226 protein-coding genes, 4 tRNA genes and 3 pseudogenes (2 of these 233 cut by a window edge) are annotated in these 225,942 nt (G+C 71.5%); 114 read left to right on the top strand and 119 right to left on the bottom strand.

The features are described from left to right. Positions 1 to 2,062 carry the 3' portion of a DEAD/DEAH box helicase gene (gene sftH, locus I4I81_RS22340; protein ID WP_226363509.1) on the top strand. Its footprint begins 383 nt before the window's first position, so only the last 2,062 of its 2,445 coding nucleotides appear in the window; its start codon lies beyond the left edge, outside the window; the stop codon is at positions 2,060 to 2,062. A 456-nt stretch (positions 2,063 to 2,518) separates the two neighbouring features. Here sftH and I4I81_RS22335 read toward each other — a convergent pair. The 4 genes and pseudogenes from I4I81_RS22335 to I4I81_RS22320 form a co-directional block, all read right to left on the bottom strand. Beyond that, positions 2,519 to 2,863: pseudogene (locus I4I81_RS22335) on the bottom strand (Rv3654c family TadE-like protein); the annotation flags it as partial. After that, positions 2,860 to 3,174, bottom strand: coding sequence for a TadE family type IV pilus minor pilin (locus I4I81_RS22330; RefSeq protein ID WP_218606251.1), 315 nt, complete (start codon positions 3,172 to 3,174; stop codon positions 2,860 to 2,862). The pseudogene I4I81_RS22335 and the gene I4I81_RS22330, both read right to left, overlap by 4 nt. Before the next feature lie 17 nt (positions 3,175 to 3,191). Beyond that, complete coding sequence (locus I4I81_RS22325; RefSeq protein ID WP_308187695.1) at positions 3,192 to 3,353, bottom strand: DUF4244 domain-containing protein; 162 nt, start codon at positions 3,351 to 3,353, stop codon at positions 3,192 to 3,194. A gap of 291 nt (positions 3,354 to 3,644) precedes the next feature. Continuing rightward, a complete protein-coding gene (locus I4I81_RS22320; RefSeq protein ID WP_218606250.1) occupies positions 3,645 to 3,833 on the bottom strand; it encodes a hypothetical protein in 189 nt (62 codons plus the stop codon). A gap of 1,013 nt (positions 3,834 to 4,846) precedes the next feature. Between I4I81_RS22320 and I4I81_RS22315 the strand changes: the two genes are divergently transcribed. Both I4I81_RS22315 and I4I81_RS31650 read left to right on the top strand, forming a co-directional pair. Continuing rightward, positions 4,847 to 6,127, top strand: a complete 1,281-nt coding sequence (locus I4I81_RS22315; RefSeq protein ID WP_218606453.1) for an IS256 family transposase — start codon at positions 4,847 to 4,849, stop codon at positions 6,125 to 6,127. A 670-nt stretch (positions 6,128 to 6,797) separates the two neighbouring features. Next, positions 6,798 to 7,577: a S1 family peptidase gene (locus I4I81_RS31650; RefSeq protein WP_218601898.1), complete on the top strand. Its 780-nt coding sequence runs from the start codon at positions 6,798 to 6,800 to the stop codon at positions 7,575 to 7,577. 124 nt (positions 7,578 to 7,701) lie between these two features. On the opposite strand, the gene I4I81_RS22305 is transcribed toward I4I81_RS31650, so the two are convergent. From I4I81_RS22305 to I4I81_RS22270, 8 genes are all read right to left on the bottom strand, one after another. After that, positions 7,702 to 8,820, bottom strand: a complete 1,119-nt coding sequence (locus tag I4I81_RS22305) for a hypothetical protein (protein ID WP_218601899.1) — start codon at positions 8,818 to 8,820, stop codon at positions 7,702 to 7,704. A gap of 304 nt (positions 8,821 to 9,124) precedes the next feature. Further along, positions 9,125 to 9,946: a hypothetical protein gene (locus tag I4I81_RS22300; protein WP_218601900.1), complete on the bottom strand. Its 822-nt coding sequence runs from the start codon at positions 9,944 to 9,946 to the stop codon at positions 9,125 to 9,127. Between the two features lie 1,555 nt (positions 9,947 to 11,501). Continuing rightward, entirely contained in the window at positions 11,502 to 12,188 is a 687-nt protein-coding gene (locus tag I4I81_RS22295; protein ID WP_218601901.1) for a hypothetical protein, read from the bottom strand. Positions 12,189 to 12,982: 794 nt separating this feature from the next. Next, positions 12,983 to 14,023, bottom strand: coding sequence for a protein rep (locus I4I81_RS22290; RefSeq protein ID WP_225924658.1), 1,041 nt, complete (start codon positions 14,021 to 14,023; stop codon positions 12,983 to 12,985). Positions 14,024 to 14,172: 149 nt separating this feature from the next. Beyond that, positions 14,173 to 15,243 (bottom strand): hypothetical protein, encoded by a 1,071-nt coding sequence (locus I4I81_RS22285; protein WP_218601904.1) that lies wholly within the window; start codon positions 15,241 to 15,243, stop codon positions 14,173 to 14,175. Between the two features lie 132 nt (positions 15,244 to 15,375). Beyond that, positions 15,376 to 15,753 carry a hypothetical protein gene (locus I4I81_RS22280; RefSeq protein ID WP_218601905.1) on the bottom strand — a complete coding sequence of 126 codons (378 nt, stop codon included), beginning with the start codon at positions 15,751 to 15,753 and terminating at the stop codon, positions 15,376 to 15,378. 60 nt (positions 15,754 to 15,813) lie between these two features. Next, positions 15,814 to 16,098, bottom strand: coding sequence for a hypothetical protein (locus tag I4I81_RS22275; RefSeq protein WP_218601906.1), 285 nt, complete (start codon positions 16,096 to 16,098; stop codon positions 15,814 to 15,816). After that, on the bottom strand, positions 16,098 to 16,430 hold the full coding sequence (locus tag I4I81_RS22270) for a hypothetical protein (protein ID WP_218601907.1): 333 nt from the start codon (positions 16,428 to 16,430) through the stop codon (positions 16,098 to 16,100). Before I4I81_RS22270 ends, I4I81_RS22275 begins: the two co-directional genes overlap by 1 nt. Before the next feature lie 116 nt (positions 16,431 to 16,546). Here I4I81_RS22270 and I4I81_RS31645 point away from each other — a divergent pair, with 116 nt between their 5' ends. After that, a complete protein-coding gene (locus I4I81_RS31645) occupies positions 16,547 to 16,744 on the top strand; it encodes a helix-turn-helix domain-containing protein (RefSeq protein ID WP_218601908.1) in 198 nt (65 codons plus the stop codon). Positions 16,745 to 17,121: 377 nt separating this feature from the next. On the opposite strand, the gene I4I81_RS22260 is transcribed toward I4I81_RS31645, so the two are convergent. The 5 genes from I4I81_RS22260 to ssd form a co-directional block, all read right to left on the bottom strand. After that, complete coding sequence (locus tag I4I81_RS22260) at positions 17,122 to 18,792, bottom strand: recombinase family protein (protein WP_218601909.1); 1,671 nt, start codon at positions 18,790 to 18,792, stop codon at positions 17,122 to 17,124. A gap of 187 nt (positions 18,793 to 18,979) precedes the next feature. Further along, complete coding sequence (locus I4I81_RS22255) at positions 18,980 to 19,684, bottom strand: type II secretion system F family protein (RefSeq protein WP_218601910.1); 705 nt, start codon at positions 19,682 to 19,684, stop codon at positions 18,980 to 18,982. Then, on the bottom strand, positions 19,681 to 20,484 hold the full coding sequence (locus I4I81_RS22250) for a type II secretion system F family protein (protein WP_218601911.1): 804 nt from the start codon (positions 20,482 to 20,484) through the stop codon (positions 19,681 to 19,683). The genes I4I81_RS22255 and I4I81_RS22250 overlap by 4 nt, the downstream gene beginning before the upstream one ends. Next, positions 20,478 to 21,635, bottom strand: coding sequence for a TadA family conjugal transfer-associated ATPase (locus I4I81_RS22245; protein ID WP_372453541.1), 1,158 nt, complete (start codon positions 21,633 to 21,635; stop codon positions 20,478 to 20,480). Before I4I81_RS22245 ends, I4I81_RS22250 begins: the two co-directional genes overlap by 7 nt. Before the next feature lie 8 nt (positions 21,636 to 21,643). Next, the gene (gene ssd, locus I4I81_RS22240; RefSeq protein ID WP_275957360.1) at positions 21,644 to 22,732 is read right to left on the bottom strand and encodes a septum site-determining protein Ssd; all 1,089 of its coding nucleotides are present in this window, start codon (positions 22,730 to 22,732) and stop codon (positions 21,644 to 21,646) included. 408 nt (positions 22,733 to 23,140) lie between these two features. Between ssd and I4I81_RS22235 the strand changes: the two genes are divergently transcribed. Then, a complete protein-coding gene (locus I4I81_RS22235; protein ID WP_218601912.1) occupies positions 23,141 to 23,956 on the top strand; it encodes an HAD family hydrolase in 816 nt (271 codons plus the stop codon). A 352-nt stretch (positions 23,957 to 24,308) separates the two neighbouring features. Here I4I81_RS22235 and I4I81_RS22230 read toward each other — a convergent pair whose 3' ends face one another. Further along, a complete protein-coding gene (locus I4I81_RS22230; RefSeq protein WP_372453539.1) occupies positions 24,309 to 25,049 on the bottom strand; it encodes an oxidoreductase in 741 nt (246 codons plus the stop codon). A 134-nt stretch (positions 25,050 to 25,183) separates the two neighbouring features. On the opposite strand from I4I81_RS22230, the gene acs reads away from it, so the two are divergent. The 5 genes from acs (at position 25,184) to I4I81_RS22205 (ending at position 30,379) form a co-directional block, all read left to right on the top strand. Beyond that, complete coding sequence (acs, locus tag I4I81_RS22225) at positions 25,184 to 27,154, top strand: acetate--CoA ligase (protein ID WP_218601914.1); 1,971 nt, start codon at positions 25,184 to 25,186, stop codon at positions 27,152 to 27,154. 2 nt (positions 27,155 to 27,156) lie between these two features. After that, entirely contained in the window at positions 27,157 to 27,588 is a 432-nt protein-coding gene (arfB, locus tag I4I81_RS22220; protein WP_218601920.1) for an alternative ribosome rescue aminoacyl-tRNA hydrolase ArfB, read from the top strand. 74 nt (positions 27,589 to 27,662) lie between these two features. After that, entirely contained in the window at positions 27,663 to 28,862 is a 1,200-nt protein-coding gene (gene nhaA, locus I4I81_RS22215; protein WP_218601915.1) for a Na+/H+ antiporter NhaA, read from the top strand. Positions 28,863 to 28,951: 89 nt separating this feature from the next. After that, the gene (locus I4I81_RS22210) at positions 28,952 to 29,452 is read left to right on the top strand and encodes a phage holin family protein (protein ID WP_226363508.1); all 501 of its coding nucleotides are present in this window, start codon (positions 28,952 to 28,954) and stop codon (positions 29,450 to 29,452) included. A 3-nt stretch (positions 29,453 to 29,455) separates the two neighbouring features. Beyond that, entirely contained in the window at positions 29,456 to 30,379 is a 924-nt protein-coding gene (locus tag I4I81_RS22205; RefSeq protein WP_218601917.1) for an alpha/beta fold hydrolase, read from the top strand. Positions 30,380 to 30,467: 88 nt separating this feature from the next. Here the strand turns inward: I4I81_RS22205 and I4I81_RS22200 are convergent, their stop codons facing one another. Next, complete coding sequence (locus I4I81_RS22200; RefSeq protein WP_218616305.1) at positions 30,468 to 32,042, bottom strand: Na+/H+ antiporter; 1,575 nt, start codon at positions 32,040 to 32,042, stop codon at positions 30,468 to 30,470. 18 nt (positions 32,043 to 32,060) lie between these two features. Here I4I81_RS22200 and I4I81_RS22195 point away from each other — a divergent pair, with 18 nt between their 5' ends. Continuing rightward, positions 32,061 to 32,333 (top strand): UBP-type zinc finger domain-containing protein, encoded by a 273-nt coding sequence (locus I4I81_RS22195; protein WP_218605627.1) that lies wholly within the window; start codon positions 32,061 to 32,063, stop codon positions 32,331 to 32,333. Between the two features lie 4 nt (positions 32,334 to 32,337). Here I4I81_RS22195 and I4I81_RS22190 read toward each other — a convergent pair whose 3' ends face one another. Continuing rightward, positions 32,338 to 33,450, bottom strand: coding sequence for a glycerophosphodiester phosphodiesterase (locus I4I81_RS22190; RefSeq protein ID WP_218605626.1), 1,113 nt, complete (start codon positions 33,448 to 33,450; stop codon positions 32,338 to 32,340). A 123-nt stretch (positions 33,451 to 33,573) separates the two neighbouring features. Between I4I81_RS22190 and purD the strand changes: the two genes are divergently transcribed. The 4 genes from purD to I4I81_RS22170 all read left to right on the top strand — a co-directional run bounded on the left by purD (position 33,574) and on the right by I4I81_RS22170 (position 38,209). Then, positions 33,574 to 34,839 (top strand): phosphoribosylamine--glycine ligase, encoded by a 1,266-nt coding sequence (gene purD / locus I4I81_RS22185; RefSeq protein ID WP_218605625.1) that lies wholly within the window; start codon positions 33,574 to 33,576, stop codon positions 34,837 to 34,839. 259 nt (positions 34,840 to 35,098) lie between these two features. After that, positions 35,099 to 35,776: a hypothetical protein gene (locus I4I81_RS22180; protein WP_218616304.1), complete on the top strand. Its 678-nt coding sequence runs from the start codon at positions 35,099 to 35,101 to the stop codon at positions 35,774 to 35,776. 177 nt (positions 35,777 to 35,953) lie between these two features. Continuing rightward, positions 35,954 to 37,084 carry a pyridoxal phosphate-dependent aminotransferase gene (locus I4I81_RS22175; RefSeq protein WP_218605637.1) on the top strand — a complete coding sequence of 377 codons (1,131 nt, stop codon included), beginning with the start codon at positions 35,954 to 35,956 and terminating at the stop codon, positions 37,082 to 37,084. Positions 37,085 to 37,303: 219 nt separating this feature from the next. Beyond that, positions 37,304 to 38,209, top strand: a complete 906-nt coding sequence (locus I4I81_RS22170) for a potassium channel family protein (protein WP_226363506.1) — start codon at positions 37,304 to 37,306, stop codon at positions 38,207 to 38,209. On the opposite strand, the gene I4I81_RS22165 is transcribed toward I4I81_RS22170, so the two are convergent. Then, positions 38,163 to 39,230: a threonine aldolase family protein gene (locus I4I81_RS22165; protein WP_372453685.1), complete on the bottom strand. Its 1,068-nt coding sequence runs from the start codon at positions 39,228 to 39,230 to the stop codon at positions 38,163 to 38,165. The two genes, I4I81_RS22170 and I4I81_RS22165, sit on opposite strands and share 47 nt — an antisense overlap. A gap of 241 nt (positions 39,231 to 39,471) precedes the next feature. Between I4I81_RS22165 and I4I81_RS22160 the strand changes: the two genes are divergently transcribed. From I4I81_RS22160 to I4I81_RS22130, 7 genes are all read left to right on the top strand, one after another. After that, positions 39,472 to 39,984: a SigE family RNA polymerase sigma factor gene (locus I4I81_RS22160; protein ID WP_218605636.1), complete on the top strand. Its 513-nt coding sequence runs from the start codon at positions 39,472 to 39,474 to the stop codon at positions 39,982 to 39,984. A gap of 11 nt (positions 39,985 to 39,995) precedes the next feature. Continuing rightward, positions 39,996 to 40,682, top strand: coding sequence for a hypothetical protein (locus I4I81_RS22155; RefSeq protein ID WP_218616303.1), 687 nt, complete (start codon positions 39,996 to 39,998; stop codon positions 40,680 to 40,682). A 99-nt stretch (positions 40,683 to 40,781) separates the two neighbouring features. Further along, a complete protein-coding gene (locus tag I4I81_RS22150; RefSeq protein WP_218604640.1) occupies positions 40,782 to 41,354 on the top strand; it encodes a TetR/AcrR family transcriptional regulator in 573 nt (190 codons plus the stop codon). A gap of 75 nt (positions 41,355 to 41,429) precedes the next feature. Next, complete coding sequence (locus tag I4I81_RS22145; protein WP_218604639.1) at positions 41,430 to 41,765, top strand: hypothetical protein; 336 nt, start codon at positions 41,430 to 41,432, stop codon at positions 41,763 to 41,765. Between the two features lie 58 nt (positions 41,766 to 41,823). Then, a complete protein-coding gene (purB, locus tag I4I81_RS22140) occupies positions 41,824 to 43,230 on the top strand; it encodes an adenylosuccinate lyase (protein WP_218604638.1) in 1,407 nt (468 codons plus the stop codon). Then, positions 43,227 to 44,069, top strand: coding sequence for a phosphoribosylaminoimidazolesuccinocarboxamide synthase (locus I4I81_RS22135; protein ID WP_218604637.1), 843 nt, complete (start codon positions 43,227 to 43,229; stop codon positions 44,067 to 44,069). Before purB ends, I4I81_RS22135 begins: the two co-directional genes overlap by 4 nt. Further along, a complete protein-coding gene (locus I4I81_RS22130) occupies positions 44,051 to 44,827 on the top strand; it encodes a DUF2334 domain-containing protein (protein ID WP_218604636.1) in 777 nt (258 codons plus the stop codon). The genes I4I81_RS22135 and I4I81_RS22130 overlap by 19 nt, the downstream gene beginning before the upstream one ends. A gap of 45 nt (positions 44,828 to 44,872) precedes the next feature. Here the strand turns inward: I4I81_RS22130 and I4I81_RS31460 are convergent, their stop codons facing one another. Further along, complete coding sequence (locus I4I81_RS31460) at positions 44,873 to 45,310, bottom strand: MBL fold metallo-hydrolase (protein WP_308187694.1); 438 nt, start codon at positions 45,308 to 45,310, stop codon at positions 44,873 to 44,875. On the opposite strand from I4I81_RS31460, the gene I4I81_RS22120 reads away from it, so the two are divergent. The 11 genes from I4I81_RS22120 to purM all read left to right on the top strand — a co-directional run bounded on the left by I4I81_RS22120 (position 45,309) and on the right by purM (position 57,989). Further along, on the top strand, positions 45,309 to 46,064 hold the full coding sequence (locus I4I81_RS22120; RefSeq protein WP_218604635.1) for an alpha/beta fold hydrolase: 756 nt from the start codon (positions 45,309 to 45,311) through the stop codon (positions 46,062 to 46,064). The genes I4I81_RS31460 and I4I81_RS22120 overlap by 2 nt on opposite strands. A gap of 22 nt (positions 46,065 to 46,086) precedes the next feature. Continuing rightward, positions 46,087 to 46,320, top strand: a complete 234-nt coding sequence (purS, locus tag I4I81_RS22115; RefSeq protein ID WP_185720372.1) for a phosphoribosylformylglycinamidine synthase subunit PurS — start codon at positions 46,087 to 46,089, stop codon at positions 46,318 to 46,320. Next, a complete protein-coding gene (gene purQ / locus I4I81_RS22110) occupies positions 46,317 to 46,988 on the top strand; it encodes a phosphoribosylformylglycinamidine synthase subunit PurQ (protein ID WP_218604634.1) in 672 nt (223 codons plus the stop codon). The genes purS and purQ overlap by 4 nt, the downstream gene beginning before the upstream one ends. Then, entirely contained in the window at positions 46,989 to 48,140 is a 1,152-nt protein-coding gene (locus I4I81_RS22105) for a PP2C family protein-serine/threonine phosphatase (RefSeq protein WP_218604633.1), read from the top strand. After that, a complete protein-coding gene (locus I4I81_RS22100; RefSeq protein ID WP_218616302.1) occupies positions 48,137 to 49,726 on the top strand; it encodes a sensor histidine kinase in 1,590 nt (529 codons plus the stop codon). Before I4I81_RS22105 ends, I4I81_RS22100 begins: the two co-directional genes overlap by 4 nt. Then, on the top strand, positions 49,723 to 50,175 hold the full coding sequence (locus I4I81_RS22095; RefSeq protein ID WP_218616301.1) for a response regulator: 453 nt from the start codon (positions 49,723 to 49,725) through the stop codon (positions 50,173 to 50,175). The genes I4I81_RS22100 and I4I81_RS22095 overlap by 4 nt, the downstream gene beginning before the upstream one ends. Positions 50,176 to 50,239: 64 nt before the next feature. Next, positions 50,240 to 52,531, top strand: a complete 2,292-nt coding sequence (purL, locus tag I4I81_RS22090) for a phosphoribosylformylglycinamidine synthase subunit PurL (protein ID WP_218606046.1) — start codon at positions 50,240 to 50,242, stop codon at positions 52,529 to 52,531. A gap of 52 nt (positions 52,532 to 52,583) precedes the next feature. Then, a complete protein-coding gene (locus I4I81_RS22085) occupies positions 52,584 to 52,931 on the top strand; it encodes a sterol carrier family protein (RefSeq protein ID WP_218606045.1) in 348 nt (115 codons plus the stop codon). A gap of 132 nt (positions 52,932 to 53,063) precedes the next feature. Next, a complete protein-coding gene (locus I4I81_RS22080) occupies positions 53,064 to 55,253 on the top strand; it encodes a putative bifunctional diguanylate cyclase/phosphodiesterase (protein WP_218616300.1) in 2,190 nt (729 codons plus the stop codon). A gap of 27 nt (positions 55,254 to 55,280) precedes the next feature. Next, positions 55,281 to 56,855 (top strand): amidophosphoribosyltransferase, encoded by a 1,575-nt coding sequence (gene purF / locus I4I81_RS22075; protein WP_218604930.1) that lies wholly within the window; start codon positions 55,281 to 55,283, stop codon positions 56,853 to 56,855. A 60-nt stretch (positions 56,856 to 56,915) separates the two neighbouring features. After that, the gene (gene purM, locus I4I81_RS22070; RefSeq protein ID WP_218604932.1) at positions 56,916 to 57,989 is read left to right on the top strand and encodes a phosphoribosylformylglycinamidine cyclo-ligase; all 1,074 of its coding nucleotides are present in this window, start codon (positions 56,916 to 56,918) and stop codon (positions 57,987 to 57,989) included. Here the strand turns inward: purM and I4I81_RS22065 are convergent. The 6 genes from I4I81_RS22065 to I4I81_RS22040 all read right to left on the bottom strand — a co-directional run bounded on the left by I4I81_RS22065 (position 57,958) and on the right by I4I81_RS22040 (position 62,549). Continuing rightward, the gene (locus tag I4I81_RS22065; protein WP_218604929.1) at positions 57,958 to 58,332 is read right to left on the bottom strand and encodes a GntR family transcriptional regulator; all 375 of its coding nucleotides are present in this window, start codon (positions 58,330 to 58,332) and stop codon (positions 57,958 to 57,960) included. The two genes, purM and I4I81_RS22065, sit on opposite strands and share 32 nt — an antisense overlap. Then, positions 58,326 to 59,291: a hypothetical protein gene (locus tag I4I81_RS22060; RefSeq protein ID WP_218604928.1), complete on the bottom strand. Its 966-nt coding sequence runs from the start codon at positions 59,289 to 59,291 to the stop codon at positions 58,326 to 58,328. Before I4I81_RS22060 ends, I4I81_RS22065 begins: the two co-directional genes overlap by 7 nt. 164 nt (positions 59,292 to 59,455) lie before the next feature. Further along, positions 59,456 to 59,653, bottom strand: a complete 198-nt coding sequence (locus I4I81_RS22055) for a DUF3073 domain-containing protein (protein ID WP_218604927.1) — start codon at positions 59,651 to 59,653, stop codon at positions 59,456 to 59,458. 62 nt (positions 59,654 to 59,715) lie between these two features. Then, positions 59,716 to 60,963, bottom strand: coding sequence for an MFS transporter (locus tag I4I81_RS22050; protein ID WP_218604926.1), 1,248 nt, complete (start codon positions 60,961 to 60,963; stop codon positions 59,716 to 59,718). 126 nt (positions 60,964 to 61,089) lie between these two features. Then, a complete protein-coding gene (gene ygfZ / locus I4I81_RS22045) occupies positions 61,090 to 62,172 on the bottom strand; it encodes a CAF17-like 4Fe-4S cluster assembly/insertion protein YgfZ (RefSeq protein ID WP_218616299.1) in 1,083 nt (360 codons plus the stop codon). Then, positions 62,169 to 62,549: a Fur family transcriptional regulator gene (locus tag I4I81_RS22040; RefSeq protein ID WP_218606329.1), complete on the bottom strand. Its 381-nt coding sequence runs from the start codon at positions 62,547 to 62,549 to the stop codon at positions 62,169 to 62,171. Before I4I81_RS22040 ends, ygfZ begins: the two co-directional genes overlap by 4 nt. Positions 62,550 to 62,801: 252 nt before the next feature. Here I4I81_RS22040 and I4I81_RS22035 point away from each other — a divergent pair, with 252 nt between their 5' ends. Together I4I81_RS22035 and I4I81_RS22030 are read left to right on the top strand one after the other, a co-directional pair. Then, complete coding sequence (locus I4I81_RS22035; protein ID WP_218616298.1) at positions 62,802 to 64,709, top strand: DivIVA domain-containing protein; 1,908 nt, start codon at positions 62,802 to 62,804, stop codon at positions 64,707 to 64,709. Between the two features lie 45 nt (positions 64,710 to 64,754). Then, complete coding sequence (locus I4I81_RS22030) at positions 64,755 to 65,597, top strand: hypothetical protein (RefSeq protein WP_218616297.1); 843 nt, start codon at positions 64,755 to 64,757, stop codon at positions 65,595 to 65,597. A gap of 10 nt (positions 65,598 to 65,607) precedes the next feature. Here I4I81_RS22030 and I4I81_RS22025 read toward each other — a convergent pair whose 3' ends face one another. From I4I81_RS22025 to I4I81_RS22000, 7 genes are all read right to left on the bottom strand, one after another. After that, positions 65,608 to 66,213 carry a heme-binding beta-barrel domain-containing protein gene (locus tag I4I81_RS22025; RefSeq protein ID WP_218606123.1) on the bottom strand — a complete coding sequence of 202 codons (606 nt, stop codon included), beginning with the start codon at positions 66,211 to 66,213 and terminating at the stop codon, positions 65,608 to 65,610. 17 nt (positions 66,214 to 66,230) lie between these two features. Next, positions 66,231 to 66,359: a hypothetical protein gene (locus tag I4I81_RS31245; protein WP_267460898.1), complete on the bottom strand. Its 129-nt coding sequence runs from the start codon at positions 66,357 to 66,359 to the stop codon at positions 66,231 to 66,233. A gap of 106 nt (positions 66,360 to 66,465) precedes the next feature. Continuing rightward, positions 66,466 to 66,765: a DUF1416 domain-containing protein gene (locus tag I4I81_RS22020; RefSeq protein WP_218606121.1), complete on the bottom strand. Its 300-nt coding sequence runs from the start codon at positions 66,763 to 66,765 to the stop codon at positions 66,466 to 66,468. Then, entirely contained in the window at positions 66,765 to 67,610 is an 846-nt protein-coding gene (locus I4I81_RS22015; protein WP_218606120.1) for a sulfurtransferase, read from the bottom strand. The genes I4I81_RS22020 and I4I81_RS22015 overlap by 1 nt, the downstream gene beginning before the upstream one ends. After that, a complete protein-coding gene (locus I4I81_RS22010; RefSeq protein WP_218606119.1) occupies positions 67,607 to 68,059 on the bottom strand; it encodes a DUF4395 domain-containing protein in 453 nt (150 codons plus the stop codon). Before I4I81_RS22010 ends, I4I81_RS22015 begins: the two co-directional genes overlap by 4 nt. 186 nt (positions 68,060 to 68,245) lie before the next feature. Continuing rightward, entirely contained in the window at positions 68,246 to 68,683 is a 438-nt protein-coding gene (locus tag I4I81_RS22005; protein WP_218616296.1) for a thioredoxin family protein, read from the bottom strand. A gap of 37 nt (positions 68,684 to 68,720) precedes the next feature. Then, positions 68,721 to 69,509: an LmeA family phospholipid-binding protein gene (locus tag I4I81_RS22000; protein ID WP_218604279.1), complete on the bottom strand. Its 789-nt coding sequence runs from the start codon at positions 69,507 to 69,509 to the stop codon at positions 68,721 to 68,723. Positions 69,510 to 69,744: 235 nt separating this feature from the next. Between I4I81_RS22000 and I4I81_RS21995 the strand changes: the two genes are divergently transcribed. From I4I81_RS21995 to pstB, 6 genes are all read left to right on the top strand, one after another. Next, positions 69,745 to 70,488, top strand: coding sequence for a winged helix-turn-helix transcriptional regulator (locus I4I81_RS21995; RefSeq protein WP_218604278.1), 744 nt, complete (start codon positions 69,745 to 69,747; stop codon positions 70,486 to 70,488). Between the two features lie 10 nt (positions 70,489 to 70,498). Next, on the top strand, positions 70,499 to 71,386 hold the full coding sequence (mshD, locus tag I4I81_RS21990) for a mycothiol synthase (RefSeq protein ID WP_218604277.1): 888 nt from the start codon (positions 70,499 to 70,501) through the stop codon (positions 71,384 to 71,386). 232 nt (positions 71,387 to 71,618) lie between these two features. Then, entirely contained in the window at positions 71,619 to 72,740 is a 1,122-nt protein-coding gene (pstS, locus tag I4I81_RS21985) for a phosphate ABC transporter substrate-binding protein PstS (protein WP_226363505.1), read from the top strand. 102 nt (positions 72,741 to 72,842) lie between these two features. Then, positions 72,843 to 73,808 (top strand): phosphate ABC transporter permease subunit PstC, encoded by a 966-nt coding sequence (gene pstC / locus I4I81_RS21980; RefSeq protein ID WP_267461530.1) that lies wholly within the window; start codon positions 72,843 to 72,845, stop codon positions 73,806 to 73,808. Further along, positions 73,808 to 74,884, top strand: a complete 1,077-nt coding sequence (gene pstA / locus I4I81_RS21975; protein ID WP_218604276.1) for a phosphate ABC transporter permease PstA — start codon at positions 73,808 to 73,810, stop codon at positions 74,882 to 74,884. Before pstC ends, pstA begins: the two co-directional genes overlap by 1 nt. An 11-nt stretch (positions 74,885 to 74,895) precedes the next feature. Further along, complete coding sequence (pstB, locus tag I4I81_RS21970) at positions 74,896 to 75,675, top strand: phosphate ABC transporter ATP-binding protein PstB (protein WP_218604275.1); 780 nt, start codon at positions 74,896 to 74,898, stop codon at positions 75,673 to 75,675. Positions 75,676 to 75,699: 24 nt separating this feature from the next. On the opposite strand, the gene phoU (I4I81_RS21965) is transcribed toward pstB, so the two are convergent. The 4 genes from phoU (I4I81_RS21965) to I4I81_RS21950 form a co-directional block, all read right to left on the bottom strand. Beyond that, complete coding sequence (gene phoU / locus I4I81_RS21965; protein WP_226363504.1) at positions 75,700 to 76,359, bottom strand: phosphate signaling complex protein PhoU; 660 nt, start codon at positions 76,357 to 76,359, stop codon at positions 75,700 to 75,702. Between the two features lie 6 nt (positions 76,360 to 76,365). Beyond that, on the bottom strand, positions 76,366 to 77,022 hold the full coding sequence (phoU, locus tag I4I81_RS21960; protein ID WP_218604274.1) for a phosphate signaling complex protein PhoU: 657 nt from the start codon (positions 77,020 to 77,022) through the stop codon (positions 76,366 to 76,368). 77 nt (positions 77,023 to 77,099) lie between these two features. Beyond that, on the bottom strand, positions 77,100 to 79,436 hold the full coding sequence (locus I4I81_RS21955) for an LCP family protein (RefSeq protein ID WP_218616295.1): 2,337 nt from the start codon (positions 79,434 to 79,436) through the stop codon (positions 77,100 to 77,102). An 86-nt stretch (positions 79,437 to 79,522) separates the two neighbouring features. Continuing rightward, entirely contained in the window at positions 79,523 to 80,293 is a 771-nt protein-coding gene (locus I4I81_RS21950) for a GGDEF domain-containing protein (protein WP_218605735.1), read from the bottom strand. 541 nt (positions 80,294 to 80,834) lie between these two features. Here I4I81_RS21950 and I4I81_RS21945 point away from each other — a divergent pair. After that, positions 80,835 to 81,086 (top strand): dihydrofolate reductase family protein, encoded by a 252-nt coding sequence (locus I4I81_RS21945; protein WP_225924656.1) that lies wholly within the window; start codon positions 80,835 to 80,837, stop codon positions 81,084 to 81,086. Here I4I81_RS21945 and dusB read toward each other — a convergent pair. Next, positions 81,083 to 82,231, bottom strand: a complete 1,149-nt coding sequence (dusB, locus tag I4I81_RS21940) for a tRNA dihydrouridine synthase DusB (RefSeq protein WP_372453697.1) — start codon at positions 82,229 to 82,231, stop codon at positions 81,083 to 81,085. The genes I4I81_RS21945 and dusB overlap by 4 nt on opposite strands. A gap of 20 nt (positions 82,232 to 82,251) precedes the next feature. Beyond that, positions 82,252 to 82,830 carry a superoxide dismutase family protein gene (locus I4I81_RS31240; protein WP_267460884.1) on the bottom strand — a complete coding sequence of 193 codons (579 nt, stop codon included), beginning with the start codon at positions 82,828 to 82,830 and terminating at the stop codon, positions 82,252 to 82,254. Between the two features lie 85 nt (positions 82,831 to 82,915). Here I4I81_RS31240 and I4I81_RS21930 point away from each other — a divergent pair, with 85 nt between their 5' ends. Together I4I81_RS21930 and I4I81_RS21925 are read left to right on the top strand one after the other, a co-directional pair. Then, on the top strand, positions 82,916 to 83,671 hold the full coding sequence (locus I4I81_RS21930) for a maleylpyruvate isomerase family mycothiol-dependent enzyme (RefSeq protein WP_218616294.1): 756 nt from the start codon (positions 82,916 to 82,918) through the stop codon (positions 83,669 to 83,671). A gap of 24 nt (positions 83,672 to 83,695) precedes the next feature. Continuing rightward, positions 83,696 to 83,768 (top strand) — tRNA-Lys (locus I4I81_RS21925). Between the two features lie 68 nt (positions 83,769 to 83,836). Here the strand turns inward: I4I81_RS21925 and I4I81_RS21920 are convergent. The 10 genes from I4I81_RS21920 to I4I81_RS21875 form a co-directional block, all read right to left on the bottom strand. Beyond that, positions 83,837 to 84,037, bottom strand: coding sequence for a hypothetical protein (locus I4I81_RS21920; RefSeq protein ID WP_218603962.1), 201 nt, complete (start codon positions 84,035 to 84,037; stop codon positions 83,837 to 83,839). Between the two features lie 295 nt (positions 84,038 to 84,332). Continuing rightward, on the bottom strand, positions 84,333 to 86,186 hold the full coding sequence (locus I4I81_RS21915; RefSeq protein WP_218603961.1) for a hypothetical protein: 1,854 nt from the start codon (positions 86,184 to 86,186) through the stop codon (positions 84,333 to 84,335). A 305-nt stretch (positions 86,187 to 86,491) separates the two neighbouring features. Beyond that, complete coding sequence (locus tag I4I81_RS21910) at positions 86,492 to 86,779, bottom strand: hypothetical protein (protein ID WP_218603960.1); 288 nt, start codon at positions 86,777 to 86,779, stop codon at positions 86,492 to 86,494. Between the two features lie 191 nt (positions 86,780 to 86,970). Next, positions 86,971 to 88,245 carry a phage tail tape measure protein gene (locus tag I4I81_RS21905; protein ID WP_218603959.1) on the bottom strand — a complete coding sequence of 425 codons (1,275 nt, stop codon included), beginning with the start codon at positions 88,243 to 88,245 and terminating at the stop codon, positions 86,971 to 86,973. An 891-nt stretch (positions 88,246 to 89,136) separates the two neighbouring features. Then, entirely contained in the window at positions 89,137 to 89,541 is a 405-nt protein-coding gene (locus tag I4I81_RS21900) for a hypothetical protein (protein ID WP_218603958.1), read from the bottom strand. A 5-nt stretch (positions 89,542 to 89,546) separates the two neighbouring features. Beyond that, a complete protein-coding gene (locus I4I81_RS21895; RefSeq protein ID WP_218603957.1) occupies positions 89,547 to 89,951 on the bottom strand; it encodes a hypothetical protein in 405 nt (134 codons plus the stop codon). 2 nt (positions 89,952 to 89,953) lie between these two features. After that, positions 89,954 to 90,514 carry a hypothetical protein gene (locus tag I4I81_RS21890; protein ID WP_218603956.1) on the bottom strand — a complete coding sequence of 187 codons (561 nt, stop codon included), beginning with the start codon at positions 90,512 to 90,514 and terminating at the stop codon, positions 89,954 to 89,956. Positions 90,515 to 90,529: 15 nt separating this feature from the next. Beyond that, on the bottom strand, positions 90,530 to 91,732 hold the full coding sequence (locus I4I81_RS21885) for a phage major capsid protein (protein ID WP_218603955.1): 1,203 nt from the start codon (positions 91,730 to 91,732) through the stop codon (positions 90,530 to 90,532). Continuing rightward, the gene (locus I4I81_RS31640; RefSeq protein ID WP_218603954.1) at positions 91,729 to 92,295 is read right to left on the bottom strand and encodes an HK97 family phage prohead protease; all 567 of its coding nucleotides are present in this window, start codon (positions 92,293 to 92,295) and stop codon (positions 91,729 to 91,731) included. The genes I4I81_RS21885 and I4I81_RS31640 overlap by 4 nt, the downstream gene beginning before the upstream one ends. Then, entirely contained in the window at positions 92,295 to 93,500 is a 1,206-nt protein-coding gene (locus I4I81_RS21875) for a phage portal protein (RefSeq protein WP_218603953.1), read from the bottom strand. Before I4I81_RS21875 ends, I4I81_RS31640 begins: the two co-directional genes overlap by 1 nt. Before the next feature lie 38 nt (positions 93,501 to 93,538). On the opposite strand from I4I81_RS21875, the gene I4I81_RS21870 reads away from it, so the two are divergent. From I4I81_RS21870 to I4I81_RS21855, 4 genes are all read left to right on the top strand, one after another. After that, a complete protein-coding gene (locus I4I81_RS21870) occupies positions 93,539 to 93,832 on the top strand; it encodes a terminase small subunit (RefSeq protein ID WP_218603952.1) in 294 nt (97 codons plus the stop codon). Continuing rightward, positions 93,795 to 94,673 carry a terminase large subunit domain-containing protein gene (locus tag I4I81_RS21865; RefSeq protein ID WP_218616293.1) on the top strand — a complete coding sequence of 293 codons (879 nt, stop codon included), beginning with the start codon at positions 93,795 to 93,797 and terminating at the stop codon, positions 94,671 to 94,673. The genes I4I81_RS21870 and I4I81_RS21865 overlap by 38 nt, the downstream gene beginning before the upstream one ends. Next, positions 94,636 to 95,922, top strand: a complete 1,287-nt coding sequence (locus I4I81_RS21860; protein WP_218606451.1) for an IS256 family transposase — start codon at positions 94,636 to 94,638, stop codon at positions 95,920 to 95,922. The genes I4I81_RS21865 and I4I81_RS21860 overlap by 38 nt, the downstream gene beginning before the upstream one ends. A gap of 162 nt (positions 95,923 to 96,084) precedes the next feature. Next, positions 96,085 to 96,687 carry a terminase large subunit domain-containing protein gene (locus I4I81_RS21855; RefSeq protein WP_218616292.1) on the top strand — a complete coding sequence of 201 codons (603 nt, stop codon included), beginning with the start codon at positions 96,085 to 96,087 and terminating at the stop codon, positions 96,685 to 96,687. Positions 96,688 to 97,858: 1,171 nt separating this feature from the next. Here I4I81_RS21855 and I4I81_RS21850 read toward each other — a convergent pair. The 5 genes from I4I81_RS21850 to I4I81_RS21830 all read right to left on the bottom strand — a co-directional run bounded on the left by I4I81_RS21850 (position 97,859) and on the right by I4I81_RS21830 (position 102,953). After that, positions 97,859 to 98,020: a hypothetical protein gene (locus I4I81_RS21850; RefSeq protein ID WP_218602368.1), complete on the bottom strand. Its 162-nt coding sequence runs from the start codon at positions 98,018 to 98,020 to the stop codon at positions 97,859 to 97,861. Positions 98,021 to 98,312: 292 nt separating this feature from the next. After that, positions 98,313 to 99,443 (bottom strand): AAA family ATPase, encoded by a 1,131-nt coding sequence (locus I4I81_RS21845; protein ID WP_218602369.1) that lies wholly within the window; start codon positions 99,441 to 99,443, stop codon positions 98,313 to 98,315. Positions 99,444 to 99,534: 91 nt separating this feature from the next. Beyond that, entirely contained in the window at positions 99,535 to 100,506 is a 972-nt protein-coding gene (locus I4I81_RS21840; RefSeq protein ID WP_218602370.1) for a bifunctional DNA primase/polymerase, read from the bottom strand. Positions 100,507 to 101,007: 501 nt separating this feature from the next. Next, positions 101,008 to 101,883 carry a tyrosine-type recombinase/integrase gene (locus I4I81_RS21835; RefSeq protein ID WP_218602371.1) on the bottom strand — a complete coding sequence of 292 codons (876 nt, stop codon included), beginning with the start codon at positions 101,881 to 101,883 and terminating at the stop codon, positions 101,008 to 101,010. A 626-nt stretch (positions 101,884 to 102,509) separates the two neighbouring features. Continuing rightward, a complete protein-coding gene (locus I4I81_RS21830) occupies positions 102,510 to 102,953 on the bottom strand; it encodes a MarR family winged helix-turn-helix transcriptional regulator (protein ID WP_226363503.1) in 444 nt (147 codons plus the stop codon). A 28-nt stretch (positions 102,954 to 102,981) separates the two neighbouring features. Here I4I81_RS21830 and I4I81_RS21825 point away from each other — a divergent pair, with 28 nt between their 5' ends. From I4I81_RS21825 to I4I81_RS21815, 3 genes are all read left to right on the top strand, one after another. Further along, positions 102,982 to 103,386: a DUF5313 family protein gene (locus tag I4I81_RS21825; protein ID WP_218602373.1), complete on the top strand. Its 405-nt coding sequence runs from the start codon at positions 102,982 to 102,984 to the stop codon at positions 103,384 to 103,386. 473 nt (positions 103,387 to 103,859) lie between these two features. Beyond that, positions 103,860 to 104,267 carry a YciI family protein gene (locus I4I81_RS21820; protein ID WP_218602374.1) on the top strand — a complete coding sequence of 136 codons (408 nt, stop codon included), beginning with the start codon at positions 103,860 to 103,862 and terminating at the stop codon, positions 104,265 to 104,267. Between the two features lie 5 nt (positions 104,268 to 104,272). Continuing rightward, positions 104,273 to 105,418, top strand: coding sequence for an RNA polymerase sigma factor (locus I4I81_RS21815; RefSeq protein WP_218602383.1), 1,146 nt, complete (start codon positions 104,273 to 104,275; stop codon positions 105,416 to 105,418). Between the two features lie 38 nt (positions 105,419 to 105,456). Here the strand turns inward: I4I81_RS21815 and I4I81_RS21810 are convergent, their stop codons facing one another. Further along, positions 105,457 to 105,996 (bottom strand): DUF6194 family protein, encoded by a 540-nt coding sequence (locus I4I81_RS21810; protein ID WP_218602375.1) that lies wholly within the window; start codon positions 105,994 to 105,996, stop codon positions 105,457 to 105,459. 104 nt (positions 105,997 to 106,100) lie between these two features. Between I4I81_RS21810 and I4I81_RS21805 the strand changes: the two genes are divergently transcribed. Further along, a complete protein-coding gene (locus I4I81_RS21805; RefSeq protein WP_218602376.1) occupies positions 106,101 to 106,982 on the top strand; it encodes an SMP-30/gluconolactonase/LRE family protein in 882 nt (293 codons plus the stop codon). 327 nt (positions 106,983 to 107,309) lie between these two features. Here I4I81_RS21805 and I4I81_RS21800 read toward each other — a convergent pair whose 3' ends face one another. The 3 genes and pseudogenes from I4I81_RS21800 to I4I81_RS21790 form a co-directional block, all read right to left on the bottom strand. After that, a complete protein-coding gene (locus I4I81_RS21800) occupies positions 107,310 to 109,160 on the bottom strand; it encodes a GAF domain-containing SpoIIE family protein phosphatase (protein ID WP_218602377.1) in 1,851 nt (616 codons plus the stop codon). Positions 109,161 to 109,431: 271 nt separating this feature from the next. After that, positions 109,432 to 109,785: pseudogene (locus I4I81_RS21795) on the bottom strand (mycothiol transferase); the annotation flags it as partial. Between the two features lie 89 nt (positions 109,786 to 109,874). Beyond that, on the bottom strand, positions 109,875 to 110,837 hold the full coding sequence (locus tag I4I81_RS21790; RefSeq protein ID WP_218602384.1) for a helix-turn-helix transcriptional regulator: 963 nt from the start codon (positions 110,835 to 110,837) through the stop codon (positions 109,875 to 109,877). Between the two features lie 60 nt (positions 110,838 to 110,897). Between I4I81_RS21790 and I4I81_RS21785 the strand changes: the two genes are divergently transcribed. Further along, positions 110,898 to 112,016: an epoxide hydrolase family protein gene (locus I4I81_RS21785; RefSeq protein WP_218602378.1), complete on the top strand. Its 1,119-nt coding sequence runs from the start codon at positions 110,898 to 110,900 to the stop codon at positions 112,014 to 112,016. Positions 112,017 to 112,060: 44 nt separating this feature from the next. Further along, positions 112,061 to 113,041, top strand: coding sequence for a zinc-dependent alcohol dehydrogenase family protein (locus I4I81_RS21780; RefSeq protein WP_218602379.1), 981 nt, complete (start codon positions 112,061 to 112,063; stop codon positions 113,039 to 113,041). Here I4I81_RS21780 and I4I81_RS21775 read toward each other — a convergent pair. Next, positions 113,031 to 113,993, bottom strand: a complete 963-nt coding sequence (locus tag I4I81_RS21775) for a threo-3-hydroxy-L-aspartate ammonia-lyase (RefSeq protein ID WP_218602380.1) — start codon at positions 113,991 to 113,993, stop codon at positions 113,031 to 113,033. The two genes, I4I81_RS21780 and I4I81_RS21775, sit on opposite strands and share 11 nt — an antisense overlap. 291 nt (positions 113,994 to 114,284) lie before the next feature. Here I4I81_RS21775 and ldt-CoaP point away from each other — a divergent pair, with 291 nt between their 5' ends. The 4 genes from ldt-CoaP (at position 114,285) to I4I81_RS21755 (ending at position 117,627) form a co-directional block, all read left to right on the top strand. Next, positions 114,285 to 115,049, top strand: a complete 765-nt coding sequence (ldt-CoaP, locus tag I4I81_RS21770) for a L,D-transpeptidase (protein ID WP_218602381.1) — start codon at positions 114,285 to 114,287, stop codon at positions 115,047 to 115,049. A gap of 14 nt (positions 115,050 to 115,063) precedes the next feature. Next, positions 115,064 to 115,984, top strand: coding sequence for a choice-of-anchor P family protein (locus tag I4I81_RS21765; RefSeq protein WP_218602382.1), 921 nt, complete (start codon positions 115,064 to 115,066; stop codon positions 115,982 to 115,984). Positions 115,985 to 116,046: 62 nt separating this feature from the next. Continuing rightward, positions 116,047 to 116,970, top strand: coding sequence for a DMT family transporter (locus I4I81_RS21760; protein WP_225925984.1), 924 nt, complete (start codon positions 116,047 to 116,049; stop codon positions 116,968 to 116,970). 60 nt (positions 116,971 to 117,030) lie between these two features. Then, positions 117,031 to 117,627, top strand: coding sequence for a hypothetical protein (locus tag I4I81_RS21755; RefSeq protein WP_218605571.1), 597 nt, complete (start codon positions 117,031 to 117,033; stop codon positions 117,625 to 117,627). A gap of 26 nt (positions 117,628 to 117,653) precedes the next feature. On the opposite strand, the gene I4I81_RS21750 is transcribed toward I4I81_RS21755, so the two are convergent. The 3 genes from I4I81_RS21750 to I4I81_RS21740 all read right to left on the bottom strand — a co-directional run bounded on the left by I4I81_RS21750 (position 117,654) and on the right by I4I81_RS21740 (position 120,897). Next, positions 117,654 to 118,019, bottom strand: coding sequence for an RNA-binding S4 domain-containing protein (locus tag I4I81_RS21750; protein WP_218605570.1), 366 nt, complete (start codon positions 118,017 to 118,019; stop codon positions 117,654 to 117,656). Positions 118,020 to 118,247: 228 nt separating this feature from the next. Next, on the bottom strand, positions 118,248 to 118,997 hold the full coding sequence (locus tag I4I81_RS21745; RefSeq protein WP_226363501.1) for a 2-keto-4-pentenoate hydratase: 750 nt from the start codon (positions 118,995 to 118,997) through the stop codon (positions 118,248 to 118,250). After that, complete coding sequence (locus tag I4I81_RS21740; RefSeq protein ID WP_218605569.1) at positions 118,990 to 120,897, bottom strand: 4-alpha-glucanotransferase; 1,908 nt, start codon at positions 120,895 to 120,897, stop codon at positions 118,990 to 118,992. The genes I4I81_RS21745 and I4I81_RS21740 overlap by 8 nt, the downstream gene beginning before the upstream one ends. Positions 120,898 to 121,015: 118 nt before the next feature. On the opposite strand from I4I81_RS21740, the gene I4I81_RS21735 reads away from it, so the two are divergent. Together I4I81_RS21735 and I4I81_RS21730 are read left to right on the top strand one after the other, a co-directional pair. After that, the gene (locus tag I4I81_RS21735) at positions 121,016 to 123,361 is read left to right on the top strand and encodes a carboxypeptidase regulatory-like domain-containing protein (protein ID WP_218616290.1); all 2,346 of its coding nucleotides are present in this window, start codon (positions 121,016 to 121,018) and stop codon (positions 123,359 to 123,361) included. A 9-nt stretch (positions 123,362 to 123,370) separates the two neighbouring features. After that, positions 123,371 to 124,213, top strand: a complete 843-nt coding sequence (locus tag I4I81_RS21730; protein WP_226363500.1) for an alpha/beta hydrolase — start codon at positions 123,371 to 123,373, stop codon at positions 124,211 to 124,213. Between the two features lie 146 nt (positions 124,214 to 124,359). On the opposite strand, the gene I4I81_RS21725 is transcribed toward I4I81_RS21730, so the two are convergent. Then, positions 124,360 to 125,061, bottom strand: a complete 702-nt coding sequence (locus tag I4I81_RS21725; protein WP_218616288.1) for an acetoacetate decarboxylase family protein — start codon at positions 125,059 to 125,061, stop codon at positions 124,360 to 124,362. Between the two features lie 238 nt (positions 125,062 to 125,299). On the opposite strand from I4I81_RS21725, the gene I4I81_RS21720 reads away from it, so the two are divergent. Next, positions 125,300 to 125,815, top strand: coding sequence for a cysteine dioxygenase (locus tag I4I81_RS21720; RefSeq protein WP_226363499.1), 516 nt, complete (start codon positions 125,300 to 125,302; stop codon positions 125,813 to 125,815). Beyond that, positions 125,812 to 126,183 carry a rhodanese-like domain-containing protein gene (locus I4I81_RS21715; protein ID WP_218602797.1) on the top strand — a complete coding sequence of 124 codons (372 nt, stop codon included), beginning with the start codon at positions 125,812 to 125,814 and terminating at the stop codon, positions 126,181 to 126,183. The genes I4I81_RS21720 and I4I81_RS21715 overlap by 4 nt, the downstream gene beginning before the upstream one ends. Here I4I81_RS21715 and I4I81_RS21710 read toward each other — a convergent pair. Genes I4I81_RS21710 through I4I81_RS21700 form a run of 3 tightly spaced genes read right to left on the bottom strand, consistent with a single transcriptional unit; the run spans position 126,180 to position 128,190 of the window. Then, the gene (locus I4I81_RS21710) at positions 126,180 to 127,370 is read right to left on the bottom strand and encodes an acyl-CoA dehydrogenase family protein (RefSeq protein ID WP_218602798.1); all 1,191 of its coding nucleotides are present in this window, start codon (positions 127,368 to 127,370) and stop codon (positions 126,180 to 126,182) included. The genes I4I81_RS21715 and I4I81_RS21710 overlap by 4 nt on opposite strands. 36 nt (positions 127,371 to 127,406) lie before the next feature. After that, the gene (locus I4I81_RS21705) at positions 127,407 to 127,601 is read right to left on the bottom strand and encodes a glycosyltransferase (protein ID WP_218602799.1); all 195 of its coding nucleotides are present in this window, start codon (positions 127,599 to 127,601) and stop codon (positions 127,407 to 127,409) included. A gap of 10 nt (positions 127,602 to 127,611) precedes the next feature. After that, positions 127,612 to 128,190, bottom strand: a complete 579-nt coding sequence (locus I4I81_RS21700; protein WP_218602800.1) for a TetR/AcrR family transcriptional regulator — start codon at positions 128,188 to 128,190, stop codon at positions 127,612 to 127,614. Between the two features lie 62 nt (positions 128,191 to 128,252). Here I4I81_RS21700 and I4I81_RS21695 point away from each other — a divergent pair, with 62 nt between their 5' ends. Further along, entirely contained in the window at positions 128,253 to 129,155 is a 903-nt protein-coding gene (locus tag I4I81_RS21695; RefSeq protein ID WP_218602801.1) for a TIGR03560 family F420-dependent LLM class oxidoreductase, read from the top strand. A 100-nt stretch (positions 129,156 to 129,255) separates the two neighbouring features. Here I4I81_RS21695 and I4I81_RS21690 read toward each other — a convergent pair whose 3' ends face one another. Next, the gene (locus I4I81_RS21690) at positions 129,256 to 130,038 is read right to left on the bottom strand and encodes a phosphotransferase enzyme family protein (RefSeq protein ID WP_218602802.1); all 783 of its coding nucleotides are present in this window, start codon (positions 130,036 to 130,038) and stop codon (positions 129,256 to 129,258) included. Further along, complete coding sequence (locus I4I81_RS21685; RefSeq protein WP_218602803.1) at positions 130,028 to 130,993, bottom strand: sugar-binding transcriptional regulator; 966 nt, start codon at positions 130,991 to 130,993, stop codon at positions 130,028 to 130,030. The genes I4I81_RS21690 and I4I81_RS21685 overlap by 11 nt, the downstream gene beginning before the upstream one ends. Before the next feature lie 132 nt (positions 130,994 to 131,125). On the opposite strand from I4I81_RS21685, the gene I4I81_RS21680 reads away from it, so the two are divergent. From I4I81_RS21680 to I4I81_RS21665, 4 genes are all read left to right on the top strand, one after another. Then, positions 131,126 to 132,481, top strand: a complete 1,356-nt coding sequence (locus I4I81_RS21680) for an ABC transporter substrate-binding protein (protein WP_218602804.1) — start codon at positions 131,126 to 131,128, stop codon at positions 132,479 to 132,481. Next, positions 132,478 to 133,398, top strand: a complete 921-nt coding sequence (locus I4I81_RS21675) for a carbohydrate ABC transporter permease (protein ID WP_218602805.1) — start codon at positions 132,478 to 132,480, stop codon at positions 133,396 to 133,398. Before I4I81_RS21680 ends, I4I81_RS21675 begins: the two co-directional genes overlap by 4 nt. After that, positions 133,395 to 134,279 (top strand): carbohydrate ABC transporter permease, encoded by an 885-nt coding sequence (locus I4I81_RS21670; RefSeq protein WP_218602806.1) that lies wholly within the window; start codon positions 133,395 to 133,397, stop codon positions 134,277 to 134,279. The genes I4I81_RS21675 and I4I81_RS21670 overlap by 4 nt, the downstream gene beginning before the upstream one ends. A 61-nt stretch (positions 134,280 to 134,340) precedes the next feature. Continuing rightward, entirely contained in the window at positions 134,341 to 135,327 is a 987-nt protein-coding gene (locus I4I81_RS21665; protein ID WP_218602807.1) for a zinc-dependent alcohol dehydrogenase family protein, read from the top strand. A 4-nt stretch (positions 135,328 to 135,331) separates the two neighbouring features. Here I4I81_RS21665 and I4I81_RS21660 read toward each other — a convergent pair whose 3' ends face one another. From I4I81_RS21660 to I4I81_RS21635, 6 genes are all read right to left on the bottom strand, one after another. Next, the gene (locus I4I81_RS21660) at positions 135,332 to 136,639 is read right to left on the bottom strand and encodes a M20 family metallopeptidase (RefSeq protein ID WP_218602808.1); all 1,308 of its coding nucleotides are present in this window, start codon (positions 136,637 to 136,639) and stop codon (positions 135,332 to 135,334) included. An 89-nt stretch (positions 136,640 to 136,728) separates the two neighbouring features. Next, positions 136,729 to 141,090, bottom strand: a complete 4,362-nt coding sequence (gene hrpA, locus I4I81_RS21655) for an ATP-dependent RNA helicase HrpA (protein WP_218602809.1) — start codon at positions 141,088 to 141,090, stop codon at positions 136,729 to 136,731. Between the two features lie 29 nt (positions 141,091 to 141,119). Further along, a complete protein-coding gene (locus I4I81_RS21650) occupies positions 141,120 to 141,380 on the bottom strand; it encodes a DUF8836 family protein (protein WP_218616287.1) in 261 nt (86 codons plus the stop codon). A gap of 515 nt (positions 141,381 to 141,895) precedes the next feature. Beyond that, positions 141,896 to 142,381 carry a GNAT family N-acetyltransferase gene (locus I4I81_RS21645; RefSeq protein ID WP_218603663.1) on the bottom strand — a complete coding sequence of 162 codons (486 nt, stop codon included), beginning with the start codon at positions 142,379 to 142,381 and terminating at the stop codon, positions 141,896 to 141,898. Beyond that, complete coding sequence (locus tag I4I81_RS21640) at positions 142,378 to 143,193, bottom strand: serine hydrolase domain-containing protein (RefSeq protein WP_218603662.1); 816 nt, start codon at positions 143,191 to 143,193, stop codon at positions 142,378 to 142,380. The genes I4I81_RS21645 and I4I81_RS21640 overlap by 4 nt, the downstream gene beginning before the upstream one ends. Continuing rightward, complete coding sequence (locus tag I4I81_RS21635) at positions 143,186 to 143,851, bottom strand: SDR family NAD(P)-dependent oxidoreductase (RefSeq protein WP_226363498.1); 666 nt, start codon at positions 143,849 to 143,851, stop codon at positions 143,186 to 143,188. Before I4I81_RS21635 ends, I4I81_RS21640 begins: the two co-directional genes overlap by 8 nt. Between I4I81_RS21635 and I4I81_RS31810 the strand changes: the two are divergent. Next, positions 143,838 to 144,378: pseudogene (locus tag I4I81_RS31810) on the top strand (DUF72 domain-containing protein). The gene I4I81_RS21635 and the pseudogene I4I81_RS31810 overlap by 14 nt on opposite strands. Positions 144,379 to 144,393: 15 nt before the next feature. Here I4I81_RS31810 and I4I81_RS21625 read toward each other — a convergent pair. The 6 genes from I4I81_RS21625 to I4I81_RS21600 all read right to left on the bottom strand — a co-directional run bounded on the left by I4I81_RS21625 (position 144,394) and on the right by I4I81_RS21600 (position 150,512). Then, on the bottom strand, positions 144,394 to 145,560 hold the full coding sequence (locus I4I81_RS21625; RefSeq protein WP_218603660.1) for an MFS transporter: 1,167 nt from the start codon (positions 145,558 to 145,560) through the stop codon (positions 144,394 to 144,396). Positions 145,561 to 145,634: 74 nt separating this feature from the next. After that, positions 145,635 to 147,242: an acyl--CoA ligase family protein gene (locus tag I4I81_RS21620; RefSeq protein ID WP_218603659.1), complete on the bottom strand. Its 1,608-nt coding sequence runs from the start codon at positions 147,240 to 147,242 to the stop codon at positions 145,635 to 145,637. 75 nt (positions 147,243 to 147,317) lie between these two features. After that, the gene (locus I4I81_RS21615; RefSeq protein WP_218603658.1) at positions 147,318 to 147,509 is read right to left on the bottom strand and encodes a ferredoxin; all 192 of its coding nucleotides are present in this window, start codon (positions 147,507 to 147,509) and stop codon (positions 147,318 to 147,320) included. A gap of 48 nt (positions 147,510 to 147,557) precedes the next feature. Continuing rightward, entirely contained in the window at positions 147,558 to 148,223 is a 666-nt protein-coding gene (locus tag I4I81_RS21610) for a sortase domain-containing protein (RefSeq protein ID WP_218603657.1), read from the bottom strand. Further along, on the bottom strand, positions 148,220 to 148,417 hold the full coding sequence (locus I4I81_RS21605; protein WP_218603656.1) for a hypothetical protein: 198 nt from the start codon (positions 148,415 to 148,417) through the stop codon (positions 148,220 to 148,222). The genes I4I81_RS21610 and I4I81_RS21605 overlap by 4 nt, the downstream gene beginning before the upstream one ends. A gap of 217 nt (positions 148,418 to 148,634) precedes the next feature. Beyond that, a complete protein-coding gene (locus tag I4I81_RS21600; protein WP_218603655.1) occupies positions 148,635 to 150,512 on the bottom strand; it encodes a propionyl-CoA synthetase in 1,878 nt (625 codons plus the stop codon). 134 nt (positions 150,513 to 150,646) lie between these two features. On the opposite strand from I4I81_RS21600, the gene I4I81_RS21595 reads away from it, so the two are divergent. After that, the gene (locus I4I81_RS21595) at positions 150,647 to 151,042 is read left to right on the top strand and encodes a BLUF domain-containing protein (RefSeq protein ID WP_218603654.1); all 396 of its coding nucleotides are present in this window, start codon (positions 150,647 to 150,649) and stop codon (positions 151,040 to 151,042) included. 92 nt (positions 151,043 to 151,134) lie between these two features. Here I4I81_RS21595 and I4I81_RS21590 read toward each other — a convergent pair whose 3' ends face one another. Continuing rightward, complete coding sequence (locus tag I4I81_RS21590; RefSeq protein ID WP_218603653.1) at positions 151,135 to 152,046, bottom strand: LysR family transcriptional regulator; 912 nt, start codon at positions 152,044 to 152,046, stop codon at positions 151,135 to 151,137. A gap of 229 nt (positions 152,047 to 152,275) precedes the next feature. Between I4I81_RS21590 and I4I81_RS21585 the strand changes: the two genes are divergently transcribed. Then, complete coding sequence (locus I4I81_RS21585; RefSeq protein ID WP_225925972.1) at positions 152,276 to 153,439, top strand: Glu/Leu/Phe/Val dehydrogenase dimerization domain-containing protein; 1,164 nt, start codon at positions 152,276 to 152,278, stop codon at positions 153,437 to 153,439. A gap of 272 nt (positions 153,440 to 153,711) precedes the next feature. Next, entirely contained in the window at positions 153,712 to 154,983 is a 1,272-nt protein-coding gene (locus I4I81_RS21580) for a GDSL-type esterase/lipase family protein (RefSeq protein ID WP_218616286.1), read from the top strand. A 14-nt stretch (positions 154,984 to 154,997) separates the two neighbouring features. Here I4I81_RS21580 and I4I81_RS21575 read toward each other — a convergent pair whose 3' ends face one another. Continuing rightward, entirely contained in the window at positions 154,998 to 155,138 is a 141-nt protein-coding gene (locus I4I81_RS21575) for a hypothetical protein (protein WP_218606257.1), read from the bottom strand. A gap of 189 nt (positions 155,139 to 155,327) precedes the next feature. On the opposite strand from I4I81_RS21575, the gene I4I81_RS21570 reads away from it, so the two are divergent. Continuing rightward, positions 155,328 to 155,504 (top strand): hypothetical protein, encoded by a 177-nt coding sequence (locus I4I81_RS21570; protein ID WP_218606258.1) that lies wholly within the window; start codon positions 155,328 to 155,330, stop codon positions 155,502 to 155,504. Between the two features lie 28 nt (positions 155,505 to 155,532). Here I4I81_RS21570 and I4I81_RS21565 read toward each other — a convergent pair whose 3' ends face one another. Both I4I81_RS21565 and I4I81_RS21560 read right to left on the bottom strand, forming a co-directional pair. After that, positions 155,533 to 155,892 (bottom strand): hypothetical protein, encoded by a 360-nt coding sequence (locus I4I81_RS21565; RefSeq protein ID WP_218606259.1) that lies wholly within the window; start codon positions 155,890 to 155,892, stop codon positions 155,533 to 155,535. Positions 155,893 to 155,920: 28 nt separating this feature from the next. Continuing rightward, a complete protein-coding gene (locus tag I4I81_RS21560; protein WP_218606260.1) occupies positions 155,921 to 156,142 on the bottom strand; it encodes a heavy-metal-associated domain-containing protein in 222 nt (73 codons plus the stop codon). A gap of 191 nt (positions 156,143 to 156,333) precedes the next feature. Between I4I81_RS21560 and I4I81_RS21555 the strand changes: the two genes are divergently transcribed. The 4 genes from I4I81_RS21555 (at position 156,334) to I4I81_RS21540 (ending at position 156,949) form a co-directional block, all read left to right on the top strand. Then, complete coding sequence (locus tag I4I81_RS21555; RefSeq protein ID WP_218616285.1) at positions 156,334 to 156,567, top strand: hypothetical protein; 234 nt, start codon at positions 156,334 to 156,336, stop codon at positions 156,565 to 156,567. A gap of 97 nt (positions 156,568 to 156,664) precedes the next feature. Continuing rightward, positions 156,665 to 156,737, top strand: a tRNA-Glu gene (locus tag I4I81_RS21550). Positions 156,738 to 156,767: 30 nt separating this feature from the next. Beyond that, positions 156,768 to 156,841 (top strand) — tRNA-Asp (locus I4I81_RS21545). Between the two features lie 34 nt (positions 156,842 to 156,875). Further along, a tRNA-Phe gene (locus I4I81_RS21540) sits at positions 156,876 to 156,949 on the top strand. Between the two features lie 281 nt (positions 156,950 to 157,230). On the opposite strand, the gene I4I81_RS31455 is transcribed toward I4I81_RS21540, so the two are convergent. Both I4I81_RS31455 and I4I81_RS21535 read right to left on the bottom strand, forming a co-directional pair. Then, entirely contained in the window at positions 157,231 to 157,464 is a 234-nt protein-coding gene (locus tag I4I81_RS31455) for an alpha/beta fold hydrolase (protein WP_308187693.1), read from the bottom strand. Between the two features lie 45 nt (positions 157,465 to 157,509). Next, a complete protein-coding gene (locus tag I4I81_RS21535) occupies positions 157,510 to 158,052 on the bottom strand; it encodes an alpha/beta fold hydrolase (RefSeq protein ID WP_308187692.1) in 543 nt (180 codons plus the stop codon). A 78-nt stretch (positions 158,053 to 158,130) separates the two neighbouring features. Between I4I81_RS21535 and I4I81_RS21530 the strand changes: the two genes are divergently transcribed. The 3 genes from I4I81_RS21530 to mftR all read left to right on the top strand — a co-directional run bounded on the left by I4I81_RS21530 (position 158,131) and on the right by mftR (position 160,784). Continuing rightward, on the top strand, positions 158,131 to 158,673 hold the full coding sequence (locus I4I81_RS21530) for a DUF7282 domain-containing protein (protein ID WP_218616284.1): 543 nt from the start codon (positions 158,131 to 158,133) through the stop codon (positions 158,671 to 158,673). Between the two features lie 67 nt (positions 158,674 to 158,740). Continuing rightward, a complete protein-coding gene (locus I4I81_RS21525; protein WP_218606238.1) occupies positions 158,741 to 160,093 on the top strand; it encodes a sensor domain-containing diguanylate cyclase in 1,353 nt (450 codons plus the stop codon). 61 nt (positions 160,094 to 160,154) lie between these two features. After that, positions 160,155 to 160,784, top strand: coding sequence for a mycofactocin system transcriptional regulator MftR (gene mftR / locus I4I81_RS21520; RefSeq protein ID WP_218606239.1), 630 nt, complete (start codon positions 160,155 to 160,157; stop codon positions 160,782 to 160,784). Between the two features lie 76 nt (positions 160,785 to 160,860). On the opposite strand, the gene I4I81_RS21515 is transcribed toward mftR, so the two are convergent. Then, a complete protein-coding gene (locus tag I4I81_RS21515; protein WP_218616283.1) occupies positions 160,861 to 161,685 on the bottom strand; it encodes a hypothetical protein in 825 nt (274 codons plus the stop codon). Between the two features lie 582 nt (positions 161,686 to 162,267). Between I4I81_RS21515 and I4I81_RS21510 the strand changes: the two genes are divergently transcribed. Continuing rightward, complete coding sequence (locus I4I81_RS21510; RefSeq protein ID WP_141279928.1) at positions 162,268 to 162,471, top strand: cold-shock protein; 204 nt, start codon at positions 162,268 to 162,270, stop codon at positions 162,469 to 162,471. An 80-nt stretch (positions 162,472 to 162,551) separates the two neighbouring features. On the opposite strand, the gene I4I81_RS21505 is transcribed toward I4I81_RS21510, so the two are convergent. After that, on the bottom strand, positions 162,552 to 163,460 hold the full coding sequence (locus tag I4I81_RS21505; protein ID WP_218602176.1) for an NAD-dependent epimerase/dehydratase family protein: 909 nt from the start codon (positions 163,458 to 163,460) through the stop codon (positions 162,552 to 162,554). A gap of 275 nt (positions 163,461 to 163,735) precedes the next feature. On the opposite strand from I4I81_RS21505, the gene I4I81_RS21500 reads away from it, so the two are divergent. After that, complete coding sequence (locus I4I81_RS21500; RefSeq protein ID WP_218602175.1) at positions 163,736 to 164,254, top strand: hypothetical protein; 519 nt, start codon at positions 163,736 to 163,738, stop codon at positions 164,252 to 164,254. Positions 164,255 to 164,624: 370 nt separating this feature from the next. Beyond that, entirely contained in the window at positions 164,625 to 165,872 is a 1,248-nt protein-coding gene (locus tag I4I81_RS21495; protein WP_218602181.1) for a DUF445 domain-containing protein, read from the top strand. Here I4I81_RS21495 and crcB (I4I81_RS21490) read toward each other — a convergent pair. Then, complete coding sequence (gene crcB, locus I4I81_RS21490) at positions 165,869 to 166,225, bottom strand: fluoride efflux transporter CrcB (RefSeq protein ID WP_218602174.1); 357 nt, start codon at positions 166,223 to 166,225, stop codon at positions 165,869 to 165,871. The two genes, I4I81_RS21495 and crcB (I4I81_RS21490), sit on opposite strands and share 4 nt — an antisense overlap. Continuing rightward, positions 166,222 to 166,635, bottom strand: coding sequence for a fluoride efflux transporter CrcB (gene crcB / locus I4I81_RS21485; RefSeq protein WP_218602173.1), 414 nt, complete (start codon positions 166,633 to 166,635; stop codon positions 166,222 to 166,224). The genes crcB (I4I81_RS21490) and crcB (I4I81_RS21485) overlap by 4 nt, the downstream gene beginning before the upstream one ends. Positions 166,636 to 166,748: 113 nt before the next feature. Here crcB (I4I81_RS21485) and I4I81_RS21480 point away from each other — a divergent pair, with 113 nt between their 5' ends. From I4I81_RS21480 to I4I81_RS21445, 8 genes are all read left to right on the top strand, one after another. Further along, complete coding sequence (locus tag I4I81_RS21480; RefSeq protein ID WP_218602172.1) at positions 166,749 to 167,210, top strand: helix-turn-helix domain-containing protein; 462 nt, start codon at positions 166,749 to 166,751, stop codon at positions 167,208 to 167,210. A 2-nt stretch (positions 167,211 to 167,212) separates the two neighbouring features. Continuing rightward, the gene (locus I4I81_RS21475; protein WP_218602171.1) at positions 167,213 to 167,920 is read left to right on the top strand and encodes a hypothetical protein; all 708 of its coding nucleotides are present in this window, start codon (positions 167,213 to 167,215) and stop codon (positions 167,918 to 167,920) included. Between the two features lie 97 nt (positions 167,921 to 168,017). Then, positions 168,018 to 168,332, top strand: a complete 315-nt coding sequence (locus I4I81_RS21470) for a DUF2516 family protein (RefSeq protein WP_372453552.1) — start codon at positions 168,018 to 168,020, stop codon at positions 168,330 to 168,332. 1 nt (position 168,333) lies between these two features. Next, a complete protein-coding gene (locus tag I4I81_RS21465) occupies positions 168,334 to 168,894 on the top strand; it encodes a YbaK/EbsC family protein (RefSeq protein ID WP_372453551.1) in 561 nt (186 codons plus the stop codon). Next, complete coding sequence (locus tag I4I81_RS21460) at positions 168,891 to 169,511, top strand: class I SAM-dependent methyltransferase (RefSeq protein WP_218602170.1); 621 nt, start codon at positions 168,891 to 168,893, stop codon at positions 169,509 to 169,511. Before I4I81_RS21465 ends, I4I81_RS21460 begins: the two co-directional genes overlap by 4 nt. A gap of 99 nt (positions 169,512 to 169,610) precedes the next feature. Further along, positions 169,611 to 171,920: an endopeptidase La gene (gene lon, locus I4I81_RS21455; RefSeq protein WP_218602169.1), complete on the top strand. Its 2,310-nt coding sequence runs from the start codon at positions 169,611 to 169,613 to the stop codon at positions 171,918 to 171,920. An 83-nt stretch (positions 171,921 to 172,003) separates the two neighbouring features. Next, on the top strand, positions 172,004 to 172,387 hold the full coding sequence (locus I4I81_RS21450) for an ArsR/SmtB family transcription factor (RefSeq protein WP_218602168.1): 384 nt from the start codon (positions 172,004 to 172,006) through the stop codon (positions 172,385 to 172,387). Beyond that, positions 172,371 to 172,817, top strand: coding sequence for an SRPBCC domain-containing protein (locus I4I81_RS21445; RefSeq protein ID WP_218602167.1), 447 nt, complete (start codon positions 172,371 to 172,373; stop codon positions 172,815 to 172,817). The genes I4I81_RS21450 and I4I81_RS21445 overlap by 17 nt, the downstream gene beginning before the upstream one ends. 1 nt (position 172,818) lies before the next feature. Here the strand turns inward: I4I81_RS21445 and purU are convergent, their stop codons facing one another. Then, positions 172,819 to 173,703: a formyltetrahydrofolate deformylase gene (purU, locus tag I4I81_RS21440; protein ID WP_218602166.1), complete on the bottom strand. Its 885-nt coding sequence runs from the start codon at positions 173,701 to 173,703 to the stop codon at positions 172,819 to 172,821. After that, positions 173,703 to 174,209 (bottom strand): DUF2505 domain-containing protein, encoded by a 507-nt coding sequence (locus tag I4I81_RS21435; RefSeq protein WP_218602165.1) that lies wholly within the window; start codon positions 174,207 to 174,209, stop codon positions 173,703 to 173,705. The genes purU and I4I81_RS21435 overlap by 1 nt, the downstream gene beginning before the upstream one ends. 24 nt (positions 174,210 to 174,233) lie before the next feature. Here I4I81_RS21435 and I4I81_RS21430 point away from each other — a divergent pair, with 24 nt between their 5' ends. The 3 genes from I4I81_RS21430 to I4I81_RS21420 all read left to right on the top strand — a co-directional run bounded on the left by I4I81_RS21430 (position 174,234) and on the right by I4I81_RS21420 (position 176,766). After that, positions 174,234 to 175,256, top strand: a complete 1,023-nt coding sequence (locus I4I81_RS21430; RefSeq protein WP_226363497.1) for a UDP-N-acetylmuramate dehydrogenase — start codon at positions 174,234 to 174,236, stop codon at positions 175,254 to 175,256. 88 nt (positions 175,257 to 175,344) lie between these two features. Continuing rightward, positions 175,345 to 176,526: a L,D-transpeptidase gene (locus tag I4I81_RS21425; protein WP_218602178.1), complete on the top strand. Its 1,182-nt coding sequence runs from the start codon at positions 175,345 to 175,347 to the stop codon at positions 176,524 to 176,526. 36 nt (positions 176,527 to 176,562) lie between these two features. Beyond that, complete coding sequence (locus I4I81_RS21420) at positions 176,563 to 176,766, top strand: hypothetical protein (RefSeq protein WP_218602163.1); 204 nt, start codon at positions 176,563 to 176,565, stop codon at positions 176,764 to 176,766. A gap of 75 nt (positions 176,767 to 176,841) precedes the next feature. On the opposite strand, the gene I4I81_RS21415 is transcribed toward I4I81_RS21420, so the two are convergent. Both I4I81_RS21415 and I4I81_RS21410 read right to left on the bottom strand, forming a co-directional pair. Continuing rightward, positions 176,842 to 177,579 carry an SDR family NAD(P)-dependent oxidoreductase gene (locus I4I81_RS21415; protein ID WP_218602162.1) on the bottom strand — a complete coding sequence of 246 codons (738 nt, stop codon included), beginning with the start codon at positions 177,577 to 177,579 and terminating at the stop codon, positions 176,842 to 176,844. A gap of 14 nt (positions 177,580 to 177,593) precedes the next feature. Continuing rightward, complete coding sequence (locus I4I81_RS21410) at positions 177,594 to 177,836, bottom strand: DUF2530 domain-containing protein (protein ID WP_218602161.1); 243 nt, start codon at positions 177,834 to 177,836, stop codon at positions 177,594 to 177,596. A gap of 40 nt (positions 177,837 to 177,876) precedes the next feature. Between I4I81_RS21410 and I4I81_RS21405 the strand changes: the two genes are divergently transcribed. Together I4I81_RS21405 and I4I81_RS21400 are read left to right on the top strand one after the other, a co-directional pair. Further along, entirely contained in the window at positions 177,877 to 179,313 is a 1,437-nt protein-coding gene (locus tag I4I81_RS21405; protein ID WP_218602160.1) for an NCS2 family permease, read from the top strand. 19 nt (positions 179,314 to 179,332) lie between these two features. Continuing rightward, the gene (locus I4I81_RS21400) at positions 179,333 to 180,601 is read left to right on the top strand and encodes an MFS transporter (protein WP_218602159.1); all 1,269 of its coding nucleotides are present in this window, start codon (positions 179,333 to 179,335) and stop codon (positions 180,599 to 180,601) included. A 90-nt stretch (positions 180,602 to 180,691) separates the two neighbouring features. On the opposite strand, the gene I4I81_RS21395 is transcribed toward I4I81_RS21400, so the two are convergent. From I4I81_RS21395 to I4I81_RS21370, 6 genes are all read right to left on the bottom strand, one after another. Beyond that, on the bottom strand, positions 180,692 to 181,918 hold the full coding sequence (locus tag I4I81_RS21395) for a glycoside hydrolase family 16 protein (RefSeq protein ID WP_218616282.1): 1,227 nt from the start codon (positions 181,916 to 181,918) through the stop codon (positions 180,692 to 180,694). 11 nt (positions 181,919 to 181,929) lie between these two features. After that, entirely contained in the window at positions 181,930 to 182,520 is a 591-nt protein-coding gene (locus I4I81_RS21390) for a hypothetical protein (RefSeq protein WP_218602157.1), read from the bottom strand. A gap of 5 nt (positions 182,521 to 182,525) precedes the next feature. Next, positions 182,526 to 183,650 (bottom strand): VldE C-terminal domain-containing protein, encoded by a 1,125-nt coding sequence (locus I4I81_RS21385; protein ID WP_218602156.1) that lies wholly within the window; start codon positions 183,648 to 183,650, stop codon positions 182,526 to 182,528. Positions 183,651 to 183,671: 21 nt separating this feature from the next. Continuing rightward, positions 183,672 to 184,394, bottom strand: a complete 723-nt coding sequence (locus I4I81_RS21380; protein ID WP_218616281.1) for a hypothetical protein — start codon at positions 184,392 to 184,394, stop codon at positions 183,672 to 183,674. Next, positions 184,391 to 185,032: a hypothetical protein gene (locus I4I81_RS21375; protein ID WP_218616280.1), complete on the bottom strand. Its 642-nt coding sequence runs from the start codon at positions 185,030 to 185,032 to the stop codon at positions 184,391 to 184,393. Before I4I81_RS21375 ends, I4I81_RS21380 begins: the two co-directional genes overlap by 4 nt. 374 nt (positions 185,033 to 185,406) lie before the next feature. After that, positions 185,407 to 186,915: a glutamate-cysteine ligase family protein gene (locus I4I81_RS21370; protein WP_218606097.1), complete on the bottom strand. Its 1,509-nt coding sequence runs from the start codon at positions 186,913 to 186,915 to the stop codon at positions 185,407 to 185,409. 153 nt (positions 186,916 to 187,068) lie between these two features. On the opposite strand from I4I81_RS21370, the gene I4I81_RS21365 reads away from it, so the two are divergent. Then, positions 187,069 to 187,881: a TrmH family RNA methyltransferase gene (locus tag I4I81_RS21365; RefSeq protein ID WP_218606096.1), complete on the top strand. Its 813-nt coding sequence runs from the start codon at positions 187,069 to 187,071 to the stop codon at positions 187,879 to 187,881. Between the two features lie 4 nt (positions 187,882 to 187,885). Beyond that, positions 187,886 to 188,461, top strand: coding sequence for a DUF2537 domain-containing protein (locus tag I4I81_RS21360; RefSeq protein ID WP_218606095.1), 576 nt, complete (start codon positions 187,886 to 187,888; stop codon positions 188,459 to 188,461). Positions 188,462 to 188,467: 6 nt separating this feature from the next. Here the strand turns inward: I4I81_RS21360 and sepH are convergent, their stop codons facing one another. Together sepH and serC are read right to left on the bottom strand one after the other, a co-directional pair. Next, positions 188,468 to 189,859 (bottom strand): septation protein SepH, encoded by a 1,392-nt coding sequence (gene sepH / locus I4I81_RS31235; RefSeq protein ID WP_267461529.1) that lies wholly within the window; start codon positions 189,857 to 189,859, stop codon positions 188,468 to 188,470. Positions 189,860 to 190,176: 317 nt separating this feature from the next. Continuing rightward, entirely contained in the window at positions 190,177 to 191,310 is a 1,134-nt protein-coding gene (serC, locus tag I4I81_RS21350) for a phosphoserine transaminase (RefSeq protein ID WP_218603768.1), read from the bottom strand. Positions 191,311 to 191,398: 88 nt separating this feature from the next. On the opposite strand from serC, the gene I4I81_RS21345 reads away from it, so the two are divergent. After that, positions 191,399 to 192,670: an MFS transporter gene (locus tag I4I81_RS21345; protein WP_372453607.1), complete on the top strand. Its 1,272-nt coding sequence runs from the start codon at positions 191,399 to 191,401 to the stop codon at positions 192,668 to 192,670. 48 nt (positions 192,671 to 192,718) lie between these two features. Here I4I81_RS21345 and I4I81_RS21340 read toward each other — a convergent pair whose 3' ends face one another. Continuing rightward, positions 192,719 to 193,792 (bottom strand): citrate synthase 2, encoded by a 1,074-nt coding sequence (locus I4I81_RS21340; RefSeq protein ID WP_225925959.1) that lies wholly within the window; start codon positions 193,790 to 193,792, stop codon positions 192,719 to 192,721. A 364-nt stretch (positions 193,793 to 194,156) separates the two neighbouring features. On the opposite strand from I4I81_RS21340, the gene pdxH reads away from it, so the two are divergent. From pdxH to I4I81_RS21325, 3 genes are all read left to right on the top strand, one after another. Further along, complete coding sequence (pdxH, locus tag I4I81_RS21335; RefSeq protein WP_218603766.1) at positions 194,157 to 194,801, top strand: pyridoxamine 5'-phosphate oxidase; 645 nt, start codon at positions 194,157 to 194,159, stop codon at positions 194,799 to 194,801. A gap of 78 nt (positions 194,802 to 194,879) precedes the next feature. Continuing rightward, complete coding sequence (locus I4I81_RS21330; RefSeq protein WP_218603765.1) at positions 194,880 to 196,223, top strand: MFS transporter; 1,344 nt, start codon at positions 194,880 to 194,882, stop codon at positions 196,221 to 196,223. Positions 196,224 to 196,369: 146 nt separating this feature from the next. Further along, complete coding sequence (locus I4I81_RS21325) at positions 196,370 to 196,669, top strand: hypothetical protein (protein WP_218603764.1); 300 nt, start codon at positions 196,370 to 196,372, stop codon at positions 196,667 to 196,669. Here the strand turns inward: I4I81_RS21325 and speB are convergent. Beyond that, positions 196,642 to 197,706: an agmatinase gene (speB, locus tag I4I81_RS21320; protein ID WP_218603763.1), complete on the bottom strand. Its 1,065-nt coding sequence runs from the start codon at positions 197,704 to 197,706 to the stop codon at positions 196,642 to 196,644. The two genes, I4I81_RS21325 and speB, sit on opposite strands and share 28 nt — an antisense overlap. A 111-nt stretch (positions 197,707 to 197,817) precedes the next feature. Between speB and I4I81_RS21315 the strand changes: the two genes are divergently transcribed. From I4I81_RS21315 to I4I81_RS21300, 4 genes are all read left to right on the top strand, one after another. Next, entirely contained in the window at positions 197,818 to 199,119 is a 1,302-nt protein-coding gene (locus tag I4I81_RS21315; RefSeq protein ID WP_218603762.1) for a citrate synthase, read from the top strand. Positions 199,120 to 199,239: 120 nt separating this feature from the next. Continuing rightward, entirely contained in the window at positions 199,240 to 200,607 is a 1,368-nt protein-coding gene (locus I4I81_RS21310) for a cryptochrome/photolyase family protein (RefSeq protein WP_218603761.1), read from the top strand. 115 nt (positions 200,608 to 200,722) lie between these two features. Continuing rightward, positions 200,723 to 201,553 carry a sunset domain-containing protein gene (locus I4I81_RS31805; protein ID WP_504958180.1) on the top strand — a complete coding sequence of 277 codons (831 nt, stop codon included), beginning with the start codon at positions 200,723 to 200,725 and terminating at the stop codon, positions 201,551 to 201,553. Between the two features lie 200 nt (positions 201,554 to 201,753). Continuing rightward, entirely contained in the window at positions 201,754 to 202,929 is a 1,176-nt protein-coding gene (locus I4I81_RS21300; protein ID WP_218602939.1) for a glycoside hydrolase family 6 protein, read from the top strand. Here the strand turns inward: I4I81_RS21300 and I4I81_RS21295 are convergent. The 3 genes from I4I81_RS21295 to I4I81_RS21285 all read right to left on the bottom strand — a co-directional run bounded on the left by I4I81_RS21295 (position 202,902) and on the right by I4I81_RS21285 (position 206,871). Further along, complete coding sequence (locus I4I81_RS21295) at positions 202,902 to 204,119, bottom strand: ABC transporter permease (RefSeq protein WP_218602940.1); 1,218 nt, start codon at positions 204,117 to 204,119, stop codon at positions 202,902 to 202,904. The genes I4I81_RS21300 and I4I81_RS21295 overlap by 28 nt on opposite strands. After that, positions 204,116 to 205,012 carry an ABC transporter ATP-binding protein gene (locus I4I81_RS21290; protein ID WP_218602941.1) on the bottom strand — a complete coding sequence of 299 codons (897 nt, stop codon included), beginning with the start codon at positions 205,010 to 205,012 and terminating at the stop codon, positions 204,116 to 204,118. The genes I4I81_RS21295 and I4I81_RS21290 overlap by 4 nt, the downstream gene beginning before the upstream one ends. 68 nt (positions 205,013 to 205,080) lie before the next feature. After that, on the bottom strand, positions 205,081 to 206,871 hold the full coding sequence (locus I4I81_RS21285) for a sigma-54-dependent Fis family transcriptional regulator (protein ID WP_218602942.1): 1,791 nt from the start codon (positions 206,869 to 206,871) through the stop codon (positions 205,081 to 205,083). Positions 206,872 to 207,261: 390 nt separating this feature from the next. On the opposite strand from I4I81_RS21285, the gene I4I81_RS21280 reads away from it, so the two are divergent. The 7 genes from I4I81_RS21280 to I4I81_RS21250 all read left to right on the top strand — a co-directional run bounded on the left by I4I81_RS21280 (position 207,262) and on the right by I4I81_RS21250 (position 215,986). Beyond that, on the top strand, positions 207,262 to 208,899 hold the full coding sequence (locus tag I4I81_RS21280) for a ferritin family protein (RefSeq protein ID WP_218602949.1): 1,638 nt from the start codon (positions 207,262 to 207,264) through the stop codon (positions 208,897 to 208,899). Positions 208,900 to 209,010: 111 nt separating this feature from the next. Further along, a complete protein-coding gene (locus I4I81_RS21275; RefSeq protein WP_218602943.1) occupies positions 209,011 to 210,072 on the top strand; it encodes an FAD-binding oxidoreductase in 1,062 nt (353 codons plus the stop codon). Next, the gene (locus tag I4I81_RS21270) at positions 210,069 to 211,256 is read left to right on the top strand and encodes an aromatic/alkene monooxygenase hydroxylase subunit beta (RefSeq protein ID WP_218602944.1); all 1,188 of its coding nucleotides are present in this window, start codon (positions 210,069 to 210,071) and stop codon (positions 211,254 to 211,256) included. Before I4I81_RS21275 ends, I4I81_RS21270 begins: the two co-directional genes overlap by 4 nt. Then, on the top strand, positions 211,253 to 211,627 hold the full coding sequence (mimD, locus tag I4I81_RS21265) for a propane 2-monooxygenase effector subunit MimD (protein ID WP_218602945.1): 375 nt from the start codon (positions 211,253 to 211,255) through the stop codon (positions 211,625 to 211,627). The genes I4I81_RS21270 and mimD overlap by 4 nt, the downstream gene beginning before the upstream one ends. Positions 211,628 to 211,753: 126 nt before the next feature. Then, positions 211,754 to 213,439, top strand: coding sequence for a chaperonin GroEL (groL, locus tag I4I81_RS21260; protein WP_218602946.1), 1,686 nt, complete (start codon positions 211,754 to 211,756; stop codon positions 213,437 to 213,439). After that, positions 213,440 to 214,558, top strand: a complete 1,119-nt coding sequence (locus I4I81_RS21255; RefSeq protein ID WP_218602947.1) for an amidohydrolase family protein — start codon at positions 213,440 to 213,442, stop codon at positions 214,556 to 214,558. A gap of 135 nt (positions 214,559 to 214,693) precedes the next feature. Continuing rightward, positions 214,694 to 215,986: an MFS transporter gene (locus tag I4I81_RS21250; RefSeq protein ID WP_226363496.1), complete on the top strand. Its 1,293-nt coding sequence runs from the start codon at positions 214,694 to 214,696 to the stop codon at positions 215,984 to 215,986. A gap of 69 nt (positions 215,987 to 216,055) precedes the next feature. Here I4I81_RS21250 and I4I81_RS21245 read toward each other — a convergent pair whose 3' ends face one another. The 6 genes from I4I81_RS21245 to I4I81_RS21220 are packed head-to-tail and all read right to left on the bottom strand — an operon-like array spanning position 216,056 to position 221,512. Then, positions 216,056 to 217,081, bottom strand: a complete 1,026-nt coding sequence (locus I4I81_RS21245; protein WP_218616278.1) for a gamma-glutamylcyclotransferase family protein — start codon at positions 217,079 to 217,081, stop codon at positions 216,056 to 216,058. Between the two features lie 9 nt (positions 217,082 to 217,090). After that, the gene (locus I4I81_RS21240; RefSeq protein WP_226363495.1) at positions 217,091 to 217,981 is read right to left on the bottom strand and encodes a metal ABC transporter permease; all 891 of its coding nucleotides are present in this window, start codon (positions 217,979 to 217,981) and stop codon (positions 217,091 to 217,093) included. Next, complete coding sequence (locus tag I4I81_RS21235) at positions 217,974 to 219,140, bottom strand: metal ABC transporter permease (RefSeq protein ID WP_218605518.1); 1,167 nt, start codon at positions 219,138 to 219,140, stop codon at positions 217,974 to 217,976. Before I4I81_RS21235 ends, I4I81_RS21240 begins: the two co-directional genes overlap by 8 nt. Next, positions 219,140 to 219,886, bottom strand: coding sequence for a metal ABC transporter ATP-binding protein (locus I4I81_RS21230; RefSeq protein WP_225924654.1), 747 nt, complete (start codon positions 219,884 to 219,886; stop codon positions 219,140 to 219,142). Before I4I81_RS21230 ends, I4I81_RS21235 begins: the two co-directional genes overlap by 1 nt. Before the next feature lie 7 nt (positions 219,887 to 219,893). Further along, positions 219,894 to 220,823 carry a metal ABC transporter solute-binding protein, Zn/Mn family gene (locus I4I81_RS21225; protein ID WP_218605516.1) on the bottom strand — a complete coding sequence of 310 codons (930 nt, stop codon included), beginning with the start codon at positions 220,821 to 220,823 and terminating at the stop codon, positions 219,894 to 219,896. After that, positions 220,820 to 221,512, bottom strand: coding sequence for a metal-dependent transcriptional regulator (locus tag I4I81_RS21220; protein WP_218605515.1), 693 nt, complete (start codon positions 221,510 to 221,512; stop codon positions 220,820 to 220,822). Before I4I81_RS21220 ends, I4I81_RS21225 begins: the two co-directional genes overlap by 4 nt. 100 nt (positions 221,513 to 221,612) lie before the next feature. Between I4I81_RS21220 and mtnA the strand changes: the two genes are divergently transcribed. Then, entirely contained in the window at positions 221,613 to 222,551 is a 939-nt protein-coding gene (gene mtnA, locus I4I81_RS21215; RefSeq protein ID WP_218616609.1) for an S-methyl-5-thioribose-1-phosphate isomerase, read from the top strand. Next, complete coding sequence (locus I4I81_RS21210) at positions 222,548 to 223,816, top strand: MFS transporter (protein WP_226363494.1); 1,269 nt, start codon at positions 222,548 to 222,550, stop codon at positions 223,814 to 223,816. The genes mtnA and I4I81_RS21210 overlap by 4 nt, the downstream gene beginning before the upstream one ends. Here I4I81_RS21210 and I4I81_RS21205 read toward each other — a convergent pair. The 4 genes in view from I4I81_RS21205 to I4I81_RS21190 are tightly spaced (at most 28 nt apart) and all read right to left on the bottom strand, a layout consistent with a single transcriptional unit that may run on beyond the window. Then, complete coding sequence (locus I4I81_RS21205; RefSeq protein ID WP_218602438.1) at positions 223,782 to 224,135, bottom strand: type II toxin-antitoxin system VapC family toxin; 354 nt, start codon at positions 224,133 to 224,135, stop codon at positions 223,782 to 223,784. The genes I4I81_RS21210 and I4I81_RS21205 overlap by 35 nt on opposite strands. Further along, the gene (locus tag I4I81_RS21200) at positions 224,132 to 224,434 is read right to left on the bottom strand and encodes a type II toxin-antitoxin system Phd/YefM family antitoxin (protein WP_218602439.1); all 303 of its coding nucleotides are present in this window, start codon (positions 224,432 to 224,434) and stop codon (positions 224,132 to 224,134) included. The genes I4I81_RS21205 and I4I81_RS21200 overlap by 4 nt, the downstream gene beginning before the upstream one ends. Before the next feature lie 28 nt (positions 224,435 to 224,462). Then, entirely contained in the window at positions 224,463 to 225,092 is a 630-nt protein-coding gene (locus I4I81_RS21195; protein WP_218602440.1) for an MBL fold metallo-hydrolase, read from the bottom strand. Beyond that, positions 225,092 to 225,942, bottom strand: the 3' portion of a protein-coding gene (locus I4I81_RS21190; protein WP_218602443.1) for an S-(hydroxymethyl)mycothiol dehydrogenase. Its footprint extends 235 nt past the window's final position; 851 of the gene's 1,086 nt are visible here — the last part of the coding sequence; its start codon lies off the right edge, out of view; it ends in the stop codon at positions 225,092 to 225,094. Before I4I81_RS21190 ends, I4I81_RS21195 begins: the two co-directional genes overlap by 1 nt.

The raw sequence follows: 225,942 nt of genomic DNA, 5'->3' as shown, positions 1-225,942 counted from the left end.
CACGGTCGACCCGCGGGCCACCGCGCTGTACCTCTCGCCGACGAAGGCACTCGCCGCCGACCAGCTCCGCGCCCTCGCCGAGCTCGATCTCCCCGGCGTCCGCGCGGCCACCCTCGACGGCGACACCGCGATGGAGGAGCGCGACTGGGCCCGTGCCCACTCCCGGTGGATCTTCAGCAACCCCGACATGCTGCACCGCGCGGTGCTGCCCCGGCACGCCCGCTGGGCCACGTTCCTGCGGCGCCTGCACGTGGTCGTGGTGGACGAGTGCCACACCTACCGCGGCGTCTTCGGCTCCCACGTCGCGCTGCTGCTGCGCCGCCTGCTCCGGGTGGCCGCCCGCTACGGGTCGCACCCGACCGTCGTGCTCGCGTCGGCCACCGTCGCCGAGCCCGCGGCGTTCGCGAGTCGGCTCACCGGCCGCGACGTCACGGCCGTGACGGTCGACGGCTCCCCGCACGCCGGGCGCACCGTCGCGCTGTGGGAACCTCCGCTGCTGCCCGAGCTGACCGGGGAGAACGGGGCCCCGGTCCGGCGTCCGGCCGGCACGGAGGCCGCACGGATGCTCGCCGACCTCGTGATCGAGGGTGCCCGCACGCTCGCCTTCGTGCGGTCGCGACGAGGCGCCGAGCTCACCGCGCTCGGTGCCCAGCGGCTGCTCGCCGAGGTCGATCCAGTCCTGGTCCCGCGGGTGGCGGCCTACCGCGGCGGTTATCTGCCGGAGGAGCGCCGCGCGCTGGAGGCCGCGCTCGTGAGCGGTGCACTGCTCGGGGTGGCCACCACCAATGCCCTGGAGCTGGGCGTCGACATCGCGGGGCTCGACGCCGTCGTCGTCGCCGGGTTCCCGGGCACCCGGGCGTCGTTCTGGCAGCAGGCCGGGCGGGCCGGGAGGGCCTGCGACTCGGCGCTGGTCGTGCTCGTGGCCAGGGACGACCCGATGGACACCTACCTCGTGCACCATCCCGAGGCGCTGCTCGGCCGCCCCGTCGAGGGCTGCGTGCTCGATCCGACCAACCCCTACGTCCTCGCCCCGCAGCTCGTCTGCGCCGCGGCCGAGCTGCCGCTCACCGACGCCGACGTCGACGACCTGTTCGGTGGCGCGCCCGCCGCGGCGGTGCTCGACGAGCTGGTGGCCGACGGGGTGCTGCGCAGGCGGCCCACCGGATGGTTCTGGCCCTCGACGAGCGAGCGCCCGGCGGGTTCGGTCGACATCCGCGGCTCGGGGCTGGGGCAGGTGGCCGTGGTGGAGGCGGGGACCGGGCGGATGCTCGGCACGGCCGACGCGGCGTCGGCGCCCGCGACGCTGCACCCGGGCGCGATCCACCTGCACCGCGGCGAGAGCCACCTGGTGGAGGAGCTCGACCTCGAGGCCGGCGTGGCGCTCGTGGTGGCCGCCGATCCCGGCTGGCGCACCGACGCGCGGTCGACCGCCGACGTCGAGGTGGTGCGGGTGCTGTCGCGACGCGATCACGGCCCCGTCGGGGTGGGGTTCGCCGAGGTCGACGTGAGCACGCAGGTGGTGGCCTACCAGCGCCGCGCCCCCGACGGCACCGTGCTGGAGACGGTGCCGCTGGACATGCCGGAGCAGACGCTGCGCACGCGATCGGTGTTCTACGACATCGACGACGCCGCACTGGGCGCCGCCGGTATCGGCCCCGACGACCTGCCGGGCGCGCTCCACGCCGCCGAGCACGCCGCGATCGGACTGCTGCCGCTGTTCGCGATCTGCGACCGCTGGGACGTCGGGGGCATGTCCACCGCGCTGCACCCGCACACCGGCCGACCGACGGTGTTCGTGCACGACGGTTACCCCGGCGGGGCGGGCTTCGCCGAGCGGGGGCACGAGGTTCTCGCGGCGTGGCTGGCGGCCACCCGCTCGGCCATCCGTGACTGCGGCTGCCGCAGCGGATGCCCGTCGTGCGTGCAGTCGCCGAAGTGCGGCAACGGGAACGCGCCGCTCGACAAGCGTGGGGCGGTGGTGGTGCTCGACCTGGTGCTGGAAGCCCTGTCCGGCGCAACCCTGTCCGGCGCAACCCTGTCCGGCGCGGCGGGCGACCGGTAGGTCGTTGCCGACCGGCCCGCGGGGGCGGGGGCCGGTCGGCAACGACCCGTGTGCGGCGGGCCGGTCGGGGGTCACGTCGGGGGACGTACCGGTCCATCCGCAGCTCGGGGAGCGGGTCGGGGCGAGGCGGGGAGGTGACTCCTGCCTCCTGCCCAGTAGGCACCCCATCCGTCCCCGGCACCAGCGATCGTCGCCGATCGGCAGGACGGTCACGACGAGCGATACGGACCGGCCCACCAGCACTTTCGCCCCGCGTCCGACCTGTCCGTCTGCCACCCGGCGCGTCCCGTGACCGCTCGACGGCCGATTTCTGCCGCTCGGCGTGGCTCGCCGCGCGCTGGGCCCGTCGGCGGGCGCTGGGACGGGGGGTGCCGGGGGTGCTGGTGTTGCTCCGACCGGAGGCGCGGCCGTCAGCCCGGTTCCGGGAGGTGCGCCGAGCGGTGCGGGGCCCGCCCGGGCCCGGGCCGTGACGACCGAGGGGCCCAGCACCGCCGGCCCGAGATCGGCCTCCGTCTCGACCAGAGCCTCCCATCCGTCGAGCCGGCAGCTGCGGATGCGGGTGTCCATACGGTCGGCGATCGTGGTCGCCCGCGCGCAGGCAGCGGCCGTACCGTGCACGGCGTCGCCCGCGGCGGCGAGTGCGCCGAGATCGGCGGCGGCCTCGGCCCGGTGCCGGGCGGCGATGCCCGCACCGAGCTCGATCCCGACCACCAGCAGCCCGAGCAGCACAGCGACCGCACCCGCCGCCCACACGGTGGCGAACCCGCCGTCGGAGCCCCGGCCGGTGCTCGGCCCGGTCACGGGATCGCCCCGGGTTCGAGTACCGCTACCGCTCGGCCGCCGACACGCAGCGGCAGCGGTGACACCGCGGGTGCGGTGACCTCGGCGGTGACCTCGTCGCCGCGCACGACGAGCTCGATCCGGGCCCCGGACGGCGCCAGCATCCCGGCGATCTCGCGACCGCGGTCCGGTTCCCCGCGGGCGGCGAGCCGCGCCAGTTCCCTGGCGGCGTCGATGCAGCGCACCGACGCCGCCACTGAGGCGATCGCGCCGATGGCGAGGGCCAGGAACAGTGCGAGGCTGCACAGCGCGAGCGCGGCCTCCACGGTCACCGCCCCGGCGTCGCCGGTCAGAAGGTGGTGCTCAGCGCGCGGGTGACGAGGTCGGTCAGCGCCGTCACCACGCTCTCGCCGCTCAGGACCGTGTAGAGCACGGCGGCGAACGCCGCCGCCGCGACCGTGCCGATCGCGTACGCGATCGACTGTCTAGTACGCAGTACCCGCCCACGCAACAGCCTTCGCGGGTCGTGCCCGCTTCCCGCCCGGTAGATCGAGTAGAGGCGTCGTGAGTCCCTGGCACCCGGGACAGACTGCCCGGACCTTGTCAAAGCCCGTAGCGTGGCCGTGAGCGGCTTGCCCGGCGCACTTACGGCAGAAGCCTGCTCGCTCGTACTCGTCGGCTACGTCATCCCAGAATCGAGCCTGGCGAAGAGTCTCACCCGGAGGTCCAGACGACCCGGTAAGCGGCCGGGACGGGCGGACGGGTCTTCGCCGCGTCTTCGCAGACCCATCGCGTACCGGCGTCATCGTTCGGCACTGCTGATCGTGCCGTCTGCTTGGAGCAGGTACGTCTCGTTCGGATCGAGTACCGCTCGATCCTGCGGAGTCAGGTACGGCACCACTTCGTAGCCGACGACCAGGACGTCAGCACCGCTTAGAAGTGGCTCGATCCTGTCGAGCCCGAAGGCACGCACGAAGATCGGATCTATCACCCGGTCACGATGCTCGATAAAGGCTCGTAGCCGAACGAGCCTACGGCGAAGTCCGTCACGTACGTGGCTACTCGGCGCTTGCTGGCGCCGCGCTTGCTTAGGAACGGCCACGGACCCGGTCCCATCGTGCATTAGCGGCCTTCCGGCCTGACTCGCTTCGAGTCATCTTCCCGTTGTTAATCACGGTCGTAGTCTCAACTTCGATGTAGTCGCCTAGCTTTAGCTTTCCGAGAAGGTCAGCCATCGCTCGCTCTTGGAATCGTCGTTCGGCGAGGATTGGGTTAATGACTTGCTGGCCCATGCTGCCCTTAACAGTTAAGGGCTGGTCCACGAGTGCAGCGGTTAGGACGGCGATCGTGTCTCGGACTCGGCAGGCAGCGTGCAAAGTCTCGATCTCGTCAGGACGTAGGTCCCAACCGTCTTCGGCGTTCACGATCTTGTCCCAAAGCGAGGAGCCGTTAGGTCCGAGATCACCCGGAGGAGTTATGTAGTCGTTCATTAGTGCCTTTCTGGAAATGTGTTAGCCCGCTACGACGTAGCGGAGGGGGCCGCCGCATTACGTGGCGATCAGCAGATACCGGGCATGGGTAACCCGGGTAGGGGTCTAAGGGCTTAGCGGGATGGCTTAGCTTGATTGAATGGCATGACGAGATCAGATGCGAAGCGGCTTAGCATCGATCGATGCGGGACGCGACACGCTTAGTGATTCGTTAGGTACGTGTTGATTCGATCAGCGAGCAGCACGGCTCGTGCTGCACGACGTCGTCCGCCACGGCGCCACCGCTAGGTGGCACGCGCGAGGTTCACCTCCGGGCCGTGGTCGAGCACGGGCTAGGCAGTGCCGATCCCTGGTCCGTCTCTGTGCTGTAGTCACCGCTAGGCCGTACTCGTGCGAGGTGCCTTACGAGCAATGCTTGAAACCTGTGGATGACCGGAGGGGCCGTACCCTTCCGGTGATCTTGAGGCCATCAAGCAAGATCGGCGCGCCAACGCCGGTCGGAAGGGTACGACCCGTGCTCACCGTAGTTCCTGGAGCTGCCGACGCAGATGAACCCCACCGGGACGGCGGCTCGCTGATCGACGAGCTGGTCCGCGAGGGCGCCCGCCGGATGCTCGCCGAGGCTCTGCAGGCCGAGGTCGACGACTACATTGCCCGCCACGTCGGCGAGCGCGACGAGCACGGCCGCCGGCTGGTCGTGCGCAACGGCACCCACCAGCCCCGCGAGGTGCTCACCAGCGCCGGCGCGGTCGAGGTGACCGTGCCGCGGGTGAACGACCGGCGCACCGACCCGCAGACCGGGGAGCGGGCGCGGTTCTCCTCGGCGATCCTGCCGCCCTGGTGCCGCAAGACCCCGAAGATCACCGAAGTGCTGCCGCTGCTCTACCTGCACGGGCTCTCGACCAGCGACTTCGTGCCCGCCCTGGGCCAGTTCCTCGGCTCGACCGCCGGGCTCTCGGCGCCGGTGATCACGAAGCTGACCGAGACCTGGAAGGCCGAACAGCGCACCTTCGCCGCCCGCGACCTGTCCAGAGCCGACTACGTCTACCTGTGGGCCGACGGGATCCACGTCAACATCCGCCTCGAAGAACACAAGCTGTGCCTGCTCGTGCTGATCGGCGTCCGTGCTGACGGGCGCAAGGAGCTCGTCGCGCTGGCCGATGGCTACCGCGAGTCGACCGAGTCCTGGGCGGACCTGCTGCGCGATGCCGCCCGGCGAGGGATGCGCGCCCCGGTCCTCGCGGTCGGAGACGGCGCGCTGGGGTTCTGGGCCGCGCTGCGCGAGGTGTTCCCCGCGACCCGCGAGCAGCGCTGCTGGTTCCACAAGATCGCCAACGTGCTCGGCGCCCTCCCGAAATCCGCGCACCCGGGGGCGAAGAAGGCACTCGCGGAGATCTGGAACGCCGAAGACCGCCGCCACGCCCTCGACGCCGTGAAAGCATTCGAGGCCGCCTACGGGGCGAAATTCCCGAAGGCGGTCGCGAAGATCACCGACGATGTCGAGGTGCTGCTCGCGGTCTACGACTTCCCCGCCGAGCACTGGATCCACCTGCGCACCACGAACCCCATCGAGTCGACCTTCGCCACCGTCCGGCACCGCACGAAGATCACTCGCGGTCCCGGCTCGCGGGCAGCCGGGCTGGCGATGGCGTTCAAGCTCATCGAGGCCGCCCAGGACCGCTGGCGCGCCGTGAACGGCCCACACCTGGTCGCGCTCGTCCGCGCCGGCGCCCTGTTCGTCAACGGCAAGCTCGTCGAACGACCCGACGACCACCACCAACCGGAAGCCGCCTAAAGATCTTCATCCACAGGTCTTGACTATTGCTCGTGCCTTACCTCGCTCGTGCTGTACCCGTTAGCGATGCCCGGGTCCGTCTGTCACGGGTCGTTGTCGAGCACCTGGACGTGACGATGCCCGTTACGCCAGACACCGTTAGCCGTACAGCGCCTAGCAGAGCTACCCAGTGTGATTCCCTAGGCAGAGCTTGCGGAGGCCGTCCGTACGCGCGTGGTTGCTACCACGAGATTCACTAGCCGCGCGGTGCTCTTAGGCGTCGAGACGCTTCGTGTCCCTAAGCCGGAACGTCCTGCTGTAGTCGGAGCTATGCGAGAAGCCGGGATGAGTACCCGGGCTATCGGTAGTGCTGTCGGTGTTTCGGAGGGCACGGTACGGAACACCCTAGGCGATCCTACTGCGCAGAATTACGCAGTAGGCGGTGTCACAGGCGTTAACGGGAAGACATACGCAGCACGCCAGCCGGTCGAACAGGAACCCGGTCACGGGTTCCGCGCGTCAGAGGCTTCTGCCTCTGGCCGACGGGTGGACTGTACGGAGTGCGGGACGAACGTCGCGGTATCCCTGAACTACGCGGTCGGTAGGTACTCCGCGACGTCTCACCACGTATAGTCAGCGGGTGAACGAACGGATACGCCCGCTTCGTCTACTATCGCAATTGGAGTAAGTCGTGGCATTGTCGCCGAACTCAGTCGCTTCACTTCTGATCGAGCCCGGTATAGGTGCCGAGCCTATCGCCTCTGGGACCGCATTCGTGGTGACCGCAGACGGCCGTCACTACATAATCACTAACCGCCATAACGTGACTGGTCGCGATTCTCGAAACCGGCCGGTTTCTGATACATCGAGAATGCCAGATACTTTGCATATCTGGCACTATGACGGGGATGGACGTCGTATCTCGTGGCGAAAGATCATCGAGCCGCTCTACTTGTCGCCCGGCCACCCGGCTTGGTTCGAGCATCCGGTCCACGGGGCAAAGGTTGACGTAGTCGCCTTGCCTGTGACCTGGACAGAAGATGTGACGTTCCTGCCCCATGATCAACAGTCGTATGAGCGGACCTCTGTAGCAGTGCGAGTAGCCGCTGACGTAAGCATCATCGGATTCCCATACGGCCTTACGGGTGGCGGAGCACTCGGCATATGGTCACGCGGCACAATCGCTACAGAGCCGGATATTGATTTCGACGACCTCCCGCTACTGCTCGTGGATAGTAGGACACGTAGCGGCCAGTCCGGATCACCGGTCATCTTCACCACCGGCGGAAAGTCGGTCCCGACGAAGGATGGCGGAACCATGATGGGAAGCGGGGACGAAACAATCCTAGTCGGCGTCTACTCCGGCCGAGTCAACGCAGAGAGTGATCTAGGATTCGTCTGGAAGGCTAGCGTAATCGACGAGATCATCGCGGGAGGGCGGCGCCCTTCCGGTGAATCTCTCTTGCCATAGATGGGCCAGTGGTCGACTAACCCGGCAAACTGTGCAGGGTAAGCAACGCTACAGCGCCTGTAGGGTAACCCTGCAAATGCTGCACCCTTACCCGGCAACTATTACCGGGTAAGGGTCACTGCTATCAAACTTCGACGTAATCCTTATTGTCCCTGCCGAGTCTCGGCTCCCAGCTACCGTCTTTAGTCTCGTAGTAGCCGTCTCGTGGGTCCGTTATCGACGGAACCCAACGGACTAGAACGCTACCGGCATCCGGCTCGAACGGGTCGGGTGGTAGCTCTTTCAGCTCCCACGGCTGCACCGCTACTAGTTTTTCGTGGTCGGCCACGAAGGCAGCCTCCCGGTTCTTGTATCCAGCTTCCACAGCTTGTCTGTTCTCTTTCTGTTCGTGTGCGTATCGGGCTCGTAGCTCTTCGCGTCGAGTCCAATCCGGTTCAAGCAGACCTTCGGTCCGGTGGTACACCTTCCCGATCTTCCGCATCAGTCCGTTGTCGACCAGGAGCTTGTAAGCTCGCTTCGCGGCCGACAAGCTCACTCCGAGTACTTCGACCGCATCGGCCGGAGTTGACTCCGGCAGGAGGTAGTACACCCACTCCGCGACGGGGCTACCAGAAAAAGCTCTAGAACCACCCAAATAATATAATCCGGATAATGTTATTTGGACGGGTCTAGAGCCAAACCATGCCATCCACGACCGGTTGATCTCGTAGTGGTTGCCGTACCGCCGGGACGAGCGGTCCGGCTGTTCCTGGATGAACCCGATCTCCACGAGCTTCTTCAAGGCAGCGCGGGCGGCTTCCCGATCCGCGATGTCTGCTTCCGCGCTTAGGAACCGCTCGGAGATGTTGAACGTCCAGGCGCCACGCTCTGCACCTACCCGAAGGATGGCCAGAGCCGCCTTCCGCTCCGAGATGCCTTTCTGACCCTTAGACCAGTTCCGATATCCGAAGACGCGAGGAGCCTGGGCTTCGACCCACGAAGTAACACCTTCGCGGGTCCCGGGCGTGTAGTGGTCCTGGGCGAACTCCCAACCGTGTGACATTGCCAGGGATTCGAGTTCGTCCAGCGTGTTAGGAGATCGTTCCCGGTCTAGGACGGCTTCGGCTAGCGGTGACTCTAGAACTTGTTCGATATACGCTTCTTCGTCTAAGCCTAGCGTTATTGCCTGGAACGCTGCGCCTGACAGTGCAGGCAGGATTTCGTTACCAGCAACTTCGGTAACGTCGAGACACGAAAGCTTCATTACTACCCGTTTCAATGGTCTGTGTCTTATAGCGTGTCAAGGAAGACCCGAAAGTCTGACTTGGACACGTATTGCTTACCGTTCGGTTCCTCGTGGATCTCGATGCCTAGCCGGTCAAGAAGCGGGACAACCGATCGGTACGGCATGTCCCACGACTTTACGATCATCCACAGGTACCACTTATCGTGTTCTGGGACGTACCGGTAGTCTGAGTCCTGAGCGTTCATTACCAACCTTTTCAGCGATTCTGTGTCGGACAAGACCGGCCCCCGCTCTGTTCAAAGAGCGGAGACCGGGTACAGCGTTAGGCGCTAAGCGCAGGGAAGTAGAGATCGAGCCGGGCAAGGTCTGGGTTGAAGGCGTCGGCACGGTCGCGCCACTCCGTAGTGTCGCGCGGAAGCCCTAGCGCGGCTCCACCGTTGATCTGTGCGCCGTAAACTCCGAACGGATGGCCCTTGTCGGGCTTGGCACCACGAACGCCGGACGCGTCTAGTGCTGCGAGGTACGCCGCTGAATCATCCGGAGGCGACGCCGTGAGTCCAAGCGTCTGAGACGCACTAAGCTTCGATCGAGTAAGCCGGACCTCAACGGGAGCAGGCGCAGTCAGATTCAGAAGAGCGTCAGTCAACCGATCGAGCCGCTTCGTAGCGGCTGAGACGTTCCGGAACGCGACGAGCGCGGCGCCGGTGGCGTCAGCGTCGGTCGCAGCGGCAGCGGTCGTTAGCGTCGAAACCAGGGCGTAGTCCTGGTCGAAGACGTCGACCCCGGAATCGAACTCTGCACGCACGGCAGCGTCAGCGAGAAGAGCGTCACGCGCGTCGCGGCACTCAGTGATGACCCGGGCAGTAACAGCGTTCCTGACAGCCGCAAGCCCATCCTCCGCAGCGGCACGACGCGACAGATCCGCGACGTAGTCACTCGTGATCTTCTCGGCATTGGCGGGCGTGATCTTATATGGGTCCGGAGGCAAGGCCGAAGTGACGTTAGTTCGGGTAACCGCGTCGAGCGTGGCGAAGGCTTCGTCAAGCTTCGCCGGGATCGTTGCTCCGATACTGCGAAGATACTTAATCGCTGCCTGCCGCTCAGACTGATCCGAGACAGCAGTAAGGTTGCGTACGTTAATCAACTTAGTTCCTTATCGAGTAATAGCGTTGTACAAAGTGTCCGCGAACATGTCCCGTTGACTCGGAGTCGCCTTAGAGTCGCGCCCCATCGCTTGCGACGGGTCCACGGCCATGACTCGCGGCGGATCCTGCCGAGACCGGATCTCTGCGATCTCGTCTGCAAACCCGGCAGCGTCCGCTTCGAGTTCGGTAGTCGTACTCCCACGGAGCCGGGACGCGAAAGCGTCCGGGTTATCCGCGTAGCCGTGGCGTACCGCGAGCGTCAAGGCGTACTTGTATCGCTCGATCTCGTCGACCTGGACGGCAACGTCCAGAGGGTCAGCGTCGGTACTCACGCGGCATCCTCTGCAAGCTCAGTGCCGCCCGCCCGGATAGCCTCTTCCGAGAGACCCGACTTCCTAGCGAGTCGTGCAAGTCGAGCAGGCGTAGGTTCAGCCGCGCCTGCCCGCCACTTCTGTAGGGCGGAAGGCGAGATCGCCAGTGCAGTACACTTGTCGAGCTGCGTCCCTGGCATACGAGCAATAGCGAGCCGGATTCCGGCAGCGAGCAAAGCCCGATCGTTGGACATAATGTTTCTCCTTATAGTGATTCAGCGATAAAGCGACAGTAAAGCCCGACGCTCGCGCATCTGCTGCATGTTCGTTACGAGAATTCTGCACGGCGCACAGACGTAGAACCCGTCAAGGCAAAGGGTTACACGTTCCGTTGATCCGCACTGTTCGCTAGTTTCAAGAAGCCGTACGCACTTCTCATCGGACATAATCGTTCTCCGGGTGGTGGTTGTCGTATCCGGGCACAACAAAAGTCCCCGGTGCCGTAAGGCATCCGGGGTTGTAGCGGTGGGGCCTGATCCCGGCTATCTGCATTTAAGGACAAGACCAGGCAACCCACCAACTACGCGCTAGTACCGGTTCGCCGCCGTACTAGCTCCGTCCGAAGACGGAAGTTCTTATCTGCACATTGCTCTTGCCTTCGGCCCGCAATGTGACGCGGTGGCGAAGCCGACGCGGAGCATTAATATCAAAGTAAGGGAGGTGGGTAGTGGTAGTGGGTGGTGCGTGGGTCGATACTGACCCACGAAGCAGTGTCTTTAAGGAATCCGTCCGAAGGAAAAGGATTCCGTTGCGTCGCTGACTACGGCCTGGCGGCCTTCGTCATCGTTGAGTTGCGTTACACCGCTCAGAGCCGCTGGCGCGTCTCTTCGCGGATGTTCGTAAGGAGGCTGTTCGGCCTGGCGGCCAAACAACCTTGGCCCCTCCGTTGGTTCCCCGTAACTTCTTTTCGCCTCTACCCACCGTTAGTAGGTGCCCCACGAGCACCTTCGGGGCAGAAACAAGATCAAACAGGCTGAAGTTCACTCGAACGGAGTCACGGGGTGACTCTCGCGTCCCTGATCTACGACCAGTGCCGTCGGAGCTAGCAATCAGGGCTTAGCTAACGGCTCGCTTCGCTCTCACCCTTCATTAGGTGTTCGGATGCCCCGATCCGAACACGCTAGTGCTCCGAAGGCCCGAAGTTCACCCGTTCGGAGTCCCGAACGGGTCTAGCGGTATGGCGTTATGCCGCCATCTGCCCTTCACTAATACAGGGAAAAAGCGACACGAACGGATCGAGCGGGGACACAGCGGTCCGGGTACACGCGTGCCGGGCAAGGCGACGCGGCACGACCAGCCCATCAAAGGCGTCCTCATCGTGTCGACCACGGACCCTGGTGACCGGGTACTGCCCGCGCGTGACGTCGAGCCGGAGCCCGGCGAGTGGGAAGCCTGCCTGCTTGAACCAGTGCTTGACCAGGTCCCGGTACTTCGGCTCGATCAGGCGGACCGGAGCACTATCCCGATCTCGGTAGTCGTCCATGATCAGGCCGTGCCCGGCCTCATAGAGCTGCGCCTCCGGTCTGTTGTCGACGTCGTGGTCCGGGTCGACGGACCCGCCGTCCGCGTCGCTGACACAGTCAGGCTGTACTCGGAGCTTGCGGCGCATGTAGTGGTGCTTGGTCGTCTCGACCAGCACGGCAAGCTGATCGTCGGGCAGTGCAGACGGGATCTTGTGCGGGTAGTCGGCCGGGCGGTACCCGTCCGGGCGAGTGGTCTTAGCACTCCGCTCCGTGCGCTTGTTACCCGTCTTCCGGGCACGCTTGCAGGCGGGCTTGTCGCACGTCCGGCGGTCCCTGCCGCCGGTGTAGGCGTACGCGAACGCGGTGTCGCAGACAAAGCAGATGATAGTGCGGGTTGAGTTGGGCATTAGTCGTTCCTATGGGTCTAAGGGTTAAGGGTGCTAAGGCCGCGACCTAAGACGGTGCGGCACGTAGAACGGTATCGACGGATCATCGAGAAGTCACGGCCAAGGCGCGACACGCCGGGAAACAGGCACGCTTGCAGGCTTAGGTACCGCGATTAGGTCCGCTTACGGCGTCGAGCCGTAGCGATCTCCCGACAGTGCTCCGAGCAGTAGCGCGGGAACGAGCCTCTTAGGGTGGCTCGCTCGACTAGGAACCACGACCGACACCGTAAGCACTCGCCGGTGAACCGGACGACGTTGCCGTCCAGGTCCACGACGCCGTTAGGTACGCGCCATCGAGTCGCGCCCGGCGTCCGGTACCGGGGCCGCTGCCCCACGGCCGGCTCAACTAGCGGCGGGTACTTACGGAGGTCCGGCTTAGGTACGGACTGCATTAGCTTCGGAACGCGAAGGTGTAGAGCGTCGCCTGACCGTGCATCATGTCCGGATCTTCGAACGTCTCCGACGGCAGCTCTTCGTACACGCGACCCGCTAGCCACGAGCTAACGGTAAGCCAGACTTCGTTAGTGTCCGATACGAGCGGAGAGGCGTAGACGCGGATGCAGTCATCGAACTGTGCAGCGTAGTAGAATCGGGGGTACGTAGCGATATCGAGCACGGGAATCCTTCGGGCCGGGGAGGATTCCAGCCTGGCAGAAACCGCTACGTGCGACGCCACAAGAACATAACGATTCGGCGAAGAAGCGAGCGGTTATCGGACCTTCGGTGCCGATTCCGCCGCGTAGGCCATGACCGTTTCATGGCTCGACTACTACGAACGCTAAGCCGCGACTCCTAAGCCAGCGTTGCCCCGCTAAGCGGCCTCCTAGCTCTACGGCATCGAGTAGATCCGCGACGTCGTGGCGGACTACGATCCACGTCGCCTTCGGCAGGATCAGGACCGGCTCGCCACCGCGATTCTCTGCGGCTATCTCACCGTCAGTCTTCTCGACTACGTGCAGACCCGCCCACTCTCGGAGGGCGTTGGACCAAGTGATTTTCTTCCGTCCGAGACTCGCTTGCTCAAACTCCCAGTAAAGTTCGATATCCGCAGCGTTGCCGGTCTCGACGGCATCGCGGAGTATCTGGAACGGTGAACGATTCCCACCGCGTGCGTGCTTAGTCGCAGAACTGACCGCTTCGTACGCCGCCTTGCTGATGTACGTCGACACCTGGTCGATCGAGTCCCCGTCGAGCTGCACGGACCGGACGTCGAGTCCGCCCCGGTCCTCTACCGCGCTGAACCCCTTGCGCCCAAGCGCACGGTTCCACCGGGCGAACATCCGGTGTCCTAGTTCGCCCATGAGTTCAACGGAGACCGGGCCGTCGAACACGATAAGAGCGTGCACGTGGACGTGGAACCCGTGTTCCTCGCCGTGAGTGATCTCCACGGCACGGAGCCATCCGACGACCCCGAACTGATCCTTGTCCTTCTGCCAACCGGCTCCGGACGTCGTAGAGCGCCAGGCGCTACCGATCGCGTCCCAGCACGAACGGAGCGACAGGCCCTTGTGGTGGCGCATCGTGAACGTGGCGAGAGCAACGGAACAGCGCTGGTCGACAGCAGAGCGAAGCACTGCCGCTACCTCAGCGGCTCGTGCGGCAGAGATCGAACGAGCACAGACCGGGCATGACCACGACCCGCACGACTGGAGTCCCGCGACCCCGGCACGACGGTTGCCGTCTTCGGCATCGCTCAACCTCACGACGGCCCCACCGCCGGACGTGAAGGGCACCCGGCCGCACTTGCGCTGCCTAGGCACGGATGACCACTCCCAGAGCGACCGACGCCATGCCATCGCCTCACGACGGCGACCCCGACGGCCGTCCTCGGCCTCCCGAACAGTTGCCCGCCTATTACCAAGAGCAGGACCGGGGCTCGCTTCGCTCGCCCGCCCCCGCGCCCCCGACTCCGTCGGGCGCGGTGGCAGCGGCCTGCTGTGCCCGCTCATGCTGCGGACCTGATTGCAGCGGCGTAGTCGGAGTACGACCCGAAGAAGGGTGCTCGCATCCGGGACAGTGACCGGCCAGGCGTCGAGACGAGGCCGATGCCTGGCAACGCGGTTGTGTGCTGGTCGGCGATCAGGGGATCGGCGCCCGGGTGTAGCAGCTCGACGCTTGCTCGGTTGTCGGTCCGGAACGAGATCCGGGTACTGCACATCGCCCGCTCGAAGGCTCCGACGACGGCGGCTTCCGCACGCTGCACAAGGATCAGGACACGAACGCCGGCCTTTGCCCCTTCGGCGAGTAGGCGGCCGATCAGAGCGCGGATCCGCTTGCCCTGGTCCTTGTTCGCGGCGTCGGCGGCACGGTAAAGCCCGGCGAGTTCTTCGAGCACGACCACCAAGAGCGGGACGTCAGGCGTGATCGCTAGGGAGTCGCGGTCCGCAGGAAGATCCCTGATCCGCTGGTCCATCTCGTCTACGAGCCGTAGCAACAGCTTCTCGTGCTGGTCGATCGAGTCGAGCCCGGAGACCTGGTGCTTAGCGTGTCGTGACCCGACGAACGGGCGCCAAAGGAGTCCGGTCGGGTCAGAGCCGGTAACGAGTACGTCCGGCTCCCGGCAGAGTTGAGCTAGCAGGCTGTAGGTCCAGACGCTCTTTCCTGATCGTGTTACACCTTGCACGATCGTGTGCGCTTCCTTGCGCATGTCCTGGACGAGATCCGTACCGGTGTCGAGCCGTCCGAGCAGCGTCCGGCCGTCATCGCGGTAAGACATCGGGACCGTCAGGGCCAGGGGGTCAGCGTCGAGCAAGGTGACCACGGCCCACTCACCCGTGCCTCTGGGCTCTACCCGGAGACCGTGAGCGTGCATGTGCGGTGCGATCCGTGCCGCCAGGCTCCGGACGTCCTGCACGGTCATTCCGGGCTGTAGGCGGACAGTCAGGACTCGTGGGGGACCTAGCACGATGTGCACGAGCGCCGGGACGATGACGGTCGGCCCGGTAACGGTCTGAACTTCGCGGGTAAGCCCTGCGCCTTCGCACGCACGAACCCAGGAATAGGCGATCTCGTCCACTTCGTGTTCCTGGTCGGTAGGTCGTCGCTGCCAGAACATCGGGATTCCTCTCGTAGCCGGATCTGGGCATGACAAAGCCCCGATCCCCCGGGAAGCGGGGAACCGGGGCCGGTAAGCGGTTAGTGCGGGGTACTAGGCAGCGGCAGGCTTGTTCTCGGCGGGTCGTGATCCTTCGATTCCGTCGGCACGCATCGAGAGGGCGACACGGCCGGTAGAGCGGTCCGCGTAGGGGACTGCGACCAGGTTCCGGAACCGGACCGGCTTCCACTTCTCGGTGACCGGCTCTTCGTGCGACGAGACGCGGACGCCCACGACCTCTGCCCGGTCGGCTTCGGGGTCGTCGACCAGGACGTCTACGACCCAGACCGGCATACCCGTGGTCTCGTCCTTCGCCTGGTTGCCGGACCGACGACGCTGGCCGTCGGAAAGCTCTACGTACTCGGCTCGTGCAGCGGCCTTACCGGTCCCGATCAGGTTGACGCGGTTCATGTCGACGGGGATCTGTCGCATTTCGGGTTCCTCTCAGTTGCGTACGGCTCCGTACCGGACGCTGATTGCGGGTAGTTGCAGCTAGTCGCGCTCGTGCTCGATCTCGACAGTCACGGACGGCTTCGCGTAGCCGTGGTGGCTAGCGAGCAGGTAAACGCCTTCGCGGTACGACCGGGACCGGCCTACGACTTCGCCGTACTCGGTTTCGACAATGTACGGCCGACGCTTCTCGTCGGGCGTCGTGGCGAACCGGTCCCGGATCAGCGATCCGGAGAAGTCGCCCGCCCCGCACGTGACGAGCCCCTTGCCCTTCGCCACCACGTCCACGCAGACCAGGACCAGCAGGGCGAGTTGTCCGGGGACCATTACGCCACCTCGCTCGTGGCGTCGTACCGGCCGTGGTCCCGCGCGATCCACGCTGTAGCGGCACTAAGGCGGGTCACGGGATCCGGCTTCGTGCTGGCCGTGATCCGCTTCGTTGTGTCGGGCAGACCACGGGCCGTCAGGACCAGCGAGCTGACCTCATCCCACGTCGAGATCCGACCGATCTCGATACCGAACGGGTCCGCGACCCGGATCACGTCCCCGATCCGAAGGGCCCCCGCGACGATCAGCCAGTCGTACAGAACGACCCCGATCAAGTCGCCAAACACCTTCGTGTGCAGCGTGTCCGTGTAGAGCACGTCCTTGCCGGGCATGTACGCCTCCGTCTGGTGCATCCGGTGTATCTGGTGAGCACGAAGGTAGCCGACAGGTGCAACTGGTGCAACTGGGCTGCTAGATGCAGCGTGACCAGGCATGAGAGGATCGGCCGGTGGCAGACCGGCGACTTCTACGGACGAGCGAGGTAGCAACCGCTCTAGGTGTCGACCGGTCGACTGTGTACCGGTGGATGCAGGCGGGGGTGATCTCCCCGGAGGTCACCACACACGGAGGTCAGGCACGCTTCGACCTGGACACGGTGCGGATGCAGCTAGCCGCTGCTAGCGAGAAAGACGACACGCCTTCCTAGATCCGGCGTCGTTCTGCTTCGTGGGGGTACTCCGGGTACCCCTAAGCCCGTAAAGGCTCTGAGATTTCCGGGCAATGATCCACAAATCGGCTGTTTATGCAGGTCAACCCTGCTATGTTACGTACAGTTACGAAGATTAGGTTTAAGTAATCATTGCAGGTCAGAGGCTTAGCGAAGCAAGCCCCGATTTCGTGGTGCAAGTACTAAAACATTGCCTCACTCCGGGAACCGGGCAGTTCCCGACGATCGACACCCAAAGGGCTACGCCACGACCACGGCGGGTGCGGAGCCTGGCATTACGGGTGCGGACTAGCGAAGGCCGCACCCACCGCGCCCGTAGCGTCGGGCGATGCCTGCCGACCGACGGGAACCACCCTTTAACCTTGCGGTTCTTTACTTGGGTGGACCACCTGAATAACTCGCCCGTCGCCGGACGGGTGCGGGAACCGGTGACCGTCCGGGAGTTCCTTAACGGTCTCGAACAGACTTCGCGTAGCGTCGGCTCGATCCGGGTTGATGTCCTCGAACATTCGGACCATCTCGTGAAACTCGATGTTCCACGGTGTCTTGCCTGGCGCAGGGTCAGAATCGAACAGGACTCGGACGTTACGACCTCGTAGCCACGCATTTCGGGCCGTAGAGTCGAGACCCGCCCAATACTGACCGAACAGGATTCCGGTCGGTACGTATCGGAAGCCCGATGGCCTAGACGGCACTGCCGCAAGCTCTGTCCGGCGCGTAGTGAGGTTGTCTACCTCACGCATCCGTGCCGTGAACGCGGGAGAGTCGACCGGTAGCCGGGATACCGTCGCAGTCAGCGTCTCTAGCTGGGCGTCGATCTCGTCTATTGCCCGGGAGTTGTCTTCTCCCGGCTCGAACACCTTTTCGTGATGCTCTGTTTCACCCATGAACTGTAAGAGCGTGTCGTTAACTACGCGCTCCGCTTCTGAGACCAGTACGGTCCCGTTCGAGCAGGTACGGCGAGGATCGTTGTTCGGATACTTTACCGACGCACACCGATACCGGGGATGCTTCCGGGCTTTCAGGTAGTAGTACGGTTCTCCGCACTTAGCGCAGTACAGAACGTGAAGGAGTAGCGATGTGTCAGCCTTCCGCCTTTGAGTCGGCGCGGCTTCCTTGCGGCTCTCGATAATCTTTTGTAGCCGGTAATAGTCAGCGGCATCGATCAGGGGCGTAGCCCGTTGTAGCGGTGCGCCTTCAACAAAGACGATCTGCTCTGTACCGTACTGCTTCCGGCCTTTCGCGTCGTGAACCGCTTTACCGTCCGGGCCAGTAGTCACTGGCCGGTGCGTAGCGAGCCCGATTAGCGTAGGCGATGTGAGTTGACGCGTCAGGTTCGAGATAGACCACCGGGTACCGCGTGGTGGTCTCTTGTTCAGGACGGCTTGCCGGTCCTTTTGCGTGAGTACCTTACGTTCGTTCAGGTCTCCGACTACGCGGGTTATCGGGTCGCCATCGAGCAGGCGGCTAACCATCTTCCGGACCTCTGGCGCTAGCCCGTCTTCGTCGGGTACTAACTCGTGGTGATCGTCCACCTTCTCGGACCGGTAGCCAAGAGGTGCAATCCCGCCCCGGTAGACCCCGCGCATGATGTTGTGCTGAGCAGCACCGGAGTTCCGGGCCGTGATGCTTTCTAGCTCCATCTGAGCGGCCCACGCGAGGATAAACAGAATCAGCTCACCGGCTGGTCCGGCTGTGTTGATCGCACCGTCTGCGGTGTACAGGTGCTTGTCGTGTTGTCGGAGGTACTGGAACAGCCCGTGCACGTGCGTGGTCGATCTCCCGAACCGGTCGGGCTTAGCGGCGACGACAACGTCAAACTCACCGGTTCGGTCTCGTAGCCACGGCCCGGACCCGGTCCGGGTCAGGGGGTCGGTAGAGCCGCTGACGTCCAGGTCGGTAGCGACGCCTACGACGTCCCACGCGCGCTGTGCACAGAACGTGCGGCACTCGTTCTCTTGCCGCTCCGGAGAGGTACTAGCGTCGGTCAACCGGCTGAGACGGAGCAGGACGAGAGCGCGTGTCATGCCGGGTCCGATCGCACACCCGGAGCATCGTCTGCCCGCCCTGCTCCGCTACAGCCCGGTTGCATCACTAGGAGAGTGTCGCGTACTCCACCGTCGACATGCCGTCGTCGCGGGCGGCGAGCCGGTGCAGGCGTCGGGTCAGGGTCGTGATCATGGGTTGTCTCCTTCGTCGGGACGGACACGGTGGTCACCACCGTGCGAGTGCCTGGCCCGCCAGGCCGATGACGACCGGGGCGATGCCGAGGACCAGGAAGGCGGGCAGGAAGCACAGGCCGAGCGGCCCGGTGATCAGCACGCCTGCCCGCTGGGCACGTGCCTGTGCGGTGTCGACGAGCTCGGCGCGCACGCGGGCGGCCTCTGCGACCGCGACCTGGGCGAGCGCCGCGCCGGTGCCCGCCGAGCGCCCGGCGGCCCGGGCGAACACGGCGAGGACGGGGACGTCCTGCGCCGCCTGCCACGCGTCGGCCGGGTCGGCGCCGAGCTCGAGCAACCCGGCCACCCGCCGCAGCTCGACCCCGGTGGGGCCGGGCAGCGGGCCGGCCGCCGCGGCGACGGCCGAGGCCACCGGTAGCCCCGCCCGCAGGCAGACGCCGAGCAGCTCCCACCCGGCGGCGAGCGTCGCGAGGTCGGGAGGGGACACCCTCGACGGCAGCCGGCGCAGGACGACCAGTGCGCCCAGTGACCCGAGCAGGGAGACCGCACCCGCCACCGGGCCGCCCAGTGCCAGGCCGGCGGCACCGCCCGCCACGGTCCCGACCGCGATCCAGGCAGGTCGTAGCGCGGCGGGGGCACCGACTCCGGCGCGGGGGGTCGCGTTCAACCGCGCCGCGCCGACGCGGGGCCCGCCCACGAGCAGGGCCGCGGCGAGCAGGAGCAGGACCGGGGGTGTCATCGGGGCACCGCAGCCCGCAGGATGTGCTCGGTCCACGCGACCCCGGCCGCGGCCAGGGCCACCCCGACGACGAGCAGCGCCTGTCCGAGCAGTCCGCTGCGCAGCACCCCGATCGGGTCTGCTCCGACCAACTGGCCGAGTGCCAGACCGAGCGCGGGCAGCGCCGTGAGCACCAGCGCCGTGGCCCGTGGCCCGGCCAGCTCCGCACGCACCCGCGCGGCGAACCGCACGCGCCAGCCGAGGTCGGCCGCCGCCCCGGCGAGGAGCTCGGCGAGCGGTACACCGCACCGGTCGGACAGGGCCCAGGCCGCGGCGAGCCGCCCGATCTCGGACGTCACCTCCGGGTGCTCCCCGGCGCCGCGGCGGAGGGCGGCCGGGACGTCGTCGCCGAGTCCGCTCGCGGCAGCCGCGGGGGCGAGGACGGCGCGGGCCCGCGGACCGTCGGCCGACGCCCCGCCCAGCGCCGTCGCCGGATGCGCACCGGCGGCGAGTTCGTCGGCCATCCGCGTGATCGCCGACGCGAGCTCACCCGCCGTGCCCGCCTCGGCGGTCTCGGTGCGGCGGGCCGTCCGGAGGCGGCGGACCGTCGCTCCGATCAACAGGCCGGCGACCGCGCCGCCCGGCCCGGCGACGACCAGCCCGACCACCCCGCCCGCGACGACGGGCAGCGCCGCCCCGGGGGACCGCCACGGTCGCGTGCGGTCGATGCCCGGCCGGAGCGCGCCCAGCCGTGCCACCGCGGCGGGCGGGGGCAGGAGCGCCAGCGCGGCGGCGAGCGCGGCGCACGAGATCGTCACCACGGCGCCGGCACTTCCCGCTCGGCGAACAGGCGCCCCAGGGCCTGCCGCTCCGTGGTCCAGCCGCCGGACCGGGTCCACGCCGGCAGGACCTGCACCTCGGTCTCCGAACGGGCGAGCACCCCGACCGCGTCGAGGACGCGCGCCCCGCCGCGCAGACGGCGCATGTGCAGCACCACCTGCACCGCGGCGGCGAGCTGGCTGTGCAGCGCCACCCGCGACATCCCGCCGACGGCAGCCAGTGCCTCGAGCCGGGCGGGCACCTCGCGGACCGAGTTGGCGTGCACGGTGCCCGCCCCGCCGTCGTGACCGGTGTTCATCGCGGACAACAGGTCGGCGACCTCCGCCCCCCGCACCTCGCCGACGACGAGCCGGTCGGGCCGCATCCGCAACGCCTCGCGCACGAGGTCGCGCAGCACGACACCGCCCGCGCCCTCGATGTTGGCGGGCCGCGACACCAGCCGGACGACGTGCGGGTGCCGAGGGGCCAGTTCCTGGGCATCTTCCACACAGACGATGCGCTCCCGCGGATCGACCGCACTGAGCAGCGCACCGAGGATCGTGGTCTTCCCCGTGCCGGTTCCCCCGGAGACGAGCAGGGCCAGCCGCGCTGCGAGGACGGCCCGCAGCAGGGCCTCGCCTCCCGCGTCGATGGTGCCCATCCGCTGCAGCGCCCCCAGGTCGTGGGCCGCGGGCCGCAGCACGCGCAGCGACAGGCACGTGCCGTCGGGGGAGATGGGCGGGAGCACCGCGTGCAGGCGGACACCGGCCTCGGCGAGCCAGCCGTCGACGTAGGGGGAGGCGTCGTCGAGCCGGCGGCCCGCGGTCAGTGCGAGCCGCTGGGCGAGCCGCCGGACCGCGGCCTCGTCCGGCAGGCGGACCGCGGCAGGTTCGGGCCCGGTGCCGCGGTCGACCCACACCCGGCCCCCGCCGCTGACGAGCACGTCGGTGGTGCGGGGGTCGCGCAGCAGTGCGTCGAGCGGGCCCGCCCCGACGAACTCCTCCCGGAGCACCCGCAGGGCGTCGAGCACGTCGAGGTCGGAGGCGACCCCGCCGGACTCCGCCCGCACGGCGGCCGCGACGGCCGCGACCCCGGTGCCGTCGCCGGTGGCTGCGAGCCGGGAGCGGACGCGCTCGACCGACATCCCGCCCATCCGCTCGCTCACGACCCGCTCCCGGTGGACGTACCCAGCTCGGCGAGCACCGCGCGGGCCGCCGCGGCGAGCGGCCCGCGGGTCCGGCCCGGGGCCTCCCCGCGTTCCAGCGCACGGGCGAGACCCGGTTCGGACCGCATCGTGGTGAGCAGCGGCAGCTCCAGCGCACGCGCCACCTCCGCCGCGTCGATCCCGCCCGGGGCGGGCCCGCGTACGACCAGCCGCGGCACTGCACCGTGCTCGGCCAGCATCGCGACGACCCGTGCCGCGGCCGCGCACGACCGCACGTCGGCGGGCACGACGAGGACCACGAGGTCGGCCGCACCGAGTGCGGCGAGTGCGGCGTCGGTGCCATGGCGGGGCAGGTCGCAGACGACCGTCTCGCCCGCCCGGCGTCCGGCGTCGATCACCGCGGAGACGGCGGCGGCACCGGGCCCGCTTGCGGCGCGGTCGCAGGACAGCAGGGCGAGCTGGCCGCCACCGCGGCCGGCGACGGCGGGAGCGGGCAGGGCGGCGTGCAGCGCGGCCGCCGGGACCCGCCCGCCGCCGACGCCGACCCCGGGCCAGCGCAGGCCGTCGAGGTCCTCGGCGCCCAGTACCAGGTCGAGCCCGCCGCCGAGCGGATCGCAGTCGACCAGCAGCGCCCGTCGCCCGTCGCGGACGGCGGCGACGGCCACCGCGGCGGCGAGCACCGACGCCCCGGCCCCGCCCCGGCCGCCGACGACACCGAGCACCGGCCCGCGCCCGCGCGGTTCCTCGGTGGCCTCCGACAACGCCGCGACCAGCCACGGCTCGGCATCCGGCAGCGACACCACGTGCTCCGCCCCGATCGCGACGGCCTGTTGCCACACCCCGGGCGGCGGCTCACCCCGGACCGCGACGACGACCCGACCACGCCGGGGCAGGCCGTGGCGCGCGCAGTGCTGGGCGGCTCCGGCATCGAGCAGCACTACCGGTGCCTGGGCCCACATCCGGCGCGCCGCGGTGGCGTCGACTGCCCGTTCCAACTCGCACCCGGCCGCGGCGGCGAGCCGGAGCACGGCGTCGAGCAGGTCGAGGTCGGACACCATCACGAGCCCCCGCTGAGATCGGCGCATCGCGGCCTCCCTGGTCGTGCCCCGCCCGGTGCGGGACGGGATCCAGGGTCACCCGGGATCGGGCGTGCGGAGCGACGAACCGGCTTTCTGTGGACAGCGGGGGACCGATGTGGACAACCCGGTCCCTCGGCCGGTTCGCGACACCGGATCGTCGGTTCGATGCGGCAGCCTGGGACGGGGAGCGTCCGGACACGGGACGACCCCCGCCAGGGGGGATTGGCGGGGGTCGTCGTCGGTTCAGCTCCGGGGGGTCGAGCTGAACCATGTCCGGACGTATCCGGACGACGTCAACTGTAGCCGGAGATCAGGCCGTGCGCGCACCCCTGGACGGAGCATCTGCGGCGATTTCGCGACGCGCGCCCCCCGCGCCACCTGCGGCGGCCACGTGGTCTGGCAAGCTCGCTCGACATGCCCGGTACGCCGTCGATCCCGCTCCCGCGGCGGCCGACCGCCGCCGCCTTCTTCGACCTCGACAAGACGATCATCGCCGGGTCCAGTGCGCTGGCGTTCAGCCGCCCGTTCCGCCGTCAGGGACTGATCAGCAGGCGGGCCGTCCTCCGGAGCGGGTACGCGCAACTGCTGCTCGTGCTGTCCGGTGCCGACGCCGGGACGATGGAGCACCTGCGCAGGCGGATCACCGAGCTCTGCACGGGGTGGGACGTCGCGCAGGTGAGCGCGATCGTGGCCGAGACGCTGCACGAGATCGTCGAGCCGCTGGTCTACGCCGAGGCCACCGAGCTGATCGCGGAGCACCGCGCCGCGGGCGAGGAGGTGGTCGTGCTCTCCGCGTCGGGCCAGGAGGTCGTCGAGCCGATCGCCGCGCTCGTCGGGGCCGACCGCTGTCTGGCCACGCGCATGGGCGTCGTGAACGGCCGCTACACGGGCGAGATCGAGTACTACTGCTACGGCGAGGAGAAGGCCCACGCCGCCCGCGACATCGCCGCCGCACGCGGGTACCGGCTCGCCGACTGCCGCGCCTACTCCGACTCGATCACCGACCTGCCGCTGCTGGAGGCGGTGGGGCACCCCACCGCGGTCAACCCGGACAAGGCGCTGCGCCGGGAGGCGCTGGAGCGCGGCTGGCCGATCCTGACCTTCACCGCACCCGTCGCGCTCGGGGTGCGGTTCCGACCGCCGGTCCCGGCGGCCGCGGTGATCGGCAGCGTGGGGATGGCCGCCCTGATCGGCGCCGGCTGGTACTCCTACCGCAGCCGCCGTTGGTGACGCACCGTCGCTGAACCGGTGCACCCGCCGTCGGCCCTTGCTGTGCCGGGTGACACGGGTTACACATGTCGTACGGACTTCCGGGAGGCCAGGGGCGGTGCGGCAGAGAAGCATCCGCCTCCCCCGACCGGTGCTCCGTGCGCGAGGAAGCGGGCACTCCACGCACAGCACGCCGCGGGAGGCATGTCGTCGTGGGCCTGCGTACCGGGACGCCGGACGCCGAGGCCACCAACACGGCACGTAGTGCACGCCTGGATCCCGATTCGTCGCGCGTGGACGGGCGGTCCCCCGGGAGGGGTGCCGCCCGTCTCGCGTTCGCCCCGGTCGAGTGCGGTCTCGGTCGAGTGCGGTCTCAGCTGCGGGCGTCGGCGATCGAGAGGCCTTCGCGCCCGCCGGCCTCCCACTGCGCGCAGCAGTGCAGGATCCACTCGCCGACCCCGTGTGCGCCGCCCGCCGCGAAGCCCTCGGCCGCCGTCCGGTACTCCGCGGCGCGCCGCAGGTGGCCGACCTCGGGAACGGCCAGGCCGCGGGGGTCGAGTCCGGCGGTGAGTGCGGTCAGGCGTGCAGCGGCCCGTGCCACGACGCCGCTGGCGGAGCCGAACGGTCGCAGCGCCAGCAACTCTCCGTGCACGACGGCGACCAGGATCGGGGCCGGGGCCCGCGTGCCGCCGGTGATCAGGCCGGCCAGCAGTGCGAGCCGGTCGGTGACGCCGTCGCCGGTCCGCGGCCGTCCCAGCTCGGCACCGTGCCGGTCGGCGGGGAGCAGGTCGGTCGCCGCCAGCACGTGCAGGCGGGCCAGGACCTGCGACGGAGAGGTGCGCCACGCGGCCAGTAACCGGCCGGACTCCTCGGCGATCCGGACCGCGCCCGCGAGGACCGGGTCGGTGACGGTGTCGGGGGAGTCGAGCGGGGCCCCGTCGAGCGCGGCCGAGGCGCGCGCGGCCCGGATCCCGGCTTCCGCGGCACCCGCGGGCCAGCCCTGCCGGTTGGCCGGGTGGTTGTGCACGGCCACCACCGCGTCGCGGGCCCTGGCCACGGCGTCGGCGACGCCGGGGAGCGCGGTCAGGGGTGCGAGCGGGTCCGTGGCGATCACCGCAACCATGCTGCCAGTAGGGGGAGTACTGGTCGGACAGCCGGTGCATTCGTCGGTGGTGGGCGATAGCGTCCCCCCCGAGAACGTGCGCTGGGCGCCGATGCCCGGCGCGAAGACGAGCAGGAGGGGTACGGATGGCCGACTCGGGACCCACGTTGAGCAACCTGTCCACGGAGAGCCGCAGCTTCCCTCCGAGCGAGGAGTTCGCCGCGCAGGCCAACGCCACCGAGGAGTGGTACGCCCGCGGAGACGACGACCGGGAGGGGTTCTGGGCCGAGCAGGCCGACCGCCTGCACTGGCACCAGAAGTGGGACCAGGTCCTCGACTGGCAGCCCCCGTTCGCGAAGTGGTTCGTGAACGGCAAGCTCAACGTCGCCTACAACTGCGTCGACCGCCACGTCGACGAGGGGCACGGCGAGCAGGTGGCCTTCCACTGGGAGGGCGAGCCCGGCGACTCCCGCACCATCACCTACGCCGACCTCAAGAGCGAGGTCAGCAAGGCCGCCAACGCGCTCACCGAGCTGGGCGTGCAGGCGGGCGACCGGGTGGCCATCCAGCTGCCCATGATCCCCGAGGCCGTCATCTCGATGCTGGCCTGCGCGCGCCTCGGCGCGATGCACAGCGTCGTGTTCGGCGGGTTCTCCCCCGGTGCGCTCAAGGCCCGCATCGAGGACGCCGAGTGCAAGCTGCTCATCACCTCCGACGGGCAGTTCCGGCGCGGCAAGCCGGCGCCGATGAAGGAGAACACCGACGAGGCGGTCAAGGACACCCCGTCGATCGAGCACGTGCTCGTCGTCAAGCGCACCGAGACCGAGGTGCCCTGGACCGAGGGCCGCGACGTCTGGTGGCACGACCTCGTCGACAAGCAGTCCGACGAGCACGAGGTGCAGGCCTTCGACGCCGAGCACCCGCTGTTCATCCTCTACACCTCGGGCACCACCGGGAAGCCGAAGGGCATCCTGCACACCTCGGGCGGATACCTCACGCAGGCCGCGTACACCCACCACGTGGTGTTCGACCACAAGCCCGGCGAGAGCGTCTACTGGTGCACCGCCGACATCGGCTGGATCACCGGGCACAGCTACATCGTCTACGGACCGCTGGCCAACCGCGCCACGTCGGTCCTCTACGAGGGCACGCCCAACACCCCGCACGAGGGCCGGCACTGGGAGATCGTGCAGAAGCACGGCGTCTCGATCTACTACACCGCGCCCACGCTGATCCGTACGTTCATGAAGTGGGGCAAGGAGATCCCGGAGAAGTACGACCTCTCCTCCCTCAAGGTGCTCGGCAGTGTCGGTGAGCCGATCAACCCCGAGGCATGGATGTGGTACCGGGAGAACATCGGGCACGACAGGTGCCCGATCGTCGACACGTGGTGGCAGACCGAGACCGGCGCGATCATGATCGCCCCGCTCCCCGGCGTCACCGCCACCAAGCCCGGTTCGGCGATGCGCACGATCCCCGGGATCAGCGCGGAGGTCGTGTCCGAGGAGGCCGAGCCCGTCGGCGTGGGCGGCGGTGGGTACCTGGTGCTCGACAAGCCGTGGCCGTCGATGCTGCGCGGCATCTGGGGCGACGAGGAGCGCTACAAGGACACGTACTGGTCGCGCTTCGCCGACCAGGGCTACTACTTCGCGGGCGACGGTGCGAAGTACGACGACGACGGCGCCATCTGGCTGCTCGGCCGCGTCGACGACGTGATGAACGTGTCCGGGCACCGCATCTCCACCACGGAGGTGGAGTCGGCGCTGGTCAGCCACCCGACGGTGGCGGAGGCCGCGGTCGTCGGTGCGGCCGACGAGACCACCGGGCAGGGCATCGTCGCGTTCGTCATCCTGCGCGGCAACGCGGCGAAGGACGGCGGCGAGGACGCGATCAAGGCACTGCGCGACCACGTCTCCAAGGAGATCGGGCCGATCGCGAAGCCCAAGAAGATCCTCGTGGTCGAGGAGCTGCCCAAGACCCGCTCCGGCAAGATCATGCGTCGGCTTCTCCGCGATGTCGCGGAGAACCGCGACGTGGGCGACGTCTCGACGCTGGCCGACTCCACCGTCATGGACCTGATCTCCACGGGGCTCAAGGACGGCAAGACCGAGGACTAGCCCTGGCCGACGACGACCTGCACGTGCGAGGGCCGCTGGTGCTTCCCGGGAGGGAGCTGCACTGGCGGTTCTCGCGCGCGTCGGGGCCGGGTGGGCAGGGCGTGAACACCACCGACTCGCGCGTCGAGCTGTCCTTCGACGTGGCGCGCTCGCCGTCGGTGCCCGACGACCTGCGCGCCCGGGCCGTCGAACGGCTGGCGGGTCGCCTCGTCGACGGGGTGCTGACGGTCGTCGCATCGGAGCACCGCAGCCAGCTGCGCAACCGCGACGCCGCCCGGGAGCGTCTCGCCGCGACCCTGCGCGGGGCCACCGCGGCCGACCCGCCCGCGCGGCGGCCGACGAAGCCGTCGAAGGGGGCGAAGCGCCGCCGGATGGACGAGAAGACGCGGCGGGGCCGGGTCAAGCGGCTGCGCGGCCGTCCCGACGACGGGTAGGGTTCCCCACCGGTGCGCCGGGAAGACTGGTCGGCAACGTCCTTGCCGTACCCGATCCGTCTCCGGAGCCGCCCGTGACCGCCCCCCGCCCCGTCTCCGAGTTCGCCCGTTACCTGCGCACCGAGACCGTCGGGGGCATGGTGCTGCTCGTCGCCACCGCGGTGGCGCTGCTGTGGGCGAACTCGCCGTGGGCCGGTGCGTACGTCGGGCTGCGCGACACCGTCGTCGGGCCGGCCGCCCTGCACCTCGACCTGACGCTCGCGCAGTGGGCCACCGACGGGCTCCTCGCGGTCTTCTTCCTCGTCGTGGGGCTGGAGCTCAAGCGCGAACTGGTCGTCGGGGAGCTGTCGAGCCTGCGCCAGGCACTGCTCCCGGTGGCTGCGGCACTGGGCGGGATGGTCGTGCCGGCGGTGGTCGCCCTGGTCGTGGGCGGCGGTGCGCCGGGCATGGAGCAGGCCTGGGCGATCCCGGTCGCCACCGACATCGCGTTCGCGCTCGGCGTGCTCGCGCTGGCGGGATCGGCCCTGCCGGTCACCGCGCGGGTGTTCCTGTTGGGCCTGGCCGTCGCCGACGACCTGGGTGCGATCGCCGTCATCGCGTTCGTCTTCAGCACGGGGCTGGACCTGCTCGCGCTCGGGGCCGGCCTGCTCGGCGCAGCGCTGTACTGGTTCCTGCAGCGGCGCCGCGTGCGGGCATGGTGGATCTACGTGCCGTTGGGTGTCGCGGTCTGGGTGGCGATCCACGAGGCCGGGATCCACGCGACGATCGCCGGGGTCCTGCTCGGCCTGCTCACCCGGGTCCGGCCCGACGACGGTGAGCGGCACGCGCCCGCGGTGCGGCTGGAGCACCGGCTGCAGCCCTGGTCTGCAGGGTTCTGCGTGCCGGTGTTCGCGCTGTTCGCGGCGGGTGTGCCGGTCGGGGCCGACGCGCTGCGCGAGGTGTTCACCGCGCCCGTCCCGCTCGCCGTCATGGCCGGGCTGCTGTTCGGGAAGGTCGTCGGCATCCTCGGCTTCGCCTGGGTCGCCATCCGGATCACCCCGGCCTGTCGCCCGCGCGGGCTGGGGTGGCGGGACATGGTGGCGGTGTCGATGCTCGGCGGTGTCGGGTTCACCGTCAGCCTGCTGATCGCCGAACTGTCGCTGGCCGACCTGCCCGAGGTCCTCGACGCGGCGAAGGCGGCCGTCCTGATCGCGTCGGCGGCCGCCGCACTGATCGGCGCAGCGTTGCTGCTGCGTCGCGGACGGGTGCACGCCACACCCGACGAGGGGACCTGACGCGCCTGGCCGGGCACCGCCGCCGGTCGCGTGGAAGGATGGCCTCCCGATCATCGAGACGCGCTCGCAGCACGTGCAGGAGGACAGTGGTGGCCAGCCCGACCAGCTCCAACGGCACGGAGGTTCCGCCCGTGCTGCCCTCGATCCCGCTCTCGAAGGAGCCGGTGGTCGCAGCCGCCGACCAGTCGATCGGCGGACTCGTCCGCGAGGCGACCGCCCAGGTCTCCACGCTCGTGCGTGCCGAGGTCGAGCTCGCGCGCTCCGAGGTCACCGCCGAGGTGAAGAAGGGCCTGCAGGGCAGCATCTTCTTCATCGTCGCGCTGGTCGTGGCGCTGTTCAGCCTCTTCTTCCTGTTCTTCGCGCTCGGCGAGACGCTCGCGCTGTTCCTCAACCGCTCCGCGTCGTTCTGGATCGTGTTCGGCTTCATGATCCTCGTCGCCGCGGTGTTCGGTCTGCTCGGTTACCTGCGGGTCCGCAAGATCCGCAAGCCCGAGCGCACGATCAGCTCGCTCAAGGAGTCGGCGCAGGTCCTGTCGAACCGCAACCGTGCCGACACCCCCGCCCAGCTGAACGGACGCGGCACCAGCTGACCCGTGCGCGCACCCGATCCGTCGTCGGTGCGCATCCCGGGTCCGTGGAGACACTCCGAGGTGTCGGCCAACGGCATCCGGCAGCACGTCGTCGAGTGCGGGGACGGTCCGCTCGTCGTCCTCCTGCACGGCTTTCCGGAGTTCTGGTGGACGTGGCGCCATCAGCTCATCCACCTGGCGGGGCGCGGGTTCCGGGCTGTCGCGGTCGACCTGCGGGGCTACGGTGATTCGGACAAACCGCCCCGCGGCTACGACCTGTGGACCCTCGCCGGCGACGCCGCCGGTCTGATCGGGGCGTTGGGGGAGACCCGCGCGCACGTCGTCGGGCACGACTGGGGCGGGCTGATCGGCTGGACGACGGCCGCACTGCACCCCCGCCGGGTCCGCTCGCTCACCGTGCTCGGCGCACCACACCCGATGGCCGTGCGGTCGGCGTTCGTCCGGGACCCGCGCGGTCAGGGGCGGGCGACGGCGAGCTACGCACTGGCGTTCCAGGTGCCGCGGTGGCCCGAGAGCGCCCTGTGCCGCGGCGACGGGGCGCGCGTCGAGGCGATCCTGCGCGCGTGGTCCGGCCCGGACTGGGTCGGGACCGACGATTTCGCCGACGCCGCCGCCCGCTGCCGCAGCGCGATCCGGGTGCCGGGGGTGGTGCACTGCGCGATGGAGTACTACCGGTGGGCGCTGCGGTCGCAGTTCCGCGGAGACGGTCGACGGTTCGCGGCCGCGGTGTCCCGGCCCGTCGACGCCCCGGTGCTGCAGATCCACGGCGAGATCGACCCGTGTCTGCTGCAGTCGACGGCCGCGCTGTCGGCGCGGTGGGCCGCAGCGGCGTACCGGACGGAGCTGCTGCCGGGCGTCGGTCACTTCCCACACGAGGAGCGCCCGGCGGTCGTGAACGGACTGCTGGCCGGCTTCCTGACGGTCTGAGCGTGATCGGCGAACTCGCCGTGCGTGATCGGCAAACTCGCCGGGTGGGGGCGGCAGACTCGCCGGGTGGGGCGGCAGACTCGCGGGGTCAGTCGTCGCGCGCCAGCATCGCCTCCTCCAGGTCCAGCTGGCGCTGCACGCGGCGCAGGATCTCGTCGTCGATCTCCCCGGCGTCGCGGCTGGCGACGAAGGCGTCACGCTCACGGGTGAGCATCTCGCGCCGCAGGCGGTTGTACGCGGCGCTCGGGCTCTCGCCCGCCTCCGAGTCCGGGCGGCCGAGCTGCTCCCACACCTGGTTGGCGCGCATCTGCGCGAACCGCCGGAGCTTCTCCGCGGTGTGCGCGGTGGCGCCGCCGCCCGCGTCGGCCATCAGTTCGTCGAGCCGCCCGATCGACGCCTGCACCGCGGAGTACTGCGCCTGGGCCTCGGCGAGCACCTGGGCCTGCCCACCGGAGTCGCGCACGCCGAGGCGGTGGATCACCGCGGGCAGGGTCAGGCCGTGCAGCAGCAGCGTCGCGATCGTCACGAAGAAGGCCAGGAACACGATCGTCTCGCGGCCGGGGACGGTGGCCGGGATCGCGAAGGCGGCGGCGAGCGTGACGACACCGCGCATCCCCGACCACGAGATGACGGCCGGCACCTGCCACGGCGGCCGGGGATCGGCCTTGCGTACGCCCCGGAACAGCGCCCGCGGCAGGTACGTCGCCGGGAAGACCCACAGGACCCTGGCGAGCACCGTGGCCGCGGTGACGACCAGCCCGTAGAGCACGAGCCGTCCGACGTCCGGACCGGCCTGCGCGATCACGTTCGTCAGCTGGAGCCCGATGAGCGCGAACACGACCGACTCCAGGATCGTGTCGCTGGCCTGCCAGACCGCCTGCTCCTGCAGGCGCGACGCGTAGCCACCCTCGGGTGCGTTGTGGCCGAGGTAGAGCCCGGTGACGACGACGGCGAGCACGCCGGAGGTCTGCGCCTGCTCGGCGACGAGGTACACCCCGAACGGCACGACGAGCCCGAGCGCGCTCTCGACGCGGGCGTCGTGCAGCCGCATCCGCAGGCGGTGCACGACCCACCCGACCGTGAGTCCGATGAGGGTGCCCCCGACCGCCGCGAGCAGGAACAGCCCGGCCGCCTCGGCCACCGACACCGCCGTGCCCGCCGCGACGACGACGAACACCCGGAACAGTGTCAGCGCGGTGGCGTCGTTGATCAGGCTCTCGCCGCCGAGGATCGTCATCACCCGCCGGGGGAGTCCGAGCCGGCGACCGACCGCGAGCGCCGACACCGCGTCCGGGGGCGCGACCACCGCCCCGAGCACGAGGGCCGCGGGCAGTGACAGCTCCGGCACCAGCCACCACGCGACCAGGCCGACGGCCAGCGCCGTGAACGCGGGCAACCCGACGGCGAGCAGCCCGATCGGGCGCCGGTTGGCCCGGATCCCGAGGTAGGACGACTCCAGCGCCGCGGAGTACAGCAGTGGCGTCAGGACGACCAGGAGCACGATGTCCGGCTCGATCTCCAGGTCCTCGATCCCCGGCAGGAACGAGGCGGCGATCCCGGCGACGACCAGCACCAGCGGGGCCGAGACGTCGAAGCGGCGGCACACCGCGGTGATCGCGAGCGCGCCCAGTACGAGGACGAGGAGTGTGAGCTCGACGTGCATGGGTGAAGGATGGCTCACATGGCCTGCACCCACACCGTGACCTTCGACGACGGGTCCTGGTCCGAACCCGCCCCCGACAGCGCCGACGGGTGCTTCGACTGCCGAGCGCTGGGCGAGGACGTCTGGGCCCACCTGCGGCTGTGCCTGAGCTGCGGGCACGTCGCCTGCTGCGACTCCAGCCCGCACCGGCACGCCACCGCCCACGCGACGGGCCACGACCACCCGGTCGTCCGCTCCTACGAACCGGGTGAGGCGTGGCGGTGGTGCTACGCCGACGAGCGCATCGTCTGACGCGCTACCCGTGCAGCGACCGGGCCGTCACCGCGGTGTCGGGGTTGTCGGCGAACACGCCGTCGACCCCGGCCGCGAAGAACGCCTCGTACTCGGCGAACACGTCGCCGTAGTCGGTGTCGGCCCCGGGGGAGCGCAGGTTCGTGGGCAGGAACTGGTTCTCGTTGCGGAACGTGTACGGGTGCACCACGAGACCGACGGCGTGGGCGGCGGTGACCAGCGGGGTGGGCGTGCCCAGCGTGCCGTCGGGATTGCGGGGGATCACCAGGTCCTTGTCCGGGCCGATGCCGTCGGCGAACGTCGCGAGGTCGGCCAGGCCGTCGGGGGTGATGAGGTCGAGGTACGTGCGGGTGTCGCCGGCAGCCGCGAGGTCGGCCGGTATCCCGTCGGCCTCGAGCAGCGCGACGAGCGGCACCGCGAGCTCGGCGTCGAGTGCGCGCAGGTTCGTGGTCTCGAACGACTGGACGAACACCGGCGCGTCGGCCCGGTTGAGCCCGGCCTCGTCCAGCGCCCGCACCAGCGCCGGCTCCAGCGGCAGGCCGAGCGAGGCGAAGTAGGTGGGGTGCTTCGTCTCCGGGTACACGCCGACCTCGCGGCCCAGTTCCCGCGACAGGCGTGCGCGCAGCTCCAGCACCTCGTCGAAGGTGGGGATGACGAAGCGGCGGTCGTAGATCGTGTTCTCCTGGCGGACCTGGGGGATCCGCTCCGTCGCGCGCAGCGTCCGCAGCTCGGCGAGGGTGAAGTCCTCGGTGAACCAGCCCGTGTACTCGGCGCCGTCGATCGTCTTCGTGATGCGCCGGTCGGCGAACTCCGGGTGGTCCGCGACGTCGGTGGTGCCGCCGATCTCCGGCTCGTGCCGCGCGACCAGCACGCCGTCGGCGGTGGTGACGAGGTCGGGCTCGATGAAGTCGGCGCCCATCCGCGCGGCGAGCTCGTAGGAGGCCAGGGTGTGTTCGGGGCGGTAGCCGGACGCGCCGCGGTGCCCGATGACGACGACCCGGGCGGTCTCCCCCTCCCCGGCGTGCACGGTGGGGGCGGTAGCGGAAGGTGCTCCCGCCACGGTGACGGCGGAGAGTACGGCCACGGTGAGTCCTCGCAGTGGGAGACGGGGAGGCATGGAGTGCAGACTCGACCGGTCGGACCACTGCGTCACCACGAGAGTGCGTCGACACCGGGTCCGGGGTGTGAACGGCAGGTGCGGCGAGCGTACCCGTGAGCGGCCACTCTAGGCTCCTGCCTCGTGCGCGTTCTGGTCGTCGGGTCCGGTGCTCGGGAGCACGCCATCCTCCTCGCGCTCGCGCAGGACCCCGGGGTGACGGCGCTCGCCTGTGCCCCGGGCAACGCGGGCACGGCGTCGGTGGCCGAGCAGCGGGGTCTCGACGTCGTCGATCCCGCGGCCGTCACGGCGCTGGCCGGGAGCTGGCGGGCCGATCTCGTGGTGATCGGGCCGGAGGTGCCGCTCGTCGCGGGCGTCGCCGACGCCGTGCGCGCCGCGGGGATCGCCTGCTTCGGCCCGAGCGCCGACGCCGCCCGGATCGAGGGCTCGAAGGCGTTCGCGAAGGACGTCATGGCCGCCGCCGGGGTGTCGACCGCGGGCTGCGAGATCGTCGACAACCCCGCCCACCTCGACGCCGCCCTCGACCGCTTCACCCCGCCCTACGTCGTCAAGGACGACGGACTCGCGGCGGGCAAGGGCGTGGTCGTCACCCCCGACCGCGACCTCGCGCGCGCCCACGCGATGACGCTGCTCGACGGCGGGCACCCGGTGCTGCTGGAGGCGTTCCTCGACGGGCCGGAGGCGTCGCTGTTCTGCTTCGTCGACGGCGGGACCGTCGTGCCGCTGCTGCCCGCGCAGGACTTCAAGCGCGTCGGCGACGACGACAGCGGCCCCAACACCGGCGGGATGGGGGCCTACGCGCCGCTGCCGTGGGCGTCGCCGGACCTGGCCGACGCACTGGTGGAGTCCGTGGTCGCGCCGGTCGCCCGGGAGATGGTGGCGCGCGGGAACCCCTTCTCCGGGCTGCTCTACGCCGGGCTCGCGCTCACCTCGAACGGCCCGTCGGTGATCGAGTTCAACTGCCGCTTCGGCGACCCGGAGACCCAGGCCGTGCTCGCGTTGCTGCGCACCCCACTGGCCGGGCTGCTGCACGCCACCGCGACCGGCACGCTGGCGCAGGTGCCCGCCCTGGAGTGGGCGGAGGGCGCGGCGGTGACGGTCGTCGTGGCGGCGGAGGGCTACCCGGGCACGCCGCGGGTGGGCGACCCGATCAGGGGGGCCGACGGCGACGGCGTGCTGCACGCCGGCACGCGTCGCCGCGACGACGGGGCCGTGGTGTCCTCGGGCGGGCGGGTGCTGTCGGTCGTCGGGACGGGCGCGGATCTCGCCGCGGCCCGCGACGACGCCTACCGCCGCCTCGACACCGTGCACCTGGCCGGATCACACCACCGCACCGACATCGCCCTGCGGGCCGTGCGCGGGGAGATCACCGTTCCCTCACTCGAGTGACGAGGTTACGCAAAGTCACCCGATGTGGTGATGTTGCGCAGTCGTGACCTGCTCGATATCTGCCATCCCGTGCAGGTGGTGCGGTCGTTCAGCCACGACACCTCGCAAATCGGTCACGGTGCGCCACTTGCAGGCGCCGCGGGTCGACGCCACCCTCGGGACGTCCGGAGAGATCGACATGGTTGTCGCTCCCCGCATCAACCGGCCGTGGCCGCGGTCCTCCGGGCAGCACTCCTTCCCCGATGCAGAGGATCACCGCATGAGCAACCCCCGTCACGCCGCTCCGAGCCGCACCGCCCTGCTCGCCCGCCGGGTGGCACTGGGCGTCATCGGCGCCCCGGTCGCGATGCTCGCCGTCGCCGGTCCGGCGTCGGCCGCCCCCGACCCGTCCGAGGACGTCTCGACCGACTCCGTCTCGACCGACTCCACCGACTCGAGCGCCGCCGACTCGTCGGCCGCCGCGGACGAGGCATCGGAGGGCTCGCTGCCGGAGTCCGACGCGTCCGGTCTCGGCGGTCTCCCCGCCGGCGACGCGTTCGACCTCGCTGCGCTCCCGGGCCTGCCGGGCGTCGACGCCCTGCCCGCCCTCCCCGGCGCGGACTCCCTCGCGGTCCCGACCGCGCTTCCCGCGCTGCCCGGCGTGGGCGCCCTGCCGGAGCTCCCGGGCCTCGGCGGGCTCCCCGCGCTGCCGGGTGCGGACGCCCTGCCCGCTCTGCCCGGCCTGCCGTCGACCCCCGACACCTCCGCCCCCGACACCTCCGCAGCCGAGACGGGCTCGGAGGAGGCCGGCGCCACCGGAGCCGACGCCGCGGACGACACCGCCGCTTCCGACACCGCCGGTTCCGACACCGCCGGTTCCGACACCGCCGGTTCCGACACAGCCGCTTCCGACACCGCCGCTTCCGACACCGCCGCCGCGGACTCCACGGAGGCCTGAGGAACGTCCCGGTCGTCGGCCTCGGACCGTTCAGCGTCGATCCTCCGAGGTCGGTGACCGCCTCGGGCGGGCCCGGCTCCTCTCGGGGAGCCCGGCCCGCCCGTCGTGCTTTCCTAGGGCGTGCCGACCCCACTGCCCACCGCATCACGCCGCGCCGCCATTCCCCCGTTCCACGTCATGGACGTGTGGGCGGCGGCGGGAGAGCGCCAGCGCACCCACGGTGACCTCGTCAACCTCTCCGCGGGCCAGCCCTCCACCGGAGCGCCGCAGGCGGTGCGCGACGCCGCGACCGCGGCGATCGCCGACGAGGTGCTCGGCTACACGGTGGCCCTGGGGATCCCGGAGCTCCGTTCGGCGATCGCCGGCCACTACGGCCGCACCCACGGCCTCGAGGTGCCGTCCGAGCAGGTCGTCGTCACCACCGGATCGTCGGGCGGGTTCCTGCTCGCGTTCCTCGCCGCGTTCGACGCGGGCGACCGCGTGGCGATGGCCCGCCCCGGCTACCCCTGCTACCGCAACATCCTCTCCGCGCTGGGCTGCGAGGTCGTCGAGCTGCCGTGCGGGCCCGAGACGCGCTACCAACCGACCGTCGCCATGCTGGAGGCGCTCGACGAGCCGGTGAAGGGCCTGGTCGTGGCGAGCCCGGCGAACCCGACGGGCACGGTGCTCGCCCCCGAGGAGCTGGCCGCGTTGGCCGAGTACTGCGCGCGCACCGGCGTGCAGCTCGTCAGCGACGAGATCTACCACGGCATCTCCTACCCCGGGACGCCCGCGACGTCGTGCGCCTGGGAGACCTCGCGCGACGCCATCGTCGTCAACTCCTTCTCCAAGTACTTCTCGATGACGGGCTGGCGCCTCGGCTGGCTGCTGCTGCCCCCGCGGCTGCTGCGCGCGGCCGACCGCGTGGCGGGCAACTTCACCGTCTGCCCGCCCGCCCCGGCGCAGCGGGCGGCGCTCGGGGCGTTCGCGGAGTCGAGCTATGCCGAGGCCGACGGGCACGTCGGGCGCTACGCCGTGAACCGCGACCTGCTGCTCGCCGGGCTGCCCCGCCTCGGCATCACGCTGCTCGCGCCGGCCGACGGCGCGTTCTACGTCTACGCCGACGTCTCCCACCTCACGGCGGACTCGATGGACCTGACCTACCGGCTCCTCGCCGACGTCGGGCTGGCGGTGGCGCCGGGCCTGGACTTCGACCCGGTCGACGGGCACCGCTGGATCCGGTTCTCCTGCGCGGGGGCCACCGAGGACGTGCGGGAGGCGCTCCGCCGGCTCGACGGGTGGCTGGAGGTCGCCGTCAGGCACCGGTAGCAGCGCTCGGCGGATCGCCGAGCCGCACGGCCGGGTCCGTCGGACGGTCACGACATGGACTGGTGCCGTGGCCCCGGGATGGTCGACGCAGAGCGTTCCGCGGAACGCGTCGACCGTCTCGGAGGGCCGCGCGGTCGGTCCCGGCCGGTTGCGGGAGCAGAGGCCCGTCCCCGGGTCCCGGACCCGCTGTTCTGTCGGGGGCGTGGCTGACGTCCGACCGTGGCGTACGTCCCGTCGCCCGCGCCGGATCCCGCGTTCCTCGACGCACTCGCCGACGCCGCCTCGCACGTCGGCCCGGCCCCGACGCGGTGGGAGCGCTCCGTCGGGATGGTTCCCCGCGCAGCGCCGGTACTGTCCCGCGCCATGGACGGTGAGCCGCGCATCGAGGCCTGGGACCGGCGGGTTGACTGGTGGCTCACGGGCCTCGCCGTCCTGTTCCTCGTGGCGTACTCCTGGCAGGTGCTCGACCCGGGCATCGGCGAACCGGGGGCCACGGTGCTGGAGGCGATCGTGACCGGCGTCTGGGTGCTGTTCGGCCTCGACTACCTGGTCCGGATCTCGTTGGCGCACAACCGGTGGCGGTTCGTCTGCACGCACCTGCTGGACCTCGCGATCCTGCTGCTGCCGATGTTCCGTCAGCTCCGGGCGCTGCGGGTGGTCACCGTGATCAGCGTGCTCAACCGGCAGCTGCGCGACGACGTCCGCGGCCGGGTCGTGTTCTACGTCGTCGGGACCGTGGCGCTGGTCGGGTTCGTGGCCTCGCTCGCCGTGCTCGACGCCGAGCGCAACGCCCCCGACGCCTCGATCACGACCTTCGGCGACGCGGTGTGGTGGACGCTCACGACGATCTCCACCGTCGGCTACGGCGACCGCTACCCGGTGACGTTCGAGGGCCGGGTCGTGGCGGGGTCGCTGATGGTCGCCGGGATCGCGCTGCTCGGCGTCGTGACCGCGTCGATCGCGAGCTGGTTCGTGGAGAACCTGCGCAAGGCGGGGGAGCGGATCGGCGACGAGCTGGAGGACGAGATCGAGGACGTCGGGGGGCAGCTCGGCCAGGTGCTGGACGAGCTGCGGAGGATCAGCGCCCGCCTGGACGCGCTGGAGCGCGACCGGCACCCGTCCTGAGGCCGCGCTGGGTGGGCGCGTAGGCCGTGCGGCCGTCGGCGCGGCCGTCCTCGCCCGTGCCGGAGCCGGGGGACCCGATGCGGTCCAGCGCGGCGGTGATGTCGGCGTCGTCGACGTCGCAGTGGGTCATCAACCGGACCTGCCCCGACATCGCGACCGCCCGGACGCCCGCCTCCTCGAAGCGGCGCAGCGTGCCGTCGAGGTCGGCGACGGCGATCAGCACGATGTTGGTCTGCGGGATCGCGGCCTGCCAGCCGCGCTCGCGCAGACCGTCGGCGAGGGTGCGGGCGCGCCGGTGGTCCTCGACGAGCCGGTCGACACGGTCGAGCGCGACGAGCCCGGCCGCGGCCAGCACCCCGCCCTGGCGGACGCCGCCGCCGAGCATCTTGCGCAGCCGCCGCGCCTCCTCGACGAACTCGGCCGACCCCGCCACGACGGACCCGACCGGCGCCCCGAGGCCCTTGCTCAGGCACACCTGCACCGTGTCGGCGCCGACGGTGAGCGCGCCGGGCGGCACCCCGAGCGCGGCCGCGGCGTTCCACAGCCGGGCTCCGTCGAGGTGCACGCGCAGCTTCGCGGCGCGCGCGGCGGCGGCCACGGCGGCGTGCTGCTCGGGGGCGGTGATCGTGCCGCCCGCGGCGTTGTGGGTGTTCTCCAGGCACAGCAGCGTGGTGCGCAGCGTGAAGTACGGCCCGGGGGCGCCCGCGGCGCGGCGCACGGCGTCGGGGGTGACGCGTCCGGGCCCGGCGTCGTGCGGCAGCGGTCGCGGCATCCCCCCGGCCAGCCACGCGGCGGTGCCCAGCTCGGCGTCGAGGACGTGCGCGCCCGTCGGGGCGAGGAACGCGTCGCCGCGGCGCAGGTGGGCCATCAGCGCGATGAGGTTGCCCATCGAGCCGCTCGGCGTCCACAGCGCGTCGGCCGCGCCGAGCACGCCGGCGACGCGGACCTCCAGCTCACGCATGGTCGGATCGCCGTCGAGGACGTCGTCACCGACCTCCGCCGCGGCCATCGCCGCACGCATCTCCTTGGTGGGGCGCGTGACGGTGTCCGAGCGCAGGTCGATCGGACCCGACTTCGCGGACGCCCGGCGGGAACGTGAGGTGGGTCGCACAGCAGTCGATTCAACCAGGGGGACTCGCCGCGGTCGCGTCAGGGTCACGGTCCGGTCACGACATTGGGCCGATCGGAGGAAGCTCGCGGCGGCGTGCAACCGTGTCCGCCCGCACGCCCGTCCTGTCGGTGGACGGGGAGGAGGAACCGCGTTGGACCAGGCCGCCGAGGCGGAGTTCGAGGCCTACTTCCGCGCGCGCCGCGACGCCGTGCGCCGCACCGCGTACCTGCTCTGCGGCGACTGGTACCGCGCCGACGACCACGCGCAGGCCGCGTTCGTCGCGCTGCACCGGCACTGGCGCCGGATCCGCGACCGGGCCGCGCTCGACGCGTGGATGCGCCGGACGCTCGTGCGCTCGGTCGTCGACGAGTCGCGGCGGCCGTGGCGCCGGGAGCGCTTCACCGACGTCGTGGAGGTGGGCAGCGTGCCGTCGGCCACCGACGGGGTGGCCACGCGGCACATCCTCGTCGACGGGCTGCGGTCCGTCCCACCGCGCCAGCGCGCCGTGCTGGTGCTGCGCTACCTCGAGGGGCTCGACGTCGCCGGCACCGCCGCGGCGCTGGGCTGCTCCGAGGGCACCGTCAAGAGCCAGACCTCGCACGGGCTCGCCGCACTCCGTGCGGTGCTCGGCGACACGCTCGACGACCTGCGACCGGCGGGCTGAGAGGAGCTGCGATGACCGACGACGACCGCATGGCCGCGCTGTTCTCCGAGGCCGCCTCGGAGACCCCGCCGCCGCCCCGGTTCGACCACGACCGCGTGGTCGCGACCTCGCGACGGATCACCGCCCGCCGTCGCTCCGCCGTGCTCGGGGGCGCGATGGCGCTGCTCGTCGTCACCGGGGTGGGGGTGGCGGTCGCGCTGCCCGGCTCCGGCGGGGACGCCTCCTCGACCGCGGCGGCTCCGGCGGCGGCCGCACCCGAGGCCGCGTCCGACGCGGCGGAGGCGCAGGCCGAGTCGGCGACGGCCCCCGACGCCCTGCGCGGCCCGTCCGAGTTCACCGGCACCCCGCTCGGCCCGGGCACCACGGAGTGTGCGCAGCGCCAGGACCCGGCGCTGCGCGCGTACCTGGAGGAGGTGCTGCCCGAGGTGGTGGGCGCGACCGAGAGCGCGGTCACGATGGACTGCCGCCCGGGCGGGGAGCGGGGCGTCAGCCTGGAGGTCGTCGACGCCGGCACCGCAGGTCTGCTCACGGTGCGGTACCTGCCGCCGGGGGAGGGGTCCGGCCCCACGGGGGAGACGGCACCGACGGCGTCCGGTGGGACCGTCGTCGTCAGCTCCCGCGGCGACGGCCCCGGCACCCCGGCCCCGTTCGCGGGCCGCCTGGCCGACGTCGCCGCCTACCTCGCGCCCCGCCTCTGACCCCACCCACCGGCGAGTTTGCCGCCCCACCCCGGCGAGTTCGCCGTTCGCGCCCGGCGTCTTGTCCGTTCACGGACGCCGGGAGGGGAGGATGGGGTCGTGGGTACGCCGAAGGGTGAGCGGCGGCGCGCCGAGCTGGTGGCGGCGGCCGCGGCACTGCTGCGCTCGGGCGGCTTCGACGCCGTCCGGCACCGGGCGGTGGCCGAGCGGGCCGGGTTGCCGCTGTCGTCCACGACCTACTACTTCGACTCCCTCGACGACCTCATCACCGCCGCCGCCGAGCGTACGAGCCGCGACGAGCTCGCCGAGGGGCACGCGCAGCTCGACGCACTCGGGCCGGGGCAGCCGGACACCGCGGAGATCGTGGAGCTGGTGATCGACCAGCTCCTCGGCCCGGAGTCCCGCGACGGTGGGCTCGACGCGGTGCTGCTGCGCTACGAGCGGCTCGTCGGCGCCGGTCGCCGCCCGTACCTCGCGCCGCTGATGCGGTCGCTGCGCCCCGAGCTCGACGCCCTGCTCGCGGACGTGTTCCGCCGCATCGGCCGTCCGCTCGAGCCCGACGCCCTGCGCGACCTCGTGTTCCTGGTGGACGGGGCGGTGATCAGCGCGCTGATCGAGGCCGATCCCGACCCGCGGGCCGCCGCGCGTGAGGTGCTGCTGAGGGTGCTCTGACGACATCGGGGCACACCCGTCGACCAGGTCGGTCGGCCGCCGGGGCACCCCGGGGCCGGGTCGACCCCCGGCGCCGTGACCGTCGATCCGCGCACCCGCGCCATGACCGGAATCGCCCTCGCCGGAGCGACCGTCGCCCCCGCCCCGTTCCTGCGCCCGTTCGGGACCGACCGGGCCGACGTCACCGGGCCGACGTCACCGGGCCGACGTCACCGGGCCGGCGGCGCCGGGCTGGCGGTTGTTCGCGATGCGCAACCTCTGGATCGGCACCCGGTCCTGTGCGGCGACCGCTTCGCCGAGGCCGCGTTCCTGCCGGTGCTGGTGCTGGACCAGGCGGTCTTCTGGACGCCGCCGCCACCCGTTCGGTGCCTCGCCGGGCATCGGTTCTGGCGGCGGCCGCTTCCGGGGTGATCGTGGTCCTCGACCTGGCGCGCCGGCGGGCGGGCCCGCGCCCGTAGCATCGACCGACGTGATCCCCAACGTCCTGGCCGCGCGGTACGCGAGCCGTGAGCTCGTGGCTCTGTGGTCGCCCGAGAACAAGATCGTCCTGGAGCGCCGGCTGTGGATCGCCGTGCTCCGGGCCCAGCGCGACCTCGGCGTCGAGGTGCCGGACGGTGTGGTGGAGGACTACGAGCGCGTCGTCGACGACGTCGACCTCGCCTCGATCGCGGCGCGCGAGCGCGTCACCCGGCACGACGTGAAGGCGCGGATCGAGGAGTTCAACGCGCTCGCCGGGCACGAGCACGTCCACAAGGGGCTGACCAGCCGCGACCTCACCGAGAACGTCGAGCAGCTGCAGATCCGGCTCTCGCTGGAGCACGTGCGCGACCGCACGGTGGCCGTACTGGCCCGCCTCGCCCGGCGCGCCGCCGAGAACGCCGAGCTGACGATGGCCGGGCGCAGCCACAACGTCGCCGCGCAGGCCACGACGCTCGGGAAGCGCTTCGCGAGCGCCGCCGACGAACTGCTCGTCGCGTACGCCCGGCTGGAGGAGCTGCGCGCGCGCTACCCGTTGCGCGGGATCAAGGGCCCGATGGGCACGGCGCAGGACATGCTCGACCTGCTCGAGACACCGGCCCGGCTGGCCGACCTGGAGGCACGGGTCGCGTCGCACCTCGGCTTCGAGGCGACCCTCACGAGCGTCGGCCAGGTCTACCCGCGCTCCCTCGACTTCGACGTGCTCAGCGCGCTCGTCCAGCTCGCCGCCGGGCCGTCCTCGCTGGCCACGACGATCCGGCTGATGGCCGGCATCGAGCTGGCGACGGAGGGGTTCCAGCCCGGCCAGGTCGGGTCGTCGGCGATGCCGCACAAGATGAACTCGCGCTCCACGGAGCGGATCAACGGGATGATGGTCCTGCTCCGCGGCTACGCCGGGATGGCCGGTGAGCTGGCCGGATCGCAGTGGAACGAGGGCGACGTCTCCGACTCGGTGGTGCGCCGCGTCGCGCTGCCGGACGCGTTCTTCGCGATCGACGGGCTGATCGAGACCACGCTGACCGTCCTCGACGAGTTCGGCGCCTACCCGGCCGTCATCGCCCGGGAGCTCGACCGCTACCTGCCGTTCCTGGCCACCACCTCGGTGCTGATGGCCGCGGTCCGGGCCGGGGTCGGGCGCGAGACCGCACACGAGGTGATCAAGGAGCACGCGGTGGGCGTCGCGCTGGCGATGCGGGAGAAGGGCCAGTCCGACAACGACCTGATGGCCCGCCTCGCCGCCGACGAGCGCCTCGGGCGCTCCTTCGACGGCCTGCTCTCCGACCCGCTGGCGTTCACCGGGGCGGCCACCGCGCAGGTGGCGGCCGTCGTCGCGCGGGTGGACGAGATCGTCGCCGCGCACCCCGAGGCCGCCACCTACTCACCCGGAGCGATCCTGTGAAGCTGCTGCACTCGGGCAAGGTCCGGGACGTCTACCTCGACGGCGACGACCTCGTCCTGGTCGCCTCCGACCGGCTCTCGATCTACGACGTCGTGCTGCCCACGGCGGTCCCCGACAAGGGTGCCCTGCTCACCCAGCTGTCGCTGTGGTGGTTCGAGCAGCTCACCGACCTGGTGCCGCACCACGTGATCTCGGCGACCGACGTGCCCGCCGAGTTCGCCGGGCGTGCGGTGCGCTGCCGTCGCCTGGAGATGCTGCCGGTCGAGTGCATTGCGCGGGGGTACCTGGCCGGGCTGGGGCTCCGGGAGTACCAGGCGCACGGGAGCGTGTCCGGGGTCGAGCTGCCGCCGGGGCTCGTCGAGGGCTCGAAGCTGCCGTCACCGATCTTCACGCCGACGACCAAGGCGCCCGTCGGCGAGCACGACGAGTTCATGTCGTTCGGCGAGGTCGAGGCGCTGATCGGGGCGGGGCGCGCCGCCCAGGTGCGCGACCTGACCCTCGCCGTCTACGCGCGGGGCGCGGAGAAGGCCGCGGCGCAGGGGCTCCTCCTCGCCGACACGAAGCTGGAGTTCGGCCTCGACCCGTCGGGGACGGTCGTCCTGGCCGACGAGGTGCTGACGTCGGACTCGTCGCGCTACTGGCCCGCCGACCGCTGGGCGCCGGGCGGGCCGCAGTTCTCCTTCGACAAGCAGTTCGTCCGGGACTGGTCGGCCGGGCTCGACTGGGACCGCACCCCGCCGGGGCCCGAGGTCCCGGCCGAGGTCGTCGAGGCCACTCGGGCCCGGTACATCGAGGTCTACGAGCGGCTCACCGCCCAGGAGTGGAGATCGTCGCCCTGACGACCTTCTCCACTCACGACCCGTTCACGTCGGTGTGGGTCCATGACGTCGTGGCCCGCCTGATCGTCTCCCTGTCCGGTCTGACCGACGACTCCCTGCCCCGCGGCGCGGAGTTCGCCGCGGCCCTCGACGCCCGCGGTGTGGCGCTGTCGCAGCTCTACCGCCCCGGGGCATACGCGGGTCCGGCGGCGTCACCGCTCGTCGACTGGCTGCGGGGGCGTCGGGACCTCGGAGATGCGATCGTCCTGCACGGCTTCGACCACAGCGCCGGGCCCACCCGCGTCGGGCGCCGCGCCGAGTTCGCCGCCCTCCCGCAGCACGAGGCCGGCCTGCGGCTCCGCGCGGCCCGGCGGACCCTCGGGGCCGTCGACCTGCGCACCGACCTGTTCGTCCCGCCCCGTTGGATCGCCTCGGCCGGCACCGTCGACGCGCTGCGCGAGCAGGGCTTCACGATGTACGCCGACGAGAACGGGGTGCACCGACTCGACGGCCCCGGCTCGGTCCGCACCCGTGTCCTGGGCTTCCGCACGGCGGGGGAGGGGCGCGGGGCTGCGGAGCCGTGGCGGTGCCGCCTGCTCGTCGCCGAGGTCGCCCGCATCGTGCGACGCGGCGGGGTCGTGCGGATCAACGTCCGGGCCAAGGACCTCAAGCGGCCGGCACGGGTCGGGGCGGCGCTGACGGCGATCGAGGAGGCACTGAGCTGCGGAGCGACCCCGGTGACCTACCGCCTCCCGTCGGCGACGGCAGCGGCGGCCTGACCCACCACCCCGCGAGTCGCCGCTTCCGCGCCCGCGGGTCGCTGGTCAGACGGCGGCGGGCCCGCCGGCGTCCGGGGACCCGTAGCGCCGTGCCATCGGGAGCGGGGTTCGTGAACAGCCCGTAGAACACCTGTGGTCGGGCGGGCAGGCCCGGTGGATCGGCACGGCGGTGCGCGGGGCGACGGCACGCGGGTGGTCGACGCACCCCGACGACCGGAGCGGGGACCGTCGGGACCGCGTCCCCGGGGTGCAGGAGCGGTCGACGGCGAGGTGGTCGGGGTGCTGACGGGTGACGGGCACGGCGTCCAGGCCGGTCAGGGACTCGAACCCGGACGAGAACGTGCCCGGGTCGATCAGGAGGCGTGCCGCGCCGGTGTCGATCAGCACGCACGAGTGGCCGAAGTGGGTGAGCTGCACGGGTCCACTGCCACCGGTGGCTCGCGGGTCGATGAGTTCCGGCGGGTCCCGTCGTCGTACGGGCATGACGAGCGGATACGCGGACGTGAACGGCCTGCACATGTACTACGAGATCCACGGCGACGAGGGCACGCCGCTGGTCCTGCTGCACGGCGGGGTGATGACCATCGACCTCACCTGGGCCGACAGCATCCCGACGCTCGCGAGGAGGCACCGCGTGATCGCGGTCGAGTTCCAGGCCCACGGCCGCACCGCCGACATCGACCGGGACATGACCTACGGCGCGCTGGCGGGTGACGTCGTCGCGCTGCTCGACCACCTCGGCGTCGAGCGCGCCCACGTCATGGGCCACAGCATGGGCGGCGGCACCGCGCTCGAGCTCGCCGTCAGCCACCCCGACCGGCTCCTGAAGGTCGTGCCGGTCTCCGCGAGCGTGCGCCCGGACGGGGCGCACCCCGACCTGGCCGACCCCAGCACCTACGCCACCTCCCCGATCATGCCGACGGCGCAGGACTTCGCCGACATGTCCGAGGCCTACACGCGCCTGTCCCCGCACCCGGAGCGGTTCGAGGAGCTCCCGGTGCGCACGATGGGCACCGTCGAGGGCTGGACGGGCTGGACCGACGAGCAGCTCGCCGCCGTCACCGCGCCCACGCTGGTCGTGATCGGCGACAACGACTTCACCGTGCCCGCGCACGGCGCGCTGATGCAGCAGCTGATCCCCGGGTCGCAGCTGGCGATCCTGCCGGGGACCACCCACATGCAGGCCCCGCGCCGGACCGATCTGCTGCTGCCGATGCTCGCCGCGTTCCTCGACTGAGCGGGGCCGTAGGCTCTGGTCCGTGGCCAGAGTTGTGGTGGACGTGATGCCCAAACCGGAGATCCTCGACGTGCAGGGCCAGGCAGTCACGCGGGCGCTGGGCCGGATCGGCGTGGCAGGCGTGGCCGAGGTGCGGCAGGGCAAGCACTTCGAGCTCGACGTCGACGACGCGATCGACGACGCGACCCTGCACCGCATCGCCGGCGAGCTGCTCGCGAACCCGGTGATCGAGGACTGGGTGGTGACGCGGAAGTGAGGATCGGGGTCGTCACCTTCCCCGGCACCCTCGACGACGTCGACGCGGCCCGGGCGGTGCGCTACGCGGGTGCCGAGCCGGTGGCGTTGTGGCACGCCGACCACGACCTGCAGGGCGTCGACGCGGTGGTCGTCCCCGGCGGCTTCTCCTACGGCGACTACCTGCGCGCCGGGGCGATCGCGAGCCTCGCGCCGATCATGGCCGAGGTGAAGGCCGGGGCGGGGCGCGGGCTGCCGGTGCTCGGCATCTGCAACGGCTTCCAGATCCTCTGCGAGGCCGGTCTGCTCCCCGGGGCGCTCGTGCGCAACTCCGGGCTGCACTTCATCTGCCGCGACCAGCGGCTGCGGGTCGAGTCGACCGCGACCGCGTGGACCGGGGCCGCCGACGCGGGTCAGGAGATCCTGGTCCCGCTCAAGTCGGGCGAGGGCCGGTTCGTCGCCGACGCCGAGACGGTCGCCCGGCTGGAGGGTGAGGGGCGGGTCACGTTCCGTTATCTCGGCGGCAACCCCAACGGCGCCCTCGCCGACATCGCGGGCGTCTCCTCCGCCGACGGTCGCGTCGTCGGCCTGATGCCGCATCCCGAGCATGCGATCGACCCGCTGACCGGCCCGTCCGACGACGGCCTGGTGCTGTTCACCTCCGTACTGGGAGCGGCGGTCGGCGGCTAGGTGGGCGGGCGTGCGGTACTCCTGGTCGAGGACGACCCCGGCGACGCCTTCCTCGTGGGCGAGCTGCTGGCCGAGGTCGAGCCGGACCTGTGCCTGACGGTCGCGGCCTCGCTCGCCGAGGTCGCCGACGGTGAGCTGCTGGCCGAGTGCGAGTGCGTCCTGCTCGACCTCAACCTCCCCGGCACCAACGGTCTGGAGGGCCTGCACGCGATCCTGCGGTCCGACCCCGGCGCCGCGGTCTGCGTGCTCACCGGCCTCGACGACGAGCACCTCGGCGTCGCCGCCGTCGCGGCGGGGGCGCAGGACTACCTGGTCAAGGGCAAGGTCGACGGCCCGGTCCTGATCCGCGCGATCCGCTACGCCGTGGAGCGCCGGCGCGCCGAGACCAGCGCGCTGCGCCTGCGCGAGGAGCGCCTGGTCGCCGCGGAGGCCACGCGCCTGGAGCGCGGCCTGCTCCCGACGCCGCTGCTCGCGGGCAGCCTGGTCCGTGCGCGGTCGTTCTACCGGTCCGGGCGGGCCCGCGCGGTGCTCGGCGGCGACTTCTACGACGCCGTCCGCGGTCCGGACGGCACTGTCCACGCGATCATCGGCGACGTCTGCGGCCACGGCCCCGACGAGGCCGCGCTCGGCGCGCTGCTGCGGGTGTCCTGGCGGGCGCTGGTGCTCGCCGGCGTCGACGAGCCGCAGGTGCTGCCCAAGCTGCAGCAGGTGCTGGTCAGCGAGCGCCACGACCCGACGCTGTTCACCACGGTGTGCACGGTGGCGATCCCGGTTTCCGGTGACGCCCTGGTGCGCCTCGCCGGACACCCGGCCCCCGTGTCGCTGCACCCGCCGGAGCAGGTGGAGCCGCTGATCGGGCTGCCGCTCGGCATCTCCGACGACACCGGCTGGGTGGCCGAGTCGCTGCGCCTGGAACCCGGCTGGGCCCTGCTGCTGTTCACCGACGGACTCATCGAGGGGAAGGGCCCCGTGCCCGACGAACCGCTGTGGCCGGAGGGCCTGATCGGCCTGCTGGTCGACGAGGCCGACACCCCTGTCGACGACCTGCCGGCCCGGCTCGTCGAGCGCGTCCAGACGCTCAACGGCGGCCCGCTCTCCGACGACGTCGCGATCCTGCTGCTCACCGCCGCGGCACAGGAGGATCCCTCGTGACGACGTCCGTGCGCCCGACCCGCAGGCGGTTGTCCACCCGCCTCGCACGGTCCGCCGGCGACACGCAGCGGTGGCCGCTGTCGCGGTTGTTCGCCGTCGGCGCGGCGATCGTGCTGCTGCTCGTGACCGTCGGGGTGGTGCTGGGGACGGTCGGGCTGGTCGGGCTGACCGAGGCGCGCTCCGACCAGCTCCGGCGGGTGGCTCCGGCGCAGGAGGCGGGCCAACGGCTGGCGGTCGCGGTGCTGGAGCAGGAGACCGGTGTCCGCGGGTTCGTCCTCGCCGGCCGGGAGGAGTTCCTCGAGCCGTACCTGGCGGGCGTGGTGGCCGAGCGGGAGGCCGCTCGGACGCTGCGCGGGCTGGACGAGGGGGCGGTGCCGGTCCACACCGACCTCGACGCAGTGGAGGCGGCCGCCCAGCAGTGGCGCACCGCCTTCGCCGAGCCGGCGATCGCCGCCGCGCGGGCCGGGACCGCCGGCCCGGACCAGGCGGTGGGGAAGGCGTTGTTCGACCGGCTGCGCGCCGGGGTCGGTGTGCTGGAGGCCGACCTGGACAGGGAGCAGACCGCGGGGCGCCAGCGGGTGGGTGACGCCGTGGGGTTCCTCGCCACGGCCTGGATCGGTGTCGCGTCGGTCCTGCTGCTGGTGCTGCTCGTCGTGGGCGTCGGGTTGCGCCGCACCGTGCTGCGGCCGGTGTCGGTGCTGGCCGCCGACGTCCGCGAGGTGGTCCGCGGCGACATGCAGCGCCCGGTGCCCGGCACGGGCCCGCGCGAGATCGCGGGGCTCGGCGAGGACGTCGAGGCGATGCGGCTGCACATCCTCGCGGAGCTGGACGTGCTGCAGCACACCAACCGGCGCCTCGACGACCAGGCCCAGGAGCTGGAGCGTTCCAACCGCGACCTGGAGCAGTTCGCCTACGTCGCGAGCCACGACCTGCAGGAGCCGCTGCGCAAGGTGTCGAGCTTCTGCCAGCTGCTGCAGCGCCGCTACGGCGGGCAGCTCGACGACCGTGCCGACCAGTACATCGAGTTCGCGGTCGACGGTGCGCAGCGGATGCAGCGGCTGATCAACGACCTGCTCGCGTTCTCCCGCGTCGGGCGCACCACCGAGGGCTTCGCCGAGGTGTCGCTCACCGACGTCGCCACCGCGGCCGCCGCCGGACTGGAGACGACCCGCGCCGAGCTGGACGGGGAGATCGTCGTCGGGCCGCTGCCGACGGTCTCGGGCGACCCCCAGCTGCTGCGGCAGCTGCTGGCCAACCTGATCGGCAACGGACTGAAGTTCCACCGCGAGGGCGTGCCCCCGGTCGTGCACGTCAGCGGGACGGAGCGCGACGGCGAGGTCGAGCTCCGGGTCTCCGACAACGGCATCGGCATCGAGCCCGAGTACGAGGACAAGATCTTCGTGATCTTCCAGCGACTGCACGCGCGCGACGTCTACGCGGGCACGGGCATCGGCCTCTCGCTGGCGAAGAAGATCGCCGAGTTCCACGGCGGCGGCATCCGCGTCGTCCAGGGCGACGGGCCGGGCGCGACGGTCGCCGTCACGTTCCCCCCGCGCACCACCCAGCCCGAGGAGTCCCCCGCATGACCACGCCCGAGCCCCGCATCGTCAACGTCCTGCTCGTCGAGGACGACCCGGGCGATGTCCTGATGACCCGCGAGGCGTTCGACGAGTACCTGCACAACCGGCTCGACGTCGTCACCGACGGCGCGGAGGCGCTGGCCTACCTGCGCCACGAGGGCCCCTACGCCGACGCCCCGCGACCCGACCTGATCCTGCTCGACCTCAACCTCCCGCGCCGCGACGGCCGAGAGGTGCTCGCAGAGGTCAAGGAGGACCCGGCCCTGCAGCACATCCCGGTGATCGTGCTGACGACCTCGCAGGCCGAGGAGGACGTGCTGCGCAGCTACCAGCTCCACGCGAACGCCTACGTCACCAAGCCCGTCGACTTCGAGGGGTTCATCGAGGCGATCAAGCAGATCGACCACTTCTTCGTGAGTGTGGTGCAGCTCCCCACGGGCCGCGACGGAGCCTGAGCGGGGGCGTTCCGTAGGCTCAGGAGTCGTGGCCGCCTTCCCCGCCCTGCCCGCCGACGACACGGTGCCCGCCGACGACACGGTGCCCGCCGTCGACACCGTCTCCCGCGCCGCCGCGTCCCCGGACCAGCCGCAGCCCTACCGCGAGCTCGGCCTGAAGGACGACGAGTACGCCCGCATCCGCTCGATCCTCGGCCGCCGCCCCACCGACGCCGAGCTGGCGATGTACTCGGTGATGTGGAGCGAGCACTGCTCGTACAAGTCCTCGAAGGTGCACCTGGCCTACTTCGGGGAGAAGACGACCCCGGCGATGAAGCAGAAGATGCTGGCCGGGATCGGCGAGAACGCCGGCGTCGTCGACATCGGCGACGGGTGGGCCGTCACCTTCAAGGTCGAGTCGCACAACCACCCGTCCTACGTGGAGCCGTTCCAGGGCGCGGCCACCGGCGTCGGCGGGATCGTCCGCGACATCATGGCGATGGGCGCGCGCCCGATCGCCGTCGCCGACCCCCTGCGCTTCGGCCCGGCCGACGCCCCCGACACCAAGCGGGTGCTGCCCGGGGTCGTCGCCGGCGTCGGCACCTACGGCAACTCCCTCGGCCTGCCCAACATCGGCGGCGAGGTCGTCTTCGACGCGGGCTACGCGGGCAACCCGCTGGTCAACGCGCTGTGCGTCGGCGCGATGCGCACCGAGGACCTGCACCTGGCGTTCGCGTCGGGCACCGGCAACCTGATCGTGCTGTTCGGTGCCCGCACCGGCCTCGACGGCATCGGCGGCGTCTCCGTGCTGGCGAGCGAGACCTTCAGCGGCGACACGGGCCGCAAGAAGCTCCCCGCGGTGCAGGTGGGCGACCCGTTCACCGAGAAGGTGCTCATCGAGTGCTGCCTGGAGCTCTACCACGCGGGGCTCGTCGTCGGGATCCAGGACCTGGGCGGAGCGGGCCTGTCCTGCGCCACGTCCGAGCTGGCCAGCGCGGGTGACGGCGGCATGCGCATCGACCTCGACGCCGTCCCGCTGCGGGCCTCCGGGATGACGGCCGCGGAGATCCTGTCCAGCGAGTCGCAGGAGCGCATGTGCGCCGTCGTGCGCCCGCAGGACGTCGAGGCGTTCCTCGCGGTCTGCGCGAAGTGGGACGTGCTGGCGAACGTGATCGGCGAGGTCGTCGACGGCGGGCGGCTGGTCATCACCTGGCGGGGTGAGACGGTCGTCGACGTGCCGCCGCGCACCGTCGCCCACGACGGTCCGGTCTACCGGCGCCCGGTGCAGCGCGGGTCCGGCCAGGACGCGCTGGTCGCCGACGGCCCCGAGCGGCTGCGTCGCCCGTCCGGCCCCGTCGAGCTGCGCGCGGAGATCCTGCGGATGGCCGCGAGCCCGAACCTGTGCAGCCGGGCCTGGGTCACCGACCAGTACGACCGCTACGTCCGCGGCAACACCACGAGCGCGCAGCCGGCCGACGCGGGGATGGTCCGGGTCGACGAGGTCACCGGCCGCGGCGTCGCGGTCGCCACCGACTGCAACGCGCGGTTCGTCGCGCTCGACCCGTACTCCGGCGCGCAGCTCGCGCTGGCCGAGGCCTACCGCAACGTCGCCACCTCGGGGGCGGTGCCGCTCGCCGTCAGCGACTGCCTGAACTTCGGCTCGCCGGAGGACCCGCACGTCATGTGGCAGTTCCAGCAGGCCGTCCGCGGCATCGCCGACGGCTGCGCGCTGCTCGGCATCCCGGTCACCGGCGGCAACGTCAGCTTCTACAACCAGACCGGCGACCGCGCGATCCTCCCGACCCCGGTCATCGGGGTCCTCGGCGTCATCGACGACGTGGCGCGCCGTGTGCCGTCCGGGTTCGTCCGCGACGGCGACACGGTGGTCCTGCTCGGCGACACGCGTGACGAGTTCGGCGGCAGCGAGTGGGCGCACCACGTGCACGGTCACCTCGGCGGCCGCCCGCCCGTCGTCGACCTGTCGGCGGAGCACCGACTCGCCGGCCTGCTGGCGGCGTCTGCGGCGCGCGGGCTGGTCACCGGCTCGCACGACCTGTCCGACGGTGGCCTGGCGCAGGCGCTGGTCGAGGCCTGCCTGGTCGGTGGCCACGGTGCTCGGATCACCGTGCCCACGGCCGACGCGTTCGTCGGGCTGTTCTCCGAGTCGGCGGGCCGGGTGCTGGTCACCGTGGCGCCCGAGCGGGTCGAGGAGCTCTTCACCTCCGCGTCGGCGGCCAGGGTCCCGGCCCGGCTCCTCGGCGTGACCGGCGGATCTGCGCTGGCCGTCGACGCACTCGAGCCGCTGCCGCTGTCCGCGCTGCGCACGGCCTGGGAGGGCACGCTCCCCGCACTGTTCGAGCACCCGGTCGCGGAATGAACGGCCGGTCGGCCACCTGCCCGATCGGCCAGGTGCAGGGTCGGGGACGGGCGTGACCGGCGATCCCGGCCCCGACGACGTCCTCACCTGGCTCGACGGGGGGCCCCGGCCGGAGCGGTCGGTCCTGCGTGCGGCGGTCAAGGAGAGCCTCGCGGCGCTGGTCGCCGCGTCACCCGGTCGGAGCGTCGAGGTCCGGATCCCGCCCTTCGGGGCCGTGCAGTGCATTCCCGGACCGCGGCACACGAGGGGTACTCCGCCGAACGTGGTCGAGTCCGATGCCCGGACCTGGTTGGCGCTGGCGATGGGGCGCCTGAGCTGGGAGGACGCCCTGGCAACCGGGAACCTGCGGGCGTCCGGCGGCCGATCGGGTGACGTGGCAGCGCTGCTCCCACTGGTCTGAACGGCGGATTTCTCATCGTCAGGCGGACTGATGCACCAAACCCGCAGGTACTGGCGTAAGTACTAGGAGACACGGAGAATCACGCTCGTCCGGGGGATCCACCCCGACCAGACGGGTGACAGGAGGTGCCGGATGGTTGCAGCACGCAGCCGCACCGGCGTTCCGGGTGTCCGCGGCGCGGTGTCCGGGCAGGCGCCCGGCCGCGCGGTGAACGCACCGGCGCTGCACCGCCTCGCCGTGCGCTGGGCGGAGATCGCCCCCGTCCCGGACCCCACCCTCGCCGCCCGCCTGGCCACCCTGCTGCGCCGGCTCGCCGCCACGCTGGCCGCCGAGCCGTTCTGGTCGATGGCCGCCCGCGACATCGGGGCCGACCTCCTGCCGAGCGGGCTCTGCGGGCCACCCGCCGACGTCGCACTGGCCGCGGAGGAGATCCTGCCGGCCACGCTGCGGTTGCTCCGCGAGTCCGGCCCGGCGGTGCTGGACCCCGGGGGGCCCGACGCGGGGGACCGGATGGTCGCGGCACTCGACGAGCTGGCCACCGGCTTCACCGGGGCGCTGCGTGACCGCGCGGTCGCCGAGCAGGTCGACCTGCTCACCAGCACGTTGCGGGCCCAGGCCGGGGTCCAGCGGGCGCTGGCGCTGAGCGAGAGCCATTACCGCACCGTCTACACGCAGGGCGCCGTCGGGATCGGGATCGTCAGCCTCGAGGGGTTCGTGCTCGACCTCAACCCGGCGCTGCGCACGATGTTCGGGATCACCGGTCGGCTCGACCAGCCACGCCCGGTCACCGACTTCGTGCACCCCGACGACGTGGCCGACGTCGTCGACCGGTTCAAGCGGCTGCACCGCGGCGAGCCGGACGTCATGCGGATGGAGCTGCGTTTCGTCCGGCCCGACGGGCTCGTGCTGTTCACCGACGTCGTGGCGTCGTTGGTCCGCAACGAGAGCGGATCGCCCGCACACCTGATCGCCGTCATCGAGGACCAGTCCGAGCGCACGCGGCTGCGGTTGCGGCTGCAGCGCGCCTCGCACCACGACCAGCTCACCCAGCTGCCCAACCGCTCGCTCACCGAGCAGTGGGTCCAGCGGGCGTTCGAGGCCGGCGGCCCCGAGCGCGTCGGCGTCTGCTCGCTCGACGTCGACGGGCTCACCCGCGTCAACGACGGGCTGGGGCACCAGGTCGGCGACCAGGTCCTGCTGGCGGTGGCCGCCCGGCTGCAGATGGCCGCGGGCGAGCACCTGGTCACGCGCACCGGCGGCGACGAGTTCGCCGTCCTGATCGCGGAGCCCGACGGCGTCGACGGGGTCTGTCGGATCGCCGACCGCATCCTGGAGGCGTTCGCCACCCCGTTCCTGGTCGGCGGGCACACGCTGACGGTCACGGCGAGCATCGGCGTCGCCGCCGCACCCACGGCCGTCGCCTGTCCCGAGGAGCTGATGCGGGCGGCCGACGTCGCCCTGAACTGGGCGAAGTCCCGCGGCGGTGCGCGCAGGGTGGTGTTCGACCCCGAGCGCGACGCGGGCGAGTCCGCCCGGTTCGCGCTGCTCACCGGGATGCCCGGAGCGATCGACCGCGGTGAGTTCCGGCTGGTCTACCAGCCCCTGGTCGGGTTGGGGGAGGACGCGCGGATGCGGGGGGTGGAGGCGCTCGTCCGCTGGCAGCACCCGGTGCAGGGACTGCTCGGTCCGGGCCGGTTCATCGAGCTGGCCGAGCGCAGCGGCACGATCGTGCCGCTGGGTCGCTGGATCCTGCACACCGCGTGCGAGCAGGCGGCGGCCTGGCACGGCGAGCTCGGTGACGACGCGCCGTTCGTCAGCGTCAACGTCTCGCCGGTGCAGCTCGTGGAGCCCGACTTCGTCTGCGTCGTCACCTCCGTGCTGCGCGCGACCGGGCTCCCGGCCCGGCTGCTGCAGCTGGAGATCACCGAGCAGGCCGTGCTCGGCGACGAGTCGGCCGCGTTGGAGGCGCTGCTGGCCCTACGCGCGTCCGGCGTCCGCCTCGCGCTCGACGACTTCGGCACCGGCTACTCCAGCCTGGTCTGGCTGCGGCGCCTCCCGGTGCACGCGCTGAAGATCGACGGGTCGTTCATCGACGGCCTGCGCCACGCCGACCCCGACACCGTCGACTCCGCGATCGTCGGCTCGCTGGTCGGGATGGCGCACGCGCTCGGGCTGGAGGTCACGGCCGAGTGGGTGGAGACCGACCTGCAGGCGGAGCGCCTCGCCGCGCTCGGGTGCGACGTCGGCCAGGGACGCTGGTTCGGTGACGCAGGTCCCGCCGAGTGCGTTCCGGACCTCCTGCGGCGTAGCATCGCATCCTGAACGGCCGTCGATCCTGGGGAGCGCGCGTTGGGTGCCACCACCCGCACGGAGTCCGATCCGACCGACGACGAACGCGATGACGCACCCCGCGAGGAGTGCGGCGTCTTCGGTGCGTGGGCCCCGGGCGAGGACGTCGCGAAGCTCGCCTACTACGGCCTCTACGCCCTGCAGCACCGCGGTCAGGAAGCGGCCGGTATCGCCGTGTCCGACGGCCGTCGGATGGTCGTGTTCAAGGACCTCGGGCTGGTCAGCCAGGTGTTCGACGAGCAGATCCTGAGCTCGCTCAAGGGCCACATCGCCATCGGGCACTGCCGCTACTCCACCACCGGGTCCACGACCTGGGAGAACGCGCAGCCCACGTTCCGCACCACGGCCACCGGCAGCGGCATCGCGCTGGGCCACAACGGCAACCTGGTCAACACCGCCGAGCTGCGCGACGAGGTGGCCGGACTCGTCGAGGCCCCGGTGTCCAACCGCTCCCGGATGCAGGCGAGCACCGACTCCGACCTGATCGCCGAGCTGATGGCCGCCTCGGCCGCCGACCTGGGGGTGGAGGAGGCCGCGATGCGGCTGTTCCCCCGGCTGCGCGGGGCGTTCTGCCTGGTCTTCGGCGACGAGAACACGCTCTACGCCGCCCGCGACCGGCACGGCGTCCACCCGCTGGTGCTCGGCCGCCTCGACCGCGGCTGGGTCGTGGCCAGCGAGACGGCCGCCCTCGACATCGTCGGTGCGTCGATGGTGCGCGAGGTGGAGCCGGGCGAGCTGATCGCGATCGACGCCGACGGCATCCGCAGCTCCCGCTTCGCCGCGCCCGAGCCCAAGGGCTGCGTGTTCGAGTACGTCTACCTGGCCCGCCCGGACACCACGATCTCGGGCCGCTCGGTCCACTCCACCCGGGTCGACATCGGCAGGCGGCTGGCGAAGGAGCACCCCGTCGAGGCCGACCTGGTGATCCCGACGCCGGAGTCCGGCACGCCCGCGGCGATCGGGTACGCGCAGGAGTCCGGCATCCCCTACGGCCAGGGCCTGGTCAAGAACGCCTACGTCGGGCGCACCTTCATCCAGCCCAGCCAGACGATCCGCCAGCTCGGGATCCGCCTCAAGCTCAACCCGCTGCGCGAGGTCATCCGGGGCAAGCGGCTCGTGGTCGTCGACGACTCCATCGTGCGGGGCAACACCCAGCGCGCGCTCGTGCGGATGCTGCGCGAGGCCGGGGCGCTCGAGGTGCACGTGCGCATCGCGTCGCCGCCGGTGCGCTGGCCCTGCTTCTACGGCATCGACTTCGCCACCCGCGCCGAGCTGGTCGCCAGCGGCATCGACACCGAGGGCGTGCGCCGCTCGATCGGGGCCGACTCGCTGGGCTACGTGTCGCTGGAGGGCCTGATCGCGGCGAGCGAGCAGCCCCGCACCCGGCTCTGCTCGGCCTGCTTCGACGGCGTGTACCCGATCCCGCTGCCCGAGGAGGCGCGGCTGGGCAAGCACCTGCTGGAGTCCGTGCCGGTGCCCGACGTCCCCGGGACCGACGTGTCGGGCGCCGCATCGGGGGACCCCGGGCCCGTGTCGGTCGGCTACGGTGCTGCGGGCGCTCTCGAGCGGCCCTAGAACGTCCGCGCTTCCCCGACCCACACCGCGCCCCCACGGGTGCCGAGAGTGAGAACGACCATGCCGACCGACCTGCCCGGAGCCAGCTACGCCGCCGCAGGGGTGGACATCGAGGCCGGGGAACGGGCCGTCGACGCCCTGCGACCGTACGCGGAGAAGGCCAACCGGCCCGAGGTCCTCGGCGGGATCGGCGGGTTCGCCGGTCTGTTCGCGCTGAAGATCGGCAAGTACACCGAGCCGGTGCTCGCGGCGTCCACGGACGGCGTCGGCACGAAGGTCGCGATCGCCCAGGCGATGGACAAGCACGACACCATCGGGCTCGACCTGGTCGCGATGGTCGTCGACGACCTCGTGGTGTGCGGCGCGGAGCCGCTGTTCATGCAGGACTACATCGCCGTCGGCAAGCTCGTGCCCGAGATGGTCGCGTCCGTCGTCAAGGGGATCGCGGAGGGCTGCCAGCAGGCGGGCTGCGCGCTGCTGGGCGGCGAGACCGCGGAGCACCCCGGGCTGATGGAGGTCGGCGGGTACGACATCTCCGGCACCGGTGTCGGGATCGTCGAGGCCGACAAGATGCTGCGGCCCGACCGCGTCCGGCCCGGCGACGTCCTCGTCGCGCTCGGGGCGTCCGGCCTGCACTCCAACGGTTACTCCCTCGCCCGGCACGTGTTGCTGACGATCGCGCGGATGTCGCTCGAGGGCCACGTCGAGGAGTTCGGGCACACCCTCGGCGAGGAACTGCTCGTCCCCACCCGCATCTACGCCCGCGACTGCCTCGCGCTCGCCGCCGAGACCGGGGTCCACACGTTCGCGCACATCACCGGCGGCGGCTTGGGCCGCAACCTCGAGCGCGTGCTCCCCGACGGCCTCAGCGCCGTCGTCGAGCGCAACACCTGGACCCCGGACCCGATCTTCAACCTCATCGCCTCCCGGGGGCGCGTGGAGCGCGCCGAGATGGAGAAGACGTTCAACATGGGAGTCGGGATGGTGGCGGTGCTGCCCGCCGACGACGTCGACCGGGCCCTCGCCGTGCTGACGGCCCGACACGTGCCCGCGTGGGTGCTCGGCGGAGTCTCCCGGACCGAGGACGGCTCGGCTCCCCGCGTCACGCTCCGGGGCGACCACCCGAGGTTCTGAGGCCGCGGACCAGGGCGACCAGCTCCTCCTCGTCGAGGTCGATCCGCCGGGCCGCGTCCACGAGCCGGCGGGCGAGCTCGACGACCCCGGCCCGCCCGTCGGTCGCTCCGTGGCGCACGGTGGCGCCGCGCCCGCGCCGCAGCTCGATCAGCCCGTCGTCGCGGAGCTGCTGGTAGCCGGCGAGTACGGTGTGGATGCTGACGTCGAGCGACGCGGCCAGCTCGCGGGCCGGGGGCAGCCGCTCGCCCGCCGCCACGGCACCCTCTCCGATGGCCCGGCGCACCGCTGCGGCGATCTGCTCGTGCAGTGCGACGTCGCGGGCCGGGTCGACGCGGATCAGCACCCGGGGCCCCCGGACCGGACCATCCCGGCGAGCAGGCCCGCGGCCGTGCCCGGGTCGTCGACGGTCACGACGAGGCGTGCGCCCGACCGCCTGGTCACGAGGAGCGCCGGCCCGCCACGCAGGATCACCCCGCGCGCCCCGGGCACGATGCGGTAGCCCCAGCCACCGAACTCGGCGGGGGAGACCTCGCCCACGGCGGCGGACCGGATGTCCTCGACGGGCACCACAAGGCGCGGCCACCCGAGTGGGCCCAGGCCCACGCGCAGCCCACGGCGGTCGACCGTGACCCGCGCGGTGGTGGCGACGGCCAGGGCCGCTGCGGCGACCAGGAGTGCGACCGGTGCCACGAGGGGAAGCCCGGCGACGGCGGTGCCGATACCGGCGACGGTGAGCACGACGGCCGCGGCGACCCCGACGCGCGATGTCGCCGTGCGTGACCAGCTGACCTGCTCGGTGGCCCCGAGCCGCACGGCGGGGGTCATGACGTCCGTTCTCCCGGCGGGAGGTGACGGCGGGGCGAACCGGTACGCCACGGCACCCACCACCGCTCCCGCGCCGAGACCGACGGCGAACCACCACGGGGGCAGGACGGCGTCGGCGGCGTCGGCCAGGTCGAGGTTGGCGGCGGTCGCCGACCACGTCACGACGCCGAGCAGCGTCGCGGTGGCCCAGGACGCCCCGACGACGACCCGGCGTCCGGGGACGTGCGGGGAGTTCAGGGTGGCCCAGGAGACGACCGCCAACGACCCGGCCAGCCCGAGCAGCACCACGAGCAGCCACCCGTGCCCGGTGAACCCGTCGGCCGTGCCGTCGAGCGCGAAATGGCTCGCCAGCGGGTCCGGCAGCCGGTCGGCGGCGGTCACGAGCACCAGACACGCCGGGAGCTGCGCCACCAGCTGGGCCAGGACGGCCGGAGAATGATGTCGATCCACGAGTACCTCCAACTTGTTATAGAACAACTATAACAAGTATGAGGGGATCGTGGGGCGGGTCGCCCACCGAGCGCCTCACCGCACGCGGTGAGGACGCTCAGTGGCTACTCCACAGGACCGGCGCTCGCGCGCCGGTCACGAACGGTGGTGCGACCGGTCGGTGACGGGCAGGAACACCCGTCACCGCACGATCAACGGCCGCGGTCGTCGTCCCTGTCGGACTCGGGGGCGTAAGGGTCGTACTCGTCCTCCGCCTCCGGCTCCTGGAGCACCGTCCCACCACCGACGCCGATCTCGCGCTGCAACGCGTCGAGATCCATGGTGGGGGAGCTGTACTTGAGTTCCCGGGCCACCTTCGTCTGCTTGGCCTTGGCTCGTCCGCGCCCCATGGCTGGTCCCCCTTACAACAGGGAAGGGGCGGCCGGATGTCTCGGCGGCCCCATTCATGTCATCAGTGTCCTGGCCCCACCGTACCGTGCCCGGGGCCGGACGTGCGACGTGGCATCGCCGGTGTCACGTCGCCTGCGTCACCCGACTCCCGCAGCCCGCGCAGCGCCAGCAGTGACAGCCCCGCTGCGACGGTGCCGAGCGCGAGCATCGCGGGCCATCCGGCGGCCCGCGCGACCGCGCCTCCGAGGACGGGCGTGGCCGCCGCGCCGAGGTAGTTCGCGGTGTTGGAGACCGCCATCGCCGTGGCGGCCCGTCCCGGTGGCGCCAGCTCGCCCGCCGCGGTGAACACCAGCCCGTTCCAGCTGATCGCGAGCGCGGCCGCGGGGACGAGCACCACGGCGAGCAGGACGACCGGTCCCGGTTGCAGCAGCGCCGCGGCTCCGAACCCGACGGCGACGGCCGCCGCGACCACCCGCAGCGGTCGCAGGCGACTGCCGGCCCGGTCGGACCAGAACCCGTTGCCGAGCCGTCCGGCCGCGCCCAGCACCTGGGTGAGCGCCAGCAGCCCGCCCGCGGCGGCCAGCGACATCCCGCTCCCGGAGTGCAGGACCTCCACCAGGAAGACCGAGCCGAGGAACTGGGGGACGACGAGCAGCAGTCCGGCGATGCTGAGCCGCTGCAGCCTGCGGTCGGCGAGGACGGCCGACATCCGCCCGGTCGCCCGGGTGTCGCGGGCGGGGGCGTCCGGGGGCTCCCGGACGAACGCGGCGACGGCCGCCGCCGCGACCAGGCAGACGGCCGCGAGCACGACGAACACCGCGGGCACCCCGCCCGCTCCCGCGACCGCCGGGAGCGCGACCGCGGCCAGCGCGGCCCCGACCGGCACCGACGTCTGCCGCACCGCCATCGCGAGGCCCCGGCTGTGTGCCGGGAACCACGTCATGACCGCCCGGCCGCTCGCCGCGTTGACCGATGCCCCCGAGGCCCCGGCCAGCATCAGCAGCGCGCCCGCGGTGACGGGGTGCGTCACCAGTGCGGTGGCTCCGAGGGCCGCGGCCGACCCCACGAGCCCGATCGCCATCACGCCGCGCTCGCCGAACCGGTCGGCGGCGGCACCCCACGGGATCAGCGTCGGGACGAGTCCGACCGAGATCGCGCCGATCAGCAGGCCGACGCCGGCGAGATCGAGGTCGAAGTACGCACGCAGGGCCGGTGTGACGGCGGCGAGGCCGAGGAAGTAGGCCGCGGTGGCGGCCTGCGCAGCGGTGCCGACGGCGAGCACCACCCAGCGGTAACGGGGTGCGTCCACCGGTCGGACGCTACGCCCGGTTCTCGCAATACGGGAACATCGTCCTGCATGATGAGAACGCGGGCGGCGACAGGAAGCGGGACGGCGGCGACGGGGCCGGCGGCGGGGTCAGGGCCGGCGGCGGGGTCAGCGGCGGAGGCCGCCCTGGGCCGCGCGTCCGGGTGGCGGCGTGCCGTCCTCGGGGGGGACGGAGTCCGGGTCGATCCGGGCGGGGGCCGCGCGCTCGTCCTCGCCCGCGACCAGCTCCGCGTCGACCGGTACCGAGCGTTTGACCAGCGCCAGCGCGACCGGGCCGAGCTCGTGGTGCTGCGCGACCGTGCCGACGCGCCCGACGGGCCGTCCGCCGAGGGTGACGGGGGCACCGGGGTCCGGCAGGTGCTCGTCGCCCGCGTCGAGGTGCAGGAGCACGAGCCGCCGGGGCGGGCGTCCGAGGTTCGCGACGCGCGCGACCGTCTCCTGGCCGCGGTAGCAGCCCTTCGTCAGGTGCACGGCCTCGCCGATCCAACCGACCTCGTGCGGGATGGTGCGCTCGTCGGTGTCGACGCCGAGGCGCGGACGGCCGGACTCCACCCGCAGCGCCTCGAACGCCATCGTCCCGGCTTCGTGGGCCCCGGCGGCGGTGAGTCGCCCCCACCAGGAGTCCTGCTCCGCGCGGGGCACCAGCAGGTCGGCGGCGTCGACGCCGGGCCACGGCATCCGGCGCACCACACCGCCCCCGGGCAGGGCGAGGGCGCCGTGCGGCCGATCGGGCACCGGGACGCCCGCCGCGGTGAGCACGGCCTCGGTGTCGGGCCCGACCACGCTGAGCACGGCGAACTCCGCCGTGGCGTCGCGTGGCTCGACCTTCGACCAGAACACCATCTTCGTGAGGTAGTCGAGCAGCTCGGGGACGTCGCCGGGCTCGGTGTCGAGGTACACGACGTCGCCTGCGTGGGCCACGACCATGTGGTGCAGCACGCGACCGTTCAGGTCGAGGATCAGTGTCTCGGTGCCGGTGTCGGCGGGCAGCTCGCTCACGTGCTGGGTGAGCAGCAGGTGCAGCCAGCTCAGCCGGTCCTCACCGGTCACCGCGATCACGCCGCGGTGGCTCCGGTCGACCACCGCGGCGGAGCGGGCCATCCGGCGCTGCTCGGCCAGCGGGTCACCGCGGTGCGACGGGACGGCGGAGTCGCGGTCGGGGGCGTCGGGCGTCAGCTCGGTGTCGGTCACGCGTCGACCGCCGTGCCCGCGCAGTCGCGGCAGCGGCCGGACAGGGCGACGTGGGTGACGTCGAGCTCGAACCCGGCGATGTCGTGCAGCTGCGAGGCGAGCCCGTTCATCAGATCGGAGGGGGTTTCGACCACCGCGCCGCATTCGTGGCACACGAGGTGGACGTGCTGGTGCTCCTGCTCGGAGTAGTTCGGCGCGCCGTGCCCGAGGTGTGTGTGCCGGACGACTCCGAGCTTCTCCAGCAGGTCCAGCGTGCGGTAGATCGTCGTGATGTTCACGGCGGGCGCGACCTTCTGCACCTGCCCGCAGATCTGTTCCGGGGTGGCATGGCCGAGCTCACGGACCGCGTCGAGGACCAGCTGCCGCTGCGGTGTCATCCGGAGCCCGCGACGGTGCAGCGTGCTCTTCAGGTTCTCCGGTCCGTGGGCGGAGTCAGGTCGCTCACCTGCGGTGTCGAGCCGGGTCGAGGTGTCCACCGGCCCGATGGTAGGCCGCTGCCGTCCGCACCGCGGCTGCCTGTCCCGTTCCGCCTCGCTATGCTGCGAAAGGGTGAACGGCCGGGATCGGGCGAAACGACCCCCCTACCCTCGGCGGAATGCACGGTGACGGCACGCACGGGAGGGCTAGCGATGACGACTGACGCGGGGGTGCCCGGCGCGCCACGCTTCGACGTCGTGCTGCGCGGATACGACCGGCGCCAGGTCGACGAGCACGTCGACCGGCTCCAGCGGGTCCTGGCCCGGATGCGCGCCGACCTGGAGGTCGCACGCAGCCAGCCGATGCCCGCCGTCACGCCCGGCCAGTCCGCCCGGCCGCGACCGACCCCGCGCCCCCGGCCCGGTGGCCCGGCCGACAACCCGGACACCATCGACACCTTCACCGATCGCATGGAGAGCATCCTCGCGGCCGCCGAGGAGGAGGCCGCCGAGATCCGCCGCAACGCCCACCTCGCGGCGCGTGCCGAGACCGACGGTGTCCGTTCGCAGGTGGCCGACCTCGTCCGCCAGCGCGACTCCGTGCTGGCCGAGCTCACGCGCATGCGGTCGCAGCTCGAGGGCCTGCTCGCCGCGCCCACCGCGCAGATGCCGGCCCGGGAGTCCAGCCGGTACCCGACCGGTGGTCGGCACGACGTCGACCAGCGCCCGTCCGAGGCTCCCCGCCCCGGTGACGGCCCCCGCCCCGAGCGGCGGCCCGGCACGGGGCCCGTCCCGCAGGTCGGTCGCACGCCCGACGGCCCTCCCCGGCCCGCCGACGGCGGCCACCGGGCGCCGTCGCCCGCAGCTTCCCCGCAGCCCGGCCCGGGTCGTCCGGCTGCGTCTCCGGTGCCCGCCTCGTCGCAGGAGAAGGCCCCCGCGGCCGCTCCCGAGGCCCCGGGTGGCTCGCCGTCGGGTGGTCCGGCCACCACCGCGCTGCCCTCGGGTGCCGTGGCCGCCGCCGACCGCCGGGCCGCGGCCCAGGCCGCAGCGGCCGGTGCCGGTCGCCCGTCCCCGGCCTCGGACGGTCGTGGTGCCTCCGACGGTCGCAGCGCATCCGCGTCGTCGGCTTCCCCGTCGCCCGTGGCGGGCTCCCCGAGCGGCACCTCCTCCGCCGTTCCGGCGGCCGGTGCGCAGGCCGGGTCGCCGTCCGGTGGCGCGCACGCCGGTTCCGCCCCCGGTGCGGCGCCGTCGGGCAGCTCCCGGCCGGGCGGTGCGCAGCCGGGTGGGTCCCACGAAACCGTGTCCGGCGGCTCGCGCTCCGGGGGTGCGCAGGCCGGATCGTCGCAGGCCGGTGGACCTCCGTCCGGGGCGTCGCACGCCGGTACCCCCACGTCCGGGTCGTCCACGCCCAGTTCGTCCACGCCCGGCTCGCCCACGCCCGGCTCGTCCACGCCCGGCTCGTCCCAGCCGGGCTCGACGCAGGCCGGGTCGTCCCACACCGGGTCGTCCCAGGTCGGTTCTGCGCAGCCCCGTTCGACCAAGCCCAGCTCGGTTCAGGGTGCGTCCTCCCCGGCCGGCCCCTCGCAGGCCGGCCCGCGGTCGAGCGGCCCCACGTCCGGCTCGTCGGACGCCCGGACCGCAGGTGCGCGCCCCGGCCCGGCGCCGGGTGCCCAGCCGCCCGGTGGCGCGCCGGTGGGCAGCGGGAACGGGTCGTCCGCCGACGCGGTCACCGCGAAGGAGAAGCTGCCTGCCCGCGAGGCGGGCAAGGCGGCCCACCGGCTGCCGACCGGTGCCTACCCGGCCGTCGGCGAGAACTCGTCGCTGCGGCCGCGCAGCGAGCCGGAGCCCGAGCCCGCCGACCTGTTCCGCCCGGCCCGGTCGGCCGAGCCGGAGCCGCAGACCACCGCCGTGCCGCGGGACGGGGTGCCGCGCGACGCCGGCGAGCGCACCTCGCTCGTACGACGCCCGGACCCGGCCCCCGCCGACCCGACCACCGCGGTCGCGGCCGTCCGCCCGGACGAGCCGACCCTGCTCTCACCGTCACCGAACGGCGGTCGTTCGGAGCAGGGTGATGGGTCGAACGGTCGCGCTCGTCCGACCTCTCCGTCACGCTCTGCCTGAGCCCGGTGGCGCGCTGTTACGCCGAACGGCGTACGGTGCGCAACCATGCAGCTGGCCCTGACGCCTGAGGTGCTGGTCCCGGTCGGTGCCGGAGCCCTGCTCCTCGTCATCGCTCTGGTCATCGTCGTGCTCGTCGTCCGGCGGCGCAGGCGCGCCCGCGCCCAGGACCGCCCGACGGTGGCGGACGCGGTGCGGGAGACGGGCGAGCACGCACCGCAGCCCGACGTCCCCGCGGCCCGCACCCCCGCGCCCGACTCCTCGCCGCCGGACCTGCCGCCCGCCGCCGACCGTCCCGACCTCGACCCCGCCGAACGCGTGGGGTCCGGGCGCACCGTCGCCGCGGCCGTCGCGCAGGCCCTCGCGGTGCGCGAGGCGCGGGCCAGGGTCGCGGCCGCCGACGCCCCGCCCGCGGGGCCGATCGGCGCCCCGGCCGACGAGGGCCGGTCCGAGCACGCCCCGGCCGACCGCGTCCCGACCGCCGACGTTCCGTCCGGCCAGGCGCCTGCCGAGCACGTCCCGGTCGAGCGGACCGCGCCGACGGCGGCCCCGGCCCAGACGCCCCCGGCCCAGACGTCCCCGGCCCCGGCCGTGTGGTCCGCCCCCGACGGGGCCCAGCCTCCCGCCGGACGCGGCGACGCCCGTGACCGACTCCTGGCCGTGCTCCTGGACGACCCGGTGCGCGCCGTCGGGGCCACCGTCGAGCTGGACGCGTGCCGGCGCCAGCTCGACCGGCTCAGCGACGCCGTGCGCCACGAGCGCGAGACGCTCCGCTCCGTACTCAGCCGCCTCGCCGACGCGGGCCTGGCGCCCGACCAGCTCGCCCGCCTGTCCGGCCTGTCCGACGACGAGCTGCGCGGGTTGCTCGCCGCCCGCGTCGGCGTGGGCTGAGACCCGGGATTCAGCCGGCGATGCGGCTCAGGCGCGCCGAGAGGTGCGGCTGCAGGGGCCGGCCCATCATCGCGCGCTCGTCGACGTAGGCGAGGTCGCCGCCCTCCACGAGCCCGTAGAGCCGGTGCGAGGCCTGCACGTCCTGGGCGGTGGGGGTGCGTACGACCGCATCGGTCTGGATCTCCCAGGACCGCAGGTCGAGGGCGCGGCCGTAGAACAGCTCGGCGATACCCGTGGCGTGCGTGATCAGCACCTCCAGCTCACCGCCCTCCTGCGGCCGCCAGAAGCCGGTCTCACGGGCGGCGGGGCGGATGACCTTGCCGTCGTCGTCGAGCAGCCAGGCGCGCGCCTCGTAGGACAGGAACGGGCGCCCGTCGTGGGCGAACACGAGCTGCTGGCCGTAGGCGTACGGGCCGTCGATCGTGGGGTAGACGACCTCGCCCGCCCCGCGCCACACCCCGACCAGCGGCAGCAGGCCCAGGCACTGCTGGTGCAGGTCGGGTCCCTCGCGCAGGTTGGCGGTGTCGTCGGGGACCGGGAGGTCCTCGAAGCGCGGCCGATTGCGGCGCGGGGAGTCGGGAGCGGCGTTGGCCGGGCCGGAGATGGTGCCGGGGATCTCGCCGTCGGGCCCGCTCACGACGCCGCCCCCGTCGACGTCTCGGTCGTCGGTTCGGTGGTGAACAGGCGACGGAGCAGGTAGCCGGTGTAGGCGACGGTGCCCGCGCTGGCCGCGATCAACAAGCCGGTGAAGAACCAGTGCACGGGGAGCCACCCTAGCCCTGCCGACTCCCGGCCCGAACTGCAGTAGAGCCACCTTGCTGCCGTGAGACGGCGGCAAGGTGGCTCTACTGCAACGCGACGGGCCGGGTCAGGCCACCGCCACCTGCGTCTGGTGCAGTCCCGGGGCGTCGGCCGTCAGGACCGCCTCCCCGTTGCCGCTGCGGCTCAGCGCGCGCAGCGTCCAGGTGCCGGGGGCGGCGAAGAAGCGGAAGTCGCCGCTCGCGCTCGCCACGACCTCGGCGGTGAACTCGCCGGTGCCGTCGAGCAGCCGGACGAACGCGCCGCCGACGGGCTCACCGCCGGCCACGACCCGCCCGGCGAGCACGGTCTCCTTGGTGAGGTCGGTGCCCGCGGGCAGCGAGACCGCCTGGTCAGGGGCGCCGCACATCAGGAGGCCTTCCCCGAGCCGAGCTCGATCGGCACGCCGATGAGCGAGCCGTACTCGGTCCAGCTGCCGTCGTAGTTCTTGACGTCGCCGTGGCCGAGCAGCTCGTGCAGCACGACCCAGGTGTGGGAGCTGCGCTCGCCGATGCGGCAGTAGGCGATGGTGGCCTGTGAGCCGTCGAAGCCCTCGTCGCCGTAGAGCTTGGCCAGGTCCTCGTCGGACTTGAACGTGCCGTCCTCGTTGGCCGCCTTGCTCCACGGGATGTTGATGGCGCCGGGGATGTGGCCCGGGCGCTGGCTCTGCTCCTGCGGCAGGTGGGCCGGCGCGAGGATCTTGCCGGAGAACTCGTCGGGCGAGCGGACGTCGACGAGGTTCTTGGTGCCGATCGCCTCGACGACCTCGTCGCGGAACGCGCGGATCGAGGTGTCGGCCGGCTTCGCCGTGTAGGTGGTGGCCGTGCGGGCGGTCTCGTCGGTGGTGAGCGGACGGCCGTCGAGCTCCCACTTCTTGCGCCCGCCGTCGAGCAGCTTGACGTCGGCGTGCCCGTAGAGCTTGAACTGCCAGTAGGCGTAGGCGGCGAACCAGTTGTTGTTGCCGCCGTAGAGGACCACGGTGTCGTCGTTGCCGACGCCCTTGGCCGACAGCAGCGCGGCGAACTGGTCGGCGTCGACGATGTCGCGGCGCACGCCGTCCTGCAGCTCGGTGGTCCAGTTGATCTTCACGGCGCCGGCGAGGTGGCCGCCGTCGTAGGCGGAGGTGTCCTCGTCGATCTCGAGGAACACGATCCCGTCGGTGCCGAGGTTCTTCTCGGCCCAATCGGCGGAGACGAGGACGTCCTCGCGGCTCATGCTGTGGCTCCCTGCTGGTTGTTGCGGTTCGGGCGGAATCGTTGGACGAGGCCGTACATCTCGCAGCCGAGGCAGAAGCCGAAGGCGGCGTTGAGGAACGCGGCGACGAGGGCGAACGCGGTGGCGACGACGCCGAGCGTGGTGAGCCCGGCGAGGTAGCCGACGGTGCCCACGACGGTGAAGACGAACCCGACGAGCTGGGAGAACCGCACGGGTGCGGCGTCCTCGCGGTCGGTGGGCGGGCTCAGCCGCGGCGCGACGAGCGCGCGGAAGATCAGCGGGTACGGCGCGAAGCGCGGCCCGGCGAACGCGGCGAGCGCGAACACCACGGCCTGCGCGGCGAGCAGCCAGCCGCTGGCGCTGAGCAGCACGATCGCGAGCACGACGGTGGTGAGCGCCGCGGCGAAGCGGACGCCGCGCGGATCGAGCTGGGGGTCCGATGCGGACATGGGGGTACTCCTGAGACGAGCGGGGTGTGCGGAGGCGGGTCGCTCAGGAGGCGTGACACAGGCAGCTGCCGACGCGGCACAGGTCCACTGCGCGGCGACGGGTCAACGGCCAGAACACAACGCCGAGGGTAACCCAGGATCCCGCCTTTCGGGACCGTGCTCCCGAAAGGCGGACGGTGTCGTACCTCATCGGGGGTCGAGCACCGGGTCGAGCGCCGCTTCCAGGTCGGACGCTCGCGGGAGGCCGGAGACGCGCAGGAACTCCGTCCCGGCGCGGTCGAACGCGACGACGGTCGGGGTGCGCATGACCCCGAGGGCCCGCGCGACGTCCGGGCGGTCGGCCACGTCGATCTCGGTGTGCGCGACGCCGGGGCGCCGGGTGCGCAGGTCGTCGATCAGCTCCGCGGTGCGCCGGCACGGCGTGCAGACCGGCGAGGAGAGCTGCAGCAGCAGTACGCGGTCGTCGGTGCCGGGGGTGGTGCCCGCCAGCGCCCACCCGCCCGAGGCCCCGTCCCCGGCCGCGCGGCCGGCACGGACACGGCCGTCGCGGCGGCGCAGGACGAGGCCCGCCGCGGTGGCGAGCACCAGTGCAGCGAGGAGTACCACTGCCCCGATCGGATCCATGGCCGCTACAACGTCTCCGGTGTCCGGTTCAGTCCCGTCAGCCCGCACCTGACGCCGCGGCGCCGAGAACGAGGTCGGTGGTGCTGCCGCTGATCTCGAGAACGCCGTCGACGGCCTTCAGCTCGGTGGGCGTCACCTGCAGCGGGAGCGAGCCCGGGTCGACCTCCACGGTGAACCGGTCGCCCAGCGAGGTCTGCACGGACTCCGGCAGGGGAGGGGCGTCGGGTCCGCCGATCCGGATGTCGCGCGGCACGATCCGCACGAGCCCGTCGGTGAGGTCCAGCGCGACGATGGCCGAGACCTCGGTGTCCTCGCCCTGCACCGCGGTGGTGCCGACGAGCCGGGCGACGGTGTCGGGGTCGGCGTCGGCGAGCGAGGCATCGGCCCCGTCCTCGACGGCCTGCTCGAGCGCGTCGGCGTCGAGCGACTCGATGCGCAGGCGGTCGACGGAGCCGAGCAGCCGCTCGATGTCGTCGGCCCCGACGCGGACGGTGCCCTCGGCCTCGGCGACGCGCAGCGACTTCGGCCCGGACCCGAGAACTTCCGACAGCGGGGCGTCGACGTCGCGGAGGACCGCGACGACCTCGACCTCCTGCAGGTCACCGACCTGCAGGCGGTCGGCGGACACGTCGATGCTGGAGTACCGCCCGGTCAGCGCCTGGGTGACGAACGGGAAGCCGTTGATCCGCACGTCGGGGTCGTCGGGCAGGCCGATCTGCTCGCGCATCTGCCGGGACACGGCCGACTCGGCGAGAGCCGCGGCCCCGAAGTCGACGCCCACGAGCACGCCGACGAGCACGATCAGCCCGACGATCAGGCGCTTCATCCGACCTCCGTTGACGACCGCTCCTTGCCCCGGAACCGTAGAGCGCGGTCCGGTCCGGTACGCCACCGGGCCGTGACCTGCGCCGCGGGACTAGGGGTACCGGGGTGCGGCGGGCTATTCTCTCCCGATCCGCGTGACATCTCTTACGGATCACGCGGGAGTGAACACGGTGCGTCAACGTCGCCCGCCGTTTCTCCAGGAGGGGGCGTGTCCCGCCCCGATGAGGAGGAACCAGATGGAGCTCCTTCTGTTGACGGCCGACCCCGATCCGGGTTCGGTACTGCCGGCGCTGACCCTGCTCCCGCACGGCGTGCGCACGGCCGCCCCGGAGGTCGCCGCACTGCTCGACGCCGGTCCGCACGACGCGGTGCTCGTCGACGCCCGCACCGATCTGGTCGCCGCGCGCAGCCTCTGCCGGCTGCTCGGGAGCACGGGCACCGACGTGCCGGTGGTCGCGGTCCTCACCGAGGGTGGTCTGGTGGCCGTCTCGGGGGAGTGGGTCGTCGACGAGATCCTGTTGCCCGGTGCGGGCCCCGCCGAGGTCGACGCCCGGTTGCGCCTGCTCAAGGCCCGTCCCGGTGCCGACAGCGGCGCAGGCAGCGGCGCCCTCGTGCTCGGCGAGCTGGTGATCGACGAGGCCACCTACGCCGCGCGCCTGCGCGGGCGGCTCCTCGAGCTCACCTACAAGGAGTTCGAGCTGCTCAAGTACCTGGCGCAGCACGCGGGCCGCGTGTTCACCCGCGCCCAGCTGCTGCAGGAGGTGTGGGGCTACGACTTCTTCGGCGGCACCCGCACCGTCGACGTGCACGTGCGGCGGCTGCGCGCCAAGCTCGGCACCGAGCACGAGCAGATGATCGGCACCGTCCGCAACGTCGGCTACAAGTTCGTGCGCCCGGGCCGCGGCTCGCTGGGTGCGCCCGCGATCGAGGTCGAGGACGAGGACGCCGACTCCGACGAACGGTTCTCCTTCCGCGCGTAACCTCGGCCAGATGATCGAACTGGAGTGGCGGGCCGGGCTCGACGACGACGGAGTGGCGGTGGTGCGCGCGTTGGCCTCGGCCGCCGCGGCCGCAGACGGTAGCGCCCCGCTGTCCGACGAGGTGCTGCTGCAGCTGCGCAGCGCCGACGCCGCGCACCTGTTCGCCCGCGACGGCGCCGCACTCGTGGGTTTCGCCCACCTCGATCCCGAGGGCGGCGGGGAGCTGGTCGTGCACCCGGACCACCGCCGGGCCGGCCTCGGCACCCGCGTCGCGCGGGCGATGGTGGAGCGCACCGGTGACGCCCAGTTGCGGGTGTGGGCGCACGGTGAGCACCCCGGCGCCGTCGCGATCGCCGACGCCCTGGGCTTCACCCGGGTCCGCGAGCTCTGGCAGATGCACCTCGACCTGCCGGACGCCCCCGCCGCCGTCGCGCCGCCGGAGGGGGTGACGCTGCGGTCGTTCGTCGTGGGCGCGGACGAGGACGAGTTCCTGCGCGTCAACAACGCGGCCTTCGACTGGCACCCGGAGCAGGGCGGCTGGGGTGTCGAGCAGGTGCGGGCGCGCGAGGCCGAGCCGTGGTTCGACGCCGAGGGCTTCCTGCTCGCCGTCGACGACGACGGCCGGCTGCGCGGCTACCACTGGACCAAGGTGCACACCGAGCCGGAGCACATCGGCGAGGTCTACGTGCTGGGCGTCGACCCGTCGGCGCAGGGCACCGGGCTCGGCGCGGTCCTGACGATCGCGGGCCTGCGCCACCTGCATGCGCGCGGCCTGCGCCAGGTGCTGCTCTACGTCGAGTCCGACAACGACGCGGCCGTTCGCGTGTACCGCAGGCTCGGCTTCACGGTCCGCCACAGCGATGTCCTCTTCGCCCGGAACGCCAGAATAATCACCTGACGGCCGCGTGCAGTTCACCCCGTCGTCATGTGGCGAGCGATACAGAATCCCCTGGTCACGGCCCGATCACGGCATCGACCGATCGGGTGTCGTGCCTCACCTTCGGTGATGTGTTCATGCTCCGTTTACCTGATCGGGGGGGTGCGTCCACTGTCGCTACCTACCGTCCGCTTCGAGCGGCCACCCCGAGGCCGCAGCGACCCTTCCCGGTCCGACGACGGAGGAACCTCACGTGAAGATCGTCCGGCACAGCGCCTGTGCCCGAGTTGTCGCGGTGGGCCTCGCCACCAGCGGCGCCCTGCTGCTGGCCGGCTGTGGCGCGGCCAACGAGTCCGCTGCCCCCGCCGCCGGTGGCGAGGCCGCGGCCTCCGCCAGTGCGTCCATCGCCGGCGCCGGCGCCACCTCGCAGCAGGCCGCCATGGAGGCGTGGGTCGCCGGCTTCAGCTCGGTCGCCCCCGACGCCACCGTCAGCTACGACGCCCAGGGCTCCGGTGCAGGCCGCACCCAGTTCGTCGACGGCGCGGTGCAGTTCGCCGGCAGCGACTCGGCCCTGAACGACGAGCAGCTCCCGCTCGCCCAGACGCTCTGCGGCGGCGCTGACAACGTCATCGAGCTCCCGCTGTACGTCTCGCCGATCGCGGTCATCTTCAACCTGCCCGGTGTCACCGAGCTGAAGCTGAGCCCGGCCACCATCGCGAAGCTGTTCAACGGCTCCATCACCAACTGGAACGACCCGGCCATCGCCGCGGAGAACGCCGGCGTCACGCTGCCGGACCTCGCGGTCACCCCGGTCAACCGCGCCGACGACTCGGGCACCACCGAGAACTTCACCGAGTACCTCTCGGCCACCGCCCCCGCCGACTGGACCTCCGAGCCCGACGGCGTCTGGCCGCTGTCCGGCGGCGCGTCCGCCCAGGGCACCTCGGGCGTCGTGGGCCTGGTCGGCTCCGGTGCCGGCTCCATCGGCTACGCCGACGAGAGCCAGGCCGGCGAGCTGGGCAAGGTCAGCGTCCAGGTCGGCACGGAGTACGTCGCCCCGACCGCCGAGGCGGCCGCCGCGGTCGTCGCCGCGTCGCCGCGGGTCGAGGGCAAGGGTGCGGCCAACTTCTCGGTCGAGCTCGCGCGCGACACCACCGAGGCGGGCACCTACCCGGTCGTCCTCGTGTCCTACACGCTCGCGTGCACCCAGTACGCGGACGCGGCCGTCGCCGACACGGTGAAGGCGTTCCTGACCTACATCGCCAGCGACGAGGGCCAGCAGGCGGCGAACGCCAACGCCGGCAACGCCCCGATCACCGACGAGCAGCGCGCCCAGTTCCAGCCCGTGATCGACTCGATCGCAGCCGCAGGCTGAGCCGGTCGTCACCTAGCCAGGGAGCCCGGGCGGTCGTCATCATGAGACCTCCCGGGCCTCTCGGCCCCAACCTCCCGTGAGCGCCCCGTCCGAAGGGATGACGTGAGTACAGACGCCAGTCCGCGGCCACCGCAGGCCGCGGCCCCGCCCCCGTCGAAGCCGGTGGTGCAGCCGGGCGACCGGGTGTTCTCCGGGATGGCGAAGGGCTCGGGGATCCTGATCCTCGTCGTGCTCGCCGGGGTGGCCGCCTTCCTCGTCGCGCAGTCGCTGCCCGCGATCGTCGCGCCCGCGCAGGACATCCAGGGCGGCGGCGGGTTCGTCGTCTACGTCTGGCCGCTGGTGTTCGGCACGCTGCTCGCCGCGGTCATCGCCCTGGTCATCGCCACGCCGCTGTCCGTGGCGGTGGCGCTGTTCATCACCCACTACGCCCCGCGCCGGCTCGCCGCCGCGCTCGGCTACGTGATCGACCTGCTCGCCGCGGTGCCCAGCATCGTCTACGGCCTGTGGGGCGCGTACACGTTCTCCATCGCCTCGGTGCCGTTCCTGCTGTGGCTCGAGGACAACCTCGGCTGGATCCCACTGTTCGCCGGGCCCGCCTCGAACGCCGGGCGCGCGATGCTCGTCGTCGGCGCGGTGCTCGCCATCATGATCCTGCCGATCATCACCGCGGTCGCCCGCGAGGTCTTCCTGCAGACGCCGAAGCTGCACGAGGAGGCCGCGCTCGCGCTCGGCGCCACACGCTGGGAGATGATCCGGATGGCCGTCCTGCCGTTCGGGCGCTCCGGGATCATCAGCGGCGCGATGCTCGGACTGGGCCGCGCGCTCGGCGAGACGATGGCCGTCGCCCTGATCCTGTCGATCTCCGGCGGCGTCACCTTCAACCTGATCAGCAACGGCAACCCGGGCACGATCGCGGCCAACATCGCGCTGCAGTTCCCGGAGGCCAGCGGCCTGGACGTGAACGTGCTCATCGCGAGCGGCCTGGTGCTGTTCCTGATCACGCTCGGGATCAACTCGCTGGCCCGCTACATCATCAACCGACGCCGTGAGTTCTCGGGGGCCAACTGATGACCATCGACACCGAGAAGCGCGACCCCGTGGTCGTCGAGCCCGCGGTGCTGGAGGTTCAGGGCCAGCTGCCCCGATTCGCCGTGCCCGGCGGCGTCGTCGCCGCCGCGGTGGTGGTCGGGGTCCTGTTGGCCCTGACCGGCTTCAACACCGCCCTGTGGGTCGTCGGCACCGCCGTCCTGTTCGCGGTCGGCCTCTACGCCGCGTCCCGAGCGGTGGAGGGCCGGCGCAAGGCCACCGACCGGCTGGTCACCGTCGTCGTCACCGCGGCGTTCCTGCTGGCGCTGCTGCCGCTGATCTCGGTCCTGTGGACCGTGATCAGCAACGGCCTCACCCGCTTCGACGCCGAGTTCTTCACGTCCTCGATGCGCGGGGTCGTCGGTGAGGGCGGAGGGGTCTACCACGCGATCCTCGGCACGCTGATCATCACTGCTCTCGCCGCGGTCATCTCCATCCCGATCGGCCTGCTCACGGCGGTCTACCTCGTGGAGTACGGCAAGAACAGCCGGCTCGCGCGGTCGATCACGTTCTTCGTCGACGTCATGACCGGCATCCCGTCGATCGTCGCCGGACTCTTCGCCGTCGCCCTGTTCACGCTTGTTCTGGGGCCGGGTGCCCGGCTCGGGTTCGCCGGCTCCGTCGCGCTGTCGGTGCTGATGATCCCGATCGTCGTGCGGGCCACCGAGGAGATGCTCAAGATCGTCCCCAACGAGCTGCGCGAGGCGGCGTTCGCCCTCGGCGTGCCGAAGTGGCGCACGATCCTCAAGGTCGTCATCCCCACCTCGGTCGCGGGCATCGCGTCCGGCGTGACGCTGGCGATCGCGCGCGTCATCGGGGAGACGGCGCCGCTGCTGGTGGCCGTCGGCGTCACGACGGGCGTCAACCTCAACCCGTTCGACGGACGTATGGCGACCCTGCCGGTCTTCTCGTACTTCTCGTACGCGACGCCGGGCGTGCCGCGGGAGCCGTACCTGGACCGCGCGTGGGCCGCGGCACTCGTCCTGATCATCATCGTCATGGTGCTGAACCTGCTGGCGCGACTCATCGCCCGCGCGTTCGCCCCGAAGACCCGATAAGGGAGCATCCCGTGGGCAAGTCGATCGACGCCAAGAACCTGAACATCTACTACGGGTCCTTCCTCGCGGTCGAGGGCGTGAACATGGCCATCCGGCCGAAGACCGTCACCGCGCTGATCGGCCCGTCGGGCTGCGGGAAGTCGACGTTCCTGCGCTCGATCAACCGCATGCACGAGGTCATCCCCGGCGCGCGCGTCGAGGGCCGGCTCGAGCTCGACGGCAAGGACCTCTACGGCCCCGGTATCGACCCGGTCGGCGTGCGCCGCCAGATCGGCATGGTGTTCCAGCGCCCCAACCCGTTCCCGACGATGTCGATCTACGACAACGTCATCGCGGGCCAGCGGCTGAACAACAGGAAGATGCGCAAGGAGGCCACCGACACGCTGGTGGAGCAGTCCCTGCGCGGCGCGAACCTGTGGAACGAGGTCAAGGACCGCCTCGAGAAGCCCGGCTCCGGGCTCTCCGGCGGGCAGCAGCAGCGCCTGTGCATCGCCCGGGCGATCGCCGTGCAGCCCGACGTCCTGCTGATGGACGAGCCGTGCTCAGCGCTCGACCCCATCTCGACGCTGGCGATCGAGGACCTGATCAACGAGCTCAAGCAGGACTACACGATCGTCATCGTCACCCACAACATGCAGCAGGCCGCCCGGGTCAGCGACTTCACCGGGTTCTTCAACATCGAGGGCACCGGCAAGCCCGGCCACCTGGTGGAGATGAACGAGACCAAGACGATCTTCTCGCAGCCCACGCAGAAGGCCACCGAGGACTACGTGTCCGGCCGCTTCGGCTGATCCTGAACCACCGCCGTCCCGGTCTCAGATCGGGACGGCGTCCGGTTCCTGGCCGGTGACGACGTAGACCGTCTCGCGGGCGACGGCCACCGCGTGGTCGGCGAAACGCTCGTAGTAGCGCGCCAGCAGGGTGATGTCGACCGCGGCGGCCACGCCGTGCGGCCAGTCCGGGTCCATCAGCACCTCGAACATGCGCAGGTGCAGGACGTCCATCGCGTCGTCGTCGCGGTCGAGCTCGACGGCCCGCACGACGTTGCGCGACCGCACCACGTCGGCCGCCTTCACCGCTAGGGCGACGGCGAGCCGGCCCATCTCCGCGAAGTCGTCGCGCACCTCGGGCGGCAGCGTCGGCGCGGGATGGCGCCGCTGCACGGCCTCGGCGACGTGCAGGGCGAGGCGGTTCATCCGGTCGATGTCGCCCGCGGAGCGGATCGTCGAGACGACGGCGCGCAGGTCACCTGCGACCGGCTGGTGGAACAGCAGGGCGTCGCGGGCGAGCTCCTCGGTCTGCGCGCGCAGCACCCCGAGCTCCTGCTCCCGCGCGATCACCTGGGCGGCGAGCCGCTCGCGGCACTCCAGCAGGGCCGCGGTGGCGTTCTGCAGGGACCCCGCGGCGTGCATGCACATGTGGCCGAGCAGCTCGGCGAGGTCGCCGAGCTGCTGGGACAGGGGTGCGGGGACCACGGGAGGTCAGACGGCGAGCGGGCCGGGCATGCGGCCGGTGACGACGTAGACGATGCGCCGGGCCACCGCGACGGCGTGGTCGGCGTAGCGCTCGTAGAACCGGGCGAGCAGCGTGATGTCGACGGCCGGTCCGACGCCGTGGGTCCACGCCGGGTCCATCAGCACGGTGAACATGTGCCGGTGCAGGTCGTCCATCGCGTCGTCGTCGCGCTCGAGCTCCTCGGCCCGGCCGAGGTCGCGCGTGCGGATGACCTCGCCCGCCTTGTGCGCGAGCTGCACACCGACACGCCCCATCTCGGCGAAGTACGGGCCGATCTCGGCGGGCAGCACGGGCTGCGGGTGCCGGCGGCGCGCGGCCTGGGCCACGTGCAGGGCCAGGTCGCCCATGCGCTCGATGTCGCCCGCACCGTGGATGGCCGACACGACGGTGCGCAGGTCCGTGGCGACCGGGGCCTGCAGCGCGAGGAGGGCGAAGGCCTTCTCCTCGGCGTTGGCGCGGAGCTCGTCGATGCGGATGTCGGAGGTGATGACCTCCTCGGCGAGCTGGAGGTCGCTCTCCAGCAGGGACGCCGTCGCCTTCGCCATGGCGTCGGCGACCTGGTCGCACATGCCGGCGAGCTCGTCGGCCAGGTTGTCGAGTTGTTCCTGGTAGGCGTCGCGCATGGTCTGAGACTAGAGGTGTGCGACGAGTCCGGCAGCGCTGCAGGGTGAACCGAAGGTGAACGCTGCCCGGCGGAGGGTCAGGCGCAGGTCGCGGGCGGTCCGGCCGGGGCGGCCGCGGACTCGGCGGACGGGGCGCGCACCACGCCGTCGAAGGAGTTGCCCAGCACCAGCTGGAGCACCCCGCTCGCGGCGGGATCGGGGACCGTCGTGGAGGAGGGGACGGTGCTTGCGAGCAGTTCGGCGGCGGCCGCGCGGTCGGGGGAGAAGCGGATGACGGTGTCGGGCGCGGTCGCGGGGGCGTTGCCGACCTCGTCGACCCGGAAGCCGAGCGTGCCCAGCGTGCCGCCGATCTCCGCGGCGAGCCCCTGCCGGTCGGAGGCGTTGAGCACGTCGACGGTGACGTCGGCGGGTGCGGGACCCGCCCCCGCGGCGAGCACGGTCTGGTCCGGCAGCGGCGTGTCCTCGCGCAGCGCGGTGAACAGGGCGGCGGCGTCGGCGTCGCGCAGGAGTGCGTTGCCCTGGCCGCTGGTCTCGGTCGCCGTCGGGACGGTGGTGAAGGCGACGCCCTCCGCGGCGAAGCTGCGCACGGAGCGGGCCGTGGCGAGGATCCGGTCGAGGTCGGCGTCGTCGGCGCTCAGCGCTCCGCCGAGCGCGGGCCCCAGCGACCCGATCCGCGCCGGGTCGAGCAGCACCTCGCGGGACAGCGTCTTCTCCAGCACCGCCGCCACCAGCCGCTGCTGGCGCTCCAACACCCCGCGCCCGCCCACCGGGTCGCCCTCGACGGTGCGCGCGGCGACGAAGTCGCGGGCCGCCAACCCGTCGAGCGTCGTGGTCCCGGCGCGCGGCACCACCGCCCCCAGCAGTCCGTCGACGACGGGCTGCTCCACGCACACGTCGACCCCGCCGACGGCGTCGACGAGGTCGCCGATGCCGTCGAGGTCCAACCCGACGAAGCGCGTGACCGACAGCCCGGTGAGCTGCTGGACGACCCGGGTGACGCACTGCGGTCCGCCGACCTCGAACGCCGTCCGCAGGGGCGTGCGGGCCAGCGCCGGGACGGTCTCGTCGAGGTAGTCGCGGGCGGCCGGGTCCCACCGGCGGCACGGCGGCCGGTTGACCTCCAGGTCGTTCGGTACGGACAGCCCCACGACGTCGCCGCCGCCCGCCGGGACGTGCGCGAGCAGCACGGTGTCGGTGGACGGGCCGCCCGCCGGGTCCACGGGCTCGGTGCCGAGGATCAGCACGTTCTCCGCCCCGGCCTGCGCGTCCGCGTCGACGATGGCGCCGGAATCGGGGTCCAGCGCCGTCACGCGGGTCACGGCCGCGTCGAGGCGGGCCTTCCCGACGTACTGGAACGCGGTCACCGCGAACACCGCGAGCGCGAGCGCCGCCAGCAGGAGCCGTCCGATGCCGGGTCGCGCACGCACCTTCCCGGGGGTCGGGGCGGGGGCGTCCGCGTCGGTCTCGGCGAGCGTGACCCCGGCGTGGGCGGCGGTGAGGCGTGTGAGGGTCTCGTCGATCCGCCGGACCTCCTCGGCCTCACCCGCGGCGGCCTCGGCGCGCTCGACGGCGTTCGTGGCGCTCGCGGTCGCGCGGCGGCGACGGCGGCCGGCCGCGGAGGAGTCGTCGGGGTCCGGTGTGTCGGACCTGCGCGCGGTGCGGTCGCCCGCGGTGTCGTCGTCGGTCGCGGCCCGGCGTCGGCCGGACGGAGCGAGGTCGGGTCGCCCGGGACCGGACGCGGGAGGGACCGGCCGGTCGCCCTCCGGTCGGCCGGTCGGTGGGGGCTGTGGGGAACCGGGCGGCGGGCCGGGACGGCGGGCACCGGGCAGGGGCCGGTCGAGGCCCGGAAGGGACCCGGGGCCGCCGGCTTGGGTACCGGGCCCGCCGGGATGGGTGCCGGGGCCGCCGGGATGGATACCGGGGCCGCCGGGATGGCGACCGGGTGCGCCGGGGTGTCGGCCGCCGGGAGGCTGCGGACGTCGGGCGTCGCGGGGAGGCACGGGTCCGGGCGGGCCGCCGCGGAACGACCCCTGCGGCGGAGCGGGGGGCGGACCCGGTCGGCCGGACGGCGGAGCGCCGCGCACGGGCCCCGCGGAACCGGCGGGCCGGAACGCGGGATCGGACCCGGGGCCTCGGCGCCCGGCCGGGCCCGGACCGGACGGGACGGTGTGCGACGGAGGGACGGTGTACGACGGAGAGACGGTGTACGACGGAGGGGTCGGGGAGCGGCGTCCGGCCGGTGACACCGGGGCCGCGACGACCGGCGGGACGACGTCGGTGTGGCCGTCCTCGGCCCGGCGGCGAGCGGCGCGGCCACCGGGGGCGGGATCGTCACCGCCGTCGACCAGGCCGTGACGGGCGAGCACGTCGTCGGGCCGGGGATCGCGCGAGGCACGGTCGTGACCGTCCTCCATCGCACCTCCCGTGACCCGCGGCTCCGCGGCTCCGTCGAGCGTACGGAGGCGCGCCCGTTTGATCACAGCCGGGTCACGTCATGCGCTCAGCCGGTCGTGCGCTCCGGCTGCGGGACGGAGCGGCGACGGGCGGCGGGGCCGGCGAGCCGGACGAGCCCCGTGCGCAGGTCCCGGAAGGCGACGGCGTTGCGACCGGCGCTCTTGGCCGCGTAGAGCAGCACGTCCGCGGCGCCGACGACCTCCTCGACCTCCGGCGGGTGGCTGTCGGAGTGCGCGACCCCGGCACTGACGGTGACGCGCAGACCGGGGTCCAGCTCGGCCCACGGGTGGCGGTCGATGCGGTCGCGGGCCGCCTCGCAGACCCGGACCGCGGCGCGGAGGTCGTGGTCGGGGAGGACGAGCGCGAACTCCTCGCCGCCGTAGCGGGCACAGAAGCCGCCGTCGGGGAGATCGGAGTCGAGCAGCGTGACCAGCCGCTGCAGCACCCGGTCGCCGAACTGGTGACCGTAGGTGTCGTTGATCTGCTTGAAGTGGTCGGCGTCGACGATCGCGACGGACAGTCCCAGCGCGCCGCTGCGGACGGGGGCGTCGAGCAGGGCGAGCAGTCGCTCGTCGAGGTAGCGGCGGTTGTAGCTGTCGGTGAGGCTGTCACGGCGGCTCTGCTCGCGTGCCTCGGCGTGTTCGCGGCGGAGTGTGTCCAGTTCGTCGGTCGGGGCCGGGCGCCCGCCGAGCGCGCGCATCGCGGCGCGCAGGTGCTCGTACGCCTCCTCCCAGCGACCTTCCGCGGCGAGGTCCTCCGCCGCAGCCGTGTGCCGGGCGACCGCCCGGGGCGGCGTTCCCGTCGTGATTCCCACCATGCCCACCTCACATCTCGTACTCCCCGGATCGACGGGTACGCGGTGGTGCTTGAGCCGGGCCACCCCTTCGCGCGCGCAGCCACCCGACCGGGGAGATGAAGATCAACTGTTGGTCACCCGATGAGTTGGGTCCGTCCGCGTCGTCTCCCGGACATGGAGCTCACACGGCACACGTTCCTCAGCCTCGACGGCGTCCTGCAGGGTCCCGGCGGCGCCGAGGAGGACACCTCCGACGGCTTCACCCGCGGCGGCTGAGTCGTCCCGCACATCGATGAGGGCTTCGGCCGGATCGTCGACGGCCGGTTCGACCGGGCCGACGAGATCCCGTTCGGCCGCACCGCCTACGAGATGACGGCGGGCTTCTGGCCTCAGGTGACCGACCCGGCCGACCGCGTCGCGCAGGTGCTCAACGGGCGGCCGAAGCACGTCGTCTCCTCGACGCCGGGCGAGCCGGCCTGGGCGGGCACGAGCGTCGTCTCCTCCGATGTCCTCGCCGCCGTCTCGGCGCTGAAGGAGAAGCCGGGCGGCGAGCTCCAGATCCATGGCAGCGGGCGGCTCGCCCGCACGTTCGCACGACGCCGGGCTGATCGACCAGTACCGGCTGCTGGTGTTCCCGGTCGTCCTCGGCGGCGGCAAGCGCCTGTTCGGGGAGGGCTCCGCCACGTCCGGGTTCACGCTGGTCGACAGCGAGGTCACCGCCCCGGGCGTGAGCTACCAGGTCCTGCGCCCGGCTGCGTTCGGGACCGGGACCGTCGTCCTCGAGGACGGCCGCGAGGTGATGGAGATCGACTAACCCCCGGAGTTCTCCATCTCGGCGCCGAGCGGGACCGTCAGGTCATCGGGGTCGTCGAGCCAGTGCTCCGGCAGCACGACCCGTCCGGGGGAGCCCTGACGGCCGCGCGGTCCGTCGGCCTCCGGGGGGAAGCGCTGGTCGAGGTCGAGCTCGGAGACCAGCTCGTCGAGCTCGTCGACACTGTTGATCAGGCCCAGGCGGCGTCGGACCTCCGGCCCCACCGGGAAGCCCTTGAGGTACCAGGCGACGTGCTTGCGCATGTCGCGGATGCCCTTCGTCGGGTCCGCGTCGGTGCGCATGTGCTCCTCGAGGAGCTCCGCGTGCCGGTGCATGGTGGCCGCGACCTGGCGCAGCGTCGGCGGCTCGGGCAGCGGGCGTCCGGCGAACGCGGCCTCCAGGTCGCCGAACAGCCAGGGGCGGCCCAGGCAGCCGCGCCCGACGACGACGCCGTCGCAGCCGGTGCGGTCGACCATCTCCAGCGCGTCCGCCGCGCTGAAGATGTCGCCGTTGCCGAGCACAGGGATCTCGGCGGGCACGGCGTCGCGCAACCGCGCGATCGCCGACCAGTCGGCCGTGCCGGAGTAGCGCTGCGCCGCGGTCCGGGCGTGCAGGGCGACCGCGGCGACCCCGGAATCCACTGCGCGCTGCGCGGCGTCGAGGTAGGTGTGGCGCCCGTCGTCGATGCCGATGCGCATCTTGACCGTCACGGGGATCGATCCCGCGTTGTCGACGGCGGCCTTCACGATCGACTCGAACAGCCGCCGCTTGTACGGCAGCGCCGCACCGCCGCCCTTGCGGGTGACCTTCGGGACCGGGCAGCCGAAGTTCATGTCGACGTGGTCGGCGAGCCCCTCCTCGGCGACGATCCGCACCGCGCGCCCCATCGCCACGGGGTCGACGCCGTAGAGCTGCATCGAGCGCGGCGACTCGTCGTCGGAGAACGCGATCATGCGACGGGTCAGCGGGTTCTTCTCCACCAGCCCGCGCGAGGTGATCATCTCGCACACGTAGAACCCGGCACCCTGCTCGCGGCACAGGCGCCGGAAACCGGCGTTGGTGATGCCGGCCATCGGCGCGAGCACGACCGGGGTCTCGGACACGAAGGGTCCGATGCGCAGCGGGCGGTAGCGGGTCGAGGCGGTCACGCCCCCGATTGTCCCTCTTCTCAGAACTCCACGGAGATGCAGGCCACCCGGGCCCCCGCGGTGCCCGCCTCACCGGGGCCGGTGGCCGTCGGCATGGCGTGGATGATCACGGACTGCGCGCGCCGGTCGGGGCCGAAGGTCCACGGCACCGAGGCCGTCGAGGTGGCCGCGCCCGACGCGTCGGTGGTGAGGTCGAGCCAGATCTCGTTCTCCGCGTTGGCGTAGACCGGGTCGACGCTGGGCTGCACCGGGTCGACCTCGTGCTGGTGGTGCGGTCCGGCGAGGTCGCCGGTCGGGCCGCACGGCTCGGTGTGCGCGTGGGCGCCGTAGTCGCGGTCCGGCTCCAGGCCGCGGACGGCGAGCGTGACGGTCGTGCCGGCGTCGCCGGTGCCGGCGCTGACGGCGCCACGCGAGCCGACGGGGACGAGCGCGGGGTCGTAGGTGATCCCGGTGCCGCCGTCGGTGCTGAACGTGGTGCTGACCTGCACGTTGCGGTCGGTCGTGGGGGTCGGCATCGCGACCGGGGCGATGGCGGAGCCGCAACCCGTCAGCGCGAACGCGCCGATCAGGCCCAGGCCGACGAGTCGGGGGGTGCGCATGGTCATCAGGATGGGTGGTGACACATGGTAGTACGTACCCACCCTCTGTTACACCGGATGAGGGACCGACCAGGGAGGCGACGCCGTGGAGGCGATCACGCAGGCGCTGCGGGAGCAGCACGACGAGCTCGACGGGGTCCTGGCCGGACTGGACGACGCCGGATGGGCGCGGCCCGTCCCCGACTGTCCCGGCTGGTCGGTCGCCGACGTCGTCCTGCACCTCGCGCAGACCGACGAGCTCGTCGTGTCCTCGATCGACGCGGGCTTCTCCGCCGCGACGGAGAAGATGCTCCCGGACGCGATCGGGGAGACCGTCGACCACACCGTGGACCGCCTGGTCGAGCACGAGCGCGGCGCCCCCGGCCCGGACCTGCACGCCCGCTGGCGGACCGCGTCGTCCGGGCTGCGGAACCTGCTCGCGGAGTCCGACGCCCGCCGTCCGATGCCGTGGGTCGTCCGCGACCTCCCGGCACGCACGATGGCGACCACCCGTCTGTCGGAGTGCTGGATCCACACCCACGACGTCGCGGGCGCGGTCGGCGTCGCGCTCGTCCCGGGTGACCGGCTGCGCCACATCGCCCGTCTCGCCGTCCGGACCGTCCCCTACGCCTTCACCCGCGCCGGCCTCGACGCCCCGGTGGGCCCGGTCGCCGCCCACCTCACCGCCCCCGACGGCGACACGTGGCGGATCGGCGACGACGGCGCGACGACGGTGATCACCGGCCCGGCGGTCGACTTCTGCCTGATCGCGGCCCGCCGCCTGGACCCCGCCGCCTCCGCGGTGACCGCCACCGGTCCCGACGCGGACGACGTGCTCCGCCTCGTCCGCACGTACGCCTGAGCGCGCCGTTAGGGTTGGAGGTGCGGGCCTCTAGCTCAATCGGCAGAGCAGCGGACTTTTAATCCGCGGGTTCGGGGTTCGATCCCCCGGGGGCCCACTTTACCAGGCGAAACGTGGCTAGAGGTGGGTGCCTGGGACGTCAGGAAGGGTGTCCAGAGCAGAGGACTAGATGCTGACACCTACGTTGCCCGTGTCGCTGCCGACGTCGGTAATGGTGATCTCTGTCGGCCACGTGGTAGCGCCGTACGACGCAACGGCTGATGACCCGACCGTCTGGAAGCACAGCAACAGAGACAGGTCGAACGATGTGCTGGGTACGTAGATCGTCTCGGCATAGAACCGCTCTACGAACTGCGCCGTGAACATCTGTGTACCTGTCAGCAGGAGGATCGGGCTAGAGGTTGTCGGAGTCGCACCTGTCGTAGTGAACCGAAGTGTGACGTCAGCCCGCGCCGAGTTAACGACTGTCGGGTAAACGCCTCCTGTCATCGTGATTCGGTAAGCACGACCGGCAACCACAGGGATGTCATCTAGCCGCAGGATGCCAACTGTAGCTCCTGTTGACGTACCGGTGTTGGATGTCCGAACTGCGCGGGCCTTGATGACGCCCTGTTCGTTGAGGTCAGATGCCCGTACTTTCTGTCCAGCAGTAAACGCCATTTTATAGTCCTAATCTGGTTGGTCGGTGCAAAGTAACCTCAGCCCCGGAACTAGCGCTGTATTCAAGTGAGTTAATTGTAAAGGTCTGCGGTGAAGATGTACCGGTGATGCCAGTGACGGTTGCCGTTGCGCCGCCTACCTCAATGATGAACGGGAAGTCATCTGCCCTTGTAGTCCAGCGCGGACCTGACGGGGTTGACACGGAGATGCTTGTAGCCCCGGCTGAAACACCTGTTACGAGAGTTGAGCCGTCAGACAACGGCCGCAGCAAGTACTCACCGGTGTCCCCCGTCTCTTCAGCCACCACGCCGATTCGCCACGGGTCGTAGAGCGAACACTTCAACGTGCCTACCCACTGACCATCTGTAATGGATTGTTCGACGCCCTCAACCAGAACTGACAGCGTGTCAACCGGTCCACCTAGTAAGTCAGACAATCCAGTGACATCCACCCGGCGACCGGGCACAACGCCAAGCCAAGCCGCTGCTAGCTCAGGAGACGCCCTGAGATCCACGCTAAGGCTCGGGTAGCGGTAGCCGGTCACTGTACCTAGGGAGACCAACCATCCAGCGAACAATTGCATAGAAGAATCGAATTGCGCATTAATGGTCACCGAAGAATCGTAGATGCCGACTGCGTTGGTACCTAGTGGTCCGTCAGAATCCTCGTAGACGGCGGTAGTTCCGGCAGAGCGCTTGGCTTCAACACGGTTACGGGTCCGCTGGTCATCGTCAACAGGTGCGAACGGCTGAGCTAGCGATGTAGCAGGGATGACCAACGCCGGTGATCGGTTCTCTCTCGCGTACTTCAGGCGCATCACCAAGCCATCGCCAATTCCGTCGTGCAACACTCCTTGGTCGACAGTCTCGCATTCACGCAGCAAATCAACCAGTGTGCTCAACGGCTGCGGACCCATCCTGTCAACCGGGCGAGACCCGCTACCCGGGATACCGTCGCCAAAGATGGTGATATCGAGGTTGTTCTCAGCAGCTAGGCGATTCATGCGAACGAAAGCCTGTTCACCGTTGTGGGCGTCAAGTTCGTCCTGCAACGTCTGCTGAGGGGTGACGGTGTCCTGCACGATGAGGTGACCGAAACCAACAGTCTTTAGCGTCGCATTGGGGTTCAGATGTACAGCAGTGACGGTGCCGAAGTTGTGAACCGGAATCGTTCCTGCAATACCCCCTAGGTTCGAGTACTGCGCGATTGTCCGCAGAACCCACGCGATGTCAGAACCTGTCTGTGTCATCTCCAATGAGAAGAATCGGCCGCTACCGTTGACTCCGAAGGCAATCAGGCCGGAGGACGCGACGAACTCGTCAAAGGCGTTGTAAGCCGTCAGCCTGACCGCACCATCAGAACCACGGTATGCAACATCCCAACGGCGAATCGTGCCCGTTGTGTAGACGCGCATCACTACGACCTCACCGGCATCATCAGCAGGGTCAGGGAAGCCAAACAGACAGCGGACAGATGAAGCACCGGTAGCCGGGTAGGCATCGATGGGAGCTACACAAGCCGCCCCGCCAAACTCAGGAAGAGCAGTAGAAGCGTCAAAGACAGTATTGGCTCCGAATCGCGGCGGACCACCTGTGAAACTGATGGACTGAGACCCTACCAACGGGTCAAGACGGGATGAGTTCTTACTGTCTTCACAAGGCCAGTAGCCAATAACTCCCGGTTCGTCAACCAATCCACGTCGTAGGGATGAACTGAGGACTGGAGATCCCTGAAGGAGCCGACGCAAGATCCCCGACGCTGACACCTGAACTTTCTTGTCACCACGGCCAAGGATGTGCAGCGGAGTAAACCCGTTCGCGTAGCCCTGAAAGATGCCGACGTCATCGATGGTCACACGAACCGGTGTGTTGCGGCGAACGTTGGGGCTACGCGGGTTGACATCGTAAGCACCGTCAGAGTTGTCAAGCGTAAACGTGCAGTTTGCAGGCTGGGACACGGAGGCTTCGTCATTGCGCCCTAGGCTCGTGTGGACGCCGTCAGCAACCCGTACATCAGTAGTGACGTCGGTCCACAGCCAACTACCAGAGTCGGCAAGGTCAGCGCCAAAGGCTAGTTCGACTACCAACCTGTGACCGTGAATCAACACACCGGCTAGGGCACCTCCGTACACCCCGCTTCCGTATAGTCCGCTGCCGTAGGTCATGAGACGATAGCTGCAATCTCACGGTTGACAAAGCGTCCGCTGCCACCCTGAACGCGGTACTTAGCTGTAAAGGTAGTGGTACCAGCGGCGCAGTTGACAACAGCAAAGGAGCTGTAAGCCTCAGCCGTTCCAGAACCGTTGTGACGTACTGAGCGGGCATCTGAAGCAGCGAGAGTAGTAGCGCCGGACGCTGCGAATGACATAAACACGTCATCGGTCGTGCTCAGTTGTAGCACCTCAGCCTTGACGAACACGATGACGGTCCGCGCTTCGGTGAGGGTCACAGCCACGGTAGGGCCGACTGTCCCTAGATCGACGTAGGAGGTAGATCCGGTGTCCTGCTGAGCACTAACGCCTGCGCCTCCACCAGCAAGTGAGTCGGTAGCGGTGTCGTCAATGTCTTGTAGAGCGGTGTTGAGTACGCCACCCCATGTAGCTGAGCCGACGACCGGCGGTGTGTGAGCCATTATTACTCCTAATTAATCTGAATTTGGCCGGTACGTACCAGCGACATGAAGAGTGATGCAAACGCTGAATCGGTGTTGCCAGTGAAAGTAATCGTTCCGCCCCCACCGCTACCTGCACGATCAGCAGGGATAACCCGCTCACCGGCCTGTAGCATCGCCATAACCTCAGAACCCTTAGCGCCTGGTACGACGCCTCCTGTGTGGAATGTCGGTAGCTTAGGAACTGAGATCGAGTTGCCACCGATGAACGGAACCCAACCCGGAACGGTCCAAGACAGCCGACCGATGGAGTTGTTCCAAGCCCTAGCAATAGCGTTGAACCCTGACTTGAAAGGACCGGAGATGGCATTACCAATACCAGCGAACGTCGAACCTAGCCAACCTGGAATCTTCTTGATGAAATCCCAAGCTGATGAAGCTGCGCCTTTGATGCCGGACCATGCTGAAGTCCAGATGTCTTGGAACCAGGTTGTTTGCGTAGCGATCCAGATAATTGCACCGACTAGCGCGACGATACCCGCGACGATCCAGGTAGTAGGTGAGGCTAGGAACGCAAAGTTCAAGCTCCACTGTGCGGCTGTTGCTAGTGCGATAACGCTGACTACACCACTTAGCAGCGGCGCGTAGGTACCGAATGTGTTAGCTAGTCCCTGCAAAGGACCGGGGTCAACCTCGTGCTGAGCGTCTGCTAGATCGAGCGTCGCTGAGCGTGCGTCAATAAGGCTCTGGTTACCATCAGTGAGAGCCTGCTCATAGTCAGCAGTCGCCTGAGTACCATCTAACCGCGCCTGGTCAAGATCCTGCTGAGCCTGCAAAGCTTCTGCCGACCCGGCACCGAACTCACCGATGGCAGCAGCAAGATCCTGTGTAGCTACCTTCTGGTCAATGAGCGCCTGGTTGCCATCTAGACGAGCCTGATCCGCGTCAATTCCTGCCTGGTTGCCATCTAGCACGGCTTGGTTGAGATCGGACTGAGCCTGTTCAACGTCGATAAGGGCACGTTCCATACGTGCGGCACTTTGACGTCCTGCATCCTGAATATCGGCGAACGCCTGCACTGATCCGGCGATGGCGTCGAACGAGTCAATAGCTCCGCTGACCGTGTTGCCCAGGTTCGACATACGGTCACCCATACTCTTTGACTCTTCAGCGGCCTTACCGATGTCCTTAGATGATTCGAGAGCTGCATCACCTACACCTTTAGTAGCAGCTTCAGCCTTCTTAGCTTCTTTAGCTAGCTGGTCAGCATCACCCGCAAACGTCAGGGTTACTTGGTTAGCCATTAGTCCACGTCCAAACCGACGTCACGGGCGAGTCCGGTAAGGGCATCTTCTAGAATGCGCTCGAACTCTGCTCTGTTTGATGTAAGCGTTGGGTACAAGTAGCGCCCTTGTGTCAGGAACGGACGAACGACTGACTTAGCCGGTCCTACGCGCCCTCCGAAGTCAAGCCACGGGTAGTAGGGGGCTTTGTTTCCACCGACCGCGATACGTACCGATGTCTGGCTAGAACGTGGCTTTAGGGACGCAGCAGCTCTACCGGTACGCCTAGGCACTAGTGTGCGGGTACGAGTAATCAGGAGATCGGCAGACTCGTTCAGCGCTACCCGTAGACCTTTAGCCTTATCCTTATCGATGGTCCGCAAAGCACGTTGGAACTCACGAAGACCTTCGACGGACACTTTGTCATTAGCCACGACGCTTAGCCTCCAATTCTTGTCGCTGTGCTTTACGGCCGTAATAGACGCCCCACCCTACGAACTCTTGAACGCTCATCTCTTGTCGTAGGCGTGAGACGGTCATGCTGAGCTTTTCGGCTAGGAAAAACTCGAACTCTAGGTCAGGAGTCGTCTCCATCGCTAGGTACATCGCTTTTCTGGGCACCCTCTGCTAGACCAGACAGCCGACGAACCGCGTCAGTTACCTTGCCGAGTACGTCAGGAGTAGAAGACTTCTGCCACCGCTCTACCTGAGCTTCGGTCAGCTTGGGCTCTACGACGCAGCACGCGATGTTCCGGCGCTCGACTAGCAGCGCGTCATCTGTGCCGTGGACGTTTCGCAGCAGCTCAAACCGGGTCAACCCGCGAACCTTCACGATTCGACCGTTACCTAGGTCGACGTCTTCGGTGTTATCTCCTACCTGGCTGAATAGGTCATCAGCGTTTGCGTAAGCCATCAGACACCTACCGAGTCAACGATGTCGTCACTGAACTGAAGCGAGCATGACCAAGTCACCATGTCGGCTACTGGGGCTGTCTCTTCGTAGCCGGTGACGATTGCGTCAACTGTACTTACCGGCTTGCCCGCACCGCTGCCTTCTGGCTTGTAGATGAACTCCACTGCAAGCCCACCGATCAGCGGACGGATGATGGCCCCGGGTCCTGTAGCTGTGCTGTCGTAAACACCCTGGATAGTTGCTGTGCCGTCCTTTAGACCGCTCTGGAAGTTCTTGCTGTTCTTGCCGAACGTAGTGACGTCGTGAGAGTCCGCTGAGCGGTTGAACGCTACGTTGTTGGTGAAAGCGGACAGGTCATCTCCGTCAAGTGAGACGAATGTATTCTTACCGTGAACAAATGCCATTGTATTCAGCTCCCTGAGCCGTAGATGTCGACGTCAAAGACTCCAGATAGGTAGTCGATGCCTGCGATGGTTAGAACTTCAACCCGCGCTTCTCGCACGGTTACTGCGTCGGCGTTAAGATATGTGCCGTTGTCTAGAGCTTGCTTAATGCTGGATGGACCCGAACCGGCTAGGAACAGGCTCAGTTCATCTCTGGCGCTTCGTGCGTCAACCTTGCCGACGACTACGTGAACCGGAAGCGTCAACCGATCAGAGCCACGGCCGAAGGTCTCATCGAAGGTGATCGGCTCAGGCCACCCCACAACAGCCGCAGGAGGCGCTACGCGGTCGATGTAGTACGGGTAGACCCGCAAGCCTTCAATAGACTTCAGAGCCTCACCTAGTTCGTCCATTAGCGCGGCAATATTCATAGCTACGCAGCACCCCACCAACGGCGGAACGCCCGTAGCGTGACCTCAACGTCAGGGTCGATCTTTGCTAGCAGCCGCATCTCAGAGCCCATGTCGAGAGAGCCAGCGACGCCGAACGGTGAGTCACGTCGTGCGAACAGCCGGGATGCCTGCATGAGACACGCGCTCTTCACAGCGTCAGGAACCTCTGTCCAGCCCCACAGAGCGGTTACCTCCACCTCACCAGCGCTCGACACCCACAGCTCGGTGTAGGGCTGTCCCTTAGCCGGTGCGTTGCGTGGTGCGAGCGTGTAGTCAGTGACCGCTACGCCGTCCTTAGTCACAACCAGGTCATCGGCCGTCATGAGGTCATCAATCTGGACGATGTACCGGCTGCTGCGACGGTCGTAGTTAGCTGTGTAGTAACGGAGTTCCGGCGTGGCTGTGAGACCGAACTCGCGGTTTGAAGCGACGTCGATAGCACGAGAGGAGGCAGCGATAGCCAACGCTAGAGTGACATCGTCAACGTCATCGGTGATGCGCAGGTACGCCCCTAGTTCTGCTGTCGTAGCGTAGTCAGTCATCGCTGCCTCTCCTGATTAAGCTGTGTAGCCGCTGATAGCGCGGTATGCGTTGACGTTCTGCTGAGTAGCGTCCATACGAGCCCAAGCGCTGTACTCAACCTGACCGTTAGCCGCCCGAGTCCACGGGTTGACAACTACGGTGATGTCCTTGACCTGACGACGTACGTAGCCCTCAGCGAGATCACCGAAGACACCCCAGTTAGTAGCTGCGTTAGTCGCAGTTGTGTAGCCAGAGAACGCCTGATCGATAGTGACCGGGTAACCCATGAGAGTTCCGCCACCAAGCTCAGTGCCCATGTTCTCAGAATCCGCACGCCATAGCGGGTCACCGGCTGCGTCCTTCATGCCCCGGAGATACGCAAGGCTTGTGTCAGAGAATGCCCAGCGGCAACGTCCACCCTGACGGTAAGCAGGATCGATGGAGTGGATGACCCGTAGAAGGTCGTCGTAGGTGATTGCAGCGCCGGTCATTTCAACGCCTGTCAACCCAGTCTGAATACCTAGCGGCTGACCTGAGCCAGTACCGGAGACAAGGTGAACAGCCTGAATGCGGGCGATACGCTCACCAAGCTTGCTAGAGATCAGACCCTCAACGTCGAATGCTGAGTCCTGTAGTAGCTCCCAAGAGACACGCAGAGGAACGTTGCCGCCACCACCCGCCATGTACTTGTAGGCGCCGAGATCAGCAGTACCAAGTACCATGTCAGCACCGGAAGCAAATGTTCCACCTTCAGCTACAATCTCACCGACGTTAGCGGTGTCATCAATTGTCGGCCACGGTAGGTTGTTACCAGAGTCAGTAGTGATGTTCTCGACTACCTCACCGACACCACCGAATGCCTTCATGCGGTCAACTAGCTTCTGTCGGAAGCCTTCAGGAACGGTGTATCCACCTTCGGTGTTGCTGGTTGACTGAGCACGAAGCTCAACAATGTCAGCGTTGTCCTTGCCGGTCCGTAGGTAGCTAGAGAACGCTCGCTCTAGTGTGTCGTCAGCCTTTGGCGCTGATCCGGTAACGAACTGACCGGGAGTTGCAACCTTATAAGCTGCGTGGCGCTTCTGTACTTCGTCAACCTTGCGAGCGGCGACTAGCTTGACCTCTAGCGCTTCGTAGCGCTCAGCCTGTTCGTCGGTGAGACCCGGTCCGCCGGATGCCTCTGAAGCCGCAGCTTCGTCAATAATTGCCTGTAGGGCAGCGAGAAGTTCGTCAATTGTCATAGCAGTCGCCCTCCTGAGGCGTTAAGTGCCCGGTAGCGGGCTAATACAAGTCGACCCCGGAGTGAGACCGGCTGAGTTGTTGGGAATGAGCGCAGGGTTACTGACGCGCCTTCGTAAGCTGGGAATGTCACTGGTGAAACGTCTAGTAGTCGAGCAACTGAGGTGTGAGTACGTACCCGGCGACCCTCGACTGTTGACCACTCATCATCACCGGGCACGAATGCGAAACTCGCACCGCTGATATCTCCACGCTCAGCAAGTACCTGAACGTCTCGACCAAGTGTTGTGTCGGGTAGGTCTACCTCGAACTCCAACCCTTCAGAGTCCGTACCTAGCCGCAGCGTGCCTGATGACTGACGCCCTAGTAGGTGGTCGGGGTTGTGGTTCCACAGAGCGCGGACGTCGGTAGCGGCATCATCAAGCACCCGCTTGAACGCAGTAGCCGAGATGACTTCTAGGTGACCCGGCATTTGTGCAGCCTGATCGAACACCGACGCGTGACCGCGAAGCAGACGACCTTTCAACTCCGTGCGGAGCAGTACGTCAAACCGCTGCAATGTCATCAGGCTGCTCCTGCTTGTGATGGTGGGACTGCTCCCGGAGGTGTTCGTGCTAGGTCGGCATCGGGGCCGGGTAGTGGAGGTAGGTTGCGGATTCGTCGTGCTTCGTTGAGCGTCAGCAATCCAGCGTTGACCTGCGAGATAAGAAGAGTGATCTCGTCTTCGGGTGACGGCTGGACGAACGCGGTGTAGTCGAACTCAACAGAGCGAGAAGACGAGATCAATGGTGATAGACGCTGCTCAATACGGTTAGTCCACGGAGTCAGCGTGTAGCGGGCTAGTCCCCGGTTCTGCTCAGCGATGCCCTGACCCCATGAAGTTGACTTCTCTGTCAACCCGAGTAGGTGGGGTGGCACTCCGAACCAGCGGCCTACCTCATCGATGGAGAAGACCCGAGACTCTAGGAACTGTGCGTCTGCCGCACTCATTGACCACTGCTGGAACTTCAGCTTGCGGTTGATTACTGCGATGTCACCGGCGTTCTCTACGCCTGTCATAGCCCGGTTGACGGTGTCCTTTACTACCCTGGCTTCGTCTTCGGTCAGGTCGTCTTCAGGGGTGACAACACCGGACACCATTGAGCCGTTGCTGAACAGCCGGTTAGCCGCGCGGTCACCCTGAAGGCCAGTACCCAAGCTCAGCCGGGCCAGCGTGATAGGCGAGATACCGCGAACTCCGTCTAGTGACAGCCCCGGGATGTAAGTCATTGTCGTAGCGTCGAACTCGCGTCGGGTGCCGTCATCTAGTCGCACCGTCATTCGTCGCCCACCAGGAACGTCAGCGTCGGCTTCAACCTGAACAGCGTGGGGATGAATGGGGTTGAGTCCGATCAACTGCCCACCGCCACCGTAGATGTGCTGTAGCGGCGCAGCTCCGTGAAGGAGTAGGTAGACGGTTACTAGTTCCTTCCATTCAAAGGTCGTCCAGCGGTCTAGCCCGGGGCGGTCGAGGAATGAGGAAGCGCGGACCTTGTTATCGGTAGCCGGATCGGTTTCTAGCGTCCGAAGTGGGAGTGAGCCGATAGCACCGGAGACAAGCGAGACAGCGCGGAAGACAGCACTGAGTGTCATTGCTGAGTGCTCGCTTACAGATGGTCCGTCACCGTAACCGGGATACCCCAGTAGGGACGCGATAGCGGGGTCAGCAATAGATACTGAGCGCTTTTCGGCCGCTTCCTCGTCAGCCCACAAATCGGTCCACCATCCCATGTGCTAATTGTATCAAGAAATTGCCGTAGAATTGGCTTATGGGTATTGAAGCATCTGTTACCGCCGCTATCGGCGATGTCGCTGCAAGCGATCAGGCAGCCGTTGAGTTGGCTGTCAGCTACGCGAGGGCTATTGACGAAGGCGCAGAACTTCACAAGATCGGGCCGTTGCTGCTGTCCGCGCTGGAAGCCCTATTGCTGACACCCAGAGCACGCGCCGCAGCATTGAAGAAGGGCACCGATGACAAACCAGCCGCTAACCCTCTCGACGAACTCAGGGAGCGACGTGCTAGGCGTGACGGTGCCCCGGCTGTGGACACCACCGCTTCGTGAGCTGACGCCTGAGACTAGCTACGGGTTCGACGTAATTGACTTTGCGCGCGACGTACTGAACGAGCCGCTAGACCCGTGGCAGGAATGGACAGTCATCCACACGGGGGAGTTGCTACCTGATGGACGGCCGCGGTTCCGGGTTGTGCTTGTTCTCGTCAGTCGTCAGCAGGGAAAGACACATCTACTGAAGGTGCTGACGTTGTTCTGGCTATTCGTAGAGCAGCAACGCCTAGTGCTGGGGACGTCAACCAACCGGGACTACGCCAAGGAAGCGTGGCTCGCAGCGGCTGACCTAGCTACGGATGTCGAGTTCCTGCGTGATGAAGTAGCCGATGTTAGGAAGGCGAACGGCTCAGAGACCATCACTACGACTGCCGGCTGTCGCTACAAGATCGCTGCAAGCAACCGGCGTGGTGGTAGGTCCCTGACGATCAACCGGCTGATCCTTGACGAACTCCGTGAGCACGCTTCGTGGGACGCCTGGAACGCATCGGTCAACGCCACTAACGCCGTTCCGTCCGCACAGGTCTACGCGATCTCCAACCAGGGTGACGATTCCTCTGTAGTGCTGGACGCTCTACGGACTCCTGCGCTGGACCACATCGAACGTGGCGGAGGTGATGAGCGGCTTGGGTTGTTCGAGTACTCAGCGCCGGACGGGAGTTCACCTGATGACCCCGAAGCTCTCGCCCAAGAGCAATGCTTGAAACCTGTGGATGACCTGGAGGGGCCGTACCCTTCCGGTGATCTTGAGGCCATCAAGCAAGATCGGCGCGCCAACGCCGGTCGGAAGGGTACGACCCGTGCTCACCGTAGTTCCTGGAGCTGCCGACGCCGATGACCCCCGCCGCGAAGGCGGCGGTTCGGGTCTGATCGACGAGCTCGTCCGCGAGGGCGCCCGCCGGATGCTGGCCGAAGCCTTGCAGGCCGAGGTCGACGACTACATCGCCCGATTCGCCGCCGAGCGCGACGAGCACGGCCGGCGGCTGGTGGTGCGCAACGGCACCCACCAGCCCCGCGAGGTCCTGACCAGCGCCGGAGCGGTCGAGGTGGTCGTGCCGCGGGTCAACGACCGGCGCACCGACCCCGAGACGGGCGAGCGTCGGCGGTTCTCCTCGGCGATCCTGCCGCCGTGGTGCCGCAAGACCCCGAAGATCACCGAGGTGTTGCCGCTTCTCTACCTGCACGGCCTGTCCACCAGCGACTTCGTGCCCGCCCTGGGCCAGTTCCTCGGCTCGACCGCCGGGCTGTCCGCGCCGGTGATCACGAAGCTGACCGAGACCTGGAAGGCCGAGCAGCGCACCTTCGCCGCCCGTGACCTGTCCGGCGCGGACTACGTCTACCTGTGGGCCGACGGGATCCACGTCAACATCCGCTTGGAGGAGCACAAGCTGTGCCTGCTGGTGCTGATCGGGGTCCGCGCGGACGGGCGCAAGGAACTCGTCGCCCTGGCCGACGGCTACCGGGAGTCGACCGAGTCCTGGGCGGACCTGCTGCGTGACTGCGCGCGGCGCGGGATGCGCGCCCCCGTGCTCGCGGTCGGCGACGGCGCCCTGGGGTTCTGGGGCGCGCTACGCGAGGTGTTCCCCACGACACGGGAGCAGCGCTGCTGGTTCCACAAGATCGCCAATGTGCTGGGTGCTCTACCCAAGAGCGCGCATCCCGGGGCGAAGAAGGCGCTTGCGGAGATCTGGAACGCCGAGGACCGACGCCACGCCCTCGACGCGGTGAAGGCGTTCGAGGCCGCCTACGGGGCCAAGTTCCCCAAGGCGGTCGCAAAGATCACCGACGATGTCGAGGTGTTGTTGGCGGTCTACGACTTCCCGGCCGAGCACTGGATCCACCTGCGCACGACCAACCCGATCGAGTCGACCTTCGCCACCGTCCGGCACCGCACGAAGATCACCCGCGGGCCCGGGTCGCGGGCGGCCGGGCTGGCGATGGCGTTCAAGCTCATCGAGGCCGCCCAGGACCGCTGGCGCGCGGTGAACGGCCCGCACCTGGTCGCCCTCGTCCGCGCAGGCGCCCTGTTCGTCAACGGCAAGCTCGTCGAACGACCCGACGACCACCACCAACCAGCAGCCGCCTAAAAGATCTTCATCCACAGGTCTTGACTATTGCTCCTCGCCCAAGCCAACCCGCAGCTAGGACGCAGGACGTCACTGGACACGTTGGTAGGTGCGGCTCGACGGGCTATGGCGGCCGGTGGCGAGGAACTAGCGGGGTTCCGTACCGAGGTGCTGTGCCAGCGGGTGAGCCTTCTAGACCCGGCTATCGACCCTGACCGGTGGACTAACGGCGGTACTGACAAGCCGCTCGATCTAGCCGCTATCCGGTCGAGGGTCGCGCTGTGTGTCGACGTCAGCCTTGATGGTTCGCACGCCTCACTGGTGGCTGCTGCGGTTGTCGATGACCGGGTGCACGTCGAAGTGGTGGCGGCGTGGGATGGCTACGGCTGCATGAAGCAAGTCCGTGCTGAGCTTCCTGAGTTCGTCCGGCGCGTCAACCCGAGAGCTATCGGCTGGTTCCCTGGTGGCCCTGCTGCTTCCCTAGCCGCTGACCTACGTGAGCACCGTGGGTGGCCGCCGCGTGGTGTCGTGCTGGAAGAGATCAAGGGTGACGTCACGGCGGTTTGCATGGGACTCGCTGAGAGGGTCGTTGCTGGGGCTGTAGTCCACCCTAGGGACCCGATGCTGACGGCGCATATCAACTCAGCTCAGAAGCTCCGACGCGGTGACGCGTACATCTACGCCCGTCGCGGGACCGGTGCTATTGATGGCGCCTACGCGCTAGCCGGTGCGGTACATCTCGCCCGGACGCTTCCTGCTGCTCTGTCACCGCTGACTGCCCTCTGAGGGAGAGAGTTTGGACGGGGCGGGGTGTTGGAGTCCCAAAATTCCTCTGAACTTTTTGACCGGGACCCGGTTCCAAAATTATTCCTGATTACCAATTGCTAATCTTGCGTGGCTTTGGCTTGTGTCTGCTTGGCTCGTTAATGTGTCCGTTGCAGGCAGCACAGCAGGCTACTAGGTAGCGTGGATCGTCACCGGTTACCGCTCTACCTAGAACGTGGTGAGCTACTTCCGCTGTACCTGTGCAGACTCCGTCGATATGTACCTGGCACTTACCCCCGGTGGCTACCCGGTTATCCCGTAATACCCCCGCCCTGATACGCCGCCATCTACGTGTACTCCCTTTGTCCCATGAGCCCACTTGTATAACCTAAACCTTTCAGTAGTTGGATTGCTAGCTATCAGCATAAAGTGCAGTGGATCTTTCAAGCAGTCAGTTGATCTATAGCTGAGCGCCTACTTGAAAGATCCACTACACATTGTCCTGATAGTCAGTAGCTATGCGTAAACAACCTAGAGGCTGGTTGCTCGGTGGGCACCTGACGTGGCTTCATGATCCGGTTGAGGTGCACGAGGTACGCGGCCTGAACCGCTCCGAATACTGCGGCTGTAATGAGTGTGAGTGTCATTTGCTTGCTCCGATTTCGGTTACGAACTGTGTGGTTGATGAGCTAACGGTGTTGATGGCGGAAGCTGCTGTAGTAGGTGCGTTGACGATGAAGAGTCCGACGAAGATCAGGACTACGTAACTGAATACTTTCTTGCTCATCTGAGGGTCCCGGTTGCCCGTGATCGAGCGCTAAGCGGTAGTTTCGGTGCACTTAGTTGAGTAACGGGCCTGACGTGGTTCTTTGTGAAGAGGCCCAACGTGCGCCGGTGAGCAGCGATCCAGCGGGGTAGTTGCATTTCAGCGTTCATCGGTTGTCTCCTAGGTTGTTTAGATTGTGCTGACGGCGAGCCAGGGCTAACGTGGTTAGGTCATCTTTGGTGATTAGTGGATTGTAGAGACATGCGAGTTCCATGGGGTACAAACATCCATCGATGCCCTGAATTACGGGATGGGCGTCCATGCATGACGTAGGTTCGGTCCAGCCAATGATGAGTTTCTTGACAAGGGCTTCTTTGTCGCTGTAGATCAACCATAGCGGGTAGGGCTGCGGGATGAATGACCTGATCATTTCTTATCTCCTTCTAGGCTACGTAGGTATTCGATGATGAGGCGTCGTGCCAGGCTGCTTGCACTGGTGTAATCGCGGGATGCCGCAACGGCGAACTCTGCTTTAAGTTCTGGACTGACTGCGACCTGAATGGTTGTGGTTTTCTTGTTTTCTCTCATATGTAAATACTAACACTAAGTTCTACTAATAAATGCTTATTCGATAGACTGAATGGGTGACATTGAGAAACCCCGTCACTCTGGCTTGAATGACGGGGCTTCGTTGAACTTTGGCTATTATTCACTTTAGGGGTCGGTTCTCCCCCCTAAGGGGTGGGAGGTGAACTGAATAAGTGAATAATTCAGTTGAACTGAATAAGCCCTGGTCAGTGGGCTGTCCAAACTGAACTTTTGTTCACTTCGAACTGAATAACTGAACTTTTGTTCACTTCGAACGGACCAACTGAATAATTTAGTTGTACAACCTGTCGGCGGGACGATCGTCATGAGCCCGGTAGCGCGTGTCCCCTGCGATGTCTTTGTCTTTCCAGATGCGCTCTGAGTCAATCAGCTCATGCCATACCGGATTGAAAGAGCTTGGGCTGGCTAGTCCCCTGTAGCCGATGGAGTCGCAGTGCGTCTTAACCAGGCTGTGACCAACAGTCATCGTCTTAACGCCTCCTGAGTCGCGCAGTACGGCCAGTACAATGTCAGCCTTAGAGATTGAGGGTAGAGGCTCAATGACGGTCTTGTTAGGGCCGTAGAGGCTGATCTCTGCGAGCACTAGTGAGGTGACCTTGTCGCCGTCCTCATCAAGCCGTGGCGCACCGGTGCTGTCTACGAGGTCAACAACTCGTACAGAAGTCTTGATCTCGCGTTCTTCACCGTCCTTCTGCTTATCGGCACGGATGGTGACGTTCATCTTTGTTGACTCGCCGTCACCCCTCTCAACGGCTAGCTCAGTTGTCAGCGCTCCCTTGACACCTACAGCTCCACGGCCGTCATTACCAGCCTTAGCCCGGTGGTGGATGAGCACTCCGCAGCAACCGGACTCAGTACGCATCTGTTCTAGGTAGTCCACGAAGACACCCATATCAGTGTTGGAGTTTTCTTCACGGCCGACAGATACCCGCGCCTGAGTGTCTAGAACAATGAGCGCCGGTCGGTACTTAGCTACGAGCGCAATGAACGGCGCCCACTCATTGGGATCACCAACCTGTACCGGCTTAGGCAGAATCATCAACTGACTCTTCGGGATGCGAGCACCGTTGTTGAACTCCTGCTCCCACGCTCTTACCCGCTGCTGAAAGCCTGAGATGCCCTCAGCGACGATGTAGAGCACTAGCCCCTGGTCTACCCGGTTGCCTCTCCATGTCCGTCCTAGAGCTACGTGACAAGCCATATCGAGAATGACAAATGTCTTGTAGTGCCCTGAGTGGCCGTGGATTCGGGCTAGGGAGTCTTTGTAAAGCCAGTTCTTAATGAGCGGGATGCGCGGTGGTAGGTCATCCAGGTCAGCCGATGAGAGAAGCTGAGCTTCTAGTTTTGCTAGTGCGGATTCACTGACCGAAGCGACGTCAATTGTTCGAGTCTTAGGCTTCATGAATTCATCACGACGCGCTCTTGCGTCTGCCATTGACATGACTACTGAGTTGGGCTCTGTTGAGGGCTGAGATGGCCCTAGAGACGGTAGATCAGACACGGTGGTCTCCTAGTGAGGGTAGTCGTTTCGGAGCGTGCACAACGTGCTCTGAGGGGTCGTAATCAAGTGCTGCGTTCAATGCCCATAGTTCGTTTCGCTCAGCTTCGGACTCTCGTCCACCACCGGTAGCAGCATCGAACCAGGCGCGTAGAGACTCAGTCGCCATCTCAGCGGAGTAGCAACCAGCCATGACATCCCGGTACGCCCAGCAGAGCGCCTTTAGGTGGATGTCGTGTCGTGCTTCACCAGCGGCCTGTAGTACCTCCACCTGATCGAGCACGACGTTAAAGAGGTGCGGGTGTGTGCCCCCTTCAAAAGTCTCGATGAACTCGCGTAGCTCTGCGCCTCCATAGCTGTAGGGGCTCTTGTCAGATGCGTCAGGTAGGAGGTCAGCGATAGACGCTGGAAGTACGGGTACTGCTCCTGTGCTCTCCCAGCGGTATAGACCGTTGTCCCAGCTATCCTCGTGCTTAGTCGGTGAGACGATGATGACGCCGTTCTCACCGCGAACGTCACCCCATCCACCAGCCAGCATCCCTAGTGAGTTGCCGATATTGCGACCGGCAGGCTGAGTGAAGATGTAGTGACCCTTACGAGGAATGTTCGTCCGGCTGCTCTGCCACGGTGGTGTAGTGACGAACAACGGGCCATATAGCGGGTGGTCCTCAGTGACCTTGTCCGGGTGGTCAACGTCGATAACCACAGCTCCTGAGCGGCCACAGTGCAGCGCGATACCGCGCGGGCCGTTGAAGTAGTGGAACCAATCGGCGATGACGGCAGGGTCGCGGGATGACTTAGTTTCCCAGCCTCCACCGAGTACAGAGCCAGGGTGCTTAGTCGACTGCTTGACTGGGATGATGAACCAACCCGCTTCTGCGTACGCAAGCGCTGCATCAAGCATTGGAGTTTCTGGTGTAACTAGCGGGATGCGTAGTTCGTTATCTGATACCATTGACTTGTCCATGAGAGTAGTAGTAGCCCCTGGGAGTGATGCCCCGGGGGTTTCCTTATTTAGCGGTGCAAGTGTCCCGAGTGCCATTACTCGCACCCCATGCCCTGAGGAATCTTGTAGTTGAACGGCTTAGCAAGAGAGTTAGCGTCGAATAGCTGTTCTAGCGGAACACCCAGGATCTCAGGAAGCTTCTCCCGAGTGATCTCGCATGGGTGAGTTCGTCCCTCTAGCGTCCTCTGTAGCCGTAGGTACGGGATTCCCATAGCCTTAGCTGTACGGGTAACTTTGCGCTTCTGATCCTTCATGATCTGTCGTGCTGGCTGGTCTTCCCAACTTAGTGTCATTTTGTTCTCCTTGTGTTTTTGGGTATGAAAAGAGAATAGCATAATATATCGATTCATTGCGGCTACTTGTCACCATTACCTGAGATGTTTCTCAGCAAACACAAAACACCCCGAACAACTGTTCCGCACAGTCATTCGGGGGTTCTGTTCCTATTGTGTCACATCTGTGTCAGTACTTGTCGCTGATGCGGTGTCGTTTGTGCGCTTCCTGTGCTCTCGTGACGGCCGCTGAGGCTGCATACCTGTCAACCATCTGACGCGACCTCCAACCCGCGAGACGTAGAAGGTCTGTCTCGTTCCCACCTGCGGAAAGCCAGTCATGGGCGAACTGGTGACGGAACCTGTGCGGGTGAACGCCTGTTACACCGGCTTGTGCGCCCCGTCGCGTCAACATCTGCCGCACACCGGAGTCAGTTACACAGCCCTTCGGCCCGACCCACAAGAAGCTGTTACACGCCTGGTTGTGTGTCGCACGAACTCTGATGTAACGGCGCAGTGCTTCAGCCGGGCGATCACCGAACACAACTGTTCTGTCACGCCGTCCCTTCCCTGTTACAAGGATTGTGCGACTCGTGAAATCGATGTCACAAAGCTGAATGCCGACCAGTTCTGTAACACGAATCCCTGTGTCAAGCAGAACGCGTAACAGCGCTGTGTCACGCAGAGCCTCGAACGTCCGGCCCCGACACACGTGTAACAGCCGCCCAACTTCCTCAGCGGTCAGCAGCGGTACGGGCTGCTCAGGTACGTGCGGCGGACGCATCTTGATGAACGGGCTGATCTCGATGACCTCTTCGTCAACCAGGAACCTGAAGAGCTGTTGCAGCGTCCGGTAGACCTTGGCGACGTAGGCGGGGGAGTAGGGCTTGCTAGCCGTTGAGAGGTGCGCCAGGTAGCTCTGTACATCTCGCCTGGTCAGCCCTGAGCGCTCACCACACCAAGCTGCGTAGGCCGTACCCACCTTCAGGTAGTCCTCAACGGTCCGTGGTGCTCGGTTGCGGATGATCAGGTTGAGCTTCCAGTCATCGAGAAGTGTTGCGTCCACAGTGGAACTCCCGGGGTTGGAGAGACCCGAGGATTGCAAGCTACGAGAGCACTGCTCCACGGGAGTTTTCCCAGCTCAGGGGGCAACTCGTGGCGCAGGTACAGGCAAGTGCTTTTAATCCGCGGGTTCGGGGTTCGATCCCCCGGGGGCCCACCCTCCATCCTGGTCGGCACGTCGACCCCGGCCGACGTTCGAGATCACGGCCTTCTTCGTCGTCAGGGCCGTCCGGTCCGACGATCCTTCGAGTAGGTGGGGTGCCCCGAGGCTCCCGATCGTGGACGAGTCCCGCCGCTGCTGTCGTCGTCTCGTCGTTCGAGGATGCGGGCGGGTCCGGGACTCATCGCCGGCCGTGATGTCCGGGCAGGCGCTCACGGCTGAGAGGGGCGATGACCGCGTTCCGCGGAACGCTCGAGGTTCGCGGTGCTGCAGTGCCGCCCGCCGGACCCGGTGGCCAAGCGGCCGGCGGGCTGCTTCGCTCGCGCCCGGCCGTGTACGGGGCCGACTGCCGCCACTCCGCGCTGGACGATCACGAACGTGGCCGGAGCACCAGGAGTACGTGACGGTTGCGGTGAGGTCCGCGATGAAGCTCGGAGCACCGGTGAGCACGTCGTCGTTCACCCGCACGACTAGGCCTGCTCCCGACCCGTCGCCGCGATCACCTGCGTCAGCACGGCGTGGAGGGCCTCGAGGTCGGCCAACGGCATCCCGAGCCGCTCGACGACGGCGGGCGGGATCCGCTCCGCGTCGGCCCGCAGCGCGCGCCCCGCTGGGGTCAGCGTGACCGCGAGGGTGCGCTCGTCGCCCGGCACCCGCTGCCGCTGCAGCAGGCCCGCCGCCTCCAGCCGCTTCAGCAGCGGGGAGAGCGTCCCCGGGTCCAGCGCCAGCGCCGAGGCCAGCTCGGTGCCCGAGCGCGGCGTCTTCTCCCAGAGCGCCAGCATCACCAGGTACTGCGGGTGCGTCAGGCCCATCGGTTCCAGCAGCGGGCGGTAGAGGGCCACGACGTTGCGCGCCGCGACCGACAGCGCGAAGCACACCTGGCGGTCGAGCTGGAGCAGGTCTGGCGTGGGCACCCCGCGAGCGTACACTCTTGGTGTGCCAATGATTGGGGAGCCAAACATAGCTCCGGAGCGACCAGGGCCGTTCCGCTGGATCGCCTACGCGCACGGGTCCGGACTGCCGCAGCGCCACCGGTCGTGGGTCCTGCACGACGTCACGACCCGCACCTGGGCCGTGCGGCACCTCGTCCGTACGGCGGTGCAGCTGGCGCCGGTACTGCTCGTGCTGTACCTGCTGCTCCCCGGAGAGCCGTGGGCCCGGGGTGCCGCGGTCCTGGCCGGTGCCCTGCTCGGGTTCTTCTACTCCGGCGCGTACCTCTACGAGTCCGCCGAGCACCGGGCGATCAAGGCCGGCTACCCGCGTGGCCGCGCCGGGGAGGTCCGGGGTGCGGCGCGCGGCGACGACGCCGCCCGGGCGCAGCGGTACCGGCAGAGGTGGCGCACCTGAGTCTCGGCGGCCCGCGGGGCACCGGTCCTCGTCGTGTTCAGCCGCAGGGCGAGGTCGGCGTGCAGGCCGTCGATGTCCATCGCGCTGCGCAGCCGGGGCGGGCGCGGCCGGCGATGCGCTCGCGCAGGTCGGGCCGGTTGCGGGGTCCGGTCAGCGCGGCCCGGGCCGACAGCACGCCCGGGTAGGACTCGACCGTCGGCGGCGAAGGCGTCGGCGGCGTCGTCGGAGTCGATGGTGGTGCCCCGGTCCACACGACCCCGTCCGCGATGTCGAGGTCCCCGCGCAGCTCGGGTTCCCGCGGCAGGCGGTGGCGCCCGACCGGGGCCGACGCGGAACGCCTGCCCGCGAGCCGGAACGCGGACGGGCGGAAGATTCCCCGAAACAGGTGCGCTGAGGATGTCGAGACCGACCCGGCGGCTCCGTCCCAGGGGCACGAGCGGCCACCGGGGCCGCACCACGACAGGGAGAACACCATGGCGAAGTACCTGCTCCTCAAGCACTACCGCGGCGCCCCCACCCCGCCCAACGACGTCCCGATGGACCGGTGGACCCCGCAGGAGGTCGAGGACCACATCACGTACATGAACGATTTCGCCGCCCGGCTCGAGGGGACCGGTGAGTACGTCGACAGCCAGGCGCTCTCGCCCGAGGGCACGTTCGTCCGCTCCGACGGCGAGGGCCGCCCACCGGTCACCGACGGGCCGTTCGCCGAGACCAAGGACCTGATCGCCGGCTGGATGATCATCGACGTCGAGGACTACGACCGGGCCCTGGTCCTCGCCGGCGAACTGTCCGCCGCCCCCGGGGCCGGTGGTGAGCCGATCCACGAGTGGCTCGAGCTGCGCCCGTTCATGGGGTCGGCCCCGACCGTCACCGAGTGACCGTGCTGGACGAACCGCTGCTGCGGGAGCTGACCCCCGCGGTGATCGGCGTCCTCGTCCGTCGCGGGGTCGACTTCGCGACGGCCGAGGACGCCGTGCAGGACGCGCTCCTGCAGGCCGCGCTGACGTGGCCGGACGGGCAGCCGGCCGACCCCAAGGGCTGGCTCGTCACGGTGGCGTGGCGGAAGTTCCTCGACGTCCGCCGCTCCGAGGTCTCGCGTCGGACGAGGGAGCAGCGGGTCGAGGACGAGCCCCCGCCCGGACCGGCCGGGTCCGCCGACGACACGTTGGCGCTGTTCTTCCTCTGCGCCCACCCGTCGTTGACGGCGGCGTCCGCCGTGGCCCTCACACTGCGCGCGGTCGGTGGCCTGACGACCCGGCAGATCGCCGCCGCGTACCTCGTGCCGGAGGCGACGATGGCGCAGCGGATCAGCCGGGCCAAGCGCACGGTCGGCGACGTGCGGTTCGACCGGCCGGGCGACCCGGCGACCGTCCGACGGGTGCTCTACCTCGTCTTCAACGAGGGCTACACCGGCGACGTCGACCTGGCGGCCGAGGCGATCCGGCTCACCCGGCAGTTGGCGCGGACGGCGGGTGACGAGGAGACCGCGGGGCTGCTGGCGCTGATGCTGCTGCACCACGCCCGGCGTCCCGCCCGGACCGCGGCCGACGGCAGCCTCGTCCCGTTGACCGAGCAGGACCGATCTCGGTGGGACACCGCACTCATCGCCGAGGGCGTGGCGATCCTGCAGGCGGCGCTGGGCCGCGACCGGCTCGGGGAGTTCCAGGCCCAGGCCGCGATCGCCGCGCTGCACGCCGACGCGCCGCGTGCGGAGGAGACCGACTGGCCGCAGATCGTCGGCTGGTACGACGAACTGCTGCGGCTCAACGGGAGCCCGGTCGTGGCGCTCAACCGGGCCGTGGCGGTCGGCGAGGCCGACGGCGCGGCGGCCGGGCTCGCCGCTCTGGCCGCGGTGGACCCGGCGGTGCCCCGCCACACCGCCGCGTCGGCCCATCTCCACGAGAAGGCGGGCGACCTGTCCGCCGCGGCACGGCTGTACGCGGACGCGGCCCGGTCCGCGTCGACCCTCGCCGAGCGCCACCACCTCACCCGGCAGGCGGCCCGGATCAGCCAGGCGCTGCGCGGCTGAGCCGGTCCGGGGCCGAGCGATGGGATCGATCGCTGGGGTCAGCCGGAGGTCGTCGGGTCCGTCGAGATGATGCCGGGCTCGGGCGCGTCGTTCACATCCCCGGTGTTGACGCGGCCCCCTTCCGGCCAGGCCACTCGCTCGGTCGCATGCTGAGACGCCTTCCGTCGGGCCGCGTTGGCGTGCCTGCGGACGGCGCGGGCGTGGGCGCGGTCGAGGAGGCCGCGGACGTCGGGCCAGGTCGTGTCCGGGTTGAGCACGCACGCCCAGTGCCGGCCGCCGTAGGTCGGGTGGGGGAGCAGGACGTCCGGTGCGGTGAGGTCGTGCTGACCGTCGTCGGGGAAGCGTCGGGCGAACTCGTCCTTCGTCAGCCCCACGTTGAGGCGGAACACGCCGGGTCGGTCGAGGTCGGACCCGTCGTCGTAGGCGTTCGAGGTGACGATCGTGGCCCACGGCATCTTGCGCGCGTCGGGCAGGTCGCGGTCGGGATCGTGCACGAAGAACAGGTCGCCGTTCGCCTCGAGGACGTCCGTCCCGGGCAGGGTGTCGACGATGTGGCGCCGGATCGCTGCGAAGTCCATGGCCGGGAACGGTAGGGCCGGGGACCCGGATCCTGCGGCCATTGATGTGATGTAGATCACTTCTGGTCGGTGTCGATCCGGCCGTCGTCCCTCGTGTGGGCGGCATGACCATCGATACGCACGTCCTGCTCGCCGACCTCGTGATCGGTGAGTCCCCCCGCTGGCACGACGGCCGCCTGTGGTTCTGCCACTGGGGCGCCGACGAGATCGTGGCCGTCGACGCCGACGGGAAGGCGGAGGTCCTCCTCGCCGACCACGACCTCGGCCCCCATTCCATCGACTGGCTCCCCGACGGCCGGATGCTGCTCGTCGCGAAGGGCCGCCCCGGACTCCTGCTGCGTCGGGAACCGGACGGGTCGTTCGTGACCCACGCCGACCTGCGAGGGCTCGCGGCGGGCTGGAACGAGCTCGTCGTCGACGGGCGGGGCAACGTCTACGTCAACGGCTCCGACTTCGACCTCATCGGCTTCTTCGCCGGTACCGCGGAGTTCGTCCCGGGCGTGATCGCGTTGGTCACCCCGGACGGCGAGGTGCGGCAGGTGGCCGACGGAATCCGGTTCGGCAACGGGATGGCGGTGACGCCCGACGGGCGCACGCTGATCCTCGCCGACTCCTTCGCCAACGCGCTGGTGGCCTTCGACATCGAGGCCGGCGGTGGCCTGACCGGCCGGCGTGTCTGGGCCGCGGACCTGACGCCCGACGGGATCTGCATCGACGCCGACGGCGCCGTCTGGACCTCGTCCGCCTCGTTCGGGCGAGGTGAGGACGACAAGGACGCCGTGCGGGTGGCGCAGGGCGGGGAGATCCTCGACCGGATCCCGCTGGACCGCAGCGCGTTCGCCCTCATGCTCGGCGGCGACGACGGGCGCACGCTGTTCGTCATGGAGGCGGTCTGGGACCACCTCGACCCGTGGGGCGGCCCGCGCACCGGTCAGGTCCGCACCGCGCGGGCGCCGTCGGCGGGGGCCGGCTGGCCGGCGCGATGAGTTCGCGTCGCGGCGACCGTCAGGGGGAACACGGGCCGTCCGACGCCGATTCCTCCCGGTTCCCCGACGACCTGCCGATGTTCCGCGCCACGCCGACGTCGGTGTTCCCGACGGCCGCGCTCGGCACCGACCCGCGGGTCGTCGCGGCCGACATCCCCGCCGGGGTCGAGGTCACCGCCCGGGCACCCGCCCGGATGTACGCGGGCTGGCTGGGTGAGGTCGACGGCGCCCGGCTCGTGTCGGCGGACCGCGGCATCGCCGTCGCGAAGGACGTGCTCGGCATGGACCTCGCCACGGTCGAGCGGATCGTCCGCCCGATCCTCGCGATCAGGTGGCCGGCACCCGGAGCGCGAGGGCGACGACGTCGTCGGGGGAGTCGGCCGCGAGCCTGTCGATGGCGAGGTCGACGAGGTCCTGGCACGGCAGGTGCCGGTGCTCGTCGAGCAGGGCGGTGAGCCGGTCGATCCCGACGTCGATGTCCTCGTCGCGGCTCTCGATGAGCCCGTCGGAGTAGAGGAACAGGGTGGTTCCCGGCGCGAGAACGGCGTCGTGGTCGCGGCGGGGGAGGTGCGCGAGCGGGGCGACGCCGAACAGGTGGTCGTGCTCGTCGAGGAGTCGCGCGGGCGCGTCCGGGGCCAGGACGACGGGCGGGGGATGCCCGGCGTTGGTCCAGGTGACCGACCACGTGCCCGCGGGTCCGCCCCGCAGGTAGGCGAGCACCGCCGTGCCCATCGCGGTGACGCCCAGCCCCGCACCCGCGGTCTCCAGTGCGGACAGCGCGCGTGACGGTGCCGCGGTGGCGTGGTCGAAGCAGGCCTGGCGCAGCATCGGCCGGACCTGGCCCATCGCGATCGCGGCCTGCAGGTTGTGGCCCGCGATGTCGCCGACGGACACCGCGACCAGCGACGGGTCGGCGGCCGGGAGCACCGCGTCGTACCAGTCGCCCCCGACGTGCTCGCGGGAGTCGGCCGGCCGGTAGCGGGCGGCCATGCGCAGACCCGGGACGGTGGGCAGCGGGGCCAGCATGGCCTGCTGCATCTGCTGGGCGACGCCGATCCGGTGCTGCAGCAGCTCCGCGCGGTGCAGCGCCTGGGCGGCGAACCCGGCGACGGTCGTGAGCGTCAGCAGCTCGACGGGGTCGAAGCGCTGCGGCTCGTCCCAGCCCAGCAGCAGGGCCCCGATCACGCCGGTGTCACCGGTGAGCGGGGCCGCGACGACGGAGTGCAGCCCGCGGTCGCGCAGCCACTGCTGCGCACTCGGCGGGTACTCCGCGTCGAACGCGGCGCGGTCTCCGTGGTGGACCATCCGCGCCTGTTGCACCGCTGCGGCCGAAGGCAGCACCGCCGAGACCGGGTACTGCGTCCACGTCCCGTCGGCGTCTCGCCCGGACTCGGCGAGAGGGCCGGTGTCGTCGTAGCGACGCAACCTACCGTCGGGCTGCAGCAGCGAGATGCCCACGTAGACGGGTGGCTGCCGGCCCGCGGCGAGCTCGACGATCCGGTCGCGGACATCGGCGACGGTGGCGGTGCGGGTGAACGCCTGCGAGACCTCGAGCAGTGACTGGCTCTGCTCGAACGACGTCCGCAGGGTGCTCTCCAGCGCGTCGCGGCGGGTGCGCTCCTGGTCGGCGTCGTAGCGCGCCAGGCGCAGGCGCAGCTCGACCGAGCAGCCCCACGCGAGGTCGCGCAGCGCGTCGATCTGCGACGGGGTCCACGGACGCGGGCGGGTGTCGATCGCGCACAGGGACCCCAGAACACGGCCCTCCGCATCGGCCAACGGCATGCCCGCGTACGCCATGACGCCCAGGTCCGGGATCGCGAGGTTGTCGCGGACCAGCGGGTGCTCGGGCGCGTTCTCGATGATCAGCGGCTCGGCCGTGATCACGACGTGCTGGCAGAACGAGTGGCTGAGTGGGGTCGCGCGGCGTGAGGCCCACGGCTCGGGGAGCCCGACGAGGCCGGGGAACACCTGCTGTCCGGGCTGCACGAGCGTGACGAGCGCGACCGGGACGTCGAGCCAGCGCTGCACGCGGCGGGCGACGCGTTCCATCTCCGGGTCGGAGTCCGATGCGAGGCCGGACTGCGCCAGGGCGAGCAGGCGACCCGGGTCGCAGAGCACCTCGGGCGCGGTCGGCGGTCGCGGGTCGGGCAGCGCGACGTCGATCCCGATCCGTTCCACCCCGCCTCCGACGTCGTCCCCGGAAGTCTGGCACACCTCGGCCGATGATTCCGGGCCGCGGAACGCGTCACTGCGGTGACCGCCGGCTCCTCGACCGGTTCGCCGTCGGCGACCTCGCCGCGGTCGCCGCGCCGGGTGACGCCGTGCCGGAGGAGCGCGCGGGCCGCGGCGGGTACGAGCCGTCGTCTGCGGCGTGCGCGCCGCCGTCGACGCCGGGGTGTGATGACCGCTCACGGGTGGTCGCCGGTCGTGCCGTCGAGCAGTTCGCGCATCACGTCGGCGTGCCCGGCATGCGGGCCGGCACCTCGAGCATGTGGATCAGTACCCAGCGCAGGGTGACGGTCTGGCCCGACCACGCCGTGCCCGTCTGCTCCGGGTCCAGCTCGTCGAGCACGGCGTCGACACGCACGCGGGTCTCCGCGTAGGCGTCGAGGAGCTGCGCGGTCGACTCGCGCGGCTCGGGCGGCCAGTCGGCGTCGGGATCGGCCGGGTCGAACGGCGCGGCGAGGACAGGTCGGCCGAACGTGTCGCTGAACCAGCCGTCCTCGACGAAGGTGAGGTGCTTGAGCAGGCCCAGCAGGCTCATACCGGACGGTGTGACCCGCTGCCGGAGCTGCTCGACGGTGAGGCCGTCGAGCTCTCACCCGACGTCGCGGTGACGGTCCGGCGCCACGTACAGGCTGGTCTTCTCGTCGGCGGTGAACGGCACGCGTCTCATGGCCCGCACGGTAGGGCGCGGGTGTAGCGCCCGGCGAGCACGCGCAGGTGCTCGACCAGCGCCGGCGGCTCGGTGACCCGAAAGTCGAGCCCGAGCATGCCGACGTAGACGGCGATCATCTCCAGGCTGTCCGCGCCGGTCACGAGGACGCACGTCGAGGCGTCGACGGCCTCCACCACCCCGACGGTCGGGTTGATCCGGGCCAGCACCTCGTCGGCGGGGGCGTGCACGGTGATCCGGGCGTGCACGTTCCAGCCGGTCGAGGCGACGTCGCGCAGCACGATCTCCGTGTAGTCGGCGGGCGGGACGGTGGGCGTGAAGCGGCGACGGGTCGCCATCCGCAGGTCGAGCCGGTCGACGCGGAACGTGCGCCAGCGGCCGTCCTCCGGGTCGCGCCCGACGAGGTACCACCGCCGCACCCAGCTGACCAGCCGGTACGGCTCGACGACGAGCGGCCGGTCTTCGCCGGGGTAGTCGAACCGCAGCCACTCGGTGTCGCGGATCGCGCTCGCCACCGTCGTCAGGACGGCCGGGTCGACCGCCGGGTCCTCGACGTTGGTGTCGGTGTTGTCCGGGGCCCGGGTGGTGGCGGCGTGGACCGCGGTGACCTGGCGGCGCAGGTGGTGCGGCAGGACGTGGTCGAGCTTCGTCAGCGCGCGGGTGCTGCTCTCCTCGATGCCGGCGATCCCGGTGGCCGCCCGCAACCCGACGGCGACCGCCACGGCCTCCTCGTCGTCGAGCAGCAGCGGGGGCAGCTTGCCGCCCGGTCCGAGCCGGTAGGAGCCGGTGGACCCGCGTTCCGCGTCGACGGGGTAGCCGAGCTCGCGCAGCCGGTTGACGTCGTTGCGGATCGTCCGGGTGCTGACGCCGAGCCGCTCGGCCAGTTCGGGCCCCGACCAGCGGGGACGCACCTGCAGCAGGGCGAGGACGGCGAGCACCCGGGAGGTCGTCTCGTGCACGTCGAACATCGTCGCACCAAGCGGAACCTGGTTTTCCGCATTCGTTCCTACGGTGCTCCCATGACCGAGAACGCGGCGCCCTTCCGCATCGAGATCCCGCAGGCCGACCTGGACGACCTCGCCGACCGGCTCGCCCGAACCCGGCTGCCACAGGCCGCCCCCGGTGACGACTGGGACTACGGCGTGCCCAACCACCACCTGGCCGACACCGTGGGGTACTGGCGCACCGCGTTCGACTGGCGCGCCCAGGAGGAGCGGATGAACGCGTTCCCCCAGTACCTCACGGAGATCGACGGCCAGACCGTGCACTTCGTCCACGTGCCGTCGGCCGAGGCGGGTGCCACGCCGCTGCTGCTGGTGCACACCTACCCCGGCTCGTTCGCCGACTTCCTGGACATGATCGGCCCGCTCACCGACCCGGTGGCCCACGGCGGGAAGGCCGAGGACGCGTTCTCGGTGGTCGTGCCGTCGATCCCGGGCTTCGGGTTCAGCACCCCGCTGGTCGACCGCGGCTGGACCTCCGCCCGCACCGCCCGCGCGTTCGACACGCTGATGCGGAGCCTGGGCTACGAGAGCTACGGCGTCCACGGCAGCGACATGGGCGCGATCATCTCCCGTGAGCTCGGGCTGCTGGACCCGCCCGGGTTCCTCGGACTGCACGTCCTGCAGCTGTTCTCGTTCCCCTCCGGCGACCCGGCGGAGTTCGAGAAGCTGGAGCCGGCCGACTACGCGGGCCTGGAGCACATGCAGTGGTTCCAGTCCGTCGGCGGCTACAACGCGATGAACGCGTCCCGGCCGCAGACCGTCGCCGCCGGGCTGTCCGACTCCCCGGTCGGCCAGCTCGCCTACAGCGAACTGTTCGACTCCTTCGGCAACGGCACCAGCCTCGTCACCCGCGACCAGATCCTCACGCAGGTGTCGCTGTACTGGTTCACCAACACCTCGGCCACCGCGGCGCGCTCCTACCTGGAGGACGCCCGCAGCGGCGCCGAGCCCGCGGTCAACGCGGCCCGGACCGGGGTGGCGGTGTTCGCCGACGACTTCCAGACCATCCGCACGTTCGCCGAGCGCGACAACAGCGGGATCGTGCACTGGAGCCGGTTCGCCGAGGGCGGGCACTTCGCCGCGATGGAGCGCCCCGACGACGTGGTGGGGGACCTCCGGACGTTCTTCGCCTGATCGGGCAGTTACCCACCGCGGGCCCGCCCAGCAGGGTGGAGCACATGACACGGGTCGTGCGCTTCACCGAGCTGGGCGGGCCCGAGGTCCTGCACGTGGTCGACGTCGAACTGGGGGTGCCCGGGCCGGGGGAGGCACTGGTCGACGTGGCGGCGATCGGGCTCAACCGGGCCGAGTCGATGTTCCGGCGCGGCGAGTACATCGAGCCGACGGTGCTGCCGGCGGGGCTCGGGTACGAGGCGGCGGGCACGGTCGCGGCGGTGGGCGAGGGCGTGACGCGCTGGGTGGTGGGCGACGCGGTGAGTGTCGTGCCGGCGTTCTCGATGAACGAGTTCACGGTCTACGGAGAGCAGGCGATCGCGCCGGCCCGTGCGCTCGTGCCGCGCCCCGTGGACGAGATCACCGGCGCCGCGGTGTGGATGCCCTACCTGGTGATCTACGCGGGGCTGCTCGAACCGGGGATCCTGCGGCCCGGCGACACGGTGCTCATCACCGCGGCCACGAGCAGCGTCGGGCTCGCGGCCATCGCCGTGGCGAACCGGATCGGTGCGGTCCCGATCGCGGTCAGCCGCAGCGCCGACAAGGTCGCCGAGCTGCGCGCGGCGGGTGCGGCGCACGTGATCGTCAGCGGGGTCGAGGACCTGCGGACGGCCGCCCGCGAGATCACCGGAGGCCGGGGCCTCGATGTCGTGTTCGACGCCGTCGCCGGGCCCGCCGTCGCCGAGATGGCGGAGGCGATGAAGCCGAACGGCACGATCGTCATCCACGGCCGGCTCTCCGGGCAGCCGACGCTCTACCCCACGCACACCCTGCCGGACCTGGTCATGCGCAGCTTCACGCTGTTCGCGATGACCAAGGACGAGGAACGGCTGCGGCGCGCGGCGGCTTTCGTCTCCGCGGGGCTGCGCGGCGGTGATTTCGTCCCTCAGGTCGACCGCGTGTTCGCGGGCCTGGACCAGGTCGTCGAGGCCCACCGGCACCTGGAGTCCAACCGGCAGTTCGGGAAGATCGTCCTCACCCCGTGAGCAGGGCGGCGTAGCGGTCGAGGTCGACGTTGCCGCCGCTGACGATCACCCCTACCCGCTGCCCCCGGAACGACGGGGCGAGGCGGCGCAGCGCCGCGAACGCCAGGCAGCCGGTCGGCTCGACGACGATCTTGAGCGTGCCCGCGAACACCCGCATCGCGTCGACGAGCTCGGCGTCGGACACGGTGTGGATGTCTTCGACGTCGCGACGGATGATCGGGAACGTCAGCGCGCCGAGAGCTTGGGTCTGCGCGCCGTCGGCGATCGTGTCGGGCGTCGGGATGTGCACGATCTCGCCCGTTCGGAACGAGCGCTGCCCGTCGTCACCCGCCTCGGGCTCGACGCCGTACAGCCGGCAGCCGGGGGACAGGGCACCCGCCGCGAGGGCCGACCCGGCCAGCAGGCCGCCCCCGCCGAGGCAGACGAGCAGCGCGTCCAGCTCGCCGACGTCGGAGAACAGCTCGAGCGCGGCCGTGCCCTGCCCGGCGATGACGTCGGGGTGGTCGTAGGGCGGCACCAGCGTCAGCCCGCGCTCGGCGGCGAGGGCGGCGCCGATCGCCTCGCGGTCCTCGGTGACGCGGTCGTAGCGCACGACCTCCGCGCCGTAACCCAGCGTGGCGGCCACCTTGGTGGCGGGCGCGTCGTGCGGCATCACGATCGTCGCGGGGATGCCGAGGAGGCGCGCGGAGAGCGCGATCGCCTGGGCGTGGTTGCCCGAGGAGTACGCCACGACCCCCGACCGGCGCGCGTCGTCATCGAATCGTGACAGAGCGTTGAACGCGCCGCGGAACTTGAACGCCCCCATCCGCTGGAAGTTCTCGCACTTGAAGAACACCGAGGTGGAGAGGGTCTCGTCGACCCGGGACGAGGTGAGCACAGGGGTCCGGTGGGCGTGGCCCCGGAGCCGTTCGGTGGCTGCGCGGACGTCGTCGACGGTGGGGAGCGGGGTCATCGGACGATTCTCATCGAATTGCCCGTCACTCGTCCGATACCCCCTCGTTGGGGTGATCGTGCCGATCTCTCAGTGCGTCCGGGCGACGACGGAACGTGTCGGGGTCCCTCGTTCGCGTGACGCGGTGCCCGCTATGTTCCGTTCGTCGCACTCGTTGAGGGCAGTCCTTCACTCTTCTGCGACATCGTCCCCGTTCGCACTGCCCCGGTTGGGTGGGTCATGACTCGGCACTCTCTCCCCGTCCGCACGGACCGTCCGCGCTCGTCGTCGCGGCCGTCGTACCTCCCCTGGGTGATCGGGGGCATCGCGTTGGTGCTCGTCGTGATCCTCGGCTTCACCTTCCTCGGCAGCGGGCCCGCGTCCACCGCCGGATCCGACCAGCCCGCGACCGTCGTCGACGTCTCGTCCCTGCCGCTCGCCGACACCTACGGCGTCGTCCAGGGCGCACCGGTCGACCCGGCCGCCGGCGTCCCCACCGACGGGATCGTCGTGCACCCCGAGCGGCAGACTCCGGTCCACGACGCGCCCGAGGGCACCCCGATCGCCCGGGTCGAGCCGACGCAGTTCGGCGACGTCTGGTTCCCGGTGATCGCCGAGCAGGGCGGCTGGGTGCAGATCCTGTTGCCCTCCAAGCCCTTCGGCTCCACCGGCTGGGTCCGCAGCGCCGACATGGAGCGTGCGACCACGCCGTTCCGCGTCGAGGTGCACCTGGGCTCGCTGACGATGCAGCTGTTGCGCGAGGAGCGCGTGGTCGGGGAGTGGGAGATCGGCATCGGAGCCCCCGACACCCCGACACCCGTCGGCCGCACCTTCGTCCTCGGTGCGTTCACCGATCCGGCCCAGGACTTCTCGCCGGTGATCCTCCCGCTCGGGGCGCACAGCCCGACGCTCGACACCTTCGGTGGCGGTCCGGGGACCGTCGCGATCCACACGTGGCCCACGGCGGACGGGTTCGGTACCGCTGCCAGCAACGGCTGCATCCGCGTCCCGCAGGACGCGCTCGATGAACTCGTCGAGGTGCCGCTCGGCACGCTCGTCATGATCGATCAGAACTGAAGGGGATCACGTACGTGAGGAACAAGAAGATCGTCGGTGCCGGCGCCACCGTGGCCGTGACGGCCGCTCTGCTGCTGGGGGCCTCTCCGGCGTTCGCCGACGAGGAGTCGTTCAACGACTCCGCGTACGCGATCTCGGCCTCCGGGCTGCTGGACATCGCCCCGCTCCCCGAGGGCGTCGAGTCCGTCGACGGTGAGTACGTCAGCAAGGAGGTGCTCGGCCTGGGTGAGCGCACCCCCGACGACGCCGCCGGCATCTTCGTGGGCGTGCTGAACGCCTCGGCCGAGGCCGGACGCTCCGACACCAGCGTCGCCCGCGTCGAGCTGCTGAACATCCTGCGCGCGGACGTCATCCGCACCCACTGCGAGGACGCCGACCCCGACGAGTCCGGGCTGCAGATCGTCAACGGCACCCTGCTCGGCCAGCCGCTCCCCGAGACCGCGGTCCCCGGCACGGAGATCAACCTCTCCCCGCTGGCGACCGTCACCCTCAACGACCAGACGCGCAACGCCGACGGCTCGCTGACGGTGACCGGCATCGAGCTGAAGGTCCTCCCGGGCCGCGGCGACGGCGTCAACGAGACCCTCGACTCCGAGGACCGCGCGTCGCTGCCGGTGCTGGGCGACCTGCTCGGCGTCGAGCTGCCGACGACCCTGGCCACCGAGCAGGACGTCCTCACCCAGCTGACCGACGCGCTGGGCGGCGACCTGGACGGCGCGCTGCAGACCGTCACCATCGGCTCCGCCACCTGCACCGACCGCACCGGTGACGACGGCGACGACGGCGACAACGGCGACGGCAAGGACGACGACTACTCCGACGGCGACGACAACGGCTCGGGCGACGGCGACGACGACGCCGACGCCACCGACGAGGCGCCCGGTGTGGCCCCGTCGCCGACCGTCGTGCAGGCCAGCCTCCCGGTGACCGGCTGATCGATCTCCCCCGGTCCGGTATGGATCGGAGCTCTCCGGCGTTGCCCCCAGTCGTGGACCGACTGGGGGCAACGCCCGTTTCCGCACCGTCCGACCGCACCTGGTTGGTGGCGCTCGCCGCGGCACTGTGGGGTACCGACGCGCTGCTGCGCCAACCGCTGGCCGGCGCGCTCCCGGCGTCGACGATCGTGTTCTGGGAGCACCTGATCATCGTCGTGGTGCTGACGCCGTTCCTGCCCGCCGCGTACCGGGCGTTCCGCGGGGCGTCGGGGCGGGAGCGCGCGTCGCTCGTCGTCATCGGGGCGGGGGCGTCTGCCGTCGCGACCGCGCTGTTCACGCAGGCATTCCGCTACGGCGACCCGGTCACGCCCGTGGTCCTGCAGAAGCTGCAGCCGCTGATCGCGGTCGCCGTCGCCGCGGCGCTCATCGGGGAGCGGGTGCGCGGCCGGTACTGGCTGTTCGCGGTGCCCGCACTCGGCGGGGCCTGGCTGATGGCGTTCCGCGACCCGCTCTCCGCGGCCCCGCAGGCCGTCACCGCGGCCCTGCTCGCCGTCGGGGCGGCGGCGCTGTGGGCCGTCGGCACGGTGCTCGGGCGGCTGGTCAGCGTCCGGATCTCCAGCCGCGACGTCACGGTGCTGCGGTTCGCGATCGGCCTCCCCGCGAGTGCGGTCGTGCTGGGTCTGACCGGCGGCCCGATCGTCGTCACGCCCGCGCAGCTGGGGCCGCTGGCCCTGCTCGCCCTGATCCCCGGCCTGCTCGGGCTCACGCTGTACTACGTCGGCCTGCGCTCCACCCCCGCCGCCCGCGCCACGCTCGCGGAGATGGCGTTCCCGGTGACGGCCGCCCTGATCGGCGTCACGCTGCTCGGTACGGAGCTCGTGCCGACGCAGTGGCTGGGCCTGGCGATCATCGTCGGCTCGGTGACGGCGCTCGGGTTGCGGGAGCGGGGGGAGCGGCCGGTGGTGGGCGCTGCAACCGGGACGTAACGGGCGCGGTCGGCGCGACGATCAGGTAGCGCCCCCAGCACCCCCCGTATCGGAGTACCCGTGAACCGGCTGTCCCGTCGTGCCATCGTCGTCGTGTCCTGTGCCGTGGTCGGGGTGATCGCGGCCGGGACGCTGACGGCCGCCTATGCCGCCGGCTCGAACCGCGGCGGCGACGCCCTCCACGGCTGCGTCAGCACGAGGACCGGCATGCTCCGCGTCGTCGACCCGCAGCGCGGCGGGCGGTGCGTCGCGCGGGGTCCGTTCCAGGAGTACGCGATCACCCTGAGCCAGGCGGCCGGCCTGCCCGGGCCGGTGGGTCCGCGGGGACCGCGCGGCCCGGCGGGGGACGGGATCGAGAGCCTCGATGCGCTGGAGGGGCGGCCCTGCAACGTCGACAGCGAGGACGAGGGGGAGGTGGTGATCCGGATCCTGCCGCCGGAGCAGGGGTCGGTCGTGCAGATGGTGTGCGAGACGGATGAAACGGTCACGTACTCGCCGCCCCCGCCGATCGCGGCGTCGCCCACCACGACGCGGCCACCCGTCACCACGACTCGGCCGCCGATCGACGAGGGCACCCCGGACCCGACCACGACATCTCCGCCCACGTCATCTCAGCCCACGACCACCACCGTGCCGACCCGGACGACGTCCTCGTAGGACCCGCCGATGCGTGGCCGGACCGCTCAGAGCCCGCCGGTGCGGAACTCGTCGATCTCCCGGCGCTCGCGCTTGGTCGGGCGGCCGGCGCCGCGGTCGCGGCGGGCCACCGGGATCGCCATCTCCGGCGGGGGAGCGGGGGTGTGGTCGAGGTAGCAGGTGGCGGCGTCGGCGGCCCCGACGCGGCGCGGGAGGATCCGCACCACCTCGACCACGCGCGTGACGTCGTTGACGCGCGCCCGCACCTCGTCGCCGGGGCTCACCGGGGTGGCCGGCTTCGCGGGTCGGTCGTTGACGCGCACGTGCCCTGCCCGGCAGGCCGTCGCGGCGTCCGGGCGGGTCTTTGTCAGGCGCACCGCCCACAGCCAGCGGTCCAGTCGGCTCGACTCCACGCGCCCGATGATGCCCTACGGCTCCATGATCGCCATGAACTGAGCGCGGTGGTCCTCCGGAGGACCGTGAGGCTCAGTTCGGGACGATCACCCGATTCACACTGCCCGGTGATCACCACGAGCCGTGCGCCGTCGTCCCCGCGAGGGCCGTCAGGTGCGGTCGGCGGCGATCACCGGGGGCGTGCGCGGACACGGTCGTCCCGGCAACGATCTCTGCGCACGGGTGCGTCAGCGCAGGGCGAGCGACACCGAGCCCAGCTCCCCGAAGTCGGCGCGGACCGCGTCACCCGGGCCGATCGTCGGGGGTGTGGTCGTCGTGCCGGTGGTGATGACGTCCCCGGCACGCAGGTGGTGCGCGTAGCGAGGGAGCTCCGCGGCGAGCCGGACCAGCGCCGCTCGCGGGTCACCGAGCACGGCCGCACCGGTGCCGCGGGCGGCCTCGGCCCCGTTGATCCACAGGGCTGTCCCCGCTGTGGACAGGTCGATCTCGCGCCACCCCGGCACCTCCGGCCCGAGCACGAACCGGCTCGCGCACGCGGCGTCGGCGAGCAGTTGGGCGGGCCCGACCGCGGCGAAGTCGACGTACCGCGAGTCGGGCAGCTCGACCGCGAGGTGCAGTGCCTCGACGGCGGCGAGCACGTCGTCGCCGGGGTGCACGTCGGCACCCAGGCGGAACGCGAACTCCGCCTCCGCCACGCGCATGTGCAGGTCGTGCGACGGCAGGACGTCACCGGGCTCGTACCGGAACCGGGTGAACAGCGGCCCGGGCAGCGGGCCGGACACGCGGACGTGCGCCTGCCCGGCCGCCGACGTCGCCGCGATCTTCCAGCCGTAGGACTCCCCGACGAGCTCGCGCAGCGCGTCCTGCACCGCCATCCCCGCGGCCTCGTCGACGGGCGGCTCGGGCAGCGCCGCCATGCGCTCCCCGCTGCGCCACGCCGCCCAGAGGGTCTCGGCGGACCGCAGCGCGTCAGCCACGGCCGGCCCGCACGGCGTCGACGACGGCGGTGACGCGCGGGTCGCGGTAGAGCTCCTCCAGCGTCACCGGCAGCGGCAGTCGCCAGTTCGGGTACTCGTCGACGGTGCCGGGGAGGTTGGGCTGGCGCACCTCGCCGATCACGTCGTACGGGGAGACGAGCACGAGCCGTGACGGCGTCGATGCCAGCAGCGCGTGCATGGCGACGACGAGCTCCTCCTCGCTCGCGTCGGCGGAGGCGAAACCGTTGTCCCGCAGCAGTGCCACCAGCTCGGCGCGGTCGGCCGCCGCCTTCTTCCCCTCGGCCACCGGGTCGTCGAGCAGGCCCAGCTCGGCCCGAGCCCGCACGTGCTCTCCGCGCAGGAAGCCGGTGGCGGTCGGCAGGTCGTGGGTGGAGATCGTGGCGACGGAGTCGTCGGGCCAGCGGTCGGGCGCGAGCAGCGGTTCGTCCGGGTCGTCGAGGTCGCGGGTGAACCACAGCACCGACGACCCCAGCATGTGCCGCTCCGCGAGCCCCGCGGTGACCTCCGGCTCGACCGTCCCGAGGTCCTCGCCGATCACCAGCGCCCCCGCCAGGTGTGCCTCCAGCGTGAGGACCGCGAGCATGACCTCGGCGTCGTAGTGGACGTACGTGCCGCGGTCGGCCGAGGAGCCCGGCGGCACCCACCACAGCCGCCAGAGCCCTGCGACGTGGTCGATGCGCAGCCCGTCGGCCTGGCGCAGCAGCGCGCGGAGCAGGTCGCGGTAGGCGGCGTAACCGGTCGCGTCGAGGCGGTCGGGGCGCCACGGCGGCAGACCCCAGTCCTGGCCCTGCTGGCTGAACGCGTCCGGCGGCGCGCCCACCCGGACACCGAGCGCGAGCACGTCCTGCAGCGCCCAGCCGTCGGCGCCCTCCGGGTCGCAGCCGACGGCGAGGTCGTGGATGACGCGGACGCCCGCCTCGCGCGCGGTGTCGCGGACGGCCCGGAGCTGCTGCTGGACCTGCACCTGCACCCACGCGTGGAACGCGGTGCGCGGCCCGTCCTCGACGACGGGCCGTCGCAGCCGCTCGGGCCAACGGCTCCACCGGCCGCCGTGGCGTTCGGCGAGTGCACAGAAGGTGGCGAACTCGGCCAGGTCGGGCTCGACGTCGGGGGACGGGCGGCCCTCGGCGCGCCACAGCAGTTCCAGTGCGGACCGCTTCGCCGCCCACACCCGGTCGTGCCCGATCCGCTCGCCCGGCGCCGGCGTCAGTGCGTCGACCTCCGTGCGGGTGGCGGCGTCGGCTCTGGCGTAGGCGTCGAGGTCGGTGATGCGCAGCGCGAGCGGCGTCCCGAACCGGCGGCTCGACGGCGTGTACGGCGACGGCTGCACCGGGGGTACCGGCGTGAACGCGTGCAGCGGGTTGAGCAGCACGGCGTTCGCGCCGTGTTCGCGCCCGGTCCAGGCGGTGAAGGAGCGCAGGTCGCCGAGGTCGCCGATGCCCCACGAGCCCGCCGAGTGCAGCGCGTAGAGCTGCAGCATCCAACCCCACGCGCGCTCGGCGTCGCCGAGGGCGGGCGGGGCGACGACCACGGTGACCGTGCGGTCGTCGATCTCCAGGCTGTACCAGCCGGGGGCGAGACCGGCCGGGATCTCGGTGACGTCGCGGCGCCCGCCGTCCTCATCGACGAGCACGGCGGGGCCGGGCAGCGCGCGCGAGCGGTCGGTGCGGACGGCGATCGTTCCGGGCAGCCGGTCGGCGTCGGCCCGGGCCGTGACCAGAGCGGCGCGGCGCGCGTCGGGGGTCGAGGCGTCGACGTCGAGGAGGGCGAGGACCCGCACGACAACGTCCTCGTCGACGGTCACGGGCCGGCGGTCACCGTCGCGGTACCCGGTGGCGACGCCGTGCGCGGCGGCCAGCTCGATCAGTTCGTCGTCCACTCTGCTCCCGTTCGCCCGACACCCGCGTCACATCACGGTGCGTGATCGCAAGAATGCTAGGTTCTGCAGGTCGGACCGGCCCGGTCTGGTTCTCGGATCGACCCGCGGGGGACCGGCGATGATCACGCTTCCGGTGCTGCTGATCGCGGTGGCGGCACTGCTGCTGCTCGCCCTGATGCTCGGCCTGTTCCTGCAGCGCAGACGCACCGAGCCGGCCGTGCCACCCGGTCCGCGCACGGTGGCCGACCTGGTCGCCCAGCGCGCCGACCGCCAGCCCGCGCCCGTCGCGGACGCGGTCGTCGACGAGCCGGAGGTGACCGAGGACGCAACCGCCGTCGACGAGCCGGCCGCCGGGGTGGACGAGCAGGAGTCCACCGTCGCGGAGCCCGACATCGCCGACGACGCCGACCCCGTCGAGGACGAGCCCGAGGTCGTCACGACGGCCGCCCGGTCGGTGCCTCCGCTCGGTGACGACGTGCCGTGGCGCCGGGCCGCGCAGATCTCCGGGTCCGCGGAGCCCGAGCCCGCCGACGCCGACGCCGACGCCGAGCGGCGGGTGCCCGCCCTGGCGCTGCTCCGCCGCCCGCCCCGCCACCCCGACCCGGTCGACACGCCCCATCCGTTCACCGCCCCCCGCCTCACCGCGGTTCCGGACGCCGAGACGCCGACCCCCACCATCGGTCTCCCCGGCATCTCCGGTCCTGCCGCTGTCTCCGACGCCCTGGGGTCGGGCGACTCGCCTGCTGCCTCCGACCCGCCTGCTGCCTCCGGCCCGGCGGACTACTCCGACTCGTACGCGGCCGAGGGCACCGGTGCCGCTGACACCTCGGCCACCGCCGACGTCCCGGATCCCGCTCGTGCATCCGACACGGCTGACGTCGCGGACGCCGCTCTGGCAAACGACGTCGCTGAAGCCGCCGCCGCCGCCGCAGCAGCCACCGCCACCGCCGCCGCCGAGGTCCCCCACCCGGTCGAGGTCACGGACGCCGCCATCGAGTTCACCGACACGGCTGACGTCACCGACACGGCTGACGTCACCGACACGGCTGACGTCACCGACACGGCTGCGGGGGCGGGTCCCGGAGACGCGGTCGACGTCCCCGACGCAGCCGAGGTCGTCGTCGACCCGATGGACGCGGTGGATGCTGCCGACACGGCCGACCTCGCTGTCACCACGCCGCTCTCCGAGGAGGAGACCGCCGGCCCCCGGGAAGCCGTCGACGCCACCCCCGCTCCCGGTGCGGCTGCACCCGGAACGCTCACGGTCGTCGACCCCACCGACGCGACGAACGCCCCTGAGCCGGACGCCGCCCTCGGTGTGCCGGACGTCGTCGACGTGTCCGCCGCCGACGCGGGCGAGGACACCGGTCCTCTCGACCCCACCGACGGCCCGACCACTCCGGAGGACGGCACCGAACGGCTGGCGCTGCCGGAACCGGTCGCGGACGCCGAGCCGGTCGCCGCGGTCGACCCGTCCCCGTCCGAGATCCCGCCCGTCGTCGGGGAACAGGGGCCCGGCATCGGCGCAGCTGCCGTGGGCGTCGCCGGCGCCTCAGCCCTCGCCGGTGCACTGCTGTCCCGTGGAACGGCCGACGCCGACGACCGGACCGCTCCGATCCCGGTTCAGCCCGCTCCGCCCGTCGCGGACGACCCGGACTTCCCGGACGCCGACCCCGACCTCCTCTTCGACTCCCTTCCGGCGACCGTCAGCCCGAGCCCGAGCCCGAGCCCGAGCCCGAGCCCGAGCCCGAGCCCGAGCCCGAGCCCGACCCCGGTGGAGGCCGAACCGGCCGCCCGCCGCTCCCCGCGCGACCCGCAGCACCTGGCCGCCGAGCAGGCCGCCGCCGACCTCGCGCTGCTCCGCACCTTCGGTGACCCGGCGGCCCGCCCCGAGCGGGCGCCGGTCGTCGCGCTGGAGGGCACCTCCCGCCCCGAGCGGCCGGCGGCGGTCGGGGCGGCGCAGCCCGTCCGATTCCGGGCGGCACGGCACGACGGAACCGTGGTCGCCGACGCCGCCGTGGCACTGCTGGACGACCTCGGCAGCGAGGTCTCGACCGGGCGTACGGGTTCGGGGGAGCTCACCGCCCCCCACCCCGGCGCGTACGTGCTCATCGCGACCGCCCCCGACCACCAGCCCGGTGCGGTGGCGCTCACGGTGGGCGACGCACCCGTCGACGTCGAGGTGCAACTGGTCCGCTCCGCCGCACTCGTCGGCACCGTCACCGGTGAGGACGGCCCGATCGCCGGTGCGCGGGTGACGCTGGTGCAGGACGGGGAGGTCGTCGAGGTCGCGGAGACCGACGCCGACGGGGCCTACCTCGTCGCCGATCTCGCCGCGGGGGAGTACGCCGTGTCCGTGGCCGCCGCCGGGTGCGAGGCCGACGTCGTGCTCGTCGGCGTCGCCGAGGAGGCGGAGCGGGTGCACGACGTGGAGCTCGAGCCGGCCGGGGTGCCCGCCGGTTAGGTTGTGCCGGTGACGGAGACACGGGATCGGGTCGAGGGCACGCTGCCCGGCGTCGGCGGCGTCGAGCTGTTCTGGCGGGGGCGGTTGCCGGAGGGGGAGCCGACCGGTGTCCTGCTCGTCTGCCACGGCCTCGGCGAGCACTCGGGCCGCTACGGCAGCGTCGAGGACGCGCTCGTGCCCGACGGCTGGGCGGTCTACGGACTCGACCACCGCGGCCACGGCCGGTCGACGGGCCGCCGTGCCCACCTCGACCGCTACTCCGACTGGCTCACCGATTTCGACGCGTTCCGCCTGCACGTCGCCGCGCGCCACCCCGGCCTGCCGCTGTTCCTGCTCGGACACAGCATGGGCGGGCAGATCGCCCTCGCCTACGCCCTCGACCACGGCGCCGGACTCGCCGGTCTCGTGCTCTCGGCGCCCGCACTGGCCAGCAACGCCGTCCCAAAGGCAGCCGTCCCGGTCCTGAAGCTCCTGGCCAGGGTGACGCCGACGCTGCGCCCGGCCGGCATCGACCCGACGAAGGTCAGCAAGGACACCGCCGTCGTCGCCGACTACCTGGGCGACCCGCTCGTGCATCACGGCCATCCGACGCTCGGCCTGTCCGCTGCCCTGTTCGCGCAGTTCGACGTGCTGCCCCGCCGGGCCCGCGAGCTGCGGATGCCGGTGCTGGTCCAGCACGGCACGGCCGACGTGCTCACCGATCCGGCCGGCACCCGCACGCTGGAGCCGGAGATCGGCTCCCCGGACAGCACGGTGCGCTGGTACGAGGGCCTGTGGCACGAGATCTACCACGAGCCCGAGCGCGAGAAGCCCCTCGCCGACCTGCGCGACTGGCTCGCCGCCCACCGCTGACCACACCCCCGCGACTCGCGGGCGCGGGAACAGCGACTCGCGGGCGCGGGAACAGCGACTCGCGGGCGCGGGAACAGCGACTCGCGGGGTGGGGGTGGGGCGCGAGTCGCTGTTCTCCCGCCCCTGAGCCGCCGCCCCGGGGTCCCTCAGCGGGGCTGGGTCGTCGCCGGGTCCATGTCGAACGCCACCCGGCCGGCGACGACGGTGGCGAGCGGGCGGCGGGGCAGGCCGAGTGCGCGCAGCTCGTCGGCCATCGGGTGCCCGGACCCCAGCACCACCGACGCCCCCCGCCCGACCCGGAGGCCGCCGATCCGTGCCCGCACGGGTGACGCCAGCACGCCGCCGTCGTGCGGGGCGAGCGCGGTGATCGTGCCGGGCAGCGTGAACGGCAGCCGCAGCGCCGCGTGGATCGCGGTGGTGAGGACGTGCCGGCCGTCCACGTCGGCGAGGCGGCAGGTGGCGTCGGCCCCGTCGATCGACAGCTCCGCGCGGGCGAGCCACTTCGGCAGCCCCCACAGCGCGCGGCCCGCCTCCATCGTGAACGTCTGCGTCACCGGCAGCTGGTGGACGTACGGGCCGGTCCGCCCGCGGTGGCGGACGAGGAACGCGACGCCGGCCTCGTCGTAGTCGCCCAGGTCGTTGATGCGGTAGTCGACGAGCACCAGGAACAGCGGCGTCCGCCCGGCGACCGAGACCGGCTCCAGCCCGGTGCCGGTGAGCAGCGCGCGCACGCCCGCCGTCCGGACCAGGTACGTGGCGCAGGCCGCGGAGGCCTCGCCGATCCGGACGGGGAACCCGAGCCGCCTGCCCTGGATCTCCCAGCTGCCGTCGTCGAGGAGCGTCGCCATGACCGCATCCTGCTGTACGGGTGGTGTCGGACATTCGGCCGGACGCGTCCGCCGGAAGTTCCGGTTCGTGGGAGGGTGTGGCAGCAACGGGTGTGCGCGTGCTCGTATGTGGTCATGCCCCCCGCCCCGGACCTCGGCGAGATCTGGGGTAGTCGTCGGGCCGACCACTTCGACCAGTGCTGTCGCACGAGCTGACGTTCGCACCCGTCCGCTCGAAGCACGACCACTGGAGTACTCCGTGCTGCTGCACGCCCCTCGCCGCATCGTCGCACCCATCTCACTCGGCCTCACCGATCTCGTCGGCCTGACGCAGCGCGTCGCCGCCGAGGTCCGCGCAGGCGACCACGAGGTCGTCATCGACCCGGAGCGCCGCTGGTACCAACGCATCCAGGGCGACGACTTCGTGGACGTCTGGCTGATCAGCTGGGCCACCGAGCAGAACGCCGAGCTGCACGACCACGCCGGCTCGTTCGGCGCACTGACGGTGGTCTCGGGCGCCCTCACCGAGACCCGCTGGACGGCGGGCGGCCTGCGCAGCCGGAAGCTGCGGGCCGGACGCAGCGTCGGGTTCGGTCTGGGGCACGTGCACGACGTCGCCAACCCGTCGCCGACGCCCGCGGTGAGCGTGCACGCCTACTCACCCCCGCTCACGGCGATGTCGTACTACGCCCCCGACCCGGGCGGGGAGATCCCGCGGCTGCGGCGGACCCGGAGCGTCCTCGTCGAGGCCGGCACCCCGGAGGGGATCGGATGACCACGATCGACGCACTGCTCACCGCCGCACGCGCGCGGCTCGACCGCCCCGACCCGCAGCGTGCGGCCGCGCTCGTGGCCGACGGAGCGATCCTCGTCGACACCCGGCCGGGGTGGCAGCGCGCGGAGGAGGGGGAGATCCCGGGCGTCCTGGTCATCGAGCGCAACCACCTCGAGTGGCGCCTGGACCCCAGCTCCGACGCCCGCATCCCGGAGGCCGTCGACCACGACGTCACCTGGATCCTGTTCTGCTCCGAGGGCTACAGCTCCAGCCTGGCGGCGGCGTCGCTGCAGGACCTCGGTCTGCACAACGCCACCGACCTCGACGGCGGCTACCAGGCGTGGAAGAAGGAGTTCGGTCCCGCCTAGGCGAACGCGCCGAGCCCGGTGATGTCGCGCCCGACGATCAGGGTCTGCATCGTCTCGGTGCCCTCGAACGTGTGGATGGCCTCGATGTCGGCCCAGTGCCGCACGACGTGGTGCTCCAGCAGGATCCCGTTGCCGCCCAGCAGGTCGCGGGACTCGGAGAGGATCTTCCGGGCGGTGCGGGTGTTGTGCATCTTGGCCAGCCCGGCGACGGTCGGCGAGAGCCGCCCGGCGTCGGCCAGGCGGCCGAGCTGCATGCAGTAGAGCTGCATCGAGGTGAGGTCGGCGAGCATGTGGACGAGCCGCTGCTGCACGATCTGGAACGACGCCAGCGGCTTGCCGAACTGCTCGCGCGCCATCGCGTAGCGCATCGCGGCGTCGTAGCCCGCGGTCGCGTGGCCCAGCGCCATCCACGCGCAGATGCCGCGGGTGTTGGCGAGCACCCGTCCGCAGTCCTTGAACGAGCGCGCGTTCTCCAGCCGGTTCTCGTCCGGGACGCGCACGCCCTTCAGCTCGATGTTCGCCTGCCACACCGAGCGCAGCGACACCTTGCCCTGGATGACGCTGGCCTCGTAGCCCTCGGCCGGGGTCTCCACGACGAACCCCTTGACCTCGCCGGAGTCGGTGTCGCGGGCCCACACGACGACCAGGTCGGCGATGGTGCCGTTGCCGATCCAGCGCTTGGAGCCGTCGATGATCCAGTGGTCACCGTCGCGGCGGGCCGTGGTCTCCAGCGCGATCGAGTCGGAGCCGTGGTTCGGCTCGGTGAGCGCGAACGCGCCGATCTTGTCCATCGTCGACATCGACGGCAGCCAGCGCTGCTTCTGCTCCTCCGACCCGCACATCGCGATGGACTGCATCGCCAGCCCCGCGTGCACGCCGAGGAACGTGCCGAGCGAGCCGTCGCCGCGGTGCAGCTCCATGTGCACGAGCCCGACGGCCATCGGGCTCATCCCGGCCGCGCCGTAGCCGTCGATGTCCTCGCCGACGACCTTCAGCTCGGGCAGCCTCCGGAACAGGTGCCACGGCAGCTCGGCCTTCTCCCAGTAGTCGCCGATGTCGGGCAGCACCTCGTCGTCGACGAACTTGCGCACCGCGATGAACTTGTCCCACTGCTCGCCGGTGAACTGGTCGCGGACGGAGAAGAAGTCGGTACCCAGTGCCTCACCGAGGTGCGCGTATTCGGCCATCCGCCGATCGTGCCCGTCCGGCGCCGCAGGCGCACCTCAGGGTCGCACTGCACCCATCGCGGTGACGGCGCCCGCCGCGTGCACGTCGAGACCCATCCCGGCCAGCCACGGCGTGAACTCGGCGGGGGCCACCATCCGGACCTCGTGGCCCGCCTCCTGCAGCCCGAGGGCGAGCGCGGCGTAGGGCTGGACCCCGCCCCGGGTGTCGAGGGCGACGACGGCGATCGGCACGGCTGCTCCTTCAGGCGAAGGCAGGATCGAGGAGGTCGAACGCGGCGTCGACGTGGACGACCAGGCCGCCGGGCCCGGCGCCGGCCCGGTGCTGCAGGCCGACCCGCACCGCCGTGATGCAGGCACCGGCCATGACCTCGGCGCGGAGCCGGTGATCCGGACCGCCGAGCCGGGTGGTGACCGCGTCGCACAGCCGCCGCTCAAAGGCGCCGAACCTCGCGAACTGGCAGGCCTGCAGCGCGGGGTGCCCGGCCTGCAGCGCCAGCCAGCGCGGGACGTCGGTGCCGTCCCGGTCGACGCGACCCACGTCCTCGGCGAACAGCTCGCGCAGCCGGGTCCACGCCCCCTCGGGGGGACCGGCGGCGAACACGTCGAGCTCGTCGTCGCCGATCGTGAAGAGGTCGAGGAGCGCGGCGTCCTCCTTGGTGGCGAAGTAGTTGAAGAACGTGCGCGGGGAGACCCCGGCGCGGGCGGCGATCTCCTCGACGGTCACCTCGGCGAGCCCGTGGGTGAGACCGAGCTCCAACACCGCCGACCGCAGGGCGCGCCGGGTCGCCTGCTTGCGGCGCTCGCGCCCCGGACTCGTCACCGCTTCAGAGTTGCAGTGGCTGCAACTTGCGTCAACTGCAACACCGTCTACTGTCGGCGGCGATGGACTACTCCCTCTGGCCGAGCGCGGCCGTCCCCTGGTCCGACGTCCTCGCGGGCGCCGAGTACGCCGAGCGCACCGGCTGGCACGGCGTGTGGATCGCCGACCACTTCATGCCCAACCGCGACGACGTCTCCGGCCCGGTGCACGAGTGCCTCGCGCTGCTGACCGGGATCGCGGTGCGCACCGAGCGGGTCCGGATCGGCTCGATGGTGCTCGGCAACACCTACCGGCATCCGGCGGTCGTCGCGAAGCAGGCCGCCACGCTCGACGAGATGAGCGGCGGCCGGTTCGTCCTCGGGATCGGCGCGGGCTGGCAGGTCAACGAGCACGAGGCGTACGGCATCGAGCTCCCGCCGGTCCGCGAACGGCTGGCCCGGTTCGACGAGGCCTGCCAGGTGATCACGGGGTTGCTCGCCCGGGAGCGCACGACGTTCGACGGCACCCACTACCGGCTCGCCGACGCCCCTCTGGAGCCGAAGCCCGCCCGGCTGCCGGTCCTGATCGGGGCGGCGGGGGAGAAGGTCGCGCTCGGGATCGTCGCCCGGCACGCCGACGAGTGGAACCACTGGGGCCTGCCGGACCTCGCCGCGCACAAGGGCCGGGTGTTCGCCGAGCACTGCGCGCGGATCGACCGTGATCCGTCGACGGTGCGGCGCACGGCCCAGGCGATGCTCGAGATCGTCGAACCGGACGACGTCGAGGCGCAGGAGCGGCGGGCCCGGCTGGAGGCCGCGGGCCGTCCGGTGATCATGGGGTCGGCCGCCGAGGTGCTCGACGTGGTGGCGCGCTACCCCGCCGCGGGGATCGACGAGCTCCTCGTGCCGGACATGCTGCTGGGCACGGGCGCCCGCCGCGAGGACGCACTCGAACGCCTGCGCACCGAGGTGCTCACCCGGATCTGACAGCGGGCACTGCCGATACCGCGTCCGATCCGTTCGACCGCCACCGAAGGCATCTGCGCGGCGTGGCACGGGAGTCCTGGATCGCGCGGTGGGCGCGTCCTCAGAGCAGGGATGCGGTGATCGCGTCCCGCTGCTGCTCCAGCCAGGTGCGGGTGCGTGCGGCGCGGGCCGCGGCGTCGGGGGTCCAGTAGGCGGCGAAGCCCGGCACGCCGCGCCGAGCCCCGTCGCCGACCAGCGCGGTCATCCAGTCGTGGTGCCCGAGCACGGCGTCGGGCAGGCGGGCACGGCCGACGTCGTCGAGCCCGTAGGCATCGACGAGGACCCGCAGCCGGGCCAGCTCGCGGTCGCGCCGCCCGTCGACGGTGTCGACGGGCGCCCGCAGCGGTGCCCACAGCCGCGCGGTCGCCGCGACGTCCCACACCGGGTCGCCGGGGGCGGCGAGGTCGAAGTCGATCATCGCGACGGCCTGGCCGTCCCGGAAGACGACGTTGTCGAGGTTGGGGTCGTTGTGGGCGATCCCGCCGACCCGGAACGGCTCCGGCGGCGACTCCGACCAGGTGTGCGGGGCGGCGTCGAAGCCGGCCGTGGCGTCGTGGAAGCGGCGGAGCAGCCGTCCGACGCTGCGCAGGGCCGCGTCGGTCAGCCCCCACGGCGGGGCGGGTGCGGTGACGGCCTGGCCCGGGATGTAGCTGAGTACCTCGCGCCCGTCGTCGTCGACGCCCAGCACGCGCGGCGCGCCGTCGAACCCGACGTCCTCGAGGTGTCGCAGCAGCGCGTGCACCGCGGGGGCGGTGGGGCGCAGCGGGCGCCGCACGGTGTCGCCGACGCGGTGCACCCGGCCCCGGTTGGCGGTGCCGCCGTGCAGGGGCACCTCAGAGGTCACGGGCGGCCTCGACCCTCGCCGCGTCGATCAGCGCGGTCGCCATCGTCGAGTGCGTGACCAGGCTGTCGACGAGTCCACCGCGCACGGCGGCCAGCACCGCGCGCACCTTCGCGTCGCCGTAGACGATGCCGATCACCTCCGGCACGGCCCGCATCTGCTCGTGGGTGATGCCGATCATCCGCTCGGTCAGCGCGGCCGGGACCGGGGCGCCGGTGGCGTCCACCAGTACGCCGGAGACGTCGGCGCACACCCCGCGCCGGTGCAGTTCGGCGCGCTCGGCCTCGCCGGTGGCGTCGTAGAGGGTGGACTGCTCCGCCTCCCACGCCCCCACCCCGGCCACCGCGATCGTCACCGAGCCGATCAGGGAGAACGCCCTGGCCACCTCGGGCTGGCCGCGCAGGACGCGGGCGGTGGCGGCGTCGGGGACGGACATGGGGGCGTAGAAGAAGTAGGCGGGGCCGCCGGACACGCGCGCGACCTCGCGGACCAGCTCGATCGAGCTGTCGTCGGCGCCGGGCCGGGCCAGTGCGCCGGTGAGCTGCACGACCGGGACGGGCACGAGTTCGGTCAGCGCATTGGCCATGGCGCTCACCGAGCGGGCCCAGGACAGGCCGAGCACGTCCTCGGGCGTGACGATCTCGCTGAGCAGGTCGGCCGCGGCCGCGCCGAGGTGCTCGCGCAGGGTGGCAGGGTCGTCGTCGGGGGTGTCGGTGACGACGCAGTGCTGCAGGTCCAGCGCACGCATGAGCGACCCCGACAGCTCGACGTCGACGGTGCCGGGGTGCCGGATCTCGATCCGGACCAGGCCGCTCGTGCGGGCGTCCTCCAGCAGCCGCGCGACCTTGAAGCGGCTCAGCGCGAACTCCTCGGCGATCTCGACCTTGGACCGGCCGTCGAGGTAGTAGCGCCGCGCCACCGACGCGGTCAGGACGAGCTGTGCCGGACCACGGGCCATCGACGCCTCCCAACGCTCGTTTGAGCGGTATAGCGCCCATTCTCGCACGCGCCATTGACGGGAAGTGAGCACTGCCACATTCTGATCGTGTGATCAGGGTCTCGCTCATCTGAGCGGTTCGGGGAGGGCGCAATGAGGCGTGTTCGAGCGGTACTGCTCGCTCTTGCCGTGCTGGCGACGAGTTCGTGCGCAGGATGGGGCGGGTCGGTCGGCGGGGGCGGGCCCGACAGCATCAACGTGCTGATGGTCAACAACCCGCAGATGGTCGACCTGCAGAGGTTGACGGCGGAGAACTTCACCCGCGAGACCGGCATCACCGTCAACTTCACGGTGCTCCCGGAGAACGACGTCCGCGACAAGATCAGCCAGGAGTTCTCCAGCCAGGCCGGGCAGTACGACGTGGCCACGCTGAGCAACTTCGAGGTCCCGATCTACGCCCGCAGCGGCTGGATCGCGCCGATGGACGAGTTCATCGCGAACGACCCGGGCTTCGACCAGGACGACATCCTCGCCCCGATGGTCACCTCGCTGACCGGCGACGACGGTCAGGTCTACGGCCAGCCCTTCTACGGCGAGTCCTCGTTCCTCATGTACCGCCGCGACGTGCTGGAGCAGGCAGGGATCGCCATGCCGGCCAACCCGACGTGGCCCGAGGTCGCCGACATCGCGGCCCGCGTCGACGGGGTCCAGCCCGGCATGGCGGGCATCTGCCTGCGCGGGCAGCCCGGCTGGGGGCAGGTGTTCGCGCCGCTCACCACCGTCGTCAACACCTTCGGCGGCACCTGGTTCACCGAGGACTGGCAGGCGCACGTCGACAGCCCGGAGTTCACCGAGGCCGTGCAGTTCTACGTCGACCTCGTCCGCGAGCACGGTGAGACCGGTGCCCCGCAGGCCGGGTTCACCGAGTGCCTCAACAACCTCATCCAGGGCAACGTCGCGATGTGGTACGACGCCACGTCGGCGGCGGGGTCGCTGGAGGCCGAGGGTTCGCCCGTCCGCGGCCTGATCGGCTACGCCCCCGCCCCGGTCGTCGAGACCGACTCCGCCGGCTGGCTCTACGCCTGGTCGTGGGGCATCCAGTCGGCCAGCGAGCGCAAGGACGCGGCCTGGCAGTTCGTCTCCTGGGCCTCGGGCAAGGACTACGAGCGGCTCGTCGGCGAGCAGGTCGGCTGGTCGTCGGTGCCCGCGGGCAAGCGGGCCTCGACCTACGAGATCCCGGAGTACCTCGCCGAGGCCGGGGCGTTCGCCGAGCAGACGCGCGCGGCGATCGAGTCGGCCGACCCGCTCGACCCCGGCGTCCAGCCGCGGCCCGCGATCGGCATCCAGTTCGTCGGCATCCCGGAGTTCCCGGACCTGGGGACGCAGGTGTCGCAGCAGATCAGCTCGGCGATCGCGGGGCAGGTGAGCGTGCCGGACGCGCTGGAACGCGGCCAACAGCTCGCCGACGACGTGGCGGAGCGGTACCGGTCCCGGGAGGAGGGGTCATGACGACGACGCAGGAGAAGAAGGCGCAGCCGGCCCTGCGCCGCAGCGGGGACTGGGCCCGGCGCGCGCCGCTGCTGCCCGCACTGGTCTTCCTGATCATCGTGACGCAGCTGCCGTTCGTCGGCACCCTGGTGATCTCGTTCATGAACTGGAACGCCTACTACCCCGACGAGCGCGGGTTCGCGGGCTTCGACAACTTCGCCCGCGTCCTCACCGACGTCACCACGCGCGAGGCCATCGTCACGACGATCGTGCTGACGGTCTCGGTGGTCCTGATCAGCCTGCTGCTCGGGATGCTCATCGCGCTGCTGCTCGACCGCGCGTTCCTCGGCCGCGGGTTCGTCCGCACCATGATGATCACGCCGTTCCTGGTGGTGCCGGTGGCGGCCGCGCTCGTCTGGAAGCACGCGCTCTACAACCCCGAGTACGGCCTGTTCAACGGGCTGCTCACCGGCATCTTCGGGGCCGGCGCCCCGCAGCCGGACTGGGTGTCCACGATGCCGCTGACGTCCGTCGTCGCCGCGCTGGTCTGGCAGTGGACGCCGTTCATGATGCTGATCATCCTGGCCGGGCTGCAGAGCAAGCCGCTCGACGTCATCGAGGCCGCCCAGATCGACGGCTGCTCGCCGTTCCAGGTCTTCCGGCACATGACCTTCCCGCACCTGCGTCAGTACCTCGAGCTCGGCGGGCTGCTCGGGTCGATCTACATCGTCCAGAACTTCGACGCCGTCTTCACGATCACCTCCGGCGGCCTCGGCACCGCCAACCTGCCGTACACGATCTACCAGACCTTCTACAACGCCCAGGACTACGGCCGGGCGTCCGCGGCGGGCGTCGTCGTGGTGATCGGCACGATCCTGATCGCCACGCTGGCCCTGCGCACCGTGTCGTCCCTGTTCCGCGAGGAGGGTTCCCGATGACCGCGACCGTGGAACGGAGGACGCTCACCCCGTCCGAGGCGGCGGTCGCCCCGCCCCGGCGCAGGCGCTCGGGCACGTTCCTGGGGGTGCTCGCCTGGCTGATCGGCATCCTGTTCGTGCTGCCGGTCGTGTGGATGGTGCTCACGTCCTTCCACAGCGAGAACGACGCGGCGACGAACCCGCCGTCGGTGTTCGCGCCGCTCACCCTCGACGGCTACGCCAACTTCTTCGGGGCGTCGACGGGGGCGAGCCCGTGGCCGCCACTGCTCAACTCGATGACCGCGAGCGTCGTGTCGACGGTGCTGGTGCTGCTGCTCGCGATCCCCGCCGCGTACGCGCTGTCGATCCGGCCGGTCCGCAAGTGGACCGACGTGATGTTCTTCTTCCTGTCGACGAAGATGCTGCCGGTCGTCGCGGGCCTGCTGCCGGTGTACCTGATCGCGCAGGGCATCGGGATGCTCGACAACATCTGGCTGCTGATCGTGCTCTACACCTCGATGAACCTGCCGATCGCGGTGTGGATGATGCGGTCGTTCCTCGCCGAGGTGCCGGTGGAGATCCTGGAGGCCGCGTCGGTCGACGGGGCGTCGCTGACGCGGACGCTGCGGGTGATCGTCATGCCGATCGTGCTGCCGGGGATCGCGGCGACGTCGTTGATCTGCTTCATCTTCAGCTGGAACGAGCTGCTGTTCGCCCGCGTCCTGACGGCGACGGTGGCGCAGACGGCGCCGGTGTTCCTCACGAGCTTCGTCACCAGCCAGGGCCTGTTCCTGGCGAAGGTGTGCGCGGCGGCCGTGGTGGTGTCGCTGCCGGTGCTCATCGCCGGGTTCGCGGCGCAGGACAAGCTGGTGCAGGGACTGTCGTTGGGAGCGATCAAATGACCTCGTGCGCGGAGATCCTCGCCGGGACCACCCTTTCCGCGCACGAGTCCCGGAGGGACCGATGAGGGCTGCAGTGATCTCGGCCGACAAGGTGACCGTGGAGACGGTGCCGGACCCGACGCCGGGGCCGCGGGAGGTCGTCGTCGCGGTCGCCGGGTGCGGGATCTGCGGCACCGACCTGCACATCGCCGACGGGGAGTTCGCCCCGACGCTCCCGGTCACGCCGGGGCACGAGTTCGCGGGCGAGGTCGTCGGCGTCGGTTCCTCCGTGACCGAACTGCGGGTGGGCGACCAGGTCGCCGTCGATCCGTCGCTGCACTGCGGCGAGTGCTACTTCTGCCGCCGCGGCCGCGGCAACCTGTGCGAGCGCTGGGCCGCGATCGGCGTCTCGACGACGGGCGGGGCGGCCGAGTACGCGGTCGCGCCCGTCGCCAACTGCGTGGTGCTGCCACCCGGCGTGAGCCCGGCCGACGCGGCACTGATCGAACCGCTGTCGTGCGCGGTCCGCGGCTTCGACGTCCTCGCCCCGGCGTTGGGCGACCACTACCTGATCTACGGCGCGGGCACGATGGGCCTGATGATGATGGAGCTGGCCAAGCGGGCCGGTGCCGCCGGCGTCAGCATGGTCGATCTCAACCCCGCGCGGCTGGAGACGGCGAAGGAGCTCGGCTGCACCCACGCCGTGACCAGCGCCGACGAGCTGGAGCAGCAGCGCGGGTGGGACAACGTCATCGACTGCACCGGCGTCGTCGCCGCCATCGAGGACGGGCTGGGCCGGGTGATCCGCGGGGGCACGTTCCAGCAGTTCGGGGTCGCGAACGAGGACGCCGTCGCGCGCTTCTCCCCGTTCCGCGTCTACAACCAGGAGATCCGGATCGTCGGGTCGATGGCGGTGCTGCACAGCTTCGAACGGGCGGCGGAGCTGTTCGCCGACGGCGTGCTGCGGCCGGAGATCATGATCAGCGACCGGAAGCCGCTGGAGGAGTACCCGGCGGCGCTGGAGCAGTTCCGCGCGGGGGTCGGGCGCAAGATCCAGGTGTGCCCGTGACGCGTCAGGCGAAGTAGCCCGGCACGTCCAGCGGGCCACCCAGCTCGGCGAACTCGGCGTGCACGGCGTCGCGCAGGTCGGCGTCGGCGAGGTAGTCGGCCGCGGTGAGGGCGAGCCCGAGCGCCCCGTCACGGACGGCCCGGTCGCCAGCCGGGCTGCCGGCGGCCGTCGCGAACTCGGCGGTGTGCAGGGCCGCGTCGGCCACGGCGAGCATCGGGTGGATCGCGGGCATCCGGAAGCTGAGGTTGCCCAGGTCGGTGGACCCGGTCAGGAACTCCGGGACGACGCCGGGCGGCAGCGGCGTGCGCCCCGCCGGTTCCTGGTTGACGGCCCAGCGCGCGGAGAGCGCGTGGTTGAAGCGGATCGGCAGGTACGCGGGCTGGGCGTCCCAGAGCAGCTCGACGCCGCAGCCGTGCATCGCCGCGGCCCCGTGCGCGACGGCGGAGACGCGCTCGGCGAGGTCGCGCAGGGTCTCCGGGGCGGCCGAGCGGAGGTAGAACATCAGCGCCGCGCGCTCGGGCACGACGTTGGGGCGGGCGCCGCCGTCGGTGAAGACGCCGTGCGCGCGGTCGGTACCGGGCAGGTGCTGGCGCAGCGCGGCGACGCCCTGGTACGCGGCGACGGCGGCGTCGAGGGCGTTGCGGCCCATGAACGGCTGCGCGGCGGCGTGCGCGGCGACCCCGTGGAACACCATCTCCAGCTGCCGGCGACCCAGGAACGGGTGCATCGCCACGTCGTGGGAGAACGGGTGCAGCATCACCACGGCGTCGACGTCGTCGAAGACCCCGGCCCGCGCGAGCGTCTCCTTGCCGCCGCCGCCCTCCTCGGCGGGCGTGCCGATCAGTGACAGCCGCCCGCCCGTCTCCCCGACGACCTTCGCCGCGGCGAGGAACCCGCCCACCGCCGTCGAGCAGATGATGTTGTGGCCGCAGGCGTGGCCGACGCCGGGCAGGGCGTCGTACTCGGCGAGGACCGCGACGTGCGGGCCGTCGGTCCCGACGCGTGCGACGAAGGCGGTGTCGAGGCCGCCCGCCCCGATCCGGGCCTCGTGCCCGTGCGAGGCCAGCAGGTCGGCCACCGCCTGCACGGACCGGTGCTCGTCGAACCCGACCTCGGGATGGGCGTGCAGGTCGCGGCTCAGCCTGACGAGCTGGTCGCCGCATCCGGCGACGGCCTCGGTGACCCGCCTGCGCACCGCGTCGGACGCCCCGGCGTGGGGGGACGTCAGCGGCTCCGCCGACTCCGCGGCCCGGGCGGTGGCGGCGTCGAGGGAGCGGAGGTAGCCGTCGTCGGGGCGGAGCGGTTCGGTCACGCCGCGACGCTAGGCGTCTTGGCGCACGAGATCCACCTCAGCGGGGTTCCGTCGGTCGACGACCCCGCTCATGTGGATCTCGTGACGGGTCAGCGGGGCAGGTCGTCGATCGCCTTCTGGATGCGCTTGATCGAGACCGGGTAGCGGGTGCGCATCGGGTGGGCGTAGAGGCCCACCCGCAGCTCCTCGATCATCCAGCGGATCTCGCGCAGCTCCGGCCCCGGTTCGACGCCCGGGGGCAGGGTGGCGAGCTCGGCGGCGTACTCGTCGGCGGCGATGCGGACCTGGGCGGTCCACCCGTCGTCGCGGACCGGGTCGACGCGCAGCTTCTCGATCCGCCGCTCGATCGCCTCGAGGTAGCGCGCGACGTCGCCGAGGCGGGACGCGCCCGCGGTCGTCGCGAAACCGGGTCCGACGAGGGCGGCGAGCTGGGCCTCGATGTCGGCCAGCCCGGCCTGGACGCCCGCCGTACGGTTCGTCGAGGCCAGCAGGGACTGGACCCGCAGGCGCACGTCGAGGACCGCGCGCACGGCGTGCAGCACCTGCAGGGTCGTGGGCACGAGCTTCTCGCGGAACAGCCTCTGCAGCCGCAGGTACGAGCGCTCGTCCCAGGGCGGCCCGCCGACGGCGGCGATCAGGGCGTCGGCCGCGCAGACCGTGCAGTCCTCCAGCAGGGCGGCGACGGAGCCGTGCGGGTTGCGCGAGAGCGCGAGCTTCGCCGAGTTGTCGAGCCCGCGCTGCACCTGCTTGGCCGGCGACGGGGTGTCGAGCAGCAGCAGGCGCCGGGCCCCGCGGTGGTGCGCGGGGTCGCGCTCGGCGGCGGTCGGGAACACCCGCACGTCGACGGCGGCGCCCCGGTCGACCAGGCCCGGGAACCCGGTGACGGTGTGCCGCCCGCGCCGGATCGCGTGCTCGCGGGGCAGCGTGCCGATGGTCCAGGTGGTGAGCCCGGTGCGCTCCAGGTCGACGCCCGCGGCGGCCAGCTCGGCCCGGACCTTCGGCGCCAGCTCGCGGCGCATCGCCTCCAGGTCGGTGCCGCGCGTGACCTCGCGACCCCGCTCGTCGACCACCCTGAACGTGACGGTCAGGTGCTCCGGCAGCCGGTCGAGCTCCCACGCCTCCCGCGGGATGCGTACGTTCTTCATCCGGCCCAGCTCGCGCTCCAGCCCGTCGAGCAGCGGCTCGTCACCCGCCTGCAGCCGGGCCAGCACCGCGCGGGCGTGGTCGGGGGCGGGCGCGAAGTTGCGGCGCAGGTTCTTCGGCAGCGTCTTGATCAGCGCGGTGACCAGGTCCTCGCGCAGCCCCGGCACCTGCCAGGTGAACGGGGTGGGGTCGATCTGGTGCAGCGCCGCCACGGGCACGTCGACGGTGACGCCGTCGTCGCGCTTCCCGGGCTCGAACGCGTAGGACAGCGGGAGCGTCAATCCGCCCGCCTCGACGTGGTCGGGGTACGCGGCGGCGTCGACCTCGGCGGCCTGCGCGGTGCGCACCATCTCTTCGGTGAGCTCCAGTGCGGGCTTCGCCCGGCGGTACCAGGAGTCGAAGTGCCGTCCGGACACCACGTCGGCGGGGATGCGCTCCTCGTAGAACGCGACGAGCGTCTCCTCGTCGACGACCAGGTCGCGGCGGCGCGCGCGGTTCTCCAGCTCCTCGGCGCTGTCGAGCAGTTCGCGGTTGGCGTGGAAGAAGCGGTGCCGGGTGTCCCAGTCGCCCTCGACGAGCGCGTGCCGGATGAACAGCTCGCGGGAGATCTCGGCGTCGATGCGCCCGAAGTCGACGGTGCGGTCGACCACGATCGGCACCCCGTACAGCGTCACCCGCTCGACCGCGACGGCCGCCGCGCGCTTGCGCGACCAGTGCGGCTCCGAGTACGTCCGCTTGACCAGGTGCCCGGCCAGCGGCTCGACCCACTCCGGCTTGATCCGGGCGACGGTGCGCGCGAACAGCCGGGAGGTCTCGACCAGCTCGGCGGCCATCACCCAGCGCGGCCCCTTCTTCGCCAGCGACGAACCGGGGAAGATCATGAACTTGGCCCCGCGCGCGCCGAGGTACTCCTTCGTCTCCGCCTCGCGCAGCCCGATCTGGGACAGCAGCCCGGCGAGCACCGAGGTGTGGATCGCGTCGGGGGAGGCGTCGGCGTCGTTCGGGGTCATGCCCGCGTTGCGCGCGGCGGAGCGGAGCTGCGCGTGCAGGTCCTGCCACTCGCGGATGCGCAGGTAGTGCAGGAACTCCTCGCGCAGCGTCCTCCGGTATCGGCTGCCGGACAGCTCCTGGCGCTGTTCGGCGACGTAGGCCCAGAGGTTGCGGAAGGCGAGGAAGTCGCTGCCGTCCTCGGCGAAGCGGGCGTGCTTCTCGTCGGCGGCCTGGCGCTGCTCGGTGGGCCGCTCGCGCGGGTCCTGCACCGACAGCGCCGCGGCGATGACGAGCACCTCGCGCAGGCAGCCGTTGCGGTCGGCCTCCACGAGCATGCGGCCCAGGCGCGGGTCGACGGGCAGGCTGGCCAGCGCGCGTCCGACGGCGGTGAGCTGCTGCTTCCCGTCGAGCGCGCCCAGCTCGTGCAGCAGCGCGAGCCCGTCGTCGACGCTGCGGCGGTCGGGCGGGTCGACGAACGGGAACTCGGTGATCTCGCCGAGCTCCAGCGAGATCATCTGCAGCACCACCGACGCGAGGTTGGTGCGCAGGATCTCCGGGTCGGTGAACTGCGGGCGGGCGTCGAAGTCGTCCTCGGCGTAGAGCCGGATGCAGATGCCGTCGGCGACGCGCCCGCAGCGGCCCGCGCGCTGGTTGGCGCTGGCCTGGCTGACCTTCTCGATCGGCAGCCGCTGCACCTTGAGCCGCCGCGAGTAGCGGGAGATGCGCGCGAGGCCGGGGTCGATGACGTAGCGGATGCCGGGGACGGTCAGCGATGTCTCGGCGACGTTCGTGGCGAGCACGACCCGCCGGCCCAGCGACCCCTGCTTCGGCGCGAACACCTTCTGCTGCTCGGCGGTGGTCTGCCGCGCGTAGAGGGGGAGGATCTCGATGCCCGGGAACTGGCGCTTCGCGAGACCGTCGGCGGTGTCGCGGATCTCGCGCTCGCCGGGCAGGAACACGAGGATGTCGCCGGGCCCCTCGCGGCGCAGCTCGGTGACGGCGTCGGCGATGGCGGCGAGCTGGTCGCGGTCCGGGTCGGCGTCGGGGTCGTCCGGGTCGACGACGGGCCGGTAGCGCATCTCGACGGGGAACGAGCGCCCGGAGACCTCGACGATCGGCGCCCCGCCGTAGTGCTGGGCGAACCGCTCGGGGTCGATCGTGGCGGAGGTGATGATGACCTTGAGGTCGGGGCGCCGGGGGAGCAGCTGTGCGAGGTAGCCGAGGATGAAGTCGATGTTGAGGCTGCGCTCGTGGGCCTCGTCGATGATCAGGGTGTCGTACTGGCGCAGCATCCGGTCGCCCGTGAGCTCGGCGAGCAGGATGCCGTCGGTCATGAGCTTGACCAGCGTGCTGTCGCCGACCTGGTCGGTGAAGCGCACCTTCCAGCCGACCGCGTCCCCGATCTCGGACCCGAGCTCCTCGGCGATCCGGGCGGCCACCGTGCGCGCGGCGAGGCGGCGTGGCTGCGTGTGCCCGATCAGCCCGCGGACGCCGCGGCCGAGCTCCAGGCAGATCTTCGGGATCTGCGTGGTCTTCCCGGACCCGGTCTCGCCCGCGACGATGACGACCTGGTTGTCGCGGATCGCGGCGGCAATGTCCTCGCGGCGTGCGCTGACCGGCAGCGTCTCGGGGTAGGTGACCGTCGGGACGGCCGCGCGACGGGCGGCGACGCGCCGCTCGCCCTCGTCGACGCCGGCGGCGATCCCGGCCATCGCGCGGTTGCGGGCGAACGGGTCACGGGTGCGGAGCGCGGTGTCGAGGCGGCGGGCGAGGCGGTGCTCGTCGCGCAGGGTGAGGTCCGGGAGCCGCTGCCCGACGGCGGCGATGTCGGCGTCGGAGAACTCCGGGACGTCCGCGGGCAGGGGACCGGTCGTGAGGTTCGCCGCGCCGGCGTCGGCCCGGGAACGCCGTTCGCGGGTGGGCTGCCCCTCCGCCCGGGGTCGCCGCGTGCGGGCGGGGGTCTGGCCGTCGGTCCGGGGACGCCGGGTGCTCTCGGCGGGTGCGCCGCCACCCGTTCCGCCCCGCTCGGGGCGGTCCGCGACCGTCTCGCCGGCGTCCGGAGCCGTGGCCCCACCGGGCTGCGCTGCGCCGGGGTGGGCGGACCGGCCGCGCGGCCGTCGGCGCCGCGGACGACGGGGTCGCTCGGGTGACCCGTCGCCGGCAGCGGCGCGGTCACCGGCAGCGGGCCCGTCGCCGGTGGCAGCGGAGCCACTGTCCCGCCGCGAGACGGCGGCATCGTGGCTGTGCCGCACGTCGGGACCGGGCGGGACGGCCGCCTCGGGGCGCGCGTCGGTGGCTCGGGAGGGCGAGGAGGACATCGTGGAACCAGTGTGCCTGGGCGGGACGGTCAGGCCGACCGCAGGGCCGGTGTGATCTCGTCGGCGGCCGGGGCGTCGGCGGCGGGGTGCTCGACCAGCGCGAGGACCCGGTTGGCCAGGAACCGCGCGGTGCGCACGGCGGAACCGCCGCGCGTGGACTCGGTGACCTCGACGACGCCGCGCCCGTGGGTGATGCCGACCCGGCGCCCGGCGCGGGTGGCCGCGATCTCGTACGTGCGGGTGGTGCCGGATCCGGCGTCGATGACGATCTCGACGCGGTCGCCCTTCATGGGTCCTCCTGGAGAGGTGGTGGGGGCGGCACCGTGGGGGGACGGCGCCGCCCGGGCAGCCGTGCTCTCCGCGATCGCGGGCACGGCGGGCTGGTGGGGGTGGAAGAAGGTGTCCGAACCGGGCGCTGGTCGCCTCTCGGCGCGTGGCGCACCCCGTGGGGCGGCAATTCGGTGAGACCCGGGGACACAGGTCGCCCGGCTCGGACTCTCTCCTCAACCCTCCCGGGTCCAGGAAGATTCCCGGGAAGGAAGCTGGTGTCCCACTCGCTCGGACCGCCCGTACAACCGGGTGCGCCCGGGGCTCATTCCCGGGGTGACAGCCGTAACACCGCAGGTCCGGGCCCGAATCCCCCGTCATGGTCAGTGACCTGATCGGGCCCGTCTCCGCGGGGTCGACCGTCGTGCACGTCGACGAGGGCGACGGCGGAGGCGGCGCCACCTCGATCCCCGCGATCCTCTGGGTCGCGCTGTTCTGGTTCGTCGCGACGGTCCGCCCGTGGGTGGGCGGTCGACGCCTACTCGGGTTCTGCGGTCCGCGCGACGAAGCGGGTCACCTCGGTGCCGTAGCGGCCGATCAGCGTTCCGTCGTCGGCGAAGCCCGCGGCGCGCAGCATCGCGGCGGACGCGGCGTGGTCGACGTTCGCGTACGCCGTCGGCACGACGCCGGGCAACCGCAGGCGCACCATAGGCAGTAGCAGGCCGAGCAGTGCCCGGCCGTGGCCCTGGCCCCAGTGATCCGGTGCGAGCCAGACGCCGACCTCGATCTCGGCGAGGTGGTCGAGCTCGCCGAGCACGAGCCCGACGACCTCGCCGCCGTCGCGGGCCAGGAACCACAGACCCTCCCCGCGCTCGCACGACGCCAGCCCGTGCCGGAACCGGGCGACAGCCGTCTCCCGGCCCCACGGCGTCCCGTCGCCGATCCGCGCGGTCACGCGGGCGTCGAGGGCGAGGGCCAGGAAGTCGTCGAGGTCCCCGGCCGAGCACGCGTCGAGGCCGATCACAGCGCGGCCAGGACCCCGTCGGTGAACGGGGGCCAGGCCGCGACCGACCACTGCGCGAAGTCCCGGTCGGTGAGCGCCACGCACGCGACGCCGGCGTGCGGGTCGACCCACAGGAACGTGCCGGACTGCCCGAAGTGGCCGAACGTCCGCGGCGAGCTGCCCGCGCCGGTCCAGTGCGGCGACTTCCCGTCGCGGATCTCGAAGCCGAGCCCCCAGTCGTTGGGCTTCTGCCTGCCGTAGCCGGGGAGGATGCCGTCGAGGCCGGGGAACGCGACGGTGGCGGCCTCGTCGAAGGTGTGGGTCAGCGTCGGGGCCTGCAGTTCGGCGGCGAAGCGGGAGAGGTCGGCCGCCGTGGAGACGCCGTCGGCTGCGGGGGAGCCGTCCAGCCGGGTCGACGACAGGCCCAGCGGCTCGCACACGCCGAGGTGCAGGTACTCGGCGAAGGGCATCCCGGCGGCCTCGGCGACGGTGGAGCCGAGCACCTCGAAACCGGAGTTGGAGTAGATCCGTCGGGTGCCGGGCGCGGCCTGCACCACCCCGTCGGAGAACGACAGCCCCGACGTGTGCGCGACGAGGTGGCGGACGGTGGAACCCTCGGGCCCGGCCGGCTGGTCCCAGTCCACCGCGCCCTCCTCCACCGCGATCAGCACGGCGTAGGCCGTGAGCAGCTTCGTGACCGACGCCAGGCGGAACTCCCGGTCCTGGTCACCCGCGGTGGCGAGGACCGTGCCGTCGGCGCGGACGACGGCGACGGCGGCGTGGTCGACGGGCCAGCCGAGGGCCACGTCGAGGGCCGCCTGCAGGTCAGGCATCGCCGTACACCGGAATCGCGGCGCCGCTGATCGGGGCGGCGTCGGGGCCGCAGAGGAACGTGATGACCTTCGCGATCGCGGCGGGGGAGACCGCGCGAGCTGTGAGGTCGTCGGACATCCAGGAGCGGTTCGCCGGGGTGTCGATCACCGACGGGAGCACGGCGTTGACCCGGATCCGCTGCGGGCGCAGCTCCTCGGCGAGCAACTGCGTCAGGCGGACGACGGCGGCCTTGCTCGTGGCGTGCGCTACCGGCGCGGGTCCGCCGACGGCCGTCTTCGACCCGACGGTGACGATCGCCCCGCCGCTGCGGAACAACGGGACCGCGGCCTGCGCGGTCCACAGGGCGGAGCCGAAGTTGGAGCGCCACAGGGAGTCGAGTGTCTCCTCGTCGACATCGGCGAGTGCGCCGGGGGTGAACCCGCCCGCGAGGCCGACGAGTGCGTCGCAACCGACGGTGATCCGCGTGAACGCGTCCTGCACCGCGGCGCGGGACGACAGGTCGGCGGCGACGGCGTGCACACCCTCCTGCCGCCCGAGCGTGTCGAGCCGTTCCCCGGGCCGGTCCAGCGCCACCACCTCGCGGCCGAGCGAGCGGAACTCGGCGACGACCGCGTGCCCGAGCGCGCCCGCGGCGCCTGTCACGATGACTGCATCCACGGGCGCCATCCTGCATGCTCACCCGCCACGGCGTGGGCACGGGTCGGGACCTCGGGATGGCGGTACCCGCCGTGGCGCCGCTGCTTCCACCCGGAGGGGCTGCCGCAGCGCCGCGGGCTGGAGCACCTGTCGCGGCGGGTCGGCAGCGCGGGTCGAGGGACGTGCACACCTCGCGACCGACACCGACCGGCGGCTGCGGCACGCCGTCGAGGCCCGGCACGAGAGCTTCCGCGATCCGGTGTTCCGCGCGCTGCTGCGCGAGCACGGGGTGGCGCTGGTCGTCGCCGACTCGGCGGGCACGTGGCCGGTGTTCCGATGAGGTCACGGCGGATTCCGTCTACGTCCGGCTGCACGGCCGGGACGAGCTGTACGCGGGCGGGTACACCCCCGACGCCCTTGACGCCTGGGCCACCCGCGTGTCGGCGTGGCGCGACGCGGGGCTCGACGTGGTCGTGTACTTCGACAACGACGGGAAGGTGCACGCCCCCCACGACGCGATCGCGTTGGCTCAGCGGCTGGCGCCGTGACCGGGCGCGGCGGCCTCAGGCCGGGGTCGCCTCGCGCGCCACGCGGTGCGCCACCAGCATCCGCCGCCCGAGGACCATCAGCACCGCCGCGACCACCATCGTCGCCGCCCCGACCAGCCACGCGATGGGGAACGAGAAGTGGGTGGCCAGGAAGCCGAAGCCGACCGGGCCGAGGAACCCTCCGCCGTACACCCCGACCTGGATGATCGACGTCGCCGCCGCGGGGGCCGAGGGGTTGAGCCGGACCACCGCGAACTGCAGCAGCCCCGGCCACGCCCAGCCGAGCCCGAACCCCAGCACCGTGCCGACGACGAGCGCGGGCGTGCCGGGCACGGCCAGCAGTGCGAGCCCGCCTGCCCCGAGCACCAGTGACGCCGCGACGACGGCGATGTGGCCGCCGCTGCGGTGGTCGGCGGCCCAGCCGTGGGCGAGCCGCAGGACGAGCCCGACGACGCTGCCGAGGGTCAGGGTGAGCCCCGCCGTGCCGGGGTCGATGCCGCGGTCGACGGCCGAGGCCACCAGGAAGATCCCCAGCGCCGTGCACGACGCGGCGGCCAGCCCGGCGGCGCTGCCGATGACCGACAGCGCGGCCGTGGCCCGCTCGCCGGGGGTCGCGACCGTGCGGGCCCGACCGGCGTCCTCGCGCGGCGTGATCAGCAGCGCCGCGAGCGCGAGCGCGGCGCCGATGGCGAACGCCCACCGCCACCCGATCGTCAGCGCGACCGCGGGCACCGCGGCCCCGGACAGCAGCGTCGCCGTCGGGATCGCCGACTGCTTGATCCCGAAGGACAGCCCGAGTTTCTCCGGCTGGACGTAGCGGGCGAGCGTCAGGTTCGACGACAGCTGGCCGAGCACGTTGCACCAGGCGCTGCACAGCAGGATCGCGACCAGCGCGGGGTAGGACCGGGCGAACAGCGCGACCCCGCCCATCACCGCGGCCGCCCCGAGCACCGCGACGCGGCTGGTCGTCCCCGACCCGTACCGCTCCACCAGCCAGCCGCACGGGAGCGCCGCGAACGCGCTGATGCCGAAGAACAGGGCGACGATCAGGCCCAGCCCGGCGGGGTCGAAGCGGAGCTCGGCGGAGATCTGCACGGCCAGCCCGCCGGTGAGGAACACGGGCAGCACGGACACCGTGGTGGTGCTGACGGCCCCGGCCACGGCCCACGTGCCCCGATTCACCTGAGCAACGCTAACCGATTGCCGCGTCGACTACCTCCAGCCCTCGGCGGCTGGAACGCCTGGTGCCTGTGCAGCTACCCGCGGATGCGGTTGGTCTCCCCGCCCCACTCCTTCTCCCGCAGCTCGAACTTCTGCACCTTGCCGGTGGAGGTCTTCGGCAGGTCGTCGACGATCTCCACGTCGCGCGGCGCCTTGTACCGCGCGATCCTCGACTTCACGTGCTCGATCAGCTCCTCCGGCGTGGCGCTCGCGCCGTCGGAGAGCACCACGAACGCCTTCGGCCGCTCGCCGAACTTCTCGTCCGGCACGCCGATCACGGCCGCCTCCAGCACCGCGGGGTGCGAGACGACGGCCTGCTCCACCTCGACGGTCGAGATGTTCTCGCCGCCGGAGATCACCACGTCCTTCGCGCGGTCGCGCAGCTCGACGTACCCGTCGGTGTGCATGACGCCGAGGTCGCCGGAGTGGAACCAGCCGCCCGCGAACGCCTTCTCGGTGCCGGCGGCGTCCTCGTAGTAGCCCTTCATGACGTTGTTGCCGCGCATCACGATCTCGCCCATCGTGGTGCCGTCGGTGGGCACGTCGACCATGTCCTGGTCCACCACGCGCAGGTGGTCGGCGCACAGCATCCCCACGCCCTGTCGCGCCTGCAGCGACGCCCGCTCCTGCGGGTCGAGAGAGTCCCACGCCCGCTGGTACTGGTTCACCGAGTACGGCCCGTAGGTCTCGGTGAGCCCGTAGACGTGCACGATCCGGAAGCCCATCTCCTCCATCTGCAGGATCGTGGTGGGCGACGGCGGGGCCCCGGCGGTGGTGATCACCAGCTGGTAGTCGAGCGTGACGGCCTCGGGGGCCCGCATGATCGTGGTGACGACCGTCGGCGCGCCGTTGAGATGCGTCACGCCGTGCGCGGTGATCTGCTCCCAGATCGCGTCGCCGCGCACCTCGCGCAGGCAGACGTGGGTGCCGCCGATCGCGGTGAGCGCCCACGGGGTGCACCAGCCATTGCAGTGGAACATCGGCAGCGTCCACAGATAGACGCTGTCCGGGGTGTGCGCGGAGTGCACGATCTCACCGAAGGAGTTCAGGTACGCGCCGCGGTGGTGGTACATCACGCCCTTGGGCTTGCCCGTGGTGCCCGACGTGTAGTTGATCGAGATCGTGCCGTCCTCGTCGTCGACGGCCCAGGGGAGCGGCTCGTCGTTGCCGCGGGCGAGCAGGTCGTCGTAGCGGACCCCGCTGCCGATGCCGTCGCCCGGGTTCGCCGGGTCGACCACCGTGATGATCTCCTCGACGGTCTTCAGCTCGCCCGCGACCGGCGCGACCGTCGGGTGCAGCGCGGCGTCGACGACCAGGACCTTCGCACCGGAGTGGTCGAGGATGTAGCGCACCTCCTCGGTGGACAGCCGCGTGTTGATCGCGACGAGCACCGCCCCGGCCAGCGGCACCGCGAAGTGCGCCACCAGCATCTCGGGGATGTTGGGCAGGAGGTAGGCGACGCGGTCGCCGGGCTCGACCCCGGACCCGCGCAGCGCGTGCGCGACCCGCGTGGCCTCGGCGGCGAACTCGCGGTAGGTCGAGCGGCGCCCGCCGTAGACGATGGCCGTCTTGTCCGGATACACCTCCGCGGACCGGCGCAGGAACGCCAGTGGCGTCAACGGGGTGTTCCAGACGGTGCTCATCGGCGGTTCTCCTCGGGACGGTGGACGTCGATCCTCTGCCCTCGGGGGCAGGGCGGCAACCGGCCGGACCCGGGACTAGTCGACGAGCGTGATCGCAGCGCGTGGGCAGGCCTGCACGGCCTCCTCCAGCTTGGGCCGCAGCTCCTCGCCCGGGTTCTCGTCGAGGATGTACAGGAAGTCGTCGTCCCGCACCTCGAACACCTCCGGAGCGACGCCCATGCACACGGCATTGGACTCACACAGGTCGAAATCCACCGCTACCCTCATGCGACCATCGTGCACCGGCGGGCGGACCCCCGTCACCCAAGGCCACCCTCAGCGGACCCCCGCCAGGCGCGCCCACACCACCACGTTGTCCGGGTACGGCCCGTCGCCGCGGTCGAAGACGCCACCGAAGGTGATCAGGCGCAGCTCCGGCCCGCCGGTGTCGCCGTAGACCTCGTCGGAGGAGAACGCCTCGCGCGTGACCCGCTCCACGCGGTAGACGGTGAACACGGCGTCGGTGCCGTCCGTGCGGCGCACCGTGATCTCGTCCCCGACGGCCACCTCGGCCAGCCTGGCGAACGGCCCGGCGCTCCCGCCCATGCCGACGTGCCCGGCGATCACCGCGGGGCCGTCGGCGCCGGGGGTCGGTCCGCGGGTGAACCAGCCGGTGGTGGCGGCGTCGGCCGGGACGGCGAGCACGCCACCCGCGTCGGGGGCCAGCGCGGCGATCCGGTCGGTGCTCACGCCGATGGCGGGCACGTCGAGCCCGGCGGGCGGCGACTGCTCCAGCCGGTCGACGGCCCGCAGCGGCGGCACGGCGGGGGCCGCGGCCGGCGCGGGCACCACCTCCGGGGCCTGCGGGGTGGCGGCGAGGGGCACGACCGAGCGCGTCACCGGGGTCCGGAACGCCGCGGGTGCGACGGCGGGCGGGGCGGTGCACCCGGCGAGGACCGCGCAGCCGACCAGTGCGGCGGCGAGGTGCAGGAGCCGGCTCACGGTGCGGGCGTCCGGCCCGTGACGGCGGGGGTCGTGGCCGCCCCGCCCGTCACGGGCGCGAGCCGGTCGGCGACGAAGTGCGCCGCGGGCGGATCGGGTGGGGAGAAGGCGGCGGCGGTGCCTGCCATGCCGACGACGAGCGCCGCGCTCACGGCGGCGCAGAGCGCGGCCGCGCGGGGATGGTGCAGGTCCATGAGAGTTCGGGGGATCCTCTCGGGCAACGACGGGTCTACGGCCGCCGAGGGGGAGCGTCGGCCGTGCTCACGACTCATCGCACTGTGTCACCAGGCGTTACCCGATCGAGTGTGCTAAGGCACAGGTTGCGCCGGAAGTCGGTACCCGGCGCGACGAACGGCGCATCCCTCCATCTGACGTGGAGGGATGCGCCGTTCGTCGTGGAGCGGGGGCCGGTCAGTCGCGGCGCAGGACCGGGCGCAGCGCGTCGAGCACGGAGGCGTCGTCGATCGTGCCGGGCACCGGCTCGTCGACGCCGTCGGCGATGCCGCGCATCGTCTTGCGCAGGATCTTCCCCGAGCGGGTCTTCGGCAGCGCCGCCACGACCGCCACGTCCTTGAGCGAGGCGACGGCCCCGACCTGGTCGCGGACCAGCTGCACCAGCTCGCCGCGCAGCTCGTCCTCGTCGCGCTCGACGCCCGCCTTGAGCACGACGAACCCGCGCGGGATCTGCCCCTTCATCGAGTCGGCCACGCCGATCACCGCGCACTCGGCGACGTCGGGGTGTGAGGCGAGGACCTCCTCCATGCCGCCGGTGGACAGCCGGTGCCCGGCCACGTTGATCACGTCGTCGGTGCGGCCCATGACGTAGACGTAGCCGTCCTCGTCGATCCGCCCGCCGTCGCCGGTGAGGTAGTAGCCCTCGAACGCCCGCATGTAGGAGTTCAGGAAGCGCTCGTCGTCGTTCCAGAGCGTGGGCAGCGAGCCGGGCGGCATCGGCAGCTTGACGACGATCGCGCCGTCCGTCCCGGCCTCGACGGGCCTGCCGTTCGCGTCCACGATCTGCACGTCCCAGCCGGGCAGCGGGGTCGTCGGGGAGCCGGGCTTGACGGGGAGCAGCTCGATGCCCGCCGGGTTCGCGACGATCGGCCAGCCGGTCTCGGTCTGCCACCAGTGGTCGATGACCGGGATCTGCAGCAGCTCCGCGGCCCACCGGTAGGTCTCGGGGTCGAGCCGCTCGCCGGCGAGGAACAGGTACTTCAGCGAGGACAGGTCGTACTTGCCCGCGTACTCGCCGTTCGGGTCCTCCTTCTTGATCGCCCGGAACGCGGTCGGCGCGGTGAACAGGCTCTTCACGCCGTGCTCGGCGACGACCCGCCAGAACTGCCCGGCGTCGGGCGTGCCCACCGGCTTGCCCTCGTAGAGCACGGACGTGGCGCCGGCCAGCAGCGGGGCGTAGACGATGTAGGAGTGGCCGACGACCCAGCCCACGTCGGACGCGGTGAAGATCGTCTCGCCCGGGCCGATGTCGTAGACGTTGGGCATCGACCAGTTCAGCGCCACCGCGTAGCCGCCGCCGTCGCGCACGACGCCCTTCGGCTTCCCGGTCGTCCCCGAGGTGTAGAGGATGTAGAGCGGGTCGGTGGCCTTCACCGGCACGCAGTCGGCCGGGGTGGCCGCCGCGACCGCCGACGCCCAGTCGACGTCGCGCTCGCCCATCGCGGCCTCGACCTGAGGGCGCTGCAGGATCACGCAGTGCGCGGGCTTGTGCGCCGCCAGCTCGATCGCCTTGTCCAGCAGCGGCTTGTACTCGATGACCCGCTTCCCCTCGATGCCGCAGGACGCGGACACCATGACCTTCGGGGCGGCGTCGTCGATGCGGACGGCGAGCTCCTTCGGGGCGAAGCCGCCGAAGACCACCGAGTGGATGGCCCCGATCCGTGCGCACGCGAGCATCGCGATCGCGGCCTCGGGCACCATCGGCAGATAGATCACGACGCGGTCGCCCACGCCGACGCCCAGCCCGGCGAGCACTCCGGCGAAGGCCGCCACCTCGTCGCGCAGCTCGCGGTAGGTGAACGTGCGCTGCGACTGCGTGACCGGCGAGTCGTGGATCAAGGCCGGCTGGTCGCCGCGCCCGGCGTCGACGTGCCGGTCCAGGGCGTTGTGGCAGACGTTCAGCTCGCCGTCGGGGAACCAGCGGTAGAACGGCGGCCGGGAGTCGTCCAGCGCCCTCGTCGGCGCGACGTGCCAGTCGACCCCCTTCGCGGCATCCAGCCAGAACCGCTCCGGGTCCTCCACGCTCGCACGGAACACCTGCTCGTACGCACCCACGTCACGCCTCCTCGTCCTCCGGTGTCCGGAACCCTAGCCCACCCAAGATCGATATGTGGGCGGCGTCACATCGGGTTCCGGCGTGAAACGCCGGTCATCGTGACCGCCGAAATGCACGATCAGGAGGTCATATCATGACCGACACCGTTGACACCCCGCTGTTCAGAGGCGTCTATCGCAGCCAGTCGACCATCTCCCCGGAGGACCGCCGGGCCGCGATCGAGGCGATCCTCGAGAACTCCCGCGCGAAGAGCGTCGACCGCGACATCAGCGGCGCCCCGCTCGTCCGGCAGGACTACGTGGTGCGGACGCTCGAGGGCGAGGAGAGCGTGGTGCGCGGCCCGTACGAGAAGATCGCCGCCGACGACCGGGACGAGGCCGTCACGCTCCTCAAGGCGCAGGCCGTCGAGAAGCGGGCGTTCTCCCGTTGGTCGGTGGCCCGGATCTCCGACAACGACCGGCCCTCACGAAAGGGCCTGCGGGCGCGGCCCCCGAGCCGGGGATCGACACGCGGGAGGCGGACCCGGTGATCAGCACGATGCGCGGCTGCGCCACCGGGGGATCGGCTCCGACCGGGCCCGGCTCGCACCGAGGCCCGGCCGACCGCGTGGACCGCGCGCGGTCACAGCGCCGCGAGACCCCGCTCGGCCGCCGCGGCACGCACCGCGTCGATCACCAGTTGCAGTGACGTCCGCCGCGCGGTCCCGGTGCGGTAGGCGATCGACACCGTCCGCGTGATCGGCTCGGTCATCGCGCGGACGTCCACCCCGGGTGGGCACAACGCCAGCCCGAGGTCCGAGACCAGCGTGACGCCCAGTCCGGCCGCCACCATCGCGAGCGCCGTCGACTGCTCGCCCACCTCGTGCTCGACCCGCGGCTCGAACCCCGCGCGTTGGCAGGCGATCCGCACCGCCCGCCCGAAGTGCGAGCGCGGACCGGCCAGGATCCACGGGTGCTCGGCCAGGTCGGCCAGCACGACCGTGGGGGCCGCGATCGTGCCGGGTGCCACCGCGGCGTGCAGCCGCTCGTCGGCGATCACCGTGCGCTCCAGCCCGGTGTCCCAGGCCATCGGGTGCCCGGAGTACTCGATGACGAAGGAGAAGTCGAGCGCGCCGTCGCGCACCGCGCCCGCGGTGTCCTCGGGGGCCAACTCGACCGTGCGGACCCGGATCCCGGGGTGCTCGGTGGCCAGCACGGTCAGCGCGGCCGGCAGCAACCCGGACGCCACCGACGCCCACACCCCGGCCGTGAGTCGCACCGAGACTGTGGCCTGCGCCTCCTCCAGGGCCAGCGTGGCCCGCTCGACGGCCCCCAGGATCACCTCGGCGTGGTCGGCCAGCACGAGGCCGGTGTCGGTCAGCTGGACCCGCCTCCCGAGCCTCTCGAACAGGGAGCTGCCGACGTCGCGTTCGAGCTGTGCGAGCTGCTGGGACACCGCGGACGCCGTGTAGTGCAGCGCCTGCGCGGCGGCCGTGACGGTGCCGCGGCGGCGCAGCTCGCGCAGCATCCGCAGGCGCTGCAGCGAGAGGTCCACACGGCCAGCGTAAGCACCGGTGAACGGCCGCGTGCAGTTTCCGTAACTAGACGCACGTCCGGCGCCGGACCCACGCTGGGGCGACCGGCCGACCAGATGATGGGAGTGGTGCGACGTGACCACGATGCAGGACCCGATGATGCCCGTGCAGCAGCCCGCCCAGCAGGTCGTCGAGACGCCCGTCCAGCCGGCCGTCACCCGCGACCCCGGGGCCGTCGACCAGGACCCGATGATCCGCCTGACCTGGACCGACCCCGTCACCGGCACCCTCGGCTACCTCGTCGTGCACCTGCTGGTGTCCGGCCTCGCCACCGGTGGCACGCGGATGCGCGCAGGCTGCACGATGGCCGAGGTCGAGGACCTCGCCCGCGGCATGGCCGCGAAGACCGCGGTGTTCGACCTGCCCGTCGGCGGGGCCAAGGGCGGCATCGACATCGACCCCAAGGACCCCCGCGCCTTCGACGTCCTCACGCGCTTCTGCGAGGCCATGCGTCCCTGGCTCGACGGCTACTGGGTGACCGCGGAGGATCTCGGCGTCCCCCAGCACCTCATCGACGCGGCCTTCGCCCGTATCGGACTCGGCCAGAGCTACCACGCGGCGATCTCCCGGTCGGCCGATCCGGAGGCCACCATGAACCGCGTCCGGGCCGGGCTCGACGCCCCGGTCGAGGGCGGCCTGCTCGGTGACGTCATCGGCGGCTACGGCGTGGCGCAGGCCTGTCTGGCCGCGGCGCAGACGTGGAGCTGGTCGCTGCCCGGCACGACCGTCGCGATCCAGGGCATCGGCACGATGGGCGGCGCCGCGGCCTTCTACCTCTACGAGGCCGGGATGCGGGTCGTCGCCGTCGCCGACGCGGCCGGCACGCTCTACCACCCGGGCGGCCTCGACATCCCCGCACTGCTCGACCTGCGCGACGAGTTCGGCGAGATCGACCGCACCCGCGTGCCGTCCGACGTGCAGCGGCTGCCGCGCGACGCCGTGATCGCCACGGCGGCCGACATCCTCATCCCCGCCGCGATCTCGTACGCGATCACGCCGGACAACTCGTTCGACGTGGCCGCGAAGGTCGTCGTGGAGGCGGCCAACACGGCCACCACCCCGGAGGCGGAGGCGATGCTCACCGCGCGTGGCATCCCGGTGCTCCCCGACTTCGTCGCCAACGCCGGCGCGGCGGCGTGGGCGTGGTGGCTGCTCCTGGGCTACGTGGACGAGGTCCCGGAGACCTCGTTCCTGCGCCTGCGCACCGAGATGACGGCGAAGGTCGGCATGCTGCTGGAGCGCTGGATCGTCGACGGGACGCCCCCGCGGCACACCGGCTGGGCCTGGGCCGCCGCCCGTCGTGCGGCCCTGGCGAGCGACCCGCACGGCGCCGGGCCCGTCGTCATCCCCTGATTCACCTGGCCGGGTGGTGGGGGACCACCCGGCGCCCCGGTCGAGTCACTCACGGAGAGTGAATTCGACTCGACGTAACGTGACCACCCGATCGGCCGACTCACGATCGGGTGGTCACGCTCGTTCAACCCTACGTAACGGATCGCCTACTACCCGTTCGAGCGACGTGTGTCGTCACGTTCGCGGTGGGTGCGGCGATGACACTGCGGACGGTTCGGAGCGAGGGGTCGGTGGGGCGGGCGATGCGGGCAGGGGCACGGGTGCGGAACGGGGTGCGAGGGCTCGTCGCCGCCGCCGCGATGATCTGCCTGCTGGGGGCGTTCGCCCTCACCGACCGCGCCCCGGAGGCGGTCGGTCCCGTCGCCGCGGTCGATCCCGGGCCCGACTGCGCGCCCGCGTGGGCCGGCGCCTGGCACGCCGCGGCCCAGCCCGTCCCCGCCGATCCGGGCACGGCCGGACGGACGCTGCGGATGGTGGTGTCACCGCAGGTCACCGGTTCGCAGGTCCGGGTGCGGCTGTCCAACGCCTACGGCACCACACCGATGCAGATCGGCACGGTGTCCGCGGCCTGGTCCGACGGGGCGGCCGGGCTGGTGCCCGGCACGATGCGCCCGGTCGCGTTCGGCGGGGTGTCGGGCGTGATGGTGGCGCCGGGTGCCGAGGTCGTCAGCGACCCGGTGGCCCTCGTTGCCGAGGTCGGCCGCCCGCTCGCCGTCAGCCTGTTCCTGGTGACCCCGCCCGACGTACTCACCCAGCACGGGGTGGCGCTGCAGACCTCGTACCTCTCCCGGCCCGGCGACGCCGCACTCGTCGACGACGGGTCCGCGTTCGACACGCCCGTCACGTCCTGGATGGTGCTCACCGGTGTCGACGTGCTGGCCCCGCGTCCGGTCAACACGGTCGTGACGATCGGTGACTCGATCACCGACGGCGTCGGCGCGGGACCGGGCGAGCGCTGGTCCGACGCGCTCGCGCAGCGGCTGACGGGCGTGGGTGGCCCGGCGGTCATGTCGGTGCTCAACTCGGGCATCTCCCGCAACCAGCTGCTCACCGACGACCCGCTCCTCGACGGCGACTCGCCGCTGGCCCGCTACGACCGCGACGTCGGTGCCGTGTCCGACGTCGTCCTGCACATCGGCACCAACGACATCGCGGCCGGGCGCAAGGCCGACGAGATCGTCGCGGGCATGGTGCGGTTCGCCGAGCGTGCCCACGCGGGCGGCACCCGGGTCGTCCTGACGACGATCACGCCGTCCGCGGCGGGGGAGCACGGCACGCCGCAGGCGGTCGCGACCCGCGAGGCCGTCAACGCCTGGGTGCGGGCGCACGGCGCGGAGCACGCTGACGGGGTGGCCGACTTCGCCGCCGCCGTCACCGACCCGGCCGACCCCGCCCGCCTGGCCCCCGCCTTCGACTCCGGCGACGGCCTGCACCTCTCGGCGGCCGGCTACCGCGCGCTGGCCGGCGCACTGGACCCGTCCCTGCTGACCGGCAGCCCGTGCCTCGACGGCAGCCCGAGCCGGGTGCTGGTCAGCGGTCCTTGATCGGCGGCTCCTGATCAGCGGTCCCCGCGCGGGTCGTCGACGCCCCAGCTCGGCGTCTGCCCGGTGCGGCGCAGCACGGGTACGAGCTTGGTCGGGCGCACGCCGAGCCGGGAGTAGGTGTCGAACATCAGCTGCCCGCCCGGCAGGTGCTCCACGAGCCGGCACAGCAGCGGGGGCCCTCCGTTGCGGGCAGGTACATCGTCAGTCCCTCGGCGACGACGAGAGCGGGTCGGTCGCGCGGTAGTGGCCGGTGGGCGGCTCGTAGAGCTGCTCCCGCAGCGAGATCACCTCCGGCCGGTCGACGTCGAACCAGTGCACGCCCGGTCCGCGAGATCGGCACGACGGTGGCGTACCTGCCGGCCTGCCTGCTGTTCGCCGGACCGGCGTTCGCGCCGCCCCGTCCTGGTCTCCCCGTTCGCTGCCGTCGCGCCGGGCCCCGGATGGGTGCCGTGGCCGCCGTCGCGGTCGGGCCGGCCGCGGCCGGGGTCGTCGGCCTGCGGCGCCGCGACCTGAACGGCTGACGGTCCGGCGGTCCGTCCCCGTCCGTTCCTAGCTCCGGTCCCGCCTGCCGAGCCTGCTCAGCGGACCGCGCCTACGCTTCTCCGCCTCCTCGACGACGGCGAGCGGCCCGGTGGGGGTGTCCTCGCGGTCGAGCCGCTCCACCACCCAGTCGACGGCGAGAGCGCCCGGTGAGACCCCGCGCTCCTCCGCGATCCGGCGCAGCTGCTCGATGCGCAGCGCGGGCAGCCGGAGCTGGAACACCTGGGCCGAGCCGAAGCGGCCCGTCAGCTCGGTGGCGTGCTCCTCGGCGCCGGGCGCGAGTGCGGCGAGGTAGGAGTCGAGCTCGGGATCGTGCGCGTCCGGCCCGGGTCCCGAGGGACGGCGGCGCGCACGGCGATCGGACGGCATGCCCGGCACCCTACGGCGCCGGGCCTCCTCAGCCGACGAGTTCGAAACCCGCCTCGGAGACCGCCGCGGCGATCTCGTCGTGCTCGATGTCGCGGTCGGCGAGCACCGTGAGCAGGCCGCTGTCGAGGTCGGCGTCGACGGCGCTCACGCCGTCGATCTCGGAGACCTCCTCCGTGACCGACATCACGCAGTGTCGGCACGTCATGCCACTGACGGTGACGTGCGTGCGGAACGGGGCCTGGACAGCCATCGGACCTCCTCGGACGGGCTGCCGGACATGGTGGCAGAAGCCTGCCGGGGCCCCGCCGCCGGTGGTCGGTCGACCCCGCAGAGTCACCTCCGGGTGGTCCGCTCACCCGGGAAGGGGCGTGCGCGGGCGTCCCCCGATAGGTAACGTCTCGGTCACGGTCACGGGGGTGGCCACAGGGGCGGGAGGCTGGGATGACCGGTGGTATCGGCAGCGCGCGGCGGGAAACGGGCGACGGCGTCACCTCGGGGTCGATCCCGAGCCAGCGCACGGCGTCCGACGCATACCGGGTGAGCGACGACCAGCTCCACAGCGCACGCATGGTCGTCGCCAGGAACTCGTCGGGCTCTGAGGACCTGCGCGAACTGCTCGACATGCTGGGGCTGATCTCGTCCACCCCGGACCTCCCACCGCCGGTCAGTCGCTGATCGGCACCCCGGTGCAGGGGGCTCCGGAGGTCTGTCCTATGCTTGGCGGGCTCCCAACGGACAGTCGTTGACGGCACGGACGGCCTCGGCGGTCCGAGTCCCCATCGTCTAGTGGCCTAGGACTCCGCCCTTTCAAGGCGGCAACGCGGGTTCGAATCCCGTTGGGGGTACGGTTACACCGCTCTACAGCTCCACAGCTAGGCCCAGTGGCGCAGTTGGTTAGCGCGTCGCCCTGTCACGGCGAAGGTCGCGGGTTCGAGTCCCGTCTGGGTCGCTCCACCATGGTCCGGTGTCTCACCGGACCGCCCGGCCAGGTAGCTCAGTTGGTACGAGCGACCGCCTGAAAAGCGGTAGGTCGGCGGTTCGACCCCGCCCCTGGCCACCTCCCCGCGGTCCCGGCGCTCCGTCGCCGACGGTCACCCGCGATCTGTCGCAACCGAGACTCCGGCCCTCCGGCCCGTCCCCGATGCTCCTCGACGGCCAGGACGTCGAGGACCGCGTGTTCTCGCGCTGGTCCGTGTTCTCGCGTGTCCGAGGACGGCCGGCCCGACATCCCGCTCCTCATGAACCGGGACGAGGGCGGGGCCTCACCGGCCGCCGGACGACCGACCCCGCCGGAGCAGGACGCCGTGCTGGACCGGACGTCAGCAACGTCCTGGGTCGCTACGACCAGGGGAGCAACCGCGCCAGGGCCTGCGCGGCAGAGCCGAGCACCGAGATGTGACCCTCACCCTCGCGGAGCCACAGCTCGGAGTCCGGGCAGTGCCGCGCCAGCCACTCGCCGTGCGCGGGCGGCGCGATCCGGTCGTCGCCCCCGTGCAGCACCACGACGGGGGCGGTGACCCGGGCCGGGTCGGCACCCCACGGCGAGACATAGGCGAGGTCGTCGTCGAGCATCCCTTCCGGTCCGGCCGCGAGACCCTTCCCCGCCACCGTGCCCAGTCAGGACCACGGCCCGGCCAGCGCCGCGTGGTCCGACTCCGTGAACTGGTCGGGATCGAACTCCGCCGACGCCAGTAGTTCGGCCAGCGCGTCCCGGCCCGCGTCGGCCGCCCGCAGTTCCGCCGCTCCCGCCGCAGCCATGCCGGCGAACCAGTCGAGCCCGTCGGCGTCCCGGGGTGCGATACCGCAGATGCAGAGCACTCCGGCGACCCGGTCCGGGAGCAGCGCCGCGCAGGCGAGCGCGTGCGGGCCGCCCCCGGAGTGCCCGGCGGCCACGAACCGGCCCACTCCCAGAGCATCGGCCACCGCGGCGACGTCGGCGGCCACGGACGCCACGTCCCGCCCGGGGTGCGGGGTCGAGCCACCGTAGCCGGGGCGGTCGTGCGAGATCCAGCGCACGCCGTCGCCGAGCAGGGGAACGGGCGGCTCTCCGGTGTTCGGTGTGCCGTGATGCCAGCCCACGGTGACCGGTGCGTCGGCGGGCCCGACGTCATAGGCGTGCAGCGTCCGGCCGTCGGGCAGCGGGACATCGATCTCCCTCATGGCGGCGAGGGTGCCAGATGAGACCCGTCTCAGAATCAGCTCAGACCGTTCTCACCCCCGGACGGTGGACTCGGTGCCATGACCAAGACGACGACGCTCCTCGCCATCGCCGCCGGCACCGCACTCCTCGCCGCGTGCGGGTCCGGCGCCGCCGAGACCCCGGTCGCCCCCGTGGCCGCACCCCAGGTCGCCCCCGCCACCACCGCGCAGGCCCCCGCGACGGCGGGCGGCGTGACCCCCGTGTCCGACCCCGGCGCGACGATCGACGCCGACGACCAGTCCGGTGACGGCCGCACGGTCGTGGTCCGCGAGGCCCGGATCTCCGGCGGCCCCGGCTGGGTCGTGATCCGCACCGACGACGACGACTCCGACGGGCGGGTCCTCGGGTCGGCCCCGGTGCAACCCGGGCAGTCCGGGCCGATCACCGTCACCCTGACCGAGCCGATCCCCGCCGGTACCGGTGACGACGACGGCGACCTCACCGCCGTGCTGCACCTCGACGACGGCGACGGCGTCTTCGACGAGCGGGCCGATCCCGCGGTCCTCGACGAGGACGGCGACCGGGACGACTCGCCGGGCGACGACGTCGAGGACGACGATTTCGACGTCAGTGTTGACTGATCCCTGACGACAATCGTGGAGCGGCGGCTACGATCACTCGTAAGGGGTGCCTCACCGTGCCCCGTTCGTGGACGAGGGGAAGCGGGAGGGCATGCCACCGTCACCGGGTCGGTCGATCGGGCCGGCGAGCTGGGCCATCCGGTCCATCCCGCGCCGGCTCGCCGCCGTACTGGTGTCCGTGGAGATCCTCGCGATCGCGGTCGTCCTGACCGGCGGTGCGGTCTCCGCGTCCGACGTCACGACGACGGGGCTCTGGACGATCGCGGTCCTCGCCGTCGCCGGTATGGCCCACACCGAGGCCGCGCTGGGCGTCGAGCGGATGCGGCGCCGCGTCGACCAGACCCCGCACATGGACCTCAGCTCCGTGTGGACGTTCGCCGCCGCCCTGCTGCTGCCCGGATGCCTGGCCACCGCCGTGGTCCTGCTCGTCTACCTGCACCTCTACCTGCGGGCGTGGCGGCCGTCGGGTTTCCCGGTGTACCGGGTCGTGTTCAGCACGGCCACGGTGGTCCTCGCCGCGCACGCGGCAGGGGTCGTCGTGGGGCTCGGCGGTGCAGCCGAACTGTTCCGGTCGGCGACCGGCCTCGTGCTCCTCGCCCTCGCGGTGCTCGCCTACGGGCTCGTCAACCTGGTCCTCGTCGTCGCCGCGATCCGGATGAGCGGGTCGGGCACGTCGTTGCTCCGGGCCGTGGGCCACCGCGACGAGCTCGTGCTGGAACTCACCACGTTGACCCTCGGTGCGGTGGTCGCGGCGGCCGTGTCCGCGTTCGGTCCCGCGCTGGCGGTGCTGGTGTTGCCCCCGCTGGTCGTGCTGCACCGCACCGTCCTGGTCCGCCAGCTGGAGGAGGCGGCCAGCACCGACGCGAAGACCGGGCTGCTCAATGCGGAGTCCTGGCGGCTGCGTGCCGAGCTGGCCCTGCGCGCGGCCCGGCACTCCGGCGGCACGGTCGCCGTCCTCCTGCTCGACATCGACCACTTCAAGCTCGTCAACGACCGCTACGGCCACCTCGCGGGCGACCAGATCCTGGCCGACATCGGGGCCGCCCTGCGGGCCGAGGTGCGCGACCACGACCTCGTCGGTCGCTTCGGTGGCGAGGAGTTCGTCGTGCTGCTCACCGCGGCCGACGTCGACGACCTGCGTACCGGCGCGGGCGCGGTGGCCGACCGGATCCGGTGCCGGATCGACGACCTGCGCCCCGAGGTCCCGGCGCCGGACGGACCCGTGGTCGTCGACGACGTGTCGGTCTCCGTCGGGGTCGCCACGTTCCCGGCCGACGGTGCCGACCTCGACCGGCTGATCGAGGTGGCCGACGCCGCGCTCTACGCGGCGAAGGCCGCCGGTCGCAACCTGGTGCGGCACGGGCTGCACACCGTCGACGACCCGTCCGCATCGGCACCGAGGCCCGCGCACGGGTCCTGACCGGTCGGCCGTGGCACGATCTGGGACGGGTGCCGAGCAGGGAGCACCCGAGGAAGGGCCGATGTCCACGCACACCGGTGAAGCCGCGGCCGTGCCCCGACGGGCCGGCCGACGTCCCGTCACGTCCCGCGTCGAGATCGAGCACATCGCGCTCGACATGTTCACCCGCCGCGGCTTCGACACCACCACCGTCGACGACATCGCCGCTGCGGCCGGGATCGGCCGGCGCACCGTCTTCCGCTACTACGCCTCCAAGAACGACATCCCCTGGGGTGCGTTCGACGAGCAGCTCGACCGGATGCGGGCCACGTTCGCCGCACTCCCATCCGACCTGCCGGTGATGGACGGGGTCCGGGCCGCCGTCCTCGACTTCAACGAGGTGCCCATCGCGGAGCAGCACTGGCACCGCAGCCGGCTGCGCCTGATCCTCGACACCCCGGCCTTGCAGGCCCACTCGACACTGCGCTACGCGGCGTGGCGCCGGGTCGTCGCCGACTACGTGGCCGGGCGGCTCGGGGTCTCCAGCGACGACCTCGTGCCCCAGGCGGTCGGGCATGCGAGCCTCGGCGTCGCGCTCGCCGCGTACGAGCGGTGGCTCGACCACGGCGACGGTGAGTTGCGGGATCTGCTCGACATGGTGTTCCGGGCGCTCGAGAGTGGGCTCACCGGCCCGCTCGGAACGGATTCCTGAAACCGTTCTCCGATCACACGGAATTGCGCCGGCCGGCCGTGGGGTCGGCCGGCCGACGCCATTCCTCGGGGGTGGATCAGCCGCCCAGTGCGGGCAGTCCGGCAGCGGGCAGTTCCGGGGCCGGTGCGGCCGGGAGTGCCGGAGCGGGCAGGGCGGGGTCCGGCAGGGCCGGAGCGGGCAGGGCGGGGTCCGGCAGGGCCGGAGCGGGCAGGGCCGGAGCGGGCAGGGCCGGAGCGGGCAGGGCGGGGTCCGGCAGGGCCGGGTCCGGCACCGCGGGCAGGCCGGCGGCCGGGTCCGGGAGGGCGGGTACGTCGGCGGGGATCTCGCCGACCGGCGGGCAGCCGACCGGGAGCCCGGTGGCCCGGTCGATCACCGAGGGGTCGATCGCCGCGGGGTCGGTGGGCAGCGCGGGGTCGGCGGGCAGCGCGGGAGCCGCGGGCAGGGCCGGGTCGGCGGGCAGGGCCGGCAGGTCGGCGGGAACGCCCGGAGCTGCGGGAACGGCCGGGACGACCCCGCACGGGTCGGGAACCGGCACGGGGGGTTCCGGCAGCTGCTCCCCGACGGCGGGCACCGCGGCGGGAAGGGCCGGGGCGGGCACGGGCAGGTCGGGCGCGGCCGGCAGCCCGGGAGCCGCGGGCAGGGCGGGGGTCGCGGGTACCGCCGCGAGATCGCCCGGCACCGGCACGAGGGCGGTGTCGGTCGGCACCGTTCCGCCGAGCACGTCGGGCAGGAGGTCCTGCAGGGTGACCAGGAGCCCGTTGAGCAGGCCGCCCACGGGCGTCGGCGGCTCCGGGACCACCTGCTCCGGCGTGGCGGCGTACGCGCCGGTGGCCCCGATGACGGCGAGGGCGCCGCTCGCCGTGACGGCGATGATCGCTTGGGTAAATCTCCGACTCCGCACTGGAGCCCTCCCCGAGAATTCGACGGACGTGACGGCCGAAATGATGCGCGTGGGCCCATTGCGGCGCCAGGGTGCCGGGGCGCCGCAGCGCCCTCCGCGGATGTCCCGGATCTCCCGCAGGGTCACCACGGACCGCGTTCCCACCACATCGGGGTACCCCGTCGGGGTGATGACGCGCCGACGCCCGTCCGACTCGCCGCCCGATGCCCGGCGGGGCGACCTGGGACGGGCTCGTGGTCACCCGTCGAGGTGGGAGTTGGGCGAGATCCCCCGAAAGATCAAGATCGTCACCTTCCGTAGGTGTGTCGCGGTCCTTCTCTCACCCTGGGTGATGGCATCGTGGCTGGTCCCCGGCCCGGTGCACGGCCCGCCGGCGATCTTCGCGGGGCCCCTCCGGTGCCCGCGTCGCGTGATAGGTTTCCGCGCGGTTGCAGTCGTGTCTTCCTCGCTCGTTGTGAAGCGTCCGTGGAAAGTGACGGTGGGCTTCACGGGCGTCGCACGCTCGCCGTTCCGTGTCCCCACCCCGCAGCCCCCGGCCGGCACAGTGCCGTCCGGGTCCGCTTCACGTGTGGGAGATCAGGTATGCCGCAGGGCACCGTCAAGTGGTTCAACGCCGAAAAGGGCTTCGGCTTCATCGCGACCGACGACAACGGTCCGGACGTCTTCGTCCACTACTCCGCGATCCAGACGGACGGGTTCCGTACACTCGAGGAGAACCAGCGCGTCGACTTCGAGTCGAGCCAGGGCGCCAAGGGCCCGCAGGCCGACACGGTCCGCCCCATCTGAGGTCCCGGGACCGAAGCTTCGGAGCCGGCGATCCCCTCGGGGTCGCCGGCTCCGGCGTCTCCCGGGTCGTTGTCCCCGGGTCAGCGAGCCGCGATCCACTCCGCGGTCAACGCCAGCCCCTCGTCGACGCCGCGCGGGGCGAAGCCCAGACCGCGCGCCCCGCGGTCGTGCACCCGCACCGGCGGGAAGTGCCCGTAGACCTCCGAGCGCCGCGCGAACGTCCCCGCGTCGCCCCCGAGGATCGACCCGGGCGGCAGCACCTCCACCCGTTCCCCGCCGACGTGCCCGGCGAACGTGTGCAGCATCCGACCGAACGTCGCGGTCTCGCCGCACAGCACGTAGCGCCGCCCGGCTTCGCCGTGCTCGAGCACGAGCAGGTGTCCGAGCGCTGCGTCCTCGGCGAGCACCCACCCCACCGTCGAGTCGACGACGGTGCGCACCTCACCGCGCGCCGCGGCCACGAACAGCCCGTTGTAGGAGTGCGGTCCCTGCGGGCTCGGTCCGTAGATGCTGACGGGGTTGACGACGAGTGCCTCGATCCCGTCGGCGGCCAGCACGATCCGCTCCGCCTCGCCCTTGCTCGTCGAGTACGGGTCGGTCAGCGCGGGCGGGCCCACCGGTTCCTCGGCCACCAGCCCGTCCGCGTCCATGATCGCGGCGCTGCTGCTCGTGCAGACGAACCGCTCCGCGCCCGCGGCCGTCGCCGCCGCGAGCACCGCCCGGGTGCCGTCGACGTTGGCCCGGCGGGTCTCCTCCGCCGAGTGTCCGACGGAGCCGGCGAGGTGCAGCACCCCGCTGCAACCCCGCGCGGCCCGCGTGAGCGCGTCGACGTCGTCCAGGTCGGCGACGACGACGTCCACACCGGCCGGAAGCAGGGCCCGCGCCCGGTCCGGGTCGCGGACGGCGGCCCGGACCTCCAGGCCCCGGCGCGCCGCCAGGTCGACGAGTGCACTGCCCAGGAACCCCGTTGCTCCGGTGACCATCAGCATGGCCTGATCCTGGCAAGGATCGGGTCGTGCCCGCAGCCGCTGGTCGACGGCGGCCGGACGGCGACCGGTCCGGCACCGAACGGAGTAGCCGTCGGCCCGCCCGCGTGAACCGGTCGCCCGCTGCCCATCGGTCGCCTCTCGTCGTCCGACGGCGCGACCATCCGCTTGTCCCGAAGTCACGCACGGTCGCCGCTCGGGGACTCCAGGCGCGTTCCCGGAGGTCGATGGTGGTGTTGAGTGTCACAGGTACACAGACGACGCAAGGGGAGTGAGACATGCCGGGCTGGGACAGCTACCGCACGGTTCACGGTGCGGAGCTGCGCGCGGCGGCGCGGGAGTTCACCGTTCACGGGTGGCCGGTGATCGAGGAGTCGGTCACCGCGCTGCGCCTCGTCACGGGCACCGCGCTCGACGTGCTGGAGGTGCCCGCCGCCGTCGGCCGCGGCATCTGCGCCCAGCTCCGGGCGGTGGACATCGTCGTCCCGGTGGCCGGGACGCCCACCGGGTCGTGGTGGTACCCGATGGCCCCGGGAGCCGTTGCGCCCGCTGACCTCCTCGCGGCCGACGGGGTCGTCCTGCACTCGACGGGCGGTTCGGTGATCGCGCCGCCGTCGCAGGTTCCCGACGGATGGGTGCACTGGCGGGTGGCTCCGGCGCTCACCGGGTACCTGCTGCCGTCGGCCGAGCTGATCATCCCCGCCGCTACGGAGAGTGTTCGGTGGCGGGCCGACCACGACAGGCATCCGGGCGCCCAGCGGCCCGCCGCTGCCGCCGTGGCGGGGATGCGGTCCTGACCGGGACCGTGTAGCCGGACCGGCTCGGTCCCGCTGCGGCGACTCGTCGAGTCGCGCCGGGGCCGCCGAGCAACCGGCGAGGTGCGGCGCCCGGAGGGGGCACTTCTCCCTCCCGGCGCGGCCGCACCCTCGACTCTGGCCGGGGCCGGTGGATCACCATCGGCCCCGGTCATGACCAGGACGCGATGATGCCTCCCGGAGGCATGGGGGCAACACGTCTCCGGGAGGCATCGACCGGAGCGCGTCCGGTCACACGGGGGTTCGCGCGCGCGGGCACTATGGGTTCGTGCAGACCACGCAGAACACCCGAACGGCGGCATCCGTGCGCCGTTCCCGGCCGGTGGTGGAGGTCGGGCTCGGCATCGGGTCGATGGACCCCACCACCAGGGCACGTGACCTCCGCAGGATGAAGTCGCTGGCCACCGGCCTGTTGCTGGTCGCGGCGGTCATCTTCCTGGCGTCCCGCTGGTGGGAGTCCGCCGACGGACCGGTCTGGATCAGCTACGTCCGGGCCACCGCGGAGGCCGCGATGGTCGGTGCTCTGGCCGACTGGTTCGCCGTCACCGCGCTGTTCCGGCGCCCGCTCGGCCTGCCCATCCCGCACACGGCGATCATCCCGACGAAGAAGGACATGATCGGCGACAGCCTCGGCGACTTCGTCGGCGAGAACTTCCTCGCCGAGGACGTCGTGCGCGACAAGCTGGCCCGCGTCGAGGTCTCGTCGCGGGTCGGGTCGTGGATCGGGCAGGAGGCCAACGCCGACCGCATCACCGCCGAGCTCGCCACCGCTGCGCGCGGCGTCGTCACGGTGCTGCGCGACGAGGACGTGCAGGAGGTCATCGAGCAGGTCCTCGTGCGCAAGCTGATGGAGCGGCAGGTCGGGCCGCCGCTGGGCACGGTGCTCGAGGGGATCCTGTCCGACCAGTCGCACCACAAGCTCGTCGACCTCGTCATCGACCGCGCCTACGACTGGGTCTCGCAGAACCAGGAGATGGTGCTGCGGGTCGTGCACGAGCGGGCGCCGTCGTGGTCGCCGCGGTTCGTCGACGACCTCATCGCCGACCGCGTGTTCCTCGAGGTCCAGACGTTCGCGTGGGCCGTCAAGACCGATCCGCAGCATCCCCTGCGCCTCGCCGTCGACCGGTACCTCGACGAGTTCGCGGCCGACCTGCAGAACGACCCGGAGACCATCGAGCGGGCCGAGAAGATCAAGACGCAGATCGTGGCGCACCCCGACGTGCAGAAGTTCATCGGCGGCGCGTGGGGCGTCGTGAAGGGCCTCATCCTCGACGCGGCGGCCGACCCGTCGAGCGAACTGCGCCTGCGCGTGCGCGACGGCCTGCTGTCCTTCGGCAGGCGCCTCGTCTCCGACGACACGCTGCGCACCAAGCTCGACGGCTGGCTCGCCGACGCCGCGGGCTACGTCGTGCGGCACTACCGCGGCGAGATCACGACGCTGATCACCGACACCGTGTCGCGCTGGGACGCGGAGGAGACCAGTCGCAAGGTGGAGCTCCAGGTCGGCCGCGACCTGCAGTTCATCCGGATCAACGGCACGGTGGTCGGCGCGCTGGCCGGCCTGGCGATCTACACGCTGAGCCAGCTCCTGTTCGCCTAGACCAGGGCCCCCAGGAGCAGCCCCGTCCCCGCCGCGGCGAGGCCCAGCACCACCGAGCCCGCCGCATTGGCCACCGCCGCGCCCCGACGCCGTCGCTCCCCGAGCGTCACCGTCTCCAGGGCGAAGGTCGAGTAGGTCGTGAGTGCGCCGCAGAAGCCGGTGCCGACCAGCGCCGTCACCTCGGGGGAGGCGCCCGCACCGACCACCAGCCCCAGGACGAACGAACCTGCCACGTTGACGGCGAACGTGCCCCACGGGAGCCCGGTGGAGTGCCGCGCCTGCACGATCCGGTCGGTGGCGTGGCGCAGCGGCGCCCCGACCGCCGCGCCGAGGACCACCAGCAGCACGGTCACCGGGGGAGCCCCGAGGCCAGGCGCGTGAGCCGGATCCCCAGCCAGGTGGCGGCGAGCGCCGCGGCCAGCGTCCCGACGACGTACGCCGCGGCTCCGAGGACCCGGCCCGCGGCGACCATCTGGTGCGCGTCGACGGCGTAGGTGGAGAACGTCGTGTAGCCGCCCAGCACCCCGGTGCCGAGCAGTGGACGGACGAGCGGGTGTGCCGCCCGCCGCTCCGTCACCAGGACGATCAGGACGCCGAGGAGCAGGCAGCCCGTCACGTTGATCGCGAATGTCGCCCACGGGAACCCGCCGGCCGGGTGCGGGAACGCGAGCCCCAGGCCGTGGCGGCCCAGTGCCCCCGCCGCCCCGCCGACGGCCACCGCCGCGAGGGCGGGAGCCTGTCCGGCGAGGGGTGCGGTGGTCATCCGCGCACCGTACCCGGGTGTGGTGGAGGCCACGCGACCTGCGCAAGCACTGTGCTTGCAACTGCTAGCAGTGCCGGGTAGCGTCACCAGGGACAGGGACGGAGGTGAGCGGTATGAGCCCGAACGACAAGCAGGACCGATCCACCGAGCGGGTGGGTCACGTCGTCGAGCAGGTCGGCCACGTGGTCGAGCACGCCGGTCACGCCGTCGGTCAGACCGTCGAGGGCATCGGCGCCTACATCCGCAGCCAGCGCGAGCTGGCCGATGTGTCGATGCGCCAGCTCGCCCGCACGGCGGGTGTCAGCAACCCCTACCTCAGCCAGATCGAGCGGGGCCTGCGCAAGCCGTCGGCCGAGATCCTGCAGCAGATCGCGAAGGGTCTCCGCATCTCCGCGGAGGCGCTGTACGTGCGGGCCGGGATCCTCGACGAACGCCCGGCGAGCGTCGTCACCGACGCCGTGCTCGCCGATCCGACCCTGACGGAGCGCCAGAAGCAGGTGCTCCTCGACATCTACGCCACCTTCCGCCGGGAGAACGACGTCGCCGTCGGTCCCGGAACCACAGACAAGGAGTGATCATGGCCGTCTCCCTTCCCACCTCGACCGACGTTCGCAAGGCCCGTGAGCAGGCGGCCGAGCGCGCCGAGGTCGCCCGTACCCCGCTGCTCGCCGTCCTCGGTGCCGGTGACTACGCCGTCGCCAGCGTGAGCAAGGCCGTCGCCGACGCCCGTGTCCGCGCCGAGGAGGCCGCCAACCGCGCCGCCGAGCTGCCCCAGCGCCTCTCGCCCGAGAGCCTGCGCCAGCTGGTCGCCGACCTGCGCGCCGACGCCGAGGAGCGCTACACCGGCTTCGCCGAGCGCGGCGAGAAGACCTGGGGCCGCATCCGCAAGCAGCCGCAGGTCAAGAACGCCATCTCGACCATCGAGAGCTACACCGACAAGCTCGACGCCCGCGTCGACGTCCTGGTGGACGACGCCCACGACGTCGCCGAGAAGGCGCTGTCCACGGTCACCCGCCAGACCCGCTCGGTCGGCGAGAAGGCCGCCCGTGCCACGCAGGAGTTCGCCGCGGAGGCCGCGGAGACCGTCGCCGAGGTCGCCGACGAGGCGTCCGGCAAGGTCGCCGAGGCGGGCAAGGACGCCGCCGCCACGATCAACGAGGCCGGCGACGAGGCCGCCAGCACCACGCGCTCGGTCAGCCGCAAGGCCGCCAACCGCACCGCGCCGAAGACGGTCACCCGCAAGCCGGCCGCCCGCCGCACCACGAACGGCTCGACCTCGAGCTGATCTCGCAGAACGTCGCTGGTCGACGTCACAGCGCCCCCGGAGCCTCCCGCGCCCCGGGGGCGCTGTGCTGTGTGCACCCGACGGGTACATTGGCGTCGTGTACGAGTTCCTCGATGTCCTGGATAACTACATCCTGTGGGGCATCGGGCTGCTCGCGATCCCCGTAGGCGGTTACGCCTTCGTGCACGCGCTGATGCAGCGGGCCGACGCGTTCACCGCCGCCGACAAGCTCACCAAGCCCGCCTGGCTCGGCATCACCGGCGCCAGCGTGCTGATCCTCATCGTCTTCTACGGCGGGCTGGGCAGCAGCGGCTCGCTGTTCTGGCTGGCCGCCCTCGTGGCGTCGCTGGTCTACATCGTCGACGTCAAGCCGGCGATCGTCGGGGTGCAGGGCGGCGGACCGCACTGGTGACGTGGCCCGAGCTGTGATCTGGCCCGTACTGGGCTCGTTGTCCGCGGTTCCCGCGCTCGATCGCCCCGACCTGCTCTCCGACCCCGTCGCGCTCGCCCTCACGGCGATGGACCCGGCCGACGCCGCGCTGATCGGGGTCGCGGAGATCGATCCGACGCTCGCCGACACCGCCGAGTTCTGCGCCGCCTACGGCTCCCCGCTCGACGGCTCCGCCAACTGCGTCGTCGTCGCCGGGCGCCGCGGCGAGACCGTCCGGTACGCCGCCTGCCTCGTGCTGGCCACGACCCGTGCCGACGTCAACGGCCTGGTCCGCAGGCGCCTCGACGCCCGCAAGGCGTCCTTCGCCCCGATGGACGAGGCCGTGTCGATCACCGGCATGGAGTACGGCGGCATCACCCCGATCGGGCTCCCCGCGGACTGGCCGGTGCTGGTCGACGCCGCGGTCGTGGCCGCGCCCGCCGTCGTCGTCGGGTCGGGGGTGCGGCACTCCAAGCTCGCCCTGCCCGGTGAGCTGGCCGCCCGGCTCGCCGGTGCCGAGGTGGTCGAGGGCCTCGGGCGGTGACCGACTGGTCGGAGTGGCACACCCGCTACGACGACCCCGGTGGCCGGCTGGCGCGTCGGCTCGCGGCCGTGCAGGAGCAGCTCCGGACGGCGTTGGACCGGGCTGCCCACGGACCGCTGCGGTTGCTGGCGCTGTGTGCGGGCGAGGGGCGCGACGTGCTGCCCGTGCTGCGTGCCCATCCGCGAGGCACCGACGTGCGGGCTCGGCTCGTGGAGATCGACGAGCGGCTCTGCGCCGTCGCCCGGGCCGCGGCTCCCGCGGGCGTCGAGGTGGTGCAGGGCGACGCCGGATCCGCCGCGTTCGCGGGCGCCGTGCCCGTCGACGTCCTGATGCTCTGCGGGATCTTCGGCAACACCAGCGACACCGACGTGGAACGCACGGTGTCGGCCGTCCCGTCGTTGCTGGCGACCGGCGGCACCGTGATCTGGACGCGCCACACCCGCCCTCCGGATCTCAGCGGCGCCGTCCGCGGGTGGTTCGCCGCCGCGGGCGTCGAGGAGACGGCGTTCGGCACCGGGGAGGGTGCCTGGTCGGTGGGCGCGGGGGTGCTCCGGGGCCCGATGCAACCGCTCGATCCCGCCGCGCAGCTGTTCCGCTTCACGGGGCGTCGGCCGTGATCTGCCCTGAGTGCGCCGCGCTCAAGGTTCCTGCGTTCGCTCGCAGCGTACTTCCTTGAACGCTGGAACAAGTTCAACGCTGTAACGGTTGGACCGGTCATGACAGAGACGCTGAAGCTGCCGGTGCTTCCGCTCGCCGACTCGGTGGTGCTGCCCGGCATGGTGGTTCCCGTTCGCCTCGACAACGCAGAGGTCCAGGCAGCGGTCGACGCAGCTCAGAGCGTCGACCGGAAGGTTCTGGTCGTCCCCCGCCTCGACGGCAGGTACGCCGCCGTGGGCACGATCGCCGTCCTCGAGCAGGTCGGCAGGCTCCCCAGCGGGGAGAAGGCGGCCGTGGTGCGCGGCGAGGGCCGCGCGCAGATCGGGTCCGGCGTGACCGGGCCGGGTGCGGCGCTGTGGGTGGAGGCCACTCCGATCGAGGAGACGGTCGACGCTCCCGGCAAGGCCGCCGAGCTCGCCAAGGAGTACAAGGCACTGGTCGTCGGCATCCTGCAGCAGCGCGGTGCCTGGCAGGTGATCGACTCCGTGCAGCAGATCTCCGACCCCGGCCAGCTCGCCGACACCGCGGGATGGGCGTCCTACCTCGACCTGGAGCACAAGGCGCAGCTGCTCGCCGAGGCCGACGTCGTGAAGCGGCTGGAGCTGTTGATCGGCTGGACCCGTGAGCACGTGGCCGAGCAGGAGGTCTCCGAGAAGATCGCCGGTGACGTCCGCGAGGGCATGGAGAAGACCCAGCGCGAGTTCCTGCTGCGCCAGCAGCTGGCCGCGATCCGCAAGGAGCTGGGTGACGACGACACCGAGGGCGTCGACGACTACCGCACCCGCGTGGAGTCGGCCGACCTGCCCGAGCACGTCCGCAAGGCCGCGCTGACCGAGGTCGGCAAGCTGGAGCGGGCGTCGGACCAGAGCCCGGAGTCGGGCTGGATCCGCACCTGGCTCGACACCGTCCTCGACATCCCGTGGACCGAGTCCACCACCGACAACTCCGACCTGACGGCCGCCCGGGAGATCCTGGACGCCGACCACGCCGGCCTCGACGACGTCAAGGAGCGGCTGATCGAGTTCCTCGCCGTCCGCGCCCGGCGCGACCGCAAGGGCATGGACAAGGTCGGCGGCCGCGGCTCCGGTGCGGTTCTCTCGCTCGTCGGGCCTCCCGGCGTCGGCAAGACCTCGCTCGGGGAGTCGGTCGCGCACGCGCTGGGCCGCAAGTTCGTCCGCGTCGCCCTGGGTGGCGTGCGCGACGAGGCCGAGATCCGCGGGCACCGGCGCACCTACGTCGGCGCGCTGCCCGGCCGGATCGTCCGGGCCATCCGCGAGGCGGGCTCGATGAACCCGGTCGTGCTGCTCGACGAGATCGACAAGGTCGGCAGCGACTACCGCGGCGACCCCACGGCGGCCCTGCTCGAGGTGCTCGACCCGGCGCAGAACCACACGTTCCGCGACCACTACCTGGAGGTCGACCTCGACCTGTCCGACGTGCTGTTCCTGGCCACGGCGAACCAGTTCGACACGATCCCCGGCCCGCTGCTCGACCGCATGGAGGTCGTGACGCTCGACGGGTACACCGAGGCGGAGAAGGTCGCCATCGCGCGCGACCACCTGCTGCCCCGACAGATCGAGAAGGCCGGTCTCGACGTCACCGACGTGGAGTTCACCGACGTCGCGCTCTCGATGATCGCGGCCGAGTACACCCGCGAGGCGGGCGTGCGGCAGCTGGAGCGGGGCCTCGCGAAGGCACTGCGCAAGGTCGCCGTGGCGCTGGACTCGGGCACGGAGGCGCCGATCCACGTCGACGCCGACGCCCTGGTGACCTACCTGGGCCGCCCGAAGTTCACCCCGGAGTCGGCGGAGCGCACCTCGGTGCCCGGCGTCGCGACGGGTCTGGCGGTCACCGGGGCCGGTGGCGACGTCCTGTTCATCGAGGCCACCTCGATGGAGGGCGAGGCAGGGCTGATCCTCACCGGTCAGCTGGGCGACGTCATGAAGGAGTCCGTCTCGATCGCGCTGAGCTACCTACGGTCGAAGGGGCTGGCGGGTGACCTGGCGACACGGAAGCTCCACGTCCACGTGCCGGCGGGCGCGGTCCCGAAGGACGGGCCGAGTGCGGGCGTCACGATGACGACGGCGCTCGCGTCGCTCGCCAGCGGGCGTCCGGTGAAGGCGTCGGTCGGCATGACCGGCGAGGTCACGCTGCAGGGCAAGGTGCTCCCGATCGGCGGGGTCAAGCAGAAGCTGCTGGCCGCGCACCGGGCGGGCCTGACCGACGTGATCATCCCGAAGCGCAACGAGCCCGACCTCGACGACCTGCCCGAGGAGGTCCGCAAGGGCCTGCGGATCCACCCGGTCGCCGACGTCGCGGAGGTGCTGGAGCTGGCCCTGGAGCCGGCCGAGGTGACCGCCGCGGCCTGACCCCGGCGCACGACACGGCGCCCCCACCCGACCCCGGTCGGGTGGGGGCGCCGTTCGCGTCTCCGTTGCCCAACGCGTAACTGATGTGTTACACATTCCCGGTGCTCGCCCTCGCCGCCCTCGCCGATCCGGTCCGCCGGGAGATCGTCGAGCTGCTCGCCGTCGGGGAGAGCACGGCGGGGGCTATCGCGGAGCGGTTCCCGGTCTCGCGACCGGCCGTCAGCAGGCACCTGCGGGTGCTCCGGGAGGCGGGCCTCGTCACCTCGCGGGTGACGGGCCGGCACCGCCTGTACGCGCTCGACCGCGCACCCCTCGCCGAGCTCGACACCTGGCTCGACGGGTTCCGCCCGCTGCGCCCGGCGGCCGGGCCGGCCGGGCGCCTGGACGCACTGGACACCGAGATGCACCGCGGCAGGCGACAGCGCCGCGCGGCCGGAGGAGGAGACGTCGATGACCGCACCGCATGAGATCGTCCTGCGCAAGGAGTTCCCGGACCCCGTCGAGGACGTGTGGTCCGCCGTCACCGACTCCGAGCGGCTCGGCCGCTGGATCGGCACCTACACCGGTCACGGGCGCGTCGGGGGCACCGTCGAGCTCACCGTCACCGGTGAGGTCGACGCGGGCGGCGCCGTCGCCGAGCCGGTCACGGTGACGATCCTCGAGTGCGACGCCCCGCGCCGGCTCGTCGTCGACATCCCGGAGAGCGCGGCCCGCTCGTGGCGGGTGGCCGTCGACATCACCCCGGACGGGGACGGGTCGGTGCTGGTGTTCACCCAGCAGGTCGCCGACGGCCTCGACGCCGCCGACGTCACCGCGGGCTGGCGCTGGTACCTCGACCGCCTCGAGGCGTCGCTGCACGGCACCGCCCGTCCGGAGTGGGCGGCCTACGCCCCCTGACCTACCGGAACACCACCGTCTTGTTGCCGTGCACCAGGATCCGGTCCTCCAGGTGCCAGCGCAGGCCGCGCGAGAGCACCAGCCGCTCGATGTCGCGACCGCGGCGGACCATGTCGTCGGCGGTGTCGCCGTGGTCGACGCGGATGACGTCCTGCTCGACGATCGGGCCGGCGTCGAGGTCGGCCGTGACGTAGTGGCAGGTGGCCCCGATCAGCTTGACGCCGCGGGTGTAGGCCTGGTGGTACGGGCGCGCCCCGGCGAACGACGGCAGGAAGCTGTGGTGGATGTTCAGCGCCCGGCCGGCCCAGCGCTCGCACAGGTGCGCGGGCAGCACCTGCATGAACCGGGCCAGCACGATCGCATCGGGGGAGTGCGCGTCGACGGTCTGGCGCACCTTCTCGAACGCCTCCACCTTGCCCGCCTCCCGCCGCGGGTCGCCCGCCGCCGGGAACGCCACGTGGTGGAACGGCACGCCATGCGCCGCCACGATGGAGGCGAGCGACTCGTGGTTGCCGACGACGGCCTCCAGCCGCACGGGCAGCTCCCCGCTCGACGCGCGGCCGAGCAGGTCGTGCAGGCAGTGCGTCTCCTTGCTGACCAGCACCACCGCCCGCTTGGGCTCCGCGGTGTCGGTGACCGTCCAGCGGGTGTCCGGCCCGATCTCCGCGGCGACCCGGGAGAAGCGTTCGCGCAGCTCGTCGGCGTCGAAGGGCAGGGAGTCGGCACGCACGACCTGGCGGGTGAAGAACCAGCCCGTGGCCGCGTCCGAGTGGTAGGCGGCCTCCACGATCCAGCCGCCCGCGTCGGCGAGGAAACCCGCGATCCGGGCGACGATGCCGGTGGTGTCGGGGCAGCTCAGGGTGATGACGAACCGACGGTCGACCATCAGCGGTGCTTGCCGGCGAGCCACTCCAGCGTGAACGCCGTCTCCGCGGCGAGCAGCTGCTGCACCTGGTCGACGATCACGGCCTCGATCTTGCCGCCGAGGAACGGGATCTTGACGGTGACGTCGGCCCGGACGAGCAGCTCGCTGCCCGTACCGGCGTCGTGCAGCGCGAGCGAGCCGACGGCGGAGGCGGGGGTGCCGGGGATCTGCACGTCGACGTCACCCGCCCAGCGGCCCGGCGCCTCGCGGCGCAGCGACTCCGTGCGCTGGATGACCAGGTTCCCGGAGACCAACGAGCTGACGATCGACGGCAGCGCGGCCTGGTCGACGCCGTGCCGGATCGTGTACCGCCCGCCGTCGGCGGTGGGCTCGTGCGCCAGCACCTTGGCGCCGGGCCCGCCCAGCTGGACCAGTCGGGCGCGCAGGTACTCCTCGTCGAGCATCACCGCGGCGACGTCGTCGGCGCTGTGCTGCGACGACGACCGGTAGTCGATCTGTCGTGACATGGACGGAGGCTACCGTTGCGTCCCGTGTCCACCACCGAGCTGGCGTCGTTCACCACCCTGCGCCTCGGCGGCCCGGCCCGGCGGCTGGTGGAGGCGACCACCACCGACGCCGTCGTCGAGGCGATCCGCGCGGCCGACGTCGCCGGCGAGCCGGTGCTGGTCCTGGGCGGCGGCTCCAACCTCGTCGTCGACGACGCGGGCTGGCCGGGCACCGTCGTGCACGTCGCGACCACCGGGATGCGCACCGACCGCCGCCCCGACGGCTCCGTGCTGCTCACCGTGGAGGCGGGGGAGGACTGGGACGCCGTCGTCGCGGCCGCCGTCGCCGACGGGCTGGGCGGGCTGGAGTGCCTGTCCGGGATCCCCGGGCGCACCGGCGCCACGCCCGTGCAGAACGTCGGTGCGTACGGCGTCGAGATCGCGGAGCTGCTCGTCGACGTCGACCTCTACGACCGGCGCACCGGCACCGTCCGCGAGCACGTGCCCGCCGCCGACCTGGGGCTCGCCTACCGCACGAGCACGCTGAAGGGCCGCGACGACGCCGTGGTGCTGCGGGTGCGGTTCGCGCTGCCCGGCGACGGCGCGAGCGCCCCGATCCGCTACGCCGAGCTGGCCACGACGCTCGGCGTCGAGCAGGGGGAACGGGTGCCCGCCGCCGCGGCCCGCGAGGCCGTGCTCGCGCTGCGCCGTGGCAAGGGGATGGTGCTCGACGCCGCCGACCACGACACGTGGAGCGCGGGGTCGTTCTTCACCAACCCGATCGTCGACGCCGCCGACGCCCCGGCCGGCGCCCCGAGCTGGCCCGCGGGGGACCGGGTCAAGCTGCCCGCGGCGTGGCTGATCCAGCACTCCGGGTTCGCGCGCGGACACGCCGGCCCGGGCGGGCGCGTCGCGCTGTCGGGCAAGCACGTGCTCGCGCTCACCCACCGCGGCGGCGGCAGCGCGGCGGACCTCCTGGAGCTCGCCCGGGAGGTGCGCGACGGCGTCCGTGCCACCTTCGGGGTCGACCTCGCGCCGGAACCCGTCCTCGTCGGTTGCCGGTTGTAACCTCGGGCACGCGGGGCAACTCGAACGGACCCCGCACGTCTACACACTGCGGGGATCTCTCTCCGGTCGGGGGAACGGAAGGGTGACAATGCGACGCGTCCTGCTCGTGGTGGCCGTGGTGCTGGTGGGGGTGCTGGGGCTGACCGTCGCCGCGGTGGCCGGTGCCGGCGGTCGCGGTTCCGCCGGATCCGGGGCCGTCGGCCCCGCCCTGCTGCCCGCGGCCGCGTCGATCGTCCACGAGCCCGCCCTCGGCGCCACCGACGTCAGCCCGATCGCCCCGGCCACCGTGTCGGTCGTCGACGGCACCCTCGACGCCGTCACGCTCACCGGTCCCGACGGATCGGCCGTCGAGGGCGCGCTCGGCGCCGACGGCACGTCCTGGAGCTCGGCGGGCGACCTCGCCTACGACACGACCTACACGTGGGCAGGCTCCGCCACGGGCCCCGACGGCGCCGCCGTCCCCGTCGACGGGTCGTTCACCACGCTCGCCCCGTCCGACGTCGTGCGCGGCGTGCTCAACATCGGCGACGACCGCACGGTCGGCATCGCCGCACCGATCGAGATCCAGTTCGACGCGCACGTCGAGGACCGGGCCGCCGTCGAGCGCGCGCTGTCGGTCGAGACGTCCGTGCCCGTCGAGGGGTCGTGGGGCTGGCTGCCCGACGAGAACGGCGGCTCGCGCGTGCACTGGCGCCCCGCCGAGTACTGGCCTGCGCACACCGACGTCACCGTCACCGCCGACCTGTTCGGCGTCGCCTACGGGGGCGGCGCGTACGGCCGGGCCGACGTCACCAGCACGTTCACCATCGGGCGTGCACAGGTCGTGAAGGCCGACGTCAACAGCCACCGGATGCTCGTGATCCGCGACGGCCGGCAGGTGGCCGACTACCCGGCCAGCTACGGCCTGTCCGGCGACGCCGACCGCACCACCCGTTCCGGCGTCCACGTCGTGTCCGAGCGGTTCACCGACAAGCGGATGGTCAGCGAGCGCTACGGCTACGACCTCGTCGAGAAGTGGGCCGTGCGGATCAGCAACAACGGCGAGTTCATCCACGCCAACCCGGCGTCGGCGTCGGCGCAGGGGTCGTCGAACGTCACGCACGGCTGCGTCAACCTGTCCACGGCCGACGCACAGGCCTACTACGACACCGCGATCTACGGCGACCCCGTCGAGGTCACCGGCACCGACGTCCCGCTCGCCTCGCGCGACGGCGACATCTGGGACTGGACGCTGTCCTACGACCAGTGGCAGCAGCTCTCGGCGCTCTGAGGTTTCGCGGTGGCGCCCGCGTGGGTACCGGCTGGAATGAGCTCCCCCGAGGACAGGGCTCACACCCGCGCCGAGCCGCTCCCCGAGGAGCGGGCGGCCGAGACCGGGGGCGAGGACCGCGAGGCCGGGGCCGCGGCGATCCTGGCCGAGAGCGAGGAGCGCATGGCGGCCGCGGTGGACGGTGAGGCGCCGGGGGACGCGGCCGACGAGCACCGCACGACGCCCGAGACGGCGGGCTGAGCCGGAGCGCGCTCCGACCGTCAGTACAGCCACTGTGCCGCCAGCTCATGGCGGCACAGTGGCTGTGCTGCCATCTCAGGCGTCGCGGTGCGCGCGCATCGCGCTCGCCTGCGCGCGCGGCTTCAGCACGATCTGGTCCAGGTTGACGTGGCTCGGGCGGGTGGCGGCGAACGCGATCACGTCGGCCACGTCGTCGGGCGTGAGCGGCGTGATGCCCTGGTACACCTTGTCGGCCTTCGCCTGGTCGCCGTCGAAGCGGACGAGGGAGAAGTCGGTCTCGACCATCCCCGGCGCGATCTCGGTCAACCGCACCGGCTGTCCGAGGAGCTCCCCGCGCAGCGTGCGGTGCAGCATCGCCTGCGCGTGCTTGGCCCCCGTGTACCCCGCACCGTTGTCGTAGGCCTCCAGCGCCGCGATCGAGGTGACGGTGACGATGTGCCCGTCGCCCGAGGCGAGCAGGGCGGGCAGCAGGGCCTTCGTGACGCGCAGGGTCCCGATGACGTTGGTCTCGAACATCCAGCGCCAGGCCTCCTCGTCGGCGTCCGCGACGGGCTCGAGCCCCTTCGCGCCGCCCGCGTTGTTGACCAGCAGGCGGCACTCCGGCACGGCGGCGGCGAACGCGGCGACGGACTCGGCGTCGGTGACGTCCAGGCGCACCGCGGTGCCGTCGATCTCCTTCGCGATCTCGGCGCAGCGGTCGACGCGGCGGGCGCCGAGGACGACGTGGAACCCGGCTGCGGCGAGTGCGCGGGCGGTGGCGGCGCCGATGCCCGAGCTGGCACCGGTGACGACGGCGACGGGAGGAGTGCTCATGGGAGGAAACTAGATCAGTCGTCGAGGCCCTGCTGCGCGCCCCGGGACCCGCGCCGGGCCGCCGCGCGCTGCCAGCGGAAGATCCCCCAGCCGATCCCGCCCAGCACCGCACCGGCCAGGCAGGTCGCGAACGGCACACCGGGAGCCTGCCCGGTGAGCAGCAGGGCCAGTGCGCCGACCGCCCACAGCGCCGACCCCAGCCCGACGACGGTGGCCATGTCGGACAGGCGTCGCGGCAGGGGCGGGGGATCGACCACGGACCCAGCGTAGTGACCGCCGCGGATCTACGGTGTCGCCGTGATCGAGCGCTACTTCCGTGTCTCCGAGCGCGGCTCCACCGTCCCCCGCGAGCTGCGCGGCGGACTCGTCACCTTCGTGACGATGAGCTACATCATCGTGCTGAACCCGTTGATCCTCGGCAGCTTCGCCGCCGACGGACCCGGCGCGAAGGCCGACGTCACCGGGGCGGTGCTGGGCGTCCCGCAGGTCGCGGCCGTCACCGCGCTGGTCGCGGGCGTGATGACGGTGCTGTTCGGGCTCGTCGCCAACTACCCGTTCGCCATCGCGACCGGTCTGGGCATCAACACGCTCGTCGCGGTGACGATCGCGCCGTTGGTGACCTGGCCCGAGGCGATGGGGCTCGTCGTCGTCAACGGGCTGGTGATCGTGCTGCTCGCCGTCTCGGGCTTCCGGACGGCGGTGTTCAACGCGGTGCCGCCGGAGTTGAAGGCTGCGATCGCCGTCGGCATCGGGCTGTTCATCGCGTTCATCGGGCTGGTCGACGCGGGGTTCGTCCGCCGGATCGCCGACTCCGCGAACACGACGGTGCCGGTCGGGCTGGGCATCGGCGGGTCGATCGCGTCGTGGCCGACGGCGGTGTTCGTGGTCGGGCTGCTGATCACCTCGCTGCTGGTGGCGCGCGGGGTGCGGGCCGGGATCCTGATCGGGGTCGCGGTCACCACGGTGATCGCGATCGTGGTGGAGTCGATCGTGCGGGTCGGGCCGTCGATGGGGACGAACCCGCAGGGCTGGGCCCTGTCGGTGCCCGCGCTGCCGGACAGCGTGCTCGGCGTGCCCGACCTCTCGCTCGTCGGTGCGGTGTCGTTCGGGGCGTTCGCGCGGCTCGACGTCGTCACCGTGGTCCTGCTGGTGTTCACGCTCGTGCTCGCCAACTTCTTCGACGCCATGGGCACGATGACCGGGCTGGGCAAGCAGGCCGGGCTGGTGGGGAAGGACGGGCAGCTGCCGAACGTCGGACGCGCCCTGGTCGTCGAGGGCACGGGTGCGGTGCTCGGCGGGGCGGCGTCGAGCTCGTCGAACACGGTGTTCGTGGAGTCGGCTTCGGGCATCGCGGAGGGCGCGCGGACGGGGCTGGCGAACGTCGTCACCGGCGTGCTGTTCCTGCTCGCGATGTTCTTCACCCCGCTCTACGCGATCGTGCCGATCGAGGCGGCCGCACCGGCGCTGGTGGTGGTCGGGGCGCTGATCATGCGGCAGATCACCGAGATCGACTTCTCCGAGTTCCGGATCGCCCTGCCCGCGTTCCTGACGATCGTCGTCATGCCGTTCACGTACTCGATCGCGAACGGGATCGGCGCGGGGTTCGTCAGCTACGTGCTGCTGGCCGCGGCGACCGGGCGCGCGCGGACGGTGCACCCGCTGATGTGGGTCGTGGCGGTGTCGTTCGTCGCGTTCTTCGCGGTGGGTCCGATCCGCGCGCTCCTCGGCGGATAGTTGTTGTACGCTAAGTAAAGTGACCGCCACCGTCGATGCTCCCGCCGCGCGGTCGACGTTCGCGTCGCTGAAGGTCCCGAACTACCGGCTCTACGCCTCCGGTCAGATCGTCTCGCTGGCCGGTACGTGGATGCAGCGGGTGGCCCAGGACTGGCTGGTCCTCGACCTCTCCGGGGGGAGCGCCACCGCGCTCGGGATCGCCGCGGGGCTGCAGTTCTCCCCGACGCTCGTGCTCTCGCTGTGGGGCGGGGTGCTCGCCGACCGCGTCGACAAGCGCCGCGCGCTCGTCGTGCTGCAGGCGGGGATGGGGCTGTGCGCGCTGGTGCTCGGCACCGCCGTCGTCACGGGGGTCGTCGCGCTGTGGCACGTCTACCTGTTCTGCCTGCTGCTCGGCTGCTTCTCCGCGCTCGACGTGCCGGTGCGCCAGGCCTTCGTACCCGAGCTCGTCGGCGACGCGCAGCTCGGCAACGCCGTCGCCCTGAACTCGCTGACGTTCAACCTCGCCCGGATCGTCGGGCCGTCGGTCGCGGGCGTGCTGATCGCGGTGACCGGCACCGGTTGGGTGTTCCTGATCAACGCGGTCAGCTTCGCCGCGGTGATCACCGGGCTCGCCCTGATGAACACGGCGCGCCTGCACCGCGTGATCCCGGTGCCACGGGCTCCCGGCCAGCTCCGCGAGGGGCTGCGCTACGTGCGCGGCCGGCCCGACCTCGTCGCGGTGCTGGCGCTGGTGTTCCTCGTCGCGACGTTCGGGATCAACTTCTACCTGACCCTCGCCCTGCTGGCGCGCAACGTGTTCGGCCTCGGTGCCGACGCCTACGGGCTGCTCACGACGCTGCTCGCCGTGGGGTCGGTGGCCGGGGCGCTGCTCTCGGCGCGGCGGGTGCGGCGGCCCCGGCTGCGACTCGTCGTCGGCTCGGCGCTGGTGTTCGGCGTGCTCGTCGCACTCGCCGGGCTGATGCCCACCTACCTGCTGACGGGCGTCGTGATGGTGCCGCTCGGGTTCGCGGCCCTGACGTTCACGACCGCGGCGAACTCGGCGGTGCAGCTCTCGGTGGAGCCGGCGATGCGCGGGCGCGTCATGGGGCTCTACATCCTGCTGTTCCTCGGCGGGACACCCGTCGGGGCTCCGCTGCTGGGGATGCTCGCAGAGAGCTGGGGCGGTCGGTCGCCGCTCGTGCTGGGTGGTGTCGTCACCGTGGTGTCGGTGCTGGTCGTGACGCTGATCCTGGTACATCGGGCGGGTGGCCCGAGGGCGCTCTTGCGCCGCGAAGCAAGTGTAGGCTAACCTTATTCACGTCGCTTCGTGGTGGGAGCGGCGCGTCAGTTCGGGAACGGTTTCGGGGCCCTGGCCGGTCGGCCAGGGCCCCGATCCGTGTCAGCCTGGCGTGTCCAGGGAGTACTGGCGGACCCAGTCGACCTGCATGCTCGACTCCCGGACCTCCCCGGACCCCTGCGGGAACCAGTCGAGCTGGACGCACAGGTGCATCGGCCCCGGCGGGAACGTCGCGGTGTCGGTGGTGTGGAACCAGCGCTCGCCGTCGACGAAGGCCGAGATCGACTCGGCTGTCCACTCCACGGCCCAGGTGTGCCACTGCGTCGCATCGACCTCCACCTGCCCGGTGACCTGCCGGTCGTCGGCCCCGTGGTGGAGGAAGAAGTCGGTGGTGCGGCGGGTCGGGTCCTGCATCTCCACGAAGTCGATCTCCCCGCCGGCGGGGGAGTCGGCGTCGGGCCAGAGCAGGAGCAGCGCGTCGTAGGACGGGTCTGACGCCGGGGCCCGCACCCGCCCCTCCCATCGCCCGTAGCGCTGCCCCTGCGCCCAGCACATGCCTGCGGTGGTGCCCGCGGCGTCACCGGTGATGGTGAGGACGCCGTCCTGGACCGTGGCCGCCGAGGGGGACCGCATCCCCCGGCCCGCGTGGCCGGGGCCGTCGTAGAGCTCCCACTGGGACAGGCCGGAGGTGAAGTCGTCCTCCCGGTCCGGTGTGCCCCGGCCGAGTTCGGTGGCGGCGGAGGTGCCGGTGGCCGTGTCCGGGGCCGGTGCGCGGGGCGTGGTCGGGACGGGGTCGTCGGCCGGGTCCGTGTCGGTGGAGCCGGGGTCCGTCGCCTCGGCGTCGGAGGTGGACCGGTCGGCGGTGTCTCCGTCGGTGCCCCGATCGGCGCTGTCGGGATCGGCGCTGTCGGGATCGGCGCTGTCGGGATCGGCGCTGTCGGGATCGGCGGTGTCGGGATCGGCGGGCGGGTCGGCCGTGCTCGTGTCATCGGAGTCGGGATCGGCGGAGCGGGGGGTCGGGCGCGGAGTCGTCGCCGGAAGGGCGGTGTCGGTCCCTGCGCCGGGGCCCTCCTCGTCGACCGCGACGGCGTCGCCCCCGTCGTCGTTCCCGGGGTCGCTCCCGGGGTCCGAGCCGTCGGCCGGGCCCCGGGTGTCGAGGTCGGTCCCGCCGCCCTCCTGCACCGGCGACGGGGTGACGGTGACGATCGCGGGGTCGTTGCGCGGGCTCGGTTCCTCGTCGCCACCTCCGGGGGCGATCAGGATGAGCACCACCGCGATGCCGGCGGAGAGGTACCGCCGGATCAGGTCCTCGATCTCGTCCAGGTCCACGGGTGCTCCTGTCAGTCCTCCCCGGCCGGGAGGTCGGGGTTCTCGGGGGTCTCGGCGGCCACCAGCCAGCCGCCGTCGGGCTGCCGGGCGACGACGACGCTGCTGGTGGACACGGCGCTGTCGCCGCCGGGCGCGGTGCGGGTCTCGACCGCGGCGAGGTAGCCGCGGCGGCGGTCGGCTCGGTCGGCGGCGACGAGGTCGAGGCGGCGGACCGACGCCGTGCGCTCGGTACCGGGCGGGGGCGGATCGACCACGAGCACCCCGACGGTGGCGGCGGCCGTGCCCGGCACCGCGTACGGCGCCGCCCTCAGATGGGTGCGACCACCGTCGTCGGGACGGGCCCCGTACGCGGCCTGCAGGTACGCCCGCACGACCGCCTCCGGGTCGGTGAGCGTCACGCCCGGGTCGGGCGGTGGCGCCTCGGGGCCGCGGATCACGGGGGCCGCGTCGAGCGCGGCGCGGTCCTCGCGGTCGACGACCGGGCCGGGTGTCGGATCACCACCGCTGGGCGCCACCGAGCCGCCACCGGTGAGCAGCAGGGCCCCGAGCGTCACCAGCACGGCGGCCACCGCGGCGAGCAGCGGGAGACGGAACCTCGACATGGTGCTCACTCCCGGAAGCTGACGTGGACGTGGTCGTAGTGGCCGCCGGTCGCGTCGCGGGCGTCGTAGACCCCGCCGCCGGTGTAGCGCCGGCCCCATCCGTCCTGGTCGGCGACGCCCGGGTCCCAGTAGCGGCCCTGCCAGATCAGGTACTCCACGGCCAGCGGGTCCGCGTGCGTCCGGAACCAGTCGGCGACGCGCCAGCCCGCGTCGAGCTCCGTGCCCTCGGCGAAAGCGCCCGGTGTGCCGGGGAACAGGTCGCACGCCTTGCCTCGAGGGTGATCGCTGCGCGGGTTCCAGGCATGCTCGTCCCAGCAGCCCGCGCTCCGGATCACCGGGCCGTCGGACCATCCGCCGAACGCCGCCGACGCCGCCTCCAGGCCGTGCAGCGCGGCGCCGGTGAGGCAGCCGTCGCCCGTGGGGTCGGTCATCTCGCAGCCCGTCCCGCCGCCGGTCCACGGAGCGGGGGCGGCGAGACCGACGGCCGGAGCCTCCGGGTCGGGCCCGGCCGCTCCGCCGGAGAACCGGTCGACCTCGGCATGGACGGCGTCGAGGTAGCGGCGGACGACGTCGGCGCAGCGCTCGCCGCAGCCGGCCTCGCCCGCCACCGGGACGCCCGTGGCACTGCCCGCGACCCGCCCGCACCCGGCCAGGTGGCACACCAGCATCGCGTCGAGGGGGTCGGCGGACTTGCCGGTGTCCTCCAGGTGTCGCGCCACCGCGCGCAGGTTCGTGCAGATCCACGGCACGGCCACGCGCAGGTGGCCTTCGACGTCGGTGACGTCGTCGTCGGGTGTCGGTGGGTCGGCGGACCAGGCCGTGCCGCCCGCGGCGAGCCAGTTGTCCCGGTCGAACTGGTAGAGCCCGGCGGGCCCACCCGCGGCGTCGTCGACGAGGGAGGCGTCCCAGCCCGACTCCACCTGCACCTGCGCCACCACCCACACCGGGGGCAGCTCGGGACAGCCGGTGGCCGTGAGGTCGCCGATCAGCGGCAGCCACTCGCGGGCCGCCTCCGGTACGGCGGCGGCGTCGACGCCCGGCACCGGGTCGGCCTGCTCCTGCGCCGGTGCGGCACCCAGCAGCAGGAACCCGACCAGCAGGGCGAGGGCGGCCGAGAGGAGGCGGACCACGGGCGGGGACGGGGGCATCGGTCAGCCGGTCCGCATCGACTCGAGCGCGTCGTCGTCGAGATCCCGGGAGGGTCCCTCCGCCCGCAGCCGCAGCGGTCGCCCCGACACCGGCACCGGCGGGGTGCCGGTCCATCGGTGCACCGGGACCGGGGGTGCTGTGGGTGCCCGGAGCAGCACCGGCTCCCGCTGCACCGCCTGCAGCCCCCGCCACAGCGGTCGCTCGACGGCCCGCGCCGGGACGGGGACGGCCGGAGCAGCGGGCAGGCGGGTGGCTCGCCCGGCAACCGGAGGCGGGGCGGCCGGAGGTGCGACGGGGAGCGCGACCGGCGTCGGCCGCGGCCCGTCCATCACGACGGGCCGGGAGGGGTGGCCGAGCGCCCCGGACGCGACGACGGCCGACGCGATCTCCAGGAGCGCGTCGATGTAGGGCACCAGCCGGGCCGGGCGGTGGGGCGGGGCGACGGCCAGCAGCCCGGCGACCTCCGGGGCGTCGAGCCCGTGCCAGGCCGCGATGTCGGGAACCGCGACGACCGCGCCGAACCGGTCGAGCCGGGGCGGCCGGTCGGCGACCACCGCCAGCACCGGGGCCCCGACGGCGGCGGCGAGTGCGAACGAGTCGACCCGGCAGACCAGTACATCGACCGGGTCCCCACCGATCACCCCGCCGTCGACGCCGTGCAGCGCCGCGGCGAGCGTGCTCGTGCCCACCCCCGGCGCGACTCCCACGACCACCGGCGGCCTCACCACGCGCTCCCGGGGGCGGCGAGCGGGTCGTCGTCGGCGAGGGAGTGGTCGTCGGAGGTGCGGGGGGCGGGCGCGGCGGGTTCCTCGCCCAGCGTCTCCTCCCAGGCGTCGACGACCAGCCGCTCCCCCTCGACGGCCACCGGCACGTTGATCCGGATCCAGTACGACGCGAGGCTGCGCCAGCCGCGCCCGGTCGGGGCGGGCGCGACGGCCGGGATGCCGGCGACCCCGGGGTCGGGGGTCGGGTCCGGACCGTGCTCGCCGACGGCGCGGTACGGCGTGACCCGAACCCGCACGTCGACGAGCACCCGGCCCTCGCCGTCGGCCCGCACGAACCCGGGCAGCGCGAACTCCGCGCGCTGGCGCCCCGACCCGGACCAGCCGAGCCGGGCCGGGTCGCGCCCGGGGGAGGGCAGGTAGTCGCGCAGCACGAGGCCGCGACGGCCCGGGTCGTCCTCGTCCCAGGACAGGTAGTCGACGGCGAACGCCCCGGCGAGCGCCGCCGCCTCGGCCGGGTCGGGCCGGGCCGCGGCGACCGCGGGGATCGGCGGGAAGCCGAACGGGTCGGTCGGCGGGTCGTCGCGGGGGCTGCGGCCGGACGCTTCGGCCCGGGGCCGGACCGTGGACGGAGGCCCCACGGACGGCCACGCGGACGGCGGCGGCGGTGCGGTCACCGGCGGCCCGCCGGCGGACGGCCACGCACCGGGCGGCGGACCGTACGGCGCCGCGGGGTGGGGCGGTGCCGGGTACGGCGGCGGCTCGGGGGAGCGCCCGAAGATCCGGAAGCGGGACACGGCCCTCACCGCGGCGGGCCGGGACGGCGGGTGGGGCGCGTGGGCATGGTTCCCCCGGGGAACGGGCGTGCGGCACCCGCGTCGCCCGACGGGGGCGGCCACGGGGTCGGACGGGACTCCGGCGGCCGTGCGGGGCCGCGCTCAGGACGGACGGGACACTAGGAACCCGCCGTCGCGCCCGTGGGCGTTCCGGGAAAGTGTGTGCGGGAGCGAACGGGTCAGGCGGGGACCGGCCAGTCGTGCACCGGTTCGTTGGCCGCCGAGGACTCCAGGTAGCGCGCGAGCATCCCGCGCAGCGCGGCCGGGCGGTCGGCGCCGCGGGCCTCCAGGGCGGCGACCGTGTCGAGCTGCCAGGACGCCCCGGTCCGCCGCTCCACGCAGCGCCGCTCGATCACGCCCAGGTACCGCTCTGCCACCTCGGTCGTGACGCCCCACCGGGCCAGCCCGGACGCCGCCTGCGGCAGCAGCTTGCGCAGCACCAGCTCGTCGGGCCGGATCCAGCCGTTGCCCGGCCAGTACAGGGGCCCGTCGAGCCCGTGCCGCGCCGCCGTCGTGAAGTTCTCCTCGGCCGCCTCGAACGACATCGAGCTCCACAGCGGCCGCTCGGCCTCCACGAGCTCGCGCAGCAGACCGTAGAAGAACAGCGCGTTGGCCACCATGTCGACGACCGTGGGGCCGGCCGGCAGCACCCGGTTCTCCACCCGCAGGTGCGGCACGCCGTCGGCGATGTCGTAGACGGGGCGGTTCCAGCGCCAGATCGTGCCGTTGTGCAGCCGCAGTTCGTCGAGCCCCGGGGCGATCCCCGCCTCCAGCTCCGCGAACGGGTCGTTGTCCTCCGCCACGGGCATCAGCGCGGGGAAGTAGCGCGTGTTCTCGGCGAACAGGTCGAGCACGGAGGTGATCCACCGCTCCCCGAACCAGACCCGCGGCCGCACGCCCTGGTTGCGCAGCTCGGGCGTGCGCACGTCGCAGGACTGCTCGAACAGCGGGATCCGCGTCTCCGCCCACAGCCGTGAGCCGAGCAGGAACGGCGAGTTGGCGCCGACGGCGAGCTGGACGCCCGCGAGGCACTGCGCCGCGTTCCAGTACGCCGCGAACGAGTCGGGCGGGACCTGCAGGTGCAGCTGCATCGAGGTGCAGGCGGCCTCGGGGGCGATCGAGTCGAAGTCGGCGACGAGGTGCTCGGGCGCGACGTCGTGGCGCCCGGACGGGTCGTCGCCGGCGATGTCGAGGCGGATCGGCTCGCCGCGCGCGGACAGCATCTGCTCGTTGAGCATCGTGTAGCGGCTGTCGGGCGAGAGCAGGTCGGCGACGAGGTGCCGGTTCTCCAGCGTGGGCAGGATGCCGATGACGGCGAGCTGCGCCCCGTGCTCGAGCGCGCTGGAGCGGGCGGTGGCGAGCTCGTCGAGCAGCTGGTGCTCCAGGCGCCGCCAGTGGTCGCCGGGCAGGGGCCGCGGGGGCAGGTTGAGCTCGAGGTTCCACTGTCCGAGCTCCGACTGGAACTCGCTCGCACCCATCGTCTCGAGTACGGCGGCACCCGAGGCGGACGGGGCGAGATCGTGATCGACGAGGTTGAGCTCGACCTCGAGGCCGGTCATCGGCTCGTCACGGGCGAAGGTGTGTTCCTTCAGCAGCACGGCCAGTGCGTCGAGGCAGCGCTGCACCTTGGCGCGGTAGTTCTGGCGGTCTCGCCGACTGAACGTGGTCCGGTCGACGTCCTGGCCCATACGTGACACTGCCTCCTCGCCCCCCGGGCCGAGCCCGGTCCGGCGGTGGCCGAACGGGCGAGTGGTCCACCGTGACACACGGCTACGAATGCCGCTACGGCCGACCGGATGAGGCGTGATCGACGTTGACAGACGACCTGGGACCATCCGCCCGTGGCCACCCTCACCCCCGTCGTCGACCCGGCCGACCCCCGGCTGGACGACTACCGCGACCTGACGACCGCCGACCGCCGCCCGGACCGGCCCGGCGGGCGCGGTCTCGTCATCGCCGAGGGGGTGGTCGTGGTGCGCCGGTTGCTGGCCTCGCCGTACCCCGTCCGGTCGCTGCTCGGGGTCCCGCGGCGCCTCGAGGAGCTCGCCGACGACCTCGCGGCGCACGACGTCCCCGCCTACGCGGCCGATGCCGACACCATGGCGACGGCGGTCGGCTTCCACCTCAACCGCGGTGTCCTCGCCGTCGCCGACCGCGCCGCCCCGGTCGACGTGTCGGCGCTGGCCCGCACCGCCCGCTCGCTCGCCGTGCTGGAGGGCGTGAACGACCACGAGAACCTCGGCTCACTGTTCCGCAACGCCGCCGCGCTGGGCGTCGACGGGGTGCTGCTCGGCCCGCGCTGTGCCGACCCCCTCTACCGGCGTAGCGTCCGCGTCTCGATGGGCCACGTGCTGCGCGTGCCGTTCGCCGAGCTGACGGGCCCGTGGCCGGACTCGTTGGGGCTGCTGCGCGAGGCGGGCCTGCGGGTGGCGGCGCTGACCCCCGCGCCGGACGCCGTCGCGCTCGCCGCGGCCGGGCTCGCAGGCAGGCGGGTGGCGGTGCTGCTCGGCGCCGAGGGTCCGGGGCTCACCGACGACGCACTGGCCGCGGCCGACCTGCGCGTGCGGATCCCGATGGCATCGGGCGTCGATTCACTCAATGTGGCAACGGCCGGCGCGGTCGCGTTCCACGCGATCGGCGCGGTCGTATCCTGATCGGGTGTTGCGGGCCGCGGGGGGCCGGGTGGAACTCGGGGACCGCCGGCCGGAGGACCCGCCCCTACCCGACGAGCTGAACGCCGCCCTGCGCGAGTGGGCGGCGTTCGCCGTGGCCGCGGGGCGTTCCGGGATGCCCGACGAGCGCGAGCTCGTGCGCCGCAGGGGCCGCCAGCTCGCCTCCCGCGTCGCCGGGGTGCGTGGGCGCCCCGTGGAGTACGTCGACCCGATGAGCGGCGTCGTGGAGTCCGTTCGGGCCCTCCCGTCGCCCGTGCCGCGCGCGGACGGTCGCCGGCGCTCGCTCGCCGTCGAACCCCCGGGTCCGACGCCCTGGGGCACCGGCCTGCCGATCGCGGCGTTCTTCGCGGTGCTCGTCACGATCGGGGACGTGCAGCTCAGCAGTGCGTTCGCCGAGGCGTTCGGGTTGCTGTGGGTGCCGGCGAACCTGCTCGTCGGGCTGGGGTTGGCGCCGTCGCTCTACCTGCTGAGCACCGTGCCGTTCTGGCGCTGGCCCGCGATCGGCGCCGCCGTCGGGCTGGTGGCGGCGTGGGTCGTCCTGCTGGTGTCCCTGCTGGGTTGACGGCCGTCAGCGCTGGCCGCGGACCCCGAGGAGCACCTCGTCCCAGGAGGGCATGACGGGCTTGCCCTTCTTCGTGCGGCGTGCGGCCGTCGGGGCGGGCTCGGGAGCGGGGGTCTCGGCTGGCGGCTCCGCCTGGCGCTGGGCGGGTGGGGCGTGCTCGGCCGCAGGCGCGGCGGGCTCGGCGTCCTTGTCCGGCGCGGCGGCGGGCCCGGTGGCGACCGGGGCCGCCTCGGTGGCAGCGGGGGTGGCAGCGGGGGTGGCAGCGGGGGTGGCCGGCTCGTCGGCGACCGGGACCGCGTTGGTGGGCTCCGGGGCGGTGGGCTCCGGGGTGGTGGGCTCCGGGGCGCGGCGCGCGGCGGGGGCCGGCTCCGCGGGTGCGGCCTGCGTCGGGACGTGGCGGTCGGTGCCGTCGCTCTCGACGGCCGGGCGGCCGGTGGCCGGTCGGTCGGTGGCCGGGCGCTCGATGACCGGGCGATCGGTGGCCGGGCCCCGGTCCAGGGACTCGCGCTCGACGGTGGCGGCGCGGTCGGTGACCGTCCGGTCGACGACCGGACGGTCACCGGTGGGACGGTCACCGGTGGGACGGTCGGGGACGGTGCGGTCGCCGGTCGTGCGGTCGGGGGCGGGCCGGTCGGTGGGGGTCCGGTCCAGCGGCGCCCGACGCTCCGCACCCCGGTACTCGGGCGCGCGATACTCCGGTGAGCGCTCGCGGACGACGTCGGAACCGGTGGCACGCAGCTCGGCGGCCGGCTGCGGGGTCGGGGGCAGCTCCTCGGGACGGGCGATGTCGATGACCGGGCCGACGGGGCGCAGCGGCCGGGCGGGCAGGCCCTCGACCAGGTCGGAGGCGTGCTCGTCGACGGCGGTGACGGTGCCGCCGTGGGCACCGGGCTGGAACGTCCAGTGCGCGCGGTTGTCCGAGCGCCCGGCCCGCCAGGACAGGGCGACGATCCACTTGCCGTCCTCGCCCTTCCAGGAGTCCCACTCGGCCTCGGTGTACTCCTGGCCGCGCAGGCCGAACGTGTGGGCGACGACGTCGCCGAGGGTGCGGACGTCGGGGCCGTCGGTGCGCACGGGGTGCGCGCGCTGGGCCACCTCGGCGGTGCGGGACCGCTCCAGCAGGACCGGGTAGGCGAACCGCTCGATCTTCTGGATGGGCACGCCGGCCGCCGACGCGACCTGCTCCACGGACGCTCCGGCGCGGATACGGGCCTGGATCTCTCGTGGGCGCAACTGGCTCTCCAACTCGATCGCGATCTGCCCGAGCCTGGTCAGGTCCCCCCGGGCGGCGGCGCGCAACTGCTCGTCGGCAGGCACGGTGAAACGCTCGCGACGGCCGGAGTCCTCGAGGACGACATCGCCGCCCTCGGTGATCCCGACGACCCGCAGCGCGCGCATCCGCGGCCTCCTACCGTTCTGTGGCTCTCCCCGTCCGGGTGACGGTAGATGCCGAATCGCAACCAGCGACGGAGGCGCGCCGACGCGGTTCCACCCCGCCTGACGTCGTACGGAGCGGGCTGCGCACCCCTGCACACGCAGCGTCCCACGTACGCAACGCGAGGTAAAGCTGAGGCAGAAGTTACGAATGTGACTACCCGCAGCAACGAGTCACGGGAAGCTCTCCGCCCCGGAATGCAGCATGGCCACCTTCACGCAACGAGATGGCGTGAAGGTGGCCATGCTGCAACGGGCGGGTGTCGAGCGTGACCGCCGGATCAGCGCAGGTTCGGCACGATCCAGTCGATGCACGCCGTCAGTGCCTCGACGTCGGACGGGTCGACGGCCGGGAACATGCCGATGCGCAGCTGGTTGCGGCCCAGCTTGCGGTACGGCTCGGTGTCGACGACGCCGTTGGCCCGCAGCACCTTCGCGATCGCGGCGGCGTCGACCTGCTCGTCGAAGTCGATCGTGCCGACGACCTGCGAGCGGTGCGCCGGGTCCGTGACGAACGGTGTGGCGAACTCGGACTTCTCGGCCCAGGAGTACAGCCGCCCCGACGAGTCGGCGGTGCGGGCCACGCAGGCGTCGAGGCCGCCGAGTCCGCTCATCCAGTCGACCTGTTCGGCCATCAGGACGAGCGTGGCCAGCGCGGGGGTGTTGTACGTCTGGTCCTTGAGCGAGTTGTCGACCGCGGTCGCCAGCGACAGGAACGGCGGGATCCACCGGTCCGACGCCGCCACCTCGGCGACGCGCTCCAGCGCGGCCGGGCTCATCAGCGCGAACCAGAGGCCACCGTCGGAGGCGAAGCCCTTCTGCGGGGCGAAGTAGTACGTGTCGGCCTGGGCGATGTCGACCGGCAGGCCGCCCGCACCGGAGGTGGCGTCGATGACGACGAGCTGGTTGGCCAGGGCCTCAGCGGGGCGCACCACGGGCACCGAGACGCCCGTGGAGGTCTCGTTGTGGGCCCACGCGAGCACGTCGCAGCTCGGGTCGGCCTGCGGCTCGGGCGCGCTGCCCGGCTCGGCCTTCACGACCACCGGGTCGGCGAGGAAGGGGGCGCCGCGGGTGGACTCGGCGAACTTCGCGGAGAACTCGCCATAGGTCAGGTGCAGCGACCGCTCGCGGACGAGCCCGAACGCGGCGGCGTCCCAGAACGCGGTGGACCCACCGTTGCCGAGGACGACCTCGTAGCCGGCGGGCAGCGAGAACAGGTCGGCCAGCCCGGATCGCACGCGCCCGACCAGTGCCTTGACCGGCTTCTGGCGGTGCGAGGTGCCCATCAGGTCACCGGCAGCGGCGAGAGCGGCGAGCTGCTCGGGCCGGACCTTGGACGGGCCGCAGCCGAACCGTCCGTCGGCGGGGAGGAGATCGGCGGGGATCTGCAGGTCGGTCGAGGTCGAAGCAGTCACCCGGTCAGTCTGTCAGCCGGGTCCGGCGAGCAGCCGGGCGGCGGGCGGTGCACCGCGTCACCCCTTCCCTCCGGCCGACGACTGCGTCATGCTGGGTTCCGTGAGTGAACTCAGCATGCCGGTCCGGCGCGTCCACCCCGCCTGGTGGGTCGCCGCGGTGACGTTCCTGGCGCTCGTCGGGGCCGCCGGGTTCCGGGCCGTCCCCGGCGTGCTGATGGAGCCGCTGCAGGGCGAGTTCGGCTGGTCGGTCACCACGATCTCGGCCGCCGTCGCCGTCAACATGGCCCTCTACGGCCTCACGGCGCCCTTCGCCGCGGCGCTGATGGAGCGCTTCGGCATCCGCCCGGTGATCACCGCCGCGCTCGTCGTGGTGGCGGCGGGCAGCGGGCTCACCGTGAACATGGCGGCGAGCTGGCAGCTCGTCCTGTGCTGGGGCGTGCTGGTCGGGCTGGGCACGGGCTCGATGGCCCTCGCGCTCGTCGCCACCGTCACCGGGCGCTGGTTCGTCGCCCGGCGGGGCCTCGTCTCCGGGATCCTGACGGCCGGCGGTGCGGCCGGGCAGCTCGTGTTCCTGCCGGTGATCGCGCTGGTCGCGGAGTCGTCCGGCTGGCGCGTCGCGGCGCTCGGCGTGTCGGCGGCGGCCCTGGCCGTCGTGCCGCTGGTGCTGCTGTTCCTCCGCGAGCGCCCGCGGGACCTGGGCGTCACGCCCTACGGCGGCACCGCGGCCGACGACAAGGACCCGATCCGCACCGGGGCGGGCCGGATCGCGGTGCTGGCCCTGCTCGACGCCGCCCGCACCAAGCCGTTCTGGTACCTCGCGCTCGGCATGATGATCTGCGGCGCCACGACGATGGGCCTGATCCAGCCGCACTTCATCCCCGCCGCGCACGACCACGGGATGCCGCAGACGGTCGCGGCCGGGCTGCTCGCGCTCGTCGGGCTGTTCGACATCGCGGGCACGATCGCGTCGGGCTGGCTCACCGACCGCTACGACCCACGGGTCCTGCTGCTCGTCTACTACGTGCTGCGCGGGATCTCGCTCGCCGCGCTGCCCGCCCTGTTCGGGCCCGACATCCAGCTGAACATGCTGGCGTTCATCATCTTCTACGGCCTGGACTGGGTGGCCACGATCCCGCCGACCCTTGCGCTGTGCCGGGAGATCTTCGGGGCCAGGGCCCCGGTCGTGTTCGGGTGGGTGTTCGCCTCGCACCAGGTGGGCGCCGCGCTCATGGCGCTGGCCGCGGGCATCGTGCGCGACCAGGTGGGGGCCTACGACCTGGCCTGGCAGGTGGGCGGGGCGCTGTGCCTCGTCGCCGGGCTGGCCTCGCTGAGGGTGCGTCGGGAGCCGGTCGCCGCGTGAGCCGTGTGCGGGAACCGTGGCCGGAGCCACGGTTCCCGCACACAGGCCTCAGATCTCGTTCCAGCCCTCGACGGCCTCGGGCTTGCGCGGGCCCGGGCCGATGTACTGGGCCGACGGGCGCACGAGCTTGTTCTCGCGCTTCTGCTCCAGGATGTGCGCCGACCAGCCCGCCGTGCGTGCGCTGGTGAACATCGCGGGCATCATGTGCGGCGGCACCTCGGCGAAGTCGAGGATCACCGCCGCCCAGAACTCGACGTTGGTCTCGATGGGGTGGTCCGGGCGCCGCTCGCGCAGCTCGGTCAGCGCCGCCTGCTCCAGTGCCACGGCCACCTCGTAGCGGGGTGCGTTCAGCTCCTGGCACGTGCGGCGCAGCACGCGGGCCCGGGGGTCCTCGGCCCGGTAGACCCGGTGCCCGAAGCCCATGAGCTTCTCCTTGCGGTCGAGGATGCCCTTGACCAGCGCGGACGGATCGCCGGTGCGCTCGGTCTCCTCCAGCATCGGCAGCACACGCGCGGGCGCACCACCGTGCAGGGGGCCGGACATCGCGCCGATCGCGCCCGACATCGCGGCGGCCACGTCGGCGCCCGTCGAGGCGATGACGCGCGCGGTGAACGTCGAGGCGTTCATGCCGTGCTCGCACGCCGAGACCCAGTAGGCGTCGATGGCCCTGGTGTGCGCCGGGTCGGGATCGCCGCGCCAGCGCGTCATGAAGCGCTCGGTGATCGTGTTGCACTCGTCGATGCGGGCCTGCGGCACCGCGGGGACGCCGATCCCGCGCGCGGACTGCGCCACGTAGGACAGGGCCATCACCGAGGCGCGCGCGAGCTGGTCGCGGGCCTCCTGCTCGTCGGTGTCGAGCAGGGGGCGGTAGCCCCAGTACGGCGCGAGCATGGCCAGCGCGGCCTGCACGTCGACCCGGACGTCACCGGTGTGGACCGGGATGGGGAACGGGTCGGCCGGCGGCAGGCCGGGGCCGAACCGGCCGTCGACCAGCAGGGCCCAGACGTTGCCGAACGAGACCTTTCCGACGAGGTCCTCGATGTCGACGCCCCGGTACCGCAGGGCCCCGCCGTCCTTGTCGGGTTCGGCGATCTGGGTGCGGAAGGCGACGTGGCCCTCCAGGCCGGACTTGAAACCGGGCGGAGGCGGAGGTACCGCCTCCGCCTGTGCTGCGGATGCCGGCGCGGTCGGCGCCGTCGGCGCAGTGGACACGCGTCCTCCTCGAATGGTCCCCGACTTCGGACACCCCGGTCGACACCGGTGGCGTCGTCGGCCGGAGCACGCACAGATCCGGATCGGGTGCGCCGGACGTGCGCGAACCGCATCCGCACGGCGCAGATGGGCGCAGGCGGGCGGGCACGGTTGGCGTCACCCTGCCCGCGCGAGGGGGCAGAGGCAACACGGCAGCCGGGTGGGATCGGTCACCGGGATTGTCCGGGCCGCTGCGGCCACCTACCGTCGCGTCGGGGTGACGGGAAGGCGATCGATGACGGATCAGCTGGCGGGCATGCGCGTGGACTACCGGTCCGAGGGGCTCGAGGTCGAGCAGCTCGAGCCGACCTGGCACGGGCAGTTGGCGGCGTGGCTGGCCGCGGCGGAGGCCGACGGGGTCGTCGAGGCCAACGCGATGGTCCTGGCCACGGCGGGGGAGGACGGCCGTCCGGCGTCGCGCACGGTGCTCTGCAAGGGCCTCGACGCCCGCGGTGTCGTCTTCTACACCAACTACACCTCGGCCAAGAGCCACGACCTGCGGGCGACGCGCTTCGCGAGCGCCACCTTCCCGTGGTACCTCCAGCACCGGCAGGTGCACGTGCGCGGGACCGTCGAGGCGGTCGCGGCGGCGGAGACGCAGGCCTACTGGGCGACGCGCCCGCGCGGGTCGCAGCTCGGCGCCTGGGCGTCGGCGCAGTCGGTGCGCGTGCGCAACCGCCGCGTCCTCGACGACGCGCTCGCCGGAGTCACCCAGCGCTTCGGCGAGGACCCGGTCCCGGTCCCGCCGCACTGGGGCGGCTGGCGGATCGTGCCCGAGCAGGTCGAGTTCTGGCAGGGCCGCACCAACCGCATGCACGACCGGCTCCGGTTCGAGGCCGACCGCGACCGCACCTGGACGGTCCGCCGCCTGGCCCCCTGATCGGACGTCGGGGACGGGCCGGGCGGAACCGGACGGGGACGGCGGATCCCGATCCGCACGCGTGGTAAGCCTGACGATGTGCCGGACCAGCCCACCCATCCCCAGCGCGGCGGGCCGGAGCAGTCGACCACGCCCGTCGCCTCCGACGCCCCCACGCGCAGGCTCGCCCGCCTGCGCGGCGTACTCGCCGACACCCGGCCGCTCGCGACGCCGTCCTACCGCCGCCTGTGGCTCGCCGGGGTCGTCACCGTCATCGGGGCGCAGCTCTCGGTCGTCGCGGTGCCGACGCAGATCTACCAGCTCACCGGGTCCTCGGCCTGGGTCGGGCTGACCGGCCTGTTCGGCCTGGTCCCGCTCGTGGTGTTCGGGCTGTGGGGCGGTGCGATCGCCGACGCGGTCGACCGGCGCACCCTGCTGCTGATCACGGGATCCGGGATCGCGGCGAGCTCGCTGCTGCTGTGGGTCACCTCGGCCACCGGCGTCGGCGGGGTGTGGCTGATCCTGGTGCTGTTCGCGCTGCAGTCGGGGCTGCTGGCCGTCAACCAGCCCACCCGCAGCGCGGTGATCCCGCGCCTGCTCCCCGCCGACCAGCTGCCCGCGGCGAACGCGCTGAACATGACGGTCGCCCAGATCGGGGCGATCGCCGGCCCGCTGCTCGCCGGGGTGCTCATCCCGGTGATCGGCCTCCCGATGCTCTACCTGCTCGACGCGATCGCCCTGCTCGCCACGCTGTGGGCGACGTGGCGCCTGCCCGCGGTGCCGCCGGAGCCGCGCCCCGCCGGTGCGCCGAAGCGCCGGGCCGGGCTGCGCGAGGTCACCGACGGCTTCCGCTACGCCGCCGCCTACCCCGTGCTGCTGGTGTCCTTCCTGATCGACATCGTCGCGATGGCGTTCGGGATGCCGCGGATCCTGTTCCCCGAGATGTCGCAGAGGATCTTCGGCGACCCGCCGGGTGGGGGCCCCGCGCTCGGGCTGCTGTTCGCGGCCATCCCGATCGGCATGGTCGTGGCCGGCCTGTTCTCCGGCTGGTTGCAGCGCGTGCAGCGTCAGGGAGTGGCGGTGACCGTCTCGATCTGCATCTGGGGTGTGTCGATCGCGCTGTTCGGGCTCACCAGCTCGCTGTGGCTGGCCGTCGTGTTCCTCGCCGTCGGTGGGGCGGCCGACCTCGTCAGCTCGGTGTACCGGTCGTCGATGCTGCAGACCGTCGCGACCGACGAGATGCGCGGGCGGATGCAGGGTGTGTTCATCGTGGTGGTCGCGGGCGGGCCGCGGATCGCGGACATGTGGCACGGATCGGCCGCCGCGATCACGGGCCCTGGGCCCGCGGTCGTGGCCGGAGGGGTCGCCGTCGTGGTCGGGGCGTTGGTGGTCGTGCGCCGCTACCCGGACTTCTGGCGCTACCGGGGTCCCGCTTCCGGATGACGTTCCGCCCGAGGCGTTCGGCATCAGCTTCCTGACGTTCGTGGTCACCTTCACGGTGATGGCGTCCGGGTGAGGTCGGCGGCGACGGCGGCCACGGCGTGTTCGGCCGGGTCCACGAGGGCAGGCGGACGCCATGGGTCGCGATCGTGTTCACCAGCGTCATCGCGGTGATCCTGGTGGCGGCCGCCGGCAGCACGCTGCTGGGCGGCACCACGTCGCTGCTGCTCATCGTGTTCACGATCGTCGACATCGCCGTGCAGGTGCTGCGTCGCCGCCCCGTCGAGCACGAACCCTTCCGGGCGCCGTCCTGGGCGCCGGGGCTGGGCATCGCGCCGTGCGGGTTCCTCGTGACGCCGCTGTCGGGCAGGCCGGTCGGGGAGTACCCGTCGCCGGAATCCTGCCGGCGGTGGGTGCGGTGCTATGGGTCGTCAAGCACCTCGTGGTGAACCGGTCCGCCGCCGCCCGGTAGCCACCACCGGTCGAGCAGCGGCTGCCGTGGGTCCCACGTCGTGCCGTCGGCGGCGTCGCGGCGGCGCCGGGCCATGCCGGAGAGCACCTCCAGCACCACGCGGTCGGCCAGGAACGACGTGATCTCCGCGTGGTCGTAGGGCGGCGAGACCTCCACGACGTCGATACCGACGACGGGGAGCTCGTAGGCCAGGCGGCGTACGGCGTCGAGCAGCTCGCGGGCGGTGAGCCCACCGGGCTCCGGGGTGCCGGTGCCGGGCGCGTGGCCCGGGTCGCACACGTCGATGTCGATGGACAGGAACACCCCGTCGCAGTCGTCCACGGCGATGGCGGACGCCTCGGTGAGGCACTCGTCGAGGCCGCGGGCGACGATCTCGGTCATCTCGTAGGAGCGCATGCCCTGCTCGGCCATCCAGGACAGCGTCTCGGGGCCCGGCCCGTACCCGCGCAGCCCCACCTGCAGGAACCGGTCGCCGCGCAGGGCGCCGGACTCGATGAGCCGGCGCATCGGCTGGCCGTGCCCGACGAGCGGGCCGGACTCGATGTCCCCGGTGTCGGCGTGGGCGTCGAAATGGATCATCGACACCCGGCCCTGTCCCAGATGCTGGGCGACGCCGGCCGCGTCCGGCCACGCGATCGTGTGGTCCCCGCCGAGCACCAGCGGAACGGCCCCGGTGGCCGCGATCGGGTGCACAGCCTCCTGCAGATCGCGGACCGATCGCCCGGCGTCGCCGGAGAACATCTCGACGTCCCCGGCGCCGTGCACGGCGAGGTCCGCGAGCCCGTCGACGCGCAGTGCGAGCGAGGGCCGGGAGCCGTCGTGCGGCAGGTAGCAGCTCTGTCGGATGTACTGCGGCCCGAACCGGGTGCCCGGCCGGTGCGACGTCCCGCCGTCGAACGGGGCGCCCAGGACGACGACCGCGGCACCGGCGCAGGACGCCGGATCCGACCAGTCGCAGCGGGGCACGCCGAGGAAGGTGATGTCGGGGCCGAACTGCGGGCCGCAGCGGGCCATCCGTGACGCTCCTCGCGTGATGTGGACACCTCTGCCCGGCGCATCCGGGGCCCGGCGCACTAGCGTGACGCCCAACAGACTTGGACCACGCGAGTGTGAGGGAACCTCCACATGGCCGACCAGAGTGATGCCGCCGTACTCCGCTACCCCGGCGGCGAGCACGAGATGGCGATCAGCACGCCCACCGAGGGTGCGCCCGCCTTCGACGTCTCGAAACTGCTGTCCACGACCGGACTCGTCACCCTCGACCAGGGTTTCGGCAGTACGGCGGCGTGCACGTCCGCGATCACCTACATCGACGGCGACGCCGGAATCCTGCGCTACCGCGGATACCCGATCGACCAGCTCGCCGAGAAGTCGACGTTCCTCGAGACCAGCTACCTGCTGATCTACGGCGAGCTCCCCACCCAGGAGCAGCTGTCGTCGTTCACCAACAAGGTCAGCCGGCACACGCTGCTGCACGAGGACCTCAAGCGCTTCTTCGACGGCTTCCCCCGCGACGCGCACCCGATGCCGGTGCTGTCGAGCGCGGTGAGTGCGCTGTCGACCTTCTACCAGGACGCGCTCGACCCGTTCGACCACGACGCCGTCGAGCTCTCCACCGTGCGCCTGCTCGCCAAGGTGCCGACGATCGCGGCGTACGCGTACAAGAAGTCGATCGGCCAGCCGTTCCTCTACCCGGACAACTCGCTGGGCCTGGTCGAGAACTTCATGCGCATGACGTTCGGCTTCCCCGCCGAGCCCTACGAGATCCAGCCCGAGGTCGCCCGCGCGCTCGAGGTGCTGCTGATCCTGCACGCCGACCACGAGCAGAACTGCTCGACGTCGACGGTCCGGCTCGTCGGCTCGTCGCAGGCCAACCTGTTCGCCTCCATCTCCGCCGGCATCAACGCCCTGTTCGGACCGCTGCACGGCGGCGCCAACCAGGCCGTCCTCGAGATGCTGCAGAAGATCCAGAAGGAGGAGGGCGGCAACGTCGACGCCTACGTCGACCGCGTCAAGAACAAGGAGGACAAGGGCGCCCGCCTGATGGGCTTCGGGCACCGCGTCTACAAGAACTACGACCCGCGCGCGAAGATCGTCAAGCAGCAGGCCGACGGGATCCTCAAGACGCTCGGCGTCACCGACCCGCTCCTCGACATCGCCATGGCGCTGGAGGAGAAGGCGCTGGCCGACGACTACTTCATCGAGCGCAAGCTCTACCCGAACGTCGACTTCTACACCGGCGTCATCTACCGGGCCATGGGCTTCCCGACGAAGATGTTCACCGTCCTGTTCGCCCTGGGCCGGCTCCCCGGCTGGATCGCCCACTGGCGCGAGATGATCGAGGACCCGGGCACGAAGATCGGCCGCCCGCGGCAGCTCTACACCGGGTCCGCCGAGCGCGACTACGTGGGCATGGGCGGGCGCTGACCCACTGCCACCCCCGTTGCCGCATGGCCACCTTCACGCAGTCCGGTTGCGTGAAGGTGGCCATGTCGCAGTTCGGGGTCGAGGCGCGGGAGTCGTCCGGGGGCGTTAGCGTCGCGATCCATGAGTGACGCCTCCGTGGTCTGGTTCCGCCGTGACCTCCGGGTCCGCGATCAGCCGACGTTCCTCGCCGCCGCACCCCGCGCACTGGGGCTGTTCGTGCTCGACCCGGCCCTGCTGGCCCCGTCCGGGGCCGCCCGCCGCACGTTCCTGTTCCGGGCGCTGCGTTCGCTCGACGAGTCGCTCGGCGGGAGGTTGCTCGTCGTCGAGGGCGACCCGGCCGAGGTCGTGCCGCGGATCGCGGAGGCGGTCGGGGCGGGCGGGGTGCACGTCGCCGCCGACTACGGCCCCTACGGCACCCGCCGTGACGAGGCCGTAGAGAAGGCGCTGGCCGACGCCGGGCGCGAGCTCGTGCGCACCGGCTCGCCGTACGCGGTGGCACCGGGGCGGGTGCGCAAGGGCGACGGCGACCCGTACCGGGTGTTCACCCCGTTCCGCCGGGCCTGGGCGGAGCACGGGTGGCGCGCGCCCGCCGACACCGACGCATCGACGGTCGAGTGGCTCGATCCCACGGACCACGGCCGGGTCGCGCTCCCGGACGACGAGCCCGTCGACGCCGAACTGCCCGCGGCCACCGAGGACGCCGCGCTGGCGCGCTGGCACGAGTTCCTCGACGACTCCGTCGGTGACTACTCCGACGCCCGCGACCGGCCGGACAGGCCCGGCACCTCGCGGATGTCGGTGTACCTCAAGTACGGGCTCGTCCACCCGAGGACGCTGCTCGCCGACCTGGCGCGCAAGCGCAGCGACTCGGCGGGGACCTACCGCACCGAGATCGCCTGGCGGGAGTTCTACGCCGACGTCCTGCACCAGCGCCCCGACTCCGCCCGGAAGAACTACGACCGGTCCTTCGACGCCCTGCCGACCGCGTCCGGAGCCGCCGCCCGCCGGGCCTTCGAGCAGTGGTGCGAGGGGCGCACCGGGTTCCCGATCGTCGACGCCGGGATGCGGCAGCTCCGCGCGGAGGCGTGGATGCACAACCGCGTCCGGATGATCGTCGCGAGCTTCCTGGTCAAGGACCTGCACCTGCCGTGGTGGTGGGGTGCGCGGCACTTCATGCGCCTTCTCGTCGACGGCGACCTCGCCTCCAACCAGCACGGCTGGCAGTGGACCGCGGGCAGCGGCACCGACGCGTCGCCGTACTTCCGGGTGTTCAACCCGATCACGCAGGGGGAGAAGTTCGATCCCGACGGCGCGTACGTCCGGCGGTACGTACCGGAGCTGCGCGACGTGGCGGGCAAGGCCGCGCACCAGCCCTGGAGGCTGCCCGGCGGGGTCCCGGACGGGTACCCGGAGCCGATGGTCGACCACAAGGCCGAGCGGCTGGAGGCACTCGCCCGGTTCGACCTCGTCAAGGCGGCCCGGCAGTGACCTCGGCCCTGATCTCGGCCCGACCCTGACCTCGCAGGCCGTCGGTCCTCGCGCAGACCGCCGGCGCCCTGCGAGATGACCACGCGCCCTGCGAGATGACCACGCGCCCTGCGAGGTGGGACGCGGCAGCGACGGCGGGGCCGACGAACCCGGACGGTACGGTCGTCGTCACGCAAGCGAAGGGAGCAGACACGTGACCGAGGCCCGCCCGTCCCGTCGTGGCCGCTGGATCCTCCCGGCCCTCCTGCTCGGAGCGGGGGCCTGGGTGGTCGTCCGCCGCCGCACCACCGAGCCCGTCGACGTCTGGGCGCCGCGCCCGCCGGCACCTCCGGCCCGCAACGGCAGCTCCCCACACGCCACGGCCGGGACCGGCAGTCTGCCCACCCCGCCGGCCGCCGCCCCGGCGCCCGTTCCGGCCGCCGCCCCGGCTCAGGTCACCCCGCCGATTCCGGTCACCCCGCCGATTCCGGTCACCCCGCCGATTCCGGCCACCCCGCCGCGGACCGCGACGCCCCCCACGTCGCCGCCGGCCCCCGCCCCCGCCGTGCCCACCCCCGCCGTGCCCACCCCGGCCGAGGCGCCGCCCGCCACCACCTCCGCACCCCGCCCGAGCCCGGGTCCCCGCCCGTCGCCCGTGGTCCGGCCGCTGGCCTCCACCTCGCCGGGGCAGTCCGCGGTGGTGGTCCCGGGCGCCGGGCGCAGGCCGTCGCCGACGCCGCGCCCACCGGCCGAGCCGTACGGGCCCGGGTCGGCCGCACCGCTCCCGGACGGGTCGTCGCCGGGTCCGGAGTTCACCATCAAGGGCAACGCGGGGTCGATGCTGTTCCACCCCCCGACGAGCCCGTACTTCGGCCGGACGAAGGCGGAGGTGTGGTTCCGGACCTCGGACGACGCCGTCGCCGCCGGTTTCACGGCCTACTCTCCGCGACGACGCGGGCCCTCCTGACAGCTCGGACTCACCCTTTCGTGTAACAGATCGGCATGTCGGACGGATCTATCCGACGGACGTCGACGAGGGACAGGAGCGAGAGGGTGACCGGTCTGTACCGGTCGGCCGATCCGGGCCGCGGTCCGGGCCGCGCCGACGCGTGGCCTCGAGAGACGCCCGTCGCTCTTCTTGACCGACCCGGCCTCCCACCCGACCTGATGACGCAGATCGAGGTGCACCGCAACCTCGCCGCCGAGCTGGCCGCGCCGCACCGGTTCGAGGTCCCCGTCCAGCGGACGCCGCAGCGGGAGGTCCGGTCGGAGCGCCGCCGCCGGTCGCGCCTGCTCACCCACGAACTGCCCGCGCTGATCGGGGCGGTGATCATCGCGGCCACCGGGATCACGATCTCCGCCGGCACCGCCCCGACCACCCCGGCCGCGCCGCAGGCACGACAGATCGGCTGCGTCCAGGACGTCTCCGGGACCGGTTGCCTGGTCCCGACGCCCGCCGCGCAGGGCACCCCCCTCTACGTCGACCCGACGACGCCCGCAGCCCGTCAGGTCGAGGAGTGGACGGCACAGGGCCGCACCGCCGACGCCGACGCCCTCCGCGCACTGTCCGGACAGGCGGTGCCGCTGTGGCTCACCGGCGCCGACGGCACCAGGTCGCGCGTGGCGGGCTACAGCGCCCGCGCCGCCGCGGCCGGGGCGGTGCCGCTGTTCGTCGCCTACAACATCCCCGACCGCGACTGCGGCAGCTTCTCCGGAGGCGGCGCAGCCGACGCCGACGCCTACCGGGCCTGGGTCGCCTCGGTCGCCGCGGGTCTCGGGGGCACGGAGTCGATCGTCGTGCTGGAGCCCGACGCGATCTCCCACCAGCTCACCGGCTGCGCCGAGGCGGGCAGCGGCGACCGCTACGAACTGCTCGCGGGCGCCGTCGACGCCTTCGCCGCCGCGGGGGCCCAGGTCTACATCGACGCCGGGAACCCCGGCTTCACCGGCGACGCGGCCGCCACCGCCGATGCGCTGGAGCGCGCCGGGATCGACCGCGCGGCGGGCTTCAGCCTGAACGTCGCGAACTTCTACACCACAGAGGCCAGCGTCGCGTACGGCACCGAGATCTCCGCCGCGCTCGGCGGTGAGGTGCACTTCGTCGTCGACACCAGCCGCAACGGGGCGGGTCGCCCGGCGGATCCGACCGACGGCGCCCCGATCTGGTGCAACCCGCCGGGCCGCCTGCTCGGTGCCGCCCCCACCCTCGACACCGGCATCCCGCTGGTCGACGGCCTGCTGTGGATCAAGCGTCCCGGCGAGTCGGACGGATCCTGCCGCCCGGACGAACCCGTGGCGGGCGGTTGGTTCCCCGACTACGCGCTCGACCTCGTCACTCCCTGAGCCTTCGTCGGCCGTCCGAGCGCCTCGCGCAGGCTCACCCGCGCCCCCGTGCGCAGGATCGAGTTCTCGTAGACCCTGCCGGCGACCCGGACGACCACGACGACGGCCACCAGCGCGATCAGCGCCGACACCCCCACCTCCCACAGCGGGGCGACCCCGAGGGCGTAGCGCGCGGGCATGATCGTCTGGGACAGGAACGGGATGAACGACAGCACCGCGGCGAGCTCGTTGCGCGGATCTCCCGGGAGCAGGTTGACCACCAGGACGAACGGGATCAGCAGCACGAAGATCAGCGGGGTGACGACCGAGTTCAGCTCCTCCTGCCGCGACACCGTCGACCCGATCGCCGCATAGAGCGCGGCGAACAGGAAGAACCCGAGCAGATACCAGACCACCACCATCGCGAACATGCCCACGGCGGCGCCCGGCACCGTCAGGAGGCCACCCACCGCCGCGGCGACCGTGCCGATGATCCCGAGGATCACCAGCTGCAGCAGCCCGACCGCCCCCAGTCCCAGTACCTTCCCGGCCAGCAGCTGCCAGGGCTTGATGGTGGCGAGCAGCAGCTCGACGACCCGGCTCTGCTTCTCCTCGACGACCCCGGTCGCGACGAGCTGCCCGTAGCCCGACAGCGAGATGAACAGCAGGACCGTGCCGACGAGCGCCAGCGCGAGCTGCTCGCCCCGGTTCGGGTCGACCGGCTGCAGCGTGTCGGTGCTGACCTGCGACCGCTGCGCCAGCTCCGCCGGATCGACGCCGGTCTGCGCGAGCGCCGCCGCCAGCGCCTCCTGCTGCACGGCGGTGCCGACGACGGCCTCCAGCTCGGGTTCGACGGCGTCGCGGCCCAGCAGCTCGTAGTCGCCGGCGGACCCGGTGAGCAGGGCGTCGAGTTCGTCCGCGTCGACCCGGACGCGGCCCGCACCGTCCTCGATCGGCACGATCCGCACGTCGAGGCCCTGTGTGGCGGCGGCCTGTTCGATCGCGGGCCGCAGCGACGCCGTCTCCGGGGTGACGCCGAGCGTCGGGCTCGACGACTGCCCCGCGATCACGCTGCCGAGCAGCCCGATCCCGCCGAACAGCACCAGCGTGACGAGCAGCCCGATCACGAAGCTGCGTGACCGGACCTGCGAGGTGAACTCCCGGCCGGCGACGAGCAGCACCGCCTGGCGGGATCGCAGCGGTGCACTCATGCCGACACCACCGACTCCACGACGTCGCGGTAGAGCTCGGTCAACGGCGGACGCCGTCGCCGGAACTCGTGCACGGGCCCCGCGGCCAACGCGGCCTCGAGCACCTGCTGGTCGTCGGTGCCGGGGGCCAGCCGCAGCCGGGTGCCGGAGCCGTCGGACCCGACCACCTCCACCCCGTCGACGTCGGCCGCCCACCCCGACGGAGGACCCTCGACGTCGAGCACGACGCTCCCCTCGCGTTCGCGCAGCTCGGCGACCGATCCGGCGGCGACCATCCGGCCAGCGGAGATGATCCCGATGCGGTCGCAGATGCGTTCCACCAGCTCCAGCTGGTGGCTGGAGAAGATCACCGGGACGCCCGCGTCGGCCTTGCGCCGCAGGACCCCGCTCATCACCTCGACGGCGGTGGGGTCGAGACCGGAGAACGGCTCGTCGAGCACGAGCACCTCGGGGTCGTGCACCAGCGCCGCGGCGAGCTGCACCCGCTGCTGGTTGCCCAGCGACAGCTTCTGCACCTCGTCGCCGAGCCGGTGCCCGACGTCGAGCAGTGCGGTCCAGCGCTCGACCGCGGCCCCGGCCTCGCCTGCGGGCAACCCGTGCAGCCGTGCGAGGTACCTGAGCTGCTCGCCGACCTTCATCTTCGGGTAGAGGCCGCGTTCCTCGGGCATGTAGCCGATCCGGCGGCGCAGGTCGGCGTCGATCGGGCGGCCCTGCCAGACCACGTCGCCCGCGTCGGGCGACAGCACGCCGAGCACGATCCGCATCGTCGTGGTCTTGCCTGCGCCGTTGCTCCCGACGAAGCCGAACACCTCACCGGGCCGCACCGAGAACGTGACGTCGTCGAGGGCCTGGACCTGGCTGAACCGCTTGGAGACCCCCCGGATGTCCAACATGGGGCCGACCCTAGCGAGGGGGAACGACGATCACCCGTGTCGTCTGTCATCACCGTGGATGACAGGAATCATCCGGAGGTCGGCATCGAGATCCCGTAGCCGCGGATCTTGCGGTAGATCGTGGCCCGCGACATCCCCAGGTGCCGTGCGGCCTCCGCCTTGTTGCCCGAGGCGTCGAGCAGGGCGTCGACGATCGCGTCGCACTCGATCGCCTCCAGCGGCGTGAGCACGCGCCGGGTGATGGCGCGGCACTCCGCGGGGAGGTCGGCGGGGGAGACGATGCCGGTCCGTCGCTTGGCCACGACCTTGCGCAACACCTGGTAGAGCTGCTCGATGTTGCCGGGCCAGCGGTTGCGCATGAGCACGCGCATCGCCTCGGGCGAGCACGTCAGCTCGGCCCCGCGGGTGAGCCGCGCGATCAGGTACGGAACCAGTTCGGAGACGTCCTCCACGTGGTGGCGCAGCGGCGGCACCTCGACGGTGCTCGGGAAGTGCCCGAGCAGCTCACCGAGGTGCTCGGGGGATCCGGTGCCCGCCGTGACCGTCGCGACCACCCACGGGCGCTCCGGGTCGGTGGTGTCGCGGTGATCGTCGAGCACGTCGCACAGCGCCTGCACGCCCTCGGGATCGAGGCTGTCGACGTGGGTGAGGACGAGGGTGCCCCCGCCGCTCTCCAGCTCCTCGGCGACATCGGCGAACCAGCGCGGACCGGCGTCGGCCGCATCGAGGACCCGCAGGTGGGCCGCGGGGGTGCGGCCCTGGTGGGTGGCCCGCGCGACGGTGGTCTTGCCCGTGCCCGGCTCGCCCTCGAGCACCAGCCACTCACGGGCGCGGAAGTGCCGGTCGACGGCCTGGCAGCACTTCGCCCACAGCGCGCCCGACCCGACGGCGGCCGGGAGGGCCGGCGACGAGGTGGCGACGCGCGGGGTGGGCACCGCACCGTTGGTGATGAGCTGGACCTGGGCGATCCCGCCTGCGCGGTTGCCCTCGGTCCAGCTCGGGCGCAGCTGGATGCGCGCGGTGTTGCCGCTGGGCAGGTCGACGATCACCTGGTGGCGCTGGCCGGACTTGAGAGCCTCGCCCGCCTCGGCCAGCAGCGGCCCCTGGTCGGACGGGTCGAACAGCTCGCGGGCGCGGTCGTTCATCATCAGCAGGTCGTCGGACAGGGCGAACACCGCGCCGCGTCCCCGCTGGCAGGCGATGAGGTAGTCGTGCAGCAGGGCCAGTTCACGCCGGCCGGACTGCTCCAGCAGCGTCTCCTCGATCCGTTTCGCGACGGTGGAGGCGATCGCCGTCATCATCATGCTGGCGTCGCTGCGCCAGCACGTGAGGTCGACGACGCCCAGCACCTTGCCGCTCACGGGGTGCCGGATCGGCGCTCCGGCGCAGGCCAGGTCCTCGAGGTGCTCGGCGTAGTGCTCGTGCCCGAACACCTGGGCGGGGCCGCGGCCCTCCAGTGCGGTGCCGATCCCGTTCGTGCCGACGTAGCGCTCGGCGTAGCTGAAACCGGGCGCGAGCCAGATGCGGTCGAGGTGGTGGGTGAGCCCGCCGTCGCCGCTGCGACGATCCAGCACGACGCCGTCGGAGTCGGTGAGGATCAGGCTGACCGGCTCGCTGGCGAGCTGGTCGGCGACCTCCCGGATGATCGGGCCGGCCGCGCGCGTGAGCACGGAGTCCATCGAGATGTCGGAGTCGTACGGCAGCTCGAGGCGGTCGGCGTCGACGTCGTAGTGCCGCGAGCGTGTCCACGAGGCGAGGATCGGCTCCCGGACGACGCCGGGCTCCACCTCCTCGTCCACGAGGAAGGACGTGCGGGCGCGGGCGAGCTGTTCGGAGCCGCCATCAGGCGCAGGACGCATCTGACCTGGGCGCGACGAACTCCCGCGGCGGTCGTATGCCGCTCGCAGGGAGGCGCTGAGGTCGAGTACACGGTCGTCCGGGTGGTCCAACCGGTTGCCCTTCTCGGAGCTGCTGTGGTCCGCGGCGGTGGCCGGTGTGCTTATGGACCGTACAGCCGCACTGCACCGAGTGGTAGTGGGCCAGTCGTAACGCAAGACAATCTCATAATGAGACCGCACGGGGTCTCCCGGAGAGGTGTGATTCCCGGCACGGAGAGAGCAGCACCGGGGCCCGCAAGCCCCCGGCCAGCCGCAACCCTCCGCGCTCACCTCCGGTGCCGAGACGCCTGCGCTCGTGTCGGCAACGCGGAAAACCACCACCGTGAGGAGACGACGTTGAGTCGGCAGAGTTTGGCCAAGGCTCACCAGAAGATCCAGGAACTCTCCTGGGAGCCGCAGTACCACGAGCCGTACATGAAGTACGGAACCGACTACACCTTCCGCAAGGCAGCCAAGAAGGACCCGCTCAAGCAGGTCCTGCGGTCCTACTTCCCCATGCAGGAGGAGAAGGACCACCGCGTCTACGGCGCGTCTGACGGAGCCATCCGCGGAAACATGTTCCGGCAGGTGCAGGAGCGCTGGCTGGAGTGGCAGAAGCTGTTCCTCAGCATCATCCCGTTGCCCGAGGTCTCGGCCGCACGGTCGATGCCGATGCTGTTCCACGTGGTCCCGAACCCGGAGCTGCACAACGGCCAGGCGATTCAGATGATCGACGAGGTTCGCCACTCGACGATCCAGCAGAACCTGAAGCGCCTCTACATGAACAACTACATCGACCCGGCCGGCTTCAACAACAGCCTGCGGAACTTCCACAGCGACTACTGCGGCACCATCGGCCGTCAGTTCGCCGAGGGGTTCATCACCGGTGACGCGATCACCGCGGCCAGCATCTACCTGACGATCGTCGCCGAGACGGCATTCACGAACACGCTGTTCGTGGCCATGCCGGCCGAGGCTGCGGCCAACGGTGACTACCTGCTGCCGACGGTGTTCCACTCGGTCCAGTCCGACGAGTCGCGCCACATCTCCAACGGCTACGCCACGCTGCTGATGGCCCTGTCCGACGAGGACAACCGCCAGCTGCTCGAGCGCGACCTCCGCTACGCGTGGTGGAACAACCACCGCGTCGTCGACGCCGCCATCGGTACCTTCATCGAGTACGGCACGAAGGACCGCCGCAAGGACCGTGAGTCCTACGCGGAGATGTGGCGCCGCTGGATCTACGACGACTACTACCGCTCGTACCTCGTCCCGCTCGAGAAGTACGGCCTGGTCATCCCGCACGACTTGATCGAGGAGTCGTGGAAGCAGATCTGGGAGAAGGGCTACGTCCACGAGGTCGCGCAGTTCTTCGCCACCGGTTGGCTCGCCAACTACTGGCGCATCGACGGCATGACCGACACGGACTTCGAGTGGTTCGAGTACAAGTACCCGGGTTGGTACGACAAGTACGGCGCATGGTGGGAGAACTACAACCGCCTCGCCACGCCGAACGGGCACAACCCGATCGTCTTCGAGGACGTCGACTACGTCTACCCGGCCCGCTGCTGGACCTGCATGGTCCCGTGCCTGGTCCGTGAGGACATGGTCATGGCCGACATCGACGGCGTGACTCGCACGTACTGCCACGAGGTCTGCCGCTGGACCGATGTCGAGGCCTTCCGCCCCACGTACCAGGGTCGCGAGACCCCGAACATGGGCCGCCTGGTCGGGCACCGCGAGTGGGAGACGCTCTACGACGGCTGGAACTGGGCCGATGTCGTCTCCGACATGGGCTTCGTCCGCGACGACGGCAAGACGCTGACCGCTCAGCCCCACCTCGACTTGAACCCCAAGAAGATGTGGACGCTGGACCACCTGCGTCGTTGCCCTCCGCTGGGCAGCCCCAACGTTGCGATCAACAACCTGGACGCCGCCGGCAAGGCCGCGTTCCTGGCTGATTACAACAAGCAGGGTCCCGCCGGACGACCGGCACCTTCGGGCGCCTGAGCGCGGGTCAGGTGAGGGGGGAGGGTCGGCGACTCCATCGTCGGCCCTCCCCCTGCTCAGGCCAGCCTCAGTAATTCACACAGGTCCACCGGCGAAGGGCGTAAGACAAACATGGGTGAGAAGCACATCGTCAGGTTCGAGCCGGTGGGCATCGAGATCGAGGTCGACGAGGATCAGAACATTCTCCGCGCCGCAGCCGAGAACGGCGTGCAGCTCATGCACGGCTGTAAAGAGGGTCAGTGCGCGGCGTGCAAGTCGTTCGTCCTCGAGGGCGACATGGACGACATCGAGCTCGACAAGTACTCCACGTTCGCGTTGCCGGACTCCGAACGTGAAGAGGGGCAGACCCTCCTCTGCCGGGCGCACGCGTACTCGGACCTGGTGATCGAGCTCCTTCAGTACGACGAGGAGATCATCCGGTCGGGGTTGCCGCTCAAGAAGGGGGTGGCCGAGGTTGTCTCCAACGAGTCGGTCACCCACGACATGCGGCACCTCGTTCTCAAGTTGATCGAGCCGGAAGAGATCAAGTTCTTCCCGGGCCAGTACCTGGACATCATGGTGCCGGGCACGGAGGAGAGCCGATCGTTCTCGATGGCGAACGTCCCGGGCCGCGAAGGCGTGTTCGAGTTCGTCATCAAGATCTACCCGGACGGCCTGTTCTCGGAATTCCTCGACAAGAAGGTGCAGATCGGCGACCGGCTCGATGTGGAGGGCCCCTTCGGGACCTTCACGCTTCGGGAGAGTCGGACCTCGCCGATCATCTTCGTGGGCGGTGGAGCGGGAATGGCCCCGGTGCTGGGTCTGCTGCGCTCGATGGCGGAACGCGGGACGGACCGCAAGCCAGTCTTCTACTACGGAGGCCGGCAGTTGCGGGACCTGTGTTTCGAGAAGGAACTCCGGGAGCTGGAGGAGAAGATCCCAGGCTTCCGGTACGTCCCGGCGCTCTCCGAGCCTGCCGGTGACGACGAGTGGGACGGCGAGGTCGGCCTCATCACCGATGTCGTCGCACGGCTCGAGCCCGACCTGAAGGGTCGGGACGCGTACGTGTGCGGTCCTCCGCCGATGGTGGATGCGGCGCTGGAAAAGCTCACGGCACTCGGAGTACTCGAGGCGAACATCTTCTACGACAAGTTCACCACCACCGGTGAACCGGAAGGCGAGGACAGCCCATGACCACTGCTCAACGTCCCGAACGCAGTGTCCCGAAGCCACAGTTCACGGATGCGGAGGCAGGCGCCCAGGAGTTCCCGGACTCCGGTGCGAGCGCACGTCGGTACAACTACTACAAGCCGGCGAAGCGGAAGCAGACCCACTACGAGGACGTCACGGTCGACGTCCAGCCCGACCCCCGCCACTACCTGGCGCAGGGCTGGATCTACGGCTTCGCCGACGGCAGCAGGGGATACCCGCTGACCTGGACGAAGCTCAAGGCCTGGGGCGTCGACAAGCCGGAGCCGGTCAACGGCGTCGGCACCGGCAACAACCACGTTGTCGACTGGCCCGCCCACGGCTGGCACGAGTTCCGGGATCCCAACGAGGAATGGGAGATGACGTTCTACCGCTACAACGCGAACGTCGTCCGCCAGACCACCCAGAACGTCGAGAACGCCCGCCAGGCCAAGGCGTTCGACAACTGGACCCCGAACTGGAAGACCTTCGTCGAGCGCAACGTCGGCGCGTGGATGCACATCGAGCACATCCTCGGCCTCTACGTCTTCGCCGCGATCAACCGGTCGTGCCCGACCAACATGCACAACACGGCCATGGTCGTGAACAGCATGCACAAGATCCGGTTCGCGCAGGACCTGGCGCTCTACAACCTCACCCTCTCCGAGGAGATCGAGGGCTTCGACGGTGCGGCGCACCTCGACGCGTGGAACAACGACGCCGAGTGGCAGGGCGTCCGCAAGGTCGTCGAGGCCCTCACCGCGGTCGACAACGACTGGGGTGAGATGGCCTTCGCCACCAACGTGGTGTTCGAGCCCCTGCTCGGCGAGCTGTTCCGCAGCAACCTCGTGCAGCAGTCCGCGGCCGGCAACGGCGACTTCGTGACCCCGACCGTCATCGGCGCAGGCGAGTACGACTACTCGCAGCGCGACCTGCGCTGGACGCAGGCGTGCTTCGGTCCGCTGACGCAGGACAAGGAGTTCGCGGCGCACAACAAGGAGCTGATGCAGGGCTGGCTCTCGCACTGGGTGCCGATGTGCCTCGAGGCGGCGCGTGCGATGCAGCCTCTGTGGAGCCAGACGGACTCGAAGCCCCCGCGGTTCGAGGACTCTCTCGACCGGGCCAAGAGCCGCTTCGCCGGCATCGTGACCGAACTTGGACTGGAGCCCCCGAAGGAGCTGTCGCAGTGACTGGTTACAAGACCGCAGAGAGCCCGTTCAAGGCGAACAACACGGCCAGCAACATGGCCGGTGTGACGCTGATGAACAACCAGGTCGGCGTCGTCGTGGCCGAGGTGATGGACAAGGCGGAGAACGTCACCATCACCCACCTGCCGTCGATGATCCGCGTCGACTGCGTGGGCCGGATGGACTTCGTCTACGACGAGATCTCCGAGGCACTCGGCGAGGAGGAGGGCTTCTACGACGCCTCCGAGTTCGAGGAGAACATGTCCACGCACTACGGCAAGATGATCCACATGGATGACCGGACCGTGATGTTCGGGAATCTGGAGGAAGCGGCCGAGTTCATCGGCGACATGCTGCCTCCCGAGGTGAAGTAGGACCCCTCGACTCGCTGTTCCCGGGTCGCCGTTCGCGCACGCCGGTGCGGACGGCGGCCCGGGCCGCTGTTCTTTTCCTCTCGCATCACCCGCGCACATGTTGAGAAACGTCTCCAGGAGGGCCCCGTGGCCAAGGAACTCAAGTTCGGACAGGAAGCCCGCGATCTGCTCAAGGCGGGCGTGGACCAACTCGCCGAGGCCGTCAAGTCCACCCTGGGCCCGAAGGGCCGCAACGTCGTCCTCGAGAAGATCACCGGTACGCCGGAGGTCACGAACGACGGTGTGACGATCGCACGGGAGATCTACCTCAAGGACCCGTTCGAGAACATGGGGGCGCAGATCCTCAAGGAAGCCGCCATCAAGACGAACGACATCGTCGGTGACGGCACGACCACGGCCACCGTGATGGCGCAGGCCATCGTCCGCGAGGGCATGAAGGCGATCCAGGCCGGCGGCAACCCGGTGCTCGTCAAGCGCGGCATCGACATCGCGGTCGGCGCGATCGTCGCCCACCTCTCCACGGTGGCGCACCAGGTCGACAGCCTGGAGCACCTCTCCCGCGTCGCGGCGATCTCGGCGAACGACGACGAGTCGATCGGCCGCGTGGTGGCGCAGACGCTGCACACCGTCGGCGACGACGGCGTCATCTCGGTCGACGATGGCCCGGTGCTGGGCCTGTCGGTCAACTTCGTCGAGGACTTCGAGTTCGACAACGGGTACGTCTCGCCCTACCTGGTGACCGACCCCGGTTCCATGATGGCGATCCTCGACGATCCCTACATCCTGCTGAGCTCCGAGAAGATCACCGACGTCCGGTCGCTGATGCCGGTGCTCGAGAAGATCATGCGCGACCCGCGACCCCTCGTGATCATCGCCGAGAAGGTCGAGGGCTCCGCCCTGCAGATGCTGGTGCACAACCACGTCAACGGGCACCTCAAGGTCACCGCGATCCAGGCGCCCGGCTTCGGCGAGAAGCGCGTGCACATGCTCGAGGACATCGCGGCGCTCTGCGGCGGCAAGGTGCACTCCAAGGCGTCGTCGTTCTCCCTGGAGCAGATGACCGCCGAGCACCTGGGCCGTGCGTCGCAGGTGCGCGCCACCAACGAGCACACCGCGATCATCGGCGGCGGGGCGTCCCGCGAGACCGTCGAGGTGCGCCTGTCGCAGCTCCGGGCGGAGATGAACCGCGCCAGCATCGGCACCGACGAGGACTGGCTCAACGACCGCATCGCGCGGCTGTCGGGCAAGGCGGCGATCATCTCCGTCGGTGCGCCGACGAACGCGGAGCTCAAGGAGATCCGGCACCGCGTCGACGACTCGCTGCAGGCCACCCGCGCCGCCATGGCCGAGGGCATCGTCGCGGGCGGTGGGTCGGCCCTGCTGCACTCCGAGCCCGCGCTCGACGCGCTCGACGTCACCGGCGACTACCGGATCGGCGTCGAGATCGTGCGTGCCGCGCTCACCGAACCGGTGCACCTCATCTCCACCAACGCCGGTTACGACGGCAACGACACCGTCAAGCAGGTGGCCGCGCTGGGCGTCGACGAGGGCTTCGACGCCCTCGAGGGCCGCTTCGGCAACATGATCGAGATGGGCATCATCGACCCGCTGCGGGTCGTCCGCTCCGCGCTGCAGAACGGCGCCTCGGTGGCCGGTCTGATCCTCACCACGAACTCGCTCGTGGCCGAGGAGCAGACCCCCTGGAACAAGGCGCTGATGACGGAGTACGGCCCCCTGGACGACGGCATCCCGCAGCCCTCGCCCGACTCGAGCACGCCGCAGTCGCTCGGGCTCGGCCCGCAGGTGGGGTAGATGTACGACGTCGACGGCGAGACCTACCTCGTGGTCGACGCGCAGGTCCACGCCTGGGACGCGAGTCCGCACAACCAGGCGGGGCCCGCGGGTGAAGTGTTCGCCGCCGACCTCCTGCGGCGGCACCGGGAGCTGGACGGCTCCGCGGTGCCGCTGCCGGAGGTCGAGCGCGTCACCGAGGACGGGCTGGGGCGCGACGTCTTCGCCGGCGGCCACGTCGACCGGGCGGTGCTCCAGCCCGTCGTCCTCGGCGACCTGTTCGTCCTCGGGTTCTCGCCCGTGGCCTGGCACGCCGAGCTGGCCGCGCGGATGCCCGGCCGGTTCGTGCTCAGCGGCGAGCTCGACCCGGACGCCGGGCAGCCCGGCGCCCGGGGGATCGCCGCGAAGGTGCGCCGCTGGGACATGCGCGGGCTGACGTTCTGCGAGTCCCGTCGTCCCGGCGGGCGGATGGAGCTGCGGGAGACGTGGCTGCGTCGGGCGCTCGCCCGGTGTGCGGCGTCCGGGGCGGGCGTCGTCCACCTCGGCGTGGCGCCGTCGGCCGGCCCGGCCCCGTGGCGACGCTGGCGGGCCGCGGCCGGGCAGCGCGTGCGCGGCACGGCTCCGCGGCTGCCGAGCTGGGCGGAGCCGGTGCGCTCGGGCTCCGCGCTGCCGGTGCGCACGCGGCCGGTGCAGCGCGTCGCCTCGGCGGGGTTCGACGTCGCCCACTTCCGGGAGCTCGCCACCGCGTTGCCGCGCACGTCGTTCGTGCTCGGGGCGGGGTGCCTGCCCGCCGACGAGCTGTGCCGACTGGCCCGGCTGCCCAACGTGCACGTCCTGCTCACCGAGATCCTGCCGTGGATCTCCGCCACCGACGCGCGTGCGGACTTCGGGCGCGCGTTCGGGGGGCTGCTGCTCGCGTTCGGGCCGGAGCGTCTGCTGTTCGGCAGCGGCTACCCGCTCGTGCGCCCCGGGCGTCTGGTGGAGCAGCTCGCCGCGTACCGGTTCCCCGACGAGCTGCGGGGCCGCTTCCGCGACCTCGACCTCGACGCCCGGCGGGCGATCCTCGGGGGCAACGCGGCCCGCCTCTACGGCATCGAGGGGGGCCGGTTGGCCCCGTCGGTCGTGGCCCGGCGCGGGTAGCCAGCGGTTGCGGTCCGGGGGAGGGGCTCCTAGCGTGGACGGCCAATCGGGGGAGGCTCCACCATGACTACTTCGGACACGCCCGGAATGTCTAAATCGGACACTTTCGCGGCGACAGAGGTCGACGAGCCCACGGTGCGCAAGGCCGTCGGCGCGGCCGCCATGGGCAATCTGGTCGAGTGGTTCGACTACGGCATCTACAGCTACGTCGTCGCCTACATCACGCTGAACCTGATCCCGGGCGGTGACACCGAGAACGCGGGCCCGTTCTTCGCCCTCGCCATCTTCGCCGTGGCCTACCTCGTGCGCCCGTTCGGCGGGATCATCCTGGGCCCGCTCGGTGACCGGATCGGCCGCAAGAAGGTCCTGGCCCTCACGATCGTCGTGATGTCGGCGGCCAGCTTCTGCATCGGCCTGCTGCCCACGTACGCGATGATCGGCATCGCGGCGCCGATCATGCTGATCCTGCTGCGCGTGGTGCAGGGCTTCGCCACCGGCGGTGAGTACGGCGGTGCCGCGGCGTTCATCGCCGAGTACGCCCCCGACAAGCGCCGCGGCTTCTACTGCTCCTTCCTGGAGCTCGGTACGACCGGCGGGTTCGTCCTGGCGGCCGGCATGGTCACGCTGCTGCAGGTCTCGCTGTCCGAGGCCGACATGAACTCGTGGGGCTGGCGCGTCCCGTTCCTCATCGCCGGGCCGCTCGGCCTGGTCGGGCTCTACCTGCGGAGCAAGCTGGAGGACACCCCGGCGTTCCTGGCCCTGGAGGAGAAGGCCCAGGTCTCGGAGTCGCCGCTCAAGGACGTGCTGACGAAGCACTGGCGCCCGATCCTGGTCTGCATGGGCCTGGTGCTGTTCTACAACGTCGCGGTCTACACGATCCTCTTCTACATGCCGACGTACCTGGAGTCGACGACCGGTCTCGACTCCACCACGGCGCTGCTCTACATCCTCGGCATGATGGTGCTGATCATGATCGTCATCATCCCGGTGGGCGCACTGTCGGACCGGGTCGGCCGCAAGCCGTTGATCCTGGGCTCGTGCATCGGGTTCATCGTGCTGTCCTACCCCGCGTTCCTGATGCTCGACTCGGGTACCGCGCTGGGCACGATCGGCGGTCTGGTCGTCCTCGGGCTGCTGCTGGTGATGCTGCTGGGCACGATGTCGGCGACGCTGCCGGCACTGTTCGACACCGACGTCCGCTACGGCGGCTTCTCCATCGGCTACAACATCTCCACGTCGCTGTTCGGCGGGACGGCGCCGGCGATCCTCGCCCTGCTCGTGGTGGGCACCGGCAACAACGCGAGCCCCGGCATCTACGTCGCCGTCGCGTCACTGATCTCGCTGGGTGCGGTACTGCTGGTGAAGGAGAGCGCGGGCAAGCCGCTGCCGGGCTCGGGGGCGTCGCTCATCCGGGAGAAGGTCGCCTGACCCGTCGCGCCGCGCGCCCGGCGACGTGCTCGTGCACCTGCGCCGGGCGCGCGACCACGCCGGAGGACGTCAGCTGACGGCGGGGGCCCAGCCGGGCCGGAACCCGTCGGTCGGGGCGCGCCAGGCGTAGGCCCAGCCCACGGTGCCGTCGGTGGTGACCGTGCGGATCCGCCGGTACTCGGGCCCCTCGTACGCGTCCATCGCGGGGAAGGCGGCGATCGGGTCGCGCAGCGCGATCAGCGTGCCCGGGACGGCGCCGACGGAGTCGGGGAGCCACGCGGGGTAGCCGCGGCCGGTGTCGAGCACGGCCCCCGCGACGGTCGCGTAGCGGTGCCCGCCCGCGGCGTGGGGCTCGACGTAGTGCCACGAGACCTGTCCGGGCTGCAGCAGGCCGTAGGCGAACAGCTCCGTCGGCCACTGGTCGGGGTGCGGGGGGCCGACGACGGTGGGGGCGTCGAGCCCGTCGGCTCCGGGTTCGCCCACCAGGTCGCGGGCGGCGGCCTGGGGCATCACGACGCAGCGCACGGGCCTGCCGTCGACGTGCAGCGGCGCACGGGCGGGGGAGTGCCCGACGTAGACCCACGCCCCGTCGATCCGCGCGCCGTCCTCGGTGAGCACGGTGCCGGTGCGCAGGCGGGCGAGGCGGAAGCGCTCGTCGCGGCCCTCGCAGCGGTCGAGCACCGCGACCTGCTCCGGCGTGGCGAGCCAGACCGCGTGCTCCTCCTCGATCCCCGGTGCCGCGGCGAGCGTGGCAGGGCGCTGACCGTCGCGGGCGCGGTGCCCCGCCGCCCATACCGCGGCCACACCGGTCGTGCGCGCCCGCAGGACCACCACCGGATCGTCCCCCAGGCCCAGTTCGGCCCGCAGCCAGCTGATCTTGCCCGGGCAGCGGTTGGAGCCGTAGGCCAGCACCGGGACGCGCTCCGCGGCCGGTGCGGCACCGCGGGCGGCGAGCCAGTCGTCGAGGGGGACGTCGCCGATCCGCCACGGGCCCGGCGTCAACGCGTGCGACATCCCGTCGACGTGGGCGAAGGAGGTCGGGGGCACCGCACCGGGGTAGGGGGTGTCGGGGAAGTCGGAGTCAGGGCGGGGCATCACCCGACGCTACGCGGGAGTGCGCCTCCGTAGGCGCCGGGTGAGCAGGCCGTGCTTCGGCGACGCCAGCAGTGCGAGCACGAAGCACGCCGCACAGACCAGGCCCATCGCACCGGCGATCGAGCTGTCGTAGGCGATCGCGAGGGTGTGCCCGGCGATCGCCCCCACCCATCCGACGCCGACGGCCAGCGCCACCATGACGACGAGCCGGTCGGTGAGCAGGTACGCGGTGGCCGCGGGGACGATCAGCATCGTGACGACGAGGATCGCGCCGACGGCCTCGAACGCCGACACCGCCGTGACCGCGACGGCGATCAGCAGCAGCCGCGACAGGAGCTGCGGGCGCAGCCGCACCGTGGCGCCGAAGGCCGGGTCGAACGTGGTGGCCTTGAGTTCCTTCCACAGCAGCGTGACCAGTAGCAGGTTCAGCAGCACGACCACCGCGAGCACGACGCCCGCCCGCGCGACGCCGACCCCGCCGCCCAGGTCGATGGCGTCGAACGGGACGAACGCGATCTCGCCGTAGATCGTGGAGTCGAGGTCGAGGTGGATGCCGTCGGCGAAACGGGTGACGCCGAGGACGCCGAGGGAGAACAGCGCGGGGAACACGAGCGCGATCGCCGCGTCGGACGCCATGAGGCCGCTGGCGCGCAGGGCGTCGATCCCGAGGACGCAGAGCACCGCGAACGCCGCCGCCCCGACGACGACCGGCAGCGGCGCGCGCGTCTGCCAGACGAGCCAGACGGCGACGATCCCGGGTAGCACCGCGTGGCTGACGGCGTCGGAGAGCAGGGCGATGCGGCGCAGGACGAGGAACGGGCCGAGCAGCCCGCAGGCGGTGGCGACGAGTCCGGCCACCACGATGATCACGATGCTGTCGCTGAGCACGGCGTCACCCACGACGGCCTCCCGCGCTCAGCAGGCGGAGCTGCGCGACGGCGTCGTCGCCGAGGCTGCCGCGCAGGTCGGTGGGATCGGGTTCCCGGGCGTCGGGCAGGTCGACCAGCGCACCGTGCTCCAGCCACGCCGACCACAGTGCGCGGCGGTCGGCCAGCTCCTCGGCGGCGCGGCGCCCGGCGGCGGTGAGGCCGTCGTCGTCGAGCAGGCCGTCGCGGCGCAGCGACGTGCGTGCCAGCCGGTCGGCGAGCGAGCGCACCGGGGCGTCGGGCGACACCAGCACCGCGTCGCGGCGCACCCGGCGGCGGCGCGTCGCGAGCCGGGACGCCCGCCACAGCACCCCGCGGCCCGGCGCCAGCAGCACCGCGAGCATCGCGATCGAGAACCCGACGAGCACGATCACGGGCCCCGTGGGCAGCGCGGCGCGGGTGGCGAGCAGCGACCCGGTGATCCCGACGACCGCCCCGACGACCCCGGCGATCGGCAGCACCCACGTGAAGCGGTCGGCGAGCTGGCGGGCCACGACCGTCGGGACGACGAGCATCGCCACCATGAGGATCGCGCCGACGACCCGGACCCCGATGACGACGGCGACGACCAGGAGCCCCGTCATCAGGACCTCCAACGCGCGCACCGGCAGCCCGATCGAGCCGGCGTAGGAGGAGTCGAACAACGTGGTGGTGAGCGCGCGGCGCAGCACCCCGACCACCAGCAGCGCGGTGCCGCCGAGCACCGCCATCACGACGACGTCGGTCTCCAGCAGGCCCGCGGCCTGGCCGAACAGGTAGTTCTCCAGGCCGGCCTGGTCGGCGTCGGCGGTGCTCGCGATGTGGGTGAGCAGCACGACGCCGAGGGAGAAGAAGCCCGAGAGCACGACGCCGATCGCGGTGTCGGGCTTGATCCGCCCGGTGCGCTCGATGCCGACCATGAGCAGTGCCGCGACCAATCCGGCCGCCGCCGCCCCGACCAGCAGCCCCGGCACGTCCTTCACCCCCGCGACGAGGAACGCCACGCAGACGCCCGGCAGCGTCGAGTGGGCCACCGCGTCGCCGACGAGGCTGCGCTGCCGCAGCACCGCGAACGTACCGAGCACACCGCTCGTGACCCCCAGCACGAGTGCGCCGAGCACGACGACCGTGTCGGTGTAGGGCAGACCGAACATCAGCCGGCCCAGGCCACTGCGTCGTCGGGCACGCCGTACGCGCTGCGCACCGCACCGGACGTCAGGACCTCGGCGGTGGGTCCGCAGCCGAGTGCGCGGACGTTGAGCAGCAGCGTCCAGTCGAACGAGGCACGGACCTGGGCCATGTCGTGGTGCACGACGACGACCGAGCCGCCGTCGTCGCGGATGCCGCCGAGCAGCGCGAGCAGGTCGGACTGGGTGCGGGCGTCGATCCCGGCGAACGGCTCGTCCATGACGAGCACGGGGGCCTGCTGTGCGAGTGCGCGGGCGAGGAACACGCGCTGGCGCTGCCCGCCGGAGAGCTGCCCGATCTGGCGCCTCCCGTACGCGGCCATGCCGACGCGCTCCAGACACTGCGCGGCGATCGCCCGGTCGGCCCTCCCGATGCGGCGGAACCATCCGGTGGCCCGGTAGCGGCCCATCGCGACGACCTCGGCGACCGTGATCGGGAAGTCCCAGTCGACGGACTCGCGCTGCGGCACGTAGGCGACGCGGTCGAGCGCGGCCTTGCCCTCGACGCCGTCGATCGCCACCCGGCCGGCGTCGGCGGGGACGAGCCCGAGCGCGGCCTTGAGCAGCGTCGACTTCCCCGCGCCGTTGGGGCCGACGATCGCGCAGAGCTGCCCGGCGGGGAAGTGCGCGTCGACCTCCCACAGCACCGGGGCCGACCGGTAGGACACCGTCAGCGAGCCGATCTCCAGCGCGTGCGTGGTGCGTGCGGCCATGAACATCTCAGTCTCCCAATCCGTCGGCGATCAGGTCGGCGTTGGCGCGGAGCATGCCGATGTAGGTGCCCTCGGGCGTGCCGGGCGCCCCGGCGGCGTCGGTGTAGAGCTCACCGCCGACGGTGACGGCCGCGCCCCGCCGGCCGGCCGCGGCAACGAGCGCGTCGACGGTCTGACGCGGCACGCTCGACTCGACGAACACCGCGGGGACCCCACGGCCCGCGATCAGCTCCGCGACGCGCTCGACGTCGGCGGTGGTGGCCTCCGCGGCGGTGGAGATGCCCTGGATGCCGGCCACCTCCAGGCCGTAGCGGCGACCGAAGTACTCGAACGCGTCGTGCGAGGTGACCAGCAGACGCCGCTCGGGTGGGATCTCGGCCATGCGCGCGGCGACGTGGGCGTCGAGCTCGTCGAGCTCGGCGAGGTAGGCGTCGAGGTTGGCCGCGTAGTCGGCGGCGCGGGCCGGGTCGCGCTCGGTCAGCGTCGCGGCGATCGTGCGGCTGACCTGTTCCCAGAGCCCGACGTCGAACCAGACGTGCGGGTCGTACTCCTCGTTCGCGCCAGGGGCGGGGGCGAGCAGTTCGTCACGCGGGATGTCGTCGGTCACGGCCCGCGTCGGCTGACGGGCGGCGAGCTCGTCGAGCAGCTCGGCCATCCGGCCCTCCAGCTGCAGCCCGCCGTAGAAGATGACGTCGGCCTCGCGGAGCGTCTGCACGTCACCGGCGCTGGCGCGGTAGAGATGCGGGTCGACGCCGGGCCCCATCAGCCCGGTGACCTCGACGTTCGACCCGCCGATCCGCTCGACGGTGTCGGTGATGAAGTTCGTGGTGGTGGTGACGCGGACCGGCCGGTCACCGATCGGTCCGTCGCCGGACGCGGCGGTGGACGTGCAGCCGGTGAGCACGACGAGCGCGAGCGCGGCGAGGACCCTCCTCATGCCACGACCCGCCCGTGGACGAGGTGCGTGAGCGGCTCGCCGAGGGCGTGGTCGGCGACCCCGACGCGGACCCACAGCGGCCCGCCGAAGGGCTGGCGCGCGGTCACGTCGATCCGGACGCCGGGGTGGATGCCGAGGCCGGCGAGGTAGCGCAGCGCGGCGCTGTCGCGGTCGTAGACGCGCTCGACGTCGAAGGCCGAGCCGTCGGGAGCTGCGTCGAGACGCACGCCCCAGCCCTCGTCGAGACCGCCGGTGCCGCGCGGGATCGGGTCGCCGTGCGGGTCGCGGTCGGGGCGGCCGAGGTGGCGGTCGATGCGGTCGATCAGCCGGTCGGACACCGCGTGCTCCAGTGCGTCGGCCTCGGCGTGCACCTCGTCCCACGGCACGTCGAGCTCCTGGGCGAGGAACGCCTCCAGCAGCCGGTGGCGGCGCACGACGTCGCGGGCGTGCGCCGCGCCGTGCTCGGTGAGGGCGGCGAGGTGGCCGTCGGTGCGCCGGAGCAGGCCCGCCGTGGTCAGCCGCTTCAACATGATCGACACCGTGGGCGGGCTCACGTGCAGCTCGTCGGCGAGGGCCGAGGTGCTGACGGGCTCGCTGCGACCGCTGCGCACGAACACGGTGCGCAGCGTGTCCTCCACCGCGGGGGTGTGCGGCATGCGGCAGCAGTCGGGCACTCGATCGCCGATCATTAGTCTCCTCTAATCACTGGCTGCAGCGAGGCTAACCGAGTTCTTACCGCTTCCCAACCCCGATGTGTGTCCCAACTTGCGACATAGGGTCCGGTTCGTGCTGCCGAGGACGATCGACTGGGACGGCGACGGCATCGTGCTCGTCGACCAGACCGCACTCCCCGAGATCCGGACGACGGTCGTCACCGACGTCGACGCGCTCGTCGACGCCATCCGTCGGCTGGTCGTGCGCGGGGCCCCCGCGCTCGGGGTGGCCGGGGCGCTCGGGGTGGCGCTCGCCGCCCGGACGCTCCGCGGTACCGCACTCGACGCCGCCTGCGACCGCATCGCCGCGGCCCGGCCCACGGCGGTGAACCTGGCCGTCGGTGTCCGGCGGGCCCGGGCCGCGTTGCCGGGTGGACCGGCCGCCGCCCTGGCCGCCGCCCTGGAGCTGCGCGACGAGGACGTCGCCGCCTGCCGGGCGATCGGCGAGCGCGGGGCCGACCTCCTCGCGGTCCTGTGCGGCGAGCGCCCGCTGCGGCTGCACACCCACTGCAACGCCGGTGCGCTGGCCTGCGTCGAGTGGGGCACCGCGCTGGGCGTGGTGCGCTCGCTGCACGTGCGCGGGCTGGTGGCGCACGTCGTCGCCGACGAGACGCGGCCGCTGCTGCAGGGGTCGCGGATCACCGCGCTGGAGCTCGCCGCGATCGGCGTCGAGCACCACGTCGTCGTCGACGGGGCGGGGGCGTCGGTGATCGCGCGCGGTCTCGTCGACGCGGTGGTGGTGGGGGCCGACCGGATCGCCGCCAACGGCGACGTCGCCAACAAGATCGGCACCTACCCGCTCGCGCTCGCCGCGGCCCGTGCCGGGATCCCGTTCCTCGTGGCCGCCCCGGAGGGCACGGTCGACCCGGCCACTCCCGACGGCGGGCACATCGAGATCGAGGAGCGCGACCCGCGCGAGGTGTTCGGCGGTCCGGCCTGGAACCCCGCGTTCGACGTGACGCCCGCCGACCTCGTCACCGCGGTGATCACCGAGCGGCGGGTCTGGCGCCCGTGACGTCGTGGCCGTTCCGGCTCATGCTCGTCGCGACGGTTCTGGGGTTCGGCGGCTACGCCCTGCTGCTGCCCGTCGTGCCGCTGTGGGCGTCCGGGGCGGGGGAGCTGGCCGCGGGGGCCACCACGGGCGCGCTGATGCTCACGACCATCCTGACCCAGCTCGCCGTGCCGTGGCTGGTGGCGCGCTGGGGCTACCGGCCGGTGCTCGCGACCGGGCTGTTCCTGCTCGGGGCGCCGACGCCGCTGCTCGCGCTCTCGTCGGCCCTCGTCCCGGTCGTGGCGGTGTCGGCGGCCCGCGGCGTCGGGTTCGGGTTGCTGACGGTGGTGGGCAGTGCGCTGGTGGCCGAGCTCGTCGCGCCCGCGGAGCACGGGCGGGCCGCGGCGCGCTACGGCGTCGCCATCGGGGTGCCGCAGCTCGTGCTGCTGCCGGCCGGGGTGGCGGTCGTCGACGTCACCGGGTTCACGGGGGTGTTCGTCGCGGCGGGGGTGGCGCCCCTGCTCGGGCTCGTCGCGCTGCCGTGGCTGCGCGTGCCGGACCACGCGGCCCGGGGGACGGGGGCGCCGGAGCGGCGACTCGCGGGCGGGGAAGCGGCGACCCGCGGGCCGGGGACCGGCGACCCGGGTGCGCGGGAACCGCGACTCGCGGGCCGGGGAACGGCGACTCGGGGGCGCAGGAACGGCGACTCGGGGGCGGGGAAGTGGCGACTCGCGGGGCGGGGGGCCGCTGCGCCGCTCGTCGCGATGCTCGCGTGCTCGGTGGCCCAGGGCGGGCTCGTCACGTTCCTGCCGCTGGCCGTGCCGGGGGCGGCCGGACTCGTCGCGGCGGCGCTGCTGGTGACCGCGGCCGGTGCGCTCGTCGGGCGCACGGTGGCCGGGCGGCTGGTGGACCGGCACGGCCTGGGCGGGCGGCTGCTGCGGCCCGGGGTGGGGCTGGCCGCGGTGGGGATGGCGGTCGAGGTGCTCGCGCTGGGTGGGTCCGGGCCGCTGCTCGTCGTCGGGGCGGGGATCGTCGGCCTGGGCTTCGGCCTGGTGCAGAACGACGCCCTCACCACGCTGTTCGCGGCCTCCGGACCGACCGGGTACGGCTCGGCGAGCGCCGCCTGGAACATCGCCTACGACGCCGGGACCGGCATCGGTGCGGTCGGCCTCGGGGGGGTCGCGGACCCGTTCGGCTTCCGCGCCGCGTTCGGCCTCTCGGCCGCAGTCCTGCTCGTCGTGGGCGCGGCGCCGGTCAGGACGACCCGGCCACGGTGGCCTGGGCGCTGACGATCCCGGCGGCGGGGCTCTCGGCGGCGCCGGCGAGGTGGATGGCGTCGAGGGAGCGGAGCAGGGGATCGGGCAGACGACCGGCGCTCTCGACGATCGCGGCCGAGATGTCGAGCTGCACGACTTCGTTGAGGATGAGGTCGACCTTGGGCATCCCCTCCGGACGCAGCCTGAGCATCCCCCGACGGGCCTCCACGGCCAGAAGGGCACTGGACACGAGCTCGCGGACGGGACCTGCCAGGTACTGCTGCAGTGCCGCGGACTCCTCGTCGTCGTCCGTGACCAGCTTGAGCAGCGCCGAGGTATCGATGTAGATCAATACCGTTCCTCGTCGCGCATCTCCTGCAGCACCTCGGAGAGCATTCTCTCGCCCGGCAGGGCCGGCAGCGGCTCCCGGCTCGCGAGCAGTTGGCTCAGGCCGCCGTTCGCCGGCCGGACCTGACCGGCCGCCACCATCCGTTGGTAGGTCGTGCGAGGCCCGTGCACCGGTTCGAGGTAGTCGACCAGTTCACCTCGCTCGGTGACGGCGATCCGCTGCCCCTGCTTGACCTTCTCGACATAGCGAGAAGCGTGCTGGCGCAGCTCGCGTATGCCGATGGTCTCGGCGGCGTCCTCCATGCCGCCAAGTAGCACCTGAAGAGCTGCATCAGCTGCCCTTCGCGATCCACTCCTCCAGGTGCGGGAGCTCGTCGCCGATGCTGGTGGAGTCGCCGTGCCCGGTGCGCACGGTGGTGGCCCCGGGCAGCGTGAGCAGCGTCGTGCGGATCGACTCGATGATCGTGTCGAACGACGAGTAGGACCGGCCGGTGGCTCCGGGTCCGCCCTGGAACAGGGTGTCGCCGGAGAACACGGTGCCCAGCTCCGCGGAGTAGAGGCAGGACGAGCCGGGGGAGTGCCCCGGGGTCTGCAGCACGCGCAGTTCGATGCCGCCGACCGTGAGGACCTGCCCGTCGGCCAGCTCGCCGTCGGGCTTGCGGTCCGGCCAGGTCATGTCCCACAGCACGGACTCGTTCGGATTGAGCAGGATCGGGGCGGAGAACCGGTCGGCCAGCGCGGGCGCCTGGTTGACGTGGTCGTCGTGCGCGTGGGTGCAGACGACGGCCTTGACCGTGCGCCCGTTCACCGCGGCGACGATCGCCTCGACGTCGTGCGCCGCGTCGATGACGAACACCTCGTTCTCGTCACCGACGATCCACACGTTGTTGTCGACGTCCCACGTGCCGCCGTCGAGCGAGAACGTGCCGGATGTGACCAGGTGGTCGATGCCGCCGGCCATCAGAAGACCACGACCGAGCGCAGGACGTCGCCCTTGTGCATCTTCTCGAACGCGGCCTCGACGCCGTCGAGGGCGATCGTCTCGCTGACGAACTTCTCCAGCGGGAGCCGGCCCTGCAGGTGCAGGTCGACGAGCATCGGGAAGTCGCGGCTGGGCAGGCAGTCGCCGTACCAGGAGGACTTGGTGGCGCCGCCGCGGCCGAACACGTCGATCAGCGGGAGCTCGAGCATCATGTCCGGCGTCGGCACCCCGACGAGGACCGCGGTACCGGCGAGGTCACGGGCGTAGAAGGCCTGCTTGAAGGTCTCCGGGCGCCCCACCGCGTCGACGACGACGTCGGCGCCGTTGCCGTCGGTGAGCTCCTGGACGGCTTCGACGACGTCACGCTCGCGGGCGTTGATCGTGTGGGTGGCGCCGAACCCCTTGGCCAGCTCCAGCTTCCGGTCGTCCATGTCGATCGCGATGATCGTGGACGCGCCGGCCAGCAGTGCGCCCGCGATGGCCGCGTCGCCGACGCCACCGCAGCCGATCACGGCGATCGACTGGCCGCGGCCGATGCCGCCGGTGTTGATCGCCGCCCCGATGCCGGCCATGACGCCGCAGCCCAGCAGCCCCGCGACCTCCGGCTTCACGGCCGGGTTGACCTTCGTGCACTGCCCGGCGTGGACGAGGGTCTTCTCGACGAACGCGCCGATGCCCAGTGCTGCCGAGAGTTCCTGGCCCGACTCCAGAGTCATCTTCTGCGCGGCGTTGTGGGTGGAGAAGCAGTACCAGGGCTCGCCGCGGCGACAGGCGCGACAGGTGCCGTCGACCGCGCGCCAGTTGAGGATCACGAAGTCGCCCGGCGCGA

This window comes from Pseudonocardia abyssalis, assembly GCF_019263705.2.
Taxonomy (GTDB): Bacteria; Actinomycetota; Actinomycetes; order Mycobacteriales; family Pseudonocardiaceae; genus Pseudonocardia; species Pseudonocardia abyssalis.
This window is presented reverse-complemented; position numbering and strand designations above follow the sequence as displayed.

Excerpts from the sequence above, each read along its gene's own strand:
- I4I81_RS21950 (WP_218605735.1), bottom strand. The coding sequence starts at position 80,293 with ATGGTGGGAATCACGACGGGAACGCCGCCCCGGGCGGTCGCCCGGCAC.
- I4I81_RS21560 (WP_218606260.1), bottom strand. The coding sequence starts at position 156,142 with ATGGCTGTCCAGGCCCCGTTCCGCACGCACGTCACCGTCAGTGGCATG.
- I4I81_RS21235 (WP_218605518.1), bottom strand. The coding sequence starts at position 219,140 with ATGTTCGGTCTGCCCTACACCGACACGGTCGTCGTGCTCGGCGCACTC.
- I4I81_RS21885 (WP_218603955.1), bottom strand. The coding sequence starts at position 91,732 with ATGACAATTGACGAACTTCTCGCTGCCCTACAGGCAATTATTGACGAA.
- I4I81_RS22165 (WP_372453685.1), bottom strand. The coding sequence starts at position 39,230 with ATGCGTGCGGCGATGGCCGCGGCGGAGGTCGGTGACGACGTCCTCGAC.
- I4I81_RS21370 (WP_218606097.1), bottom strand. The coding sequence starts at position 186,915 with ATGGGCCAGGACGTCGACCGGACCACGTTCAGTCGGCGAGACCGCCAG.
- I4I81_RS21780 (WP_218602379.1), top strand. The coding sequence starts at position 112,061 with ATGACACGGGTCGTGCGCTTCACCGAGCTGGGCGGGCCCGAGGTCCTG.
- I4I81_RS21620 (WP_218603659.1), bottom strand. The coding sequence starts at position 147,242 with ATGAGCACCGTCTGGAACACCCCGTTGACGCCACTGGCGTTCCTGCGC.
- pdxH (WP_218603766.1), top strand. The coding sequence starts at position 194,157 with ATGACGGATCAGCTGGCGGGCATGCGCGTGGACTACCGGTCCGAGGGG.
- I4I81_RS22000 (WP_218604279.1), bottom strand. The coding sequence starts at position 69,509 with ATGAAGCGCCTGATCGTCGGGCTGATCGTGCTCGTCGGCGTGCTCGTG.
- I4I81_RS22040 (WP_218606329.1), bottom strand. The coding sequence starts at position 62,549 with ATGACACCGCAGCGGCAGCTGGTCCTCGACGCGGTCCGTGAGCTCGGC.
- I4I81_RS22020 (WP_218606121.1), bottom strand. The coding sequence starts at position 66,765 with ATGTGCGGCGCCCCTGACCAGGCGGTCTCGCTGCCCGCGGGCACCGAC.
- I4I81_RS21785 (WP_218602378.1), top strand. The coding sequence starts at position 110,898 with ATGACCGAGAACGCGGCGCCCTTCCGCATCGAGATCCCGCAGGCCGAC.
- I4I81_RS21195 (WP_218602440.1), bottom strand. The coding sequence starts at position 225,092 with ATGGCCGGCGGCATCGACCACCTGGTCACATCCGGCACGTTCTCGCTC.
- I4I81_RS21230 (WP_225924654.1), bottom strand. The coding sequence starts at position 219,886 with ATGGCCGCACGCACCACGCACGCGCTGGAGATCGGCTCGCTGACGGTG.
- purU (WP_218602166.1), bottom strand. The coding sequence starts at position 173,703 with ATGGTCGACCGTCGGTTCGTCATCACCCTGAGCTGCCCCGACACCACC.
- I4I81_RS21685 (WP_218602803.1), bottom strand. The coding sequence starts at position 130,993 with ATGGCCCGTGGTCCGGCACAGCTCGTCCTGACCGCGTCGGTGGCGCGG.
- I4I81_RS21640 (WP_218603662.1), bottom strand. The coding sequence starts at position 143,193 with ATGCCTGACCTGCAGGCGGCCCTCGACGTGGCCCTCGGCTGGCCCGTC.
- I4I81_RS21475 (WP_218602171.1), top strand. The coding sequence starts at position 167,213 with ATGGCCGTCTCCCTTCCCACCTCGACCGACGTTCGCAAGGCCCGTGAG.
- I4I81_RS22270 (WP_218601907.1), bottom strand. The coding sequence starts at position 16,430 with ATGCCCGGCAAGGACGTGCTCTACACGGACACGCTGCACACGAAGGTG.
- pstA (WP_218604276.1), top strand. The coding sequence starts at position 73,808 with ATGACCATCGACACCGAGAAGCGCGACCCCGTGGTCGTCGAGCCCGCG.
- I4I81_RS22180 (WP_218616304.1), top strand. The coding sequence starts at position 35,099 with ATGAGCAACCCCCGTCACGCCGCTCCGAGCCGCACCGCCCTGCTCGCC.
- I4I81_RS31640 (WP_218603954.1), bottom strand. The coding sequence starts at position 92,295 with ATGACATTGCAGCGGTTTGACGTACTGCTCCGCACGGAGTTGAAAGGT.
- I4I81_RS21200 (WP_218602439.1), bottom strand. The coding sequence starts at position 224,434 with ATGGAGGACGCCGCCGAGACCATCGGCATACGCGAGCTGCGCCAGCAC.
- I4I81_RS21710 (WP_218602798.1), bottom strand. The coding sequence starts at position 127,370 with ATGGCCGAATACGCGCACCTCGGTGAGGCACTGGGTACCGACTTCTTC.
- I4I81_RS21245 (WP_218616278.1), bottom strand. The coding sequence starts at position 217,081 with ATGCCCCGCCCTGACTCCGACTTCCCCGACACCCCCTACCCCGGTGCG.
- I4I81_RS22295 (WP_218601901.1), bottom strand. The coding sequence starts at position 12,188 with ATGCCCAACTCAACCCGCACTATCATCTGCTTTGTCTGCGACACCGCG.
- I4I81_RS21805 (WP_218602376.1), top strand. The coding sequence starts at position 106,101 with ATGACCATCGATACGCACGTCCTGCTCGCCGACCTCGTGATCGGTGAG.
- I4I81_RS21310 (WP_218603761.1), top strand. The coding sequence starts at position 199,240 with ATGAGTGACGCCTCCGTGGTCTGGTTCCGCCGTGACCTCCGGGTCCGC.
- crcB (WP_218602173.1), bottom strand. The coding sequence starts at position 166,635 with ATGACCACCGCACCCCTCGCCGGACAGGCTCCCGCCCTCGCGGCGGTG.
- I4I81_RS21505 (WP_218602176.1), bottom strand. The coding sequence starts at position 163,460 with ATGCTGATGGTCACCGGAGCAACGGGGTTCCTGGGCAGTGCACTCGTC.
- I4I81_RS21890 (WP_218603956.1), bottom strand. The coding sequence starts at position 90,514 with ATGACTGACTACGCTACGACAGCAGAACTAGGGGCGTACCTGCGCATC.
- I4I81_RS21425 (WP_218602178.1), top strand. The coding sequence starts at position 175,345 with ATGCGACGCGTCCTGCTCGTGGTGGCCGTGGTGCTGGTGGGGGTGCTG.
- I4I81_RS21275 (WP_218602943.1), top strand. The coding sequence starts at position 209,011 with ATGGGTGAGAAGCACATCGTCAGGTTCGAGCCGGTGGGCATCGAGATC.
- I4I81_RS21670 (WP_218602806.1), top strand. The coding sequence starts at position 133,395 with ATGACCGCGACCGTGGAACGGAGGACGCTCACCCCGTCCGAGGCGGCG.
- I4I81_RS21675 (WP_218602805.1), top strand. The coding sequence starts at position 132,478 with ATGACGACGACGCAGGAGAAGAAGGCGCAGCCGGCCCTGCGCCGCAGC.
- I4I81_RS21920 (WP_218603962.1), bottom strand. The coding sequence starts at position 84,037 with ATGTTCACGGCGCAGTTCGTAGAGCGGTTCTATGCCGAGACGATCTAC.
- I4I81_RS21565 (WP_218606259.1), bottom strand. The coding sequence starts at position 155,892 with ATGCCGTCCGATCGCCGTGCGCGCCGCCGTCCCTCGGGACCCGGGCCG.
- I4I81_RS21840 (WP_218602370.1), bottom strand. The coding sequence starts at position 100,506 with ATGGACAAGTCAATGGTATCAGATAACGAACTACGCATCCCGCTAGTT.
- phoU (WP_218604274.1), bottom strand. The coding sequence starts at position 77,022 with ATGCGCGACGCCTACCAGGAACAACTCGACAACCTGGCCGACGAGCTC.
- I4I81_RS22015 (WP_218606120.1), bottom strand. The coding sequence starts at position 67,610 with ATGAGCCGCGAGGACGTCCTCGTCTCCGCCGATTGGGCCGAGAAGAAC.
- sepH (WP_267461529.1), bottom strand. The coding sequence starts at position 189,859 with ATGCGCGCGCTGCGGGTCGTCGGGATCACCGAGGGCGGCGATGTCGTC.
- I4I81_RS21735 (WP_218616290.1), top strand. The coding sequence starts at position 121,016 with ATGATCACGCTTCCGGTGCTGCTGATCGCGGTGGCGGCACTGCTGCTG.
- I4I81_RS31455 (WP_308187693.1), bottom strand. The coding sequence starts at position 157,464 with ATGCTCGACGACGACCTCGCCTATGTCTCGCCGTGGGGTGCCGACCCG.
- I4I81_RS21850 (WP_218602368.1), bottom strand. The coding sequence starts at position 98,020 with ATGAGAGAAAACAAGAAAACCACAACCATTCAGGTCGCAGTCAGTCCA.
- I4I81_RS22035 (WP_218616298.1), top strand. The coding sequence starts at position 62,802 with ATGACGACTGACGCGGGGGTGCCCGGCGCGCCACGCTTCGACGTCGTG.
- I4I81_RS22275 (WP_218601906.1), bottom strand. The coding sequence starts at position 16,098 with ATGGTCCCCGGACAACTCGCCCTGCTGGTCCTGGTCTGCGTGGACGTG.
- I4I81_RS21725 (WP_218616288.1), bottom strand. The coding sequence starts at position 125,061 with ATGGCGACGCTCCTCGACGACGGCAGCTGGGAGATCCAGGGCAGGCGG.
- I4I81_RS22030 (WP_218616297.1), top strand. The coding sequence starts at position 64,755 with ATGCAGCTGGCCCTGACGCCTGAGGTGCTGGTCCCGGTCGGTGCCGGA.
- I4I81_RS21665 (WP_218602807.1), top strand. The coding sequence starts at position 134,341 with ATGAGGGCTGCAGTGATCTCGGCCGACAAGGTGACCGTGGAGACGGTG.
- I4I81_RS21435 (WP_218602165.1), bottom strand. The coding sequence starts at position 174,209 with ATGTCACGACAGATCGACTACCGGTCGTCGTCGCAGCACAGCGCCGAC.
- I4I81_RS31240 (WP_267460884.1), bottom strand. The coding sequence starts at position 82,830 with ATGCGCACCCCCCGACTCGTCGGCCTGGGCCTGATCGGCGCGTTCGCG.
- I4I81_RS22005 (WP_218616296.1), bottom strand. The coding sequence starts at position 68,683 with ATGGATCCGATCGGGGCAGTGGTACTCCTCGCTGCACTGGTGCTCGCC.
- I4I81_RS21775 (WP_218602380.1), bottom strand. The coding sequence starts at position 113,993 with ATGACCCCGCTCCCCACCGTCGACGACGTCCGCGCAGCCACCGAACGG.
- I4I81_RS21220 (WP_218605515.1), bottom strand. The coding sequence starts at position 221,512 with ATGATCGGCGATCGAGTGCCCGACTGCTGCCGCATGCCGCACACCCCC.
- I4I81_RS21495 (WP_218602181.1), top strand. The coding sequence starts at position 164,625 with ATGGACCCCACCACCAGGGCACGTGACCTCCGCAGGATGAAGTCGCTG.
- I4I81_RS21285 (WP_218602942.1), bottom strand. The coding sequence starts at position 206,871 with ATGCGTCCTGCGCCTGATGGCGGCTCCGAACAGCTCGCCCGCGCCCGC.
- I4I81_RS21535 (WP_308187692.1), bottom strand. The coding sequence starts at position 158,052 with ATGAGGGAGATCGATGTCCCGCTGCCCGACGGCCGGACGCTGCACGCC.
- I4I81_RS22190 (WP_218605626.1), bottom strand. The coding sequence starts at position 33,450 with ATGCCTCCCCGTCTCCCACTGCGAGGACTCACCGTGGCCGTACTCTCC.
- speB (WP_218603763.1), bottom strand. The coding sequence starts at position 197,706 with ATGGCCCGCTGCGGCCCGCAGTTCGGCCCCGACATCACCTTCCTCGGC.
- I4I81_RS22010 (WP_218606119.1), bottom strand. The coding sequence starts at position 68,059 with ATGTCCGCATCGGACCCCCAGCTCGATCCGCGCGGCGTCCGCTTCGCC.
- hrpA (WP_218602809.1), bottom strand. The coding sequence starts at position 141,090 with ATGTCCTCCTCGCCCTCCCGAGCCACCGACGCGCGCCCCGAGGCGGCC.
- I4I81_RS21255 (WP_218602947.1), top strand. The coding sequence starts at position 213,440 with ATGTACGACGTCGACGGCGAGACCTACCTCGTGGTCGACGCGCAGGTC.
- I4I81_RS21905 (WP_218603959.1), bottom strand. The coding sequence starts at position 88,245 with ATGGCTAACCAAGTAACCCTGACGTTTGCGGGTGATGCTGACCAGCTA.
- I4I81_RS21480 (WP_218602172.1), top strand. The coding sequence starts at position 166,749 with ATGAGCCCGAACGACAAGCAGGACCGATCCACCGAGCGGGTGGGTCAC.
- I4I81_RS21615 (WP_218603658.1), bottom strand. The coding sequence starts at position 147,509 with ATGAGGGTAGCGGTGGATTTCGACCTGTGTGAGTCCAATGCCGTGTGC.
- I4I81_RS22255 (WP_218601910.1), bottom strand. The coding sequence starts at position 19,684 with ATGACACCCCCGGTCCTGCTCCTGCTCGCCGCGGCCCTGCTCGTGGGC.
- I4I81_RS21875 (WP_218603953.1), bottom strand. The coding sequence starts at position 93,500 with ATGGGATGGTGGACCGATTTGTGGGCTGACGAGGAAGCGGCCGAAAAG.
- I4I81_RS21695 (WP_218602801.1), top strand. The coding sequence starts at position 128,253 with ATGGACTACTCCCTCTGGCCGAGCGCGGCCGTCCCCTGGTCCGACGTC.
- I4I81_RS21500 (WP_218602175.1), top strand. The coding sequence starts at position 163,736 with ATGCCGGGCTGGGACAGCTACCGCACGGTTCACGGTGCGGAGCTGCGC.
- I4I81_RS21225 (WP_218605516.1), bottom strand. The coding sequence starts at position 220,823 with ATGAGGAGGGTCCTCGCCGCGCTCGCGCTCGTCGTGCTCACCGGCTGC.
- I4I81_RS22175 (WP_218605637.1), top strand. The coding sequence starts at position 35,954 with ATGGACGTGTGGGCGGCGGCGGGAGAGCGCCAGCGCACCCACGGTGAC.
- I4I81_RS22095 (WP_218616301.1), top strand. The coding sequence starts at position 49,723 with ATGACCACGCCCGAGCCCCGCATCGTCAACGTCCTGCTCGTCGAGGAC.
- I4I81_RS22290 (WP_225924658.1), bottom strand. The coding sequence starts at position 14,023 with ATGGCATGGCGTCGGTCGCTCTGGGAGTGGTCATCCGTGCCTAGGCAG.
- I4I81_RS21300 (WP_218602939.1), top strand. The coding sequence starts at position 201,754 with ATGACGCAGATCGAGGTGCACCGCAACCTCGCCGCCGAGCTGGCCGCG.
- I4I81_RS22235 (WP_218601912.1), top strand. The coding sequence starts at position 23,141 with ATGCCCGGTACGCCGTCGATCCCGCTCCCGCGGCGGCCGACCGCCGCC.
- I4I81_RS21345 (WP_372453607.1), top strand. The coding sequence starts at position 191,399 with ATGCTGGGTTCCGTGAGTGAACTCAGCATGCCGGTCCGGCGCGTCCAC.
- acs (WP_218601914.1), top strand. The coding sequence starts at position 25,184 with ATGGCCGACTCGGGACCCACGTTGAGCAACCTGTCCACGGAGAGCCGC.
- I4I81_RS22055 (WP_218604927.1), bottom strand. The coding sequence starts at position 59,653 with ATGGGGCGCGGACGAGCCAAGGCCAAGCAGACGAAGGTGGCCCGGGAA.
- I4I81_RS22280 (WP_218601905.1), bottom strand. The coding sequence starts at position 15,753 with ATGCGACAGATCCCCGTCGACATGAACCGCGTCAACCTGATCGGGACC.
- I4I81_RS21715 (WP_218602797.1), top strand. The coding sequence starts at position 125,812 with ATGACCACGATCGACGCACTGCTCACCGCCGCACGCGCGCGGCTCGAC.
- I4I81_RS21530 (WP_218616284.1), top strand. The coding sequence starts at position 158,131 with ATGACCAAGACGACGACGCTCCTCGCCATCGCCGCCGGCACCGCACTC.
- I4I81_RS21295 (WP_218602940.1), bottom strand. The coding sequence starts at position 204,119 with ATGAGTGCACCGCTGCGATCCCGCCAGGCGGTGCTGCTCGTCGCCGGC.
- I4I81_RS21650 (WP_218616287.1), bottom strand. The coding sequence starts at position 141,380 with ATGAAGGGCGACCGCGTCGAGATCGTCATCGACGCCGGATCCGGCACC.
- I4I81_RS21995 (WP_218604278.1), top strand. The coding sequence starts at position 69,745 with ATGGAGCTCCTTCTGTTGACGGCCGACCCCGATCCGGGTTCGGTACTG.
- I4I81_RS21820 (WP_218602374.1), top strand. The coding sequence starts at position 103,860 with ATGGCGAAGTACCTGCTCCTCAAGCACTACCGCGGCGCCCCCACCCCG.
- ssd (WP_275957360.1), bottom strand. The coding sequence starts at position 22,732 with ATGCGCCGATCTCAGCGGGGGCTCGTGATGGTGTCCGACCTCGACCTG.
- I4I81_RS22080 (WP_218616300.1), top strand. The coding sequence starts at position 53,064 with ATGGTTGCAGCACGCAGCCGCACCGGCGTTCCGGGTGTCCGCGGCGCG.
- I4I81_RS22245 (WP_372453541.1), bottom strand. The coding sequence starts at position 21,635 with ATGGGCGGGATGTCGGTCGAGCGCGTCCGCTCCCGGCTCGCAGCCACC.
- mftR (WP_218606239.1), top strand. The coding sequence starts at position 160,155 with ATGTCCACGCACACCGGTGAAGCCGCGGCCGTGCCCCGACGGGCCGGC.
- I4I81_RS21450 (WP_218602168.1), top strand. The coding sequence starts at position 172,004 with ATGTGTTACACATTCCCGGTGCTCGCCCTCGCCGCCCTCGCCGATCCG.
- I4I81_RS21945 (WP_225924656.1), top strand. The coding sequence starts at position 80,835 with ATGGCAGCGGGCGGCTCGCCCGCACGTTCGCACGACGCCGGGCTGATC.
- I4I81_RS22305 (WP_218601899.1), bottom strand. The coding sequence starts at position 8,820 with ATGAAGCTTTCGTGTCTCGACGTTACCGAAGTTGCTGGTAACGAAATC.
- I4I81_RS21825 (WP_218602373.1), top strand. The coding sequence starts at position 102,982 with ATGATTGGGGAGCCAAACATAGCTCCGGAGCGACCAGGGCCGTTCCGC.
- I4I81_RS21390 (WP_218602157.1), bottom strand. The coding sequence starts at position 182,520 with ATGTCGAGGTTCCGTCTCCCGCTGCTCGCCGCGGTGGCCGCCGTGCTG.
- lon (WP_218602169.1), top strand. The coding sequence starts at position 169,611 with ATGACAGAGACGCTGAAGCTGCCGGTGCTTCCGCTCGCCGACTCGGTG.
- I4I81_RS22200 (WP_218616305.1), bottom strand. The coding sequence starts at position 32,042 with ATGCACGTCGAGCTCACACTCCTCGTCCTCGTACTGGGCGCGCTCGCG.
- I4I81_RS22155 (WP_218616303.1), top strand. The coding sequence starts at position 39,996 with ATGACCGACGACGACCGCATGGCCGCGCTGTTCTCCGAGGCCGCCTCG.
- I4I81_RS21870 (WP_218603952.1), top strand. The coding sequence starts at position 93,539 with ATGGGTATTGAAGCATCTGTTACCGCCGCTATCGGCGATGTCGCTGCA.
- I4I81_RS21290 (WP_218602941.1), bottom strand. The coding sequence starts at position 205,012 with ATGTTGGACATCCGGGGGGTCTCCAAGCGGTTCAGCCAGGTCCAGGCC.
- I4I81_RS21315 (WP_218603762.1), top strand. The coding sequence starts at position 197,818 with ATGGCCGACCAGAGTGATGCCGCCGTACTCCGCTACCCCGGCGGCGAG.
- I4I81_RS21955 (WP_218616295.1), bottom strand. The coding sequence starts at position 79,436 with ATGGAGGACGGTCACGACCGTGCCTCGCGCGATCCCCGGCCCGACGAC.
- I4I81_RS21895 (WP_218603957.1), bottom strand. The coding sequence starts at position 89,951 with ATGAATATTGCCGCGCTAATGGACGAACTAGGTGAGGCTCTGAAGTCT.
- I4I81_RS21845 (WP_218602369.1), bottom strand. The coding sequence starts at position 99,443 with ATGAAGCCTAAGACTCGAACAATTGACGTCGCTTCGGTCAGTGAATCC.
- I4I81_RS22195 (WP_218605627.1), top strand. The coding sequence starts at position 32,061 with ATGGCCTGCACCCACACCGTGACCTTCGACGACGGGTCCTGGTCCGAA.
- I4I81_RS21595 (WP_218603654.1), top strand. The coding sequence starts at position 150,647 with ATGACCGACACCGTTGACACCCCGCTGTTCAGAGGCGTCTATCGCAGC.
- I4I81_RS21900 (WP_218603958.1), bottom strand. The coding sequence starts at position 89,541 with ATGGCATTTGTTCACGGTAAGAATACATTCGTCTCACTTGACGGAGAT.
- I4I81_RS21810 (WP_218602375.1), bottom strand. The coding sequence starts at position 105,996 with ATGGACTTCGCAGCGATCCGGCGCCACATCGTCGACACCCTGCCCGGG.
- I4I81_RS21680 (WP_218602804.1), top strand. The coding sequence starts at position 131,126 with ATGAGGCGTGTTCGAGCGGTACTGCTCGCTCTTGCCGTGCTGGCGACG.
- I4I81_RS21605 (WP_218603656.1), bottom strand. The coding sequence starts at position 148,417 with ATGGACCTGCACCATCCCCGCGCGGCCGCGCTCTGCGCCGCCGTGAGC.
- mshD (WP_218604277.1), top strand. The coding sequence starts at position 70,499 with ATGATCGAACTGGAGTGGCGGGCCGGGCTCGACGACGACGGAGTGGCG.
- I4I81_RS21585 (WP_225925972.1), top strand. The coding sequence starts at position 152,276 with ATGATCCGCCTGACCTGGACCGACCCCGTCACCGGCACCCTCGGCTAC.
- I4I81_RS21445 (WP_218602167.1), top strand. The coding sequence starts at position 172,371 with ATGACCGCACCGCATGAGATCGTCCTGCGCAAGGAGTTCCCGGACCCC.
- I4I81_RS22120 (WP_218604635.1), top strand. The coding sequence starts at position 45,309 with ATGACGAGCGGATACGCGGACGTGAACGGCCTGCACATGTACTACGAG.
- I4I81_RS31460 (WP_308187694.1), bottom strand. The coding sequence starts at position 45,310 with ATGCCCGTACGACGACGGGACCCGCCGGAACTCATCGACCCGCGAGCC.
- I4I81_RS21555 (WP_218616285.1), top strand. The coding sequence starts at position 156,334 with ATGACCGGTGGTATCGGCAGCGCGCGGCGGGAAACGGGCGACGGCGTC.
- purM (WP_218604932.1), top strand. The coding sequence starts at position 56,916 with ATGCCGACCGACCTGCCCGGAGCCAGCTACGCCGCCGCAGGGGTGGAC.
- I4I81_RS22260 (WP_218601909.1), bottom strand. The coding sequence starts at position 18,792 with ATGACACGCGCTCTCGTCCTGCTCCGTCTCAGCCGGTTGACCGACGCT.
- I4I81_RS21510 (WP_141279928.1), top strand. The coding sequence starts at position 162,268 with ATGCCGCAGGGCACCGTCAAGTGGTTCAACGCCGAAAAGGGCTTCGGC.
- I4I81_RS21420 (WP_218602163.1), top strand. The coding sequence starts at position 176,563 with ATGAGCTCCCCCGAGGACAGGGCTCACACCCGCGCCGAGCCGCTCCCC.
- I4I81_RS21270 (WP_218602944.1), top strand. The coding sequence starts at position 210,069 with ATGACCACTGCTCAACGTCCCGAACGCAGTGTCCCGAAGCCACAGTTC.
- I4I81_RS21415 (WP_218602162.1), bottom strand. The coding sequence starts at position 177,579 with ATGAGCACTCCTCCCGTCGCCGTCGTCACCGGTGCCAGCTCGGGCATC.